Source organism: Massilia haematophila (assembly GCF_042647645.1).
GTDB classification, from domain to species: Bacteria; Pseudomonadota; Gammaproteobacteria; order Burkholderiales; family Burkholderiaceae_D; genus Telluria; species Telluria haematophila.
In genome coordinates, this window is record NZ_JBHRVV010000001.1 from 4,103,458 (window position 1) to 4,328,783 (window position 225,326).

At 65.0% G+C, this 225,326-nt stretch carries 215 protein-coding genes, 2 tRNA genes and 1 pseudogene (1 of these 218 running past the window's edge); 104 read left to right on the forward strand and 114 right to left on the reverse strand.

Annotated elements, in window-relative coordinates; all coding sequences use genetic code 11:
- From hemA to ACFOPH_RS18180, 8 genes are all read left to right on the forward strand, one after another.
- Positions 1-849, forward strand: partial view of a glutamyl-tRNA reductase gene (hemA, locus tag ACFOPH_RS18145; RefSeq protein ID WP_312552470.1) — the 3' portion only. It extends 435 nt beyond the left edge of the window; only the last 849 of its 1,284 coding nucleotides appear in the window; its start codon lies beyond the left edge, outside the window; the stop codon is at positions 847-849.
- An 84-nt stretch (positions 850-933) separates the two neighbouring features.
- Positions 934-2,010: a peptide chain release factor 1 gene (gene prfA / locus ACFOPH_RS18150; RefSeq protein ID WP_312552468.1), complete on the forward strand. Its 1,077-nt coding sequence runs from the start codon at positions 934-936 to the stop codon at positions 2,008-2,010.
- A 139-nt stretch (positions 2,011-2,149) separates the two neighbouring features.
- Entirely contained in the window at positions 2,150-2,620 is a 471-nt protein-coding gene (locus tag ACFOPH_RS18155; RefSeq protein ID WP_312552467.1) for a disulfide bond formation protein B, read from the forward strand.
- A complete protein-coding gene (gene prmC / locus ACFOPH_RS18160; protein WP_379736777.1) occupies positions 2,617-3,441 on the forward strand; it encodes a peptide chain release factor N(5)-glutamine methyltransferase in 825 nt (274 codons plus the stop codon). The genes ACFOPH_RS18155 and prmC overlap by 4 nt, the downstream gene beginning before the upstream one ends.
- Positions 3,442-3,604: 163 nt before the next feature.
- Positions 3,605-5,674 (forward strand): DUF885 domain-containing protein, encoded by a 2,070-nt coding sequence (locus ACFOPH_RS18165; RefSeq protein WP_379736779.1) that lies wholly within the window; start codon positions 3,605-3,607, stop codon positions 5,672-5,674.
- A gap of 125 nt (positions 5,675-5,799) precedes the next feature.
- Positions 5,800-7,398, forward strand: a complete 1,599-nt coding sequence (gene gshA / locus ACFOPH_RS18170) for a glutamate--cysteine ligase (protein WP_379736781.1) — start codon at positions 5,800-5,802, stop codon at positions 7,396-7,398.
- A gap of 12 nt (positions 7,399-7,410) precedes the next feature.
- The gene (locus ACFOPH_RS18175) at positions 7,411-8,445 is read left to right on the forward strand and encodes a histone deacetylase family protein (protein WP_379736783.1); all 1,035 of its coding nucleotides are present in this window, start codon (positions 7,411-7,413) and stop codon (positions 8,443-8,445) included.
- A gap of 27 nt (positions 8,446-8,472) precedes the next feature.
- Positions 8,473-8,925: a GNAT family N-acetyltransferase gene (locus ACFOPH_RS18180; RefSeq protein WP_379736785.1), complete on the forward strand. Its 453-nt coding sequence runs from the start codon at positions 8,473-8,475 to the stop codon at positions 8,923-8,925.
- Positions 8,926-8,931: 6 nt separating this feature from the next.
- Here the strand turns inward: ACFOPH_RS18180 and ACFOPH_RS18185 are convergent, their stop codons facing one another.
- From ACFOPH_RS18185 to ACFOPH_RS18195, 3 genes are all read right to left on the reverse strand, one after another.
- A complete protein-coding gene (locus tag ACFOPH_RS18185; protein ID WP_312551663.1) occupies positions 8,932-10,230 on the reverse strand; it encodes an MFS family transporter in 1,299 nt (432 codons plus the stop codon).
- A gap of 118 nt (positions 10,231-10,348) precedes the next feature.
- Complete coding sequence (locus ACFOPH_RS18190) at positions 10,349-10,783, reverse strand: FKBP-type peptidyl-prolyl cis-trans isomerase (protein ID WP_312551662.1); 435 nt, start codon at positions 10,781-10,783, stop codon at positions 10,349-10,351.
- A 100-nt stretch (positions 10,784-10,883) separates the two neighbouring features.
- Entirely contained in the window at positions 10,884-12,761 is a 1,878-nt protein-coding gene (locus tag ACFOPH_RS18195; protein ID WP_312551661.1) for a potassium transporter Kup, read from the reverse strand.
- A gap of 244 nt (positions 12,762-13,005) precedes the next feature.
- Between ACFOPH_RS18195 and rarD the strand changes: the two genes are divergently transcribed.
- The 3 genes from rarD (at position 13,006) to ACFOPH_RS18210 (ending at position 16,374) form a co-directional block, all read left to right on the forward strand.
- Positions 13,006-13,881 (forward strand): EamA family transporter RarD, encoded by an 876-nt coding sequence (rarD, locus tag ACFOPH_RS18200; RefSeq protein ID WP_312551660.1) that lies wholly within the window; start codon positions 13,006-13,008, stop codon positions 13,879-13,881.
- An 84-nt stretch (positions 13,882-13,965) separates the two neighbouring features.
- Positions 13,966-15,633 carry an energy-dependent translational throttle protein EttA gene (gene ettA / locus ACFOPH_RS18205; RefSeq protein WP_312551659.1) on the forward strand — a complete coding sequence of 556 codons (1,668 nt, stop codon included), beginning with the start codon at positions 13,966-13,968 and terminating at the stop codon, positions 15,631-15,633.
- Between the two features lie 195 nt (positions 15,634-15,828).
- Positions 15,829-16,374 carry an REP-associated tyrosine transposase gene (locus ACFOPH_RS18210; protein ID WP_312551658.1) on the forward strand — a complete coding sequence of 182 codons (546 nt, stop codon included), beginning with the start codon at positions 15,829-15,831 and terminating at the stop codon, positions 16,372-16,374.
- Positions 16,375-16,491: 117 nt separating this feature from the next.
- On the opposite strand, the gene ACFOPH_RS18215 is transcribed toward ACFOPH_RS18210, so the two are convergent.
- Positions 16,492-17,067, reverse strand: coding sequence for a porin family protein (locus ACFOPH_RS18215; RefSeq protein ID WP_312551657.1), 576 nt, complete (start codon positions 17,065-17,067; stop codon positions 16,492-16,494).
- Positions 17,068-17,250: 183 nt separating this feature from the next.
- Positions 17,251-17,847, reverse strand: a complete 597-nt coding sequence (locus ACFOPH_RS18220) for an alpha-ketoglutarate-dependent dioxygenase AlkB family protein (protein WP_379736789.1) — start codon at positions 17,845-17,847, stop codon at positions 17,251-17,253.
- A 53-nt stretch (positions 17,848-17,900) separates the two neighbouring features.
- On the opposite strand from ACFOPH_RS18220, the gene ACFOPH_RS18225 reads away from it, so the two are divergent.
- Positions 17,901-18,488, forward strand: a complete 588-nt coding sequence (locus tag ACFOPH_RS18225) for a molybdopterin-dependent oxidoreductase (protein ID WP_379736791.1) — start codon at positions 17,901-17,903, stop codon at positions 18,486-18,488.
- Between the two features lie 6 nt (positions 18,489-18,494).
- On the opposite strand, the gene ACFOPH_RS18230 is transcribed toward ACFOPH_RS18225, so the two are convergent.
- The 7 genes from ACFOPH_RS18230 to ACFOPH_RS18260 all read right to left on the reverse strand — a co-directional run bounded on the left by ACFOPH_RS18230 (position 18,495) and on the right by ACFOPH_RS18260 (position 23,722).
- The gene (locus ACFOPH_RS18230) at positions 18,495-18,857 is read right to left on the reverse strand and encodes a hypothetical protein (RefSeq protein ID WP_379736793.1); all 363 of its coding nucleotides are present in this window, start codon (positions 18,855-18,857) and stop codon (positions 18,495-18,497) included.
- Positions 18,858-18,981: 124 nt separating this feature from the next.
- Complete coding sequence (locus tag ACFOPH_RS18235) at positions 18,982-19,359, reverse strand: MAPEG family protein (RefSeq protein ID WP_312551648.1); 378 nt, start codon at positions 19,357-19,359, stop codon at positions 18,982-18,984.
- Between the two features lie 54 nt (positions 19,360-19,413).
- On the reverse strand, positions 19,414-20,247 hold the full coding sequence (locus ACFOPH_RS18240; RefSeq protein WP_379736795.1) for a Rossmann-like and DUF2520 domain-containing protein: 834 nt from the start codon (positions 20,245-20,247) through the stop codon (positions 19,414-19,416).
- Positions 20,247-20,843, reverse strand: coding sequence for a DUF924 family protein (locus tag ACFOPH_RS18245; protein WP_379736797.1), 597 nt, complete (start codon positions 20,841-20,843; stop codon positions 20,247-20,249). The genes ACFOPH_RS18240 and ACFOPH_RS18245 overlap by 1 nt, the downstream gene beginning before the upstream one ends.
- 23 nt (positions 20,844-20,866) lie before the next feature.
- On the reverse strand, positions 20,867-21,610 hold the full coding sequence (locus ACFOPH_RS18250; RefSeq protein WP_379736799.1) for an MgtC/SapB family protein: 744 nt from the start codon (positions 21,608-21,610) through the stop codon (positions 20,867-20,869).
- Between the two features lie 31 nt (positions 21,611-21,641).
- Entirely contained in the window at positions 21,642-21,905 is a 264-nt protein-coding gene (locus ACFOPH_RS18255) for a hypothetical protein (RefSeq protein ID WP_379736801.1), read from the reverse strand.
- Positions 21,905-23,722 (reverse strand): aminopeptidase P family protein, encoded by a 1,818-nt coding sequence (locus tag ACFOPH_RS18260; RefSeq protein ID WP_379736803.1) that lies wholly within the window; start codon positions 23,720-23,722, stop codon positions 21,905-21,907. Before ACFOPH_RS18260 ends, ACFOPH_RS18255 begins: the two co-directional genes overlap by 1 nt.
- A 174-nt stretch (positions 23,723-23,896) precedes the next feature.
- Here ACFOPH_RS18260 and ACFOPH_RS18265 point away from each other — a divergent pair, with 174 nt between their 5' ends.
- Together ACFOPH_RS18265 and ACFOPH_RS18270 are read left to right on the forward strand one after the other, a co-directional pair.
- Positions 23,897-24,271: an MmcQ/YjbR family DNA-binding protein gene (locus tag ACFOPH_RS18265; RefSeq protein WP_379736805.1), complete on the forward strand. Its 375-nt coding sequence runs from the start codon at positions 23,897-23,899 to the stop codon at positions 24,269-24,271.
- 60 nt (positions 24,272-24,331) lie between these two features.
- Positions 24,332-24,955 carry a hypoxanthine-guanine phosphoribosyltransferase gene (locus tag ACFOPH_RS18270; protein ID WP_379736807.1) on the forward strand — a complete coding sequence of 208 codons (624 nt, stop codon included), beginning with the start codon at positions 24,332-24,334 and terminating at the stop codon, positions 24,953-24,955.
- Between the two features lie 74 nt (positions 24,956-25,029).
- Here ACFOPH_RS18270 and ACFOPH_RS18275 read toward each other — a convergent pair whose 3' ends face one another.
- The 4 genes from ACFOPH_RS18275 to ACFOPH_RS18290 form a co-directional block, all read right to left on the reverse strand.
- A complete protein-coding gene (locus ACFOPH_RS18275) occupies positions 25,030-26,001 on the reverse strand; it encodes an NAD(P)H-dependent flavin oxidoreductase (RefSeq protein ID WP_312550493.1) in 972 nt (323 codons plus the stop codon).
- An 84-nt stretch (positions 26,002-26,085) separates the two neighbouring features.
- Positions 26,086-27,009, reverse strand: coding sequence for an MBL fold metallo-hydrolase (locus ACFOPH_RS18280; RefSeq protein ID WP_312550492.1), 924 nt, complete (start codon positions 27,007-27,009; stop codon positions 26,086-26,088).
- Positions 27,009-27,212 carry a DUF1289 domain-containing protein gene (locus ACFOPH_RS18285; RefSeq protein ID WP_312550491.1) on the reverse strand — a complete coding sequence of 68 codons (204 nt, stop codon included), beginning with the start codon at positions 27,210-27,212 and terminating at the stop codon, positions 27,009-27,011. The genes ACFOPH_RS18280 and ACFOPH_RS18285 overlap by 1 nt, the downstream gene beginning before the upstream one ends.
- Complete coding sequence (locus tag ACFOPH_RS18290; protein ID WP_312550490.1) at positions 27,209-27,637, reverse strand: thioesterase family protein; 429 nt, start codon at positions 27,635-27,637, stop codon at positions 27,209-27,211. Before ACFOPH_RS18290 ends, ACFOPH_RS18285 begins: the two co-directional genes overlap by 4 nt.
- Before the next feature lie 137 nt (positions 27,638-27,774).
- Between ACFOPH_RS18290 and ACFOPH_RS18295 the strand changes: the two genes are divergently transcribed.
- Complete coding sequence (locus ACFOPH_RS18295; RefSeq protein ID WP_379736810.1) at positions 27,775-28,203, forward strand: CopG family transcriptional regulator; 429 nt, start codon at positions 27,775-27,777, stop codon at positions 28,201-28,203.
- A gap of 50 nt (positions 28,204-28,253) precedes the next feature.
- Positions 28,254-29,381 (forward strand): extracellular catalytic domain type 1 short-chain-length polyhydroxyalkanoate depolymerase, encoded by a 1,128-nt coding sequence (locus ACFOPH_RS18300; protein ID WP_312550489.1) that lies wholly within the window; start codon positions 28,254-28,256, stop codon positions 29,379-29,381.
- Here ACFOPH_RS18300 and ACFOPH_RS18305 read toward each other — a convergent pair.
- Complete coding sequence (locus ACFOPH_RS18305) at positions 29,365-29,580, reverse strand: cysteine-rich CWC family protein (RefSeq protein ID WP_379736812.1); 216 nt, start codon at positions 29,578-29,580, stop codon at positions 29,365-29,367. The two genes, ACFOPH_RS18300 and ACFOPH_RS18305, sit on opposite strands and share 17 nt — an antisense overlap.
- Before the next feature lie 170 nt (positions 29,581-29,750).
- On the opposite strand from ACFOPH_RS18305, the gene argB reads away from it, so the two are divergent.
- Complete coding sequence (gene argB, locus ACFOPH_RS18310; protein WP_312550487.1) at positions 29,751-30,680, forward strand: acetylglutamate kinase; 930 nt, start codon at positions 29,751-29,753, stop codon at positions 30,678-30,680.
- A gap of 75 nt (positions 30,681-30,755) precedes the next feature.
- Positions 30,756-30,830 (forward strand) — tRNA-Thr (locus tag ACFOPH_RS18315).
- Between the two features lie 25 nt (positions 30,831-30,855).
- Here ACFOPH_RS18315 and ACFOPH_RS18320 read toward each other — a convergent pair.
- Positions 30,856-31,563: a TraB/GumN family protein gene (locus ACFOPH_RS18320; protein ID WP_379736814.1), complete on the reverse strand. Its 708-nt coding sequence runs from the start codon at positions 31,561-31,563 to the stop codon at positions 30,856-30,858.
- Entirely contained in the window at positions 31,503-31,742 is a 240-nt protein-coding gene (locus ACFOPH_RS18325) for a hypothetical protein (protein WP_379736816.1), read from the reverse strand. Before ACFOPH_RS18325 ends, ACFOPH_RS18320 begins: the two co-directional genes overlap by 61 nt.
- A gap of 21 nt (positions 31,743-31,763) precedes the next feature.
- Between ACFOPH_RS18325 and ACFOPH_RS18330 the strand changes: the two genes are divergently transcribed.
- The 3 genes from ACFOPH_RS18330 to pabB are packed head-to-tail and all read left to right on the forward strand — an operon-like array spanning position 31,764 to position 34,937.
- On the forward strand, positions 31,764-32,501 hold the full coding sequence (locus ACFOPH_RS18330; protein WP_379736818.1) for a pyrimidine 5'-nucleotidase: 738 nt from the start codon (positions 31,764-31,766) through the stop codon (positions 32,499-32,501).
- A 14-nt stretch (positions 32,502-32,515) separates the two neighbouring features.
- Positions 32,516-33,094, forward strand: a complete 579-nt coding sequence (gene slmA, locus ACFOPH_RS18335; protein ID WP_312550484.1) for a nucleoid occlusion factor SlmA — start codon at positions 32,516-32,518, stop codon at positions 33,092-33,094.
- 10 nt (positions 33,095-33,104) lie between these two features.
- Positions 33,105-34,937 carry an aminodeoxychorismate synthase component I gene (gene pabB, locus ACFOPH_RS18340; RefSeq protein ID WP_379736820.1) on the forward strand — a complete coding sequence of 611 codons (1,833 nt, stop codon included), beginning with the start codon at positions 33,105-33,107 and terminating at the stop codon, positions 34,935-34,937.
- 114 nt (positions 34,938-35,051) lie between these two features.
- Here pabB and ACFOPH_RS18345 read toward each other — a convergent pair whose 3' ends face one another.
- The 3 genes from ACFOPH_RS18345 to ACFOPH_RS18355 all read right to left on the reverse strand — a co-directional run bounded on the left by ACFOPH_RS18345 (position 35,052) and on the right by ACFOPH_RS18355 (position 36,979).
- Positions 35,052-35,663 carry an OmpW/AlkL family protein gene (locus ACFOPH_RS18345; protein ID WP_312550482.1) on the reverse strand — a complete coding sequence of 204 codons (612 nt, stop codon included), beginning with the start codon at positions 35,661-35,663 and terminating at the stop codon, positions 35,052-35,054.
- 292 nt (positions 35,664-35,955) lie between these two features.
- Positions 35,956-36,546: a glutathione peroxidase gene (locus ACFOPH_RS18350; RefSeq protein ID WP_379736822.1), complete on the reverse strand. Its 591-nt coding sequence runs from the start codon at positions 36,544-36,546 to the stop codon at positions 35,956-35,958.
- Positions 36,547-36,556: 10 nt separating this feature from the next.
- A complete protein-coding gene (locus ACFOPH_RS18355) occupies positions 36,557-36,979 on the reverse strand; it encodes a CoA-binding protein (RefSeq protein WP_379736824.1) in 423 nt (140 codons plus the stop codon).
- A 134-nt stretch (positions 36,980-37,113) separates the two neighbouring features.
- On the opposite strand from ACFOPH_RS18355, the gene ACFOPH_RS18360 reads away from it, so the two are divergent.
- Entirely contained in the window at positions 37,114-37,761 is a 648-nt protein-coding gene (locus ACFOPH_RS18360; protein WP_379736826.1) for a peptidoglycan recognition protein family protein, read from the forward strand.
- 7 nt (positions 37,762-37,768) lie between these two features.
- On the opposite strand, the gene ACFOPH_RS18365 is transcribed toward ACFOPH_RS18360, so the two are convergent.
- Positions 37,769-39,448, reverse strand: a complete 1,680-nt coding sequence (locus tag ACFOPH_RS18365; protein ID WP_379736828.1) for a serine hydrolase — start codon at positions 39,446-39,448, stop codon at positions 37,769-37,771.
- 664 nt (positions 39,449-40,112) lie between these two features.
- On the opposite strand from ACFOPH_RS18365, the gene ACFOPH_RS18370 reads away from it, so the two are divergent.
- Complete coding sequence (locus tag ACFOPH_RS18370) at positions 40,113-41,450, forward strand: IS4 family transposase (protein WP_379736830.1); 1,338 nt, start codon at positions 40,113-40,115, stop codon at positions 41,448-41,450.
- 47 nt (positions 41,451-41,497) lie between these two features.
- Here ACFOPH_RS18370 and ACFOPH_RS18375 read toward each other — a convergent pair whose 3' ends face one another.
- The 14 genes from ACFOPH_RS18375 to ACFOPH_RS18440 all read right to left on the reverse strand — a co-directional run bounded on the left by ACFOPH_RS18375 (position 41,498) and on the right by ACFOPH_RS18440 (position 54,466).
- Positions 41,498-41,920, reverse strand: a complete 423-nt coding sequence (locus ACFOPH_RS18375) for a F0F1 ATP synthase subunit epsilon (RefSeq protein WP_379736832.1) — start codon at positions 41,918-41,920, stop codon at positions 41,498-41,500.
- 27 nt (positions 41,921-41,947) lie between these two features.
- The gene (gene atpD / locus ACFOPH_RS18380) at positions 41,948-43,351 is read right to left on the reverse strand and encodes a F0F1 ATP synthase subunit beta (RefSeq protein ID WP_312547427.1); all 1,404 of its coding nucleotides are present in this window, start codon (positions 43,349-43,351) and stop codon (positions 41,948-41,950) included.
- 33 nt (positions 43,352-43,384) lie between these two features.
- Complete coding sequence (gene atpG, locus ACFOPH_RS18385) at positions 43,385-44,260, reverse strand: F0F1 ATP synthase subunit gamma (RefSeq protein ID WP_312547428.1); 876 nt, start codon at positions 44,258-44,260, stop codon at positions 43,385-43,387.
- Between the two features lie 69 nt (positions 44,261-44,329).
- On the reverse strand, positions 44,330-45,871 hold the full coding sequence (gene atpA / locus ACFOPH_RS18390; RefSeq protein ID WP_312547429.1) for a F0F1 ATP synthase subunit alpha: 1,542 nt from the start codon (positions 45,869-45,871) through the stop codon (positions 44,330-44,332).
- An 86-nt stretch (positions 45,872-45,957) separates the two neighbouring features.
- On the reverse strand, positions 45,958-46,491 hold the full coding sequence (locus ACFOPH_RS18395) for a F0F1 ATP synthase subunit delta (RefSeq protein ID WP_312547430.1): 534 nt from the start codon (positions 46,489-46,491) through the stop codon (positions 45,958-45,960).
- 2 nt (positions 46,492-46,493) lie between these two features.
- Complete coding sequence (locus ACFOPH_RS18400; protein WP_312547431.1) at positions 46,494-46,964, reverse strand: F0F1 ATP synthase subunit B; 471 nt, start codon at positions 46,962-46,964, stop codon at positions 46,494-46,496.
- A 72-nt stretch (positions 46,965-47,036) separates the two neighbouring features.
- Positions 47,037-47,282 carry a F0F1 ATP synthase subunit C gene (gene atpE, locus ACFOPH_RS18405; RefSeq protein ID WP_312547432.1) on the reverse strand — a complete coding sequence of 82 codons (246 nt, stop codon included), beginning with the start codon at positions 47,280-47,282 and terminating at the stop codon, positions 47,037-47,039.
- An 87-nt stretch (positions 47,283-47,369) separates the two neighbouring features.
- Positions 47,370-48,206, reverse strand: coding sequence for a F0F1 ATP synthase subunit A (gene atpB, locus ACFOPH_RS18410; protein WP_312547433.1), 837 nt, complete (start codon positions 48,204-48,206; stop codon positions 47,370-47,372).
- A 2-nt stretch (positions 48,207-48,208) separates the two neighbouring features.
- A complete protein-coding gene (locus ACFOPH_RS18415; RefSeq protein WP_312547434.1) occupies positions 48,209-48,547 on the reverse strand; it encodes an ATP synthase subunit I in 339 nt (112 codons plus the stop codon).
- A 569-nt stretch (positions 48,548-49,116) separates the two neighbouring features.
- Positions 49,117-49,986 carry a ParB/RepB/Spo0J family partition protein gene (locus ACFOPH_RS18420; RefSeq protein ID WP_312547435.1) on the reverse strand — a complete coding sequence of 290 codons (870 nt, stop codon included), beginning with the start codon at positions 49,984-49,986 and terminating at the stop codon, positions 49,117-49,119.
- A gap of 15 nt (positions 49,987-50,001) precedes the next feature.
- Positions 50,002-50,772 carry a ParA family protein gene (locus ACFOPH_RS18425; RefSeq protein WP_312547437.1) on the reverse strand — a complete coding sequence of 257 codons (771 nt, stop codon included), beginning with the start codon at positions 50,770-50,772 and terminating at the stop codon, positions 50,002-50,004.
- Between the two features lie 109 nt (positions 50,773-50,881).
- Entirely contained in the window at positions 50,882-51,538 is a 657-nt protein-coding gene (gene rsmG / locus ACFOPH_RS18430; RefSeq protein WP_312547439.1) for a 16S rRNA (guanine(527)-N(7))-methyltransferase RsmG, read from the reverse strand.
- Positions 51,535-53,475, reverse strand: coding sequence for a tRNA uridine-5-carboxymethylaminomethyl(34) synthesis enzyme MnmG (mnmG, locus tag ACFOPH_RS18435; RefSeq protein ID WP_312547440.1), 1,941 nt, complete (start codon positions 53,473-53,475; stop codon positions 51,535-51,537). The genes rsmG and mnmG overlap by 4 nt, the downstream gene beginning before the upstream one ends.
- A 220-nt stretch (positions 53,476-53,695) precedes the next feature.
- Complete coding sequence (locus ACFOPH_RS18440; RefSeq protein WP_312547441.1) at positions 53,696-54,466, reverse strand: sulfite exporter TauE/SafE family protein; 771 nt, start codon at positions 54,464-54,466, stop codon at positions 53,696-53,698.
- Positions 54,467-54,593: 127 nt separating this feature from the next.
- Between ACFOPH_RS18440 and ACFOPH_RS18445 the strand changes: the two genes are divergently transcribed.
- Positions 54,594-55,751, forward strand: a complete 1,158-nt coding sequence (locus tag ACFOPH_RS18445) for an iron-containing alcohol dehydrogenase (RefSeq protein ID WP_312547443.1) — start codon at positions 54,594-54,596, stop codon at positions 55,749-55,751.
- Between the two features lie 15 nt (positions 55,752-55,766).
- On the opposite strand, the gene ACFOPH_RS18450 is transcribed toward ACFOPH_RS18445, so the two are convergent.
- From ACFOPH_RS18450 to ACFOPH_RS18495, 10 genes are all read right to left on the reverse strand, one after another.
- A complete protein-coding gene (locus tag ACFOPH_RS18450) occupies positions 55,767-56,621 on the reverse strand; it encodes an alpha/beta fold hydrolase (protein ID WP_312547444.1) in 855 nt (284 codons plus the stop codon).
- Positions 56,618-57,640 (reverse strand): branched-chain amino acid ABC transporter permease, encoded by a 1,023-nt coding sequence (locus ACFOPH_RS18455; protein ID WP_379736838.1) that lies wholly within the window; start codon positions 57,638-57,640, stop codon positions 56,618-56,620. The genes ACFOPH_RS18450 and ACFOPH_RS18455 overlap by 4 nt, the downstream gene beginning before the upstream one ends.
- A gap of 2 nt (positions 57,641-57,642) precedes the next feature.
- Positions 57,643-58,527, reverse strand: a complete 885-nt coding sequence (locus ACFOPH_RS18460; RefSeq protein ID WP_312547447.1) for a branched-chain amino acid ABC transporter permease — start codon at positions 58,525-58,527, stop codon at positions 57,643-57,645.
- A gap of 208 nt (positions 58,528-58,735) precedes the next feature.
- Positions 58,736-59,941 (reverse strand): ABC transporter substrate-binding protein, encoded by a 1,206-nt coding sequence (locus ACFOPH_RS18465; RefSeq protein WP_379736840.1) that lies wholly within the window; start codon positions 59,939-59,941, stop codon positions 58,736-58,738.
- A 57-nt stretch (positions 59,942-59,998) separates the two neighbouring features.
- Complete coding sequence (locus ACFOPH_RS18470; RefSeq protein ID WP_379736842.1) at positions 59,999-60,721, reverse strand: ABC transporter ATP-binding protein; 723 nt, start codon at positions 60,719-60,721, stop codon at positions 59,999-60,001.
- On the reverse strand, positions 60,718-61,491 hold the full coding sequence (locus ACFOPH_RS18475) for an ABC transporter ATP-binding protein (protein WP_312547452.1): 774 nt from the start codon (positions 61,489-61,491) through the stop codon (positions 60,718-60,720). The genes ACFOPH_RS18470 and ACFOPH_RS18475 overlap by 4 nt, the downstream gene beginning before the upstream one ends.
- A 387-nt stretch (positions 61,492-61,878) precedes the next feature.
- Positions 61,879-63,498 carry a GMC family oxidoreductase gene (locus tag ACFOPH_RS18480; RefSeq protein ID WP_312547453.1) on the reverse strand — a complete coding sequence of 540 codons (1,620 nt, stop codon included), beginning with the start codon at positions 63,496-63,498 and terminating at the stop codon, positions 61,879-61,881.
- A 13-nt stretch (positions 63,499-63,511) separates the two neighbouring features.
- Positions 63,512-64,546, reverse strand: a complete 1,035-nt coding sequence (locus ACFOPH_RS18485; RefSeq protein WP_379736844.1) for an NAD(P)H-dependent flavin oxidoreductase — start codon at positions 64,544-64,546, stop codon at positions 63,512-63,514.
- Positions 64,547-64,881: 335 nt separating this feature from the next.
- Complete coding sequence (locus tag ACFOPH_RS18490) at positions 64,882-66,954, reverse strand: TonB-dependent receptor domain-containing protein (RefSeq protein ID WP_379736846.1); 2,073 nt, start codon at positions 66,952-66,954, stop codon at positions 64,882-64,884.
- A 72-nt stretch (positions 66,955-67,026) separates the two neighbouring features.
- Complete coding sequence (locus ACFOPH_RS18495) at positions 67,027-68,073, reverse strand: ABC transporter substrate-binding protein (RefSeq protein WP_379736848.1); 1,047 nt, start codon at positions 68,071-68,073, stop codon at positions 67,027-67,029.
- A 264-nt stretch (positions 68,074-68,337) separates the two neighbouring features.
- Between ACFOPH_RS18495 and ACFOPH_RS18500 the strand changes: the two genes are divergently transcribed.
- Positions 68,338-69,057 carry a winged helix-turn-helix domain-containing protein gene (locus ACFOPH_RS18500; RefSeq protein WP_379736850.1) on the forward strand — a complete coding sequence of 240 codons (720 nt, stop codon included), beginning with the start codon at positions 68,338-68,340 and terminating at the stop codon, positions 69,055-69,057.
- A 202-nt stretch (positions 69,058-69,259) separates the two neighbouring features.
- Here the strand turns inward: ACFOPH_RS18500 and ACFOPH_RS18505 are convergent, their stop codons facing one another.
- Positions 69,260-69,610, reverse strand: a complete 351-nt coding sequence (locus tag ACFOPH_RS18505) for a hypothetical protein (protein WP_312547458.1) — start codon at positions 69,608-69,610, stop codon at positions 69,260-69,262.
- 876 nt (positions 69,611-70,486) lie between these two features.
- Between ACFOPH_RS18505 and ACFOPH_RS18510 the strand changes: the two genes are divergently transcribed.
- On the forward strand, positions 70,487-71,458 hold the full coding sequence (locus ACFOPH_RS18510; protein ID WP_449288634.1) for a 5'-methylthioadenosine/adenosylhomocysteine nucleosidase: 972 nt from the start codon (positions 70,487-70,489) through the stop codon (positions 71,456-71,458).
- Here the strand turns inward: ACFOPH_RS18510 and ald are convergent.
- Positions 71,428-72,543 carry an alanine dehydrogenase gene (gene ald, locus ACFOPH_RS18515; protein ID WP_312547459.1) on the reverse strand — a complete coding sequence of 372 codons (1,116 nt, stop codon included), beginning with the start codon at positions 72,541-72,543 and terminating at the stop codon, positions 71,428-71,430. The two genes, ACFOPH_RS18510 and ald, sit on opposite strands and share 31 nt — an antisense overlap.
- A 41-nt stretch (positions 72,544-72,584) precedes the next feature.
- The gene (putA, locus tag ACFOPH_RS18520) at positions 72,585-76,232 is read right to left on the reverse strand and encodes a trifunctional transcriptional regulator/proline dehydrogenase/L-glutamate gamma-semialdehyde dehydrogenase (RefSeq protein ID WP_379736853.1); all 3,648 of its coding nucleotides are present in this window, start codon (positions 76,230-76,232) and stop codon (positions 72,585-72,587) included.
- Positions 76,233-76,520: 288 nt separating this feature from the next.
- Here putA and ACFOPH_RS18525 point away from each other — a divergent pair, with 288 nt between their 5' ends.
- Complete coding sequence (locus tag ACFOPH_RS18525; RefSeq protein WP_229436257.1) at positions 76,521-76,976, forward strand: Lrp/AsnC ligand binding domain-containing protein; 456 nt, start codon at positions 76,521-76,523, stop codon at positions 76,974-76,976.
- Between the two features lie 318 nt (positions 76,977-77,294).
- Here the strand turns inward: ACFOPH_RS18525 and ACFOPH_RS18530 are convergent, their stop codons facing one another.
- Positions 77,295-78,251, reverse strand: a complete 957-nt coding sequence (locus tag ACFOPH_RS18530; RefSeq protein ID WP_312547462.1) for a LysR family transcriptional regulator — start codon at positions 78,249-78,251, stop codon at positions 77,295-77,297.
- A 161-nt stretch (positions 78,252-78,412) separates the two neighbouring features.
- Here ACFOPH_RS18530 and ACFOPH_RS18535 point away from each other — a divergent pair, with 161 nt between their 5' ends.
- Positions 78,413-78,691: a hypothetical protein gene (locus ACFOPH_RS18535; protein ID WP_379736856.1), complete on the forward strand. Its 279-nt coding sequence runs from the start codon at positions 78,413-78,415 to the stop codon at positions 78,689-78,691.
- A 76-nt stretch (positions 78,692-78,767) separates the two neighbouring features.
- Here the strand turns inward: ACFOPH_RS18535 and ACFOPH_RS18540 are convergent, their stop codons facing one another.
- From ACFOPH_RS18540 to ACFOPH_RS18570, 7 genes are all read right to left on the reverse strand, one after another.
- Complete coding sequence (locus ACFOPH_RS18540; protein WP_312547466.1) at positions 78,768-79,355, reverse strand: chalcone isomerase family protein; 588 nt, start codon at positions 79,353-79,355, stop codon at positions 78,768-78,770.
- Positions 79,356-79,375: 20 nt separating this feature from the next.
- Positions 79,376-80,974: a methyl-accepting chemotaxis protein gene (locus ACFOPH_RS18545; RefSeq protein ID WP_379736858.1), complete on the reverse strand. Its 1,599-nt coding sequence runs from the start codon at positions 80,972-80,974 to the stop codon at positions 79,376-79,378.
- A 127-nt stretch (positions 80,975-81,101) separates the two neighbouring features.
- Positions 81,102-81,638, reverse strand: coding sequence for a DUF1003 domain-containing protein (locus ACFOPH_RS18550; protein ID WP_312547469.1), 537 nt, complete (start codon positions 81,636-81,638; stop codon positions 81,102-81,104).
- A gap of 131 nt (positions 81,639-81,769) precedes the next feature.
- Positions 81,770-82,030, reverse strand: coding sequence for a YfhL family 4Fe-4S dicluster ferredoxin (locus ACFOPH_RS18555; RefSeq protein ID WP_312547470.1), 261 nt, complete (start codon positions 82,028-82,030; stop codon positions 81,770-81,772).
- 30 nt (positions 82,031-82,060) lie between these two features.
- A complete protein-coding gene (gene coaD, locus ACFOPH_RS18560) occupies positions 82,061-82,558 on the reverse strand; it encodes a pantetheine-phosphate adenylyltransferase (RefSeq protein WP_312547471.1) in 498 nt (165 codons plus the stop codon).
- A 115-nt stretch (positions 82,559-82,673) separates the two neighbouring features.
- Positions 82,674-83,315, reverse strand: coding sequence for a 16S rRNA (guanine(966)-N(2))-methyltransferase RsmD (gene rsmD, locus ACFOPH_RS18565; protein WP_379736861.1), 642 nt, complete (start codon positions 83,313-83,315; stop codon positions 82,674-82,676).
- A 43-nt stretch (positions 83,316-83,358) separates the two neighbouring features.
- Positions 83,359-84,255, reverse strand: a complete 897-nt coding sequence (locus tag ACFOPH_RS18570; protein WP_379736863.1) for a DUF6279 family lipoprotein — start codon at positions 84,253-84,255, stop codon at positions 83,359-83,361.
- Positions 84,256-84,284: 29 nt separating this feature from the next.
- Between ACFOPH_RS18570 and glmU the strand changes: the two genes are divergently transcribed.
- Positions 84,285-85,661: a bifunctional UDP-N-acetylglucosamine diphosphorylase/glucosamine-1-phosphate N-acetyltransferase GlmU gene (gene glmU, locus ACFOPH_RS18575; protein WP_379736865.1), complete on the forward strand. Its 1,377-nt coding sequence runs from the start codon at positions 84,285-84,287 to the stop codon at positions 85,659-85,661.
- 144 nt (positions 85,662-85,805) lie between these two features.
- Here the strand turns inward: glmU and ACFOPH_RS18580 are convergent, their stop codons facing one another.
- Positions 85,806-86,279: an Lrp/AsnC family transcriptional regulator gene (locus ACFOPH_RS18580; protein WP_379736867.1), complete on the reverse strand. Its 474-nt coding sequence runs from the start codon at positions 86,277-86,279 to the stop codon at positions 85,806-85,808.
- Positions 86,280-86,436: 157 nt separating this feature from the next.
- On the opposite strand from ACFOPH_RS18580, the gene glmS reads away from it, so the two are divergent.
- The 3 genes from glmS to ACFOPH_RS18595 all read left to right on the forward strand — a co-directional run bounded on the left by glmS (position 86,437) and on the right by ACFOPH_RS18595 (position 89,572).
- Positions 86,437-88,266 (forward strand): glutamine--fructose-6-phosphate transaminase (isomerizing), encoded by a 1,830-nt coding sequence (glmS, locus tag ACFOPH_RS18585; protein WP_379736869.1) that lies wholly within the window; start codon positions 86,437-86,439, stop codon positions 88,264-88,266.
- 361 nt (positions 88,267-88,627) lie between these two features.
- Positions 88,628-89,095, forward strand: a complete 468-nt coding sequence (locus ACFOPH_RS18590) for a hypothetical protein (protein WP_379736871.1) — start codon at positions 88,628-88,630, stop codon at positions 89,093-89,095.
- 12 nt (positions 89,096-89,107) lie between these two features.
- Positions 89,108-89,572 carry a hypothetical protein gene (locus tag ACFOPH_RS18595; RefSeq protein ID WP_379736873.1) on the forward strand — a complete coding sequence of 155 codons (465 nt, stop codon included), beginning with the start codon at positions 89,108-89,110 and terminating at the stop codon, positions 89,570-89,572.
- 56 nt (positions 89,573-89,628) lie between these two features.
- Here ACFOPH_RS18595 and ACFOPH_RS18600 read toward each other — a convergent pair whose 3' ends face one another.
- From ACFOPH_RS18600 to ACFOPH_RS18610, 3 genes are all read right to left on the reverse strand, one after another.
- Entirely contained in the window at positions 89,629-90,414 is a 786-nt protein-coding gene (locus ACFOPH_RS18600; RefSeq protein WP_379736875.1) for a hypothetical protein, read from the reverse strand.
- 84 nt (positions 90,415-90,498) lie between these two features.
- Positions 90,499-91,518, reverse strand: a complete 1,020-nt coding sequence (locus ACFOPH_RS18605; protein WP_379736877.1) for a hypothetical protein — start codon at positions 91,516-91,518, stop codon at positions 90,499-90,501.
- A gap of 339 nt (positions 91,519-91,857) precedes the next feature.
- Complete coding sequence (locus tag ACFOPH_RS18610; protein WP_379736879.1) at positions 91,858-92,370, reverse strand: hypothetical protein; 513 nt, start codon at positions 92,368-92,370, stop codon at positions 91,858-91,860.
- Positions 92,371-92,678: 308 nt separating this feature from the next.
- Between ACFOPH_RS18610 and ACFOPH_RS18615 the strand changes: the two genes are divergently transcribed.
- Positions 92,679-95,630, forward strand: coding sequence for a type VI secretion system Vgr family protein (locus ACFOPH_RS18615; protein ID WP_379736881.1), 2,952 nt, complete (start codon positions 92,679-92,681; stop codon positions 95,628-95,630).
- 47 nt (positions 95,631-95,677) lie between these two features.
- Positions 95,678-97,879, forward strand: coding sequence for a hypothetical protein (locus ACFOPH_RS18620; RefSeq protein WP_379736883.1), 2,202 nt, complete (start codon positions 95,678-95,680; stop codon positions 97,877-97,879).
- On the opposite strand, the gene ACFOPH_RS18625 is transcribed toward ACFOPH_RS18620, so the two are convergent.
- The 4 genes from ACFOPH_RS18625 to tssK form a co-directional block, all read right to left on the reverse strand.
- Positions 97,876-98,826, reverse strand: a complete 951-nt coding sequence (locus tag ACFOPH_RS18625; RefSeq protein WP_379736885.1) for a formylglycine-generating enzyme family protein — start codon at positions 98,824-98,826, stop codon at positions 97,876-97,878. The genes ACFOPH_RS18620 and ACFOPH_RS18625 overlap by 4 nt on opposite strands.
- A gap of 74 nt (positions 98,827-98,900) precedes the next feature.
- Positions 98,901-100,313, reverse strand: coding sequence for a hypothetical protein (locus ACFOPH_RS18630; RefSeq protein WP_379736887.1), 1,413 nt, complete (start codon positions 100,311-100,313; stop codon positions 98,901-98,903).
- 10 nt (positions 100,314-100,323) lie between these two features.
- Complete coding sequence (locus ACFOPH_RS18635) at positions 100,324-100,587, reverse strand: PAAR domain-containing protein (RefSeq protein WP_379736889.1); 264 nt, start codon at positions 100,585-100,587, stop codon at positions 100,324-100,326.
- A gap of 58 nt (positions 100,588-100,645) precedes the next feature.
- Positions 100,646-101,986 (reverse strand): type VI secretion system baseplate subunit TssK, encoded by a 1,341-nt coding sequence (gene tssK, locus ACFOPH_RS18640; RefSeq protein WP_379736891.1) that lies wholly within the window; start codon positions 101,984-101,986, stop codon positions 100,646-100,648.
- A gap of 159 nt (positions 101,987-102,145) precedes the next feature.
- Here tssK and tssE point away from each other — a divergent pair, with 159 nt between their 5' ends.
- The 5 genes from tssE (at position 102,146) to ACFOPH_RS18665 (ending at position 109,145) form a co-directional block, all read left to right on the forward strand.
- A complete protein-coding gene (gene tssE, locus ACFOPH_RS18645; RefSeq protein ID WP_379736893.1) occupies positions 102,146-102,628 on the forward strand; it encodes a type VI secretion system baseplate subunit TssE in 483 nt (160 codons plus the stop codon).
- 1 nt (position 102,629) lies between these two features.
- Positions 102,630-104,462, forward strand: coding sequence for a type VI secretion system baseplate subunit TssF (gene tssF, locus ACFOPH_RS18650; RefSeq protein WP_379736895.1), 1,833 nt, complete (start codon positions 102,630-102,632; stop codon positions 104,460-104,462).
- Positions 104,426-105,511 (forward strand): type VI secretion system baseplate subunit TssG, encoded by a 1,086-nt coding sequence (gene tssG / locus ACFOPH_RS18655; protein ID WP_312547497.1) that lies wholly within the window; start codon positions 104,426-104,428, stop codon positions 105,509-105,511. Before tssF ends, tssG begins: the two co-directional genes overlap by 37 nt.
- Positions 105,512-105,896: 385 nt before the next feature.
- Positions 105,897-107,609 carry an Hsp70 family protein gene (locus ACFOPH_RS18660; protein WP_379736897.1) on the forward strand — a complete coding sequence of 571 codons (1,713 nt, stop codon included), beginning with the start codon at positions 105,897-105,899 and terminating at the stop codon, positions 107,607-107,609.
- Positions 107,610-107,612: 3 nt separating this feature from the next.
- Complete coding sequence (locus tag ACFOPH_RS18665; RefSeq protein ID WP_379736899.1) at positions 107,613-109,145, forward strand: TonB C-terminal domain-containing protein; 1,533 nt, start codon at positions 107,613-107,615, stop codon at positions 109,143-109,145.
- On the opposite strand, the gene ACFOPH_RS18670 is transcribed toward ACFOPH_RS18665, so the two are convergent.
- The 6 genes from ACFOPH_RS18670 to ACFOPH_RS18695 form a co-directional block, all read right to left on the reverse strand.
- Positions 109,142-109,891: an SDR family oxidoreductase gene (locus tag ACFOPH_RS18670; RefSeq protein WP_312547503.1), complete on the reverse strand. Its 750-nt coding sequence runs from the start codon at positions 109,889-109,891 to the stop codon at positions 109,142-109,144. The genes ACFOPH_RS18665 and ACFOPH_RS18670 overlap by 4 nt on opposite strands.
- Before the next feature lie 13 nt (positions 109,892-109,904).
- Positions 109,905-110,309 carry a DoxX family protein gene (locus ACFOPH_RS18675; protein WP_312547541.1) on the reverse strand — a complete coding sequence of 135 codons (405 nt, stop codon included), beginning with the start codon at positions 110,307-110,309 and terminating at the stop codon, positions 109,905-109,907.
- A 165-nt stretch (positions 110,310-110,474) separates the two neighbouring features.
- Positions 110,475-112,769, reverse strand: coding sequence for a xanthine dehydrogenase family protein molybdopterin-binding subunit (locus ACFOPH_RS18680; RefSeq protein WP_379736901.1), 2,295 nt, complete (start codon positions 112,767-112,769; stop codon positions 110,475-110,477).
- Positions 112,762-113,796 carry an FAD binding domain-containing protein gene (locus ACFOPH_RS18685; RefSeq protein ID WP_379736903.1) on the reverse strand — a complete coding sequence of 345 codons (1,035 nt, stop codon included), beginning with the start codon at positions 113,794-113,796 and terminating at the stop codon, positions 112,762-112,764. Before ACFOPH_RS18685 ends, ACFOPH_RS18680 begins: the two co-directional genes overlap by 8 nt.
- Positions 113,793-114,317, reverse strand: coding sequence for a (2Fe-2S)-binding protein (locus ACFOPH_RS18690; RefSeq protein ID WP_379736905.1), 525 nt, complete (start codon positions 114,315-114,317; stop codon positions 113,793-113,795). The genes ACFOPH_RS18685 and ACFOPH_RS18690 overlap by 4 nt, the downstream gene beginning before the upstream one ends.
- Positions 114,318-114,569: 252 nt before the next feature.
- Positions 114,570-115,457 (reverse strand): LysR family transcriptional regulator, encoded by an 888-nt coding sequence (locus ACFOPH_RS18695; protein WP_312547508.1) that lies wholly within the window; start codon positions 115,455-115,457, stop codon positions 114,570-114,572.
- A 99-nt stretch (positions 115,458-115,556) separates the two neighbouring features.
- Here ACFOPH_RS18695 and ACFOPH_RS18700 point away from each other — a divergent pair, with 99 nt between their 5' ends.
- Complete coding sequence (locus tag ACFOPH_RS18700) at positions 115,557-116,576, forward strand: zinc-binding alcohol dehydrogenase family protein (RefSeq protein ID WP_379736908.1); 1,020 nt, start codon at positions 115,557-115,559, stop codon at positions 116,574-116,576.
- Positions 116,577-116,705: 129 nt separating this feature from the next.
- On the opposite strand, the gene ACFOPH_RS18705 is transcribed toward ACFOPH_RS18700, so the two are convergent.
- Positions 116,706-117,374 carry a DUF6624 domain-containing protein gene (locus ACFOPH_RS18705; protein WP_379736910.1) on the reverse strand — a complete coding sequence of 223 codons (669 nt, stop codon included), beginning with the start codon at positions 117,372-117,374 and terminating at the stop codon, positions 116,706-116,708.
- Positions 117,375-117,474: 100 nt separating this feature from the next.
- On the opposite strand from ACFOPH_RS18705, the gene ACFOPH_RS18710 reads away from it, so the two are divergent.
- The 4 genes from ACFOPH_RS18710 (at position 117,475) to ACFOPH_RS18725 (ending at position 119,830) form a co-directional block, all read left to right on the forward strand.
- On the forward strand, positions 117,475-118,074 hold the full coding sequence (locus tag ACFOPH_RS18710; RefSeq protein ID WP_379736913.1) for a histidine phosphatase family protein: 600 nt from the start codon (positions 117,475-117,477) through the stop codon (positions 118,072-118,074).
- Positions 118,075-118,141: 67 nt separating this feature from the next.
- A complete protein-coding gene (locus ACFOPH_RS18715) occupies positions 118,142-118,504 on the forward strand; it encodes a DUF6152 family protein (RefSeq protein ID WP_379736915.1) in 363 nt (120 codons plus the stop codon).
- Positions 118,504-118,986 carry a DUF6644 family protein gene (locus ACFOPH_RS18720; RefSeq protein WP_312547518.1) on the forward strand — a complete coding sequence of 161 codons (483 nt, stop codon included), beginning with the start codon at positions 118,504-118,506 and terminating at the stop codon, positions 118,984-118,986. Before ACFOPH_RS18715 ends, ACFOPH_RS18720 begins: the two co-directional genes overlap by 1 nt.
- A gap of 64 nt (positions 118,987-119,050) precedes the next feature.
- The gene (locus ACFOPH_RS18725; protein ID WP_312547520.1) at positions 119,051-119,830 is read left to right on the forward strand and encodes a glutaminyl-peptide cyclotransferase; all 780 of its coding nucleotides are present in this window, start codon (positions 119,051-119,053) and stop codon (positions 119,828-119,830) included.
- A gap of 3 nt (positions 119,831-119,833) precedes the next feature.
- On the opposite strand, the gene ACFOPH_RS18730 is transcribed toward ACFOPH_RS18725, so the two are convergent.
- The 3 genes from ACFOPH_RS18730 to ACFOPH_RS18740 all read right to left on the reverse strand — a co-directional run bounded on the left by ACFOPH_RS18730 (position 119,834) and on the right by ACFOPH_RS18740 (position 122,672).
- Positions 119,834-120,853, reverse strand: a complete 1,020-nt coding sequence (locus tag ACFOPH_RS18730) for a zinc-dependent alcohol dehydrogenase family protein (protein ID WP_379736917.1) — start codon at positions 120,851-120,853, stop codon at positions 119,834-119,836.
- Positions 120,854-120,921: 68 nt separating this feature from the next.
- A complete protein-coding gene (locus tag ACFOPH_RS18735; RefSeq protein WP_379736918.1) occupies positions 120,922-121,386 on the reverse strand; it encodes a DUF2269 family protein in 465 nt (154 codons plus the stop codon).
- The gene (locus ACFOPH_RS18740; protein WP_379736919.1) at positions 121,386-122,672 is read right to left on the reverse strand and encodes an SDR family oxidoreductase; all 1,287 of its coding nucleotides are present in this window, start codon (positions 122,670-122,672) and stop codon (positions 121,386-121,388) included. The genes ACFOPH_RS18735 and ACFOPH_RS18740 overlap by 1 nt, the downstream gene beginning before the upstream one ends.
- A gap of 34 nt (positions 122,673-122,706) precedes the next feature.
- Between ACFOPH_RS18740 and ACFOPH_RS18745 the strand changes: the two genes are divergently transcribed.
- Together ACFOPH_RS18745 and ACFOPH_RS18750 are read left to right on the forward strand one after the other, a co-directional pair.
- The gene (locus ACFOPH_RS18745) at positions 122,707-123,177 is read left to right on the forward strand and encodes a hypothetical protein (protein WP_312547526.1); all 471 of its coding nucleotides are present in this window, start codon (positions 122,707-122,709) and stop codon (positions 123,175-123,177) included.
- 38 nt (positions 123,178-123,215) lie between these two features.
- Positions 123,216-123,725, forward strand: coding sequence for a hypothetical protein (locus ACFOPH_RS18750; protein WP_312547527.1), 510 nt, complete (start codon positions 123,216-123,218; stop codon positions 123,723-123,725).
- Between the two features lie 72 nt (positions 123,726-123,797).
- Here ACFOPH_RS18750 and ACFOPH_RS18755 read toward each other — a convergent pair whose 3' ends face one another.
- Positions 123,798-126,281 (reverse strand): TonB-dependent receptor plug domain-containing protein, encoded by a 2,484-nt coding sequence (locus tag ACFOPH_RS18755; RefSeq protein WP_379736920.1) that lies wholly within the window; start codon positions 126,279-126,281, stop codon positions 123,798-123,800.
- 155 nt (positions 126,282-126,436) lie between these two features.
- Positions 126,437-127,384, reverse strand: a complete 948-nt coding sequence (locus ACFOPH_RS18760; RefSeq protein ID WP_379736921.1) for a DUF808 domain-containing protein — start codon at positions 127,382-127,384, stop codon at positions 126,437-126,439.
- 201 nt (positions 127,385-127,585) lie between these two features.
- Between ACFOPH_RS18760 and ACFOPH_RS18765 the strand changes: the two genes are divergently transcribed.
- The 9 genes from ACFOPH_RS18765 (at position 127,586) to ACFOPH_RS18805 (ending at position 136,259) form a co-directional block, all read left to right on the forward strand.
- Positions 127,586-127,843, forward strand: a complete 258-nt coding sequence (locus ACFOPH_RS18765) for a BrnA antitoxin family protein (RefSeq protein ID WP_379736922.1) — start codon at positions 127,586-127,588, stop codon at positions 127,841-127,843.
- A 250-nt stretch (positions 127,844-128,093) separates the two neighbouring features.
- Positions 128,094-128,378, forward strand: a complete 285-nt coding sequence (locus tag ACFOPH_RS18770) for an HU family DNA-binding protein (protein WP_312547535.1) — start codon at positions 128,094-128,096, stop codon at positions 128,376-128,378.
- A 116-nt stretch (positions 128,379-128,494) separates the two neighbouring features.
- Positions 128,495-129,136 carry a LysE family transporter gene (locus ACFOPH_RS18775; protein WP_379736923.1) on the forward strand — a complete coding sequence of 214 codons (642 nt, stop codon included), beginning with the start codon at positions 128,495-128,497 and terminating at the stop codon, positions 129,134-129,136.
- Positions 129,137-129,244: 108 nt separating this feature from the next.
- Positions 129,245-131,188 carry a DUF6600 domain-containing protein gene (locus tag ACFOPH_RS18780; RefSeq protein ID WP_379736924.1) on the forward strand — a complete coding sequence of 648 codons (1,944 nt, stop codon included), beginning with the start codon at positions 129,245-129,247 and terminating at the stop codon, positions 131,186-131,188.
- A 108-nt stretch (positions 131,189-131,296) separates the two neighbouring features.
- Entirely contained in the window at positions 131,297-131,563 is a 267-nt protein-coding gene (locus ACFOPH_RS18785) for a DUF493 family protein (protein ID WP_312552756.1), read from the forward strand.
- A gap of 80 nt (positions 131,564-131,643) precedes the next feature.
- Positions 131,644-132,381, forward strand: a complete 738-nt coding sequence (gene lipB / locus ACFOPH_RS18790; RefSeq protein ID WP_379736925.1) for a lipoyl(octanoyl) transferase LipB — start codon at positions 131,644-131,646, stop codon at positions 132,379-132,381.
- A gap of 21 nt (positions 132,382-132,402) precedes the next feature.
- Positions 132,403-133,401, forward strand: coding sequence for a lipoyl synthase (gene lipA, locus ACFOPH_RS18795; RefSeq protein ID WP_379736926.1), 999 nt, complete (start codon positions 132,403-132,405; stop codon positions 133,399-133,401).
- 144 nt (positions 133,402-133,545) lie between these two features.
- Entirely contained in the window at positions 133,546-135,552 is a 2,007-nt protein-coding gene (locus ACFOPH_RS18800) for a helicase-related protein (RefSeq protein WP_379736927.1), read from the forward strand.
- Between the two features lie 287 nt (positions 135,553-135,839).
- A complete protein-coding gene (locus tag ACFOPH_RS18805) occupies positions 135,840-136,259 on the forward strand; it encodes a PaaI family thioesterase (RefSeq protein ID WP_379736928.1) in 420 nt (139 codons plus the stop codon).
- 45 nt (positions 136,260-136,304) lie between these two features.
- Here ACFOPH_RS18805 and ACFOPH_RS18810 read toward each other — a convergent pair whose 3' ends face one another.
- From ACFOPH_RS18810 to ACFOPH_RS18835, 6 genes are all read right to left on the reverse strand, one after another.
- A complete protein-coding gene (locus tag ACFOPH_RS18810) occupies positions 136,305-136,946 on the reverse strand; it encodes a hypothetical protein (protein WP_312553718.1) in 642 nt (213 codons plus the stop codon).
- A 190-nt stretch (positions 136,947-137,136) separates the two neighbouring features.
- Positions 137,137-137,655: a peroxiredoxin family protein gene (locus ACFOPH_RS18815; protein WP_312553720.1), complete on the reverse strand. Its 519-nt coding sequence runs from the start codon at positions 137,653-137,655 to the stop codon at positions 137,137-137,139.
- A gap of 43 nt (positions 137,656-137,698) precedes the next feature.
- Positions 137,699-138,340, reverse strand: a complete 642-nt coding sequence (locus ACFOPH_RS18820; RefSeq protein ID WP_312553722.1) for a BON domain-containing protein — start codon at positions 138,338-138,340, stop codon at positions 137,699-137,701.
- Positions 138,333-138,929, reverse strand: a complete 597-nt coding sequence (locus ACFOPH_RS18825) for a phosphoheptose isomerase (RefSeq protein WP_312553724.1) — start codon at positions 138,927-138,929, stop codon at positions 138,333-138,335. Before ACFOPH_RS18825 ends, ACFOPH_RS18820 begins: the two co-directional genes overlap by 8 nt.
- Positions 138,930-138,985: 56 nt before the next feature.
- Positions 138,986-139,345: a YraN family protein gene (locus ACFOPH_RS18830; protein WP_379736929.1), complete on the reverse strand. Its 360-nt coding sequence runs from the start codon at positions 139,343-139,345 to the stop codon at positions 138,986-138,988.
- Positions 139,346-139,347: 2 nt separating this feature from the next.
- Positions 139,348-140,403 (reverse strand): penicillin-binding protein activator, encoded by a 1,056-nt coding sequence (locus ACFOPH_RS18835; protein ID WP_379736930.1) that lies wholly within the window; start codon positions 140,401-140,403, stop codon positions 139,348-139,350.
- Between the two features lie 237 nt (positions 140,404-140,640).
- Between ACFOPH_RS18835 and rsmI the strand changes: the two genes are divergently transcribed.
- A complete protein-coding gene (rsmI, locus tag ACFOPH_RS18840) occupies positions 140,641-141,546 on the forward strand; it encodes a 16S rRNA (cytidine(1402)-2'-O)-methyltransferase (RefSeq protein WP_312554428.1) in 906 nt (301 codons plus the stop codon).
- A 116-nt stretch (positions 141,547-141,662) separates the two neighbouring features.
- Here rsmI and ACFOPH_RS18845 read toward each other — a convergent pair whose 3' ends face one another.
- The gene (locus ACFOPH_RS18845; protein ID WP_379736931.1) at positions 141,663-142,274 is read right to left on the reverse strand and encodes a hypothetical protein; all 612 of its coding nucleotides are present in this window, start codon (positions 142,272-142,274) and stop codon (positions 141,663-141,665) included.
- 104 nt (positions 142,275-142,378) lie between these two features.
- Here ACFOPH_RS18845 and ACFOPH_RS18850 point away from each other — a divergent pair.
- Positions 142,379-142,455, forward strand: a tRNA-Pro gene (locus ACFOPH_RS18850).
- 367 nt (positions 142,456-142,822) lie between these two features.
- On the opposite strand, the gene ACFOPH_RS18855 is transcribed toward ACFOPH_RS18850, so the two are convergent.
- The 12 genes from ACFOPH_RS18855 to ACFOPH_RS18910 all read right to left on the reverse strand — a co-directional run bounded on the left by ACFOPH_RS18855 (position 142,823) and on the right by ACFOPH_RS18910 (position 156,884).
- Entirely contained in the window at positions 142,823-143,743 is a 921-nt protein-coding gene (locus tag ACFOPH_RS18855; protein WP_379736932.1) for a hydroxymethylglutaryl-CoA lyase, read from the reverse strand.
- 1 nt (position 143,744) lies between these two features.
- Entirely contained in the window at positions 143,745-144,674 is a 930-nt protein-coding gene (locus ACFOPH_RS18860; protein WP_312550349.1) for a 2-hydroxyacid dehydrogenase, read from the reverse strand.
- A complete protein-coding gene (locus ACFOPH_RS18865) occupies positions 144,674-146,719 on the reverse strand; it encodes an acetyl-CoA carboxylase biotin carboxylase subunit (RefSeq protein ID WP_379736933.1) in 2,046 nt (681 codons plus the stop codon). The genes ACFOPH_RS18860 and ACFOPH_RS18865 overlap by 1 nt, the downstream gene beginning before the upstream one ends.
- Before the next feature lie 79 nt (positions 146,720-146,798).
- Complete coding sequence (bioB, locus tag ACFOPH_RS18870) at positions 146,799-147,833, reverse strand: biotin synthase BioB (protein ID WP_379736934.1); 1,035 nt, start codon at positions 147,831-147,833, stop codon at positions 146,799-146,801.
- Between the two features lie 9 nt (positions 147,834-147,842).
- On the reverse strand, positions 147,843-148,634 hold the full coding sequence (bioD, locus tag ACFOPH_RS18875; protein ID WP_379737965.1) for a dethiobiotin synthase: 792 nt from the start codon (positions 148,632-148,634) through the stop codon (positions 147,843-147,845).
- 47 nt (positions 148,635-148,681) lie between these two features.
- On the reverse strand, positions 148,682-149,863 hold the full coding sequence (bioF, locus tag ACFOPH_RS18880) for an 8-amino-7-oxononanoate synthase (protein WP_379736935.1): 1,182 nt from the start codon (positions 149,861-149,863) through the stop codon (positions 148,682-148,684).
- 2 nt (positions 149,864-149,865) lie between these two features.
- Positions 149,866-151,206, reverse strand: coding sequence for an adenosylmethionine--8-amino-7-oxononanoate transaminase (gene bioA, locus ACFOPH_RS18885; RefSeq protein WP_379736936.1), 1,341 nt, complete (start codon positions 151,204-151,206; stop codon positions 149,866-149,868).
- Positions 151,207-151,224: 18 nt separating this feature from the next.
- Positions 151,225-152,010, reverse strand: a complete 786-nt coding sequence (locus ACFOPH_RS18890) for an enoyl-CoA hydratase/isomerase family protein (protein ID WP_312550344.1) — start codon at positions 152,008-152,010, stop codon at positions 151,225-151,227.
- Between the two features lie 11 nt (positions 152,011-152,021).
- Positions 152,022-153,644 (reverse strand): carboxyl transferase domain-containing protein, encoded by a 1,623-nt coding sequence (locus tag ACFOPH_RS18895; RefSeq protein ID WP_312550343.1) that lies wholly within the window; start codon positions 153,642-153,644, stop codon positions 152,022-152,024.
- Positions 153,645-153,658: 14 nt separating this feature from the next.
- Complete coding sequence (locus ACFOPH_RS18900) at positions 153,659-154,105, reverse strand: YchJ family protein (protein WP_379736937.1); 447 nt, start codon at positions 154,103-154,105, stop codon at positions 153,659-153,661.
- A 57-nt stretch (positions 154,106-154,162) separates the two neighbouring features.
- The gene (locus ACFOPH_RS18905; RefSeq protein WP_379736938.1) at positions 154,163-155,410 is read right to left on the reverse strand and encodes a D-amino acid dehydrogenase; all 1,248 of its coding nucleotides are present in this window, start codon (positions 155,408-155,410) and stop codon (positions 154,163-154,165) included.
- A gap of 145 nt (positions 155,411-155,555) precedes the next feature.
- Complete coding sequence (locus ACFOPH_RS18910; protein WP_379736939.1) at positions 155,556-156,884, reverse strand: serine hydrolase domain-containing protein; 1,329 nt, start codon at positions 156,882-156,884, stop codon at positions 155,556-155,558.
- 179 nt (positions 156,885-157,063) lie between these two features.
- Between ACFOPH_RS18910 and ACFOPH_RS18915 the strand changes: the two genes are divergently transcribed.
- From ACFOPH_RS18915 to ACFOPH_RS18960, 10 genes and pseudogenes are all read left to right on the forward strand, one after another.
- Positions 157,064-157,807: a GntR family transcriptional regulator gene (locus ACFOPH_RS18915; RefSeq protein ID WP_312550339.1), complete on the forward strand. Its 744-nt coding sequence runs from the start codon at positions 157,064-157,066 to the stop codon at positions 157,805-157,807.
- A gap of 110 nt (positions 157,808-157,917) precedes the next feature.
- Positions 157,918-158,799: an N-acetylmuramic acid 6-phosphate etherase gene (gene murQ, locus ACFOPH_RS18920; protein WP_379736940.1), complete on the forward strand. Its 882-nt coding sequence runs from the start codon at positions 157,918-157,920 to the stop codon at positions 158,797-158,799.
- A 60-nt stretch (positions 158,800-158,859) separates the two neighbouring features.
- Positions 158,860-160,125, forward strand: a complete 1,266-nt coding sequence (locus tag ACFOPH_RS18925; RefSeq protein WP_312550337.1) for an MFS transporter — start codon at positions 158,860-158,862, stop codon at positions 160,123-160,125.
- A gap of 120 nt (positions 160,126-160,245) precedes the next feature.
- Positions 160,246-161,388: an acyltransferase family protein gene (locus ACFOPH_RS18930; RefSeq protein WP_312550336.1), complete on the forward strand. Its 1,143-nt coding sequence runs from the start codon at positions 160,246-160,248 to the stop codon at positions 161,386-161,388.
- Positions 161,389-161,414: 26 nt separating this feature from the next.
- Entirely contained in the window at positions 161,415-163,028 is a 1,614-nt protein-coding gene (locus ACFOPH_RS18935; RefSeq protein ID WP_312550335.1) for a glycoside hydrolase family 10 protein, read from the forward strand.
- A 160-nt stretch (positions 163,029-163,188) separates the two neighbouring features.
- Positions 163,189-164,112, forward strand: coding sequence for an N-acetylglucosamine kinase (locus tag ACFOPH_RS18940; RefSeq protein ID WP_379736942.1), 924 nt, complete (start codon positions 163,189-163,191; stop codon positions 164,110-164,112).
- Between the two features lie 21 nt (positions 164,113-164,133).
- Positions 164,134-164,898, forward strand: a pseudogene (locus ACFOPH_RS18945) (N-acetylmuramoyl-L-alanine amidase); the annotation flags it as partial.
- Between the two features lie 372 nt (positions 164,899-165,270).
- Positions 165,271-166,176 (forward strand): LysR family transcriptional regulator, encoded by a 906-nt coding sequence (locus tag ACFOPH_RS18950; protein WP_312548772.1) that lies wholly within the window; start codon positions 165,271-165,273, stop codon positions 166,174-166,176.
- Positions 166,173-166,799 carry a M15 family metallopeptidase gene (locus ACFOPH_RS18955; protein WP_379736943.1) on the forward strand — a complete coding sequence of 209 codons (627 nt, stop codon included), beginning with the start codon at positions 166,173-166,175 and terminating at the stop codon, positions 166,797-166,799. The genes ACFOPH_RS18950 and ACFOPH_RS18955 overlap by 4 nt, the downstream gene beginning before the upstream one ends.
- A gap of 349 nt (positions 166,800-167,148) precedes the next feature.
- The gene (locus ACFOPH_RS18960) at positions 167,149-167,799 is read left to right on the forward strand and encodes a hypothetical protein (RefSeq protein WP_312548770.1); all 651 of its coding nucleotides are present in this window, start codon (positions 167,149-167,151) and stop codon (positions 167,797-167,799) included.
- Positions 167,800-167,905: 106 nt separating this feature from the next.
- Here ACFOPH_RS18960 and dacB read toward each other — a convergent pair whose 3' ends face one another.
- Positions 167,906-169,657 carry a D-alanyl-D-alanine carboxypeptidase/D-alanyl-D-alanine endopeptidase gene (dacB, locus tag ACFOPH_RS18965; protein ID WP_312548769.1) on the reverse strand — a complete coding sequence of 584 codons (1,752 nt, stop codon included), beginning with the start codon at positions 169,655-169,657 and terminating at the stop codon, positions 167,906-167,908.
- 8 nt (positions 169,658-169,665) lie between these two features.
- On the reverse strand, positions 169,666-170,904 hold the full coding sequence (locus ACFOPH_RS18970; protein WP_312548767.1) for a nucleoside recognition domain-containing protein: 1,239 nt from the start codon (positions 170,902-170,904) through the stop codon (positions 169,666-169,668).
- Between the two features lie 393 nt (positions 170,905-171,297).
- Between ACFOPH_RS18970 and ACFOPH_RS18975 the strand changes: the two genes are divergently transcribed.
- From ACFOPH_RS18975 to ACFOPH_RS18985, 3 genes are all read left to right on the forward strand, one after another.
- Positions 171,298-173,100, forward strand: coding sequence for an ABC transporter substrate-binding protein (locus ACFOPH_RS18975; protein ID WP_312548765.1), 1,803 nt, complete (start codon positions 171,298-171,300; stop codon positions 173,098-173,100).
- Positions 173,101-173,284: 184 nt separating this feature from the next.
- Positions 173,285-176,041 (forward strand): TonB-dependent receptor, encoded by a 2,757-nt coding sequence (locus tag ACFOPH_RS18980; protein WP_379736944.1) that lies wholly within the window; start codon positions 173,285-173,287, stop codon positions 176,039-176,041.
- Between the two features lie 101 nt (positions 176,042-176,142).
- A complete protein-coding gene (locus tag ACFOPH_RS18985; RefSeq protein ID WP_379736945.1) occupies positions 176,143-177,207 on the forward strand; it encodes a S66 peptidase family protein in 1,065 nt (354 codons plus the stop codon).
- 42 nt (positions 177,208-177,249) lie between these two features.
- On the opposite strand, the gene ACFOPH_RS18990 is transcribed toward ACFOPH_RS18985, so the two are convergent.
- The 7 genes from ACFOPH_RS18990 to ACFOPH_RS19020 form a co-directional block, all read right to left on the reverse strand.
- Positions 177,250-177,798, reverse strand: coding sequence for a GNAT family N-acetyltransferase (locus ACFOPH_RS18990; protein ID WP_379736946.1), 549 nt, complete (start codon positions 177,796-177,798; stop codon positions 177,250-177,252).
- A complete protein-coding gene (locus ACFOPH_RS18995) occupies positions 177,795-178,922 on the reverse strand; it encodes an acyl-CoA dehydrogenase family protein (protein ID WP_379736947.1) in 1,128 nt (375 codons plus the stop codon). The genes ACFOPH_RS18990 and ACFOPH_RS18995 overlap by 4 nt, the downstream gene beginning before the upstream one ends.
- 29 nt (positions 178,923-178,951) lie before the next feature.
- A complete protein-coding gene (locus tag ACFOPH_RS19000) occupies positions 178,952-179,620 on the reverse strand; it encodes an SDR family oxidoreductase (RefSeq protein WP_379736948.1) in 669 nt (222 codons plus the stop codon).
- A 182-nt stretch (positions 179,621-179,802) separates the two neighbouring features.
- Positions 179,803-181,002 (reverse strand): acetyl-CoA C-acetyltransferase, encoded by a 1,200-nt coding sequence (locus tag ACFOPH_RS19005; RefSeq protein WP_312548759.1) that lies wholly within the window; start codon positions 181,000-181,002, stop codon positions 179,803-179,805.
- The gene (gene aceK / locus ACFOPH_RS19010; protein WP_379736949.1) at positions 180,995-182,824 is read right to left on the reverse strand and encodes a bifunctional isocitrate dehydrogenase kinase/phosphatase; all 1,830 of its coding nucleotides are present in this window, start codon (positions 182,822-182,824) and stop codon (positions 180,995-180,997) included. The genes ACFOPH_RS19005 and aceK overlap by 8 nt, the downstream gene beginning before the upstream one ends.
- 162 nt (positions 182,825-182,986) lie before the next feature.
- Positions 182,987-184,171: an isovaleryl-CoA dehydrogenase gene (locus tag ACFOPH_RS19015; RefSeq protein WP_312548757.1), complete on the reverse strand. Its 1,185-nt coding sequence runs from the start codon at positions 184,169-184,171 to the stop codon at positions 182,987-182,989.
- A gap of 220 nt (positions 184,172-184,391) precedes the next feature.
- Positions 184,392-184,814 (reverse strand): MerR family transcriptional regulator, encoded by a 423-nt coding sequence (locus tag ACFOPH_RS19020; protein ID WP_312548756.1) that lies wholly within the window; start codon positions 184,812-184,814, stop codon positions 184,392-184,394.
- Positions 184,815-184,944: 130 nt separating this feature from the next.
- Between ACFOPH_RS19020 and ACFOPH_RS19025 the strand changes: the two genes are divergently transcribed.
- From ACFOPH_RS19025 to ACFOPH_RS19035, 3 genes are all read left to right on the forward strand, one after another.
- Complete coding sequence (locus tag ACFOPH_RS19025) at positions 184,945-185,997, forward strand: MBL fold metallo-hydrolase (RefSeq protein WP_312548755.1); 1,053 nt, start codon at positions 184,945-184,947, stop codon at positions 185,995-185,997.
- Between the two features lie 277 nt (positions 185,998-186,274).
- A complete protein-coding gene (locus tag ACFOPH_RS19030; RefSeq protein ID WP_312548754.1) occupies positions 186,275-186,688 on the forward strand; it encodes a hypothetical protein in 414 nt (137 codons plus the stop codon).
- Positions 186,689-186,821: 133 nt separating this feature from the next.
- Positions 186,822-186,980 (forward strand): hypothetical protein, encoded by a 159-nt coding sequence (locus ACFOPH_RS19035; RefSeq protein WP_379738004.1) that lies wholly within the window; start codon positions 186,822-186,824, stop codon positions 186,978-186,980.
- A 129-nt stretch (positions 186,981-187,109) separates the two neighbouring features.
- On the opposite strand, the gene ACFOPH_RS19040 is transcribed toward ACFOPH_RS19035, so the two are convergent.
- The gene (locus ACFOPH_RS19040; RefSeq protein WP_312548752.1) at positions 187,110-187,709 is read right to left on the reverse strand and encodes a UbiX family flavin prenyltransferase; all 600 of its coding nucleotides are present in this window, start codon (positions 187,707-187,709) and stop codon (positions 187,110-187,112) included.
- A 15-nt stretch (positions 187,710-187,724) separates the two neighbouring features.
- Entirely contained in the window at positions 187,725-188,036 is a 312-nt protein-coding gene (grxD, locus tag ACFOPH_RS19045; protein ID WP_312548751.1) for a Grx4 family monothiol glutaredoxin, read from the reverse strand.
- A 156-nt stretch (positions 188,037-188,192) separates the two neighbouring features.
- On the opposite strand from grxD, the gene ACFOPH_RS19050 reads away from it, so the two are divergent.
- Positions 188,193-188,504 (forward strand): hypothetical protein, encoded by a 312-nt coding sequence (locus ACFOPH_RS19050; RefSeq protein ID WP_312548750.1) that lies wholly within the window; start codon positions 188,193-188,195, stop codon positions 188,502-188,504.
- Positions 188,505-188,656: 152 nt separating this feature from the next.
- Here ACFOPH_RS19050 and ACFOPH_RS19055 read toward each other — a convergent pair whose 3' ends face one another.
- Positions 188,657-189,103: a GNAT family N-acetyltransferase gene (locus tag ACFOPH_RS19055; RefSeq protein ID WP_312548749.1), complete on the reverse strand. Its 447-nt coding sequence runs from the start codon at positions 189,101-189,103 to the stop codon at positions 188,657-188,659.
- Positions 189,104-189,107: 4 nt separating this feature from the next.
- The gene (locus ACFOPH_RS19060; protein ID WP_379736950.1) at positions 189,108-191,462 is read right to left on the reverse strand and encodes a Tex family protein; all 2,355 of its coding nucleotides are present in this window, start codon (positions 191,460-191,462) and stop codon (positions 189,108-189,110) included.
- Between the two features lie 304 nt (positions 191,463-191,766).
- Between ACFOPH_RS19060 and ACFOPH_RS19065 the strand changes: the two genes are divergently transcribed.
- The 30 genes from ACFOPH_RS19065 (at position 191,767) to tatC (ending at position 222,364) form a co-directional block, all read left to right on the forward strand.
- Positions 191,767-194,883 (forward strand): DEAD/DEAH box helicase, encoded by a 3,117-nt coding sequence (locus ACFOPH_RS19065; RefSeq protein ID WP_379736951.1) that lies wholly within the window; start codon positions 191,767-191,769, stop codon positions 194,881-194,883.
- 359 nt (positions 194,884-195,242) lie between these two features.
- Positions 195,243-196,448, forward strand: coding sequence for a PAS domain-containing sensor histidine kinase (locus tag ACFOPH_RS19070; RefSeq protein WP_312548774.1), 1,206 nt, complete (start codon positions 195,243-195,245; stop codon positions 196,446-196,448).
- On the forward strand, positions 196,445-197,125 hold the full coding sequence (locus ACFOPH_RS19075; protein ID WP_312548746.1) for a response regulator transcription factor: 681 nt from the start codon (positions 196,445-196,447) through the stop codon (positions 197,123-197,125). Before ACFOPH_RS19070 ends, ACFOPH_RS19075 begins: the two co-directional genes overlap by 4 nt.
- Before the next feature lie 359 nt (positions 197,126-197,484).
- A complete protein-coding gene (locus ACFOPH_RS19080) occupies positions 197,485-198,189 on the forward strand; it encodes a transposase (RefSeq protein ID WP_379736952.1) in 705 nt (234 codons plus the stop codon).
- Between the two features lie 282 nt (positions 198,190-198,471).
- Positions 198,472-203,193, forward strand: coding sequence for a glutamate synthase-related protein (locus ACFOPH_RS19085; protein ID WP_312548744.1), 4,722 nt, complete (start codon positions 198,472-198,474; stop codon positions 203,191-203,193).
- A gap of 106 nt (positions 203,194-203,299) precedes the next feature.
- Positions 203,300-204,763, forward strand: a complete 1,464-nt coding sequence (locus ACFOPH_RS19090) for a glutamate synthase subunit beta (RefSeq protein WP_379736953.1) — start codon at positions 203,300-203,302, stop codon at positions 204,761-204,763.
- Positions 204,764-205,149: 386 nt separating this feature from the next.
- Positions 205,150-205,953 carry an ABC transporter ATP-binding protein gene (locus tag ACFOPH_RS19095; RefSeq protein WP_312548742.1) on the forward strand — a complete coding sequence of 268 codons (804 nt, stop codon included), beginning with the start codon at positions 205,150-205,152 and terminating at the stop codon, positions 205,951-205,953.
- Entirely contained in the window at positions 205,950-206,732 is a 783-nt protein-coding gene (mlaE, locus tag ACFOPH_RS19100; RefSeq protein WP_312548740.1) for a lipid asymmetry maintenance ABC transporter permease subunit MlaE, read from the forward strand. The genes ACFOPH_RS19095 and mlaE overlap by 4 nt, the downstream gene beginning before the upstream one ends.
- A 49-nt stretch (positions 206,733-206,781) precedes the next feature.
- Complete coding sequence (mlaD, locus tag ACFOPH_RS19105; RefSeq protein ID WP_312548737.1) at positions 206,782-207,255, forward strand: outer membrane lipid asymmetry maintenance protein MlaD; 474 nt, start codon at positions 206,782-206,784, stop codon at positions 207,253-207,255.
- Positions 207,255-208,061 (forward strand): MlaA family lipoprotein, encoded by an 807-nt coding sequence (locus tag ACFOPH_RS19110; RefSeq protein WP_379736954.1) that lies wholly within the window; start codon positions 207,255-207,257, stop codon positions 208,059-208,061. Before mlaD ends, ACFOPH_RS19110 begins: the two co-directional genes overlap by 1 nt.
- Before the next feature lie 92 nt (positions 208,062-208,153).
- Positions 208,154-208,798 (forward strand): MlaC/ttg2D family ABC transporter substrate-binding protein, encoded by a 645-nt coding sequence (locus tag ACFOPH_RS19115; RefSeq protein WP_312548734.1) that lies wholly within the window; start codon positions 208,154-208,156, stop codon positions 208,796-208,798.
- A gap of 3 nt (positions 208,799-208,801) precedes the next feature.
- On the forward strand, positions 208,802-209,077 hold the full coding sequence (locus ACFOPH_RS19120; RefSeq protein ID WP_379736955.1) for an STAS domain-containing protein: 276 nt from the start codon (positions 208,802-208,804) through the stop codon (positions 209,075-209,077).
- A gap of 322 nt (positions 209,078-209,399) precedes the next feature.
- Positions 209,400-210,332, forward strand: coding sequence for an ABC transporter ATP-binding protein (locus ACFOPH_RS19125; protein WP_312547322.1), 933 nt, complete (start codon positions 209,400-209,402; stop codon positions 210,330-210,332).
- On the forward strand, positions 210,329-211,096 hold the full coding sequence (locus ACFOPH_RS19130) for an ABC transporter permease (protein ID WP_312547324.1): 768 nt from the start codon (positions 210,329-210,331) through the stop codon (positions 211,094-211,096). The genes ACFOPH_RS19125 and ACFOPH_RS19130 overlap by 4 nt, the downstream gene beginning before the upstream one ends.
- A gap of 56 nt (positions 211,097-211,152) precedes the next feature.
- Positions 211,153-211,389: a BolA family protein gene (locus tag ACFOPH_RS19135; protein WP_312547326.1), complete on the forward strand. Its 237-nt coding sequence runs from the start codon at positions 211,153-211,155 to the stop codon at positions 211,387-211,389.
- A gap of 2 nt (positions 211,390-211,391) precedes the next feature.
- The gene (murA, locus tag ACFOPH_RS19140; RefSeq protein ID WP_379736956.1) at positions 211,392-212,642 is read left to right on the forward strand and encodes a UDP-N-acetylglucosamine 1-carboxyvinyltransferase; all 1,251 of its coding nucleotides are present in this window, start codon (positions 211,392-211,394) and stop codon (positions 212,640-212,642) included.
- A gap of 7 nt (positions 212,643-212,649) precedes the next feature.
- On the forward strand, positions 212,650-213,342 hold the full coding sequence (gene hisG, locus ACFOPH_RS19145) for an ATP phosphoribosyltransferase (protein ID WP_312547329.1): 693 nt from the start codon (positions 212,650-212,652) through the stop codon (positions 213,340-213,342).
- A 13-nt stretch (positions 213,343-213,355) separates the two neighbouring features.
- Positions 213,356-214,672 carry a histidinol dehydrogenase gene (hisD, locus tag ACFOPH_RS19150; protein ID WP_379736957.1) on the forward strand — a complete coding sequence of 439 codons (1,317 nt, stop codon included), beginning with the start codon at positions 213,356-213,358 and terminating at the stop codon, positions 214,670-214,672.
- Positions 214,669-215,487: a DNA-methyltransferase gene (locus ACFOPH_RS19155; RefSeq protein ID WP_312547332.1), complete on the forward strand. Its 819-nt coding sequence runs from the start codon at positions 214,669-214,671 to the stop codon at positions 215,485-215,487. Before hisD ends, ACFOPH_RS19155 begins: the two co-directional genes overlap by 4 nt.
- 2 nt (positions 215,488-215,489) lie before the next feature.
- Positions 215,490-216,596, forward strand: a complete 1,107-nt coding sequence (gene hisC / locus ACFOPH_RS19160; RefSeq protein ID WP_379736958.1) for a histidinol-phosphate transaminase — start codon at positions 215,490-215,492, stop codon at positions 216,594-216,596.
- A 19-nt stretch (positions 216,597-216,615) separates the two neighbouring features.
- On the forward strand, positions 216,616-217,206 hold the full coding sequence (hisB, locus tag ACFOPH_RS19165) for an imidazoleglycerol-phosphate dehydratase HisB (RefSeq protein WP_312547334.1): 591 nt from the start codon (positions 216,616-216,618) through the stop codon (positions 217,204-217,206).
- A gap of 14 nt (positions 217,207-217,220) precedes the next feature.
- Positions 217,221-217,862 (forward strand): imidazole glycerol phosphate synthase subunit HisH, encoded by a 642-nt coding sequence (hisH, locus tag ACFOPH_RS19170; protein WP_379736960.1) that lies wholly within the window; start codon positions 217,221-217,223, stop codon positions 217,860-217,862.
- 28 nt (positions 217,863-217,890) lie between these two features.
- Positions 217,891-218,667, forward strand: coding sequence for a 1-(5-phosphoribosyl)-5-[(5-phosphoribosylamino)methylideneamino]imidazole-4-carboxamide isomerase (gene hisA / locus ACFOPH_RS19175; protein WP_312547336.1), 777 nt, complete (start codon positions 217,891-217,893; stop codon positions 218,665-218,667).
- Positions 218,668-218,686: 19 nt separating this feature from the next.
- Complete coding sequence (gene hisF, locus ACFOPH_RS19180) at positions 218,687-219,448, forward strand: imidazole glycerol phosphate synthase subunit HisF (protein WP_312547338.1); 762 nt, start codon at positions 218,687-218,689, stop codon at positions 219,446-219,448.
- Position 219,449: 1 nt separating this feature from the next.
- The gene (hisI, locus tag ACFOPH_RS19185) at positions 219,450-219,887 is read left to right on the forward strand and encodes a phosphoribosyl-AMP cyclohydrolase (protein WP_312547339.1); all 438 of its coding nucleotides are present in this window, start codon (positions 219,450-219,452) and stop codon (positions 219,885-219,887) included.
- Complete coding sequence (locus tag ACFOPH_RS19190; protein WP_312547340.1) at positions 219,880-220,221, forward strand: phosphoribosyl-ATP diphosphatase; 342 nt, start codon at positions 219,880-219,882, stop codon at positions 220,219-220,221. The genes hisI and ACFOPH_RS19190 overlap by 8 nt, the downstream gene beginning before the upstream one ends.
- Positions 220,222-220,335: 114 nt before the next feature.
- Positions 220,336-220,710, forward strand: coding sequence for a histidine triad nucleotide-binding protein (locus ACFOPH_RS19195; protein ID WP_312547341.1), 375 nt, complete (start codon positions 220,336-220,338; stop codon positions 220,708-220,710).
- Between the two features lie 136 nt (positions 220,711-220,846).
- Positions 220,847-221,089: a Sec-independent protein translocase subunit TatA gene (tatA, locus tag ACFOPH_RS19200; protein WP_312547343.1), complete on the forward strand. Its 243-nt coding sequence runs from the start codon at positions 220,847-220,849 to the stop codon at positions 221,087-221,089.
- A gap of 15 nt (positions 221,090-221,104) precedes the next feature.
- The gene (gene tatB / locus ACFOPH_RS19205; protein WP_379736961.1) at positions 221,105-221,605 is read left to right on the forward strand and encodes a Sec-independent protein translocase protein TatB; all 501 of its coding nucleotides are present in this window, start codon (positions 221,105-221,107) and stop codon (positions 221,603-221,605) included.
- On the forward strand, positions 221,606-222,364 hold the full coding sequence (gene tatC / locus ACFOPH_RS19210) for a twin-arginine translocase subunit TatC (RefSeq protein ID WP_312547347.1): 759 nt from the start codon (positions 221,606-221,608) through the stop codon (positions 222,362-222,364).
- Positions 222,365-222,428: 64 nt separating this feature from the next.
- Here tatC and ACFOPH_RS19215 read toward each other — a convergent pair whose 3' ends face one another.
- The 4 genes from ACFOPH_RS19215 to ACFOPH_RS19230 form a co-directional block, all read right to left on the reverse strand.
- Positions 222,429-222,692 carry an MbcA/ParS/Xre antitoxin family protein gene (locus ACFOPH_RS19215; RefSeq protein ID WP_312547348.1) on the reverse strand — a complete coding sequence of 88 codons (264 nt, stop codon included), beginning with the start codon at positions 222,690-222,692 and terminating at the stop codon, positions 222,429-222,431.
- Positions 222,693-222,788: 96 nt separating this feature from the next.
- Entirely contained in the window at positions 222,789-223,352 is a 564-nt protein-coding gene (locus tag ACFOPH_RS19220) for a hypothetical protein (protein ID WP_312547350.1), read from the reverse strand.
- Positions 223,349-224,284 carry a retropepsin-like aspartic protease gene (locus tag ACFOPH_RS19225; protein ID WP_379736962.1) on the reverse strand — a complete coding sequence of 312 codons (936 nt, stop codon included), beginning with the start codon at positions 224,282-224,284 and terminating at the stop codon, positions 223,349-223,351. The genes ACFOPH_RS19220 and ACFOPH_RS19225 overlap by 4 nt, the downstream gene beginning before the upstream one ends.
- 85 nt (positions 224,285-224,369) lie before the next feature.
- Positions 224,370-225,257: a DUF2167 domain-containing protein gene (locus tag ACFOPH_RS19230; RefSeq protein WP_312547352.1), complete on the reverse strand. Its 888-nt coding sequence runs from the start codon at positions 225,255-225,257 to the stop codon at positions 224,370-224,372.
- Positions 225,258-225,326: the final 69 nt, after the last annotated feature.

Genomic DNA, 225,326 nt, shown 5'->3' on the forward strand with positions numbered 1-225,326 from the left:
CTGCACCAGCTGTTCCAGCGCAGCTTCGCGGTGGCGAAGGAAGTACGCACTACCACGGAAATCGGCGCCCACAGCGTCTCGATGGCGGCCGCCGCGGTGCGCCTGTCGCAGCGCATCTTCGACCGCATCGCCGACCAGCATGTGCTGTTCATCGGCGCCGGCGAGATGATCGAGCTGTGCGCGGCCCACTTCGCCGCCCAGAACCCGAAGTCGATCACGATCGCCAACCGCAGCATGGAACGCGGCGAATCGCTGGCCGCGCGCCTGAACGGCCGCGCGATCCGCCTGGCCGACCTGCCCGAGCAGCTGTCGCGGTTCGACATCGTCGTTTCCTGCACCGCCTCCACCCTGCCGCTGATCGGCCTGGGCCTGGTCGAACGCGCGATCAAGGCGCGCCGCCACCGTCCGATCTTCATGGCGGACCTGGCCGTGCCGCGCGATATCGAACCGGAAGTCGCGCGCCTGGACGACGTCTACCTGTACACCGTCGACGACCTGGCGCAGGTCGTGCAGACCGGGATGGAAAGCCGGCAGGCCGCCGTGGCCCAGGCCGAAGCCATCATCGAACACCGCGTCCAGTCCTTCATGCACTGGATCGGCGACCGCGCCATGGTCCCCGTCATCCAGGACCTGCACGAAGCCAGCGAAGCGCTGCGCCTGGCCGAACTCGAACGCGCGCGCCGCCTGCTCGCCAAGGGCGAAGACGTCGACGCCGTGCTCGAGGCGCTGTCGAAAGGCCTGGCCGCGAAATTCCTGCACGGCCCGCAGCAGGCGCTGCACCGCGCCGAAGGCGACGAACGCGCGCGCCTGGCGACCCTCCTGCCCCAGCTGTTCCGCGGCCGCCGTTAGCGGCCCTTCCCCGCTGCGCGCCCGCTCCCGGGCGCTGTCCGGCGCTCCCGCGCCACCTGTCACCCATTTTTTCGCATACAGCCCATGAAACCATCGATGCTGGCCAAGCTCGACCAACTGGCGAACCGCCTGGTCGAACTCGACGAACTCCTGATGTCCGAAGGCGCCACCGCCAACATGGACAGCTACCGCAAGATGACGCGCGAGCACGCCGAGCTCTCGCCGCTGGTCGCCCTGTATAAACAGTACCAGGAGGCGAACGGCGACATCGCGGCTGCGCAGGAAATGCTGGCCGACCCGGACATGAAGGAATTCGCCCAGGAAGAGATCGAGGCCGCCAAGGCGCGCCTGGCCGATCTCGACCTCGACTTGCAGAAGATGCTGCTGCCGAAGGACGAGAACGACGAGCGCAATATCTTCCTCGAGATCCGCGCCGGCACCGGCGGCGACGAATCGGCCCTGTTCGCCGGAGATTTGCTGCGCATGTACACCCGCTTTGCCGAGCGCAACCGCTGGCAGGTCGAGATGGTCTCCGAATCGCCCTCGGACCTGGGCGGCTACCGCGAAGTGATCGTGCGCGTGGTCGGGAATGGCGCCTACTCGAAACTGAAATTCGAGTCGGGCGGCCACCGCGTGCAGCGCGTGCCGGCGACCGAGACGCAAGGCCGCATCCACACCTCGGCCTGCACGGTGGCGGTGATGCCGGAAGCGGACGAGGTCGAGGACGTGAACATCAACCCGGCCGACCTGCGCATCGATACCTACCGCGCCTCGGGCGCCGGCGGGCAGCACATCAACAAGACCGATTCGGCGGTGCGCATCACCCACCTGCCGACCGGGATCGTGGTCGAGTGCCAGGACGACCGCAGCCAGCACAAGAACAAGGCGCAGGCGATGAAGGTGCTGGCCGCCCGCATCAAGGACGTGCAGCTGCGCGAACAGCAGTCGAAAGAGGCGGCGACCCGCAAGAGCCTGATCGGCTCGGGCGACCGCAGCGAACGCATCCGCACCTATAACTTCCCGCAGGGCCGCCTGACCGACCACCGCATCAACCTGACGCTGTATAAACTGGACTTCATCATGGACGGCGACCTGGCGGAGCTGACCAATGCGCTGGCCGCCGAGCACCAGGCCGAGCTGCTGGCGGCGCTAGGCGATTAACAGCACCTGGCAATCCGCCCATGGCCAGGCGCTGCAAGCTAAGTCTGGGTTAAGTTGCCAATGTGAAAATACGGGTGCGCGATCCGAGGCCGTATGCGAGAATCGCCATCTGTTTTTTGACCAACGAGAGCCGAACCGCATGCCCGCTTCCCGTACCGTCCTCCTGATCGTCGCCGCGATCAGCTTCGCGCTGATCGGCGTCGCCCTCTACCTGCAGCACGCGCACGACATGCTGCCCTGCCCGCTGTGCGTGATCCAGCGCTACCTGTTCCTGGCGGTCGGCATCGCGAGCCTGGTCGGTGCCTTCGCCGGCAAGATCAAGGCGGGCGCCGGCGTGGCCCTGCTGGCGGCGCTCGGCGGCCTGGGCGTGGTCGGCAAGCATTTATATGTGCTGGCCAATCCCGGCTTCTCCTGCGGGATCGACCCGATGGAGACCATGCTCAACAAGATTCCCACCGCGACCCTGATGCCCTGGCTGTTCCAGGCCGACGGCCTGTGCGAGAACGCCACCGACGGCCTGCTCGGCCTGTCGATCCCGCAATGGTCGGCGGTGTGGTTCGTCCTGCTGACGCTGACCCTGGTCTGGGTGCTGGCGCGCCGCGCGCGATGAATATCGTCGCCGGCGCCAGCATCGGGTCGCTGCAGGCCAGCCTGCCGCTCGATCCGCTGGAAAACCGCATCCTGCTGTGCCACGCGCTGGGCATCTCGCGCGTGGGCCTGATCACGCAGTCCGAACGCGAACTCGATGCCGCGGAAGCGGCGCGCCTGGCGGCCCTGGTGCAGCGCCGCCTGGACGGCGAACCGATCGCCTACATCGTCGGCCAGCGCGAGTTCTTCGGCCTGCCCTTCCAGGTCGGCCCGGCGGTGCTGATCCCCCGTCCCGATACCGAACTGATCGTCGAACTGGCGCTCGAACGCCTGGCGCCGCGCGCGCGCCTGCTCGACATGGGCACCGGCAGCGGCGCGATCGCGGTGTCCGTCGCCCACACGCGGCCGGACGTCGAGGTGACCGCGCTCGACGTCAGCGCGGACGCGCTCGCGCTGGCGCAGGCGAACGCCGACGCCAACGGCGCCAGGGTGCGCTTCCTGCGCAGCGACTGGTTCGCGGCGCTGGGCGAGGAAGACGTCTTCGACGTGGTGGCATCGAATCCGCCCTACATCGCCTCGGGCGACGAACACCTGGCGCAGGGAGACTTGCGCTTCGAGCCGGTCGATGCGCTGACCGACCATGCGGACGGCCTGTCGGACCTGCGCACGATCATCGCGGGCGCGGCCACGCACCTGGTGGCGGGCGGCTGGCTGCTGCTCGAACATGGCTACGACCAGGCGGCGGCGGTGCGGACATTGCTGGCCGAGGCGGGATACCTGGAAGCGCAGAGCTGGCGCGACCTGGCAGGGATCGAGCGGGTCAGCGGCGGACGGCGCGGGTAGTCGTTTTATTTGCGGTCGAAACCAGATCGCCGGCTTTGGACAGGTTCGACAGCGTGGACACAGGTGTCCACGCGGTACAGCGCCGGCAAACCACGAAATCCACCGCGCGCCGCCCGTTCCACGCGCATTGCTACAATCCCTACACGTCCACCACCCTGACCCCATGCGCCGACTCTTCCCCCTCCTCGTCCTGCTCACCGCCCTGTTCCACGGCGTGGCGCACGGCGCGTCCGAGGATGCGCAGGCGCTGTTCGAGCACGACTGGGAATGGCAGCTGCGCAACGCCCCCGAATACGCCACCACCATCGGCGAGCACCGCTTCGACGCGCGCCTGTCCGACACCAGCCTGGCCGCCAACCGCGCCGCGCGCGACTACGCCGCCAAGGCCCTGGAAGACGCCCGCGCCCTCGACCGCGGCAGCCTGGCTCCCCAGGAACGCCTGTCGCTCGACCTGTTCATCTTCGACAAGGAGCGCCAGCTGGCGCGCTTCGCCTTCCACCCTTTCGATCCGCAGCCGATCACGGCCTGGGACGGACTGCACGTGCGCCTGCCGCGCCTGGTGGCGCAGATGCCCTTCGCGACCGAGGAAGACTACCGCAACTACATCGCGCGCCTGGCTGCGCTGCCGGCCCATGTCGACGGCCTGATCGAGCAACTGCGCGAAGGCATGCGTACCGGCTGGACCGCGCCGAAGGCCAGCGTGCGCGCCGTGCCGGAGCTGCTGCGGGCGATGCGCGAGCGCCTGGCCGACGGCCCGCTGTCGGCGCCGCTGCGGCGCGTTCCGGCCACCATCGACCCCGCAGTCCGCGAGGAACTCGTCAAAGCCGGCAACGCGGCCCTGGCGAACAGCGCCGCGCCGGCCCTGCGCAAGCTCGAAGACTTCATCCGTCTTGACTACCTGCCGGCGGCACGCGAGTCGCTGGCCGCCAGCAGCCTGCCGGGCGGACCGGGCTACTACGCCTTCCTGGTCCGCAACGCCACCGGCACCGGAATGACGCCGGCCGAGGTGCATGCGCTCGGCCTGAAGGAGGTGGCACGCATCCGCGGCGCGATGGAGCAGGCGGTCAAGCGCACCGGTTTTCGCGGCACGCTGGCGCAATTCCTGGTGTTCGCGCGCAGCGACAAGCGCTTATTTGCCGGCAGTGCCGACGCCTTGCTGTCGAGGTATCGGCGCACCATCGCGCGCGCCGAGGCGCGCCTGCCCGACCTGTTCGGGACCGTTCCGCTGGCATCGATCGGCGTCAAGCCGCTCGGCCAGGACGGCGCCGCCGGCCAGGTCGCGGCCTATTACGAAGCCGGCACGCCGGACCGGAGCGCGGCGCTGGTGGTCAACACCACGCGCCCGCAGCCGCTGTGGGAAGTCGAGACCCTGGCACTGCACGAGGCGCTGCCCGGGCACCACCTGCAAGTGGCGCGCGCGCATGAACTGGTGCAGCTGCCGGCCTTTCGGCGCCACCGCTGGGATGACGCCTTCGGCGAAGGCTGGGCCACCTATGCCGAAAGCCTGGGACCGGACATGGGCTTCTTCAAGGACCCGTTCTCCAGCTTTGGCCACCTGAACGACGACATGTTCCGCGCCGCGCGGCTGGTGGTGGACACCGGCCTCCACGCGCAGGGCTGGACACGCCGCCAGGCGATCGACTACCTGAATGCGAACACGGCCAACGCCGCCGCCGACAACGAAGTCGAGGTCGACCGCTACATCGCCCAGCCGGCCCAGGCATTGAGCTACAAGATCGGCCAGTTGCGCATCCGCGCCCTGCGCGACAAGGCGCAAGCCGCGCTGGGCGCGCGCATGGACCTGCGGCGCTTCCACGACGCCTTGCTGGGCAATGGCTCGCTGCCGCTGCCGCTGCTCGAGCGCGTCATGGAACGCTGGCTGGCGGCCCAGCTGGCGCCCCAGCCCGGCCCCGGTCCCATCATGCTGCCGGCACCCGCCGCCCCGGCCGGACCGGGGCCGATCCCGCTGCCGGCGCCGACAGACCCGGCGCCGGCTTCTTCTCCTGCCGCACCGGCAGCGACGCCGACGACGGCCAGGCCCGGTCCCTTCCCGCTGTCGGGCATGCAGAACGGCGCCGCGCCGGCACCGGCATCGAAGGCGGCGCCCGACACCATCCCGGCCGCGCCGCCGGCGGACAAGAAAACGCGCAAACCCGCCTCCACTCCCGCTTCCGCGGCGCCGGTCAAGCCGCCCGCCGCTGCCGATCCGGCACTGCCCACCGGCGCGGATTGAAGCGCGGGGCAGCTTGCGCCGCATCCCGGTATCGCCGGCCGGAAATGAACCGGCCGACGACGCACAGTCCGTTTTTCGGTTACTCTCTGCACCAATCAAATAGGCAGTACAAGAAAGGAAACACTGTGTCGAACCAACTGACCCGCCGCCTGGCTCTGCTCGACGACGACGCGCACCGTGGCCTGCTGGGCCAGGGCTTGCGCGGCATCGAACGCGAAACCCTGCGCATCGACAGCCAGGGCCACCTGGCGCGCACGCCTCACCCGGCCCAGCTCGGCTCGGCCCTGACCCACACCCAGATCACGACCGACTACGCCGAAGCGCTGCTCGAGTTCATCACGCCGGCCGAGCACGACATCGGCCTGGCCCTGCACCGCCTCGACGCGATCCACCGTTTCGCGTATACGAAGCTGGGCGACGAGATGCTGTGGAGCGAATCGATGCCGGGCGAACTGCCGCCCGAGGAAGAGATCGAGATCGCCTGGTATGGCAAGTCGAACATCGGCATGCTCAAGCACGTCTACCGCCGCGGCCTGGCGCTGCGCTACGGGAAGGCCATGCAGTGCATCGCCGGCATCCACTACAACTACTCGCTGCCGGAACAACTGTGGCAGCTGATCCTGGCCAGCGAGGGTATCCAGGAAGAGCGCCGCAACGCCCTGCGCGACTTCCAGTCCGAAAGCTATATCGCCACCATCCGCAACTTCCGCCGCTACAGCTGGCTGCTGATGTACCTGTTCGGCGCGTCGCCGGCGTTGACCAAGAGCTTCCTGCGCGGCCGCGCGCACCAGCTGGAAGAGCTGTCGAACGACACGCTCTACCTGCCGTATGCGACCAGCCTGCGCATGAGCGACCTGGGTTACCAGAACGATGCCCAGTCCGGCCTGCGCCCGCACGAGAACAGCCTGGAAAGCTATGTGACGAGCCTGATGGATGCCGTCAACCGCCCGTACGCGCCCTACGAGGCGATCGGCACCAAGAAGGACGGCGAGTGGGTGCAGCTGTCGACCAACGTGCTGCAGATCGAGAACGAGTACTACTCGACGATCCGCCCGAAACGCGTGATCCGCACCGGCGAGCGGCCGGTGCAGGCGCTGTGCAACCGCGGCGTCCAGTACATCGAGGTGCGCTGTCTCGACGTCGATCCGTTCGAGCCGGTCGGCGTCGGCATCGAGACCGGCCGCTTCCTCGACGCCTTCCTGCTGTTCTGCGCGCTCGAGGAGAGCCCGCTGATCAGCGCCGCCGAAGGCCAGGTCCACGCGCGCAATTTCGCCCGCACCGTCAAGGAAGGCCGCAAACCCGGCCTGACCCTGACGCGCGACGGCGACGAGGTCGCGCTGCAGGCGTGGGCCGACGAGCTGCTCGAACGCATCCGCCCGGTGGCGCAGCTGCTCGACTCCGAGCACAACGAGGCGGGCGTGCACGAAGCCTCGCTGGCCCTGCAGAAGGCGAAGGTCGCCGACCCAAGCAAGACGCCATCGGCGCGCGTACTGGAAGAAGTGCGCGCGCTCGGTTCGGCCGCCGCCTTCGGCCTGCGCCAGAGCCGGCTGCATGCGGCCTACTTCCGCGAAAGCCCGCTGATGCCGGCCGAGGAAGCCGCTTTTGCCGAGCAGGCCGCCGCCTCGCTGGCGGAGCAGGCGATCATCGAGCAGAGCGATACCGGCAGCTTCGACGATTTCGTCGCGGCCTACAACAGCAGTACACTGTGCGGCAACCATAGCTGATCCGGGGATGCCTTGCTCACTTTTTACAACGAACACCATGCCCAGCACCGCGCGCGGCGCGAATGCCACCGCGGCGACATGGTGCCTTGTCGTGAAAAGCCCGAGCGCATCGACCTGGTGCTGGCCGAACTGCAGCGGCGCGGACTAGGCGAGATCGTCACCCCGCACCGGGTGCCGCTGGTCTCGCTGGAGCGCATCCACAGCCCGCGCTACCTGCACTTCCTGCGCAGCGCCTGGAGCGAATGGCTGGCGCTCGATCCGGCCAATGCGGACAGGGACGCCCTGCCCGCGAGCTGGCCGATCCGCGGCATGCGCGCGGACATCGAGCCGGACGCGTTTCACGGCCGGCTCGGTTTGTACTCGATGGACAGCGGCACCCCGCTCACTGCCGGCACCTGGAACGCGGCGAAGACCGGCGCCGACTGCGCCATCAACGCGGCCCACGCGCTGCGCCTGGGCGAGCGCGGCAGCTTCGCGCTGACCCGCCCGCCGGGCCACCATGCCGGCACCGACTTCTTCGGCGGCGCCTGCTTCCTGAACAACGCGGCGCTGGCCGCCCAGCACCTGCTCGACGACGGCTTGCGGCGCGTGGCGATCCTCGACCTCGACTACCATCACGGCAACGGCACCCAGGGCATCTTCTATGGCCGCAGCGACGTGCTGTTCGTCTCGATCCACGCCGACCCGCGCAGCGACTACCCCTATTATCTTGGCTATGCCGAGGAAACCGGCAGCGGCGAAGGGCTCGGCTACACCATGAACCTGCCGCTGCCGCGCGCGGCCGGCGCACAGCAATGGATGGCGGCGCTGGAGACGGCCTGCATCAAGCTGGGCATGTTCGCGCCCGAGGCGCTGGTGGTCTCGCTCGGCGTCGACACCGCGGCAAGCGAGGGCGGATTCGGCCTGCAGGGCGCGGACTTCCTGCGCATCGGCGAGCGCATCGCCTGGCTGGGCCTGCCGACCGCCTTCGTGTTCGAGGGCGGCCTGGGGCAGGACATCGGCATCCACACGGTCAACGTGCTCGAAGGTTTCGAGACGGCGGCCTGATTCTTCTTCACCTGATTGGAAACCCACATGATCGAATGGCAGTGGTGCGGCTTCGCCGATTTGACCAACGCGCAGCTGTACGAAGTGCTGGCCCAGCGCCAGCAGGTATTTGTCCTGGAACAGACTTGCCTGTATCCGGACATCGACGGCTACGACCTCGACGCCCACCACCTGCTGGGCTGGCGCGACATCGGCGGCCGGCGCGTACTGGTCGCCTACCTGCGCTGCCTGGCGCCGGGCGCGAAATACGACGAGATGAGCCTGGGGCGCATCCTCACCACCAACGACGTGCGCGGCTCCGGCGTCGGGCGCGAGCTGGTCGCGCACGGCATCCAGTATGCCGAGCGCCTGCACCCGGGCCACCGCATCCGCATCGGCGCCCAGCAGCGCCTGGAGAAGTTCTACCAGGACTTCGGCTTCGAGACCGTCTCCGCCCCTTACGACGAAGACGGCATCCTGCACATCGACATGCTGCGCTGATGCGCCTTACTTCAGCATGCCCGACTTGGACGGGTCGGGCATCCGCAGCGACACGATGAAGGCGATCGCGCACATCACGCTGACGTACCAGTAGAAATTCGATTCCATCCCGGCCTGCTTGAACCACAGCGCCACGTATTCGGCGGAACCGCCGAAGATCGCGTTGGCCACCGCATACGACAGGCCGACGCCGAGGGCGCGCACTTCGACCGGGAACATCTCGGCCTTGATCAGGCCGCTGATCGAGGTGTACAGGCTGACGATGGCCAGCGCGCAGACGATCAATACGCCGGCCATGAAGGGGCTGGCGACGCCGCGCAGGGCGGTCATGATCGGCACGGTGGCGATCGCGGCCAGTCCGCCGAACCACATCATCGAGGTCTTGCGGCCGATGCGGTCGGACAGCGAGCCGAACACCGGCTGCAGGCACATGTAGATCACCAGCACCACGGTCATGATCGCGCTGGCGGTCTTGGTATCCATGCCGACGGTGTTGACCAGGTACTTCTGCATGTAGGTGGTGAAGGTGTAGAAAATCAGCGAGCCGCCGGCGGTGAAACCGAGCACGGTGATGAAGGCGCGCCGATGGTCCTTCAGCAGCGCGGCCACGCTGCCGGCTTCCTTGCGCTTGCGCTCGGTGGCGCTGGTGGTCTCGGTCAGCGAGCGGCGCAGGTAGAGCGAGACCAGGGCCGCGCAGGCGCCCAGCACGAAGGGAATACGCCAGCCCCAGGCCTTCAGTTCGGCTTCGGTGAACAACTGCTGCAACACCACCAGCACCAGCAGCGCCAGTAACTGGCCGCCGATCAGGGTCACGTACTGGAAGGAAGCGAAGAAACCGCGCCGGCCCGGCTGCGCCACTTCGCTCATGTAGGTGGCGCTGGTGCCGTATTCCCCGCCCACCGACAGGCCCTGGAACAGGCGCGCCAGCAGCAGCAGGACCGGTGCCGCGGTGCCGATCTGGGCATAGGTCGGCAGCACTGCGATCATCAGCGAGCCGCCGCACATCATGAGCACCGAGATCAGCATCGAGTTCTTGCGGCCGTAGCGGTCGGCGATACGGCCGAACATCCAGCCGCCGATCGGACGCATCAGGAAGCCGGCGGCGAAGATGCCGGCGGTATTCAGCAGCTGGGTAGTCGGGTTCCCGGACGGGAAGAATGCGGCCGAAAAATACAGCGCGCAGAACGAATAGATATAGAAATCGAACCACTCGACCAGGTTGCCCGACGACGCGCCGACGATGGCGAAGACGCGCTGGCGGGGAGTAAGTGCTTCGATTTCCTGCGGGGTAATGTGTTGCGACATGCTGTTTGTGCTCCTTGGTTCGACGAACGCAGGCCATCGGGCCTTGTTACATCCTACACAAGGGAAAGGTGCGCACGGCACGTCGTAGGACGGGACGCCATCGGCGCCCGCCCAGGCCTTACTCGACCTTCTGCAGCTCGACGTCGAACACCAGGCCGCTGTTCGGCGGGATCGGGCCGCGGCCACTTTTACCGTAGGCCATGTTGGCCGGAATGTGCAGGGTGCGCTTGCCGCCGACCTTCATGCCCGGCAACCCCTGGGTCCAGCCGGCGATCACCGGGTCGACGCCCAGCGTGAAGCCGATGGTGCCGGTCTCGAACTGGCTGCCCTTGTTGTCCGCCGCCGTGGTGCTGTACAGCCAGCCGGTGTACTTGACGGTCAGCTTCTTGCCGTTCACGGCCTCGGCGCCGGTGCCGACCACGGTGTCGGTCATCTTCAGCGCCGACGGTACGCTGATGACCTCGTCTTCGGCGTCGCCACCGCTGCCGCCGCAGGCCGTCAGGCTCATTACGGCCGCGCAGGCGGCGGCCATCAGCGGAAACTTGAATCGCATTCTCTTCTCCCCGGATCAGTGTGCATATGTTTTATAGGAAACACTGCACCTTACCCGAGGGCTAGCGGCGAGTTTGTCCGCTTTTTGTAGGTTTTTTGTACTAGATCTCGACCTGGGTGCCGAGCTCGATCACCCGGTTCGGCGGAATCTGGTAATAGTCGGCGGCGGCGCGCGCATTGCGCGACATGGTCGCGAACACGTGCTCGCGCCATGGCGCCATGCCCCGGCCCGGCGTCGAGATCACGGTCTGGCGCGCGATGAAGAACGAGGTCTCCATCATCTCGAAGCTCAAGCCGAGCGTGGCGCAATGTGCCATCACGGCCGGAATATCCGGCTCATCCTTGAAGCCGTAGTGGATGTTGAGCTGATAGCAGTGATGGCCCAGGTCGACCACCTGCACCTGCTCGGACAGCGCGACCCAGGGTTCTTCGCGGATGTGCACGGTCAGGAACACCACGCGCTCGTGCAGCACCTTGTTGTGCGACAGGTTGTGCAGCAGCGCGTGCGGCACGCCGTCGCTTTCGCCGCGCAGGAAGATGGCGGTGCCCGGCACCCGCGCCGGCGGCGCCACGAACAGGGAATCGAGGAAGGCATCGAGCGGGATCGCGTGCTTTTCCAGGTTCTCGAACACCAGTTCGCGGCCGCGCTTCCAGGTCAGCATCGCGGTCAGCAGCACGGCGCCCAGCAGCAGCGGGAACCAGCCGCCGTGCAGCAGTTTCAGGGTGCTGGCCGAGAACAGCGCGATGTCCATCAGCATGAAGAAGCCGGTGGCACCGATGCACACGACCAGCGGCAGGCGCCAGCGGTAGCGGGTGATGAAGAAGGTCAGCAGCGTGGTGGCGAGCATGGTCGCGGTGACCGCGATGCCGTAGGCGCCGGCCAGGCGGTCCGACGAGCCGAAGCCGATCACGGCGATCAGGACGACGACCAATTGCAGCCAGTTTACCGCCGGGATGTAGATCTGGCCGATCTCGCTTTCCGACGTGTGCATGATCCGCATGCGCGGCAGCAGGCCCAGCATGATGGCCTGCTTGGTCATCGAATAGGTGCCGGAAATGGTGGCCTGGGAAGCGATCACCGCCGCCATGGTCGACAGGATCACCAGTGGATAGACGCTCCAGGTGCCGAGCTGGTGGAAGAAGGGATTTTCCACCGCCGTCGGGTCGGTGATGAGCAAGCCCCCTTGCCCCAGGTAGTTCAGGGCGAGGGCCGGGAACACGATCAAGAACCAGGCTACGCGGATCGGCTTCTTGCCGAAGTGGCCCATGTCGGCGTACAGCGCCTCGGCGCCGGTCAGCGCCAGCACCACCGCGCCCAGCGCGACGAAGGCGATGAACCGGTTTTCGATCATGAAGCGCGCCGCGTGCAGCGGGTTGAGCGCTTCCAGGATCACCGGCGCCTTGGCAATGTTGATCACGCCCATGATGGCCAGTGCGGCGAACCAGACGATCATCACCGGACCGAACCAGCGTCCAATACCCGCGGTGCCGTGGCGCTGCAGGCTGTACAGGCCGACCAGCACCACCACCGCCAGCGGCACCACGTAGTGCGACAGCGCCGGCGTGGCCACTTCCAGGCCCTCGATCGCGCCCAGCACGGAAATGGCCGGGGTGATCACGCTGTCGCCATAGAACATGGTGGCGCCGAACACGCCGACCACCATCAAGGGGTAGTGCCAGCGCGAAGTACGCGTGACGGAATTCAGGGTGAGCGCCATCAGCGCCATGATGCCGCCCTCGCCGCGGTTGTCGGCACGCAGCACCAGGGTGACGTATTTCAGCGAGACGATCAGCGTCAGCCCCCAGAAGATCAGGGAGATAATGCCGAGCAGGTTGGGGGTGTTCAGCGCGAGGCCGTGGGTGGGGTCGAAGATGGTCTTGAGCGTGTACAGCGGGCTGGTACCGATATCGCCGTAGACGATGCCAACGGCAGCCAGCGTCAGTGCCGCCAGGCTGCTTTTGTTATTTTGCGACGTCAAGATTGCACCATATTGTTGTTCTGGTGCGGCGCACCATAAAATAACGACAAGAAAATTGCAAGCAGTATTCAGCGGACCGGCGCATCACGGCGGGAAGTGTTGCAAGTTTGCCCGAAGAGGCCGCGGACGGTCGCGCGTTAGCCCTGCAAGCCGGGCGCCCTGCACCAAAACGGGGGCGCCTCCGGCAAGCGCGCGCCACTTCGCCGATAATGCTGACCTGACAACCCTCCTCATCCCATTTCCCATGCGTACCGGCATCATTTCCGCCGCCCTGGCCTTCCTGTGCTGGGGCTTGTTCCCTTTATATTTCCACGCCGTCAAGGAAGTGCCTTCCATGCAGATCCTGGCGCATCGCATGATCTGGTCGCTGGCCTTCCTGCTGATCGTGCTCGCCCTGCGCCGCCAGTGGCGCTGGCTGGAGCAAGTGCGCCAGCCGCGCGTATTCTGGAGTTTCGTCGCTTCCGCCCTGCTGCTCAGCGCGAACTGGCTGCTGTACATCTGGGCCGTTAACAACGGCCACGTGATCGAGGCCAGCCTCGGTTACTTCATCAATCCGCTGGTGAACATCATGTTCGGCTACCTGCTGCTGAAGGAACGCCTGCGCCGCGTGCAGTGGAGCGCCATCGCGATCGCCGCGCTGGGCGTGGCCTGGCTGACCTGGCAATCCGGTGCGGTGCCCTGGATTGCCCTGTGCCTGGCAGCCTCGTTCGGCGCCTATGGCCTGCTGCGCAAGACCGCCGCGCTCGGCGCCCTGGAAGGACTGTCGTTCGAGACCATGGTGCTGTTCCCGATCGCGGCCATCTATGTCGGCTGGCTCACGCTGCATGGCGAGAATGCCTTCCTGAATACTTCCTCGGACGCCACGCGCTGGCTGCTGATTGCGGCGGGTCCGATCACGGCCGTTCCCCTGCTGTTGTTCGCCAGCGGCGCGCGCCAGATTCCGCTGTCGATCCTCGGCCTGCTGCAGTACCTGGCGCCGACCATCCAGTTCCTGCTCGGCGTGCTGCTGTTCAAGGAAGCCTTCACGGCCGACCGCCTGGTCGGTTTCGCGCTGATCTGGGCGGCATTGATCCTGTTTGCGGGAGAAGGATTGATCAGGTCCCGGCAAAACCGCGGCTGAATCTTTACATTTCGCGATAAAGGGTGTCTTTGGCGCCCTTCTATCGTATGCTGTGCACCTTGATTTACATAACAGTTACTTAAGATGGCAAATTACGTCTATACCATGAATCGCGTGGGCAAAATCGTCCCGCCGAAACGCCAGATTCTGAAAGATATCTCCCTGTCGTTCTTCCCGGGCGCAAAGATCGGCGTGCTGGGCCTGAACGGCTCCGGTAAATCGACCCTGCTGAAGATCATGGCGGGCATCGACACCGACATCCAGGGCGAAGCGCGCCCGATGCCGGGACTGAACATCGGCTACCTGCCGCAGGAACCGCAGCTCGACCCGGAAAAGACCGTGCGCCAGGAAGTCGAATCGGGCCTGGGTGAAGCCTTCGAGGCGCAAGCCAAGCTGGAAGCCGTGTACGCCGCCTATGCGGAAGAAGACGCGGACTTCGACGCCCTTGCCAAAGAGCAGGAGCGCCTGGAATCGATCATCGCCGCGGCCGATGGCGGCAACTTGAACCTGCAGATGGAAATGGCCGCCGACGCGCTGCGCCTGCCGCCTTGGGACCAGAAAATCGGCGTGCTGTCGGGCGGCGAGAAGCGCCGCGTGGCGCTGTGCAAGCTGCTGCTGAGCAAACCCGACATGCTGCTGCTGGACGAACCGACCAACCACCTGGACGCCGAATCGGTCGAGTGGCTGGAGCAGTTCCTGCTGCGCTTCCCGGGCACCGTGGTCGGCATCACCCACGACCGCTACTTCCTCGACAACGCCGCCGAGTGGATCCTGGAACTGGACCGCGGCCATGGCATCCCCTGGAAGGGCAACTACTCGTCCTGGCTGGAGCAGAAGGAAGCGCGCCTGAAGCAGGAAGAAGCGACCGAATCGGCGCGCCAGAAGGCGCTGGCCAAGGAACTCGAGTGGGCGCGCCAGAATCCGAAGGCACGCCAGGCGAAATCCAAGGCGCGCCTGGCCCGCTTCAACGAACTGTCCGAATACGAATACCAGAAGCGCAACGAGACCCAGGAGATCTTTATCCCTGTGGCCGAACGCCTGGGCAACGACGTCATCGAGTTCAAGAACGTCAGCAAGGCCTTCGGCGACCGCCTGCTGATCGACAACCTGTCGTTCACGATCCCGCCGGGCGCGATCGTCGGCATCATCGGCCCGAACGGCGCCGGTAAGTCGACCCTGTTCAAGATGATCGCCGGCAAGGAACAGCCGGACAGCGGCGAAGTCGTGATCGGCCAGACGGCGAAGGTCTCGCTGGTCGACCAGAGCCGCGACGAGCTGGCCAACAACAAGACCGTGTTCGAGGACGTTACCGGCGGCGCCGACCTGCTCAGCGTCGGCCGCTTCGAGATGCCGTCGCGCGCCTATCTCGGCCGCTTCAACTTCAAAGGCTCGGACCAGCAGAAGATCGTCGGCAACCTGTCGGGCGGCGAACGCGGCCGCCTGCACCTGGCCAAGACCCTGCTGCAAGGCGGCAACGTCCTGCTGCTGGACGAACCGTCGAACGACCTCGACGTGGAAACCCTGCGCGCGCTGGAAGACGCCCTGCTGGAATTCGCCGGCAGCGTGATGGTCATCTCGCACGATCGCTGGTTCCTCGACCGTATCGCGACCCACATCCTGGCCTTCGAGGGTAACTCGCAGGTGACCTTCTTCAACGGTAACTACCAGGAATACGAAGCCGACAAGAAGAAGCGCCTGGGCGAAGAAGGCGCGAAGCCGAAGCGGATTCGCTACAAGCCGCTGTCGAGCTAAGCCTTTTTTCATGCTCCTGTCGGGGGCGGAAAATTCAAGAACGCCTGGGATTTCCGGGCGTTTTTTTATTCGCGGAAACGGATCGCGGTCGACGGCAGAGCATGTGTAGAATCGTCTGTTGATGAGGCTAAAAGTTCCCGCCTCCCATTTGCGCCAGTCGACATGGACCCCATCGTCGACCGGCACACTTTGCCCATGACAGACTACCGCGACAACCGGGTCCCCGGTGGGACCTTCTTCTTCACGGTTCGGCTGCTCGACCGTGGCAGTTCCCTCCTGACGGACCATATTTCGGCCTTCGGCGACGCGATCCGCCAGGCGCGCGTGCGCCGGCCCTTCCACGTCGACGGCTGGGTCGTCCTGCCCGATCACGCCCACGCGATGTGGACCCTGCCGCCGGGCGACCACGACTGCTCGAGCCGCTGGCGTGCGGTGAAGATCGCGTTCTCGAAGGCCTTGCGCAAGGCGCGGCTGGGAAATTCTCCCGAGGGCGCGATCTGGGAGCGCCAATACCAGCAATACCGCATCCAGGACGAACGGGACTATGCGACCCTGATCGACTACATGCACACCAATGCCGTGCGCCACGGGCTGTGCCAAGGCGCCTGCGATTGGCCCTGGTCCTCGCTGCACCGTTTCCTCGCCTCCGGTTTCAGCGCGCCGGAATCGCTGGTGCTGCCGCCCTGGACGCGGCCGCTGGCGCCCCCACCCGCGGCGCTGCACCTGGGGGCGCATCCCTGACATCGACCGTGATGGGCGAGCACGGAGCGCCCAAGCGACGCTACCCGCTCGATCGCCAGCAACGCCGGCAAAACAAAAGGGCCCCGCAGGGCCCTTTGTCGTTACATGACGCGTCGATCAGAACTGGTACTTGGCGCCGACGGTGAAGACGTCCGGCTTCGGACCGAAGTCTTTTTTCTTGCCGTAGCGCTCGTACTCGGCGATCAGCGACACTTGCTGGTTGACGTTGTACTGCATGCCCAGCGCACCGTAGGCGCCGTTGTCGCTCTCGCTGCGGCTCAGGCCCGGGGTAGCCGAATCCAGCTCCGCCTTGGTGTGGGTCACGCCCAGCTTGCCGTAGACCGAGAACTTGTCGTTCAGCGGTGCGCGTGCGGTACCGGCGATGTAGGCGCCGTAGCCATCCGATTCGGTGGAAGCGGTAGCGCCGTTCAGGTTGTAGGTGCCACGTGCCTTGCGGAAGTCGGTGTAGCCCGCTTCGACGCCGAAGTTTTCGTTCAGTTCAGCACCACCGAAGACTTTGCCCGAAAACTTGTAACCGTCGTTGTCGACCATGGCGGCGCCCGGGACGTTGTACTCGCGGTCGGCACCGGATGCGCCGATACCGATGTAGGGGCGCGGGGTGATGGTGGACTGGGCCTGGGCGGCGGTCATGACGGCGGTACCTGCGATCAGTGCAAAAATGAGCTTTTTCATACGGAATCCTTTTTGACGTTTTTAGACTGGCTCGCCATTCCTAAGTGAATCGCGATGAGTCCAAGATAACACTGGTCAAAAGCTTAAGGCAGTGCCAATCCCGTAAGAACTGTAAGCAAACGTAACATAAATGACTTACGGTTCAGTTATTTTGGCGTCAAATTGACGTGTGAAGACGTCACATTACGCGATGAACCGGAAGGTTAAATTAATGCGTTCTCCGAGGGAGCGCGCGGCTTTATGGATGCCGTGGAGCCAGTTACTTTGTAAGCTTCCACTCATCAATAACAAGCTGCCATCATGCAGGTCGAGCTTGATTGTGCGTTTGTTGCGTTTATGCCGCAGTATGAAGCTGCGTGTGGCGCCAAAACTGAGCGAAGCGATCGCCGGTTCCGGTCCCAGTTCGGGTTCGTCGTCGCTGTGCATGCCCATGCTGTCGCGTTCATTGCGGTAATAGTTCAGCAGTACGCTGTTGAAGCGGCAGCCACAGGCAGCCTCGACTGCCGCGCGCAATTCGGCCAGCAGCGGCGTCCACGGCAGCGGGCCCAGGCGCAGGCCGGAATAGGTATAACTGGCGTCGCCATGCCAGGCAGTCAGCCGCGGTTGCAGGTGCTGCTTGCCGAAAAGAACGATACTGTCCTGGCGCCAGGGCGTCTCGTCGCGCAGGCGTATGAAGATATTGCCAGTCGGATACGGCAGGGGCAGGCGCGCCATCAAGGCTAATGCCCCATCCTCGATGGGAATCGGCACCAGCGTGCCGGGAGAGTCGAACAGGTCCATTCGGCAACTTTAACGCTTATCATGTGCTTTCCTCCACACCGACGACACACGGCATGAACAAACGCGCGTTCTTCGGCGCGGCACTGGCAACAGCCGCCCTGCCCTCCCTGCCAGCCATGGCAGCACCCAAGGCCGGGCCAGGCAACGGCCCGGCACTGCTGACCATGACCGGAGCGATCTCGCGCCCCAACCGCGGCGCGCTCGATCCTGCGCTCGACCAGATGATGGCCAAGCACAAGCTGGCGTTTACCAGTGCCTGCGCGCTCGACTTCGCCGCATTGGCGCGCCTGCCGGCGCAGACCATCCGCCCGACGCTGGAATACGACGGCAAGCCGCACACCTTGCGCGGACCGCTGCTGCTGGACGTATTGGCGTTGGCCGGCGCGAAACTGAATGACGCTACGCGCCTGGCGCTGCGCGCGGTCGACGGCTATGCGGCCGTGATCGGCGTGCGGCAGGCGCGCGCACAGCGTTTCATCGTCGCCACCCACCTGGACGGCGCGCCGATGGCCTTGGGAGGACTGGGGCCCTTGTGGGCCGTATTCGACGCCGACCGGGTGCCGGAGATGGCGGCGCTGCCGGTCAACCAGCGCTTTGGCGCTTGTCCCTGGGCGCTCTACCACATCGAAGTCGGCGTATAGATGAGTTCAGGCGTAGGCTTCGGCCATTGTCATGACGCGCGGCGCCACGGCAATGCCGACGTGGCCGAACAGGGTGTCGATGGCGGCCAGGTTGGCGCTGCACTCCTCGGCCTTCCAGCCCTTGAACAGGTCGGTGCCGGCCTTCTCGAAGTGCAAGTCGAGCACGCGGCCACCGTCGCGGTGCGTATAGCTCTTCTGGTAAAAACCCTTGAAGCCCAGCTCGGCCAGGGCCGCGAGCACCGAATGCGGCGGATTGTCGGGATCGGTCGCGAGATACACGCCAAAGGTCTTGCCCGGCGGCTTCGCGGCGACATCGACTTCATAGATGCCCGGAGCCTTGGTGCTTGCGGTACTCTTCAAAAACAACATGCTGCCTCCTGCGTCGAGCCGGCCCGGGTGCGACGCGCACCAGCCGCCGGGTATTGACGTTTTCAGCAGACAAGCTTATTTCTGTTTAAGTACTTTGTCGATGCCTGGATGCAATATTCTTGCTCTAGTGCATCAATAATCCAACGACCGTGGCTGCGACCAGAGCGCCACACGCAAGCATGCCAAGAACGAAGCCGAGTTCGCGCTTGGCCGGATCGCGGTAATAGCCGAGCGCATACAGGACGCGCGCGACGCACCACAGCATGCCGCCGGCGGCCGCCCAAGCGTCGCCCAGGTACCAGGCGCACAGCCACAGCGGCACCAGCACCAGCGGCAGCTGCTCGAGCGTGTTGGCCTGCACCCGCTGGCGGCTCTGGAAGGCCTCGGGTCCCTCCATCGACGGCGCCGGTACCTTGTAGCGCACGCGCGCCATGCCGGCGACCACGCCGGTCCAGAAATACACGCCAAGCACGGCCAGCGTGGCCCAGGCACTCAGATACATCGATACTCCTCGTTCGTTCGACAGGAAAATGCGCGCAGCGCGCAAGGTAATGAATCAGGGTTCGCCGCGGCGCTTGCGCTCGGCCAGCGCGGTCGTCGCCTCGACCAGGGCTTCGTACAGGCGCCCGGTCGGCGCGTCCCAGCCGGACACGGCCGCCTGCTGGCGCGCGACGGTGGCGACGTCGCCGCGTGCGACCGGGCCGCTGAGCGCAGCCGCCGGGCCGAGCCGGAACACGTTGGCGAGCGACTCGCTGGCCAGCGGCCGCGCCAGTTCGCGCGCCACCTCCATCGGCACGCCGGCGGCGCTGTAGGCGCGCAGCGCGGCGTCGAGCACCGTGACCAGGTAGTTCGAGGCGAACACGGAAGCGGCGTGGTAGACCGTCTTGGCGGCGGCGTCAATGGTCACCAGCTGCGCGCCGATCGCTTCAAAAGCCGGCGCCAGTTGCGCCAGCGCGCCCGCATCGCCCTCGACCCCGCACCAGGTGCCGGCAAAGGCGGCGGCGACGCCTGCCGGATCGGCAAAGCTGCGCACAGGGTGCACGCTCGCCACCAGCGCCCCGGCCCGGCTGGCCGCCTGCAGTTCGCCGGAGGCCTTGGCGCCGCTGCAGTGGAAGACGATGGCGTTGTCGAACAGGCCGGCCGCGGCCAGCGCCGCGCAAGCCGGCGTGATCTGGTCGTCGCCGACGGCCAGCATCCAGACCTGCGCCGGGCGCAAATCCGCCACCTGCGCCAGCGCGCGGCCCGCGCCGATGAAAGCGACCGCCGCGCCGGCACTGTCGATCGAGCGGGTCAGCACGTCCTGCACCTCGAACACGCCCTGCGCCGCGAACAGCCGGCCCAGGGTGCGGCCGACGTGCCCGGCGCCGACGATGTTCAGGGTAGGCGTCATCAGAAGCCGGCGCCGGGCTGGCTCAGGTACTGCAGCTCGTCGGGGGTGGAGGCGCGGCCGAGGATGGGGTTACGGTGCGGGAAGCGGCCGAAACGCGCGATCACGCCGCGGTGGCGGTGCGCGTAGTCGAGCATCTCGGCGAAGCCTTCATGTTCGCCCGCCAGTTGCGTGAACAGGTCGACCGCGCACTGCTGCATGCGCGCGTCCTCGGCGTGCTCGAAGGGCATGTAGGCAAAGGCGCGCTGCTGCGGCTCGAGCGTGCGGTCGGCGCCGCTGTCGACCAGCTGCTGCGCGGCGGCCAGCGCCAGCGTGTCGCCGGCAAACGCGCCCGGGGTGTCGCGGTGGGCGTTGCGGGTGAACTGGTCGAGCACCAGGATGCGCGCCAGCGTGCCTTGCGCGCCGTGCTCGATGTCCCATTCGCGCAGGCCGCCGGCGATCGCCTGCGCGATCGCCGCGCCGAAGCGCTCGCGGATCTGCGCGTCGAATGCCGCGTCCTTGCGGAACCATTCGGGCCGCGCCTTGCCGTAGCCGGCATCATCGCGCGGCAGGAACCAGAAATCGAGTACGTCTTGCGCCTTCATATCGGTGTGTCCCATCAGGTTATTTTTAATTGTTCGTGTCAGTTGCGGGCATGCGAAAGCTGGAAGCCCTCGACGCCTTCGAAGGCGGCCAGTTCGGCCGCCAGTTCGGTGAGCGTGGCGCGGTTGTGGCGCGACAGCGCCAGCGCGACGAAACGCCATTCCTGGCGCCCGCCGCTGGCCATGATGGTCAGCGAGCTGCCGGCGATCTGGTAGCCGCGCTCGAGCGCCGCTTCGCGCAGCGCGTCTTCCCTGGGCAGGAAATTCTCTTTAAAACGCAGCATGACCGCCACCGCGCGCCGCGAGGGCAGCACCGCCTCCACCCGGTTCAGGTAGATCATGATCATCGCCGCGAAAAACGCCAGGCCCATCGCGGCCAGGTAAAAGCCGACGCCGACCAGGATCCCGATCACCGACGAGCCCCAGATCGAGGCCGCCGTGGTCAATCCGCTGATATTAAAACCTTCGCGCATGATGACGCCGGCGCCGAGGAAGCCGATGCCGGTGACCACGCCCTGCATCACGCGGGTCGGGTCGACCGGGCCGATGGCGCCGACGCTGCCGCCGTACCACATCTCCGGATAGCCGCTGACGATGGTCAGCGCGGCCGATGCCATGCACACCAGGCCATAGGTGCGCATGCCGGCGGCGCGGCCGTGGTACGAGCGCTCGTAGCCGACCAACAGGCCCAGCAACAGCGCGCCGGCCAGGTGCAGCAGGATCACGCCATTGGTGGCGATCTCGGAGGGCGACCAGTACGGAGCCAGCAATTCCCACGTCGTCATGACAGTCTTTCGTAATACTGCGCGCAGCAGCTCAGGGCTTGTTCCTCCTGACCAGCTGTTTTTCGAAGGCGGCGTCGTGCTTGCTGATGCGCTTGACTTCCTGCGGACCGAGGCCGTTCACGAAGGCGACGAACTCGTCCAGTTCGAGCGGCGCGCACAGCGGCGGCGCGCCGGGCGACTCTGCTAGGTAAAACAGGCCGTCGCCGGTGCGCGCCATCGAATACGCGGTATTCCCGGTGCGTTTCTTCAGGCGCTCGACGGCGGAGCTGGCGCGGGTGGAGCGGGCGGAAGCCATCAGACGGCCCTCGTGCGCAGTTCCAGCCATGTGCGCGCCGCGCCCTGCACATGCGGCAGCAGGCGTTCGCGCACGGTGGCGTGGTAGTCGTTCAACCACTGCACTTCATGCGGGTGCAGCAGCGCCATGTCGAGGCAGCGCGTGTCGATCGGGCACAGGGTCAGCGTCTCGAAGCGCAGGAACTCGCCGAACTCGCCGCTGGCGGCAGGCACGTTGAGCACCAGGTTCTCGATGCGGATGCCCCAGCGGCCCGGTTTATAGATGCCCGGCTCGTTCGAGGTGATCATGCCCGGCTCCATCGCCGTGTGCGGGTCCGGCGAGGCCGACGGCGAAATCACCTGCGGACCTTCGTGCACGTTCATGAAATAGCCGACGCCATGGCCGGTGCCGTGGCCGTAGTCCACGCCGGCGGCCCAGATCGGCGCGCGCGCGATTGCGTCCAGCATCGGGCCGCGGGTGCCGCGCGGGAAGTGGGCCATCGACAGCGCCATCATCCCTTTCAGCACCAGGGTGAAGTCGCGCTTGTGCTCAGCCGTGATGGTGCCCACCGGGACCACGCGCGTGATGTCGGTGGTGCCGCCCAGGTACTGGCCGCCCGAGTCGATCAGCAGCAGGCCGTCGCCCTCGATGGTCGAGTGGGAAGCCTGGCTCGCGCGGTAGTGCATGATCGCGCCGTTGGCGTTGAAGCCGGCGATCGTGTTGAAGCTGGGGCTGACGAAACCCGGGCGGCGCGCACGCGCCGCGGTGATCTGCTCGTCGATGGTCAGCTCGGTGATCGGCGCGCGGTGCGGATCGAGCAGGGTCGCCTCCAGCCAGGCGAAGAATTCGCACAGTGCGGCGCCGTCCTGTTCCATGGTGGCGCGCACGTGCGCGACTTCCGCCTCGCTCTTGCGCGACTTGGCGAACGTCGTCGGGTTGATCGCTTCCACCACGCGCACCGTGTCCGGGACGGCGGCGCGCATGCCGGCGGTGACGCGGCGCGGATCGAGCAGCAGCGTGCTGTCGGCGGGCAGCGCGGCGAGGGCCTCGGCGGCCTCGGCATAAGGCGCCAGGCGCACGCCGTCGGCCGCCAGGCGGGCGCGCAGTTCCTCGGACGCTTTATTTTCGGCGACGAACACGGTCGCGCCGTCGCGTTCCACTAATGCGTGGGCCACGAACACCGGATTGAAGTTCACGTCCGAGCCGCGCAGGTTGAACAGGTAGCCGATGTCGTCCAGGGTCGAAATGAAATGGCGCTCGGCGCCGAGCCTGTCCATCTCGGCGCGCGTGGCGGCCAGTTTCTCGGCGCGCGACATGGTCGCGTAGGGCGCCGCGTGCTCGTACAACGGGTCGAGCGGCAGGCCCGGGCGCTCATGCCAGATCTCGTCGAGCAGGTCGAGATCGGTACGCAGCTTGACGCCGCGCGCACCCAGGGCCTCGCCCAGCAGGCGCGCCACGGCCAGGCCCAGCACGCGCGCGTCGACCGCGACCGTCTGGCCCGGCTGCATGTTGGCGGCCAGCCAGTCGATGTGCAGCAGGCTGGCGCCCGACGGGATCTTCATCAGCGCGATCTCGCTGCCGGCCAATTCGGTTTCGGCCTGCGTCCAGTAGCGGCCATCGGTCCACACCCCGGCGAAGCCGGCGGTAGCGATGAAGGTGCCGACCGATCCGGTGAAACCCGACATCCATTCGCGGCCCTGCCAGCGGCGCGGCAGGTATTCGGACAGGTGGGGGTCGCTCGATGGCACGATGAAGGCGTCGATGCCGTGGCGCGCCATCGCGGCGCGCAGCTGTTCCAGGCGGGCGGCGCGCTGGACCGTGGAGTCATTCGTGGACATGGCTTGCTTGGAGGTTAGACAAGCCACGTATGATACGCCGCAAACCGGGACAATGGCGCAGACGAATCTTGCGTTAAAACATCGAAATGCATCCACCCTGCCGCGGGCAAGGTAAACTCGGGGAAATCGACAACAAACAGCTTGCGCACCGACGCGGCCCAGGGAGACGACAACATGGATTTCGAAGCCGCCAAGGCAGTGTGCCGCAGCTTCCCCGGCTGTACCGAAGACATCAAATGGGGCGACGACCTGGTGTTCTCGGTAGGGGAAAAAATGTTCGCGGTGACCGGCAACGCGGTGCCGGCGACCAGCATGAGCTTCAAGGTCGACGATGCGCGCTTCCTGGAACTGACCGACCGTCCCGGCATCGTTCCGGCGCCCTACCTGGCGCGCGCGCACTGGGTGCAGGTCGAGGCCGGCGCCGCCTTGTCCGACGAGGAAGCCTCCCAGCTGCTGCGCCGCTCCTACGAGCTCGTGTTCGCGAAACTCACGAAGAAGCTGCAACGCGAAATCCAGGACAGGCGTGCCGACGAAACGCTGTCCAACTGAAACCGCATTGCGGCCCGAGTTGTCGCATAATCATCAGAAACTTTATTGACCGGAATGACCATGCAAGACTATCACCACGCCCGTGCCCGCGCCCTGCTTGCCAATGCGCGCCAGATCGTCAGTCCCGAAGAAGTGCAGACCGCCGTGCGGCAAGTGGCCGATGTGCTCAACGCGCGCTTCGGCAATCCCGATAACCCCAGCTTCCCGCTGGTGCTGGGCGTGATGGGCGGCGCCGTCATCTTCACCGGCACCCTGCTGCCGCAGCTGCGCTTCCCGCTCGAATTCGACTACATCCACGTGAGCCGCTACGGCGACGACGATCGCGGCGGCGAAGTGCAGTGGAAAGTTATTCCGCGCAAGGACGTGGCGGGCAAGACCATCGTGGTGCTCGACGACATCCTCGACGAAGGCGAGACCCTGGCCCACGTGAAGCAGCGCCTGCTCGACATGGGCGCGGCCGAGGTCATCGTCGTCGTGTTCGCGGACAAGAACATCGGCCGCGCGAAACCGATCCGGGCCGACATCACCGGCCTCACGCTGCCGAACGAGTTCGTGGTCGGCTTCGGGATGGACGTCTACAACTACTGGCGCAATTTGCCGGGCCTGTGGTCGATCCGCCCGGAAGACCTGAGCGTGGAACCGGCGCCGCCTTATCCGGTGCCGGACGCGAAACCCGACGCATGATGTCGGCTTGATGCGTAGGGGGGCGGATCCTCCGCCCACGCGGTGATCGCCGATGGGCGATCAATCCATCGGCTTTACCGCGCGCCTGCAATCCCCAGGCGCGCACGCGCCGCCTCGTACTCGCCCTTCAGGCGCTCGACCATCTCGGCGACGGTCGGCACGTCGTCCATCAGGCCCACGCCCTGGCCGGCGCCCCAGATGTCGCGCCAGGCCTTGGCCTTCGAGCCGCCGTCGCCGAAGCTCATCTTGCTCTTGTCCGACTCCGGCAGCGCCTCCGGATCGAGGCCGGCGTTGACGATCGATTTTTTCAGGTAGTTGCCGTGCACGCCGGTGAACAGGTTGGTGTAGACGATGTCGGCCGCGCTCGATTCGACAATGGCGTTGCGGTAGTCCTCGCTGACGTTCGATTCCTTGGTCGCCAGCCAGCGCGAGCCGATGTAGGCGAAGTCCGCGCCCATCGCCTGGGCCGCCAGGACGGCGTCGCCGGTGGCGATCGAGCCGGACAGTGCGATCGGGCCCTTGAAGAACTTGCGCACTTCGCCGACCAGCGCGAACGGCGACAGCGAACCGGCGTGGCCGCCCGCGCCCGCCGCCACCAGGATCAGGCCGTCGACGCCCGCCTCCAGCGCCTTTTGCGCGTGGCGGATCGAGACCACGTCGTGCAGCACGATGCCGCCGTAGCCGTGCACGGCATCGAGCATTTCCTTCGGCGGCGCGCGCAGCGAGGAGATGATGATCGGCACCTGGTGCTTGACGCAGACCGCGACGTCCTGCTCGAGGCGCACGTTGGAAGCGTGGACGATCTGGTTGACCGCGATCGGGCCGACGATGGCGTCCGGGTTCGCTTCCTTGTACTCGGCCAGCTCGCGCTGCAGGTCGGTCAGCCAGGTGTCGAGCAGCTCGGCCGGCCGGGCATTGAGCGCCGGGAAGGAGCCGACGATGCCGGCCTTGCACTGGGCGGCCACGAGGGCCGGACCGCTGGCGATGAACATCGGCGACGCGATGACGGGAAGGGACAGGTTTTGCAGTACGGTAGGCAAGGTCATGGGCGCTCTCGGCAAAGTTGATCGGACCAGCTGGTCGATTATAGTGTTAAAAAAGCACGGTCGTGCTAGATTTTGCGCTCTAATTCACACGTCGACCAGGAATTCGCCGTCGATGCGGGCGGCCTTGGCGCGGACCAGGGAGTTCGTGGCCCAGGTGGCGAGGCCGGTATAAGCGTCGTTCGGTGGTGTATCGGTATCGGTCAGCCTTAGCGCAGCCGCAACCACCGGTATCGACGCCAGCAACGCCGGCAACGAAGCCAGCGCGATCCGCTGCCGCTCCAGCAGCAAGAACTTCACCAGTACCTTCACCGCATTCTCCGCATTGCGCCGCGGATCGGCCGCCAGGTAATCGAGCCGCGAATAGGCCCGCCCCAAAGCCGCGCCCACGTCGCCGAACACCCGGCCATGCCCCGGCACCACGACGCGCGCATCGAGCGTGCCGATCAGGTCGAGCGTGGCGCGCACCGCGTCGAAGCCCGGCTCGCCCGCCAGTTCAGGGAACACCACGCCGAAACCGTTCTCCCACAAGGCGTCGCCCGAGACCAGCACGCCCTCCTGCGCGCAAAACAGCAGCAACGCATGCGGATCGTGGCCCGGCGCGGCCAGCACCTGCCAGCGCAACCCACCCAGGTCGAGTTCGTCGCCCGGCGCCAGCACGGCGTCGAAACCGAAGCGCGGACATTGCTGGCCGGTGGCGCGGTAGCTCAACGCCTCCTCGTCCCAGGCCGCGACCTTGCCGGCCTCGGCCACCGGAATCGCCGTCTGGCAGCCATACGCGGCCTGTAGCGCCGCGTTGCCACCGCAGTGGTCCGAATGCAGATGGGTGTTGAGCAGGCGCCCGAGCGGACGGCCAGCGAGGGCGTGATCGACCAGCGCCAGCGTCTGCGGCGCATGCGTCACATAGCCGCTGTCGACCAGGGCGGTATCAAGACCGGTGAAGAGAATATTGTTGGACGACAGCCAGCCGCGCTCGAACACCTGCATGGTGGCGGGCAGGCGCAGCGTCATCAGCCGAAGTCCAGCTCGGATTCGCGGCGGCGGATTTCCTTCCAGACCGCGCGTTTGTAGTCGTCGCCCGCCGTGCCCCAGGCGACGATCTCGTCGATCGTGCGCATGCAGCCGCGGCACAGGCCGGTCGCCTTGTCCATCTCGCACACATTGATGCAGGGAGACGGCACCGGTGTCTGCAGCTCGGGGTGAGAAAGACTCATGCCGCGCCTCCCGCGCTCTTGCGCGCCACGCGCGCATTGAAACGTTCCGTATCGATCACGCAACGCTCGTGCGTGCCTTCGCAAATGCGCTCGACATCGTCCCAGGCCTCGACCTTGAAACGCACGCGTTGCCCTGCCACTTCCGTGACCTCGCCGCGGATGGTCAGGGTCATGCCGGGCGGCGTCGGCGCCAGGTGCTGGAAATTCACCATGGTGCCCAGGCTTTGCTCGTGCGGCCAGTCGAGGTAGGGCAGCATGCCGTTCAGGCAGGCCAGCTCCATCATGCCGACCATGTAGCCGGTGGCGAGCACGTCGGGCATGTCGCGGCAAAAAGGCGTGTCGTGGTAGAGCGCGGGAACGGTGGCGCGCGGCGGCACCGTATAGCGCCATTCGAAGCGCAGGCCGGGTTGCAATTCTGGACTCATGGGCGAAGAGATTACCCGATTCAAACGGATTGCGCTTGACCTCCAGGCTCAGAAGCGTAGACTGAGTTCTCGATTCGCCATCCAGTTGGATGGTGAATGGATGGTAAAAATGCATGGCACGAAAGGATGGTGTAAGAATGGGCGGCCAAATTGTCAAAGCCAATGAGCCAAAACCAAAGGTGGCAGACACCGAAAAAATCACGATCAACCTCGGCATGATCGACCTGGGCCAGATCGACTTGTTGGTCAGCGAAGGGTTTTATAGCAACCGCACCGACCTGATCCGCACCGCGATCCGCAACCAGTTGAATGCGCATGCCGATGTAGTGCGGCAAACCGTCGCCCGCCGCAGCCTGGTGCTCGGCATGCACCATTACTCCCGCGCCGACCTGGAAGCGGCGCAGCAGGCGGGTATCCGTCTGCAGATCCAGGTGCTGGGCATGGCCAGCATCGCCAGCGACGTGTCCGTCGAACTGGCACTGGCCACAATCGAATCAATCACGGTGCTCGGGGTGCTCCACGCAAGCAATACCCTGAAAGCCGCACTGGCGGAGCGCATTCGCTAGATGCGAAGCGCCTGCCAAGCGCCCCGAGGGGCGAACGGAAAGGAAGCCACATGAAATTGAATAACAAACTGTTGGCGCAAATGCGTGCCGCAAGCCGCCACCTGATGCACCGTCATCCGGTCGACACGAGCAAGGTCATCGAGGATGCATTGAAAAACGCCTCGGCGATGACCCAGGCCGCCCAGGAGCAGATGCGCAATATGTCGCCCCTGCACGGCGGCGCGGCGCCGGGCGCGCACAGGACCGACATGCACGACATGCTTGCCGAACTCAGCCGAGGCTTGGGTGGCGCCTCAGGTGGCGTCTTCGGCGGCGGTGCCGCCGCCAACGAGCCGGCGCCGCTGCTGCCCGGCAGCTTCAGCGACGGCAGCTACACGAACGCGGCCGGCACCCGCAGCTACAAGCTGTACGTGCCCAGCACCTACACAGGCGCCCCGGCGCCGCTGGTGGTGATGCTGCACGGCTGCACCCAGGACCCGGACGACTTCGCCAAGGGCACACAGATGAACATGCTGGCCGAGGAGATGGGCTGCCTGGTCGTGTACCCGGCGCAGTCGCGCCAGGCGAATGCCTCGCGCTGCTGGAACTGGTTCAACGACGCCGACCAGCAGCGCGACCGCGGCGAGCCCTCGATCATCGCCGGCCTCACCCGCCAGATCATGGGGGAATACGCAGTCGACCCGGGCCAGGTATTCGTGGCCGGGCTGTCGGCCGGCGGCGCGATGGCGACCATCATGGGCACGCTCTACCCCGAGCTGTACGCGGCGGTCGGCGTCCATTCCGGCCTGCCCTTCGCCTCGGCGCACGACCTGCCGTCGGCACTGGCGGCCATGAACGGAGACTTCCGGCGCCGGCAGCAGCCGGGCCGTTCGATTCCGATCATCGTCTTCCACGGCGACCAGGACAAGACCGTGCATCCGGCGAATGGCGACGAACTGGTTGCGCCGGCGCGCGACAGCGCCGAGGCGATGGCGGTGGAACCGGGCCGCGTGCCGAACGGCCACGCCTACACCCGCACCACGCACAAGCGCGCCGACGGCCGCGTGCATGCCGAGCATTGGCTGATCCACGGCGCCGGCCACGCCTGGTCGGGCGGCAGCGCCCATGGCAGCTATACCGACGGCCGCGGGCCGGACGCCAGCCGCGAGATGATGCGCTTCTTCAGGACCCAGAAGTAGGCGCTGCCTCGTCCGCGGCAGGCTGGCCGGCGCGCGTGCGCTCGTCGATATGCGCGCGCAGGCAGGCCGGGCACCAGCAGCTTGCTTCCGTCCCGGGAACCGGCAGCGCCGGCGGCAGTTCGGTGCACCAGCAGGGGCCGGCGCTGCCGTCGACCATGGCGCAACCGAAGCTGGCGCCGCAGCGGCTGCAGGTACTCATCGTGCTGCCTCGCGACAGGATTCTTTCGTCATGTGTAATATCGTCCAAGCATCCATCGGCGGCCATCCCTGGCCGGTCACACCGTAAAATACAACAAGACCGCCATATAATGCCCACAGGGGTGGGCGTGTTGCCTGTAAAATCTCCGCCACATTTATTTCGGACTCTCCATGAACGCTCAGTTGACCAGCCTGAAGACCGACGACCAATCGAGTGACCTGACTGCCGTCTCGCCGCAGATCAAGGCACAAATCCTGGCCGAGGCGCTTCCCTATATCCGCAATTTCCACGGCAAGACCATCGTCATCAAGTACGGCGGCAATGCAATGACCGACGAGCGCCTGAAGCACGGCTTCGCGCGCGACGTGATCCTGCTGAAACTGGTGGGCATGAATCCGGTCGTGGTGCACGGCGGCGGTCCGCAGATCGACAACGCGCTCAAGAAGATCGGCAAGCAGGGCACCTTCGTGCAGGGCATGCGCATCACCGACGAAGAGACCATGGAAGTGGTCGAATGGGTGCTGGGCGGCGAAGTGCAGCAAGACATCGTCATGCTGATCAACCACTACGGCGGCCAGGCAGTCGGCCTGACCGGCAAGGACGGCGGCCTGATCCGCGCACGCAAGATGAGCATGCCGGACAAGGACAAGCCGGGCGAATTCCTCGACATCGGTTTCGTCGGCGAGATCGAGGCGATCAATCCGGCGGTGGTCAAGGCGCTGCAGGACGACGCCTTCATCCCGATCATTTCGCCGATCGGCTTCGGCCAGGACGGCCAGGCCTACAACATCAATGCCGACGTCGTCGCCGGCAAGATCGCCGAGATCCTGAAAGCCGAAAAGCTGATCATGATGACCAACATCGCCGGCGTGCAGGACAAGGCGGGCAATCTGGTCACCGACCTGTCGGCACGCGAGATCGACGAGATGTTCGCGGACGGCACGATCTCGGGCGGCATGCTGCCGAAAATCTCGTCGGCACTGGACGCGGCCAAGTCGGGCGTCAATACCGTGCACATCATCGATGGCCGCATCGAGCACTCTTTGTTGCTGGAAGTCTTGACCGAACAGGCTTTTGGCACTATGATCCGGTCGCACTAAGATTTTCGGCGACAGAAGTCGTCGTCACGGCGGGTCTTGCCCGCCGCGATCTTCGCGAAAATCTCATTTCTACCAGCCCTTGTAGCTCAGTGGTAGAGCACTCCCTTGGTAAGGGAGAGGCCACGTGTTCAATCCACGTCAAGGGCACCACTTCCCGGCAGTACCCTCCCCCCCTTTAGTACAAGCGTTCCACCGCGATGCCGCGCTGGCGCAGCAATTCCGGCAAACCGTTTTTCCCCAGCAAATGCAGCAGGCCAACCGCCACCACGGCATTGTTCTCGCTCGCCAGCAGTGAAGCCACCTTGTCGGCCATCGGTCCGTTGCGCTCGTTCAGCACCACGTCGCGCGTAAACTTGCCGGTCAGGGTGGTGTCGCTGTCGAGCCGGCGCGCGATCCCGTCCAGCGCCGCCTGGTCGGCGCGCTCGTAGGCGTCGAACATCTCGCGCGCCTCGCGCAACTGGCGGCCCGATTCCATGTTCTCCAGCGCTTCCTCGAGCAGGCGCCACTGGTCGCCGTCGGACATGCGGTTCAGCAGCGCCGCCTGGTACTGCGCCGATTCGAGCTCGGCGATGCGGGTATTGCCGCCGCGCGCCAGGTGCGCCAGGTGGGCATCCACGCCCAGGGCCGGGTTGTAGCCCAGCTTGCCCAGGTCGGCGACCGCCAGGATCGTCGCCACCATCCACGGTTTCATCTGCGCCACGGCGGCAGGGTCGATGCCCTGCTTGCGCAGGCCGGTCTCGATGCGCTGGCGGCGCTCGGCCGGCAAGGCCGCGATGCCGGGGCTGCCGGCCGGGAACATGCCGTGCTGCTGGAATGCCGCCATCATGGCCGCCGGGTCGCGCGCCGCATCGACTTCGAGCGCCAGCGTGGGTGCGGCCGCCATCGCCGCCCGGATGCGCGGTTCGAGCGGATAGAACTCGGGCTTGCCGGCGGGATGGTGCCGTACAGGTACAGCGTATTGCCCTTGCTGGTGACCTTGAACAGCGCGCCGCGCTCGGCGGCCAGGGCCTGGACGGCCATCAGGAACAGGCTGAGGAACACCACTATAATCGGACGTCGCATATTCTCTCCGTGTCAAAAATCTTGCCAAATCATAACTCTCCATCCCCCGTCTGGCTGTTTGATCTCGACAACACGCTGCATGACGCATCGCATGCGATCTTCCCGGCGATCAGCGCCAACATGAACACCTACATCGCGCGCGTACTCAGCGACGGCGTCAACGCGGTCACCCAGGCGCAAGTGGACGCGGCGCGCCTCGGCTACTGGAAGCGCTACGGCGCCACCCTGCTCGGCATGATGCGCCACCACGGCGTGCTCGCCGCCGACTTCCTGCGCGAGACCCACGACATCGGCGACCTGCGCCTGATGATGCGCGCCGAGACCGGCCTCGGGCGCCTGCTGCTGCGCCTTCCGGGCCGCAAGATCCTGCTCACCAACGCCCCCACCGATTATTCGTCCCAGGTGATGCATCACCTGGGACTGGGCCGCCATTTCGCCCACCACATCGCAATCGAGCAGATGCACGTGCATGGCCAGCTGCGCCCGAAGCCCTCGAAGCTGATGCTGCAGCGCGTGCTGCGCCGCCACGGCGTCGATGCGCGCGACTGCATCCTGGTCGAGGACACGCTGGCCAACCTGAAAAGCGCCAAGCAGCTCGGTTTGCGCACGGTGTGGGTGACCGGCTACCTGCGCCGCGGCGAGCGCAGCACCCTGGCTGCGGCCCGGCCAAAAATGTTGATTCACCCCAACTATGTCGATGTCAAAGTAAAATCCGTGCGGCAGCTACCGAAGCAGCTGCACCGGCTCATCCAACACTAGAAAACACACATCCCATGGCAAGTACCAAGCCAGGCCAGCGCAAGCTGCAAATCCTCCAGGCCCTGGCCTCGATGCTCGAGCAGCCCAAGGGCGAGAAGATCACCACCGCCGCGCTGGCGGCGCGCCTGTCCGTTTCGGAAGCGGCGCTGTACCGTCATTTCGCCAGCAAGGCGCAAATGTTCGAGGGCCTGATCGAGTTCATCGAGGCCAGCGTATTCGGTGTCATCAACCAGATCGTGGAAAAGGAAGAGCGCGGCATCGACCAGGCCCACGCCATCCTGCAGATGCTGCTCGCCTTTGCCGCCAACAATCCGGGCATGACGCGGGTCCTGATCGGCGACGCCCTGGTCGGCGAGGACGAACGCCTGCAGCTGCGCATGAACGGGTTCTACGACCGCGTCGAACTGGCCTGCAAGGGCGCGCTGCGCCTCGCGGTGACGCAAGGCCACGGCGTGGAAGACGACGTCGCCGCGCGCGCCAGCCTGCTGGTAAGTTACGTCACCGGCCGCTGGCACCGCTATGCCAAGAGCGGCTTCCGCCAGCATCCGTCGGACGGCACGGGCGTACAATTGTCGCTCCTGCTGGCAGCCTGAGGCTTCCACCATGAACCCGGCGGTCTTTGCCCTGCTCGACGACGCGAGCGCAGACGGTCAGGCGCAGGCCCTGTCGCGCCTGTACAGCGAGCACGTCGGCACCCTCGCCTGCCAGGACGCCGCCGGCTGGGACGCGCTGCTGGCGGACATGCAGGCGGCGCTGGCGCGCGGCCTGTACGCGGTGCCGGTACTCACTTACGAACTCGGCGCCCACCTGCTCGGCATCCCGAGCAAACCCCTCGCCATGCCGCTGGCCCAGGTGCTGCTGTTCGCGCGCTGCGAGCGCATGACGGCCGCTCAGGCCGCAAGCTGGGTCGCGACCCGCGCCGCCGACGAGACACCGGCCGGCATCGGCGGCGTGCAGGCGAATGTCGGCGAGGCCCAGTTCGTGGACGCCATCGGACGCATCCGCGACTACATCGCCGCCGGCGACACCTACCAGGTCAACTACACCTACCGGCTGCGCTTCGACGCCTTCGGTTCCATCTTCACCTTGTACCAGCGTCTGCGCGAGCGCCAGCCGGTGCCGTATGGCGCCTTGATCCAGCTACCCGACGGCGGCGCCATCCTGTCGTTCTCGCCCGAGCTGTTCGTGCGCCATCACGCCGGCACCCTGCTGGCGCGCCCGATGAAGGGAACGGCCCCAAGCAGCGGCGACGCCGACGTCGACGCCCGCCGCGCGGCCGAGCTGGCGCTCGACCCGAAGAACCGGGCCGAGAACCTCATGATCGTCGACCTGCTGCGCAACGACCTGGGACGCGTGGCGCAAACCGGCAGCGTGGCGGTGCCGAAGCTGTTCGAGGTCACGCGCTTCGGCGCGGTGCTGCAAATGACCTCCACCGTGCGTGCGCAGCTGCGCCCTGGCGCCGGCCTGGCCGAGGTGTTCGCCGCCCTCTATCCGTGCGGCTCGATCACGGGCGCGCCGAAACGCCGCACGATGGAGATCATCGACGAACTGGAGCCCGACGCGCGCGGCGTCTACACCGGCGCGATCGGCTGGTTCGATCCGCCGGCAAGCGGACAGGCCGTGGGCGAATTCTGCCTGTCGGTGCCGATCCGTACGCTGTCGCTGGGGCCGGGAGAACACCTGCGGCGCGGCGAACTGGGGGTCGGCGCCGGCATCGTGTTCGACAGCGACGCCCAGGCCGAATATGCCGAGTGCCGCCTGAAGGCGCGCTTTCTCACCGGCCTGCGGAACGAGGTCGAGATTTTCGAGACCATCAAGGCCTCGTGGCAGGACGGACCGCGCCACCTGGACCAGCACCTGGCGCGCATCGCCGCCTCCTGCGCGTATTTCGGCCGCCCGTTCGATCCGGACGCCGCGCGCACGCTGGTGGTGGACGCCTGCCTCGGCCTGGCGCACGAAGGCCTGTACCGGCTGCGGCTGGCAAGCGCCGCGGACGGCACGCTGACGCTCACGGCGGCGCCGCTGGCACCCCTGCAGGAACCGGTGCGCGTGCTGCTGGCGGCGACGCCGGTCGCGTCGAACGACGTCTTCCTGCGCCATAAAACCTCGGTACGCCAGCGCTACGACGCGGCCTGGCGCGCCGCCGAGGCGCAAGGCGCCTTCGACGCCCTGTTCTTCAACGAGCGCGGGGAACTGACGGAAGGGGGACGCAGCAACGTGTTCGTGCGCTTCGACGGCCGCTGGATCACGCCGCCGCTGTCCTGCGGGCTGCTGCCGGGGGTGACGCGCGCCGTGATCCTGGCTGCGCCGGCATGGAAAGCCAGCGAAGGCATCGTCACGCGCGCGATGCTGGAGCGGGCCGAGGGCATCATGGTCTGCAATGCCCTGCGGGGACCGCTGCTGGCGGTGCTGGACACGAACGCCAGCCCGATTTAAGAGCGTTTTACAGAAGCTCTAGGGCAAGGGATGCGGCCACCCGACGCAGCGGCGAAGACAGTACGTGAGTACGGCGAGCCGATGCAACGCCGCCATGGAGGTTCTGTAAGGCGCTTAGAAGCGGTAGCCGAGGCCGACGCCGAACAGCACCGGATCGACCTTCACCTTGCTGGCGCGGGCGCCGCCCACGAACACGTCGCTGCGGATCTGCACCTTCTTGACGTCGACGTTGACCGACCAGTTGCGGTCGAGCTTGAAGTCGACGCCGGCCTGCAGCGCAAGACCCCAGCTGTCGTTCTCGAGGTCGCCCGCGCCGTCGAGCAGGCGCACCTTCGAGATGCGGGTGTAGTTCACGCCGGCGCCAACGTAGGGGCTGATGGTCTGCGCGGGCGCGAAGTGGTACTGCAGGCTCAGGGTCGGCGGCAGGTGTTTAAAACTGCCGATCTTCGCGCCATCGAGCGTCACGTCGTGCTTTTGCGGATAGGTCAGGATCAGTTCGGCCGCGATGTTCGGCGTCAGGAAATAGCTGACGTCGATCTCGGGGATGGTCTTGTCGTCGACGTGGATGCGGTTGGCGGCGCCGGCGCCACCGACCGGTTCGGATTTATTCGCGGTATCGATATGCACCGCGCGGGCGCGCACCAGCCAGGACGATTCCTGCGCCATCGCGGCGCCGCTTGCCAGGCCGAGCACGGCCACCATCAGGGTCAAACGCAATTTTTTCATTTTTACTTACCTCTTCGTCACAAAATCGATGAGGTAAGCTTATTGATGCGGCGCAACAAAATCGTTGATGTGGATCAAAAACGACAATGTTGTGCCTGGTTGCTGGGTCGCGGTGTGGATGGGCGTCCGTGTCCACGCGGTGGTCTGCGGCGTAGGGTGGGCGCCCCTGTGCCCACGCGGTGATCGTTAGCGGCGCCGATCTCTGGCTCGATTGCTCGGCAGCTAGCTATCACCGCGTGGGCACGGGGCGCCCACCCTACGCGATCGGCAACCTGTCCCGCCAATGCAGCCTTTACAGCGCCGCTTCGATCTTGCTCACCAACTGCGGATCCTCGGGCGCCACCTTGCTCGGGAAGTGCTCGATCACCTTGCCGTCGCGCCCGATCAGGTACTTGGTGAAATTCCACTTCGGCTCCTTGCCGGTCTGCTTCGCCAGGCTGGCGTGCAGGGGATTGGCGTTCGGGCCGGACACCACGGTCTTCGCGAACATCGGGAACTTCACGCCGTAGGTGTTGTAACAGAGGTCGGCGATGTCCTTGGCGCTCTCGGCTTCCTGTTTGAAATCGTTCGACGGGAAGCCCAGCACCACCAGGCTGCGCGGGCCATATTTCGCGTACAGCTTTTCCAGTCCTTCGTACTGCTTGGTGTAGCCGCAGTAGCTGGCGGTGTTCACGACCAGCACCACCTTGCCGGCGTACTGGCACAGGTTCTGCGGCGCTTCGTCCTGCAGGCGCTTGAAGTTTTGGTTGAGCAGGGCCGGGCAGGATGCCGGTGCCGCAGCGGCAGCAGGCGCGGCGGCGGACGCATGCGCGGCCGGGCTTTGCGCCATGGCGCCGGCACTGGCGGCGGAAACGAGCAGGAACAGCGAGACGGATTTGAGCATGGCGTGATGATCAGGCGTTGAGCTTGCGGTGTTCGATTTTCAGGCAGTGGTTCATCACCACGTCCAGCCCGGCGGCGCGCGCGAGGTCGGCGGCAGCCTGGTTCTCGATCTCGAGCTGCATCCACAGGCAGCCGGCGCGGATCGCGATCGCGTCGCGCGCCAGCGGCGGAATGTCCTCGGACTTGCGGAAGCAGTCGACGATGTCGATGCGGGTGCCGTTCGGCGCCAGCGCGTCGGCGGCGGACTGCAGGTCGGGATAGACGCGCTCGCCGAGGATCTCCTGGCCGTCGTAGGCCGGGTTCACGGGAATGATGCGGTAGCCCTGCTGCTGCAGGTATTCGGCCACGCCGTAGCTGGCGCGGTCCGGCTTGCTGGACAGGCCGACGACGGCGATGGTCTTGCTGTCCTTGAGGATCTGGGCAATGGTTCTCATGGGGGCTCGGTAATGGTCGGATTGCTCGCTAGCTTAACAGGAAAGCATCGGGCGTCGCGAGCACGCTTGCACGCAGTTTGCCTACCTGTGCCCGCCTGTGGAAAGATGTCGTGTTTTCCACAGCGAACCCATCCATGAACCTTCAGCTTCGCGCTTCGCGCACCCTCTCCCTGCTCGCCCTTGCCCTGGCCTGCGCCAGCTGCGCCGTACAGGCGCCAACCGCCACCACGCCTGCCAGCGTGCCAACGATCGTGCCAGTCAGCGACTGGGGCGGCACCCCGGCCGACGCCAGCCGCGCACGCCGCCACGAGATCACCGACATCACCCTGCACCACCAGGGCGAGCCGTTCAAGCCGGGCACCGACGTGCGCCAGTATCTGCGCAACCTGCAGACCTGGTCGCGCAATACCAAGGGCTGGCTCGACATCCCCTACCACTACGTGATCGACCTCGAAGGGCGTGTCTACGCCGCGCGCGACATCGGCTTTGCCGGCGACACCAACACCGAATACGACCCCAAGGGCCATGCCCTGATCGAAGTGGTCGGCAATTTCGAGGAGGTCGAGCCGAACCAGGCCCAGCTCGAGGCGGTGGCGGACCTGATGGCGATGCTGGCGGCGAAGTACAAGGTGCCGGTCGAGCGCATCGCCAGCCACCGCGACCACTCCGACAAGACCGTGTGCCCGGGCGCGAACCTGTACCGCTACGTTCAGAGCGGCTGGTTCCGCGAGCAGGTCGCGGCCAGGCTGGCGGCGCGGCCGCAGGTCGCGGCCGCGCACTGAGGGCCGCCTACAGGCGCGGCGCCTTGATCTGCCGGCCGTTCTGGTGCAGCACCAGGTAGCTGCTGTCGGCGCCGTCGAAACGCACCTCGGCCTCGATGTCGCGGGCGAAGAACACGGTCTCGTCCTGCGCGAAGATCTCGAGCTTGCCCTGCCCCGTGGCCTGGGCATAGTAGCGGTCGCCCTCGCGGGTGAGCGCCAGCACGAAGTTCGGCGCCAGCTGGTAGCGGCCGACCCGGGTGTCGAAGGACGCATGGTCGATCTTCACGGCGGCGCGCGCGGGCGGCGCGTCGCCGATGCGCACTTGCCGGTGCTGCTTGCCGCCCTGGTACAGCGTGACGCTCGTGGCCTGGCCCTTGTCGTTGCGCGCGAACTCGAAGTAATCAAGCCCGCCGGGAACGAAGAAGCCGGTCTGCGAATACGCTTTCAGGCGCACCGGCGGGCGGCCGCTGCGCTGCACGCTCAAACTGTCGCCGTCGCGGCGGAAGGTGCGCGTGACGCCTTTCTCGACCTCGTAGACACCCGCGTAGCGCTCCAGCGTGGCGGCGTCGAGCGTGATTTCCTTGAAGTCGGGGAAAGGCTTGCCGATCGCGATCGCGGCGGCCCGGCTGGCCACCACGCCGGCGTTGGCTACGCCGCCGTCGGCATTGCTCAGCACCGCGACGAACACCTTCTGCTCGGGCACACGCAGCGCATACGTGGAAAAGCCGTTGATGCCGCCGCCATGCGCGACGACCTGCGCGCCCTGCAGCGTATCGAGCTCCCAGCCATAACCGTATCCGGTCGAGTTGCCGTCGGCGAGCTTGTACGGGGTGAAGGCACGCTGCCAGCTCGCCGGCTTGAGCAGCCTGCCCCCGGCGATGGCCGCATCCCAGCGTGCCAGGTCGTCGACGGTGGAGACCAGCGCACCGGCCGCATAGGGTTGAGACATGCTCAGCGCGGCGCCGGGGCCGAAACCCTTCTCGCCGGGCGTGTGGCCGGCCGCGCGCGGCGCCTTGCCGCGCTCGAAGCCTTCGTAGGCGGTGCTCTCCATCCCCAGCGGCACGAAGATGCGCTGCTCGAGGAATTTCGCGTACGGCTGCCCCGACACCTTCTCGATGATGGCGCCCAGCAGGAAGTAGCCGGAGTTGTTGTAGCGATAAGCCGTTCCCGGCGCGAATTCGAGGGGATCGTTCTTGAACGAGTCGATCATCTGCGCCACCGTGACGTCGCGTGACATGGTCAGCGGATAGTCCGGCCGGCTGGTATAGCTGACGATGCCCGAGGTATGGGTCAGCAGGTGCTCGACGGTGATGGTCTTGCCGCGCGTCGGGTAATCGGGCAGGAAGCGCGTGATGTCGTCAGTCAGCGCCAACTTCCCCTCCTCGGCCAGCATCAGGATCGCGACCGCGGTGAACTGCTTGGTGATCGAGCCGAGCCGCATCGCCATGTCGGCGCTCATCGGCGTCTTGCTGGCCGTGTCCGCGCTGCCGTAGCCCTTGCGCAGCACGGTCTGGCCGTCCTTGACGACGATGACGGTGGCGCCCGGCTCGTCCGCTTTGTAGTACGGCGCAATCGCCGCGTCGAGGCGCGCCGCCAGGGGCTGGGCCGCTTCGGCGGCGGCGGGCGCGCCGGCAGCGTTGGCGGCGGGAGCGAAAGGTGCTCCCAGCAGGACCAGGACGGCGACACAGACGGCGGACAGTTTCGGCATGCTCGGGCTCCCTCGATAGTAATTGAACATGCACTGTATCCCAGCCGGGGACCGGCGCCGGCCGCCATGCGATGAAATGCCGATGCGCGCGACGAATATCAAAAACCGGCCCCTGGGCTGCGCGTTGACAGCCCTTCCCTGCCCCGCCGGAATGTCCGGACCCATCATGTGGGCGGCGCGTCCAAGGGATAAAAGACAAGGCCGCCTGGCGGAGGCCTTGTCGCGGGAGCGGGCGTCGCCCCGGTGGGCGGACCTGGCCGCCCTACTGCCGCATCAGAACGAGGTCATCACCTGGAACCAGGCGCGCGTGCGCGAGCTGCTGCCGTCGACGTCGCGGCCATTCGCGGCCAGGCCCGGGTTGCTGCCGACCTTGCGCGCCACCGTGACCTGGGCCGTGGTGCCGGCCAGCGGACGCGATCAGAAAAATCATATTGTTCTAGATCAATACGTAATTTGTTACGGTACAACACAGGCTTACATAGAAAACTACTCGAAATAACAAGAAAGACCGTTGTTCAGTATTGTTCAGGCAACAAAAAAGACAGCCGAAGCTGCCTTGATTTCCGATGGGCGTGGAATAAAAAAAGGCAGCCCGAAGGCTAATGCCGGTCACTTAAGGCATTGACCAGTCGGCGGTTTGAGCTAAAACGGATTCACGATCAACGTGAAACCGTTTTTTATTATGGCTCTCCAACTTGACCTGGACTATGCGGCTGAGCTGGCACCGCATGAGTTTGAACGCTTCGCCAGCCTGATCGATCCAGCCTGGATCGACGAAGCCTTGCAGCAGACCAGGACAGTGTCATTGCGGCGGCGGCGCTTGCCGGCCGAACGCATGGTCTGGCTGGTCATCGGCCTGGCTCTGTTTCGCAATGAACCGATCTGGCATATCGTCCAGCAGCTCGATTTGGCCGAGGGCCCGACACCCAGTGCTCCCGTGCCCAGTGCTGCTGTAGCAGGGCGAGAGCGCCTTGGTGAGGCACCGATGGCATGGTTGTTCGAACGCTTGGCAAGCTGCTGGGGGAGCACTGCCATACCTGAACAAGGGCTGTTTCATGGGTTGCGCAGTTACGCCGTCGACGGCGTGGTGTGGTCGCTGCCCGACACACCAGCCAACGGTGAAAAGTTTGGCCGAGGCTCGAACGCGCATTGCAAAGGCGCTTGGCCACAATTGCGCGCAGTCTGCTTGATGGACACCTACACTCACCTGATCCGCGCTGCCGAGTTTGGCGACTACGGCACCTCAGAGCTGAGCTTTGCCAAATCACTAATGCATAAGGTGCCAGATGGATCGTTGACGATCTTCGATCGTGCCTATCTCTCGGCAACCCTTCTTCTGGACTGGCAGCAGGCAGGTGAGCAAAGACATTGGCTCATGCGGGCTAGAAGCGGATTGCGTTATGAAGTGGTCTGCCAGTTTGCCCCTGACGACTGCCTGGTGAGTTTCGAGGTATCCCAGCAGGCACGCAAGCAGCGACCGGATTTGCCATCGCATTGGCAAGCACGACTCATTACCTGCATGGTTGGTGGAGAGCGCCGGCAGTACCTTACCTCTCTGTGGGACGCGCACCGTTTTCCAGCGCGTGAGATCGTTGCGCACTACATGCAGCGCTGGGAGATCGAATTAGGTTTCAGGGAAATCAAACAAGGCATGCAGAAGAATGCGACGACACTGCGCAGCAAGTTGCCTGCGCTGGTACGCCAGGAAGTATGGGGCACGCTCATCGCCTACAACCTGCTGCGCCATGAAATTGCCCAAATGGCCGATGAACTACACGTACCGCCACAACGCCTAAGCTTCCAGTGGCTGGCCCTGGCCATTACCACGGCCCTGTACCACTGGCCTCTGCAAACGCCTGGCACCTTCCCCAAGCGTCTGGCACTGCTACGCGAGCAGGCACGCGCCTATCTCTTGCCAGAACGTCGAACGCGGTCCTATCCCAGAGTCGTCAAACAGTGCAGATCCAAGTTTCCAATGAAAAATGCCAGTCAGCTTAACTGACTGGCATTAGCCCGAAGGCTGCCTTTTTGAGACTGCTAACGAAGGATTTAACGGCCCTTCGAGCGCAGCTTCTGGATCGCCGCCAGCTGCGCGATCGCCGCGGCCAGTTCGGCCTGGGCTTTCGCGTAGTCGATCGTCGAATCCTGGTTCTGCATCAGTTCTTCCGCCTGGCGCTTGGCTTCCTGGGCTTTCGCTTCGTCCAGGTCGCCACCGCGGATCGCGGTGTCGGCCAGCACGGTCACGCCGTTCGGCTGCACCTCGAGGATACCGCCGGCAACGAAGACGAACTCCTCGCCGCCATTGGCGGTCTGGATGCGCACGGCACCGGGGCGGATCCGGGTGATCAGCGGGGTGTGCTTCGGGTAGATACCCAGCTCGCCCGCTTCGCCCGGCAACGCGACGAATTCGGCTTCGCCCGAGAAGATCTGCTCTTCGGCCGAGACCACGTCAACGTGAATAGTGTTTGCCATGTGTGTCCTTCAGGTTGAAGAAACCGATTAGGAAGCCAGTTTCTTGGCTTTTTCGATCGCTTCTTCGATGGTGCCGACCATGTAGAACGCCTGTTCCGGCAGGTGGTCCAGTTCGCCCGACGCGATCATCTTGAAGCCCTTGATCGTGTCTTTCAGCGAAACGTACTTGCCCGGGGAACCGGTGAACACTTCAGCGACGTGGAAAGGCTGCGACAGGAAACGCTGCATCTTGCGAGCGCGTGCCACGGTCAGCTTGTCTTCCGGCGCCAGTTCGTCCATGCCCAGAATCGCGATGATGTCGCGCAGTTCCTTGTAGCGCTGCAGGGTGCCCTGCACGGCGCGCGCGGTCTCGTAGTGTTCCTGGCCGACGACCAGCGGGTCCAGCTGGCGCGAGGTCGAGTCCAGCGGATCGACTGCCGGGTAGATACCCAGCGAAGCGATGTCACGCGACAGAACGACGGTCGAGTCCAGGTGGGCGAAGGTGGTTGCCGGCGACGGGTCGGTCAAGTCGTCCGCAGGGACGTACACGGCCTGGATCGAGGTGATCGAGCCGGTCTTGGTCGAGGTAATACGCTCTTGCAGGCGGCCCATTTCTTCGGCCAGGGTCGGCTGGTAGCCCACCGCGGACGGCATACGGCCCAGCAGTGCCGACACTTCGGTACCGGCCAGGGTGTAGCGGTAGATGTTGTCGACGAAGAACAGAACGTCCTTGCCTTCGTCACGGAAGGCTTCCGCCATGGTCAGGCCGGTCAGCGCGACGCGCAGGCGGTTGCCCGGCGGTTCGTTCATCTGGCCATAGACCATCGCCACTTTCGAATTGGTCGGGTTTTCCAGGTCGACGACCTTGGCGTCCGCCATTTCGTGGTAGAAGTCGTTGCCTTCACGGGTACGCTCGCCAACACCGGCGAACACGGACAGACCCGAGTGCGCTTTAGCGATGTTGTTGATCAGTTCCATCATGTTGACGGTCTTGCCGACGCCGGCGCCGCCGAACAGGCCGACCTTACCGCCCTTGGCGAACGGGCAGACCAGGTCAATCACCTTGATACCGGTTTCCAGCAGGTCGGTCGATGGCGACAGTTCGTCGTACACCGGAGCCGAGCGGTGGATCGAGGCCATGCGCTCGTGGCTGACCGGACCGCACTCGTCGATCGGGTTGCCCAGCACGTCCATGATGCGACCCAGGGTCGCGACGCCGACCGGCACCATGATCGGGTTGCCGGTGTTCTGGATGGTCATGCCGCGACGCAGGCCTTCCGAGCTGCCCAGCGCAATGGTACGGACGATGCCGTCGCCCAGCTGCTGCTGCACTTCCAGCGTCAGTTCGGAGCCTTCCATTTTCAGTGCGTCGTAAACCTTCGGCATGGCGTTACGCGGGAATTCCACGTCAACCACTGCGCCGATACACTGAACGATTTTGCCATCAGCCATGTTCGTTCCTTCAGATATAGTTAAATTCTTTATTTAGACCGCTGCCGCGCCGGCGACGATCTCGGAGAGTTCTTTGGTAATCGCTGCCTGGCGGGTCTTGTTGTAGACCAGCTTCAGTTCGCCGATGACGTTACCCGCGTTGTCGCTTGCCGCCTTCATCGCCACCATGCGCGCCGACTGCTCGGACGCCAGGTTCTCGGCGACGGCCTGGTACACCAGGGCCTCGACATAGCGCACCAGCAGCTCGTCGATCACGACTTGCGCTTCCGGCTCGTAGATGTAATCCCACGAGATGCCGCCTTTTTCCTGTTCCAGGTGCTTGGCCGGCAACGGGAGCAGCTGCTCGACGACCGGTTCCTGCTTCATCGTGTTGATGAACTTGGTGTAGCACAGGTAGACCGCGTCCAGCTGGCCGTCCTGGTATGCGTCGAGCATGACCTTGATCGGGCCGATCAGCTTTTCCAGGTGCGGCGTATCGCCGATCTGCGTTGCGTGCGAGACGACCTTGGCGCCGATGCGGTTCAGGAAGCCCAGGCCCTTGTTGCCGATGGCAACTGCCTCGATGCGGTTGCCCGCCGCTTCCATTTCGCGCGACTTCTGCGTCACCTGGCGCAGGATGTTGGTGTTCATGCCGCCGCACAGACCCTTGTCGGTCGTGACGACGATGAAGCCGACAGCTTTTGCCTGCACGTTCTTGGCTTGGGCCATGAACACGTGCGTGTACTCCGGATTCGCGCCAGCAAGATTAGCCGTGATGTTACGAACTTTCTCACTGTAGGGACGGGCGGCGCGCATCCGGTCCTGCGCCTTGCGCATCTTGGATGCGGCGACCATTTCCATCGCCTTGGTGATCTTCTTCGTATTCTCTACGCTCTTGATCTTGCCACGTATCTCTTTGCCTACTGCCATGAGTCCTTACTCCTTCCGGTCACCAGCATCGCCATGTTGCCAAGGCGATGCTGGATTCTTCCTCATTTATTAGAATGCGCCGGATTTCTTGAAATCAGCAATGGCGGCGGCCAGCGCAGCTTCGCCGTCCTTGTCCAGTTGCTTGGTTTCGTCGATCTTCGACAGCAGGGAAGCGTGGCTCGCCTTCAGGAAGTTGTGCAGGCCGTGCTCGAACGGCAGCACTTGCTTGACTTCGATGTCGTCCAGGTAGCCCTTGTTGACGGCGAACAGCGATGCGGCCATCAGCGAGGTCGACAGCGGCGAGAATTGCGCCTGCTTCAGCAGTTCGGTCACGCGTGCACCGCGGTCCAGCTGCTTGCGGGTCGATTCGTCCAGGTCCGATGCGAACTGCGCGAACGCAGCCAGTTCACGGTACTGCGCCAGGTCGGTACGGATACCGCCGGACAGGCCCTTGATGACCTTGGTCTGGGCGGCGCCACCGACGCGCGAGACCGAGATACCGGCGTTGATCGCAGGACGGATACCGGCGTTGAACAGCGAGGTCTCCAGGAAGATCTGGCCGTCGGTAATCGAAATCACGTTGGTCGGAACGAAGGCCGAGACGTCGCCTGCCTGGGTTTCGATGATCGGCAGTGCGGTCAGCGAGCCGGTCTTGCCGGTCACGGCGCCGTTGGTGAACTTCTCGACGTAGTCGGCGTTCACGCGTGCTGCGCGCTCGAGCAGACGGCTGTGCAGGTAGAACACGTCGCCTGGGTAAGCTTCGCGGCCCGGCGGGCGGCGCAGCAGCAGCGAAATCTGGCGGTAGGCAACTGCCTGCTTCGACAGGTCATCATAGACGATCAGCGCGTCTTCGCCGCGGTCGCGGAAGTATTCGCCCATCGCGCAGCCCGAGTAGGCCGAGATGTACTGCATGGCGGCCGATTCCGACGCCGATGCCGCGACAACGATGGTGTACTCCATCGCGCCGTGCTGTTCCAGCGAACGCACGATGTTCTTGATGGTCGATGCCTTCTGGCCGATTGCAACGTACACGCAGGTGACGCCCTGGCCCTTCTGGTTGATGATCGCGTCGACTGCGACAGCCGATTTACCGGTCTGGCGGTCGCCAATGATCAGCTCACGCTGGCCACGGCCGATCGGCACCATCGCGTCGATCGACTTGATGCCGGTCTGCATCGGCTGCGAGACGGATTCACGGGCGATCACGCCCGGTGCGATCTTTTCGATCGGGGCGGTCAGCTTGGCGTCGATCGGACCCTTGCCGTCGATCGGCTGGCCCAGTGCGTTGACGACGCGGCCACGCAGTTCCGGACCGATCGGCACTTCCAGGATGCGGCCGGTGGTCTTGACGGTGTCGCCTTCGGAGATGTGCTCGTACGAGCCCAGGATGACGGCGCCGACCGAGTCGCGCTCGAGGTTCATCGCCAGACCGAAGGTGTTGCCAGGGAATTCCAGCATCTCGCCTTGCATCACGTCCGACAGACCATGGATGCGGCAGATACCGTCGGCGACGGAGATCACCGTGCCTTGATTGCGAACGTCAGCCGAACCTTCCAGGCCCTGGATCCGGCTCTTGATCAGCTCGCTGATTTCAGATGGGTTAAGTTGCATAATTGCTAACTCCTAATAGTTTCTTGATGCGTAGGGCAAGGACGTGAGATGCCGGTCGAAGGTGCTAAGTTCCTGCGAAGTGACGCTTACGAGACCAGCGCAACATGCATCTGTTGCAGCTTGGCGCGTACCGAGGTATCGAGCACTTCATCACCGACCACCACACGCACGCCACCGATCAGCGACGGGTCCACGGTGACCATGGGATTGAGCTTGCGGCCAAATTTCTTTTCCAGCGTTGCGACCAGTTGCGCCACCTGGGCATCGGTCATGTCGAACGCGCTGTAGATGGTCGCGTCGGCAGCGCCTGCCTGCGCGTTCTTCAGCACCTGGAACTGCGCGCCGATTTCCGGCAGCAGCGCAATGCGGCCGTTTTCGGCCAGCATCGTCAGGAAGTTCGACGCTTCCGGGGTCATCGGCGACTTCACGAGCGAGGCCAGGGTGCCGGTGATATCGGCGGCGGACACGTTCGGGTTGGCGGCAAACGCCTGCACATCAGGGTTGGCACCGACTTGCGCCAGTTCGGACACGAGTTCGGACCAGGCTGCCAGGTTGCCCTGTTGGGCAACACGGAACAGCGCTTCGGCGTAGGGACGGGCGACGGTTGCGAGTTCAGCCATGATCAGAGCTCGGTCGACAGTTGCGACAGCAGGGCGGCGTGCGCTTCTGCGTTCACTTCGCGCTTCAGGATCTGCTCGGCGCCCTGGACTGCCAGTGCGGCCACCTGGCCACGCAGTTCTTCGCGCGCGCGCGTTACCTGCTGCTCGGCGTCGGCCTTGGCGGCAGCGACGATACGGGCGGCTTCTTCAGCGGCGGTCTTCTTGGCTTCGTCGATGATCAGCGCGGCACGCTTTTCGGCGTCGGCGATACGCTTCTGGCCTTCGTCACGGGCGCCGGCCAGTTCGGCCTGCACGCGCTTTTCGGCAGCGGCCAGGTCGGCCTTGCCGCGGTCGGCGGCAGCCAGGCCGTTCGCGATCCGCTCGGCGCGCTCGTCGAGTGCCTTCATCAGCGGCGGCCACACGAATTTCATCGTGAAGGCGGCCAGGATGAGGAAGACGACGAGCTGGGCAAACAGAGTTGCGTTAAGGTTCACGGTTTTTCCTCTCTCACAAAAACGGATGCCGAACCGTGATGGTTCGGCCCTTGTAACCTATTGCCTGGTCGATTAGACCGGGGTGAACGGGTTTGCGAAAGCGAACAGCATGGCGATACCAACGCCGATCAGGAATGCCGCGTCGATCAGGCCAGCCAGCAGGAACATCTTGGTCTGCAGGGTGTTCATCAGTTCAGGCTGACGTGCCGAGGCTTCCAGGTACTTACCGCCCATCAGAGCGATACCGATACATGCGCCGATAGCGCCGAGGCCGATGATCAAACCGCAAGCCAGTGCAACAAAAGAAACGTCAGTCATGATTACTCCAAAAAGTTAATTTAAAAACTAGATTAAAAACTACAACTTCGTTACAACCACTATCTTGTTCGATGCTTGCGGCGCCGATCAGTGGCCTTCGTGGGCCTGACCGAGGTACACCAGCGTCAGCATCATGAAGATGAATGCCTGCAGGAACACGATCAGGATGTGGAAGATCGCCCAGATCGAGCCTGCGATTACGTGGCCGACGAAACCGAAGACGGTCGCGGTCGAACCAAGCAAAGCGATCAATAGGAACAGCAGCTCGCCGGCGAACATGTTGCCGAACAGTCGCATACCGAGCGACACCATTTTTGCTGCGTATTCGATGATGTTCAGCAGCAGGTTGAACGGCGCCATGTAGATGCCGAACGGTGCTGCGAACAGTTCGTGGAGCCAGCCGCCCAGGCCCTTGACCTTGATGCCGTAGTACAGCATCAGGACCAGCACGCCCAGCGAAATGCCGATGGTGCCGTTCAGGTCGGCGGTCGGAACCACGCGATGGTAGGGGAACAGGTGCTCGACGCCGAACCACTTGAAGGCTTCCGCGAACATATCAACCGGCAGGAAGTCCAGCGAGTTCATCAGGGCGACCCAGACGAACACGGTCAGCGCCAGCGGCGCGATGAAGCTGCGGTCGCCGTGGACGATCGACTTCGACTGGTCTTCGACCATCTCGACCAGCATCTCGACGGCAGCCTGGAAGCGGCCCGGCACGCCGGAGGTGGCCTTGCGCGCCGCCATCCACAGGATCAGGCAGCCGACGACGCCCATGGCGACCGACCAGAAGATGGTGTCGTAGTGCAGGACGTTGAAGTCGACCGGGTTATCCTGGTGGTGGTTCGCCAGGTGGCCCAGGTGGTGTCGGATGTATTCTGAAGCGGTGGGCGCGTGGGTTGCGCCTTCTGCGGTTGGAGTCGCCATTATCAGTGCCTAAATAATAAGAATATGTAACTTTTCAGCGCCACGATGAAGCCGGCGAGAAGCGCCAGCCAATTTAGATCGCGGTACAACCACGCAGTTGCTCCCAGCAGGGCAAGCGTCAGTGCAATCTTTATAAGTTCCCAGACAAAAAACGTCAGCGGGTTCGTCCCGCCCGGTTTGTGTGCGGCGGCAAACAAGCGCAGCGCCATGATGCCATTAGGCAAGACACAACAGATTCCGCCCAGCACCGCCGAAAACATCGCAGGCCATCCCCCCAGCAGTGCGGCGATGAGGCCTGCGACTACTGTTGCGAACAATTGCAGGGAGACCAGGCGCAACATTTTTATTCTTTCGCCTTAGCCATGAGAAACCGAGTTACGGTGTGGTAATTACATGAATCAGCGGGATTATAAGTTCGTTATACCCGTTGAGTCAAACGATTCCGGCTCTCAAGTGGTAGTGGTGGAGGCAGGAAAATGTGTCATAAATATTGACAGAACGAACAGTTTTCGCCGCAGTTCGCGTGTCGGAATACAGATGTCGGGAGAGGATTTCGGCTTCGAAATCGCGCGCGAAGCATGCCGAAGGACGTAGGGTGGGCGGCTTTGCCGCCCACGCGTTCAGAAAACGCAAGCAATGCCGGGATGCTGAAAGAAGAGAGCATCCTGTTAAGTCTCATCGTTCGGCCAGTTTCCGAACTATTGTTGCAAGTTACCGACAAATGTTTGCGATCGATGCGACACAGCGAGGTCGGACGGCTGGCGTCAGCAAAGTTGATGGAGGGAGCTGATGAAGGGTGCGGCTCTGCGAACTTCGGTTGTACGCGTGGGATCATCCGGTCCGGTGGACCGGATGACAAGCCGCCCACCCTACGTTTCGGCTCAGGCAGGCGAACCGGTTCGCCGTGGGATCATGCGCGCAAACGCGCCAGTACGCCTTCGAGCACGTCGAGGTTCTGGAAGTCGATGATCATCTGCCCCTTCCCTTTCGGCCCCATCTTGAACACGACCGGCGTTGCCAGGCGGTCCGACAGCTCTTCTTCCAGGCGCACGATGTCGCCCGACTTGTCCTTCTGGCGCGCTGTCGCCGCCGGGCTGTTCTGCTCCTCGATCGCGCGCGCCACCAGTTTTTCGGTTTCGCGCACCGACAGCCGCTTCGCCACGACCTGGTTCGCCAGCGCGATCTGGCTGGCGTTGTCCACGGACAGCAAGGCGCGGGCATGGCCCATGTCGATGTCGCCGGCCATCAGCATGGTCTGCACCGGCTGGGCCAGGTTCACCAGGCGCAGCAGGTTCGAGACGGCGCTCCTGGAACGGCCAACCGCGCTGGCGGCCTGTTCGTGAGTGAAATTGAAATCCGAGATCAGGCGCGCGATGCCCTGCGCCTCTTCCAGCGGATTCAGGTCTTCGCGCTGCATGTTCTCGATCAGCGCCATGGCGGCGGCCGACTGGTCGTCGACCTCGCGCACCAGCACCGGGATCTCTTCGAGCCCGGCCAGCTGGGCGGCGCGGAAACGGCGTTCGCCGGCGATGATCTCGTAGCGGCCGCCGTCGACCGGCCGCACCAGCACCGGCTGCATTACGCCCTGGCTCTTGATCGAGGCCGCCAGTTCGTTCAGCGCGCCCTCGTCCATCCGGGTGCGCGGCTGGTACTTACCTGCCTGCAGTTGGGAGATCGGCAAGGCCGAAGGCGCGCCCGCGGGTGCGGGTGCGTCGTCCAGCCCGCCTCCCAGCAATGCGTCGAGGCCGCGGCCGAGGCCCTTGAGTTTTTTGGTCGCCATGTGGATAACTCCTGATTACATCGTCTTGATGCGCTCGACCATCTCGGCCCCGAACGCGATGTAGGCCTGCGCCCCTTTCGAGGAAGGGTCGAACGTCACGCCGGGCACGCCGTACGACGGCGCCTCGGCCAGGCGCACGTTGCGCGGGATGATGGTTTTAAAGACCTTGCCGCCGAAATGCTGCTCGAGCTGCTTCGACACCTGCTGCGACAGCGTCATGCGCGGATCGAACATCACGCGCAAGAGGCCGATGATCTTCAAATCCGTGTTCAGGTTGGCGTGCACCTTCTTGATCGTGTTGACCAGGTCGGACAGGCCCTCCAGCGCGTAGTACTCGCACTGCATCGGAATGATGACGCCGTGCGCGGCGCACAGGCCGTTCAGGGTCAGCATCGACAATGCCGGCGGGCAGTCGACCAGGATGAAGTCGTACTCCGCATCCACCTTCGCCAGCGCGTGCTTCAGGCGGCGCTCGCGGCTGTCCAGTTCGACCATCTCGACTTCGGCGCCGGCCAGCTCGCGGTTCGCCGGCAGCACGTCGAAGCGCCCTGCTTCCGAACGCACGCGTGCGGCGCTCACCTCGGCCTCGCCCAGCAGCACCTCGTAGGTCGAGCTTTCCAGCGTCGCCTTGTTGATGCCCGCGCCCATGGTCGCGTTACCCTGCGGGTCGAGGTCGACCAGCAGCACACGCTGCTCGAGCTTGGCCAGGCCTGCGGCCAGGTTGACGCTGGTGGTCGTCTTGCCGACGCCCCCCTTTTGGTTTGCAACGCAAAAAATCTTTGCCATCTATCTCATCCGGACACGATACATCCTGCTATACCGTTCATACCTTTTAAACCGTATAAACGGTTTATCTGGTTTAAACGGTATAAACCGTTTATATCGTTATGTTTGTTTATTGAATCGTTTGTCGATTTCGCTCGATGAATACCAGGTGGCGTTCCGCTTCCAGCTTGGGCACCCGCAAAGGCCGCAATTCCTGCACCTTCCATTCCTGGGGCAGCCTTTGCTGCTCCTCGGCCGGCGCCGTGCCTTTCAGGGCGATGAATCTGCCGCCCTCGGCCAGCAGGTGCCCGGACCAGTTGACGAAATCCGAGAGGTCGGCAAAAGCGCGCGAGGTGATGACCTCGAAAGGCCCCGCCTTCAAATCCTGCACCTTCATCGTGTACACGGTCACGTTGGCCAGGCCGAGTTCTGCCTTGACCTGGGTCAGGAAGGCGGTTTTCTTGTGCACGGTGTCGATCAGGGATACCTGCATGTCGGGCCGGGCAATGGCCAGCACCAGTCCCGGCAAGCCGCCCCCTGCCCCGACGTCGAGCACGCTTTTTACGCCCTCGAACGCCGGCACCGCGGCCAGCGAATCGAGCAGGTGGTGGGTCACCATCTGCATCGGGTCGCGCAGCGAGGTCAGGTTGTAGACGCCGTTCCACTTGGCCATCAGCGCCAGGTAGTCCATCAATTGCTCGCGCTGCGCGGCCCACAGGGGCAAATCGAGTTCGTCGATGCCGTCGTTCAGCACCTGCATCAGTTTTTCGCGGTCAAAACCCCTCATTGCGCGGCCTCCGCATCCACTGCCGGGGCCGACGTAAAGCCCTTGGCGCCGCGTTTTTTCAGGTGCACCAGCAGCAGGGAGATCGCCGCCGGGGTCACGCCCGAGATGCGCGAGGCCTGGCCCAGGGTCTCGGGACGCTGTTTATCCAGCTTCTGGCGCACCTCGATCGACAGCGCCGCGATCTCCAGGTAGTCCAGGTTTTCAGGCAGTTTCAGGTTCTCGTAGTGGTCATGACGCTCGACTTCACGCGCCTGGCGGTCGATATAGCCCGCGTATTTCAGCTGGATTTCGACCTGTTCCTTGACCGCCGGATCTTCCACACCCGGGCCGCCCAGGGGCTGGCCTTCGCTACCCACCATCGTCACCAGGGTGTCGTAATCGACGTTCGGCCTGCGCAGCAGGTCGGCCAGGTTGTACTCGCGTTCAATCGCCTGCCCCACCACGCGCTCGGACTCGGCGGCTGCCAGGATGCGCGGGTTGACCCAGGTCGAGCGCAGGCGCTCGAGCTCGCGCGCCACCGCTTCGCGCTTCTTTTCAAACGCTTCCCACTGGGCGTCGCCGACGACGCCGAGCTTGCGGCCGATCTCCGTCAGGCGCATGTCGGCGTTATCTTCGCGCAGCGACAGGCGGTACTCGGCGCGGCTGGTGAACATGCGGTAAGGCTCGGCCACGCCCTGGGTGGTGAGGTCGTCGACCAGCACGCCGAGATACGCTTCCGAACGGCCCGGGGTCCAGGCATCCTGTCCCTTGGTTTGCAGCGCCGCGTTCAGGCCGGCGAGCAGGCCCTGGGCCGCCGCTTCCTCGTAGCCGGTGGTGCCGTTGATCTGGCCGGCGAAGAACAGGCCGCGGATTGCCTTGGTTTCGAGCGAGGATTTGAGGCCGCGCGGGTCGAAATAATCGTATTCGATGGCATAGCCCGGACGCAGGATGAAGGCGTTTTCCATGCCTTTCATCGAGCGCACCAGGGCCAGCTGCACGTCGAACGGCAGGCTGGTCGAGATCCCGTTCGGGTAGAACTCGTTGGTCGTCAGGCCTTCCGGTTCGAGGAAGATCTGGTGCGATTCCTTCGAGGAGAAGCGGTGGATCTTGTCCTCGATCGAGGGGCAGTAACGGGGGCCGACACCCTCGATGACACCGGTGTACATCGGGCTGCGGTCGAGGCCGTTGCGGATGATGTCGTGGGTTTGCGCGTTGGTGTGCGTGACCCAGCACGGCACCTGGCGCGGGTGCATGCTGGCCTTGCCCATGTAGGAAAACACGGGGACCGGATCGAGGTCGCCGGGCTGCTCGGTCAGTACCGAGAAGTCGATGCTGCGGCCGTCGATGCGCGGCGGCGTACCGGTTTTCAAGCGGCCCTGCGGCAGCTTCAGCTCTTTCAGGCGGGCGGACAGGGACAAGGCCGCCGGATCGCCGGCGCGGCCGGCGGTGTAATTCTGCAGGCCTACGTGGATCTTACCGTCCAGGAAAGTGCCTGCCGTCAGCACGACGGCGCGGGCGCGGAATTGCAGGCCGATCTGGGTGACGGCGCCGACCACGCGGTCGCCCTCCACCATCAGGTCGTCGACGGCCTGCTGGAACAGCCACAAATTCGGCTGGTTTTCCAGGCGCGAGCGGATCGCCTGCTTGTACAGGATGCGGTCGGCCTGGGCGCGGGTGGCGCGCACGGCCGGGCCTTTGGACGAGTTCAGGATGCGAAACTGGATGCCGGATTCATCGGTGGCAATGGCCATCGCGCCACCGAGGGCGTCGACTTCCTTGACCAGGTGGCCCTTGCCGATGCCGCCAATCGACGGGTTGCAGGACATCTGGCCCAGGGTTTCGATGTTGTGCGTCAGGAGCAGCGTCTTCTGCCCCGTGCGTGCGGACGCGAGTGCCGCCTCGGTGCCGGCATGGCCGCCACCGACGACGATCACGTCGAATTCAGTAGGAAATAGCATGATGGAAGTGTGGAGCGAGGAGACTAATTCTCGATTATAGAAGCATTTACTGGCGCGGACTCAGGCCGGACCGAAAACGCGACGGTTTTTGTTTCACGTGGAACACAGTGTCAAAGCACGGTGATCGCTGTTCCACGTGAAACAATCAACCCATGTGACGACGCGCAGCCATAAAAAAAAGCCGGGCGAACCCGGCTTTTGTTCCACGTGAAACAGCGACTTAGCTCGCCCAGCGCACGATCGCATCGAAGCCTGTCTTGACGATCAGGACCGAGACCACGACCAGGAACAGTTTGCGCACGAAGGCACTACCGTGCTTGATCGCAAGGCGGGTACCGACCAGGGAGCCGGCGATCTGGCAGCAAGCCATCAACAGGCCCAGCTGCCAGAGCAGGTGACCGCTGTAGCCGAACCACAGCAGCGCCGACAAATTACAGGCGACGTTCACGATTTTCGCCGCCGCCGAGGCGCTGAGGAAGTCGAAGCCGAAGAAACGAACGTACAGGAAAATCAGGAAGCTGCCGGTACCCGGACCGAAGAAGCCATCATAAAAACCGATCGCCGCGCCCATCCCGATCGCCCACCAACGTTCCGCCGCGCCGCTATGGACGGGCGCGTGCACCGAGCCCAGGTCCTTCTTGCGGAAAGTATAGATGGCCACCGCCAGCAGGATCAGCGGCAGCAGGCTGCGCACGAAGTCGCCCGGTATCCGGGTGACGGTCCAGGCACCGACAAAGGAAAGGGCAAAGGCCGCCAGCGCCGCCGGCGCCGCCGCGCTCCAGGCAACACGTACGCGGCGACTGTAGTTCACTGCCGCGGCACCGGTGCCGAAGATACTCGCCAGTTTATTCGTGCCGAGCAAGGTCGCCGGCACTTCCTTCGGCAAGAGGGAAAAGATCGCGGGAACCTGGATCAGGCCGCCGCCGCCCACCACGGCGTCCACCAGCCCGGCGAGAAAGGCCGCGCCGCCGAGCCATACGAAGTCAATCATCTACCGCTTTCGATACGTTGAAGAGACGAAATTGTACGCAGGTTCGGACCTCGACGCAGCCTCCAACTTTTCCGCAGCCCAGCCATTCTGGTGTACTCTTTATCGATCCAAACGCACGGGAACAACCATGACCGCCTTTGCCTTCAGCACCGTCGCCCACATCGTTTCCGAACCCGGCGCCGCCAGCCGCCTCGGCGAGATTGTCCGCGAACGCTTCCCCTCCTCCCGCCGCGCGCTGGTCGTCACCGACGCCGGTTTCCTGCGTACCGGCCTGGCCGAGATGCCCTGCCTCGATTTGAAGCGCCAGGGTTTCACGGTCAGCGTGTTTTCAGGCGTGGTCGCCGATCCGCCGGAAGACGTCGTCATGGCAGCGGTGGACTTCGCCCGCGCGAACGACACCGATCTCGTGATCGGCCTGGGCGGCGGCAGCTCGATGGACGTCGCCAAGCTGGTCGCGGTACTGACGGCGAGCGAACAGCCGCTGGCCGAGATCTACGGCATCGGGAAAGTGACGGGCAGCCGCCTGCCGTTGGTGCAGGTGCCGACCACCGCCGGCACCGGCTCCGAGGTGACGAACATCGCGATCGTGACCACCGGCGCCACCACCAAGATGGGCGTGGTCTCTCCCCAGCTCTACGCCGACCTAGCCGTGCTGGACGCGGCGCTGACCCTGGGCCTGCCGCCGATGGTCACCGCGGCCACCGGCATCGACGCCATGGTCCACGCGATCGAGGCATATACCAGCCGCCACAAGAAAAATCCGCTGTCGGACACGCTGGCGCGCCAGGCGCTGGAACTGCTGTCGCGCAACCTGATCCCTGCCTGCGAAAACGGCAGCCGGCTCGAGGTGCGCCAGGCCATGCTGCTGGGCGCCTGCCTGGCCGGCCAGGCCTTCTCGAACGCGCCGGTCGCCGCGGTGCACGCGCTGGCCTATCCGGTCGGCGGCATCTTCCACGTCGCGCACGGCCTGTCGAATTCCCTGGTGCTGCCGCACGTGCTGCGTTTCAATGCGCCGGCGGCGGCGGCGCTGTATGCCGAGCTGGCGGCGATCGCCGTCCCACACGCCAGCGGCAGCGCGGAGGCGCGCACCGAAGCGCTGATCGCGGCCATGCAGCAGACCGCCCGCATGACCGGCATCCAGACCACGCTGCAGCAGGTCGGCATCAAGGCGGAGGACCTGGACCGGCTGGCGGACGACGCCATGCTCCAGACCCGCCTGCTCGGGAACAATCCGCGGGACATGACGCGGGAAGATGCGCGCGCGATCTACGCTGCGGCGCTGTAGAGATTTAGAAGAAGTTCAGCCCGGCTGGGCTGCTGCGGCCCGTGGCAGGCTTGCAAAGAAATCGAGCAGCAGCGCATTGACCTGGTCGGCCGCGGTCAATTGCAGCCAGTGGTCGGCGCCCTCGATGCGCTCGTAGCGGAAGGTCTCGGCCACGTACTGCGACGAGTCGCGCATCTGCTCTTCCGTGAGCGCGACATCGCGGCTGCTCCAGATGCCCATCACCGGCACCCTCACCGGCTCGGTCTTGCCGCCAAGGTTAAAGCCATGCGGCACATTCGCCCGGTAATAATTCAGGGCCGCGGTCATGCGGCCGGGCTCGCGCAGGTCGCGGCGCCAGTGCGACAGTTGCGTGCGATCGGACGTGAAATGCCGCATGGCGAAGAAGTCGGCGGCGGTCAGCGATTTTTCGGGCAGCAGCGGGGTCATGAACCACAGCATGTAGCTGCTGCGCAGGCGCTGCATGATGCCGGCGCGCGCGAACGCCGCCGGATGGCCGACCGACAGCGCCACGTATTGCTCGACCCGTTGCGGCGCGCGCATGCACAGCAGCCAGCCGATCAGCGCTCCCCAGTCGTGGCCGACGACGCGCGCCTTCGGGATGCCCATCACGTCGAGCAGCGCCAGCATGTCGGCCACCAGGTGCTCGGTGCGGTAGGCCGCCACGGCCTCGGGCGCATCGGTCTGGCCATAGCCGCGCAGGTCGGGGGCGATCACGCGGTAGCCGGCGCGCACCAGCGGACCGACCTGCTTGCGCCAGACGACGTGGGTGTCGGGAAAGCCATGCAGCAGCAGGACGGGCGGCCCCTCCCCCGCGCTCATCACATGCATGCGCAAACCATTCACGCTCAACGTCGCCGATGACTCTTTCACGCGACCTCCCGTTCCTTGTTCACGGCCATTCTAGCGCCAGCGTCGGGCCTGGCGCGCGCGCGACGCTCGAGCAAGGCGCCGATCTCGCCGACGATGCCGCGGCGGAACAGCAGCACGCAGACGATGAAGATCAGGCCGGTCACCATGCCCACCGATTCGCCCAGCGTCGAGAACCAAGCAATGCCGGTGGTCTCGCTCAGCCACAGGCCCAGGTCGCCCAGCTTGTTTTCCAGCGCGACGATGACGAAAGCGCCGATGATCGGACCGGCCATGGTGCCCATGCCGCCGACCAGGGTCATCAGGACCACCAGGCCCGACATGGTCCAGTGCACGTCGGTCAGGGTCTCGAAGCCGAGCACCAGGGTCTTGGTAGCGCCGGCCAGGCCGGTCAGTGCAGCCGACAGCACGAAGGCGAGCAGCTTGTAGCGGTCGGCGTCGTAGCCCAGCGAAATGGCGCGCGGCTCGTTCTCCTTGATCGCTTTCAGCACCTGACCGAAGGGCGAGTGCACGGTGCGCACGATCAAGGCGAAGCCGAGCACGGCGATGGCCAGCACCACGTAGTACAGGGTCAGGTCGTTGCCGAGGTCGAGCACGCCGAACAGGCGCCCGCGCGGCACGCCCTGCAGGCCGTCCTCGCCGTGGGTGTAGGGGCTGCGCAGCGCGGCGAAGTAGACCATCTGCGCCAGGGCCAGGGTGATCATCGAAAAATAGATGCCCTGGCGGCGGATCGCCAGCGATCCGACGACCAGGCCGAGCACGGCGCTGGCGGCCACGCCGGCCAGGATGCCCAGCTCGGTCGGCAGGCCGACCACCGTCAGCAGGTGGCCGGTGACGTAACCCGCGCTGCCGAAAAAGGCGGCGTGGCCGAACGACAGCAGGCCGGTAAAGCCGATCAGCAGGTTGAAGGCGCAGGCGAACAGGGCGAAGCACAGCAGCTTCATCAGGAACACCGGATAGCCGAAGAAAGGCGCGGCCAGCGCCAGGGCGAGAGCGATGCCGTAACCGATTTTCTTGCTCATGCTTACTTCTCCTTCCCGAACAGGCCGGCCGGGCGCAGCAGCAGCACGATGACCATGACCACGAACACGACCACTTCCGAGCCTTCCGGATAGTAGACGCGGGTGAAGCCCTCGATCACGCCCAGCATCAGGCCGGTGACGATGGAGCCGAGAATGGAACCCATGCCGCCGATCACGACCACGGCGAAGACGACGATGATCAGGTTCGAGCCCATCAGCGGCGTGACGTTGATCACGGGCGCCGCCAGCACGCCGGCCAGGCCGGCCAGCGCGACCCCGAAACCGTAGGTCAGCGTGACCATGCGCGGCACGTTGATGCCGAAGGCCTCGACCAGTTTCGGGTTCTCGGTGCCGGCGCGCAGGTAGGCGCCGAGGCGGGTCTTTTCGATCACGAACCAGGTGCCGAGGCAGACCGTGAGCGAGGCGGCGACGACCCAGGCGCGGTAGTTCGGCAGGATCATGAAGCCGAGGTCGGTGGCGCCGGCCAGCTGCTCGGGCACGTCCAGGGTCTGGCCCGAGACGCCGAAGAAGGAACGGAACACGCCTTCCAGCAGCAGCGTGATGCCGAAGGTCAGCAGCAGTCCATAGAGATGGTCGAGCTTGTAGAGCCAGCGCAGCATGGTCTTCTCGACGGCGATGCCGAAGGCGCCGACCACCAGCGGCGCGAGCACCAGCATCATCCAGTAGTTCAGCTCATAGGTGCTGACGCCGATGAAGGCGATGAAGGCGCCCATCATGTACAGGGCGCCATGCGAAAAATTGATGACGTTCAAGAGGCCAAAAATGACGGCCAAACCCAGCGAGAGCATCGCGTAGAAGGAACCGTTGACCAGGCCCAGCAGGAGCTGGCTCATCAGGGCTTGCAGGGGGACTCCGAAGATTTCCATAGGCACCAGGGGTTAAGTCGGAAGCAGTTGAGGCGCCAGCGAAGGCATTGGGTGGCGCCAAGCCGGCAAGCGCCGGGGTAATTCGAATGTGCGTCGAACGCGTGGGCGGCTACACCCGGGGGATGCGCACACGCGGCAGGTGCGCCGCCCACGCGTTCAACTCAGGCTCGCGTCAACGTGGCATCGATGTCGAACGCGAGCAAACCAATCACTTCCACGCCGCGCACTTGGTCTCGGCCTTGGTCGTGTACGCCTGCTCGCCCGGAATCGTGGCGACGACCTTGTAGTAGTCCCACGGCCCCTTCGATTCCTTCGGCGTTTTCACCTGCATCAGGTACATGTCGTAAACCATGCGGCCGTCCGGACGGATCACGCCGTTCTTGGCGAACATGTCGTTGATCTTGGTCGCCTTCAGGTGTTCCATGATCTTGGTCGAGTCGTCGGTGCCGGTGGCCTTGACCGCGTTCAGGTAGTTGGTGGTCGCGGAGTAGTCGGCCGCCTGCAGCATCGACGGCTGCTTCTTCATCTTGGCGAAGTAGCGCTTGGCCCAGGCGCGGGTGTCGGCGTTCTGGTCCCAGTACCAGCCGTCGGTCAGGTACATGCCTTGCGTGGTGTTCAGGCCGAGGGTGTGGACGTCGTTGATGAACACCAGCAGGCCGGCGATCTTCATCTTCTTGGTCAGGCCGAACTCGTTGGCGGCCTTGATCGAGTTGATGGTGTCGCCGCCGGCGTTGGCCAGGCCCAGCACCTGCGCTTTCGAGGATTGCGCCTGCAGCAGGAAGGACGAGAAGTCCGAGGCCGACAGCGGGTGCTTGACGCTGCCCATCACGGTGCCGCCGTTCTTCTTGATGACGTCCGAGGTGTCCTTCTCGAGCGACTGGCCGAAGGCGTAGTCGGCGGTCAGGAAATACCAGCTCTTGCCGCCCTGCTTCAGCACTGCGGAACCGGTGCCGCGCGCCAGCGCCACGGTGTCGTAGGCGTAGTGCACGGTGTAGGGCGAGCACTGCTCGTTGGTCAGCTGTGCGGTGCCGGCGCCGATCGAGATGAAGACTTTCTTCTTCTCGGCCGCAACCTTGGCCATGGCCAGGCTGGCGCCCGAGTTGGTGCCGCCGATCAGCATGTCGACGCCCTGCTGGTCGAACCATTCGCGCGCCTTGGAGGCGGCGATGTCCGGCTTGTTCTGGTGGTCGGCGACCATGAACTGGATCTTCTTGCCGTTGACGGCGCCGCCCAGGTCGGCGATCGCCATGCGCACGGCTTCGGCGCCGCCGTTGCCGTCGACGTCGGAATAGACGCCGGACAGGTCGGTAATCATGCCGATCTTGATGGTGTCGCCGCTGATCTGGGCATGCGCGGGGACGGCGAAGCCGGCAAAGGCGGCGGCGGTGGCGAGGGCGAGGGTCGTGCGTTTCATCTTGTCTCCGTTGTTGTATGTGAAGCGTGAAAAAACGTCTGTTGCTGAAGCCTCTGCTTAAACTCCCAGCAGCTCGGTCAGCACCGGCATCCGCGCGTCGAGATCGGCGGCGCCGATGGTCTCGACGATCTGGCCGTGCTCGACCACGTGAAACCGGTCCGCCAGCGGCGCGGCGAAGCGGAAATTCTGTTCGACCATGACGATCGTGTAGCCCTTGCCCTTGAGCGTGGTGATCATGCGCGCCAGGCTCTGCACGATGACCGGCGCCAGGCCTTCCGAGATTTCGTCGAGCAGCAACAGGCGCGCGCCGGTGCGCAGGATGCGCGCCACCGCCAGCATCTGCTGCTCGCCGCCCGACAGGCGCGTGCCCTGGCTGTGGCGGCGCTCGTACAGATTCGGGAACATCTCGTAGATCTCGTCGAGCGACATCGCGCTGCCGGCCTTCGGCAGCACCGGCGGCAGCAGCAGGTTTTCCTCGGTCGACAGCGAGGAGAAGATGCCCCGCTCTTCCGGGCAATAGCCGACGCCGAGGTGGGCGATGCGGTGCGTCGGCAGCGCAATCGATTCGACGCCGTTGATCTTGATGGAGCCGGTGCGGCGCCCGGTCAGGCCCATGATGGCGCGCAGCGTGGTGGTGCGCCCGGCGCCGTTGCGGCCCAGCAGGGTGACGACTTCGCCTTGGGCCACCGTGAAGCCGATGTCGTGCAGGATGTGCGATTCGCCGTACCAGGCCTGCAGGTTGCTGATCTCGAGCGCGGCGGCGTTGGCGGCTGGACTCATGCGTGGGCTCCTTCCAGTTCGCCGTCGGCGCTGCCCATGTAGGCCTGCATCACCTGCGGATTCTTCGATACCTCGGCATACGTCCCTTCGGCCAGCATGGCGCCGCGCTGCAGCACCGAGATGCGGTCGCAGATGCCGGAGACGACGTTCATGTTGTGCTCGACCATCAGGATGGTGCGGCCCTGGGACACCTTCTTGATCAGTGCCGTCACGCGGTGCACGTCCTCGTGGCCCATGCCCTGGGTCGGCTCGTCGAGCAGCATCAGTTCGGGCTCCATCGCCAGCGTGGTGGCGATCTCGAGCGCGCGCTTGCGGCCGTACGGCAGGTCGGCGGTGATGGTGTCGGCGAAGCCCTCGAGGTCGACCTCGGCCAAGAGCGCCATCGCGCGATCGTTCAGCTGGTCGAGCGAGCGTTCGCTGCGCCAGAAATGAAAGCTGGTGCCGAGCCCGCGCTGCAGGCCGATGCGCACGTTCTGCAGCACGGTCAGGTGCGGGAAGACGGCGGAAATCTGGAAGGAACGGATGATGCCCATGCGCGCGATCTGCGCCGGTTTCGCCTGCGTGATGTCGCGGCCATTGAACAGGATCTGGCCGGACGAGGGAACGAGGAACTTGGTGAGCAGGTTGAAGCAGGTGGTCTTGCCCGCACCGTTGGGGCCGATCAGCGCATGGATGTGACCGCGCTGCACCCGCAGGTCGACGCCGCTGACGGCAGTGAAACCCTTGAACTCCTTGGTGAGGCGCTTTGTTTCAAGAATGACTTCTGCCATTGTGTCTCCGGAACGTTTAACACGTACTGCTCGAGAACTGAGCCCTATCTGCGTAAGGTCTTAACAGATATTACACACAACAGTTATGGTCCACAATACAACGCAAGCCCTGTGCGCAGCTGCACAGGGTGGGTAGATTTGCCCACCCGGTGTGCATAAATGCACGAGGTATGGGAGTGTTTCGCCCTACGGACCTCGTAGGGTGGGCACTCCGTGCCCACGCGTTACGTGCTCATCCTTGCACCTGCGGTCTGAATACATCGCCCACGAACCTCACCGCAAGTCCGCCACGTTCCGATTCGGATGTCGCGAGCGACAAGGCGCGGCTCGTGGCCACAACATGCGCCCGTAACGCGTGGGCACGGCGTGCCCACCCTACGTTGACCATCAGCGCCCGGCGATCATCCGCGCCGCCTTCTCCGCGATCATCAAGGTCGGCGAGTTCGTATTTCCGGAGGTGATGAACGGCATGATCGACGCATCGACCACGCGCAGGCGCTCGACGCCGATGACGCGCAGCTGGCTGTCGACCACCGCCAGCGGATCGTCGCGCTTGCCCATGCGGCAGGTGCCGACCGGGTGGAAAATCGTGGTGCCGATCAGGCCCGCTGCTTCGGCCAGCTCTTCCTCGGTCTGGTACAGGGGACCGGGCTTGAATTCCTGCGGCTGGTATTTCGCCAGCGACGGCGCGGACACGATGTGGCGCGTCAGCGCCAGCGCCGCAGCGGCCGTGCGCCGGTCTTCCATCGTGCTCAGGTAGTTCGGCGTGATCTTCGGCGGCGCATAGCTGTCGTTCGAGGCGATGCGCACATGGCCGCGCGCGGTCGGGCGCAGGTTGCACACGCTGGCCGTAAAGGCCGGGAAGCCGTGCAGCGGGTCGCCGAACTTGTCCAGCGACAGCGGTTGCACGTGGTATTGCAGGTTCGGCGTCGCCTCCTCCGGGCCCGAGCGCGCGAACACGCCCAGCTGCGAAGGCGCCATCGACATCGGTCCGCTCTGGAACAACGCATACTCGAGACCGATCTTCATCTTGCCGAACCAGTTCGACGCCGTTTCGTTCAGGGTTTTGACGCCGCTGACCTTGTAGACCATGCGCAGTTGCAGGTGATCCTGCAGGTTTTCGCCGACGCCGGGCGCATCCACCAGCGGCGCGATGCCGTGGCGCTGCAGGCTTGCTGCCGGGCCGACGCCCGACAATTGCAGGATGTGGGGCGAGCCGATCGCGCCCGCGGCCAGCAGGGTTTCGCGGTGGGCAGTCGCCGTGAACATGCGCCCGCCGCCGCTGAACTGCACGCCGCGGCAAACCTTGCCCTCCCCACTCGCCTCGATCAGCAGACGTTCCACGTGGCAGCCCGTCATGATGGTGAGATTCGGGCGCTGGGCCGCCGGTTTCAGGAAAGCCTTGGCCGTGTTCAGGCGAATGCCGCGCCGCTGGTTGACCTCGAAGTAAGAGGAACCGGCATTGTCGCCGGTATTGAAATCGTCGACTTTCGCGATGCCGACTTCGGCGGCGGCGTCGCGGAAGGCATCCAGGATCTGCCAGGACAATCGCTGCTTTTCGACGCGCCATTCGCCGCCGGCGCCGTGCAGTTCGCTGGCGCCGCGGTAATGGTCTTCGCTCTTTTTAAACAAGGGCAGCACCTGGTCCCAGCGCCAGGAATCGTCGCCGCAGGCCTCGGCCCAGCGGTCGTAGTCGCCCTTCTGCCCGCGCATGTAGATCATGCCGTTGATCGAGGAGCTGCCGCCCAGCACTTTTCCACGTGGGTAGATCAAGGCCCGGCCGCCCAGGCCCGGGTCGGGTTCGGTGTTGAACAGCCAGTCGGTGCGCGGATTGCCGATGCAGTGCAGGTAGCCGACCGGGATGTGGATCCAGAGGTAGTCGTCGCGCGCGCCCGCTTCGATGAGGAGGACGTTGACGTCCTTGTCGAGGGTCAGGCGATTGGCCAGCACGCATCCGGAAGTACCGGCCCCAACGATGATGTAGTCGTATTCTCCAGCCGATTCCACCCAGGTTTCTCCCTCAGGATTGCAATTCGGATGCCAGTAATTCCACCAGGCGCGCGGCTGGCATCGGCCGCGCCCGCGCCACGCCTGTGCCGGCCCAGAGCGACATCAGTTCGGTGTCGCCGCTTTTGGCCGCGGCGGCGCGGATGCTGCCGGTCAGCGCGTTCTGGATCGGGTAAGGCGGCACCTGCGCCTCGCTTGCCGCCATCTGGCGCATGAAGCGGTTTTCGATGCCGCGTGCGTAGCGTCCGGAAAAGCTGCGCGTCAGGCGGGTCGGCTGCCCCTGCGCCTCGATCAGGCGCTGTTTATACGCCGGGTGGATGCCCGACTCCTCGGTGACGAGGAAGGCCGTGCCCATCTGCACCGCCTTCGCGCCCAGCGCCAGCGCCGCCTTGATGTCGGCGCCATCCATGATGCCGCCGGCGGCGATCACGGGAATCGAGACGGCCTGGACCACGGCCGGCCAGAGTGCGCGCGCCGCGAGGGTCGCGTCTTCCTGGCGCCCGATGAAGGTGCCGCGGTGGCCGCCGGCCTCGATGCCGGAAGCGATCACGGCATCCGCGCCGACGGCTTGCCAGGCCAGGGCTTCCTCGACCGTGGTGACGGTGCCGATCGCCAGGATGCCGGCCGCGTGCAGGCGCTCGACCTGGACCGCGTCGAGAATGCCGAAGGTAAAACTGGCGCCGGCCGGGCGCAGCGCCAGCAGGGTCTCGAACTGGGCATCGAAGTCTTCGCACCATTGCTTCGGTTGCGGCAGTTCGGCCCAGCCCAGGCTTTCCCAGACCGGGCGCAAGAGTTCGGCGCCGCGCGCGATTTCCTCGGCAGTCGGCGCCGGGGTTTTCTGGACGAAGAAATTCAGGAGGAAAGGACGGTCGGTCAGGCTGCGGATGCGCTCGACCTGGGTGCGGATCACGCTCGGGGAAAGGAGCGAGCCGGCAAAGGCGCCGACGGCGCCGGCATTCGAGACGGCGGCGACCAGCTCCGGCGTCGTGGCGCCGCCCGCCATCGGTCCCTGGACGATGGGCAGCTTGAACAGCGAATCGAGGTCCATACCGTCCTCCGCAAACAATTCAATTTGGCAAAGCTTATTTGGCAAAGCTTACCAGATCGTTATGTCAGTGGTGGAAATCGTCGAAGGGCCGGTTACCGTAGGGTGGGTTCTCGAACCCACGCGGTCGAACGGTAGTGTATCGACACGCATCCCGGCAGGTCCGCGTACATCGCGCTCCGCGTTGCACTTTCGCTGATCGACCGGTGAATCCGCGTTGACTCGAGAGCCTTGCGCGGTCCGGCCTACCCTACGAAAAACCGTCAGTTTCGTAGGGTGGACACCTGTGTCCACGCGGTCGAACGTTCGCACATCGAAACGTATCCGACAGGGCCGCACTAAAAGCTGCTGTTCAGCCCCAGCCAGACGCGGCGGCCGTCGCCCACGGTGTTGTAGCTGAGGTCGTCCAGACGCTTGTCGCCGATGTTGTACAGGGCGGCATTGACGGTGACGCTGCGGTTGACGCGGTAGGAAACGCCGGCGTCGACCAGGGTGTAGTCGTCGTACTCGCGCACGCCGTTGGCCAGCAGGGTGCCGTTGCTGCCGCTGCGGGCGGCGGCGTTGATTTCCTTGCCGTGGTAAGTGGCCGACGACCACAGCGTCAGGCCGCGCTTGACGGTCCAGTCGGCGCGCACGGTGCCGGCGTGCTTCGGGGTGCGGGTCAGCGCCTGGCCGGCGTAGTCGCCGCCCTTCTGCTCCGAATCGGTATAGGTGTAGTTGGCGCTGACGTTCAGCGCGCGCGACGGCTTGTAGCGCGCCGTCAGTTCCAGGCCGCGGATGGTCGCGTTGTCGATGTTGTAGCTGTACCAGAGGCGGTAGTTCGGGTCCTCAACCCAGCGCGCCGGCACGCCCGGGGACGCGTACACCAGCGCGTTCGAGACCTTGTCCTGGAAGTCGGTGTAGAACACGGTGGCGCCGCCGGTCCAGCCGGCCTTGTTGTCGAAGTGGGCGCTGAGTTCGTAGTTGGTGCTGGTTTCCGCCTTCAGGTCGGGGTCGCCGATGATCACGCCGCAGGTGCCGTTCGGGCCATAGGTGCAGCCGCCGCCGCCGGTGGAGTAGGCATAGCCCGGCGCGACGCTGCGGATGTCCGGTGCGCGGAAGCCCTTCGAGACGCCGCCCTTCAAGGTCACCAGGTCGGTCGCATGCCAGACCACGTAGCCGCGCGGGGTCCATTGCTGGCCATAGATCTCGTGGTCGTCCAGGCGCAGGCCGCCGGTCAGCGAAACGCTGTCGCTGAGCTTCCACTCGTCTTCGGCGAACACGGCCTTCTGGGTCACGCTGAACTGCTCATCGACACCGTTGCGGCGGCCCGGGTTCTGGTCGGTCAGCTCGGCGTCGTTCCACTGGGCGCCGACGACCAGCGAGTGCGCGCCCAGCGGCATGGTCAGCTTGGCGTCGAACACGGTGTTCTCGATCTTCGGCGCGCGCGCATTGGCGACATAGGTGCCGGCCTTGTCCTGGGTATAGGCCCAGCGCTGGGCCGATTCGCGCTGCAGCGAGATTTCCGAGCGGCCGAAACCCCAGTTGGCGTCGTGCGACAGGTTGTAATGGTTGCGCTTGTGCTTGTTGTAGGTGTTCGATGCGCCCGCGGCCAGGGTGTTACCGCCGGAAGCGTTGCGGCGCACGTCGGTGACGCCGGCCTTGAGCAGCACGGTGTGGTTCGCGTTCGGGGTGAAGGCCAGGCGCGCGCTCAGGTCGCGGTCCTTGGCGCCGGTGAAGCCGGCCAGCAGCGCATCTTCGTCGCGCTTGACCTGCTTGCCCCAGATTTGCAGGCCGACCGTGTCGCTCTTGAGCGGGCCGTCGACGTAGAACTGGGCCTGGTAGGAATCGCCCGAGTCGCTGTGTTCCTGCAGCGTGGTGTCGAAGCCGAGCGAGCCGTTCCACTCGCGCGAGACCTTGCGCGTGATGATGTTGACCACGCCGCCCATCGCGTCGGAGCCGTAGAGCGAGGACATCGGGCCGCGCACCACTTCGATGCGCTCGATCGCTTCCAGCGGCGGGATGAAGCTTTGCTCGAAGCCGGCATTGCCGTTGGTGCGGGCGTCGCGCGTGCTCTGGCGCTTGCCGTCGACCAGGATCAGGGTGTACGAGCCCGGCAGGCCGCGCATCAGGATGTCTTTTTCGTTGGTGGTGCCGGTGATGCTCACGCCCTCGAGGTCGCGCAGGGCATCGGTCAGGTCGCGGAATGGACGTTTTTCCAGTTCGGCGCGGGTGATCACGCTGATGCTGGCCGGCGCGTCGGCGATCTTTTGTTCGAAACCGGCGGCGGTGACGACGACGGTGGCCATCTTGCCGTGCTCGCCGCTGGTGCTGGTCATGCTGGCGTCGGCGGCGGCCGGCAGCAGGAAGGCGCCATACAGGGCGGCGGCGAGTGCGCTCAGCTTGAGCGCCTGGGTATTCTTGTTGTTCATTGTTTCTCTCTACGTCAGCTTGATGCGTGGTGCTGGTGCTGGTGGTTGCTGGTTATTGGTTGCTACTGCCGCTTATCGGGCCTGGATGCCGTTGACCCAGTAGGTGCCGTTCAGCTCCACGTGCAGGAAGCGGCGGTACAGGTCGCGCATGGTGGCGTCCGGGTCGAGGCTCTGGAACAGCGCGGGATGGGCGATCTTGCCCAGGGCCTGGACCGCGACGACATTGAAGGGGTGGTTGTAGAAGCTGTGCCAGACGGCGCCCACCTTGCCGGCCTGGACCGCCTCGAGGGTGGTGACGCCGGGACGGTTCGCGACCAGGGTCGCCAGGCTGGCGCGCGCCTGCTGCGCCGTGATGTTGTCGCCGAGCTGGACGCCGACTTGCGCGCCGGGCGCGCTGGCGCCGCCCGCCACGTAGATCTGCGGCCCGGCCGCGGCGATCGCTTCGGGCTTGGCCGAGCCGAGCACGCCCTGGTGCAGCTCAGCGCCGACGTTGACGGCGCCGGCAGCCTCGATCAGGTCGCCGTAATTGCCCTTGCCCGGGGTGCCGCAGCAATCCTTGACGCCGCCGGCGCGCATGTCCATGAACAGGCGCGGCCGTTTATCCTTGGGCAGCTTGCCGACCACGTCGGTGACGCGGCGCAGCTGCTCCTCGTGGTAACGCACGAATGCCTCGCCCTCTGGTTCGCGGCCGATCAGCTTGGCGATGGTGCGAATGCTCGGCACCGTGTTCGCACCCGGATGCGAACGGAAGTCGACGTAGACGACGGTGACGCCGGCCTGCTCCAGCCTGGCCTGGAGGCTGCCTTCCTTGGCGCTGACCGGGCCGTCGCCGCCGCCGCCGAAGATGGCGACGTCCGGTTTCAGGGCCAGGACCTGGTCGGGGCTCAAGCCCTTGCCTTCGCCGCCGACGGTCGGAATCGTGGCCAACGCCGGCTGTTTCGCCAGCATCGCTTCGTACAAGGCCTTGTTGCGATCCTTTAAATCCGCCCCCATGGCGACCACGCGCCTGGCCGATTCCGCACCTTCGACCACGGCAAAGGCCGGGAACACGCCGAAACCGACGACGATGCGCTCGACCTTCGCGGGAATCGTCACGGTGCGGCCGGACACGTCGGTCACGGTGGCCGCGTGCGCACCGAAGGACGCGCCAAACGACGCGCAGGCGAGCAAGGCACCGAAGACGAGACCGGCACGACGCAGCGTTGGCAGGGGTGCCGAGGGGATGTTCTGGGTAAAGGACATAGCAAAGGGGCCGCGCCAGGCCTGTCCAGCCCTTGTCAACCCGTAACGTTGTAAATGATAATGATTATCATAATCATTTGTCTTATGAAAAGTTTGTCAGAGTGTGTCAATCGACACCCAGGACGGCGATAGGGAATGCGGATGGAGGACGGAACGGCAATCCTGCTGGTCGAGCACGACCCGGCATTGCGCGAGAAAGTAGGGAAACATTTACGCCGCCACGGCTTGGCCGTGAGCGAGGCGGAAGGTATGGGCGCGGCGCGCAGGCTGATGCAACAGCAACATTTCGACCTGACCGTGCTCGCACTTGCGCCACCGGCGGTGAATGCGCTGGCGCTGTGCCGCACCATCGCCATGCGCGGCGGCATGCCGGTGATCCTGCTGGCCGAGAACAAGGACCCGGTCCAGCTGGCCGCCGGCTTTGGCAGCGGCGCCGACGATTACCTGGTCAAGCCATTTAGTACTGCGGAGTTATATCTTCGTATCAATGCCATTTTGCGCCGGGCAGGACGCCAGGCCAGCTACCAGCCGGCCCTGGCTGCGGGCCGTTACCGCTTTGCCGATTGGCTGCTTGATACCGAAACACGCGAACTGCTGGACGGCAGCGCCACAGCGATTCCGCTCAGCAGTGCCGAATACCGCCTGCTTGCCATCCTGCTGGCCGCGCCGAACCAGGTCTTGTCGCGCGAACGCCTGCTGGAGCTGAGCGCGGGCGGCACTGCCGAGGTTTTCGACCGCGCCATCGATACCCAGGTCAGCCGTCTACGCAAGAAAATCGAAACCGATCCACGCCAGCCCCGGCTGCTGAAAACCGTCTGGGGCAAGGGTTACCTGCTCGCCGCAACGGTCGAACGCACCTGACACGGACCACCAGCGCCAGCCCTATCGGCATCGATCGCGCCGCCTCAATCGCGCCCCTTCGATCGCGCTGCACAGCACGCCCCGGCACATCGCTCCACCCAGCGATAGCGCCACATCAGGCCAAAAAAGCGCCGTCCCCGGCGAGGACGCGAACGGACGACAGCGCCGCCATCGCTGTCGTTTTCAGTTCACGAGAAACAGCTTACCAGATCGTAAACATTACGCCAGACCCCCTCCTGTGGATAAGCTTCTTGATATCCACAGGAACGGTTTGTGCAAAAACGCGGCTTTTTCCACGGCCCGGTTTTTTGTCCAGATTTGCCACCAGGAACATACAGCGGCAAGCCACCGGCTTATACCGTCCGTAAACTGCTGATTTCTCGTCCGTTAACCGGCTTATCCACAGAAAACGGTACTTGTTAACACTACTACTATCGTTGTATACAGATTTTGGTTGTAAACCTGGCGAGCCTCGCGCTGTGCGCTCGGCAAAATTTTTTTTTTCGTGGCTGCCCAACTGTTGGCGTAAAGCCGCAATCGTCGTTGCACGCATCTCCGCATTGCCTTCCGCGACTTGTCGGCCAACGCCAACGCCCTGCTCGCAGGCCCGGACGCATGCCAGGACGCCGCTAACGGTCAGGCCACTGTGGACAAGCCCATGTATATCCACAGGAACGAATGTGCAGAACGGCTGACTTTCGCGTCGCCGGAAAATTTGTACAAAATCCGTGCAAGCCAGAAGCAAGGTTTGTTCAAGGCTTCAGGCAACGCGTAAACCATTGACGCTGTGGAGTAAACCGGCTTTATCCACAGTTCGGCGGCCGTTTACTACTACTACCAGCTTTATATTTATCTCTATGTATTAAAACGAGAAGTGCCGCGGGCCGTGGACAAACCCGCGCTCGCCCTGCAGGCCAGCACGAAAGCTGTCGTCTGTTCGACCGAAAAGCGGTTTGGCAGGAAGTCGCGAAGAGGCGAACGCTGCCGACGATGGCTGCCGACGATGACTGCGGAACGGTCTGCCGGCGTTTTGTTTGCGACCTTGAATCGGTTCGCGCGAACACAGCATCGACCAGGTTGCCGAAACAGGCGTCGGGTGGACGGCTCCGTCCTGGCATCAAAAATCACGCAGCGATTGCGCCGCCTACGCGTGCACGTGACGCAAGATCTGCCCGGCTATTCATCTGAAGGTTGAACGCGTGGGCGGCGTTCATGCTGTCAATCTGCGAACTTCGAGGGCTAGCCGCCCACCCTACGCGTCCAGGAACGCCGGTTTTTCGGCTCAACTGTGGACAAGCCGCTGAATATCCACAGGATCGGATGTGCAGAAACGCCTTGACTGAAGACCGGCCGTTTTTTTTCCAACATCCATGCAGGCTCGATACAATCCTTGTCCAGCCAGTTCCCGCGCACGTAAACTGCTGATCTTGTGGAGAAATCTCTTCTTATCCACAACGACATCATCGTTTACTATCACTACCAGCTGTATACATATACGTTTACTACTGTAAACAGCAAAAACACCGCGAACAGCGGGCATAAGCGTCCAAACGATGCAAAAAACCCTGCTGCACAGCGTTTTTCAACCCACACAACAAGCAAAAATATGCGTCTAGGGATCATCAGCGCGCTGTACGAAGAACAGCAGGGGCTCGTGGAGGCCATGGAGAGGCCCTACAAGCTCATCCATGGTGAGCGCGAGTACTGGCTCGGACAACTCTGGGAAATCGACGCTGTGTGCGTTTTATCGCGTATAGGCAAGGTTGCAGCTGCCTTGACGGCGGCAACGCTTGTGGAGAAGTTCGGAGTTACGCACATCCTGTTTACGGGTGTGGCCGGTGCAGGCGATAAAACGGTGCAAGTTGGCGACATCGTGGTTGCCGAATCGCTGGTTCAGCACGACATGGATGCCAGTCCCTTGTTTCCCCGCTTCGAAGTGCCGCTGACGGGCTTGACCCACTTCCCGGCCGACCATCGCCTGGGAGCACGCCTGATGGATGCGGCGCAGTCTTTCCTGGACAACGATTTTGAGGAGGCCATCGATCCGCTCGAGAAAGCGGCTTTTCATCTGTCGCGGCCGCGCATCCACCGCGGCCTGATCGCCAGTGGCGACCAGTTCGTCAACGATCGCGAGCACATCAATGGATTGAATGCGGCGCTGCCCGGCCTGGTGGCGGTGGAAATGGAAGGGGCGGCGGTGGCCCAGGTTTGTCACGAGCTCGGCCTGCCCTGCGCCGTGATCCGGACGATTTCGGACAACGCCAACGAAAACGCGGCCACCGACTTCATGCGTTTCGTGAAGTCGGTGGCCGCGCGGTATGCCTTTCACATCGTCAGGCGCTTTTGCCTGGAGACGGAAGAAACGATCGTTCAGGCCAGCAGCGAAGCGGCCGGCGTGTAGTCGTAGCCCAACGCCTCGGCCACGGCCTGGTAGGTCACCTTGCCTTGGCAGACGTTCAGGCCCTGGCGCAGGTGGACATCGTCTTCCAGCGCCTGGCGCCAGCCCTTGCTGGCCAGGGCCACGGCGTGGCCGATGGTGGCATTGTTCAATGCGAAAGTCGAGGTGCGGGCCACGGCGCCCGGCATGTTCGCCACGCAGTAGTGCACCACGCCGTCGACGACGAAGGTCGGATCGGCGTGCGTGGTCGGGTGCGAGGTCTCGAAACAGCCGCCCTGGTCGATCGCCACGTCGACCACCACCGCCCCCTTTTTCATGCGTGAAATCATGCTGCGCGTGACCAGCTTCGGCGCCGCCGCGCCCGGTACCAGTACGCCGCCGATGACGAGATCGGCGGACAGGACGGCTTCCTCGATCGCGTGCGCGTTCGAATACAGGGTGGAAATGCGGTTGCCGTAGACCAGGTCGAGCTGGCGCAGGCGATCGATGTTTTTGTCCAGCACGGTGACGCGCGCGCCGGTACCGACCGCCATCTGCAGCGCATTGGTGCCGACCACGCCGGCGCCGATGATGACCACGTGGCCCGGCGCCACGCCCGGCACGCCGCCCAGCAGCAGGCCCATGCCGCCTTTCGACTTTTCCAGGTGGGCGGCGCCGGCCTGGATCGCCATGCGCCCCGCTACCTCGCTCATCGGCGCGAGCAGCGGCAGGCCGCCGCCCGGGCCGGTGATGGTTTCGTAGGCTATGCAGACCGCACCCGAGGCCACCAGGGCCGAGGTCTGCTCGGGATCTGGCGCCAGGTGCAGGTAGGTGTAGAGGATCTGGCCTGCGCGCAGCAGCGCGCATTCGTTCGGCTGCGGCTCCTTGACCTTCACGATCATGTCGGCGCGTTCGAAGATTTCCTTCGCCGTCTCGACGATGCTGGCGCCGGCGGCCAGGTATTGATCGTCGGATAGCCCGATCTCGCTGCCGGCGTTCGTCTGGACAATGACCTGGTGCCCCCGTGCGACCAGCTCCTGCACGGAAGGCGGGGTCAACCCGACCCGGTACTCATGGTTTTTGATCTCCTTCGGAACGCCGACTAGCATGATGTCTTCCTCCAGTTTTTAGGATTGAAACCCCTACATGATCACAGCCCCAGCGTCATGAGACTTGCGTTGCCGCCAGCCGCGGTCGTGTTGACGCACACGGCGCGTTCGGCCACCAGGCGCCACAGGTCCACCGGAGCATGCGCATCGGTATCGACGATGCCGACGATGGCGCCCGGACGCGCCGCCAGCTGGGAACGCAGTTCGCCGCGCATGCCGCTTTCCACCAGGGCGATCTGGAAGTCGCACTGCGCCACCTCGGCGGCGCCGACGAAACGGATGCGGTCCTTGACCTCCGCCGGAAGGTCGTTCGGCACCGCCGATTGGGCGCTGGCCAGCACATAGGCGCGGTTGCCGGTCGCCAGCGCGGCGGCGAGCTGGTTCAGCATCGCCTGTTGCGAGTCGGCCGCGCACAGCACGGCGCCGCGCGGGCAGAACGACAGGCGGTTACGTTCGCCGGTCGGGCCCGGCAAGTCGAGCGTGATCCCGTTCAGGTGGGTGCGGATGTACCGGTCGCCCAGCTCCACCACGCCGTCGTGGCCATGATTGCGCGCCCAAACCAGCAGCGACACCAGGGCCGGATTCGGCGTGTTCGTGTGTTCCAGCAAGGGCGCCGCGCCGCGCTGCAGGCGCTTCAGGTAGAGCGGACCGCCGGCTTTCGGGCCGGTGCCGGATTTGCCTTCTCCGCCGAAAGGCTGCACGCCGACGACGGCGCCGACGATATTCCGGTTCACGTAGATGTTGCCGACGTGGGCGCGGGCGACGATGAAGTCGATGGTCTCGTCGATGCGCGAATGCACGCCCAGGGTCAGGCCGTAACCGGTGGCGTTGATCGCATCGATCACACGGCCCAGGTCGGCGCGGCGGTAGCGCACGATGTGCAGCACCGGACCGAAGACTTCCTGCTTCAGCTCCGCCAGCGAACCGATTTCCAGCACGGTCGGCGGCACGAAGGTGCCCTGCGACGTCACGCTGGCTGGCAGCTCGAGCGCGAAATGCTGTTTCGCCGTGGCCTTCATGCGCTCGATGTGGGCCAGCAAGTTGCGCTGGGCCTCGCCATCGATCACCGGGCCGATGTCGGTCGCCAGGCGGTCCGGGCTGCCGACGCGCAGTTCGCCCAGGGCGCCCTTCAGCATGCGAATCGTTTTATCTGCAATATCTTCCTGCAGGAACAGCACGCGCAGGGCCGAGCAACGCTGGCCGGCCGAGTCGAATGCCGAGCTCAGCACGTCCTGCACCACCTGCTCCGGCAGCGCCGAGGAATCGACGATCAGGGCGTTCTGGCCGCCGGTTTCGGCGACCAGCGGGATGTCGACGCCCTCTTTGTCGGCGCGCGCGGCCAGCGTGCGGTTGATCAATTGCGCCACTTCGGTCGACCCGGTGAAGATCACGCCTTTTACGCGCGCGTCAAGCGTCAGTGCCGCGCCGACCACTTCGCCGCGTCCCGGCAGCAGCTGCAGGGCGGCAGCCGGGACGCCGGCTTCGTGGAACATCTGCACCGCGCGGTAAGCGATCAGCGGCGTCTGTTCCGCCGGTTTCGCCAGCACGACGTTGCCGGCGGCCAGGGCCGCGGCGACCTGGCCGGTGAAGATCGCCAGCGGGAAGTTCCAGGGGCTGATGCACGTGACCGGTCCGAGGGCCTGCACGGCGCCGGCATCCTTGGCCTGGGCGCCGTAGTAGCGCAGGAAGTCGACCGCTTCGCGGATCTCGGCGATCGCGTTCGGCAGCGATTTACCGGCTTCGCGCACGGCCAGGGCCATCAATTCGGCCATGTTCTCCTCGAACAGGTCGGCCACGCGCACCAGGATCGCGGCGCGATCAAGGCCGGCGCTGGCTTGCCACTGGCCGGCAAAGTCGGCGGCCGCCTGCAGGGCGGTGTCGACGTCGGCTTTCGACGCCTCGAGCACGCTGCCGACGATATCGGCCGACTGCGCCGGATTCACGACCGCCAGCGCATCGGCGCCCTGTACGCTACCGGCGACCAGCGGCGTCGCCTTGTACTCGCGCTGGCGCGACAGTTCGGTGCCGAGCAGGCGCAACGTATCCTCGTTCGTCAGATCCAGGCCGGCGGAATTCTTGCGCTCGGCGCCGAACATCGCGCGCGGCAGGGCGATGCCCGTGTGCGGCAGGCCGCCGCTGGCGCGCGCCACCTCGAACGGATCGTTCAGCAGGGTCTCGACCGGGATCTTCTCGTCGACGATCTGGTTCACGAACGAGGAATTCGCGCCGTTTTCCAGCAGGCGGCGCACCAGGTACGCCAGCAGGGTTTCGTGCGAGCCGACCGGCGCGTAGATGCGGCAAGCCTTGTCCAGGTTATCCTTGCCGACGACCTGGTCGTACAGGGTTTCGCCCATGCCGTGCAGGCACTGGAATTCGTAGTTGTCCACACCGCGCTCCTTGGCCCAGGTGTAGATCACGGACAGGGTGTGCGCGTTGTGGGTAGCGAACTGGGCGTAGATGACGTCGGTCGCGGCAAGCAGTTTCTGGGCGCAAGTCAGGTAGGACACGTCCGTGTAGACCTTGCGCGTGTAGACCGGATAGCCCGGCATGCCGTCGACCTGGGCACGCTTGATCTCGGCGTCCCAGTAGGCGCCCTTCACCAGGCGCACCATGAATTTGCGGCCGCTGCGTTTCGCCAGGTCGACCACGTAGTCGATCACGAACGGGCAGCGCTTCTGGTAGCCCTGCACCACCAGGCCGATGCCCTCGAAGCCGGCCAGCTCCGGATCGAACGCCAGGGCTTCGAGCATGTCGAGCGAGATTTCGAGGCGGTCCGCTTCCTCGGCGTCGATGTTGATGCCGATGTTGTAGCCTTTCGCCAGCAGCACCAGGCTGCGCACGCGCGGCAGCAGTTCGCCCATCACGCGCGCATACTGGGCGCGGCTGTAGCGCGGGTGCAGGGCCGACAGTTTGATGGAGATGCCCGGGCCGTTCTTGATGCCGCGTCCGTTCGAGGCCTTACCGATCGCGTGGATCGCCGCTTCGTACGAAGCGTAATAATTCTGGGCGTCGAGCTCGGTCAGCGCCGCTTCGCCCAGCATGTCGTAGGAATAGTGATAGCCGCGCGCCTCGTTGGCCTGGCTGTTTTTCAACGCTTCCTCGATCGTCTGGCCGGTGACGAACTGGTTGCCCAGCATGCGCATGGCCATGTCGACGCCCTTGCGGATCAAGGGTTCACCGCCTTTCGCGATCAGGCGCGTCAGCGCCGAACCGAGGCCGCGTTCGCTGGTGGTCGAGACCAGCTTGCCGGTGACGAGCAGGCCCCAGGTTGCCGCATTCACGAACAGCGAAGGCGATTCGCCCAGGTGGCTGCGCCAGTCGCCCTTGCTGATCTTGTCGGCGATCAGGCGGTCTGCGGTGGCGCTGTCGGGGATGCGCAGCAGCGCTTCGGCCAGGCACATCAGCGCCACGCCCTCTTCCGACGACAGCGAGAACTCGTGCATCAGCGCATCGACGCCCGAGGCGCGGGTGCGTTTCGCACGCACGCTCGAGACCAGGCGGTGCGCCAGCGGTTTGGCATCCGCACTCGGGCGCGCGCCCTGGGCCAGCAACCACTGGACGGCTTCCTGTTCGTCGCGGCGGTAGGCGGCGGTGATGGCGGCGCGCAGGGGCGTCTGCTCCTGTCTGGTTTCGGCTTGGAAGGCGTCGAAGGGAACGAAGGTGGTGGCCGGGGTGGCGGCGATCTGCATGGCGGGTCTGTAAAAAAGAAAAAGTCGGATCAAAGGGAGCGTACACAGCAAAACGCGCCGTCCTGCGATGCAGTCGGCGCGCGTTTTGGTACGTGCTTCCGAGGGCTCAACAATCCCCATGGCTGGCCGGCGCTGCGCCTTGGATTGGAGATTTTTTAAGCACTCTCAATCGTTTGATTGTAGAAGGAAATCTTCTGGATTAATTCTGTTTTTAAAGGGTACTAGCAATAGATAGTTTTTGATGCGAGAATTCGGCCAAATAATATTTACGGCGAAGCGAGAGACACCATGCTGGACAAGATTTCGAAAAAAATTCTGGCCGAGTTGCAGAACGACGGACGCATCAGCAACGTCGAGCTGGCGGCACGCGTGAACCTGTCGCCGGCGGCCTGCCTCGAGCGTGTGCGCAAGCTGCACGAGTCCGGCTACATCACGGGTTACACGGCCCAGTTGAATCCCCAGCTGCTCGATGTCTCGCTGCTGGTCTTCATCGAAGTGGTGCTGGACCGCACCACGCCGGAGGTGTTCGACGCCTTTAAACAGAGCGTGCAGCTGATCCCGGAAGTGCTCGAATGCCACATGGTGGCCGGCGGCTTCGATTACCTGGTCAAGGCGCGCGTCAAAGACATGGCAGCATACCGCGAATTCCTCGGCAAGACGCTGCTGCAGAAGGGCGTGCGCGAAACGCACACGTATGCCGTGATGGAAGAGGTCAAAAATACGACGAAGTTGCCGATTCGGTGATCGTTTCCGGCAGTCGCACGCCGTTATGTGAACGAATCTGTTGACGCATCCCGTAGGGTGGGCACGCCGTGCCCACGCGGAACGACGCGTCGTGTTGGCGGTGTTTCGTCGAGACGGATGATGTGACGCGGCGTGTCTGCATGCGGACACGCGGCTATGAATGGTGGTGGTGTGCTGTCTCGCACGGCCGGTATTTGAATACAACCGCAGGGTGTTGTCAGACGCTTCGTGATTGCATGCCCTGCACCGCGTGGGCACGGAGTGCCCACCCTACGGTTCAGGCCGCGGAATCCGGGGAGGATTCCGCAGTACTGATTCTTACGCCGCCTGGCGCTCCACCAGCGGTTTCGTTGCCGCCGCCGCCGTCGTTTCCAGGTTATTCCGCAGCCAGCGGTGGGCCGGGCTGCGGCCGTCGCGTTCGTGCCAGAGCATGTCCAGGTGCACGGCAGGTAGTGCGAACGGCAGTTCGCGCCAGATCAGGGCGTCGGTCATGCCGGTCGAACCCATCAGGTGTTTCGGCAGCACCGTGATCAGGTCGGAATTGGCGACCACCCGCCCGGCGGTGAAGAACTGGTTCACCGTCAGCAGGATGCGGCGCTCGCGGCCGATCTGGGCCAGCGCCTCGTCGACCAGGCCGTGGGCGCGTCCGGAAAAGCTCACCAGCAGGTGATTCGCCTTGCAATAGGAATCGAGGTCCAGCGAGCCGTCGGCCAGCGGGTGGTTCTTGCGCATCACGCACACATATTTGCCCGAGTACAGGCGTTCGTGACGGATCGGCGAGCCGGTCTCGTAGGACAGCTGGGCCGCGACACCCGGGAAAAAGCCGACGGCCAGGTCGATGTCGCCGCGCAGCAACATCGGCCGCGGTTCGCGCGTGGTCAGCGGCACCATGCGGATGTTCACGCCCGGCGCCTCGCGCTCGATCGAGCGCATCAAGGACGGCAGCCAATAGGCGGCGGTGGCGTCGGCCATCGCCATGCGGAAGGTGGCTTGCGCCTTGGACACGTCGAAGGTTTCCGGCATCACGGCCGCTTCCAGCGCCGCCAGCGCCTGGCGCACGGCCGGCCACAGCGCCTCGGCGCGCGGCGTCGGCTTCACGCCGTAGGCGGTCCGGATCAGCAATTCGTCGCCCAGGCTTTCGCGCAGGCGCTTGATCGCATTCGAGACCGCCGGCTGGGTCATCGCAAGATGGCCGGCGGCGCGCGTCAGGTTTTGTTCGGTCATGACTGCGTCGAATACGCGCAGCAAGTTCAGGTCCAGCGTCAGGAAGCTCATGTGGTGTCTCGATATGTGGCGTCAACAGCACGCCCGTTATAGGTCTGTACGCCAGTGTAACCCATTTCATTCATGATCAATATAAGCCACATCAGGAAACGGAATTAGATTTATATGTTGCATTGCACTATAGTTTTAAAAAACAACATTCCGACCTGACCATGTCCTTCGTTTCGACCCTGACCCAGTTCTCCTTCCCTGTGCTGCCGCTGGCGGAGCTGCTGCGCGCCGCCCTGCTGCTGGCGCTGGTGATCAGTGTTTTGATGTTTTTCCGTCCCCTCTTGAGCGGCATCGTGCGTGCCCTGGTGCTGACCGTCCGCCCACGCATGACCAAGGAACAGCGCGCGGCGCGCCTGGCGCAAAAAACCGGCGCCGTGTTGCAGCGCGCAATCGACTCGGCCAAGGGCCCCGGCACCGGCACCCTGGGTTCGGGCGTCTGACGAACAACATACCTCCGCATAAAGAAAAACGCGGCGACCGGAACTCCGGCGCCGCGTTTTTTTACGTCCTGGCGGGTTACTTGGCCTCGCCCAGCAGCGCCGGCTTCAGCGACCGGTCGGCCGGCTTTTCTCCCAGCCAGATGCGCAGCACGGCGTTATAGAAATTAATGTCCGACGCAGGCTCGCCGATGCGCTTGCCGTTCAGCTCGCACACGGTGCCCGTGCCCGGGATCCAGTCCATGTGCAGCACGTCGCCCTTGCGGATCTGGTCGACGCTGGCGAACATCTCGCCGAACTTGCCGATCTGGCCGACGAGCTTCGCTTTTTCCGCCTTGTCCACATTCTCGTTGATGCCGTCCATGAAGGCCTTGCCCAGGTCTTCGGAGGAGATGTCGCGCGCCATCACCAGGGTCACGCGGCGCGGGCCGTCCATTTTGAGGATGTCGGCAACGTTCTTGCTCTTTTCCGTCAGATACAGGCCGGCGGCATACACCTTGATCACCAGCTTGGTGCGCATGCCGGCGCCGTTCAGTTTCAGGTCCTTGCCGCCGACTTTGTTGACGTCTTCGAACTTGATGCCGTTCACATCGACGGCGGCCGCGGCCGGCAAGGCGATGGCCAGCGCCAGGGCGGCGCCGGTGGCCAGGGTTTTCAGGGTTTTCATGTCGTTGTCTCCTTCTCGTTTTAACGTGCAGTCAATTGTTTGCGTGGGGATGACGGCGCCAGCCGGGGCGCCTCGTCCGCCAGTTTGAAGATGCTGACGGCGTGCGCCAGCTGGGCCGCCTGGTCCTGCATCGCGGCGGCCGCGGCCGCCGCTTCCTCGACCAGGGCGGCGTTTTCCTGGGTGGTCTGGTCCATCTCGAGCACGTTGCGGCTGACCTGGGCGATGCCGGTGCTCTGTTCCATGCTGGCGGCCGTGATCTCGGCCATGATGTCGGTCACGCGGCGCACGCTCGCCACCACGTCCTGCATGGTGGCGCCGGCCTGCTCGACCAGGGTGCTGCCTTCGCGCACCTTGTCGACCGAGTCGCCGATCAGGTACTTGATTTCGCGGGCGGCGGCGGCCGAGCGCTGGGCCAGGTTGCGGACCTCGGAAGCCACGACGGCGAAGCCGCGCCCCTGCTCGCCCGCGCGCGCGGCTTCCACGGCGGCGTTCAGGGCCAGGATATTGGTCTGGAAAGCAATGCCATCGATGACGCCGATGATGTCCACGATCTTCTGCGACGAGGCCGTGATCGAGCCCATGGTGTCGATCACGCGCGCCACCACGCTGCCGCCCTGCTCGGCCACATCCGACGCCTTGGCCGCCAGCTGGTTCGCCTGGCGCGCGTTGTCGGCGTTCTGCTGGACGGTGTCGGTCAGTTCGCGCATCGCGCCGGCCGTGTGGCCGAGCGCGGCGGCCTGCTGCTCGGTGCGGTTTGATAAGTCGAGGTTGCCGCTGGCGATCGCGCTCGAGGCGGCCGCCATCGCATCGGTGCTGGCGCGCACCTCGGCCACGATGCGCACCAGGCTGGCGTTCATGTGCTGCAGCGCCTGCATCATCTGCCCGGTCTCGTCGCGCGTGTCGGCGCGGATCTCGCTGCGCAGGTCGCCGTCGGCGACGCGGCGCGCGATATCGACCACCTGGTTCAGCGGACGCGTGATGCTGCGCGTGGCAAGGAAGGCGACGCCGAGGGATATCGCGGCGGCAACCGCGGCCAGCGCCAGCACCAGCAGCTGGGTACGGCGGGTCAGCGCGGCGGCGGCCTCGCCTGTCTGTGTCATGGCCGCGTTCTGGTAGGCGATGTACTGGTCCAGCTGCTCGAAGTATTTCGCCTGTTGCGGGCGCAGCGAGAACATGAATTTCACCATCGCCTCGTCCTTGCGCTCTTCCAGCACCAGCTTGCCGAAGGCATCCTGGGCCGGCAGGAACTTCGCCTGGACCTGGGCGATCGCCGCCAGGATCTGGGCGCCCTCGGCATCGCGCGTGTTCTGCACCAGGCGCACCACGGCGGCGCTGGCGCCGGCGCTCTTGCGGCCCGCGTTCTCGAGTTCCTTCTTGACCTGTTCAGGGTCGCCCATCACCAGCACGCTGAGCATGCTGCGCGTGGCCTCGTTGACGTCGGATTTGATGGCGTTGGCGCTGACCGTGTTCGCGTAGCGCACCTGGACCAGATGGGCCATTTCGGCGTTCAGGCTGGCCATGCGCGCATACGACAGGCCGGCCAGCAGGACCAGCAGCGAAATCACGATACCGAAGCCGATGGCCAGGCGCTGGCCGATACGCAAGTTATTGATGTTCACACCGTCCTCGTTCCGTAGGAAAAGAATGATCGTGCTAAAACAGCAATATCAATATAGCACTGAAGTCTTGATTGAAATCAAGAAGCAATAACTATTTCAATGCTGCAAGAGCACAATACAACGGCGTTTATTTCGTCTTGCGTTCGATGGCGCCCAGCACGCTCGGGGCGTCTGTCGGCTCGGCCAGTTCCTCGGCTTCGGGGTCGGCCTTGTCGGGAAGCGCCGGATCGTCGCGCCGCAATTCCTCGAGCATGGCGATGATCTTGCTGGTCTTTTCGTCCGACAGCAGGCTGATCTGTAGATCGAGGTGGGCATTGCGCTCGGCCAGTTTCGACATGCGGTTCTGGCGGATCAGCACGGTGGTGGAGATGATGAAGGCGTTCAGGGAGACAAAGCCCTGCAGCCAGAAGAAAGGCGGCTCGTCGATCTGCTCGCCGCCGAATTCGGGCGCCACGACATTCCAGACGATCCAGCCGATGATGAAGCTGACGTTCACGGCGAAATAGCCGGGACTGCCCAGGAACAGGCTCACCTTTTCGACGATTTTCTGCGCCGCCGTGACCTGTTCCTCGTTGCGTTCGCAATATTCGGCGATCGTGCCGATGTTTTCGCTGACGCTATGCGGCAGCGGCCCGGAGGAATCGGTGTCGTCGTGGGCAGCCATGGGGCAGCATAGCATGCCATCCAGGCCGCGCGCCGGGGCGGCAGGACGCGCGTGCGTGCGCGCTCAAGCGGCGCACCCGGCACACTGGGAACGTAGGAAGGAAAGCGCCGGCAACGCTGCCGGTGGAGCGATCAGGCGCTGTTCTTCGCCGCGGTCAGGCGCTCGTACTTCGCCTGCAGTTCCTCGCGCGTCTCGCGCCAGGCGGGATTGAGCGGGATGCAGGCGACCGGGCACAGCGAAGCGCATTGCGGCTCGTCGAAGTGGCCGACGCACTCGGTGCATTTATGCGGATCGATCTCGTAGATCTCTTCGCCCATCGAGATGGCGTCGTTCGGGCACTCGGGCTCGCACACGTCGCAGTTGATGCAGTCGTCGGTAATCAGTAAGGCCATGGTACTGCTGCTCTCAAAATAACCTGGATCTCAGGCTTTCGGCAGGTTCATCGCTGCGATTTTCTTTTGCAGCCAACGGTCCACCGAAGGGAACACGAATTTCGACACGTCGCCGCCCAGCATCGCGATCTCGCGCACGATGGTGCCGGAGATGAACTGGTACTGGTCGGACGGGGTCAGGAACAGGGTCTCGACGTCGGGCAGCAGGTAGCGGTTCATGCCCGCCATCTGGAATTCGTACTCGAAGTCGGAGACGGCACGCAGGCCGCGCACGATCACGCGCGCATCATGCTGGCGCACGAAATCCTTCAGCAGGCCGGAAAAGCTTTCGACCTTCACGTTCGGGTAATGGCCGAGCACCTCGTTGGCGATTTCCAGGCGTTCGTCGAGCGTGAAGAAAGGCTTCTTGTTCTTGCTGTCGGCAACACCGACCACGAGCGTGTCGAACAGGCCCGAAGCACGACGGACCAAATCTTCATGGCCACGGGTGAGCGGGTCAAAAGTACCTGGATAAACGGCTACAACCATTGTGGCTCCCTGGGAGAAACACCTGTGTTTATTAAAGGCGCATTATGCCTGAAAATCCGGCAGGTGCCCCAGCCCGAGGCCCCCGTTGCCCTTAAATTGAGCAACATGAAGGCCTTCAGGCCTTATTTTCGTGCAACTTCAGCAGGTGATAATAGACCATGCCCGCTTTATCGGCACGGACCTGCTCCCATGGCAGTAGCCAATCCGGTAGCGCATCGCTTGCCGGCAGCGCGAATTCCGCCTCGACATAGACCATGCCGCCTTCCTTCAACAGGTCGATACACAAGGGCAGCGCCTTGGCCACGAAGTCCTGTTGATACGGCGGATCGAGGAAGATGACATCGAAACGCTGGCCGCGCAGGGCCATGTCGCGCGCCACGGCGAAGGCATCGCCGCGCAGCAGATTGACGTTATCCGCCTTCAGCGTTTCCTTGTTCAGTTCGAGCTGGCGCACGGCCGGGCCGTGGGAGTCGAGCATGAGGACGGAGCGGGCACCGCGGCTGGCCGCCTCGAAGCCCAGCGCCCCGCTGCCGGCGAACAAATCGAGGCAATCGACCGTGTCCCAGTCGCCGCCGACCTGGTGATTGATCCAATTGAACACGGTTTCGCGCACGCGGTCCGGCGTGGGGCGCAGGCCGAGGGCGTCGAGCACCGGCAGCAGGCGCCGTTTCCATGCGCCGCCGATGATGCGCACCTGTTGCGGCGCGAGTCGCGGACGGCCGTGCTGGCCCTGTGGTTTTGCTGGCTTTCTTTGCATGGCGCGCACTATACCATGTGCCCTTGCACCCGATTTCGCGGGTTTATTTTGCTTCCCGGGCCAGCGCGTTGAAGTCGTCGATCCAGCCCTGCATGCGCTTGTGGGCGTGCGCCTTCTGCTGTGGCGTGGTCATCCGGATCGCAGTCAGGATGTAGTTCGTCGTCGCCTGCGTATAGCTGTCGTAGAAGCTCTTGCGCTCGGGCGCATCCATGCGCCCGAAAAATTCGCGGATCAGGGCCGTGATCATGTTCGCGGACTGTTCCTTGTTCGGTTTTTCTGCCTGGATTTTACGCACCAGGGCCAGGATCTTGCGCTGGCGGTCGACCCGTTCTTCCAGCCAGACCTGGTTCTCGAGCGGACGCGCGTCCGAGGCGCGGCGCAGCGCCGTTTCCTGCTCGCGGCTGAAGTCGCCGAACCAGAGCTTGAATTGCTCCATCGATTTGTCGAAGCGCGCCTCGTTGCGCTTCTCGACGCTGCCGCTGACGAACTTGCGGCGGTATTCGTTGTTCTTCTTCTCGAAGCGCTGTTCCATCTGGCGGATCTGGTCGGGCGTGAGCGACAGCGCCAGGTCGACCATGTCGGGCACGGCGCGGTAGGCCAGCACCTCGGTGCGGTTGCGGATTTCCTTGTAGGCATTCACCAGGTCGGCCTGGGTTGGGTTCGCGGCCAGCTGGCGCTGGAACTTGCCGAGCAGCGCCGCATAGTCCTGCAACTGGGTTTTTCTGTGCCATTGGAACAGTTCCCGGATGTCACGTTTGACCCAATCGGCCTGATCGCCCTCGAAATCCACATAGGCGTCCAGCCACCAGTACAGTAGGGTGTCGCCGTGGTTGTAGCTGAAGCGGATGGTGCTGCAGGCTGCCAGCAAAGCCATCAGCGCGATCAGGAACAGCGCACGCGTGCGCTGGAACAAGGTGTCCTGCGTGATAGACTTTTTCATCTTATTAACTCTTCTGTGAAAATCGGCTTATGAACGTTGTCATCCTTGCCGCCGGCATGGGAAAGCGGATGCAGTCCGCTCTGCCTAAAGTGTTGCACCCGCTGGCTGGGAAGCCGCTGTTGCAGCATGTCATCGACACGGCGCGCCGCCTGTCGCCGAGCAAATTATGCGTGATCTACGGACACGGCGGCGCAGCGGTGCCTGAGATGGTGGCCGGGCTGGCGCAAGACGGCCAGGCGCCGATCGACACCGCCCTGCAGCAGCCCCAGCTGGGCACCGGCCATGCGGTGATGCAGGCCGTGCCGCAACTGATCGAGGATGCACCGACCCTGGTGCTGTACGGCGACGTGCCGCTGACCCAGGAAGCCTCGCTGCGCCGCCTGGTCGAGGCCGCCGGCAGCGACAAGCTCGGCATCCTGACCGTGGAGCAAAACAATCCCTTCGGCCTGGGCCGCATCGTGCGCGAAAACGGGCGGATCGTCCGCATCGTCGAGGAAAAGGATGCCAGCGACACCGAACGTGCGATCCGCGAGATCAACAGCGGCATCATGTGCATCCCGACCCGCCACCTGAAGCGCTGGCTCGCTGCCTTGTCGAACAATAACGCCCAAGGCGAGTACTACCTGACCGACATCGTCGCCCAGGCCGTGCATGACGGCGTCGAGGTGGTCTCGGCCTCGCCGTCGGCCGAATGGGAAGTCGCGGGCGTGAACAGCAAGGTCCAATTGGCCGAGCTCGAGCGCCGCCACCAGCTGAACATCGCCAACGCGCTGCTGGAAAAGGGCGTCACCCTGATGGACCCGGCGCGCATCGACGTGCGCGGTGAACTGGTCTGCGGGCGCGACGTCGTGATCGACGTCGGCTGCGTGTTCGAAGGCCGCGTCGAGCTGGCGGACGGCGTGACCGTCGGCCCGCACTGCGTGCTGGTGAACGCGAAGGTCGCCGAAGGCGCCAACATCAAGCCCTTCTGCCACATCGAGGACGCCGTCGTCGGTGCGCAATCGCAGATCGGCCCCTACGCGCGCCTGCGCCCGGGCACCGAGCTGGGCGAAGACGTCCATGTGGGTAACTTCGTCGAGATCAAGAACAGCCAGGTCGCCGCGCACAGCAAGGCGAACCACCTGGCCTATGTCGGCGACGCCACGGTCGGCTCGCGCGTGAACATCGGCGCCGGCACCATCACCTGCAACTACGACGGCGCCAACAAATTCCGCACCGTAATCGAGGATGACGCCTTCATCGGCAGCGACAGCCAGCTGGTGGCGCCGGTCACCGTCGGCAAGGGCGCGACCCTGGGCGCCGGCACCACGCTGACGAAAGACGCGCCGGCCGGCAAGCTGACCATCTCGCGGCCCAAGCAGATGACGATCGACGGCTGGAGCCGCCCGGTCAAGAAGAAGAAGTGAGACGATGCTGTCCACAGCCAATCCACCGGATATGGACAGCAAAATCACAGGAAATTCACATGGGTATCCACTGGCTTATCCCGGGGTTACCCTCCCGCCTTCCACATACTCATCCACCGACTTATCCACAGCCGCTCCAGTGCCTCAGACAGCGATGCGGGTCTCGAACTTGCTGCGGAAGGTAGAGAAATACGCCTTCACGTTGCGCACATTCGCATGGGTGGCGAACAGGCGGTGCGCCAGCGCGTGGTAGGCCGGCATGTCGACCACCTGCACCACCAGCACGAAATCCGGCCCCGGCGCGACGCGGTAGCACTGCAGCACGGCGTCTTCGCCGGCCACGCGCTGCTCGAACTGCTCCATGCGGTCGGACGCCTGGACGTCGAGCGTGATCTCGACGATGGCGGTCAGGCGCGCGCCGACCTTGTCGGGATCGACGATGGCAACTTGCCTTTCGATAACACCTGCATCGGTGAGCTGCTTGACGCGGCGCAGACAAGTCGGCGGCGAAACGTGGACTAGTTCCGCCAACTCGGCATTGGTATGCGATGCGTCAGTCTGCAGGGCATTAAGGATGCGACGATCAAGCTCGTCCAGGGGCTGGGGCGCGTCAGTCATGAAATTAAATATAAAAATTTAGGCTTTGATGAAATATTATTTCATCGTTCTATGACCATGAAATTTTATAACGTTTTGGCCTGAATTCTGAAAGCTTATTTCATGCGCATTGCCATAGGATATGCATTATTGCTAATTTTTTAAACGAGGATTTTCCATGTGCGGCATTGTTGGCGCGGTAGCGCAACGTAACATCACCCCCATCCTGATCGAAGGCCTGAAGCGCCTCGAATACCGCGGCTACGACTCCTGCGGCGTGGCCCTGCACGTGGATGGCCGCCTGGCACGCTCGCGCAGCACCTCGCGCGTGGCCGACCTCGAAACGCAAGTGCAAGGCACCGGCCTGCAAGGCTTTACCGGCATCGCCCACACCCGCTGGGCCACCCACGGCGCCCCGGCTTCGCACAATGCCCACCCGCACTTCTCGCCGAACGAAGACAGCGCCCGCATCGCCCTGGTCCACAACGGCATCATCGAAAACCACGACGAGCTGCGCCGCGAACTGTCCGACCTGGGCTACCAGTTCCAGAGCCAGACCGACACCGAAGTCATCGCCCACCTGGTCGACCACATGTACAACGGCGATTTGTTCGACACCGTCCAGCAAGCGGTAAAACGCCTGCACGGCGCCTACGCGATCGCCGTGTTCTGCCGCGAGGAACCGCACCGCGTGGTCGCCGCGCGCCAGGGTTCGCCGCTGATCGTCGGCGTCGGCGAAGGAGAAAACTTCGTCGCCTCGGACGCGATGGCGCTGGCCGGCACGACGAACCAGATCATCTACCTGGAAGAAGGCGATGTCGTCGACCTGCAACTGTCGCGCTACTGGATCGTCGACAGCGAAGGCCGCCCGGTCGAGCGTGAAGTGAAAACCGTGCACGCCCACACCGGTGCCGCGGAACTCGGCCCGTATCGCCACTACATGCAAAAGGAAATCTTCGAGCAGCCGCGCGTCATCGGCGACACCCTCGAGGGCGTGACCGGCATCATGCCGGAGCTGTTCGGCGACAAGGCCTATAAGGTGTTCAAGGAAATCGACCGCGTGCTGATCCTGGCCTGCGGCACCAGCTACTACGCCGGCCTGACGGCGAAATACTGGATCGAATGCATCGCCAAGGTGCCGGTTAACGTCGAGATCGCCAGCGAATACCGCTACCGCGACAGCGTGCCGCACCCGCAGACCCTGGTCGTGACGATCTCGCAGTCCGGCGAAACCGCCGACACCCTGGCGGCATTGAAACACGCGCGCAGCCTCGGCATGCCGCACACCCTGACGATCTGCAACGTCGCCACCAGCGCCATGGTGCGCGAATGCGAACTGGCCTACATCACCCGCGCCGGCGTCGAAGTCGGCGTCGCCTCGACCAAGGCCTTCACCACCCAGCTGGCCGCCCTGTTCCTGCTGACGCTGACGCTGGCGCAAGTCAACGGCCGCCTGAGCGACGAGCAGGAAGCCGAGCACCTGAAGCAGATGCGCCACCTGCCGGTCGCGCTGTCGTCGGTGCTGGCGCTGGAGCCGCAGATCATCGCCTGGGCCGAGGAATTCGCGCGCAAGGAAAACGCCCTGTTCCTGGGCCGCGGCCTGCACTACCCGATCGCCCTGGAAGGCGCCTTGAAACTCAAGGAAATCTCGTACATCCACGCCGAAGCCTACCCGGCGGGCGAACTGAAGCACGGTCCGCTGGCGCTGGTAACCGAAGAGATGCCGGTCGTGACCATCGCCCCGAACGACGCGCTGCTGGAAAAGCTGAAGTCGAACATGCAGGAAGTGCGCGCACGCGGCGGCCAGTTGTACGTGTTCGCCGACGTCGACTCGCGCATCACCTCGGGCGACGGCCTGCACGTGATCCGCCTGCCGGAGCACTACGGCGAACTGTCGCCGATCCTGCACGTGGCGGCGCTGCAGCTGCTGGCGTATCACACGGCGCTGGCGCGCGGTACCGACGTCGACAAGCCACGTAACCTGGCGAAGTCGGTGACGGTGGAGTAAGGCCTGTGCAGCGAGTGCGCGGTTGACGACGCTGCGCCTTCGCTCGGAGACTGTGACGCGCTTTACCGCGACAAAATCCGTTTCAGGAGCTTGTTGGTATCGGGCCCCCGAGAGCGCGCAATGTTTGATGAACACGCGTGGACGTGAATAAGTCTCCTGCTACAGTCGGCTATCCGGGCTCATCGCCCGGCCCGTGTCGACCGACCAGGAGGCTAACGTGCTTAGAATCAAACGTGTTTGCTGCGTGGTGTTATCCGCTGTCGTGCTTTGGCCCGCCGCTGGACAGGCGCGACCGGATTACGCCTATAAAGTGATCCCGCTCGTGCAGTTCACTCCGGGGCAAGGATCCGGAGTGGCCACGATGATCAACAACCGCGGCATGGTATGCGGGCAGTCTGATCTTGGCGGGTTCTGCTGGTACCGCGGCAAGCTGACGCAATTGAAGCCGCTCGCCGGCGACACGTTCGCCTATTCGTTCGGGTTGAACGACAAGAACCAGGTGGTTGGCGTCTCCTATTCGCTTGACCGGCCGCGCCGTGCCGTCATGTTTGTCCAGGGGCGGGCGCGCAGCCTGTCGGTGGCCAGTCACCACCATTCCGAAGCGAACGACATCAACGACCTGGGCCAGATTGTCGGCGGTTTTTCCGACACGATTGGCCAGTCCATGGCTTACGTGTCCTGGCACGGGACGGTGCGCGACCTCGGCACGCTCGGCGGGCCGCGGCGCAACGATGCAGGCTTCGGCATCAACGATCGCGGCCAGATTGTCGGCGACGTGAGCAAGCCCAACACGCCGCCCGAGGTCGGCGCTGCGACCGCTTTCCTGTAGGAGCGCGGTGTCATGCGAGCGCTTCCGACGCCTGCAGGATATGGCAGCCATGCGGTCCGCATCAATCGCTCAGGCCAGACTGTGGGATGGATCGAGCAGATCGGTGGTGATGTCGATGCGCGCCGCGCCGTCATGTGGAAGAACGGCGCCCGTACCACACTGGTGGATGAGCCGTCCGATGCCAGGGGTGTCAATAATCTCGGGCAGGCCGTGGGCGGTGTCTACACGCGTGAGGGCGGGTTCCTGTACACCCCGGGCCGGGGGTCGCGCAACCTGAACGAGCTGATCGATCCCGCGTCAGGCTACCGCCTCATTTACCCACAAGATATTAACGACAGTGGCCAGGTAGTCGGCTACGCTTGCAAGGCCGAGCTCTGCGGCCCGGTTCTGCTCGATCCGGTGCATAAAGCCCGGCGTAGCCACGGTATCGATACCACTTCGGACGCCGCCGGGATCAGGGACGACCGCGAACCGTAGGCGGCCAATACGACCGGAAAACGCCGCCCCGTCTTGGCCGCTTCCTGTTCATCCCATTAAAACAGCGCCGCCACCGTCAGGCTGAGCGCCTGCCGCGTATGCTCCGGCTGCGCGACGGTGCCGAGGAAGGGATTGTCGGCGCTCAGCGCCACGGCATCGCTGCGCGGCACTTTGAGCCAGTCGACACTGCCGCGCAGTTCCAGGCGCGGCGCGGCCGCCGGACGCAGGCTGGCGCCGAGCCGGATGCCGTGCCCGCGTTTGGTGTCGAGCGAGACCGGGTCGATCACGCCGGAAAAAGCGACGTGCATGCGCTCCGGTCCGGAGACGACGAGGGCGGCATCCGCGCCGAGCACGCCGAAGCCCGGTTGCCAGGATTTGCCGACGCCGGCGATCAGCCGCGCCGAGCGGTAGGTTTCGTGCAGCCCGACGCTGCGGCCAGTGCCGGCGATATCGCGTTTCCACCGGTCCAGCTCGAGCGCGGCGCGCAGCGCATAGCCGCCACCCCAGGCATAGGCGGCGCCAAGGCGCACGGCCTCCAGCGTCGTGGCGGTGCGCGAATTGGCTGCCACCCCGGCCTGGGTCTGGCCGCGGTAGGCGATGTCGTCCCGGTACCAGTCGGCGCCGCCGAATACGGTCACGTTGCCGGTTTGATAGGCCGCCGCGAATGCGACGCCGGGCAACCAGCCGGTTTCGCGCACCAGACGATGGCCCGCCGTGTCGTACTCGGCGTGCACCACGCCGCGGCCGCTCAAACCGATGCTGCCCTGCCATTGGGCGCTGGCGCTTGGAAGCAGGCATGCCTGCAGCGCGGCGCCGAGTCCGACGCGAAATAGTAATCTCATGAGTTCCATCAAAAAACATGCCGCCCGAGGCGGCAGGATGGACAAGCCACGCCCGCACAGCGTGGCTTGCCGCCTACAGGGCGATCAGAACGACAGCAACAGGTCGAGCCAGCTGACCGTCGTGGTTTGCGTGACGGCGCCGCTGGCCTTGTCGCTCAGGTCCAGGCGGACACCGGAGATGTTGAGCGTCGTGAGCGTGACCGAGGTCGTTGCGCCGTTGACGACCAGTGCACCGGAACTCGGCATGCTGCCGCCGACGGTCACGAAAGGCTGGATATTTCTGACCGTGTAGGAGAATTGGCCCAGGCCGCCGGTATTGCCGGCCATTGCGAAGGTGGCGGCGCTGGTCACGGTGCCGAGACGGTTGCTGCTGTTCATGGTGAAGTCGCTCAGCGTCCGGGTTGCGACAGTCGTACCGGAACGCTGCTCGGTGGTCTGCAGGGAGCTGCCCGATACCGTCAGCGAACTGCTGCTCGCGCTCATCTGGTTGATCGCGATCTTCATGTCGCCATTCACGCTGAGCGTTTCGCTGCCGCTGGCGATGCTGAAGTTCTGGAAGCGGGTGTCCAGCGTGGCGGACCAGGTCCAGGACTCCATGACATCGCCGCTCACGTTCGAGAAGGTGGCCCTGAAGGTGCCGTTCATCATCTCGCCGTCCTCGACGCAGCGGTTGGCGATCATGACGATGCTGTCGCCGTTGCTCACCTTTTGCTGGTCGCGCAGGTTGGCCTCGAAGGTGATCGAGCCGCCGCCGCTACATGCTTCGGAGATCGATACACCGGTCAGCAGTTGGGCCGCGTCACGGGTATAGGGGCGCTTGACCAGGTCGAGCACCGGTTTCACCGTGCTGATGTTGGCGCGCCCGACGCTGACGCCGGTCAGGATGTCGCTCAGCGAGGACGAAGAATCGTCGATGGCGCTGGCAGCGACGTAGGCATTGGCCGCCACCTTGGTCGAATTGCTGGCGGTGATCGGGGAGAGGGTCGATACCGGGCCTGGGCCCGGGCTCGGGTTCGTCGGCGTGCCGCTGCTGCCGCCACCGCCGCCGCAGGCGGACAGCAGCAGGACCGAGCCGAGGGCCAGGAACAACGTCGTTTTTTGCATGGTTTTCTCTTTTCAGGATTGCTATCGTTATGTGGTTCCAGGCATGGATAGCTTTTTCGGAACCGGCAATGCGGTGTCGACCAGGCCTGGAGGACGGTCGTTTCGATCTGCGTGCTTGGAATGGTGGCGTGTACTGGGGCGTCGGGCTGACGATGCCGGTGTCAAGCCGGAGCGAATGGTAGCGCGTGCCGATGGGAAAAAGACTATCGAATTATCACAATGCAACACTGTGGCTGGACTGCCACGCCAGCGCATGGGGCGCCTGCTGCCAGTGCGCACGCTGGCAGCAGACCGCGCGGCTGCACCGCCTCATTGCAAGGCGGCAGCGTCATCGCCTTCTCAGCGGGAGTCCGCCCCGCCCACGCCGCCCTCGTCCTTCTCGGCCAGGCGCTGGACGGCGCTCTCCCCGGACGCGTCCTTTGTCGCGTCCTGGCGGTCCTGCTCGGGCGCCGTTTGCGCCAAGGTGCCCGGATTGCCGCCGCCGGCAGCGCCACCCATGCCGTTCTGCACGCTGTCGCCGGCGCCCGCCGCACCGCTGGTGCCGCCAGGGATCGGCCCAGTCGCACTGCCGCGGCTGCTCTGCGGCGCGCCTGCCGGCCCGACATTGCTTTCGGGCGAAGCGCTGATGATGCCGCTCTCGCGTGTCGTTCCGGCGCCCGCTCCGCCCGTATATTGTCCGGACATCGCGCCGGCGCCGGCCTCCTGGCTGTTGACGCTTCCCGCAGCGGGACCGGCCAGGCGGTCCAGTCCCTGCCCGTTGCCCAGCCCGCTGCCCACATCGCCGCCGCGGTTGCCCGCGTCGCCACCTTGCGCACCTGCGCCCGGGGAAAGGTCTTTGTTATCGGCCATCATGATTCTCCCAGCATGATTTACATGGCTCGATGGTAGCGCCTCGCCTGGCAGCACCAATCGGCGCGAGCGCTGACGCGGTGTAGGAAGGATCGGACGGCATCTGCTTCGAGGACATGGGATTCCTCATCGTTAACTAGAGGAGATTCTGTTAGGAACATCCCGCGCTCAACCTTGCTACTCGTCAATAATTTATATCGGGCCGCAGGTAACAATGCACTTTTGTCGCATCAGCTTGCGATACGGTGATGAAAAATCTGTCCCCCTTGTTTCGCTGATCAGCTGCTACCTGTTTGCAAGAGGAGTAACAAGTGGTCGAGCTATTCCCTCGCTTTACCCAAGACACTCGCCTTCTTCGCTTCATCACGCCGTTAGGTTCGGACAAGTTGTTGGCCGAGTGCTTACGCGTCGAGGAAAGCCTGAGCAATACTTTTTGCATCGAACTCACGGCTTTATCCACAGACGCATATATCCCACTGAAGTCGCTCCTGGGCGAACCTGTTCTTGTAGAGCTATTGACTGTCTGTTCAGGCATGAAACGGCGCCCATTTCATGGCTATGTAACCTCTGCCCAGTGTATCGGCGCCAATGGCGGCTTCGCCCGTTATAAGCTCACGATCGAGCCTTGGTGCGCCTTTCTGAAGCTTGGACGCGATAGCCGTATTTTTCAGGATAAAACGGTCTTTGACATTCTCGATGCAGTCTTCGGAAGTGCATTTGCCAAGAGCAGGTTGGTCCCAAACTGGCGATTCGACCTTGCCGATCGCAGTCTCTATCCGGTGCGCTCCCTTACTTGTCAGTACCAGGAATCGAATTTCGCGTTTGCAGAGCGTTTAATGCATGAGGAAGGCCTGTTCTATTTCTTCGAGCACGAGCCTGCCAATGGCGACGGTAATTCGGGCAGTCATACACTGGTGGTTGCTGACCATAACCGTGCCTTCAAGCCGAACATTCAAGCAGAAGTGCGCTTCACCCAGTCTGGGGCGGTAATGCATGAGGACAGCATGGATCGCTGGCGTACGGTACAGCGTGCTGTCGTTGGAACAGCCACCATGCGTAGTTGGGATTACCGAACTCGCGGTAACCGTCCTGTTACTGCGGGTACGTATGGACGTAACTCAGAGGATACCGCCTGTCACGACACTCCGGGCGCTTATGCCTACGAAACGCGCGCCCAAGGGCAGCGACTTATCGATAACCAGCTCCAGGCGCTTCAGTTGGCCAAGGAAATTCACCATGGTGCCGGGACAGTGCGTACCTTGGCTGCTGGCACGACATTTGTCCTACGTGGGCAGGCTCATCTGGACCAAGCAAAGGACGACGAGGCGCGCACCTTTGCTGTTACACGGGTGACGCATTTGGCGAACAATAACCTCGACGCTGAACTTCGCTCCACGATTACAAAAGCGCTGGGCGACGACATCAAGCCGGACTTTGGCATCGATCCACGCAAAGAGAGGCATGGGGCGGGAACGATTGGTGGACAGCGTCCTCTCTACCGGAACCGCATTGATGCAATTCGTCGGCAGGTCCCTTATCGCAGCAGCGATGTTGACGGGCATGGGATGCGAATACATCCTCGGCCTACGGTGCTGGGGCAGCAAACTGCCATCGTAGTCGGTCCTCCAGGCGCCGTCATTCACACGGACAGGGACCATCGCATCAAGGTGCAGTTTCACTGGCAGAGAAATGCAGCAAGTAATGACCAAAGTCACAGCCGTCTGACCCATCCAGCTCCTGATGGACAAACAGGCGCGCCAGCCGATGATCGTTCCGGTACGTGGGTGCGGATTGCCACGCCTCTGGCAGCGATTGCTGGAGCCAACTGGGGCGCCGTAGCGGTGCCGCGGGTTGGGAGTGAAGTATTGATCGACTTCCTGGACGGCGACATTGATCGGCCAGTCGTTATCGGAAGTTTGTACAACGGTAGAGGCAAGACCGATGCGCAAGAGAATCAGGCCGCTTACGGTGCCGGCGCAGCGACTGGTAACGCTCCACCGTGGTTTCCCGGAGAAAGCGGCGCGCATGCCCATCCTGCGGTACTCAGTGGGATAAAGACCCAAAGCATGCGCGCTAGCCAGAGCGGCAACGGCGCTTATAACCAACTGGTGTTTGACGATAGTCCGGGCCAACCGCGCATTGCGCTTCAAAGCCACGCGGGTGCGCATTCCGGTACGGCTGAACTCAACCTTGGAAATCTACGCCACCAGGTCGATAACCAACGTCTGCAGCCGGTCGGATTCGGTGCCGAAATCAAGACGAAGCACAGCGTCGGTTTTCGAGCAGGTCAAGGCCTGTTGCTCTCGACTTCAGCTTGTGCCGGCGCTACCGGTAACCAGCTCGAGTCTCGTGAAGCACAGACGCAGATCGAGCAAAGCTGCGCGCTGCAGACAACGATGGCGCAGACGGCCCAACAGCACAATGCGCTACTGGAAGGCGTTACGGATCCGTCCGGACCGGGAACTGCTGCGTTACCTGCGCTCCGCGCAATGGAAGCCACTATCGGCGTCCTTAAGCACACCAACAGTCATGGCGGAACGTCCCCTACTGGCGGCAACGGGCAGGTAGCTGCATATAGCCAGCCACATCTGCAACTCTCCAGCCCGGCCGGTATCGTGGCGGGCACTCCAGGAAACGCAATTTTCACTGCTGGCGTTACGACGAGCATGACTGCTGATCAGGACGTGAATCTTGCGGCACAGGGCAGTGTCTCGCATGCCACAAAAGCCGGTATCAGCCTTTTTACCTACGGAAAAGCTGGCAATAAGAGCAAACCGAACCAGGAAACCGGAGTAAAGCTGCACGCAGCCAGCGGAAAGGTAAGCAGCCAGAGCCAGTCAGGTGCAACCCGGATTACAGCCGACAAGACCATCACCGTAGCCAGTGTCGGCAAGAACGTCGTTATCGCTGCGGACAAGCACGTATTGGTTACTGCGCAAGGGGCGTACCTGAAGCTCGAGGGCGGAAACATCATGCTCCACGCACCAGGCAAGGTCGATTTCAAAGCGACCAAAAAAGAACTGGCAGGGCCGGCGGATGGCAGCATCAGCAAACCTGACTTGCCGAAGGCGAAAGAGATCTACAACGAAGCTTTCGTCATCCTGGACGAGGAAACGAAACAGCCGATGGCGCACGTCCGTTACCGATTGGAGTCTGCCAGCGGTGTCGTGGTGGAAGGATTCACCGATGCGATGGGGCGTACCCAGCGCATCTTCACGCCAAAAATCGAAGAGCTCACCCTGCATCTGCCAAAGGATGAGTGATACCGGCAGTTGAACTGATTCGACAACAGTCCCACGGACCAAGTGATATGAGCGAGACGCTAGCTTCAGTCAAATCGGCACCGACCACGACACCGAAAGAAACCTTTGTAGAGGTTACTCACACGCTCACGGATGGCGTGCTTCTCTACCGTCCGGACGAGAATTCCTTCATCGCCTTGTATCCGGACGAGTGGCTGGCGTGCCGCGTCGATGGGCACCAGAACAAGACCGCCATCGAAGAGCTCCAGGATGCCAACCGCGAAGTCACCGAGAGATCGTTGGCACTGCACGCGTTGCTGGAGCAGCCAAACGCCGCGAAGGCGGAGATTGCACAAGCCAGGAAAGATCTCGACGCCGCCCTTAGCACACTGGCGCAGAAAAGCGAAGCAGCGAAACAGCGTGTGCAGGCACTCGTTTCGCAGAAAGTGGACCCCAAAAAACTGGTCGAGCTTGTTCCGATGACGATGAAGCGCATCGAGGGACCAGTGCACACGCCCATTTATGTCAATGCCCAGCGGTTGCAAACGGCACTTGCTGACCGTCGTGTTTATCTTGTGAATGGTCCTGCCGAACGAAGAAAGCCGCCGCGAGAAAAGCTTTTTAACGGCACGCAGCTGAATACGACCGAAGTCCGGAACCGCATCCTGAATCAGGTACAGGACAGAGCCAAGTTCAGCAAGAAGTGGAAATTGGCGCCCAAGGACGCTGATCAGTTCAGCGGCATTTTGACCGAGTGGGCAAAGGTCATGGGGACGAGCGCCACTGCCTGGCTGGAACGCAGTCAACAGGAAGTCGTCGAGGGCATCTTCGCTGCAGAGACCAGCGATCCAAATAATCCCTATCGCAATATTGACGTCAAACCCGAGGCGCAATTCCTGCGTTGGTCGGCAGGTGCCGGCGCCGAGGCGACCTTCATGCCCTTCCAGGGAAATTTGCACGATGGGCGCGATACGAACTGGAAGCAGCGTTTCAAGCGCGGGGCGAAGGCCGCCCAGTTCAGCATCAAGGCGAACGCGGCAGCCTCTTTCGCTGTAGGTGAGGCCAAAGTGGCGACGACGCTTTACCTGCCACATGCGGCCGGTTGGCATCTCGAAAATGAGCTACTTGGGCATCCTCTTAACTTCGGGTATTTCCGGGTGCGCGGGGACCTTACGTTGTCTGCACTGGCCGGCGCCAGCCTGGCGCTGGAAGCTGGGGCTGCGTTGATGATCACAGGCGACAAACAAGGCGTACGGGGCACGCCGCCAAATCAAGCAGGCGCGAAAGCGAAGGTTGGAGCAAAGGGGAAAGTCGACGTTTTTGCTGGGCTGAAGGAATCGATCGACCTGGCAGGAGCCCTGCAATGGCTCAGTCCTGAAGGGATAATCGATCCGAAAGGGCCGAAGAAGCCTGATCCGAATAAGGCCATTGCGGCTTACGCCGATGTCGCGAAAATCAGTGTGGGTGTCAGCGCAATTCAAGGACTTGCCGCAACCCTTGGTTTTCAATGCGATTATCGTGACGGAAGATTTGTGATTGCAGCCAAGGCCGGCGCGTGTCTAGGCCTGGGCGGGGCAGGGAGCGTGGCCTGTGAAGTCGGCGCAGCGCAAATTGGTCAATTTTTCATGTGTATAGCTCACCAGCTGAAACAAGCTGATTATAAAAAGATGGTAGAGGCAATGCCGTCCACGGCATTTGAAATTTTCAATAAAATATTATATTTGCATACTGTTACTGGTAAGTCGATAGAAAATTATGTAGGAGTTAAAGCCAAGGCTATTGATGACACATATAGAGACGTAGTGAGTAGTATATCCAACAACGGCGAACAACTAATAAAAATGGTAGAGAGGCAACTAAGATCAGGATGGGGGTGGTATGCGTATATGCCTCCGGAATCGCGCGGTGCTCTTATAAAGAGTATAGCTGATGCATATGTTCAACAAAAGAATCCAGGAAATCTGGAGCTTAAAACCTCAGCTTCTTATTCGATTAACGAATTGTTATCAACAATTCAGTCAAATGGTCAGCTATTTAATACTCTGGATCGAGTCAATCTCGCATTTGGGGATGAATCAGGTCGCAATCAGGGAATACAGTTAATTAATTCAATTGTTTCTGGAACTAAGTTCGACAGTTGTATTGATCGCTGTACAATGCAGCTAGCAACAGCGACTCCATTGTTAGGTAGAGCTTTTCTTCGTAACGACGAGCCCGATTTTCGCGTTGCACAATTTCCACTGCATAATTCTGCTTATAATACTGCTTAACGCTGAGTGTAAATATTTTTGACAACACATCGGAAAGTGTCGCTTCTATATCCTGAGTACTGTGGAAAGGGAACTAAGACTTCTTCGAATCCGATTCCTCGTGGATAAGTGGTGCGCATGGGCTGTGGATCGCCCGAGGTTCGCATGAAGACCATGGCTGCGATTTCAGCGGACCCTTCGACGCTTCCTCGTATCACCTTTTTGGTACCGGATTTGGGACCGGAAGGATTTTTCGCAGGTGAGACCTTGTAGTAGTTCTCACTAAACCAGTCATTCACCCATTCCCCAGTGTCTTCAGACATGCCATACAAGCCGGCAGGATTCGGAGGAAAACTGCCGACATCTGGGATCGGGGGTTGTTTCTCTTCATACATCCACTTTTTCGGAAAATTTCGCCCTCTTTCGATTTTCCCGTTATCTGTGGCGAATAACATCTTTTTGCCTCCGGAGCGCGCTGCATATTCCCATTGCGCCTCTGTAGGCAGATCGAAAGGAAGCTTGGTTAAGCGGCCCAGCCATTCGCAGTAGGCTTTCGCACCATACCAGCTGACCCCAGCTGGTCGCTTCGGTGCGCGGTCTTCCATATCGTTCGCGCGCATGGCGATTCGTTCGTTCCCAGTCGCATCGGTGAAGACATCAAAATCCTCATACGTAACCTTGTAGGCCATCATCGAAAACCCATCCAGCGTCACCTTGTGTACAGGCCGACTATGCGCATCGAAATCGTAGGGAACGCCGTGCTCATTGCCCCAGTCTCCCATCTCGAAGGTGCCGCTCTTGAGCGGCCGGAGAGAACGCTTTACTTTTGCCAGCAAAGCCTGAACACGTGCTTCCAGCTCTGGAGATGAACTCGAACTCTTGTGTCCTGGGACCTGTTCTACTGATTCAGCAAGAGCATGCAGGGCGCTAAACACGAACAATGCAGCAAACTTGGAGGCGGTTCTCATGAGTAGACTTTGCCGAGACGAAGGTGGAGTGAGCGGGACAATGTGGGTTGTAGCGGATCTTGCTGCGCGTGCGATCAAGACCCGGATGCAGCCGGCCTGACAAGAACTGCGTGACCGAGTTCGGGATCGTCATTGCTCATGTAGAGGGCAGGTTTTCCTTTTTCGAGTGCGTAATGCCGTGCCAGCGCCAGCGCTGTGACGAATGGGACAGCACCACAGCTTCCGCAGCTTGATCCGACGCTTGCAACGTCGGCTGTGCTGTCAAGCTGCGGCATCGCGGTTGATGTGAATCCCATCAGCTCCTGCATGTTTTGACCGCGGTGGCTGGCATCGCCAACCACCATGCCAACGTCTGCCATGGCGATGGAAGCGCTTTTCACGGCACGCGTCACCAATTCGTCGAGGAAGCCGGGATCGGCGCGGTTGCTGCTGCTTGAAGACTCGCGCTTCGCTTCCACCATCGGATCGAGCAGTGTGTAGACCGCACCTTCGATCGACTGAGCCTGGCGCAGGTCGGTCAGCAGAAAGCCAGCTGCTCCCTCTCCAGGAACGAATCCTTGTGGCCGGGAGGGGATAAATAGCTTTCCTTGCTCTGCCCATTCATCAACCGTTGTCTGGTCGATATTGGAACCGCACGCAGCCACGATCGCTGCCAGTCGGGCGTTGGATGTGGACGTGTCGAGCGCAAATCGCTCCAGCATGTTGGTTAGTGCGGATTCGGCGGGTCTACACGGCCCATCCATGCAAGTCACGTCCTTGGACGGCAAGCCCGCCTGTGTTGCGATATGTTTGAACCACATTTGCGCAGCACTATGCTGTTCCGCAGTCCAGTCAGCGGGCAGGATCGGGATCAAGCGCAACTGTGGTGCGCTACCTTCGGCAGAGCACAAATCCGATATGGCATGCCACGCCAGATCCCGCATGACAGCTGTGCCAAGGACGAGCGCACGGTACTGGGCTTCGCCGAAAAGAGACTCCGGTACGTTGTTCCGGGTTTGCCATTCCCGAATCTCTTCCTGAAGCGCTTTGTCGTTGGCGTCGTCGCGGCGCGCGCACGTAAGAGGAAACCCTTCGTCGTCTACCAGTTCCTTGTCCAGGTCTGGTTGCGCTTTGTTCGTCGCAATGACTGCAGCAAGCTCTTCGGCAGAGGAACCATGGGGGCACCGGAGTGCTGCCGCAAGAATGGCGAGCGGTGGAGTGGATGGGGTTGCTGGAGCAGCCTGAGCCTTTACCGGCGATGCGGCGGCAGTGGCCGCGATAACACCGCGTGACGGTATGGCTTTTTTTCCGAGCCAGAGCGCCAGGAGCAATCCTGATGGTAGTGCCAACAAGCCCAGCACCAAGTCGCTCATGCCGGGAGTATTGTCGCTTGTACGCCAGTACCAGATTGCGCCTCCCCAGCATGCAGCCAGGACGAATACGGCGGCGATACCGCTTTTGATCCAAACAGGCTTTGCACGCCCTGCTTCCATGGTAGACGAGGTCATCGGCGCGATCTCAAATGTTGTCGATCGTCGTTTGCTGGCCCGCGATCAGCGTGGCGCCGCAAGCCGTCTTGTCACCGTGCCGGGCAGCCGGTTTGCCATCGACAATCAGGGTCGAGTCACCGCTGGCAATGGGATTGGGGCCATGTTTTGGGCAAACAGTCTTGTCGCCCATCCGTGCGATTGGTACACCATCGATATCGCTATGCGGCGATGCCTCGATAACGCTTCCGCCGTGGGACGTCTTGTCGCCGAGTCGGATCAGTGCTCCAGCCATGAATCATCTCCTCGAATGAAATCTCAGCAATGTGTGGGAAAGGCTACACGCGCATGCATCATGCCGCCACCGCCAGCAACTCCAGCCGCAATTCCTTCATCCCGGCCGGCACGTAGATCGAGATCGACTGCGCCTTGATCATGCGCTCGTACATCTGCCCTTTCGCCTCCAGCAGGAAGTAGCAGGTGTCGGGCCGCACGGGGACGGCGGCCGGCAGTTGCGGCGTGTACTGCAGGCGCACGCCCGGCAGCGCCGAGAGCACGAATTTCTCGACGTCGTCCGGGGCGCCGACCTTGAAGCGCAGCGGCACGACGTCCACCAGTTCGACCGCGGGAACGTCGGCGCCGACCGCGATGTAGAAGGTGGTCTTCTCGTCGATCTTGCCCGAGTCGAGCATGCCGATGTGGTAGCAGGGCCGGTGTTCGTTGAGGGCGATGGCGAAGTACTTGGACGAGATCACGGTGTCGAGCAGCTCGCGGATGATCTGGTGCAGTGTCGTGAAACCGGGGCCGGGATCGGCGTGCTGGTAGGGAGGCAGGTCGGCCAGGGTCCAGCTCTTCGAGAAGGTCATCAGGCGTCCCGCTACACCCAGCAACTGCTCGTACAGCCGCTCCGGATGCAGGGCTGGATGATGAAAATGGTGGGTCAGCTCGGCGTAGGCGGCGCTGGCCGTGTGCAGCAGCCAGAACGAACTCATGTCGCCCGAGCGGAACTCGATCACGTTCTTGCTCGGCTCGCGGTGGTGGCCATACAGGGCGCTGACTTTCGCCTGCAGCGCGTCGAGCAGGCGCCGCAGTTGCTGGAACAGCGGCGGCGCGGCGGCCACCGTCAGGCTCGGCGGCACGAAGGCCGGGTCGAGCTCGAAGCCGCCGGTGCTGGCGCGGCGCAGGCGCAGCAGCGGAAAGTGGACGTAGGCATCGCGTGGCTCGCATTCCGAGACCAGGCGCACCGATTTTTTCAGGTAGGCCAGCTGCACCGGCGCGGCGCCGGTGTACAGGTCGGGCGTGTCCTGGTTGGCCTGGACGAAACGCGCCGTGTTCGAGGCCTGGCCCGGCTGGGTGAAATTCCCGCTGAAGGGTTTCAGTCCCGGCAGCGCCACGTAATACGTCACGCTCTGCTGCGACTGCGCCAGCAGGCTCAGGTCGATCGCATCGGGCAGCTCGTCGGCGCCGGGCGCGTCGACCAGGTCGCCGTCCTGGAAGCGCACCGCCAGCTCGACGATGCGCAGCACGTTGCTGGCCAGCGCCTCGCGGTCGACCTGCAGGCGCTCGACGCCCCAGGCATAGGGGTGGACCGCCTTGATGCCCTTCTGCAGGCAATGTTCGTGGTATTCGTCCTGGCGCTGGAAATGTTGTGGGCGTAACAGGAGGCCTTCGCCCCAAAGTACTTTGCTGCTCATTCGGCATCCTCGGCTATTGGTTGATATGGGCCAAACTTTTCTCAAGGAACAATAACAACAGGCAGAAGTTGCCTATGTGAAGTTGCTCAAACGTTTGCGCTGCGCAACGTGGCACCATGCGGTTTGCTTCGAACCGGCGACGCTTGAAAAGGAGTAGCGATGAAAGGTTTTACGCCTGGATTATTCGACCGGCTGCTGGGCATGCCGGTCCGCGCGGGCGCCAATCCGCGCGCGCTGCTCGAGGACATGAAGGACATGGTGGCGCGCGATCTCGAAGCCCTGCTCAACACGCGCTCGGTGTTCCCCGCGGAGTTCCTGAAGCCCTATCCGGAATGCGCCGATTCCATCGTCAGCTACGGCTTGATCGATTTTGCCGACCTGTCGCTGTCGAGCCCGACCGACCGCGCCCATATCTGCGCCTGCATCGAAAGCGTCATCGCGCGCCACGAGCCGCGCCTGAAAGACGTCAAGGCCTCGCTCGAGCTGCGGGCCAACAGCGTCAACCGGCTCGATTTCGCGATCACCGCCCTCTTGATCGTGAATGCGGCGCAGGAGACGGTGAACTTCGATGCCGTGTTGCAGCCGTCGACCTTGAGCTACAGCATCAGCAAAGCGGGCCGCGCCGCGCCTGCGGGAGCCTAAGTTGGAACAATTACTGCCGTATTACGAAAGCGAGCTGGGCTACCTGCGCCGCAACCTGCGCGAATTCGCCGAACGCTATCCGAAGATCGCCGGCCGCCTCCTGATCAGCGGCGAGGTCTGCGAAGATCCGCACACCGAGCGCATGATCGAGGCCTTTTCCCTGCTCAACGCCCGCATCGCCAAGCGCCTCGACGACGACTACCCGGAATTCACCGAGGCCTTGTTCGACGTGCTGTATCCGCATTACCTGCGGCCTTTTCCCTCGTGCTCGATCGCGCGCCTGGACACCGAGGGCGCCCAAGGCGGCGCCAGCGTCATCGCGCGCGGCACGCAACTGAACACGCGCCCGATCCGCGGCGCCGCCTGCACCTTCCGCACCGTGTATCCGGTGACCCTGGCGCCGCTCGCCTTCAGCCACGCCGGTTTCGATGCCATCGTCAGCCCGCCCGACGCCGTGCGCCTGCCCGCCGGCGTGAGCAGCTGCCTGCACCTCACCCTGAACAGCACCCGGGACGGCGCCGCGCCGATCCAGGCCCTGCCCGCGCTGCGCGTCTTCATCGACGGCGAACCCTCGTTCTGCGCGGCGCTGCGCGATGCGCTGTTCATGCGCGGCCTGGCCGCCTGGGCCGAGGCCGACCACAACGGGCGCTGGGTGGCGCTCTCTTCCATTCCGGTCAAGGCCGCCGGCTTCGAGGAAGACGAGGCCTTGATCGATTTCCCGGCCCGTTCGCACGCGGCCTACCGCCTGCTGACCGAATACTTCTGCTTTCCCGAGAAATTCAATTTTTTCGATATCGACCTGGCGGCGATGGCGGCGGTCCTGCCGCCGGGCGCGCGTTCGATCACCCTGCACCTGGGGATCAAAGGCATCCGCGCCGATTCGAACACGGCGCGCATGCTTTCGACGCTGTCGACCAACAATGTGCTGCTCGGCTGTACGCCGGTGATCAACCTGTTCCGCCAGCGCGGCGAGCCGATCCGCCTGACCCACGCCAGCGCCAGCTACCCGGTGCTGGCCGATGCGCGCCGCGCCTTTGCCTACGAGATCTATTCGATCGATTCGGTGAACCTGGTGCGCCAGACGCCGCAGGGAGAAACCGTCGTCGAGTTCCGCCCCTTTTATTCGCTGAAGCATGCGCAGACGCCGGAGCAGAACGGCCACTACTGGGCGATGCGGCGCGACGAAGAGCTGATGGAACGCAGCCCGGGCTTCGAGGCCCAGATCTCGATCGTCGACATCGACTTCGACCCGGCCGCGGTCGAGACCGATACCCTGAACATCGACCTGACCTGCAGCAACCGCGATTTGCCGTCCCTGCTCGGCTACGGCCAGCCCGGCGGCGACTTGTTCCTCGAAGGCGGCTCGAACCTGCGCGCGATCGCCTTCCTGCGCAAGCCGACGCCCTCCTACCGCTTCGCGCACGGGCGCGGCGCCCACTGGCGCCTGATCTCGCACCTGTCGCTGAACCACCTGTCGCTGGCCGACGGCGGCATCGATGCCTTCCGCGAGATGCTGGCGCTGTACGACCTGCCGCGCTCTCCCTCCTCGCAGCGGCAGATCGGCGGCATCGCCGACCTGGCCCAGCATGCGGCCACGGCCTGGATGTCGGGCAACCCTTTTACCTGCCTGGTGCGCGGCGTCGAGGTGCGCTTGAGTATCGACGAGGAAGCCTTTGTCGGCAGCGGCATCCACGCGTTTGCCCACATCGTCGAGCGTTTCCTGGCGCTCTACGTGCACGCCAACAGCTTTACCCGGCTGGTGGTCGTCTCCAACAAGAACGGTGAGGAACTGCTCTCATGCACGCCACGAAGCGGCGATTCGAGCCTGCTGTAATCGAACGGCTGTTCCGCGAACCCTACCGCTTCGAGTATTTCCAGGCGGTGCGCGTGCTCGAGCTCTGGCTCAAGCGCAGCGGTGCGCCGCCGCGGCAGATGGTCGCCGACTTCCTGCGTTTCCAGAACTCGACCTCGCTGCGCTTCCCGGCCAGCCAACTGGAGGCTATCCAGACCGAGCCGCGCGACATTGCGCGCGACGCCGCCTCGCTCGGGGCCGCGCTGGCCGCGAAGCAGCTGAAGTACGTGCGCCTGACGCCCTCCTTCATGGGGCTGCTGGGCGGGAACGGCGTGCTGCCGGCGCACTACACCGAGCGCATTGCCGAGCACCTGTTCAACGAGAAGGACGAGGGCGCGCGCGCTTTCCTCGACACCTTCTCGAACCGCTCGCTGGCGCTGTTCTATGCGGCCTGGCGCAAGTACCGGCTGGCCTTCCAGTACCAGCTCGACGGGCAGGATGCCTTCCTGCCGCTGCTGCTGTCCCTGGCGGGCCTGGGCAATGCCTCGCTGCGCAAGCGCCTGTCCAGCCGCGCGGATGGCGCCGTGCTCGACGAATCGATCGGCTACTTCGCCGCGTCGATCCGGCACCGGCCCACCTCGGCCGTGCAGCTGGCGCGCGTACTGTCGGAATACTTCGGTCACCCGGTGCAGGTCGAGCAATTCGTCGGGCGCTGGTACGAGGTGCCGCTGGCCCAGCAGACCGCGCTCGGCGGCAATATCGGCGTGCTCGGCAAGGATGCGATCGCGGGCGGACGCGTCTGGCAGCGCGACCTGCGCCTGCGCCTGGTTGTCGGGCCGCTCGACCACGCCGGTTTCACCGCCTTCCTGCCCGGCGGGATGGCGGCGCGCGCATTGAAAAGCCTGCTGGCGATGTTCACCGGTGTCGTGCTCGAATACGAAGTCGAACTGGTGCTGCGCGCGGCCGAGGTGCGGCCGGTCACGATCTCGACCACCGGGACGCTGGGGCGCCTCGGCTGGGATGCCTACCTGGTCGAGGGCCCGCAGGAGCAGGACCGCCGCGACGTGCGCTACGACCTGCTTGCCGGCTGAGCCGCGCATGGTCGAGGCGGCTTGGCCGTGTCTCGCACGAGCGCGACGGGCATCCGCCCGGATAAGCAAAATCGTCAAATTCAGCAAGCGCATATCTGCCCGGTTTCACGTGAAACCAACAGTTACCGTAAGATATCATGTATTCTTATAATTGCTAAATCACCAGCATTTTCATGCTACTTAAGCAAGAAAAATAGTATTTTATTGCTATAAAATACATAAAATGAGGAAAAATTAAACTTCTTGGCGATGCTGCATCCGACGACTCCGCGCCAACGCAAGCTGATCGAGTATTTCGGCGCGAACGCCCATTCCCGCCTTCTCTGGAACGGGCGGGGATGATGAGATATCATATTTGTAATAACCAATAATTAAAAGGAACAATGTGATCGTCGGAATCGATCTGGGCACGACCAACAGCCTGGTCGCGGTATGGGAAAACGGTGCGCCGCGCCTGATTCCGAACAGCCTGGGCGACGTCCTGACGCCTTCCTGCGTCAGCGTCGACGACGATGGTTCGATCCTGGTCGGCCGCGCGGCGCGCGAGCGCCTGCAGACCCATCCCCAGCACAGCGCGGCGAATTTCAAGCGCCTGATGGGCAGCGACAAGACGCTCATGCTCGGCAAGCGCGCCTTTCGCCCCGAGGAGCTGTCGGCCCTGATCCTGCGTTCGCTGAAGGAAGACGTTGAAGCCGCGCTCGGCCAGCCGGTGCTGGAGGCGATCATCACCGTGCCTGCGTATTTCTCCGACGCCCAGCGCAAGGCCACGCGTGCCGCCGGCCAGCTCGCAGGCCTGAAGGTCGAGCGCCTGCTGAACGAGCCGACCGCGGCGGCGCTGGCCTATGGCATCCACCTGCGCGACAGCGAATCCAAATTCCTCGTCTTCGACCTCGGCGGCGACACCTTCGACGTGTCCGTGCTCGACTTGTTCGAGAACGTGATGGAAGTACGCGCCTCGGCCGGCGACAACCACCTGGGCGGCGAGGATTTCGTGGCGACCCTGGTCGAGCGCTTTTACGACGCCGCCCAGGTTCCCGCTTCGCTGCGGCGCGACGCGCGCTTCGTGCAGCGCCTGCATGCCCAGGTCGAACAGGCCAAGCGGAACTTGAGCGAGGCGCCGCAAGCGACCGTGCGCGTCGGCGACGGCCAGACCGACTACGTCATGGAACTCGACGAGGCGGCGCTGGAAAAGAGCTGCGCCACCCTGCTGGCGCGCCTGCGTCATCCGGTCGAGCGGGCATTGCGCGACGCGCGCCTGCCGATCGCCGAGCTCGACAATATCGTGCTGGCCGGCGGCGCCACGCGCATGCCGACCGTGCGGCGCATGGTCGCGCGCATGTTCGGGCGTTTCCCTGCCTGCGACATCAATCCCGACGAGGTGGTCGCGCTGGGCGCCGCCGTGCAGGCCGGGCTGAAGATGAACGACGCCGCCCTCGACGAGGTCGTGATGACCGACGTCGCACCGTATTCGCTCGGCACCGACACCGCCATCAGCCTCGACGGCGGCGGCATGTCGCAGGGCCACTTCGATCCCATCATCGAGCGCAACACCGTGATTCCCGTGAGCCGCGTCAAGCGCTACTACCCGGTGCAGGACAACCAGGCCGTGGTCGAGCTGAACATCTTCCAGGGCGAAGCGCGCATGGCGGCCGACAACATCAAGCTGGGCCAGCTGAAGATCAAGCTCACGCCGGCACCGCGCGACGAGAACCCGGTCGACGTGCGCCTGACCTACGACGTCAACGGCCTGCTGCAGGTGGAGGCAACGCTGGTGCGTACGGGAGAAGTCCACACCCTGGTCATCGAGGGTAATCCGGGGCTGCTCAGCGAGCAGGAAATCGCCCGGCGTTTCGCGGCGCTGTCGGAACTGAAGATCCATCCGCGCGACCGCATGGAGAACCGCACCCTGCTGGCGCGTGGCGAGCGCCAGTACCAGCAGTTGCGCGGTGCGGCGCGCGAGGAACTGGGCCAGCAGATCGTGCATTTCGAGCGCGCACTCGAATCGCAGGACCGCCACGTCATCGCACCCGCGGCCGACAGGTTCCGGCAAGTGCTCGAGTATTTCGAGCACCAGAGCTTCCTGCTGCCCGAAGACTGAAGAATGGACGGAACCCACGACTTCCTGCTCGCGCTCGGGCTGGACGAGACGGCCGGCGTGCGCGAGGTGCGCCGCGCCTATGCGCGCAGGCTCAAGCAGATCGACCAGGGCCTGGACCCGGCCGGTTTCCAGGTCCTGCGCGACGCCTACGAAACCGCGCTGGCCTGGGCCGAATACCGCGAGCGCGAGGCGGCGCAGGAGAGCGGGAACACAGAGGCAATGACCGACGTTCCCGCGCCGGAACCCGTATCCGCCGCCGTGCCGGCAGGCTCGCCGGAAGCGCCGCCCGAGCGCACACCGGCGCCAGCCGCTGCATTGGTGGCCGTAGCGGAGGCCGTACCGGAGCCCGCGCGGGGGCCGGCCATGGCATCGGCGCCTCCCGACCGGCCGCAGGAAGAACAGCTGGCCGCCCTGGTCTTCGAACGCCTGGGCCAGGGCGCGGCCGAACTGGCCGAACAGGGCCGCCTCGGCGATCCGCATGCCTGGCGCGCACTGCTGCTGGCGCGGCTGGGCGACGCGGAGCTCGACAACATCGCCGCGCGCACGCTGTTCGAGGAACGCATCGTGCACGTGCTCGGCCACGGCTGGTATCCGGGCAACGAGGCCCTGTTCCCGGCGGCCGTGGACGTGTTCGACTGGGCCGCGGACCGGCGCCGGCTGGCGCTGTTCGGCTATACCGGCAATCTGCTGAACCAGGCCATCGACGAGCGCGCGCTGTTCGATACCCAGCCGCCGGTGAAGCGCGGCGTGCAGGAGCGCATCGCCGCGATCCTGCGCCGTCCGGAACCGGCCAGCGTGCAGGAAGTGCTCGACTACATGGACGAGCTGGAGAACATCGAGCTGCGCTTTCCGGCGCTGCTGGCCGTGGTCGCCGATACCGGCAAGATCGAACACTGGCGTACGGTCCATGCCGAGCACGCCGTCGACGACGAGCCGGCGCCCGGCACCAGTACCCGGGAACGCCTGGCGCGCTGGTTCGTGTACCTGGTGTTCTTCTTTGTCGCTTTCTTCGTGTTGCACGCGCTGTACGACATGGCGGGCAAGCCGGCGTCCGCGCCGTCCCCGCCGCCCGCAGCGCCCGCGCCGCCGCCGATCCAGCCCAGCGCGCCACCGCCACCGGAACTGCTGAGGCAGCATCTGGCGCCCTTGGGCTATACGCCGACCCGTGCCGGCACGCTCTCGGTCTCGTACGACGTGTTCCTGCTCGACGACGGCACGGTGAATGCCACCGACATGATCGAGCCATCGTCGGGCGATCCGGATTACGACATGGCGGTCGCGCGCGCGATCCTCGACGCCAAGCCGTTTCCGCCAGACGTGCCGCGCGTGTTCCGGATCACCGTGTCGGGAAGCAGCGCGCCCGCGCAGCCGCAGCCGCCGGCGGCCGAGCCGCGCGCACGCGCCCGGCCGGCTGCCGTTGCTCCGATCGATGCGCCGGCCAGTGCCGGGAAAGCGCCGCCGACCCAAGCACCGCCGGCCCAGGCGCCGGAACTGCCCGCAACGGTGCCAGCGGCGCCGGCAGAGGAATCGGCCTAGACGATCCCGCCATTCACCCGCAGCGTCTGCCCATTCACCCACTCGCCTTCCGGCCCGACCAGGAAGGCGACCGTATTCGCGATGTCCTCAGGGGTGCCGAGGCGCTCGAGCGGCGCGGCGTTCGCCAGGCGTTCGACCAGCTCGGCCGGCTTCCCATCCAGGAGCAGCTCGGTGGCGGTCGGTCCCGGCGCCACGCACATCACGGAGATGCGCTTGCCGCGCATTTCCTTGGCAAAGATGTTGGTGAAGGTTTCGATCGCCGCCTTGGCGCCGGCGTAGACGGCGTAGCCCGGCATCGCGAGAGCGATGGCGCTGGTGGAGAAGTTGACGATGCGCCCGCCGTGGCGCAGGCGCGTGGCCGCCAGGCGCAGCATGTGGAAGGTGCCGCGCGTGTTGATCGAGAAGATGCGCTCGTAGAGCGCATCGTCGGTGTCGGCCAACATCGTGGTGCCGGGCTGGATCACGCCGGCGTTGTTGATCACGACGTCGATCTGGCCGAAGGCTTGTTGGGCCTCGTCGAACAGGCGCCCGGCGTCGCCTGCCTGGGCCACGTCGGCCTGGATCGCGACGGCGCGCCCGCCCGCGGCCGCGATCTCTGCCACCACCGCGTCGGCATCCGACGCGCGGCTGGCGTAGTTCACCACGACCGCATAGCCGTCGCGCGCCAGGCGCAGGGCGATCGCGCGCCCGATCCCGCGCGAGGCGCCGGTGACGATCGCCGCTTTTCCGTTTGCTGCGTCTGCCATTTTTTTCTTCCCTTTAGTTCCAGCGCCCCGCGCGCCCGCCGATGCTGTAGCGGCCGGCGCCCAGCAGGATCAGGGCCACGGCGGCAAAGAAGAACATGCCCTGCAGTTCCAGCTCCCAGCCGCCGGTGGCGCTCAGGGCGAACAGCTGCGCGGTGTGCACCAGCAGCACGGCGACGATCATGTTGCCGGCAACGATCAGCGCGCCCAGGCGCGTCCACAGGCCGAACACGATCAACAAGGGCGCGATCACTTCGCCGACGTAGACCAGGTAGCCGATCGCTTCCGGCAATCCCAATTTTTGCAGCGCACCGGTGACGAAACCGATGCCGCCGACCAGCTTGGCGATACCGTGCAACAGCAGCATCAAGCCCAGTGCCAGGCGCAGCACCAGCTTGCCGAGGTCATCGTAACGAGACAGCGTTGCAGCATCGATTGCTTGCGTTTCCGTTCTCATGTCGTGCTCCCGCGAACGTGGACACCATGCGTGTGTACAACAGTATGCGCCGTATGGGCAGCGCGTTGCGCACGCATCAACAACACCCTGCGGCGCATCGGACAGGCCGGTGCGCCGGCTTGACACTGCTTACGGACCGCCGGCCAGCACCTTGTCCGGCGTGATCGGCGTGCTGCGGATACGCTTGCCGGTGGCGTGGAAGATCGCGTTGCTGATCGCCGCCGGCACGCTGACGATGCCGATCTCGCCCACGCCCTTGGCGCCCAGGCGGCTGACGATGCGGTCGTCCTCTTCCACGAAGATGACGTCGACGTCGTGGATGTCGGCGTTCACGGCCACGTGGTACTCGGACAGGTTGTGGTTCATGAAACGGCCGTAGCGGTGGTCGGTATGGCTTTCCTCGTGCAGCGCCTGGCTGATGCCCCAGACCACGCCGCCGACGATCTGGCTGCTCGCTGTCTTGGTGTTCATGATGCGCCCGGCGGCGATCGCGCTGACCACGCGCGTGACGCGCACCACGCCGAGCTCCTCGTCCACCCGCACCTCGACGAACACCGCCGAGTGCACCATGCGCCGGTATTTGCGCTGTTTGAGCATCTGCGGCAGCATCAGGTACTTTTCCTCGAGACGATCGTGGCCGCTGCGCTCGACGATGGTGGCGAGCGACACCCAGGTCGACGGGTCGCGCTTCAGGCGCAGCGCGCCGTCGACGAATTCCACGTCTTTCAAACGCTTGTCGCGGAACGGAGAATCGGCGGCCGATTGGGCGTAGCGCAGCAGGGTCAGGCGCAGCTTGTCGCAGGCGCCGGCCACCGCCGAGCCGACGGTCGCCACGTGCGAGGAGCCGCCTTCGACCGGCGCCGCCGGCAGGGTCGAGTCGCCCAGCTGGAACGTGACGCGCTCGAGCGGCAGGCCCATGGCTTCGGCGGCGATCATCGCCATCACGGTATAGGTGCCGGTGCCGATGTCGCTGGCCGCGCTCGACACCACCAGCCTGCCGTCGGCATGCATCACGGCGCTGGCGCGCGCGAACATCTGCATCGCATCCCAGGCGCCGGTCGCCATGCCCCAGCCGACCAGTTCCGAGCCCTCGCGCATCGAGCGCGGTTCGAGCGTGCGCTTGTCCCAGCCGAAGCGCTCGGCGCCCTGCTCGTAGCAGGCGCGCAGTTCCTTGCTCGAATACGGTTTGTCGTCGGCCGGGGAGCGCTCGGCATAGTTCTTCAGGCGCAGCGCGAGCGGGTCCATGTGCAGTTTATACGCCAGCTCGTCCATCGCGATTTCGAGCGCGACCATGCCGTGGGCCGCGCCCGGCGCGCGCATGTCCATCGGCGTGTAATGGTCGACGCTCACCAGCTTGTAGCCGAGCTTGATGTTGTCGCAGGCGTACAGGAGCCCGGACCAGTTCACCACGACCTCGACGTAATCCTCGATCTTCGAGGTTTCGCCGATCGCCTCGTGCATGATCGAGGTCAGGGTGCCGTCCTTTTCGGCCGCCAGCTTCACGTACTGCACGGTTTCCGGGCGGTGGCCGAAAGTGAACATCTGCTGGCGCGTCATCATCACGCGCACCGAGCGCTTCAGCTTGAGCGACGCCATCACGGCCAATGTGAGCTGGTATTGCGGGCGCAGGCCGGAACCGAAGGCGCCGCCAACATACGGGTTGCGCACCGTGACCTTGTGCTTCGGCAGGCCGAACACGTGCGAGACGTACCAGCGGCTGTTCTGCGAGCTTTGCGTCTTGTCGTAGATGGTCAAGTGGCCGTCCTCGCCGCGGATCACGGTCGAGGCGAACAGTTCGAGCGGATTGTGATGCTCGACGCCATGGTGGAACTCGGCTTCGACCTTCACCGGAGCCGCCTTCCAGGCCTTCTCGGCGTCGCCCTTTTCCGGCGGCGGCGGTTCGAAACCGGCGCGCAGCCCCGTCGGCTTGTAGGCGCGGTCGAGGTTCGCGGTCATGCGCGTGTCGTGGCCCTCTTCGTCCTCGTGGTAGTACACGCGCACCAGGGCGGCGCCGCGCCGCGCGGCCTCGAAGCTGTCGGCCAGCACCAGCGCCACGGGCTGCCCGTTGTAGATCACCCGGTCGTCGTAAAACGGCTTGAAGGGCGAGCCGGGCGGCGCCGTCATGTCCTTGTAGTGGATGTCGAAGGAACGCATCTTCGGGCGGTTCAGGTGGCTCATCACCTCGACCACGCCCTCCAGCGCCATCGCCTCGGCGTCGTCGATGGTCACGATGCGGCCCTTGGCCACCGTGCTGCTCACCACCACGCCGTACAGCAGGTCGGGCGCGAAGTGTTCGGCAGCGTAGCGGGCTTCGCCCGTCACTTTCGCGCGGCCGTCGATGCGCGAGACGGCGCTGCCGGTGCGCACCTGGCCGGTGCCCGGTTCCGCGACGGGCGCGCGCATATCCTGGATCAGGTCAGTCATGGCGTTCTCCGGTATTGGTGACGGTGCCCTGCACCGCCGTTTCCAGCGCGCGCACGATGGCGTTGCGCGCCAGGCGGATCTTGAAGTCGTTGTGGCCCTGGCCGCGCGCGCCGTCGAGCAGCGCGTCGGCCACCTGCCGCAAGCGGTCGGCATCGGGCCTGGCGCCTTCCAGCAGCGCCTCGGCTTCCGGCTTGCGCCAGGGTTTATGGGCCACGCCGCCGAGGGCGATACGGGCGCTGCGGACCACGCCGTCGGAGCCGATGTCGAGCGCGGCGGCGACCGAGACCAGCGCAAAGGCGTACGACAGGCGCTCGCGGATCTTCAGGTAGGCCGAATGGCGCGCATAGCGGCGCGCATCCGGGAGCGCGATGTGGGTGATCAGTTCGTCGGCCTCGAGCACGTTGTCGTACTGCGGCGCGTCGCCCGGCAGGCGGTGGAACTCGGCGAAGGGAATCGCGCGCTTGCCGCGTACCGACTCGACGTGCACCGTCGCTTCCAGCGCGGCCAGCGCCACGCACATGTCGGACGGGTGGGTCGCGATGCATTGCTCGCTGGCGCCGAGGATCGCGTGCTGGCGCGTGATGCCGCCGATCGCGCCGCAGCCGGTGTTCGGCTCGCGCTTGTTGCAGGGCGTGCCGAGGTCGTAGAAGTAATAGCAGCGCGTGCGCTGCAGCAGGTTGCCGCCGTTGCTGGCCATGTTGCGCAGCTGGGGCGACGCGCCGGCAAGAATGGCGGCACTGAGCAGCGGATAGTGCTCGCGCACCAGCGGGTGGTAGGCCGTGTCGGCATTGCGCGCGGTGGCGCCCAGCAGCAGGCCGCCGTCCTCGCCTTCCTCGACTTTATCGAGCGGCAGGCGGTTGATGTCGACCAGGCGGCGCGATGCCATCACGCCTTCCTTCATCAGGTCGAGCAGGTTGGTGCCGCCGGCGACGAAGCGCACCGCTTCGCCGGCGAAGCTGGGGTTGTCCGCCACCTGGGCGATGGCGTCCTGGGCGTCCTCGGGTTGGGAAAAGGAGAACGGGTTCATGCCGGCACCGTCCCCGACACCACCGCGTGCACCGCGTTGTCGTCGTCCTCGATGCCGGCGGCCGCGCAGACCGCCTTGCGGATCTGCGGATAGGCGCCGCAGCGGCAGACGTTGCCGCTCATGAGCTCGCGCACTTCGGCGGCGGTTTTGGCATTGCCTTCCTTGATCAGGCCGACGGCCGAGCAGATCTGGCCGGGCGTGCAGTAGCCGCACTGGAAGGCGTCGTTGTCGACGAAGGCCTGCTGCACCGGGTGCAGCTTGTCGCCCTCGGCCAAGCCTTCGATGGTGGTGATCTCGCGGCCGTTCTGCATCACGGCCAGCGTCATGCAGGAATTGATGCGGCGGCCGTCGACCAGCACGGTGCAGGCGCCGCACTGGCCGTGGTCGCAGCCTTTCTTGGAGCCGGTGAGATTCAGGCGCTCGCGCAGCAGGCCCAGCAGCGTGACCCAGGCTTCGAGTTCCATCTGGTGGTCGCGGCCGTTGATGCGCAGGCTGAGCGGATAGCGCTCGGGAGCGGGCATGGTGAGTCCTTTCGGGATGATGGCGGGATGCCGCCTGCGCGCGGCAGCCGGCTTCTCCGGATGCGCGGGGCATGCCGTTGCGGCCATCTTAGTATTATCTTTTATGTAACCGGCGCACAATTAGCGCACTGAACAAAGCCCGCATGGCGGCGTTGCGCCGTCTCGCCGTACCTGCGTGCTGTCTTCAATGGCGCGCCGCGCCCGCAGGCTTTGTTCAGCGCGCTTGATGGGCAGGAGGCGGCTCGAAAGCACTCAGGAGAGGTAACTTGCTAAGCCGAACTGATCGATAAAATCGAGCAAGGCGCTCAGCGCCGCGGGACGGTGGCTGCGGCCCGGATAGACGGCGTAATAACTGTTGTCGGTGGGCGGGTGCTCGGGCAGCACCAGGGCGACGCTGCCGTTCTCGAGCGCGTCGCGCACCAGGAACCAGGGTAACAAGGCGATGCCGGCGCCGGCCACGGCCAGGCCGCGCAGGGTGTTCAAATTGTTGGCGCGCAGCGGCGCACCGGCGGCCGACACCTGGACCACCTTCCCTTCGCTGCGCAGCGGCCATTGCGGCAGCACGTCGTGCAGCAGCAATTGGTGGCGCGCGAGGTCGGCCGGCTGGCGCGGCGCGCCGTGCCGCTCCAGGTAGCGTGGGGAAGCGACCAGCACGCGCCGCACCGTGCCCACCCGGCGCGACACGAAGGACGAGTCGCCGAGCTGGCCGGTGCGCAGCGCCAGGTCGATGCGCTCGGCCACCAGGTCGAGGTGGGCATCGGTGATCACGCACTCGACGGTCACCGCCGGATAGCGCGCATGAAAGGCCGCCAGCAAGGGCGGCAGCAGCAGGATGCCCGAGGCTTCCGGGGCGGTGAGGCGCAGGCCGCCGGCCGGCTCGTCGCGCAGGCGGGAGATGGCGGCGTCGGCCGCATGGGCGGCATCGAGCATGGCCTGGCAGTGCGCGAGATACACTTGGCCGGCGGCGGTCAGGCTCAGGCGGCGCGTGGTCCGGTGCAGCAGGCGCACGCCCAGCGCCGCTTCGAGTTCGGCCACGCGCTGGCTGACCGTGGATTTCGGCAGCCCGCTTGCCAGCGCCGCGGCGGTGAAGCTGCCGCTGGCGGCGACCTGCACGAACAGCGCCATGGCGTCGAGCTTCATTGTCCGTCTCTGTGGATAGTCTTTTCGGATTATAGCGACTAATCAACATAATCCGCAGGCGCTACACTTTGCCTGTTCAAACCAACAACAGGAAACACCATGAAAGCCATTGCCGCATTCGCCGCCCTGCCCGCCGACCATCCGAGCGCCCTGCAAGACCTGGTGCTGGCCGATCCGGTCGCCTGCGGCCACGACCTGCTGGTCGAAGTCCACGCCGTCTCCGTCAATCCGGTCGACACCAAGCTGCGCCTCGGCCTGCCGGCCGAGGGCCAGGCCGATCCGCGCGTGCTGGGGTATGACGCCAGCGGCATCGTGCGCGCCGTCGGCCCGGACGTGACCCTGTTCCAGCCGGGCGACCGCGTCTGGTATGCCGGCGCGATCAACCGCGCCGGCAGCAACAGCGAGCTGCACCTGGTGGACGAGCGCATTGCCGGCCGCATGCCGGCCTCGCTCGGCTTCGCCGAAGCCGCCGCCCTGCCGCTCACCGCCATCACGGCCTGGGAACTGCTGTTTGACCGCCTGGGCCTGAAGCAAGGCGGCCACGCCGGCGAGACGCTGCTGGTCGTGGGCGCGGCTGGCGGCGTTGGCTCGATCCTGATCCAGCTGGCGCGCCAGCTGACCGGCATCACCGTGATCGCCACCGCGTCGCGTCCGGAAACCCAGGCCTGGGTGCGCCAGCTCGGCGCCCAGCACGTCGTCGACCACCGCCAGCCGCTCGACAAGGCCCTGCTCGACGCCGGCCTGGGCGAAGTCGACTACGCGATCAGCCTGACCCACACGGACCAGCACTTCACCGCCCTGGTTAACGCGCTCAAGCCGCAGGGCAAGCTGGCGCTGATCGACGATCCGGAGCCGATCGACGTGCGCCTGCTCAAGCGCAAGAGCATCTCGCTGCACTGGGAACTGATGTTCACGCGTTCGCTGTTCGGCACGCCCGACCTGCAGGCCCAGCACGACCTGCTCAATGCAGTGTCGGCGATGGTGGACGCCGGCCGCATCCGCACCACGCTGGCCCAGCACTTCGGGCCGATCAATGCCGCCAACCTGCGCCGCGCGCACGCCTTCATCGAGAGCGGCGCGGCCAACGGCAAAGTCGTGCTCGAGGGTTTCGGCGCGTGATATATCGGCGGTTTTTCGGCGTCTCCCGGGATTTTTTGATGAGTTCGGGAAAAGCCGAAAAAACCGCCGAGTTGGCAAGTAATACCGTTTATATCGTTTAATCTAAATAAATAATATAAACCGTATAATTTAAAATGGAAGAGAGATGAGCGGCGTGTTCGGCGTCGGGCAGTTTTCATGGATGACCATGCCGTTCGCCATACCTTCCTGCTGTTCCAGCGTCGGCAGCCCGACCTGGGCGCGGCGCTCGGCCACCCTGGCCCGGTCGTCCATCGGATGGAATACCCACTGGCAGGCGTCAACCTGGCGCATCCGGGTGCCGTAGCGCTGCGGCCGCCCTTCGGCCACGGCGATGCGGTCGTCCAGCTGCGCCAGCTCGCGGCCCGGCGCTTCGCCGCGCAGCACCGCCTGTTGCAGGTGCTGCGCCGCCGTCTTCTGCAGGGCCAGGTCGTCCCCGGCCTGGCGGACCAGGCGCCAGGCGTCCTTGCCCGCCTGCTCTCCATGGACGCCGCGCAGCGGCCAGCCGCAGTCCGCCAGCAGCGCCTGGAGGCGGGCGCCATTGCTGCGCTCGACCAGGGCCAGCTGGCTGCGGCGACGCGCCTGCTCGGGATCCGCTGGCGGGGCCAGGAAATCCTGGAGCGCACGCAGGGCCGCGTCGGCACCCGCCATGGCCGCCAGCTCCTGCGCGTACGCCGCGCAGGAGGCGGAGCTTGCGCCCGCCTGCGCCGCGCCACACAGCAATACCGCACACAGGCCCATGCCCGGCGCCGCTCCGAACATTCTCTTCAGATGCATCATTGTGTTCTCAACAATATAATTTCTAAAGAGTAACATAGCTTGTGCGCCCGTCCTCGGCGCCAGACGCCATAATGGACCGCTCCACGACCGGAGTCCCGCCATGCGCCGACGCACCGTTTTCTGTCTGCTGCTCTTCTTCTGGACAGCCCATGCGGTCCACGCGGCGAGCGTGGACGAGGGCACCCTGTGGCAACGCCTGCGCGCCGGCGAAGTGGTGGTGCTGATGCGCCATGCGGCGACCACGCCCGGCATCGGCGACCCGCCTGGTTTCGAGCTCGGCAAGTGCGCCACCCAGCGCAACCTGTCCGAGGCCGGCCGGCGCGACGCGCGCGCCATCGGCGCCGCGTTTCGCCAGCGCGGCGTCCATCCGGGCGCGGTCTGGTCGAGCCGCTGGTGCCGCTGCCTGGACACCGCCCGCCTCGCCTTCGACCAGGCCAAGCCCGAACCGACGCTCGACTCGATGTTTAACGACGACGATGCGGCTTCCCGTGCCAAGCTGCGCGAACTGCGCGCGAAGCTGGCCGCGCGCCGCGAGACCAGTCCCCTGGTGCTGGTCACGCACGACGTCAACATCCGCGCCCTGACCGGGGAATACCTGGCGCAGGGCGAAATGCTGCTGGCGGTGCCGCGTAGCGATCGCCTGGAAGTGATCGGGCGCCTGGACGCGCGCGCCGGCGTTGCGCGCAGCGCCGCACGATAGACATCCTCCATACGCCAGCGTAAAAGTCGACGTAGAATCGGTCCCTGTCGCGTCCCGGGAGTCCGTCATGAAACAGAACGTCATGAAGCGCCTGATCCTGCTGGGTACTTTCACTGCGCTGGCCGCCGGCAGCGCCTTTGCCCACCACGGCTGGAGCGAATACCAGGCCGACAAGCCGCTCGACCTGTCCGGCACCATTGAACAGGCCGGCTACGAGCAGCCGCACGGCTTCGTGCGCCTGAAAACGGCCGGCAAAACCTGGCTCGTGGTGCTGGCGCCGCCCTCGCGCATGGAGAGCCGCGGCCTGCCGCCCGATAAACTGGTGCCGGGCCAGAAAGCGAGCGTCCACGGGTATCCGCACCGCAGCAAGGGCGATGAATTGCGCGCCGAGCGCATCACCATCGAGGGCAAGACGACGGAGCTGCGTTGATGATGGAGGCGCCGCTGGCCTGGCTGGCGGCAACGCCGCTGTCCAGAGCCATGCGCGGCGATCCCTGGCTCTATCCGGTCGTCGAGATCGTCCACATCCTCGGTTTTGCCGTGCTGGTCGGCGGCGTGGTGCTGTTCGACCTGCGCGTGCTCGGTTTTGCGCGCGGGATATCGGTGGCGGCGCTGGCGCGTCACCTGCTGCGCTGGGCGCTGGCCAGCCTGCTGCTGATCGTGCCGGCCGGGCTGCTGTTGTTTTCCGCCCATCCCGAGGAGCTGGCGCGCAATCCCGTGTTTCAACTAAAACTAGTCCTGATCGCCGCCGCCGGCCTGAATGCGCTCGCCTTTCACGTCTTCCCTTACCGCGGCGCCGCCGCCTGGGAGCGCGAGCGGCCGGCACCGCCCGCCGCCCGTTTGCAGGCCCTGCTGTCGATTTTGCTCTGGGTCGGCGTGATCAGCTGCGGCCGCCTGCTGGCCTACGTGTAGCCGCCTGTCCGCTTGTCCTTTTCTGCTACAGTGACCGCTTCGATCAGCCTCATCCAGCCCACTCATGCTGAAAACATCCGCCATCGCCGCCCTCGTCCTGGCAGCCTGCGCCGGCCACGCCGCCCAGGCCGCGATTCCCGTCTACGGTTTTGTTGTCAAGAACACCTATCCGCACGATCCGCAGGCCTTCACCCAGGGCCTGTTCTTCCGCGACGGCCACCTGTACGAGACCACCGGCCTGACCGGCCGCTCGACGCTGCGCAAGGTCGAGCTGAAGACCGGCAAGGTGCTGCAGAAAACGAACCTGCCGCCGGAAGTGTTCGGCGAAGGGTCGACCGCCTTCGGCGATAAAATCCTCGGCCTGACCTGGCAATCGAAGACCGGCTACGTGTTCGACGCCAAGACCTTCAGCCTGAAGGGACGTTTTCAATACGAGGGCGAAGGCTGGGGCCTGGCGAGCGATGCGCGCGCCATCTACATGAGCGACGGCAGCGCGCAGATCCGCGTGCTCGACCCGGCTACCCTGAAGGAAGTGCGGCGCGTGACCGTGACGGCCGAGGGCAAGCCGATCGACGCGCTCAACGAGCTGGAAGTCGTGGATGGGGAACTGTTTGCGAACGTCTGGGGCACGGACGTGATCGCGCGCATCGACCCGGTATCGGGCAAGGTGGTCGGCTGGATCGATTTGACGAACCTGCTGCCGCGCGAGAAACGCGGCACCAGCTCGATCGATGCCGTCCTGAACGGCATCGCCTGGGATGGCAAGCACCGCCGGCTCTACGTCACCGGCAAGTTCTGGCCAAAGCTGTTTGAAATCGAGCTGGTGCGCTTCGAGGGAAGGTAAAGGTCACGCGGTGACCGCGATCACGACCTTGCCGAAGTGCGAGCCCGATTCCATGTAGCGGTAGGCTTCCTTCGCCTGGTCGAAGGTGAACACGCGGTCGATCACGGGCTTGAGTTCTGTGATGGCGGCAAAGCGCATCACGTCTTCCAGCATCTTGCGGCTGCCGACGAAAATGCCGACCATGCGCTTGGCGCTGGCGAGCAGGGTCGCCGGATTGACTTCGCCGCCGAAGCCGCTGACGCCGCCGATGATGGCGACGCTGCCGCCCATCGCCGCCGAGGCCACCGAGCGGTTGACGGTGCCTTGTCCGCCAACTTCCAGCACCACGTCGGCGCCGACCCCGTGCGTCACGCGCAGCACTTCTTCCTGCCACTCGGGCGTCGTGCGGTAGTTGATCGTGTGGTGGGCGCCCAGTTCGCGCGCGCGCTGCAGCTTTTCGTCGCTCGATGACGTGATGATGGTGCGCAGGCCGGCCGCTTTCGCCAGCTGCAGGCCCAGCACCGACACGCCGCCGGTACCCAGCAGCAGCACGGTGTCGCCCGGCTTGACGTCGTTGCTCGATTCAAAAATCGCGTTCCAGGCGGTGACGCCGGCGCAGGGCATGGTCGAGGCTTCGACAAAGCTCAGCTGCGGCGGGATCTTGACCAGCGCTTCCTCGTGCAGGATGACTTCCTCGGCCAGCATGCCGTCGATATCTCCCCCCAGCGCATGGCGGACCTTTTGCGGGGCGGTACGGCCGTCCTGCCAGTAGGGGAAGAAGGACGCGGCCACGCGGTCGCCCACCTGCAGGTCCGTGACGCCGCTGCCGACCGCCAGCACTTCGCCGGCGCCGTCCGAGCAGGGGATGATGGGATCGTCCACGTTCACCAGATAATTACCGCTGGCAACCATGAGGTCGCGGTAGTTCAGCGACACCGCATGCACCCGCACCCGCACTTCGCCGGGCGCCAGTTCGCGCTCCGGATAGTCCACGCACTGCAGTCCGTCGATATTGCTGCCGGGAAGTATCTGGTAAGCCCGCATTGCTTCCTCCATGAGTTGGTAATCAAGGCGAGCCATTCTACTGCGGTCCGCCGCTGCGCTTCGTACGCTTACATCGGCTTGGCCACCATCAGCCAGAAGATGACGACGAAGGCGATAAAGGCCGGCACGCCCAGCGCCACCCAGGTCTTGAAATAGCGCCAGTACCGCGGCGGCAGTTCGGTATTGTTGCGCACCGCTTCGGCGGACAGGTCGCGCAGGCGCATCTGGATCCAGACCACCGGCAGCCAGCAGGCGCCGGCCAGGATGTACAGGGCGATCGACCACATGATCCACTTGCTGTGCAGGGGATAACCGGCCAGGTGGATCATGTAGAAGCCGGTGAGGGGCTGGATGACGGCCGTGGTGGCCGTAAAAATCCAGTCGGCGATCACCACGTTGCGTGCGACCACGGCAATGGCGCGCACGTCGCGGCTGATGTTGGCGAACAGCATGTACCAGGCCGAGCCGATGCCGGTGCCGAACAGGAAGGTCGACGACAGGATGTGCAGCCACTTCACGACGACGTACTCCATTATTTCTCCTCGAGTTCATATAGCAGCCAGATCGCGGCCAGCATCGGCAAATTCTTGGTCAGCGGCCCATAGGGATGCAGCAGGAATTCCGGCAGTTTCCACGCTATCACGACCGTGTAAAAACTGATCAGGGCCAATTGTGCGAGCCATAGCCAGCGCCGCCGCGGCAGAAAAGCGATACCGAGCCCGAGCAGCAGGTCGAAACTTGCCGCACCATACAGCATCAGCGGCTGCAACATCGGCGGGATGCCGGTGCGGGCAAGCAGATCGTAGCTGGCCTCGACCGGATACAGCCCGAACGAGACGATGGCGGTGATGAGCCAGACCGCGACGATGCTCCAGCGCAGCACGGGCAGCAGCCAGCTCAGCTTGGCCGCGGTGCGCTCGGCCTGCGCGTCGGTCACGAACTGCGCGATCGGCGTCGGCGGCCGGCCCAGCAGATGGGCGGTGATGGCCGGGTCGGCGGTGTTGCCGCGGTCGAGCATGCGCAGCGCATCCTCGTCGAGGATGGCGCCGGGCAGCCAGCGCCCCAGCTTCGCCATGCCGCGCGCGATGAAGCCCGGCAGCGTCAGCACGCGCAGCCTTCCCATGCCCATCGCCGCGCGCAGCGCCGCCAGGTAATCGGTGAAGGACAGCGCCTGCGGGCCGACCAGCGGCACGCGCTGCGCGGTGACGCCGGGCGCCGGCGGCAGGCGGTGGCGCAGCAGAGCGACGATGGCGCCGGCCACGTCGTCGATGTGGACCGGCTGCACCAGTTGCGGCGCATTGCCGAAGCGCAGGGCGAAGGGCAAGCTGGCCAGCGCCTTGAACACGCGTGCGCTGGCGCCGCCCTTGCCGTAGACCAGCGAAGGCTGGACGATGTAGGCGCGCAGCGGGAGCGTGGCGAGGAAGTCGTCGGCCGCCTTCTTGGTGAGATGGTAGCGGGTCTCGGCATCGCGGTCGGCGCCCAGCGCCGAGAGCTGGATCACCATCTGCACCTCGTGCGATTCGGCGCAGGCGGCGAACAGCGCGCGCGGGGTTTCCAGGTGCAGGCGCTCGAAGGTCTGGCTGCCCGATTCGCGGAAGATGCCGACCGTATTCACCACCGCGTCGATGCCGCTAAGGCGCGCCAGCCAGACGGATTTATCGGTATCTTTTGCGAAGTCAGCATGCACGTAGCTCAAGCGCGGATCAAGGCTGGTTTTGGGCGAGCGCACCGCGCACACGACGTGGTGGCCTTCGGCGAGCAAGGCCTGCAACAGGTGTTGTCCGATGAAGCCGCTGGCTCCCGACAGCAAGATCCGCATGCACACTCCTTTACCGATGAATGAGGACGACACAATGACCGATTGGACGACATCGATGCAACGCGGCCTGGTCTCGGGTGCCGCTTCCAGCGTGGTTTCGACCGTGGCCCTGGCCCTGCTCGGGCGTGGCGAGGCAGGCAGCGCCTATGCTCCGACCAACGCCGTCAGCCACTGGATCTGGGGCGACGAAGCCGCCGAGCACGACGGCTTTTCGCTGAAGTACACGATCACCGGCTACGCCATCCACCACCTCAGCGCCACCTTCTGGTCGGTGCTGTTCGAGCGCCTGGCCGGCGAAAAGCTCGATCGCAAGGACTTGCGCGTGACGCTCGCCGCGTCCGCCGCCACCTCGGCAATCGCCTGCTTCGCCGACTACAAGCTCACGCCGAAGCGCCTGCAGCCGGGCTACGAGAAACGGCTGTCGAAAAAATCGCTGGCCGGCGTCTACGCCGCCTTCGCCGTCGGCCTCGCGCTGGGCGCGATCGCCCTGCGCCGCAACCAGTAGCGACGCCCAGTCGGCAGTCTAGAACAGACGGGAAAAACGTGCCGCTCTTCGTCTATGTGCTCATGGTGCACGGCATGCTCGGCTTCATCGACATCGTCGTCAACCACGAGTTGCTGGCCAGGCTGCCGCGGCGTGGCGACAGCGCGCCTGAAGAGCGGCTGCACGCGGCGCGCGAGTGCATCTTCGCCTGCCTGTTCGCCTCGCTCGCCTGGTTCGAATGGCACGGCGCGCTGGTCTGGTGGATCGCCGCCCTGCTGCTGGCCGAGGTGCTGGCATCGAGCAGGGACGCCGTCGTCGAAGGCGACACGCGCATCCTGCCGGCGTCCGAACGGGTGCTGCACCTGTTCATGTTCATCAATCTCGGCATCCTGATTACCCTGGTCGTGCAGGCGCTGCTCTGGTGGCACGGTGCGCCGACGGCGCTGGTGCGGGTCGATTACGGCTGGGCGAGCTGGGTGCTGACCGCGATGTCGGCCGGCTCGCTGGTGTGGGCGGTGCGCGATGGCGTCGCGGCCGGGCGCCGCGGGCGCGTGGCGACGGGCGCCTGAGGCCTCATCCGTCCCGTGGCGCGCCCTGGGAAAACCCGGGCGCGCCGGTGCCTGCCTGTATGGCAAGCCGCGTCAGAAGCCGTAGTTCGCGCGCATGTAGACGAAGCGTCCCGAACGGCCGAACGGCGAATAGTTCGAGAATGGCGTATTGCCCGTCGTGTTCAGCGCCGGCGGCAGCGTTTCCGGATAGCGGTCGAAGACATTGTCCGCGCCGAGCGCCAGCGACAGCTTGCGCGTGAGCGCGTAGCGCGCCTCGAGGTCGACCACCGTTTGCGCCGCGAGCGGGAAGTCGAAGGCGGCCGTCGTTCCGGGCGTCATCGTCTTGCCGTAGCGGGTGACGCGCGCGGTGGCGCCCCAACTGCCGAGCTTCCAGTTCAGGTTGGCGCTGAACTTGTTCTTCGGCTGGCCTTCCTCGAGCGCGATGATGTTGGCGCGGTCGAACAGCACCGGCGCCGGCTGCAAGGCGGCGAGCTGGGCCGTGACCGGCACCTTGGTGACCTCGGTCCGGTTGACATTGCCCGCCAGCGTGGCATCGAAGCGCCCCGCCGCGCCGGCGTTGATCGGCCAGTTCAGCACGATGTCGACGCCCTCGGTGGTGGTGTCGACGCCGTTGATGAAGAAGCGTCCGCCGCCCACGCCCACGAAACCTTGCGCGACGATGTAGTCGCGCACGTTCGCCTGGGTCAGGTTTTCCGACAGGATGATGCGGTCGCGGATCTTGATGCGATAGGCGTCGATCGTGACGCTGACCGGATCGAAGCGCAGCACCGCGCCGAGCGACAGGTTCACCGATTTCTCGGCATCGAGCGGCTTGGCGCCAAGTGCGACGGCCACCGGATCGGTCGGTTTGAAGGTCGTGATCTCGTACGGCACCCCGTTGATGAAATTGGTCGAGGTCGACGTGAAGTTTTGCTGCTGCGGCGAGGGTGCACGGAACCCGTTCTGCAGCGAGCCGCGCAGGGCGAAGCTTTTACTGAAATCGTAGCGGCCCGAGAGCTTGCCGGCCAGGCTGTTGCCGTAGTCCGAATAATGCTCGGCACGCACCGCGACCGAGGCCAGCAGCTGCGGCGTGATGTTCGCTTCCAGGTCGACGAAGGCGCCGGCCGCGCTGCGGTGGGTATCGATCTCGTTGGCCGGGCGGAAGCCCGGGAACACCTGGGCGCCCGGCGCGGCCGGGGTGCCGTTGGCCAGCGTCTCGCCGCCGTAGCGCCAGGAATCCGGCTCGCCCGCGAACAGCTTGTAGCCTTCGCGTCGCACTTCGGTGCCGACCGCGATGTTCAGCGGCGAGGACAAACCCACGTCGAGCGTGCGCACGCCGGTCAGGTTGAACACCAGCTGGTCATAGGAAAAGCCGCCGGCATCGAATACGGTCTTGCTGGACGGGCCGATCGAGCGGTTCAGCGTGTTCTGGATCTCGAAGCGCATCTTGTTCTTGCCGTAGCCGAGCGAGGCGTCCATGTCCCAGTTACCGAGGGTCCAGGTGATGCCGCCGGTGGCGCTGAAGTCGTCCACGGTCGGCGCGATGACTGGCAGGAAGCCGTCCGGATAGATGGACAGGATGTTGCGCGCATCCTGGGCCGGGCGGAAGTAGCCGCTGGAGCGCGCTTCGCGGTTCTGGTAGCTGGCCCAGCCGTAGACCCTGGTGCCGTTGCCGAGATCGTTGCCGGCATTGGCGAACAGCGTCGCCTGCTGCATCTCGGGGTCGCCGTACCAGGCGTTGAAACGGTCGATCGTGTTTTCGCGCGGGTCGAAGGCGCCGTTGGCCAGGCGCGGGTATTGCTGGCGCATGTCGTAGCCGCCGCGCTCGGTGCGCGATTGATCCTTGTATTCGGCGGCGATGGTGACGTGGCCGCTCTCTCCCCACGGCAGCCCCTTCCAGGCGCTGACCGTGGTGCTGTGGCCGTCGGTGCGCTCGCGCGAGGCCGGGCCGGTCCAGGTACCGCCCGCCGGCGCGGCATCGTTCCACAATTCGTATTCGGTGATGCGCGCGCCATAGGTGACGCTCGCTTCGCCGCCATCGCGGTCGGTGCGCAGGCGCAGGTTGATGACGCCGGAAATCGCATCCGAGCCGTACTGGGCCGCGGAGCCGTCGCGCAGCACCTCGATGTTCTTGACGATCGCCGTCGGGATCGTGTTCATGTCGACCGCCGCCGAGCCGCGCCCGACGCTGCCGTTCAGGTTCACCAGCGACGAGGCGTGGCGGCGCTTGGAGTTCACCAGCACCAGGGTCTGGTCGGGCGCCATGCCGCGCAGGGTCGCCGGACGGATGGTGTCGGTGCCGTCGGTGAGCGAGGGCCGCGGGAAGTTCAGCGAGGGGAGCGCCACCGACAGCGCCTGGTTCATTTCGGTGGTGCCGGTGTTCTTCAGGGTGTCGGCCGAGATGATGTCGACCGCAGCGCTGGTGTCGAGCGCGCTGCGGTTGGCGACCCGCGTGCCCGTCACCACGACGGTGGCGGTGCTGCCTTCGGTGGCGACCGTTTCCTGCGCAAGTGCCGTGCCCGAGAACATCGCGGCGATCGACAGGGCCAGTACCGTTTTTTTCCTCGTTCTTTGCATTTTCTTCCCTCGCATGAATGGTTTGAGCGGCTAATGCTCGAACCAGTCTGGAGGGCATACCCAAGCATGTCAATTTGCAACGGGTTATGTAGTGCGAAATGCAACAGTTGTCAGTACGTCAGGATGTCGTAAGGAAATCCAGCCTATGTCAACGTTCAGTGTGCCTCGGCTGTCGCTTTCTTGCCGCGCAGCTTGTTCACGACGGTCACCACCAGCAGCACCAGGCCACCCACGATCACGCCGGCCAGGGCGTCGATCACGGTCGGCGTGATCGCTTCCAGTACGCCGCCGATGCCTGGCACCGTGCCCATTTTTTCGGCGGCGCTCACGGCGAAATGGTGCAGCGGTTCCCAGTTGTGGCCGATGATGCCGCCGCCGACCATGAACATGGCGGCCGTGCCGACGATCGACAGGAATTTCATCAGGCGCGGGGCGGCGGCCAGCAGCATGCGGCCCAGGCCGCGCGCGAAACCGCTTGTCTTCTGGCTCAGGTAGAGGCCGGCGTCGTCCATCTTGACGATGCCCGCCACCAGGCCGTAGACGCCGACCGTCATCAGCAGCGCGATGATGACCAGTACCGAGAGCTGCTGCAGGAAGGGCATCGCCGACACCGTGCCCAGCGAAATGACGATGATCTCGGCCGACAGGATGAAGTCGGTGCGGATCGCGCCCTTGATCTTGTCCTTTTCCACCGCGCACATGTCGACGTTGCTGTCGGCCAGCGCCGCCGCCAGGCGTTCCTCGTTGGCCGCGTCTTCCTCGGGGCTGTGCAGGAAGCGATGGGCGAGCTTTTCGAAGCCTTCGTAGCAGAGGAAGGCGCCGCCGACCATCAGCAGCGGAATGATCAGCCACGGGACGAAGGCGGAGATCAGGAGAGCCGCCGGCACCAGGATCGCTTTGTTCATCAGCGAGCCCTTGGCGACCGCCCATACCACCGGCAGCTCGCGGTCGGCTTTCACGCCGGTGACCTGCTGGGCGTTGAGCGCCAGGTCGTCGCCGAGCACGCCGGCGGTCTTCTTTGCCGCCACCTTGCTCATCAACGTGACGTCGTCGAGCACGCTTGCGATGTCGTCGAGTAATGCCAGCAAACTGCCTGCAGCCATGGACCTGCTCCTGTGATGTCAATATGGCAGCATCTTAACCGAGGGCAGCAGCTCCGGGCACACGGTTCAGCGCGATTTATTTGCAGTTCAGGCGCGAAAAACTGCAGCTCGTCGCTTTCGGCCCCCGCCGGTCGCCGACATACGTATAGTCCAGCATCGAGTGCTGCGGTACGGCAGCCTCGCCTAGCGAAGGAGACAACCATGACCCCGACCACGAACCAAGCCGTGAACCCAGCTGCGAACCAGGCCGTGCACCAAGCCGTGCACCAGACCGCTGCGCCGGTGCGCTGCACCCGCCCGCCGAAACGCAAGACCCGGATCACGATCTATCTCGACGACGAGGTGCTGACCGAATTCCGCAACCTGTCCGAGCGCTGCGGCACCGGTTACCAGACCCTGATCAATGCGGCGCTGCGCCACCGCCTGGCGAATGCGGGGCCGGAGACGGGCCTGCTCTGATCTTGCCGGACTGCCGGACCCGATGATCGGCTCCGGTGTCGCGTGGGATGGTTCTGGCGTCAGCGATCAGCGCGTGGGCGGATTCTCCGCCCGCCCTACGGTTTTGGCGCGCCCGCTTGCGGCGATTTCGCAGGAAGCCCGTGTTTCCGGCCTTCCCGGGAAACGGCGGCCGTTGCGCACGGCCGCGTGAAAGATTACAACTGGCAATTTTTTGTGCTAATCTTTCCGCTCTTTCAACCCCGGAGGCACCATGAAAAAAGGCGAACTGATCGCTGAATTTGCCAAGCGTACCGAAATGTCGGGTACCGCGGCCAACGTTGCGGTCAACACGATCATCGAGATCATCACCGAGCGTCTGAAAAAAGGCGACACGGTCGGCATTACCGGCTTCGGCACCTTCTCGGTGACCAAGCGCGCAGCCCGCAAGGGCCGCAACCCGGCCACCGGCGACGTCATCAAGATCGCCGCATCGAAGACCCCGCGTTTCGCGGCCGGCGCGACCCTGAAGGCCGCCGTCAACCCGCGCAAGAAGTAATATCGCATGCCACGGCAGGGCGCCGCGGCTTGACGCCGCGCACCCTGCCGATTCCCGTTTCTCGATTCCCGTTTCTTCTCTGCGCTTTTCCCCTTTCCTTCCCCGAGTAACCCCCCATGAGCTTCGCCACCTGGATCGCCTTCGTCATCGCCGGCACCGTCATCGCCATTTCGCCGGGATCGGGCACCGTCCTGTCGATGTCCCATGGCCTGGCCTATGGCGTCAAGAAAGCCAGCGCCACCGTGCTCGGGTTGCAACTGGGGCTGATCCTGGTGCTGGCGATCGCCGGCGCCGGCGTCGGCTCGCTACTGCTGGCCTCGGAGACCGCCTTTACCGTGGTGAAGGTGATCGGCGCGCTGTACCTGATCTATCTCGGCGTCTCGCAGTGGCGCTCGAAGGCCGAATCCGGCCCGATGGCGAGCAGCGCCGGCCTGGCCGCGCACCCCTCCGTCAAGAAGCGCGTGCTGACCGGCTTCCTCACGAATGCCACCAACCCGAAGGGCATCATCTTCATGGTCGCGGTGCTGCCCCAGTTCATCTCGAAAGAGGCGCCGCTGCTGCCGCAATTGCTGATCCTGGGCGTGACCATGGTCACCATCGACAGCCTGGTCATGCACGGCTACGCCGCGCTGGCGGCCTCGATGCAGCGCCTGTTCCGCGACGCGCGCGCGGTGCGCATCCAGAACCGCTTCTTCGGCGCGGTGCTGGTCGTCGTCGGTTCGATGCTGTTCTTCGTCAAGCGCGGTGCGCAAGCCTGATGTTTCGCTCACGCACAAGTTGCAACCGACTGTAACCCGCGTTGTCCCGGCGCCCTTCCTGCGTTGTAATCGGGTAGACGTCCACCGTCCCACGCCCGGAGCCCCATCATGAAACCACGTTTTCTGAAGACCGCAACGCTCCTGGCGCTTGCGCTCAGTTCCGCGCTCGCCGCGCAGCCGGCGCTGGCGGACGATCCGCCGGCACGGGTCGGGCGCATCGCCCTCACCCAGGGCGAGGTCAGCATCAGCGCCGGTCCCGGCGACAGCCCGAGCAGCGCCCTGGTCAACTGGCCGCTCACCTCCAGCAACACCGTCACCACTGCCCCGGGCGCGCGCACCGAGCTGCGCGTCGGCTCGACCGCGATCCGGCTCGACGGCGACTCCGCGCTCGAGGTGGTCCAGCTCGACGACGATAACCTGCGCCTGCGCCTGCACTACGGCAGCGCCAGCATCCGCATCGTGAACGCCGATGTGCTGCCCGGCTTCGAGCTGACCACGCCCGAGGGCCGCGTGCTGCTGCAGGAGCCGGGCCGCCTGCGCGTGGACGCCGGGCGCGTGCTTGATACCAGCAGCGTCAACGTGTTCGACGGCGTCGCCATCGTCGAGGGCGGCGGCGAGCGCCTGACGGTGCGCGCCGGCCGCCGCGCCGACATCGAGGGCCTGGACCTGCGCACCACGCAAGCCGTGCGCGACGCCTTCGACGACTGGGCCGCGGGGCGCGACCGCGCCGACGACGCCGTGCTCGCCACCCGCTACATCCCGCCGGAGATGACCGGCTACGAGGAGCTCGACCGCTACGGCAGCTGGAGCACCGACAGCGAATACGGCACGCTCTGGATGCCGTCGGTCGCAGCGGATTGGGTGCCCTACCGCGACGGCCGCTGGACCTGGATCGCTCCCTGGGGCTGGACCTGGGTCGACAACGCGCCCTGGGGCTATGCGCCCTTCCACTATGGCCGCTGGGTCCACGTGAACCGGCGCTGGGCCTGGGCCCCGGGCCGCCACGACCGCCATCCGGTATGGTCGCCGGCGCTGGTCGGCTGGGTCGGCGGCAGCGGCTGGAACCTGAACTTCAATGCGCGCCCGTCGCCGGGCCAGGGCTGGTATCCGCTGGCGCCGCACGAACGCTACGTGCCCGGCTACCGCCTGTCGGACGAGCGCCTGCGGCGCCTGAACTGGCACGGTGGACGCGACCGCGACGGCAAAAAACGGGATTACCGCCGCGAGGGCCTGACCGTGGTGCCGCAGGACCGTTTCAATCGACGCGGCGAGGTCGTGGTGCCGCGCGAGCCGCGCGCGACGCCGCCGGCCAACTGGCAGCGCGCCCCGGTGGCGCTGCCGCCGACGCCGCCGGTGATCTGGCACAGCGGCGCCGGCGAGAACCGCCGCGCCGAGGACAGGGATGGGCGGCGCGCGTGGCTGCGCGGCGATCGGCGCAACGCCGGCCCGGCGCCGCGGCCGGCAGCGGTGCCCGGCGCCCAGCCGGCGCCGGTTGCGGCCAGCACGCCGGCGATTTCACAGCCAATTCCGCAGCCAATTCCGCAGCCGGGCGTGATCACGACCGCGCCGCCGGCATTCCATGGCGGCGCAGATGTCGAGCGTCGCCGCGAAGTGCGCGCCGGGTTCGACGACGCGCGCCGGCAACGCTACCAGCAGCGCGCCGAGAGCGACGGTGCGGTCAGCGTGATCGGCGCTCCCGCGCCGCGTCCGGCGATGCCGGTCCCGACCCTCTCCACCGAGCCGGCGCCGCCATCGGCCAGGCATGGCGGCGGCCGCATCTACGAGGCGACCGCGGCGATGCGGGCGCAGCAGCAGGCACGGCAGGCGCAGCAAGGGCCTGCCCCGGTCGCGGTTGCGCCGCCGCCGCCACGTGCCATGCCGAGCGCGCCACGGGCGATGCCGACGCCGTCGGCGGTGGTGTCGCCGCCGCCGCCCCCGGTCTCGGCGCCGGCCCCGGCCGCCGCCCCGGTCCGGACCGAAGCGGCGCCATCCCAGCCGCGGCACACGGACAGCGGCCTGCGCCGCGGCATCCCGCGCCAGATGGAACGCTGATCCGGCGCCGAGCGGGCCGGACTGCGTTGCCGGCCCGGCCAAACCGGGCACCGGCGATACGCCGTCCGCGCGCATTGGCTACAATGTGCTTTTGCACTGGAATTGCATATGGACCCGAAAGAATCCCTCATCGAATACCCGAGCGACTTCCCGATCAAGGTGATGGGCCCGACGCATGAGGCCTTCGCTGCCACCATCGTCGAGGTGGTGACGGGCTTCGACCCGACCTTCCACCACGGCCGCATGGAAGTGCGTCCTTCCGGCAAGGGCAACTACACGGGCCTGACCTGCATCGTGCGCGCCACCAGCCGCGAGCAGCTCGACGACATCTACCGCACCCTGTCGTCGCACCCGATGGTGAAGATCGTTCTGTAAAGTAAGACTATCCGGCGCCCCGGCAATGCCCGGGGCACTGGCTTATAATGTCGGGGCTGTTCCACACTCCGACCAGACCCATGCACCCGACCCGTCCCGCCAGCCCGATCATCCGCGAGCTGGGCCGCGCCGACTACGAGCCCACCTTCGCTGCCATGCGCGCCTTCACCGATGCGCGCACGCCCGATACGCCGGACGAATTGTGGATCGTCGAGCATCCGCCGGTGTTCACGCTGGGACTGGGCGCCGACCGCGGGCACCTGCTGGCCGGCCCGGGCGTGCCGGCGCATGCCATCCCGGTGGTGCAGACCGACCGCGGCGGCGAAGTCACTTACCACGGCCCCGGCCAGGTCGTGATCTACCTGCTGATGGACCTGCGCCGCAACAAGCCGGGCGGCAAGCTGTATGCCCGGCAATTTGTGGCGAAAATCGAACAGGCGGTCATCGACGTGCTGGCGGCGTATAATCTTGGCGGCGAACGCGTCGCCGGCGCCCCCGGCATCTACATCGCCGACGGCCCACGCAAGGGCGCGAAAATCGCCGCGCTCGGCCTCAAGGTGCGCGGCAACGGCTGCACCTATCACGGCGTGTCGCTGAACGTGGCGATGGACCTGGCGCCGTTCTCGTGGATCAATCCCTGCGGTTACTCGGGCCTGGCCACGGTCGACATGCGCACAATGGGCATCGAGGCGCCGTTGGCCGACGTGCAGCAGGCACTGGCGCGCGAACTGGTGCGCCACCTGTCCCAGCCGATCGAAGCGGCGGCGGCCGACGTTGCCAACGTCGTTGACCAGCCGCGAACCGAACAAACCAACTGAGCCCTTCCGGGCATGAGCGACATGACTACCGAAACCGACACCGGTGTGACTCCCGCAAACAACGCCGCCTACAACGCCAGCGAAAAGCAGAAGGGCGCCAGCAAGACGTCGCGCATCCCGATCAAGATCGTGCCGATCGCCGACGGCGAACGCCTCAAAAAGCCGGACTGGATCCGCGTGAAAGCCGCCACGGCCTCGTCGCGCTTCTACGAGATCAAGGACATCCTGCGCGCGAACAACCTGGTGACCGTGTGCGAAGAGGCGAGCTGCCCGAACATCGGCGAATGCTTCGGCAAGGGCACCGCGACCTTCATGATCATGGGCGACAAGTGCACCCGCCGTTGCCCGTTCTGCGACGTCGGCCACGGCCGTCCCGACCCGCTCGACGTCAACGAGCCGGGCAACCTGGCCAAGACGATTGCCGACCTGCGCTTGTCGTATGTCGTGATCACCTCGGTCGACCGCGACGACCTGCGCGACGGCGGCGCCGGCCACTTCGTCGAGTGCATCCAGAAGACGCGCGCACTGTCGCCGAACACCAAGATCGAAGTGCTGGTGCCGGACTTCCGCGGCCGCCTGGAAAAGGCCCTGAACATTTTCGCCGACGGCCTGCCGGACGTGATGAACCACAACCTGGAAACCGTGCCGCGCCTGTACAAGGAAGCACGCCCGGGCGCCGACTACAAGCACTCGCTGGAACTGCTGCGCGACTTCAAGGCCAAGTACCCGAACGCCGTCACCAAGTCCGGCATCATGGTCGGCCTGGGCGAGACCGACGAGGAAATCCTGGAAGTCATGCGCGACCTGCGCGCCCATGACGTCGACATGCTGACCATCGGCCAGTACCTGGCGCCGTCGAACTCGCACCTGCCGGTGCGCCGCTACGTGCACCCGGACCAATTCAAGAAGTTCGAGGAAGCGGCCTACGAGATGGGCTTCGTGCACGCCGCAGTCGGCGCGATGGTGCGTTCGTCCTACCACGCGGACCAGCAGGCGCACGACGCGGGCGTGGCGGCATAACCCTGCCGTTGTTTGGTCTTCGACAAGGCGGCCTCCGGATGGAGGCCGTTTTTCATTGGGCGCGCCGGCGCGCGTCCGTCCTGAACCGTGCCCGTCTTCCTTCCGCGATATAGTGATCACAACCAGACATCGCATTCACGACACATGAGCAATCCCCGCGACAACGACAATCCCGAAATGGATACCGGCGACGACGCCTTCCTCGAACAGGACATGGGGCTGGCCGCGCGCGGCATCGCGCTGGTCAAGATGGAGGGCCGCGTCTTCCTGCGCTTTTCCGGCGAAGTGAAGTACGAAGGCCTGCGCGTGCGCTACGCGCTGGTGCCTTCGCGTGGCGTGCTGGCCAAGCCGAGCAAGTGGCGCAAGATGGACATGCTGGCGCGCCGCGCGCTGATCGAGGAGAGGACGAGCGACAAGGCGATCGCCGAGCTGCAGGTCGACACCGAGGAATTCGTGCGCGAGATCGCCGACGAGGCGGACGACGCCGGGTTCGATCCGCGCGTGTTCCTGGGCGTGCTCGACGAGCTGGAAACGTCCGAGCCGGCCGAGTACGTGTTCGACCGCATCCGCCAGCGCGTCACCCACGCCATCGAGCGCGAACAGGAAGAACGCCACGCCGCGCGCACCAAGGAAAGCATCAACCTGGCCGAATACCCGCAATCGTTCGAGGTCGCGAGCCGCCTGCCGCGCAAGTTCATCGCCCTGCTCGGCCCGACCAATTCCGGCAAGACTCACCGCGCGATGGAGGCGCTGGCGAAAGCGGCCAGCGGCGTGTATCTCGCTCCGCTGCGCCTGCTGGCGCTGGAAAATTACGAACGCCTGCAGGCGGCGCGTCCGCACGGCGAGGAACTCAAGGTCAGCCTGGTCACGGGCGAAGAGCGCCGCATCGCCGAGGGCAGCACCCACGTCGCCAGCACCGTCGAGATGCTCGACACCAAAACGCCGGTCGAGGTGGCGGTGATCGACGAGATCCAGATGCTGGCCGACCGCGACCGCGGCGCGGCCTGGACCGCCGCCGTCTGCGGCGCGCCCGCCAACACCGTCTACCTGGTCGGCGCGCCGGAAGCGCGGCGCGCGATCGAGGCCCTGGCCGACCGCCTGGAAGTGCCGCTCGAGGTGCATGTTCTGAAACGCATGGCGCCGCTGGCGATGGAACCGTCGCCGGTACGCAAACTGACGAACCTGCGCCGCGGGGACGCCGTCATTGCCTTTTCGCGGCGCGAGGTGCTGATGTGGCGCGACATGATCACCGAAAAGGGGCTGTCGGTGGCCACCGTCTACGGCAATCTTTCTCCGGAAGTAAGGCGCGCCCAGGCCGAACGTTTCCGCGAGGGACAAGCCGACATCGTGGTCGGCACCGACGCGCTGGCCATGGGCCTGAACATGCCGATCGCGCGCATCGTCATGACCACCGCCGTGAAGTACAACGGCTATGAGGAGGAAGAGATCTCGGCGGCGCTGGCCAAGCAGATTGCCGGCCGCGCCGGGCGCTACGGCGTGCACGAAGAGGGCTTCGTCGCCGGCTACGACGACGACACCCACGAGGTGATGCGCGCGCTGATGAAGGAAAAGATTCCACCGGTACCCGCCAGCGGCTTCGCGGTCGCGCCGTCGCTCGAGCAGTTGCACCGCATCTCGGCCGTCACCGGCGAGACCTCGCTGGTGAAACTGCTCAAGCGCTTCGTCCACAACATCGACGTACCGGACGGCTTTTTCTATCCGAAGATCACCGAGGAGCAGAACGAGCGCGCCGAATGGCTCGATACCTTGCCGCTGTCGATCGCCGAGAAATTCATGCTCTCGCTGGTGCCGATCTCGACCAAGGTGCCGATGCTGCAAAGCGCCTGGGAGCACTGGTCCTTATCGCTGGCCAAGAAGAAGATCTGCAAGCTGCAGCCGCATACCCAGGAACTGTTCTGGATGAACCTGCAGGAAGTCGAAGACACCTGCCGCATGTACTCGGCCTACGCCTGGCTGGGCTACCGCCAGCCGGAATTCTTCCCCAGCATCGAGGACGCCCAGCAACTGGCGCGCGAGGCGGCCGAGCGGGTGGATGCGATCCTGCAGCAGCAGAACACGGCCTCGCGCCGGCGCCAGGCGGGCGGTGGGAAACATGCGGCGGCAGGCGGGAAGCAGAAGCGGCGCGCGTGAAACGCGGCTGGCTGTGTTCTGATCCGTGGTGCACTGCCTGCGCCACGTCGAATGTTGGCCGAAACCGTAGGGTGGGCACCCGTGCCCACGCGAAAGCGTGCACGGCGTTGGCATAATTGAAGCCGAATGGCCCGCACCGTGATGCCGCATCTCATCGCACACCCCAACATTTAAACGCAGCCAACACGATGCGACGTTCCGCGTGGGCACGGAGTGCCCACCCTACGTTCAGCGCCTGGCCGCGAGCACGTGTACGATGACGATTTCCTCATCATCGACTTGCTGACATGAACAACAAACTGACTCCCGCCATCTTCAACGAACGCGGCGCCGGCACCCTGCCCGCCTACCTCGGCATCGAGATCCTGGAGGTGCTTGAGGGCCGCATCGCCGCGCGCCTGCCGATCAAACCGCACCTGCTGGCGCCGAACGGCTATCTGCACGCGGGCAGCGTGGTGACGCTGGCCGACACCGCCGCCGGCTATGCCTGCATGGCCCACCTGCCGGAAGGCGGCCAGAGTTTCACCACCATCGAACTGAAATCGAACCACCTCGGCACCGCGCGCGAAGGCGCGATCGCGGCCGTCGCCACGCCGGCCCACCTGGGCCGCACCACGCAGGTGTGGGATGTCACGGTGACGGACGAGGCAAACGGCAAGACCATCGCCCTGTTCCGCTGCACCCAGATGATCCTGTATCCGAAATAAAGTCGACTCCAGAATCGGACATGAATCGGTCCGAAAATGGAGTATTTAAGGCGCCGGCGGCAGGCAGACCGCGGTCACCCCGGCCGCGGTGGCGCCGACGGCCGGCAGGTCGGACGGCGACTTGCCGTTGCCGACCAGGATCGCGTCCTGGCCCTTGTAGCTGAGCTGCAGTTCTTCGCCGGCATAACCTTCGAGTTCCTTGGGCACGAATACGGCGAAGCGGTAGTTCAGGTCGGAATAGAAACCGCTCTGGAAGATCTGCTCGGGCGGCCCCTCCTGGATCTCGGCGGCAATGGCGTCGAGGATAGGGAGCGTGTCGCCGGCATTGTTCAGGTCGACCTGGCCCTGATAGCGCAGGCTGTAGGGCGGCAGGCCGCCGATGTCGCGTCCCTGGTAGCTCACGCGGAAATTGTTGACGCTGTAATGGAAGCCGCGCACGGAATGTTCGGCCACATCGACATTGCACAGCAAGAAAATGGCCCAGAAACCCTTGGAATCGACCGGCGTCAGGTGGCCGACGCGGTACAGCGCCGCCGACAGCGCGATCGGATTGGTGAAGCGGATTTCGTGCGCGTTGGCCACGTGCTGGTAGTGCAGGACAGCATCGGCCTTGCGTGGCGGCGGCGCGCACCCGGCGAGCACCAGCATGCCGGCGGCAATCGCTGTCGTGCGAAGAAAGTGACCCATTACATCTCCTTTACGAGCATGACCGCGGGTTTGCGGTCAGCGAACGCATCAAGCTTGGCCGATTCCGGCGTCCCAGACTTGAGTTAAGTCAGGCGTGCTGTGGCATAGGCGCAGCGAGCCTGTCGACGTTCGCAGCCGCCAGTGTAATAAGGGAGGGAAGGCGCGGCAAGGCGAGCACGGCCGCACTTGCTCAGCCGGCTGCCAGCGCCTTCTGCAAGAGGGCGTGCAGCTGGGAAAACTCGGGTTCGCCGACGTAGCGCTTGAGGATGGTGCCGTCCTTGCCGATGACGAAGGTGGTCGGCGTCAGGGTGACGTCGCCGAAGGACCTGGCCAGGTCGCCGCCCGAGTCGAGCGCGACGATGAAGGGCAGCTTGCGGGTTTCGGTGAAGTTGACGACGTAGTTCGGCGGGTCGTACTGCATGGCCACGGCGACGAACTCCAGGCCTTGCCCCTTGAACTTGTTATAGGTGTCGACCATCGCCGGCATCTCGCGCACGCAGCTGACGCAGGAAGTGGCCCAGAAATTCACCATGACGACCTTGCCGCGCAGGCCTTGCGTGCTGATCTTGTCGCCGGCGAGGCTGATGAAGGTGACGTCGGGGGCCTTCTGGCTGCTGCCCAGCGTGGCGTAGCCGATGCCCGCCAGCGCGAGCACGACCGCGCCGATGGCGGCGGGCTTGATCCAGGAACGGGAAGCGGAAGCAGTCATGGCGGTGCAATAAAAAACAGCAGGGCGAACCCTGCCGGAACGTTTACAGCTGGACCGAGGAGGTCTGCGGATACTGCGTGCGCAGTTCTTCCTCGGTGATGTATTCGAAGATCTTGACCACGCGCTGGACGCCCGAGACGCTCTGGGCGATCTTCGCGCCGAGGTCGCCTTCGCGCTGGGTCACGCGGCCCATCAGGTAGACGGTGCCGCGCTCGGTGACGACCTTGAACGAGGTGGCCGAGATGGTTTTCATCTCGACCAGGCTGGCCTTGACGTTGGTGGTGATCAGGGCGTCGGACGAGCGCGAGGTCAGGCTCGACGGGCCGGCGATCGCCAGCTCGTTGATGACCGAGACCACGTTCTCGATGCTGCGCACTTCGCGCTCGACCGAGGCCTTCATCGTCTCGTCGCGTACTTCGCCGGTGAGCAGGACCTTGCGGTTGTAGCTGGCGACGTTGACGTGGCCGGCATCGCCGACCAGCTTGCGCACCTGCATCTCGGCCTTCACCGTGATCGACTTGTCCTCGGTCTGCGCGCCCAGGGTGCGGCGGTCCATGGTCGCGGCCGCGCCCAGCGCGGCGCCGCCCATCACCAGCGGCACGCAGCCCTGGAGCGAGCCCAGCAGGGCGGCGCACAGGATTGCCTTGGTCAACGGTCCTTTCAGGACCTGGCCAGTCTTACTCATTCACGTCTCCTCCGAAAAGCGCGACGTCGATGCCGTCGCAAATGCAGTGAATCGCAACCAGGTGCACTTCCTGGATGCGTGCGGTGCGGCTATGCGGCACGTTGATGTGCACGTCGGCGTCGGTCAGGAGCTTGGCCAGTGCGCCGCCGTCCTTGCCGGTGAAGGCCACCACGCGCATCTCGCGCTCGAGCGCCGCCTCGACGGCGGCCAGCACGTTGGCCGAGTTGCCCGAGGTCGAGATCGCCAGCAGGATATCGCCGGCCTGGCCGAAGGCCTGCACCTGTTTCGAGAAGATCTCGCGGAAGCTGTAATCGTTGCCGACCGCGGTCATGATCGAGGTATCGGTGGTCAGGGCGATGGCGGGGAGCGGGAAGCGCTCGCGCTCGAATCGACCGACCAGCTCGGCAGCGAAATGCTGGCAGTCGGCGGCCGAACCGCCATTCCCGCAAGCCAGGATCTTGTTGCCGTTGGACAGGGCGCTGAACATCAGTTCAATCGCCTGCGAGATGGGAGAGGACAGCGCCGCAGCCGACTTCAGCTTGAGATCGGCGCTCTCCTGGAAGTGAGCGAGGATGCGTTGAGTGTTCATAGCCGACGATTATAGTGCAGTGGCAAGCACGGGCGGGCAAAGGGTTTTAAGATTGCTTACAACATCATGACGTTGCGCAACCATTCGAGTTGCTCGCCATCGATGGCGACCACGTCGAAACGGCAGGCCGGCGTCTTCGGAAAACGCAGCAGGTAGACCTGGGCGGCGCGCACCAGGCGCCGGATCTTGGCGGGGGTGATGCTGGCGGCCGCGCCGCCGTACTGGCTGCCGGCGCGCTGGCGCACTTCGACGAAGACGAGGGAATCGCCGTCGCGCATGACGAGGTCGATTTCTCCGCCCTTGCAGGTGAAATTGGCCTCGACGAAAGCGAGGCCCTGGCGCTTCAGGTGGCGCAGCGCCACCTGTTCCCAGTCGCGGCCCTGCGACTGCTTGGCGGACAGTCGCGGACCGGTCATGCTTATTCGCCGTTGGCCACCGTGTCGAAACCGATGCCGTCGCGGTAGACGGCGGCCGCTTCCTGGCGCCGCAGCGCATAGGCGCCGCTATTGTCGACACGTACCGACAGGCGGCCGGTGACGCCGTCCAGCTCGAACGAGGTGCCCGGATGCTGGGCCACTTCGCGCGCCACGCGGAAGGCGTCGATGCCCAGCGCATACAGGCGCTGCATGTCGAGGGTGTCGGCGTCGAGCGGACGCGGATAGACCATCACCTGCGGATGGTCGGGTTGCACCGTCCACGGCAAGTCGAGCAGGCGGATGCCGTCGAGCTCGGGCCAGGCGGCGCCCGGCGTGCGGCCCGGATTCGCCGCCGACACCGCATAGGTCGGCAGCGAGGTGCCGAGCGCGCTGCGCACCTGGCGCAGCTGGCTGGCGCCGAGCGCCGCGAACACCAGTTCGGGACGGTCGACTTCGAGCCGCGCGCGCAGCTCGGCCAGGGCGTTGCCGTCGACGTAGCCGTCGTTCACCGGCAATTCGACGGTGGCGTTGTTGCGACCCATGCGGGCCCAGCGTTCGGTAAACGCGCCGACGGCACGCTGCTGCCAGGCGGTGTTGCCGCTGACGACGAGCGCGCGGCCGGTCGGGTGTTCCTGCGCGGCCCAGTCGGCGACCTGCCGCGCTTCGTCCTCCAGCGACAGCCCGACCACCAGCATGTTGGCCGGCAGCGGCCGGTCGGTCTGCGGGTGGTTCAGCGCCACCGTCGGCTTGCTCACGAATCGGCTCGCGGCCAGCGCGGCGACGGCGGAGCGGGCCAGCGGGCCGACCACGACGTCGGCCTGCTCGGCCGCGCGGGTATACGCCTCGAGCGTGGATTCGGGGGTGTCGCCGCTGGCGACGACGTCGACCGTGATGCCGGCGCTGTCGCGCTCGTGGCCGGCGAGGAAGCCGGCGCGCACCGCCTCGGCCGCCTGGCCGAGCGAGGGCGACTGCAGCGGCAGCAGCAGGGCCAGGCGCGCCTGCACGCCGGGCGTCGCGGCGTGGCTGCCGTCGGTGCGCGGATACAGGTCGACCGGCATGGTGCGGGTCTCGGAACGCGGCGCGGAGGTGGGCGGGGGCGGCGGCGGGGGCGCCGGGCGTTGCGCACTTGTGTTTGGCTCTGCGGGCGCGCACAATCCGCCCGGTACGCCGCATCCCAGATCGGGTGGCAGGGGCGTGCTGGCGCAGCCGGCTACCATCGCACTGGCAACGACAGCGGCGGCAACGGCAATCGCACGCAGGCCCTTCAGATTATTTACGAGCATCGTCTCTCCAACATGACCGACAACCAGTCCATCGATATTGCCAAGCTGCCAGTAATGGCCGAGGCAGCTCAGCAGTCCTATCCTACCGCAACGTTGTACGTCGTGGCCACCCCGATCGGGAATGCCACCGACATCACGCTGCGTGCTTTGCACCTGCTGGCGCTGGCCGACGTGGTCGCTTGTGAGGATACGCGCAAAACCGGCGCCCTGCTCACCCGTTACGGCTTGAACAAGCAGATGGTGGCCGCGCACATGCACAACGAGCGCGAAGCGGCCGACAAACTGATCGCCCGCCTGCAGGCCGGCGAGCGCGTGGCGCTGGTGTCGGACGCCGGCACCCCGGCCGTGTCCGACCCCGGCGCGCGCATCGTCGACGCGGTGCGCGCAGCCGGCCTGCGCGTGCTCCCGCTGCCGGGCGCATCGGCGTCGGTGGCGGCGTTATCTGCCAGCGGCCTGGTCAACGACCGTTTCAATTTTGTCGGCTTCCTGCCGGCCAAGGCCAAGCAGCGCGAGGCGGCGTTGATGGAACTGGTGCGCGAGCCGGCCACCCTCGTCATCTACGAGGCGCCGCACCGGATCAATGATTGCGTCGAAGGTTTGCTGGCCGTGTTCGAGCCGACGCGCCAGGTCGTGTTCGCGCGCGAGCTGACCAAACTGTTCGAGGAAGTGCACCGCTGCCCGCTGAGCGAAGCGCTGGCCTGGGTGAAAGCCGACCAGCACCGCGAGCGCGGCGAATTCGTCGTGCTGGTCGAGGGCGCGACGCTGGCGACCGACGCCGAAGACGCGGAAGCCGAGCGCATCCTGAACATCCTGTTGACCGAATGCAGCGTGAAGCAGGCGGCGAACCTGACGGCGCAGATTACCGGGCGCAAGAAGAATGCGCTGTATGAGCGGGCGCTGCAGATCAAGGGCGAGTAGGTGTTTTATGCTGGCGCTGGTTGAACGCGTGGGCGGCCTACCGGTTCCGTGCATGCACGTTGCCGGGTATAGCCGCCCACGCGTTCAACAAGCGTATGCATTGCCGCATCGATCCATCACCATTTGCACCCGCTGTCCTTCTTGTCCGCCAACAGCAGCAAGGGCGCCAGCAAGCCACCCGGAATGCCATCCTTGCAATCGCGCCGCTTGGCCGCCTTGATGGCGCGCGCGGCGCGGCTTTCGGTCTCCAGCGGCTTCTCGGGAAATTGCCCGACAGCCGTGCCCTCCTTCGCCGGATCGCGCATGTTGGCGAGCGAGCGCGCCGTGCGCTTGGCCGCTTCCGGATCGAAACGCGGCGTCTCCGGATCTGCCGGCGCCGGCGATGTTTCCGGCTGCTCGACCACAAAAGGATCTGGTTCGCTGGCGCGGCTGGTGTCGGGCGGAACGGCGATCACCGGCGGCTTCGGCTTCGGCTTGGCCTTCTGCGGCGCCGGCGCGGGCCTGGCGACCGGAGGCGCCGGCGTCTCGATGCGCGGCTGTGGCGGCGCCGGCGGCGGCTGCACGCGCACCTCGAGCGGACGCGGCGCCGGCGCCACGACCGGCCCGCCGCCGCGCCAGGCCGTCAGCAGCGCGCCGTGCACGAGGATGGACACGACGATTCCCCAGGCCACACGCTGCACCCGGCGGCGTTCTTCCTCGTCGAACGCTCCGACACCTGTTGCTGCCAAATCCACAATACCTGCTTCCGCTTGTGTGAAAAATCCGAAAAAGATCAGCTATTTTCCGGTTCAACCTTGACCGCTAACCCTACAGCGGCTATGATGGATGTCTTCGGAGTGTAGCGCAGCCCGGTAGCGCATCTGGTTTGGGACCAGAGGGTCCAAGGTTCGAATCCTTGTACTCCGACCAGTATTAAGAGAGAAGCCGACAACGAAAGTTGTCGGCTTTTTTCGTTGTCGCCGCGGTTTTTGTGGAAATGTTGCCGCGGATTTTGGTGGTGGGCGCGGGCGCGAACCCGATGGCACCATTTCCATCAACTCGGTGCTAGCGTAGGGTGGGCGCCCTGTGCCCAGGCGGTGATCGTTGCCGGCTCCGTATTCGTGCCTGATGATCTTGCTACAAACTATCACTGCGCCTACGCGGTGATCGATCACGGCTCCGCTTTCGTGCGCGATGATGTTACCGCTAACTATCGCCGCGGGGGCACGGGGCGCCCACCCTACGTCGCTATCACCGCGTGGGTTCAAGAACCCACCCTACAATGTCGTTGCGTAACCTACCCTGCCCGCTTCGCGGCAATTGCATTCCCTGCCCGGCTCGAACCCTTGCGCCCGAGCTGCTGGGCAATGAACTGCCCCGCGTCCATCACCTGGTCGAGGTCGATGCCGGTCTCGATGCCCAGGCCGTGCAGCATGTAGATCACGTCCTCGGTCGCGACGTTGCCGGTCGCCCCTTTTGCATACGGGCAGCCACCGAGTCCCGAAACGGAAGAATGGAAAATCTGCACGCCCACTTCCATGCTGGCGTAGATGTTCGCCAGCGCCTGGCCGTAGGTGTCGTGGAAGTGGCCCGACAGTTGCTGCAGCGGGAATTCGCGCGCAGCCGCCAGCATCACTTCCTGGGTCTTGCGCGGGGTCGAGACGCCGATGGTATCGGCAATGTCGATCTCGTCACAGCCCAGGTCGCGCATGCGGCGCACCACGTCGGCCACGGCCGCCAAGGGCACGTCCCCCTGGTAGGGGCAGCCGAAGGCGGTGCTGATGCTGCCGCGCAGGCGGATGCCGTTGGCCTTGGCCGCCTTCGCCACCGGCTCGAAGCGCGCGATCGATTCCGCGATCGAGCAGTTGATGTTCTTCTGCGAAAAGGCTTCCGAGGCCGAACCGAAGATCACGACCTCGTCGGCCTTGGCGGCCAAGGCCGCCTCGAAGCCCTGCATGTTCGGCGTGAGCGCCGAGTAGATGGTCCCGGGCTGGCGCGTAATCCCCGCCATCACTTCGCTGCTGGTGGCCATCTGCGGCACCCATTTCGGCGACACGAAGGAGGCCGCCTCGATGTTCGAAAATCCGGCGCGCGTGAGGCGGTCGACCAGCTCGATCTTCACTTGCGCACTGATGGTTTCCTTCTCGTTCTGCAGGCCGTCGCGTGGACCGACTTCGACGATCTTGACCTGCTTCGGCAGGGTGGTTCCATTGTTCATGTCAGTATCCCAGTGAGCGGTCGACCACGTCGTCGACCTGTTGGCCCGCTTCGATCGCGGTGATTTTAGCGATGATCTGGCGCACCGCCTCGCTGCGCACGGTCAGCGCGGAGATGTGCGGCGTGATGGTGATGCGCGGCTCCTCCCAGAACGGATGCGGCGCCGGCAGCGGTTCGTTGCGGAACACGTCGAGCGTGGCGCCGGCAATGTGGCCGGCGCGGATCAGCGTCAGCAGGTCCGGCTCGGCCACCTGGGCGCCGCGCGCGACGTTGATCAGGTAGGCGCCCTGCGGCAGCGTCGACAGGCGCCGGCGGTCGAGCAAATTATTCGTTTCAGGCGTCAGCGGCAGCAGCGACACCAGCACGCGCGTACCGCGCAGGAAGTCGTCGAGCGCTTCCATGCCGGCGTAGCAGTCCACGCCCGGGATGTCCTTCGCGGTGCGGCTCCAGCCGCGTACCGGAAAGCCGAAACCGCGCATGGTCTCCACCACGCGCAGGCCGAGCTTGCCGAGCCCCATGACGCCGACCGTGAACTCCTCTTTTGCGTAGGTCGGCAGCGGCGACCACAGGCCGTGACGGGCCTGCTCCTCGTATTCGTCGAAGCGGCGGAAGTAGCGCAGCGTGGCGTAGGCCACATACTCCGCCATCTGCACCGCCATGCCGGCGTCGCCCAGGCGCACGATGGGCACGTCGGGCAGCGCATCGCCGAACTTGAGCAGGGCATCCGCGCCTGCGCCCATCAGGAAGATCGCCTTCACGCTGGCCAGTTGCGGCAGCAGGCTCGGCGCCGGATTCCATAGCACCGCGTAATCGCACGCCGCCAGCGTTTCGCCTTCCTGCCAGGAGACGGTCTCGACGCCCGGCATCAGGCGCGCCAAATCCTCGGCCCAGGGCCCGATCTGGCCATCGCCGCGATACAAAAGAACGCGCATCAGGCGGCGGCCTTGAAGGCCAGCAGCGGCGCGCCGTCCGCGACCTGGTCGCCGACCGCGTACAGCACCTCTTCCACCAGGCCGTCGCCCGGCGCGGCGATGGTGTGCTCCATCTTCATCGCTTCCATGATGACCAGCGGCGTGCCCTTCTTCACTTCCTGCCCGGCCTCGACCATGACAGCCACGACCTTGCCCGGCATCGGCGCGGTCAGGCGCCCGCCCGCGGCCTCCGTTTCGCCCGCATGGGCCATCGGATCGTTGTACGAGAGCGTGTGGTGTTCGCCGTTCGTGAACACGTGGAACAGCTCGCCGTCGCGGCGCACGTTGCCGTGCATCGACTGCTCGCCCAGGCGGATCGAATAGGCCGCGCCCGCGCGCGCCAGCAGGGTCAAAGGCTGCTTGCCGCCCTCGATGTCGAGCTCCCAGCCCTGCGGGTGGTAGGTGACGCCGACCTTGTAGGCGCCGCCTTCCAGCCCGGCCGCATGCTCGTCGCTGAAGGAGAGCAGGCGCCGGTAGTCGCCGTTCAGGCGCCAGCCCTGCGCCTGGCCCCAGGGATCGGCGGCCGCGCGCGAGGCGCCGCTCGACTGCTGCTTTTCCGCTTCGATCAGCGCCACCGCGGCCAGCGCCAGCGCGCCCGCCGGCGCCGCCTTGGAGGCCGGGAACAGCGAAGCGTGGTGACGCTCGATCAGGCCGGTATCCAGGTCGGCCGTGGCGAAGGCTTCGCCCTCGACCAGGCGTTTCAGGAAGGCGATGTTGGTGGCCAGGCCGACGATCTGGAATTCGGATAACGCCTGCGACAGGCGCGCCAGCGCCTGGGTGCGGTCCGCGCCCCAGACGATCAGTTTCGCGATCATCGGGTCGTAAAATGGCGAGATCGCATCGCCTTCGCGCACGCCGGAATCGATGCGCACGGCGGCCGGTTCGACACCACCGGTGCCGCCCAGCTCGAAGCTGACGGCGGTTGGGGTATCCATGTGGCGCAGCGTGCCGATCGAGGGCAGGAAACCCTTCTCCGGGTTCTCGGCGTAGATGCGCGCCTCGATCGCGTGGCCGTGGATCGCCAGCTCGTGTTGTTTTTTCGGCAGCGGCTGGCCCGCGGCCACGCGCAGCTGCCATTCGACCAGGTCGGTCCCGGTGATCATCTCGGTCACCGGATGTTCCACTTGCAGGCGCGTGTTCATCTCCATGAAGTAGAACGAGCCGTCCTGGTTGGCGATGAATTCGACCGTGCCGGCGCCGACGTAGCCGACGGCGCGCGCGGCGGCCACCGCCGCTTCGCCCATGTCGGCGCGGCGGTGTTGCGTCATGCCCGGTGCCGGCGCTTCTTCCAGCACCTTCTGGTGGCGGCGCTGCACCGAGCAGTCGCGCTCGTGCAGGTAGACGCAGTTGCCCAGCTTATCGGCGAACACCTGGATCTCGATGTGGCGCGGACGGATCAGGTATTTCTCGACCAGCACCTTGTCGTCGCCGAAGGAGCTGATCGCCTCGCGCTTGCACGAGGCCAGCGCGGCCACGAAATCCTCGCTGCGCTCGACCACGCGCATGCCCTTGCCGCCGCCGCCGGCGCTGGCTTTCAGCAGCACCGGATAGCCGATGCGGTCGGCCTGGTCGCGCAGGAATTCCGGATCCTGGTTCTCGCCGTGGTAGCCCGGCACCAGCGGTACGCGGGCAGCCTCCATCAGCTGCTTGGCGGCCGACTTCGAACCCATCGCGCGCATCGAGGAACCCGGCGGGCCGATGAAGACCAGGCCGGCTTTCTCGCAGGCCTCGGCGAACTCGGCGTTCTCCGACAGGAAGCCGTAGCCCGGGTGGATCGCCTGGGCGCCGGTGGCCAGCGCGACTTCGATGATCTTGTCGCCGCGCAGGTAGCTTTCCTTGGCCGGCGCCGGCCCGATCAACACCGCCTCATCGCAGACCGCCACGTGCTTGGCGCCGGCATCCGCTTCGGAATACACGGCGACGGTACGGATTCCCATGCGGCGCGCGGTGGCGGCGACACGGCAGGCGATTTCGCCACGGTTGGCGATGAGGATCTTGGTGAACATGCGTTTGTCTCGCTTTATATATTCTCTGTGTTGATCGGGTTCGAGCGCCTGAAAGATCCTCAGGCGCTCCTGGTGGGTATCAGCAGCCGCAGGCTTCCTTCGGCGCCGACTCCAGCGTGGCCGAGCGGGTTTTCAGGCCCAGCTTGGCCAGCAGCGCGCGGTCGTCTTCCGCTTCCGGGTTGCCGGTGGTGAGCAGCTTGTCGCCGTAGAAGATCGAATTGGCGCCGGCCATGAAGCACATGGCCTGCACCGCCTCGCCCAGCTGGCGGCGGCCGGCCGACAGGCGCACGCGCGCCTTGGGCATGGTGATGCGCGCGACCGCGATGGTGCGCACGAATTCCAGCGGGTCGAGCGGATCGAGGCCGTGCAGCGGCGTGCCTTCGACCTGCACCAGGTGGTTGACCGGCACCGATTCCGGATACGGATTCAGGTTCGCCAGCTGGGCGAGCAGGCCGGCGCGCTGCTCGCGCGTTTCTCCCATGCCGACGATGCCGCCGCAGCAGACCTTCAGGCCGGCGTTGCGCACGCGGCCCAGCGTGTCCAGGCGGTCCTGGTATTCGCGGGTCGAGATCACGTTGTTGTAGAAGTCCGGCGCGGTGTCGATGTTGTGGTTATAAAAATCGAGGCCGGCGTTCTTCAGTTGTTCGGCTTGTCCCTCTTCCAGCATGCCCAGGGTGGCGCAGGTTTCCATGCCCAGCGCTTTCACTTCGCGCACCATCTCTTCGACTTTGGCCATGTCGCGCTCTTTCGGGCTGCGCCAGGCGGCGCCCATGCAGAAGCGGGTGGCGCCGTTGGCTTTCGCCTCGCGCGCGGCGTCGAGCACGGTGTCGATGTCGAGGATCTTCTTGGCTCCGACGCCGGTGTCGTAGCGCGCGGCCTGCGGGCAGTAGCCGCAGTCTTCCTCGCAGCCGCCGGTCTTGATCGACAGCAGGGTCGCCAGCTCGACGTCGCCGTCCGGGAAGTGGGTGCGGTGCGCCTGCTGGGCGCGGAACATCAGCTCGTTGAACGGCAGTTCGAACAGGGCCAGGACGTCGGCCAGCGGCCAGGTAGCATCAAGCCGTTCCTTGATGGCGGCGGTCGGGCGATGGAGGGCGACGGTGTGTGGGGCGTTCATGGTGTTTCCTTATTGTGGTGCCTGAGTTCGCAGGGACGGCCAGCCCGGCAGTCCCGCGAGATCGATGAATCGGGCCGCGTTGGCGGCGGTAGCGTGTTCGAGGCGCGGCACGATGCCGAGCAGTGGGGCCGGGATGCGCGCTGCAAGCGCCTCGATGTTTTCGTCGAAGAAGCGCATGTCGGGGTCGGCCGTGTTGGCGACCCAGCCGGCCAGCACCAGGCCGCGCGCGACGATGGCTTCCACCGTCAGCAGGGCATGGCTGATGCAGCCCAGGCGCATGCCGACCACCAGGATCACCGGCAGGTTCAGCTGGGCGGCCAGGTCGGCGCTGTCGAAGGTGTCGGTGAACGGCACACGGAAGCCGCCCACGCCCTCGACCACGACCGAATCCGACGCGGCCGAGATCTCGGCATACGCCGCGATGATCGGCACCGGGTCGATCGTCACGCCTTCGAGCGCGGCGGCCACGTGCGGCGCGCAGGGTTCGCGCAGCAGGAAGGGCGTGGTGATGTTCTGCGGCAGGTGGACGTTGCCGGCGGCGGCCAGCATGTCGGCGTCCTCGTTGTGGAGTATACCGTCGACCAGTTCGGCGCCGGCGGCGATCGGCTTCATGCCGCAGGCGCGCTGGCCGGCTTCGACCAGTTTATGCAGGATCGCGGCGGACACCAGGGTCTTGCCGATCTCGGTGTCGGTGCCGGTGACGAAGCAGGCAAAGCGCGAGGGGATGCCTTCGGCGGCCAGGGCTTCGGACACGGCCGGCGCTGGCGCATCGATCGGCTCCGTTTGCACCGGCGGCTGCACGACGGCGGTTTCGACCGCCGGTTCCTGGGGTTCGTTGAGGTTGCGGGTCACATGGCCTCCAGTTCGTTGATGGCGCCGGCCAGCCGGGCGACCTGGTCAAAAGTGTGGGCTGCGGACAGCGTCACGCGCAGGCGCGCCGTGTGCGCGGGCACGGTGGGCGGGCGGATCGCCGGCACCCACAGGCCTTGCGCATGCAGGCTTGCCGCCACGCGCAGCGCCTCGTCGTTGGCGCCGATGACGATCGGCTGTATCGGCGTGTGCGAGGCCGGGCGCTGCCAGCGGGTCAGCCGTAGCGATGCATCCAGCCGCTCGATCAGCGCTGCAAGGTAAGCGCGCAGCCGTGCCCCCTCCTCGCCCGCGATGATGTCCAGGCTGGTGAGCAGCGCATGGGCGATGGCCGGCGGCGAAGCCGTGGTGTAGATGTAGGGCCGGGCGCGCTGGACCAGCAGCTCGACCACGCTCGCATGCGCGGCGACGAAGGCGCCGGAGACGCCGGCCGCCTTGCCCAGCGTGCCGACATACACCAGGTTCGGCGAGCGCAGCGCGCAGTGTTCCAGCGCGCCGCGTCCGTTTTCGCCGAGCACGCCGAAGCCGTGGGCGTCGTCGACCACCAGCCAGGCGCCGTGGCGTTCGCACAATGCGAGCAATGCCGGCAGCGGCGCGATGTCGCCATCCATGCTGAAGACGCTGTCGGTGACGACGATCTTGGTGGCCGCGCTGCTCGCCCCCAGCTGCGCGTCCAGTGCTTCCACGTCGCCGTGCGGATAGACCATTACGCCGGCGCGCGCCAGGCGGGCGCCGTCGATCAGCGAGGCGTGGTTCAGCGCCTCCGAGAAGATCATGGCGTCCGTGTCTGCGCCGAGCGCGGTCAGCACGGCCAAATTCGCCATGTAGCCGGTGCTGAAGTAGAGCGCGCGCGCATCGATGAGGTGCGGCGCCACGAACGCCGCCAGGCGCTCTTCCAGGACCGCGTGCGCGCGGCTATGGCCGCTGATCAGGTGCGAGGCGCCGCTGCCGGCGCCGTACGTGCTCGCGCCTTCGCGCAGGGCCTCGACCACGCGCGGGTGGCTCGCAAGACCCAGGTAGTCGTTGCTGCAGAAGGCCAGCATGGGGCGGCTGTCGACCGTTTGCTCGGGCGCGCAGGCCGTGTCGGCGATGCGGCGGCGGCGCGTCAGGCTTTGCCCTTCCAGCGCCGCGAGCTTGCGGTCGACGCTTGCGATCAGGTCCATGCTCACGCCCCGATCACGGATTCGAACACGGCCCGGGTGCGCACGGCGAGGAGTTCGATCTCCTCGTCGTCCAGCACGTAGGGCGGCATCATGTAGACGGTGCGGCCGATCGGGCGCAGCAGCAGCTCCTTCTCGACGGCGGCCGTGAAGAAGCGGCGCGCGAAGCTCGAGGCCTTGGCCGGGTCCGGTTCGATGGCGTCGAACGCGAAGATCATGCCGCGCTGGCGGAACTGCTGGGTGCGCTCGTGCTCGGCCAGCGGCGCCAGCGCCACCGTCATCTTGGTTGCCAGCTCGCGGTTGCGGTTCAACACGTCGTCGTCGCGGAAGATCTGCAGCGTCGCCAGGGCGGCGCGGCAGGCCAGCGGGTTGCCGGTGTAGGAGTGCGAATGCAGGAAGCCGCGCGTAATGTCTTCGCTGTAGAAGGCCTGGTAGATCTCGTCGGTAGTGAGCACCAGCGACAAAGGCAGGTAGCCGCCGCTGATGCCCTTCGACAGGCACAGGAAATCCGGCCAGATCGCCGCCTGCTCGCAGGCGAAGAAGGTGCCGGTGCGGCCGCAGCCGACCGCGATCTCGTCGGCGATCAGGTGCACGTGGTGGCGGTCGCACAGCTCGCGCAGCAGTTCCAGGTAGAGCGGGTCGTACATCGCCATGCCGGTCGCGCACTGCACCAGCGGCTCGACGATGATGGCCGCGATTTTGTTGCCGCGTTCTTCGAACAGTTTTTCCACGTCCTGCAATGCACGGCGCGCCACGTCCTGGCTCGACTCGCCTTCGCTGGCATTGCGTGCGTCGGGTGACGCCACCACGTGGGCGGCGCGCAGCAGCGGGCCATAGGCGTCCTTGAACAGCGGCACGTCGGTGACGGCCAGGGCGCCGATGGTCTCGCCGTGGTAGCTGCCCTGCAGGCAGACGAATTCCTGCTTGTCCGGGTAGCCGGCATTGCGCCAGGTGTGAAAACTCATCTTCATCGCGATCTCGACCGCCGACGCGCCGTCGGAGGCGTAGAAGGCGTGGCCGAGCGCGTGGCCGGTGAGCGCGGCGAGCTGCTCCGACAGTTCGATCACCGGCTCGTGGGTGAAGCCGGCCAGCATCGCGTGCTCGAGTTTATCGAGCTGGTCTTTCAGCGCCGCGTTGATGCGCGGGTTCGCGTGTCCGAACAGGTTGACCCACCACGAGCTGATGCCGTCGAGGTAGCGCCGCCCTTCGTGGTCGTACAGCCAGGCGCCCTTGCCATGGCTGACCGCGATCAGCGGCACTTCCTCGTGGTGCTGCATCTGCGTGCAGGGATGCCACACGCTGCGCAGGCTGCGTGCGATCCAGTCGGACGATGATTGTTGCTTCAAAATGAATCCAATGCTTCTCTAGTTCAGCCATGAGGGCTTGCGCTTCTCCAGGAAGGAAGAAACGCCTTCGCGTCCCTCGCCTGAGGCGCGGATCTCCGCGATGCGGCGCGCCGTGTCGTCCAGAAGTGCGTCGCTGACCGGCTGGCCGACGATCTCGCGCACCAGCTTCTTCGCTTCGCCGACGGCATGCGGGCTGTTCGAGACCAGGCCGCGCACGATGCCCATCACCGTGATGTCGAGCTCCTCCAGCGGCACGACTTCATGGGCAAAGCCCAGGCGCTGCGCCACCGTGGCGTCGAAACGCTCGGCGGTGATGAAGTAACGGCGCGCGGCCTGCTCGCCCATGGCCTTGATCACGTAGGGCGAAATCGTCGCCGGGATCAGGCCCAGCTTCACTTCGGACAGGCAGAAGTTTACTCCTTCGGCGGCGACCACGATGTCGCAGGCTGCAACCAGGCCCATGCCGCCGGCATAGCAGTCGCCCTGCACCTTGGCGATCGTGGGCTTCGGGCACAGGTAGATCGTGCGCAGCATGTCGGCCAGGCGCAAGGCGTCGGCATGATTCTCGTCGTGCGAGTAGCCGGCCATCTTCTTCATCCAGTTCAGGTCGGCGCCGGCGCAGAAGGCCGGGCCGTTGGCGGCCAGGACGATGGCGCGCACCAGCTCGTTGCGGCCGAGTTCGTCGAAGGCCAGCGCCAGCTCGGCGATCGCCTGTTCGTTGAAGGCGTTGCGCAGTTCCGGGCGGTTCAGGGTGACGGTGGCGATCTTGTCGGTGATCGCGATGCTGAGGGTGTGATAGTCCATGATCTGTCCTTTTACATGCGGAAGACGCCGAACTTCGTTTCTTCGATCGGCGCGTTCAGCGCCGCCGAGAGACCTAGACCCAGCACCATCCGCGTGTCGGCCGGATCGATCACGCCGTCGTCCCACAGGCGCGCGCTGGCGTAATACGGGTGGCCCTGGTGCTCGTACTGCTCCTTGATCGGCTGCTTGAACGCGGCTTCCTCGTCCTGCGACCACTGGCCGCCCCTGGCTTCGATGCCGTCGCGTTTCACCGTCGCCAGCACCGAGGCGGCCTGGTCGCCGCCCATCACGGAGATGCGCGCGTTCGGCCACATCCACAGGAAGCGCGGAGAGAAGGCGCGGCCGCACATGCCGTAGTTACCGGCGCCAAACGAGCCGCCGATGATGACGGTGAACTTCGGCACCGAGGCGGTGGCCACCGCGGTCACCATCTTGGCGCCGTTGCGGGCGATGCCCTCGTTCTCGTACTTGCGGCCGACCATGAAGCCGGTGATGTTCTGCAGGAACACCAGCGGGATCTTGCGCTGGCAGCACAGCTCGATGAAGTGGGTGCCCTTCAGCGCCGACTCCGAGAACAGGATGCCGTTATTCGCGATGATGCCGACCTTCACGCCGTAGATGTGGGCGAAGCCGCACACCAGCGTCGTGCCGTAGCGGGCCTTGAACTCGTCGAATTCGCTGCCGTCGACCACGCGCGCGATCACTTCGCGCACGTCGAAGGGTTTACGGGTATCGACGGGAATCACGCCATACAGTTCTTGCGGCGCATATGTCGGCTCGATCACTTCGCGCGTCGCGCCCTGCACCGGTTTGACCCGGTTCAGGTTCGAGACGATGGTGCGTGCCAGCGACAGCGCATGCAGATCGTTCTGGGCCAGGTGGTCGACCACGCCGGACAGGCGGGTATGGACGTCGCCGCCGCCCAGGTCTTCGGCGCTCACGACTTCGCCGGTCGCGGCTTTCACCAATGGCGGGCCGCCCAGGAAGATGGTGCCCTGCTCCTTGACGATGATCGACTCGTCGCTCATGGCCGGCACGTAGGCGCCGCCGGCCGTGCAGGAACCCATCACGACCGCGATCTGCGGAATGCCCTTGGCCGACAAATTCGCCTGGTTATAGAAAATGCGGCCGAAGTGGTCGCGGTCGGGGAAGACGTCGTCCTGGTTCGGCAGGTTGGCGCCGCCGGAGTCGACCAGGTAGATGCACGGCAAATTGTTCTGCTCGGCGATTTCCTGGGCGCGCAGGTGTTTCTTGACCGTCATCGGGTAATACGTCCCGCCTTTGACCGTGGCGTCGTTGCAGACGATCACGCATTCCTGGCCGGCGACGCGGCCGATGCCGGTGATGATGCCGGCCGATGGGGCCGCACCGACTCCATCCTTATCCTTATACATGTCGTAGGCGGCGAGCTGGGAAAACTCGAGGAAGGGGGTACCTGGGTCGAGCAGCATCTGCACGCGGTCGCGCGGCAACAGTTTGCCGCGGGCGACGTGCTTGGCGCGCGCCGCTTCGCCGCCGCCTTCGGCAATCGCCGCCACTTTCGCGCGCAGGTCGTCCACGATGGATTGCATGGCCGCGGCGTTGGCCTTGAAGTCTTCACCGCGCGGGTTGAGTTTGCTCTCGATATGGGGCATTGCCGTCCTCTAATTTATTCGGGAAATGTGCCGTCCAGATAAAACCAGCGGGGCGTGCCGCCCAGGTCCGGGTCGGGTTCGCGCAGGAAGCGGCTGACTTCGTGCAGCCGGTGCGCGCGTCCGCCGACCTTGAAACGGGCGACGAATTCGACCGTATCGCTATCTGGATTGTCCGGCAATTCTGCTTTACGTTGACGTAAACGTAAAGCAGATTTTATCTCAAGGCCGAGCCAGCGCAGGTTCTCGTCCTTGTCCAGGATCGCGTCCTGCGGACGGGTGCGCGGGTGCCAGGTAGCCCGCAGGTAATCTTCGTTGCGCTGGGTATAGGCGGTATAGCGCGAGCGCATCAGGGCTTCGGCCGTGGGCGGCAGGGCGGCGCCAGCGATGTAGGGGCCGCAGCAGGCGGCCAGGCTCGGACCGCCGCAGGGGCAGGTTCCGGGAGAGACGTTCTTGGTAGACATTTGCGGATTATCCGCGATTTCGAGGCGGCGGCGGCGCGGCCGCCGTACGCACAGCGCTCAGCCCCGCAGCGCCAGCATCTCGAGCGCGAACGGCGGGCTCTTGCCCTGCACCAGGTCGGCCAGGATGCGCGCCGTGCCGGCGGCAAAGGTAAAACCGAGCGGCCCGTGGCCGACGTTCAGCCACAGGTTCGACAGCGGCGTGGCGCCGATGATGGGCGCGCTGTTCGGCGTCGCCGGGCGCAGGCCGGCCCAGGCCGACACCCGGCTGTAGTCGGCCGCGTGCGGCATGGTTTCCCGCACCTGCCGCGTCAGGCTGGCGACGCGCTTCGGGTTGAGGGTGAGGTCTTCGCCGACCATGTCGACCATGGCCGCCACGCGCAGCTTGTCGCCGATGCGCGCGTACAGCACCTTGCGCTCGAAATCGGTCACGCTGATCTGCGGCCCGGTGTCGGTCGGGCGGATCGGCGCGCTCAGGCTGTAGCCCTTGAGCGGGTACAGCGGCAGGTCGATGCCGACCTGAAACGCCAGGTTGCGGCTCTGGATGCCGGCCGCCAGCACGAAGGCGTCGGCGCCTAGCGCGCCGATGCTGGTGTCGAGGCCGACCACGCGCCCGCCGTTGGCGACGATGCGCTCCACGTCGGCATGGATGAAGCCCTTGAAGCGCGGATGGATACGCACCCGCTCGGCTAGCGCGATGCAGAAGGCATGGCAGTCGGCGACGGCTTCGCCGGCGTTGTAGATGCCGCCGGCCAGCAGGCTGCGCGCGGCCGCCAGCGACGGTTCGCGCTCGGCGCATTCGGCGCCGGTCCAGATTTCGCCGGCGGTGGCCTTGCCGGCGGCCTGTTCGAAGATCTTCGAGGAGCGGTAGACCACCAGCTTGCCGGCGTCGCGCCAGGCAAAATCGTCGGGCGAGATCATGGATCCCAGTTCATGCATGCCGGCGCGCGACCATTCTCCCAGTTCCAGCAGCTTGGCCGTGGTGCGGCGATTCGCCGCAGCCGTGCACTGGCCGAGGAAGCTGGCCAGCCAGCGCCACTGGCGCAGGTCGGCTTCTGGCCTGAAGCGCAGCGGCCCGTGTTCCTGGAACAGCCACTGGACCGCTTTCAGCGGCACGCCGGCGTCGGCCAGCGGGGACACGTAGCGGTAGCTCAGCTGGCCGCCGTTGCCGTAGCTGGCGCCGCTGGCCAGTTCGGGAGCGCGCTCGACCAGGCTCACCTCGAAGCCGGCCTCGAGCAGCCACCAGGCCGAGGTCAGGCCGACGACTCCGCCACCGATAACGATGATTTGCTGCCTCTTTTGCTGCATCCCGACACACTTTTATTTGCTGATATAAAGGAAGAGCTTAGGGGCTGGCACCCCTTTCGTGCCAATGAAAGTGAAATGTCACGCCATAACCGGCGGTCATGCACATTTCATGCATCATGGATAGATCTGTCCAACAAAAGCAGGTTTAGCCGACGATGGCATGGTTAAATATGTTAGTGAGCAATTTTTCTTCGAAACCGGCGAGCGCCGAATAGCGTCCCTTCTGGCTGCCCGGATCGCGCGCGCTGCCGCCGACCAGGACGATCATTCCGTTCCGCCGTTTCGGGTCGAAGGCGAACACCGAACCCAGCCCGTAGGCGTCGCCCAGGTGGCCGACGGCATCGAAGCCGCCCTCGACCAGGCGCATCCCCGGCTGGTCCGGGAACTGCGCGTTGCCCAGGCCCCAGGCATTGAAGAAGCCGTTCAAGGTGTCGCCGTTGCCGCCCTGGCCGTCGGCCGTCCACTGGCGTGCGAACATGCGCGCGAGTGTCTCCGCTTGCAGGATGCGTCGATGCTCGTGCACGCCGTCGTTCATCAGCATCAGCATGATGGTGCCCAGGCCGCGTGCCGAAATGCGCAGGCCGCCCGTCGGGCTGAAGGGCGTGGCGTTCTCGCCGATCACGTATTTGTCCAGGCCGGGCGGCGCGGCGGGCGGACGGGCGGCGTAGTCGTCGACCTGGGCGATCCAGGGACCGGCCGCGTCCCAGACCTCGGTGTCGACCGTGCGCTTGCGGTACAGCGTGGCCAGGTTCGCCAGCGCCCGCGGCGGCAGTTCCGACGGGTTGTAGGCGCCCTCGATGCCCAGCGGTTGCAGCAGCAGGCGCGTCATCAGGCGGTCGAAGCGTTCGCCCGTCAGCCGCTCCATCAGGGTGCCGATCAGGCCCCAGCCGAGGTTGCAGTAGGTGAAATAGTCGCCCGGCCCGGCTGTCGACGACCACATCGCGCCGGCGCCATGCAAGGGACCCGAGGGCAGCAGGAAGTCGCGCAGCGCGGTGCCGGCCGGGAAGGAATAGCCGGCCTCGTCGCGCAGCGAGGAGCGGTGGGTCAGCAGCTGGCGCAGGGTGATGGCGCGGTCCGGGAAGTGCGGGTTACGCAGCGTGAAACCGAGGTAGGCGGAGACATCGGCGTCGAGCTCGGCCTTGCCGTCTTCCACCAGGCGCATCAGGCCGAGCGTGGTCATCATCTTCGAGATCGAGGCGATGCGGTACAGGGTGTCGGGCGTGGCCGGCAGGTCCTGGGCCGGGCTGGCGCCGATCCGGCGCCGGCCCACAGCGCCCTCGAAGGCGAGCTTGCCGCCGCGGATCGCCAGCACCGACACGCTGGCCAGCTCGCAGGCCGGGTCCTGGGCGATCGCCGCCAGTTCGCGTTCGAGTTGCTTGCGCGCCGCGGAGCCGCCTGCGGGCGCCATGGCCCACAGCGGCTGGGCCGCGCCCAGCAATGCCAATCCGAGTACCGTTCGCCTTCCCTGGTTCATGCCTGTGTTCTCCTGTATGGTCTGCGTCGAGCATAGGCAGCGCCCGCCGCCCTTGCCAATGAAATGCCGTGAACGCCACATAACTTTTTGATATGCTGCCGCGCAAAACTGCGCATGATGGCCCGTGCGCACGCAAATTTCCGCTTGCGAGCGCGGCACTGCCCTTACACTTGGCGCTTATGAACCAACCCATCACCGACTTCAAGGTCGACCTGAACGACAATTCTCCGCTCTACATGCAGCTCGCGCGCAAGCTGATGCAGGACGTGCGCGAGGGCCGCTACCAGGCCGACCAGGCTTTACCGTCCGAGCGCACCCTGTCCGAGCAGCTCGACGTCTCGCGCGTCACTGCGCGCAAGGCGATCGACCAGCTGGTCGAGCAGGGCCTGGTGGTGCGCCGCCGCGGTTCGGGCAACTATATCGCGCCGCGCATCGAGCAGCCGCTGTCGAACCTGTCGAGCTTTTCCGAGCAGCTGCAGCAGCGCGGCTATACGCCGAATTCGCACTGGCTGAAACGCGAGGTGGTGGCGGCCGACGCCGACGAGCAGCTGGCGCTGGGCCTGTCGCCCGGGGCGCGGGTGGCGCGCCTGGAACGCCTGCGCCTGGCCGACGAAGTCGTGATGGCCTACGAGACCAGCGTGATCCCGGCGAGCATCCTGCCGCAGCCGCAGGAAGTGTCGCATTCGCTGTACGCCCACCTCGAGCGCGGCGGCCAGGTGCCGGTACGCGCCCTGCAGCACATCCGCGCCATGAACGCCTCGAAGGAACTGGCCGAGCGCCTCGGCGTGCCGGAAGGGCAGGCGGTGCTGTTCATCACCCGTGTCGGTTACCTGGAGTCGGGCGTCGCCGTCGAGCTGACCCATTCCTACTGCCGCAGCGATTATTACGATTTCGTCGCGGAACTACGCCGGGCGCCGGCATAAGGTTTGGGCATAACTTTTGGACATAACGACAGCCCTTCCTTTCATGGGATGCCCTGCGTAATTGGTATTACACTGGTTTTATCGATAATCCCGTTTGGACCACCGCGATCATGCTGAAGACCGAAACCCCAGCCCAGGACCATGCCGAGCTCGACCAATATCCGACCACGGAGCTGGTGAACGCGCTGGTGGATGACCAGCTCAACGCGGTCAACGCGGTGCGCGCCGCGGCGCCGCGCCTGGCCGCCGCCGTGGCCGCCGCGCTGCCGCGGGTGGAAGCGGGCGGACGCCTGGTCTACGTCGGCGCCGGCACCTCGGGCCGCCTGGGCGTGCTCGACAGCGTGGAACTTTATCCCACCTTCTCCTGGCCGCATGGCCGCGCCGTCGCCCTGCTGGCCGGCGGCACCGACGCCATGTTCGTCGCGGTCGAAGGCGCCGAGGACGATGCGGTGCAGGGCGCGGCCGACCTCGACTCGGTGAACGTCACGGCCGACGACGTCGTCCTGCTGATCGCGGCCTCCGGCGGCACCCCCTATGTGCTGGGCGCGCTGCGCCGCGCGCGCGAACTGGGCGCGCTGACCATCGGCTTCGCCAACAATACCGATGCGCCGATCGCCAACGAGGCCGAGATCGGCATCACCCTCGACACCGGCCCGGAAGTCATCTCCGGCAGCACCCGCCTGAAAGCCGGCACCTCGCAGAAGATTGCCCTGAACAGTTTTTCCAGCGCATTAATGGTGCGTTTGAACAAGGTTTACGGGAACCTGATGGTAGACTTGAAGGCTACCAACGCCAAGCTGGTACGCCGCGCCATCCGCCTGACCTCGTTCGCCACCGGCGCCAGCGAGGACGCCGCCCGCGCCGTGCTGGAACAGTGCGATTTCCACGTCAAGACCGCGATCGTGGCCTTGTCCAAACAAACCGGTGTCGAGCAAGCACGGGCCTTGCTGGAAGCGGCCCGCGGCAGCGTGCGCCAAGCCCTGGCCGTGTAAAGGCAGGGCCGCGCCGGCGCTGCCGGGCACGGTTTTCTCTGACCCGATCACGAAAGAGTTATGCAAACTTCGCAAGCGAAAAGTCCGTGGCTGTGGGTGCCGTCGCTCTATTTTGCCCAGGCCATTCCCTACGTGGTGGCGATGCAGCTGTCGGTCATCATGTACAAGGACCTGGGGATCTCGAATACCGACATCGCCTTCTATACCAGCCTGCTCTACCTGCCCTGGGTGATCAAGCCCCTGTGGTCGCCGGTGGTCGACATGTTCGGCACCAAGCGCGGCTGGACCGTGGCGCTGCAACTGGTGGTCGCCGCTTCGCTGGTGGCGGTCGGCATGGTGCTGCATCTGCCCGTGTTCTTCAGCGTCAGCCTGGCCGTGATGTGGCTGATGGCCTTCAGTTCCGCCACCCACGACATTTCCGCCGACGGCTTTTATATGCTGGGCCTGCGCCAGAAGGACCAAGCCGCCTTTGTCGGCGTGCGCAGCACCTTCTATCGCCTGGCGACCCTGGCCGGACAAGGCCCGCTGGTGGTGCTGGCCGGCTACCTGGCCGTCAGCCTGAACGATGCGCACCAGGCCTGGTCGATCGTGTTCTTCGTGCTGGCCGGCATGTTCGCCCTGGCCTTCGCCTGGCACCAGATGGTGCTGCCGCGTCCCGAGGCCGACCACGCCGTGGCGCGCGGCGAAAACCCGCTGCGCGAATTCTTCGGCACCTTCGCTTCCTTCTTCCGCAAGCGCGACATCTGGCTGATCCTCGGCTTTATTCTGACTTTCCGCCTGGGCGAATCGCAGTTGCTGAAGCTCGTGGCGCCCTTCCTGAAGGACCCGATCGAAAAAGGCGGCCTCGGCCTCTCCACGGCCCAGTACGGCATCGCCTACGGCACCATCGGCATCATTTTCCTCACCATCGGCGGGCTGGCCGGCGGCTACCTGATTTCGCGCCTGGGCCTGAAGCGCTGCCTGTGGTTGATGGTGTTCGCGGTGCATTTGCCGGACCTGGTGTTCGTCTACTTGTCGCAGGCCCAGCCGACCAATTTCTACCTGATCTCGGCCTTCCTGGCGATTGAACAGTTCGGCTATGGCTTCGGCTTCACCGCGATGATGCTGTACATGATCATGGTCGCCGAGGGCGAGCACAAGACGGCGCACTACGCGATCTGCACCGGCTTCATGGCGCTGGGCATGATGGTGCCGGGCATGTGGAGCGGCGCGCTGCAGGAATTCCTGGGCTATAAGAATTTCTTCATCTGGACCTGCCTGGCGACGATTCCGGCTTTCATCATGGCGGCGCTGGTGAAGATTGATCCGGAGTTCGGGAAGAAGTAAGCAGCGTAGTGACACGAAGGCCGGTTGGACGCGTGGGCAGGTTTTCCTGCCCACGCGTTCAATGAACGTGTGCAAAACACGATCGCCAACAATAAATAACAAGATGGAGACAATGTACCAATGAGCGACCCCACCGGCCGCCTCAATTCGCTCGACGCCTTCCGCGGCTTCACCATCGCCGCCATGGTGCTGGTTAACAATCCCGGCGACTGGAGCAACTTGTATTCGCAACTGGCCCACGCCCCCTGGCATGGCTGGACCTTCACCGATGCGATCTTCCCCTTCTTCCTGTTCATCGGCGGCGTTTCGATGGCGCTGTCGCTCGGCCGCCTGGCGGCAGCGGGCGCCGACAAGCCGGGACTGCTGCTGAAACTGGCCAAGCGCGCGCTGCTGATCTTCCTGATCGGCTTCCTGCTGAACCTGATCCCGTATTTCAATTTCGACAAGGTACGCATCCCGGGCGTGCTGCAGCGTATCGCCCTGTGCACCCTGCTGGCCGCGCCCATCGTCGTCTACTGCGGCTGGCGCATGCAGCTGGCGATCATCGGTTTCCTCCTCACCGTGTACAGCGCGCTGATGCTGTTCTATCCGGTGCCCGGCATCGGCGCCGGCGTGCTCGAACCGGGCAAGGATTTCGGCGCCTGGATCGACCGCATGGTGCTCGACGGTCACATGTGGGCGCAATCGAAGACCTGGGATCCGGAGGGGTTGTTCAGCACCCTGCCCGCGCTGTGCAGCCAGCTGTTCGGCGTGCTGGCGGGACGTTTCCTGCTCTCGAAGATCAATCGCACCGAGCAGATCGTCTGGATGCTGCTGGCCGGCCTGCTGTGCCTCTGGCTCGGCGTGATTCTCGATAGCGTCCTCATGCCGATCAACAAAAGCCTGTGGACGCCGTCCTATTGTTTCCTGATGACCGGCTGGGCTTTGCTACTATTCAGCGCCTTCTTCTGGTTGCTCGACGTTAATCCCTACCCCGCGGTACGCGAGGCGGCGGCGCGCTGGACCCATCCGTTCAAGATCTACGGCATGAATGCGCTGTTCATTTTCGCGTTCTCGGGTCTGCTAGCGAAAATGCTCGGCTTCATCAAGCTGGCCCAGCCCGACGGCAGCACGCTGTCGCTCGGGCGCAGCCTGTATGCGCCGATCAGGGATTTGCCGATCGGGGCCTTGAATACGTCGCTGCTGCATGCGCTGCTGTTCAACGCCTGCATGTTCGCGATCGCCTGGTTCATGTGGCGCCGGAAGTGGTTCGTCAAAGTATAAACATCGATAAGCATAGGGGAGCGGTAGTGCAAGCTGATAAGAAACGACGCGCGTTCGCGCTGGCCGGCGTCGCCGGCGTACTGGCCATGAGTGGCTTCCTGGGCGCCTGCTCGACGCCCGGAACGCGCAGCGCCGCCACGCCGGACGGCAGCATCATTGCCCCCGGCGACGTGCCGCCGGCGGCGCCGCGCGAATTCCGCGCCGCCTGGGTCTCGACGGTGGCCAACATCGACTGGCCGACCAAGCAGAACCTGAGCGCGGCCCAGCAGCAGGCCGAGGCGATCGCGATCCTCGACCGCGCCAAGGCGATGAACATGAACGCCATCATCCTGCAGGTGCGCCCCTCGGCCGACGCCATCTACGCTTCGAAGATCGAGCCCTGGTCGGAATACCTCACCGGCACCCAGGGCCAGGCGCCGCAGCCCTGGTACGATCCATTGAAATTCTGGGTCACCGAGGCCCACGCGCGCGGCCTCGAACTGCACGCCTGGTTCAACCCCTACCGCGCCCGCCACGACAATGCCCGTTCGCCGGCCGCGCCGAACCACATCACCCGCGCCAACCCAACGGCGGTGAAACGCTACGGCAAGTTCATGTGGATGGACCCGGCCGAGGAATCGGCATCCAGGCAGACCCTCGACGTGGTGCTGGACGTGGTACGCCGCTACGACATCGATGGCGTCCACATCGACGATTACTTCTACCCCTACCCGATCGAGGCGACCCCGGCGGTGGCCGGCAACCAGGCCGCGCTCGACGGCAAGCCGGCGACCAAGGCCGAGCTGGACTTCCCCGACACCCCGGCCTGGGAGCGCTACCTTGCCCGTGGCGGCAAGCTCGACCGCGCCTCTTGGCGCCGCGACAACGTCAACCGCCTGATCGAGGACATGTACAAGGGCATCCACCGCGAGAAGAGCTGGGTGCGCTTCGGCATCAGCCCCTTCGGCCTGGGCCGTCCGGACCGCCGCCCGCCGGGCATTGCCGGCTTCTCGCAGTACGACAAGCTGTATGCGGACGCCGAGCTGTGGCTGCAGAACGGCTGGCTGGACTACTTCACGCCCCAGCTGTACTGGGCGCGCAGCCAGAAGGCGCAAGCCTACGACGTGCTGCTCGACTACTGGATCGGCCAGAACAGCATGGGCCGCCACATCTGGCCGGGCCTGTACACCAGCCGCATCGGCGCCCCGACCAAGGACTACCAGCCGCAGGAAATCCTGGACCAGATCGGCGCAACCCGTGCGCGCCCGCAGGCCGGCGGTCACGTACACTTCAGCATGGCCGCGCTGACGCAGAACCGCAAGGGCATCAGCGACCAGCTGCGCACCCAGCTCTACGCGACCCCGGCGCTGGTGCCGGCCACGCCCTGGCTGGGCAGCGACAAGCCGGGCCTGCCGCAGGCGACGGCGACGCGCACCGCGAAAGGCGTGGCCCTGAAGCTCAAGGCCGGCAAGGCCAATTCGCTGTTCACGGTGTGGGAGCGCCACGGCAACGAGTGGAAGTTCCACGTGGTGCCGGCGTCGACGGTGGACTGGAAGCTGGCTGACGATGCACGCCTCGGCGCCGCCGACGCGATATTCGTCGGCGCGGTCGACCGGCTCGGCAACGAGAGCGAGCGGGTGCAGGTGTATCGCAAGCAGTAGCGTTGATCATGCGGTGAGACCGCGTGGGTTCAAGAACCCACCCTACGAAAACCGGTTTGGTAGGGTGGGTTCTTGAACCCACGCGGTACGACACGCAGCACACCACGACAACTCCAGCGTTCACACGCCCCAGCCACCCGCAAGACTGACACTTCGCACCATGTCGAACCACCATCAAGCACCCGCCATCGGCCTCGGCATCGACGCCGGCGGCACCCAGACCCGCTGGTCCCTGGCGCAGGCCGACGGCACGCTCCTGGCCGAAGGCATCGTATCCGGCCTGTCGGCCCTGCAGATGGGCAGCAACGACGGCCGCCAGGCCGTGCGCGCCACCTTCGAAGAGCTGGCGCGCCAGGTGCTGGCGTGTGCCCGCCCGCAGCGCGTGCGCGCCGGCCTGACCGGCTTCGGCGGCGACGGCGAACAGTTGCAAGCCTGGCTGGCCGAACTGCTCGGCGTCAACCCAGGCGCCATCGCCCTTTGCAACGACATCGAGATCGCCTACCGCGCCAGCTTCGCCCCTGGCGAAGGCTACCTGGTGTATGCCGGCACCGGCTCGATCGGCGCCTTCATCGATGCCGATGGCGAATTCCACCGCGCCGGCGGGCGCGGCGTCGTGCTCGACGATGGCGGCGGCGGCTTCTGGATCGCGCGCGAAGCGCTGCGCCACATCTGGCGCAACGAGGACGAATGCCCGGACTGCTGGAAGGCGTCGCCGATGGCGCACGCCGTGTTCGAGCACGTCGGCGGCGCGGACTGGGCGTATTCGCGCCAGTTCATCTACGGCCAGGAACGCGGCGAGGTCGGCAAGCTGGCGCTGGCCGTTGCCGCCAGCGCCGAGCAAGACCCCGCAGCCGCTGCCATCCTGCGGGACGCCGGCCGTGAGCTGGCGCGCCTGGCGAACGCCCTGGTCGCGCGCTTCGGGCCGCGTCCGGTGGCGCTGGCCGGCCGTGCCGCCGAACTGCATCCGTCGATTGCCGCCACCATGCGCGCCGCCCTGCCGCCCGGGGTCGCGCTGACCCAGACCGCCATGCGCGCCCACCATGCCGCCGCCCGCCTGGCGGCGCGCGATGGCGCCGCCCAATAATCTTTACCTTTCGGACCTGCGATGAAAAAACTCTGTGCCACCCTCCTGATTGCCCTGCTGGCCGGCTGCGCCACCGGGCCGCGCATCGACAAGACCTATACGGCGAAAGGCCAGGCCAGCCGCGTACGCTTCCTGGTGCTGCACTACACCGTCGCCGACAAGCCGGCCTCGCTGAAGATCCTGACCGAGAAGGAAGTCAGCTCGCATTACCTGGTCACCGACGACCCGAATCCGGTCGTCTACGGCCTGGTCGACGAGACCCGCACCGCCTACCACGCCGGCATCTCGAGCTGGAAAGGCTATACCCAGCTGAACAACAGCTCGATCGGCATCGAGATCGTCAACGCCGGCTGGAAGGACACGCCGCAGGGCCGCGTCTTCGCGCCCTTCCCGCAGTCGCAGATCGATGTCCTGGTCCCGCTGGTGAAGGACATCGTCGCCCGCCACAAGATCGCGCCGGAAAACGTGGTCGCGCATAGCGACATCGCCCCGCTGCGCAAGCAGGACCCCGGTCCGCTGTTCCCGTGGCACCAGCTGGCCCAGGCCGGCCTGGTCGTGTGGCCGGACGCGAACCGCGTCGCCGCCGTGCGCCAGGTGTTCGACATCGCGGTGCCGGATGCCGTCTGGTTCCAGAAGAAGCTGGCCCAGCATGGCTTCGCGCTGGCCCAGAGCGGCGTGTTCGACCAGCCGACCCGCACCGTGATCGGCGCCTTCCAGATGAAATACCGCCCGGCCAACATCGCCGGCGAGCCGGATGCGGAAACCGCGGCCCTGCTCGAAGTGCTGACCACCCCGGCCAACGCGCCGCTGCCGGCGGTGCCGGTGGCGCCGGCCGCGCCGGTGATTACCGTGCCGGTGCCGGGCGTGCCCCCGGTGAACCCGGGCGCGCCGCTGCCGCCGGCGACGCCGCCCGTGCCCGCCGTGCCGCCCACTCCGGCCGTGCCGCCGACACCGGCCATTCCGCCGGCAGCGCCGGCCCAGCCGGCGACCCCGGTGCCGCCAGTGCCAAGCGTGCCGCCGGCGACCACCACCCCGGCCGCGCCGGCCACCGTGCCGGTTGCGGCAAACCCACAGTGACGCCTCGCCATGCCTGGGTATTCCCTGTATCCTTCGACCGGTCCGCGCCTGGCGCGGACGTCTCATTGAAGGATTGAAGCAATGCGTCTGCGTCATATCGAAGTGTTCCACGCCATCATGCAGGTCGGCACCATCAGCGGTGCCGCCCAGGTTCTCCACATCTCCCAGCCGGCAGTGACGAAAGTGCTGCAGCATGCCGAGCTTCAGTTGGGCATGCCGCTGTTCGAGCGCGTACGCGGCAAGCTGTATCCGAAGCCGGAAGCGCACCGCCTGTTCGCCGAAACCGAAAAGCTCAACCGCGACCTGCAGGGCATCCGCCGCCTGGCCGCCAGCCTCAAGGGCCGCGCCCACGAGACGGTGCGCCTGGTGTCGACCCCGACCCTGGCCATCAGCGTGCTGCCGCAGGCGATGACGCTGTGGCGGCGCGACTTCCCGGAAACGCGCTGCGAGCTGGCCACCTTCCACACCAGCGAGATCGTCAACGCGCTGCGCCTGGGCGAAGCCGATCTCGCGCTGTCGCTGCAGGACCCGCGCCATCCCGGCATCGTCGCCGAGCCGATCGCGCAGGGGATGATGACGGTGATGGCGCCCGCCGGCACCTGGTCCGAGGCCGAGTGCGCCCAGCCGATCGGCCCGGAATGCCTGACGGGCGAGCTGATCGGCCTGGCCGACAACGACCCGCTGGGCGAGATCGTGGTCGCCGCCTGCGAAGCGCAGGACATGCAGCCGGTGTTCCGCACCGTGGTGCAGACCTACCAGATCGCGCGCTCGCTGGTGGAAGCCGGTGCCGGCACCGCCGTTCTCGATCCGTTCACGGCCGCTTCGGCCGCGCCCGAGAAGGTGCAGCGCCGCCAGTGGGCACCGGCGATGCCGGTCCAGCTCTACCTGCTGACCGCCAGCCACGCGCCGCTGTCGCACGGCGCGCGCGAACTGGCCAACTGTATCGGCGCGACCGCCCGCGCCTGTCTCGAACGAGGATGTGCATGAGTATGGAAACAACAGGTGCGACGGTCGCCAGCGAAGAGATCGCGCGCAGTCCGGAATTCCGCCACCTGTCGTCGATCGCGGGCATCCGCGTCGACTTGCGCTACGCCGGCGCCAACAACTTCGTCGGCCGCGATTTGTATTCGCCTTTCGATTGCGCCTGGCTGCACCGCGACGCCGCCGCCGCGCTGGAAAAGGTGGTGGCGTATCTCGCCGCACGCGCGCCCGGCCACACCGCGCTGGTGCTCGACGCCCTGCGCCCGCAGCGCGTGCAGCAGCAGCTGTGGGACGCCCTGGCGGGCACCGGCCTTCAAATGTACCTGGCCGACCCGGCGCGCGGCTCGATCCACTCCTATGGCATGGCGCTCGACATCACCATCCTCGATCCCGAGGGCCGCGAGCTCGATATGGGCACCGGCTTCGACGACATGACGGACTTGTCGCACCCGGCGCTGGAAGAAGGTTTCCTGGCCGCCGGCAGGCTGACCGAGCAGCAGGTCGCCAACCGCCAGCTGCTGCGCGACGCCATGTTCCAGGCCGGCTTCGTCGGCATCCGCACCGAGTGGTGGCATTTCGATTGCGGCGACCGCGACGTCGTGCGCGCGACCTTCCGGCGCGTGTTGTGACCTGATCGCCCGCACGCATCCACATCACGCTTTGCCGCATCGTTGACCGTCAAACCGCGTGGGCTCAAGAGCCCACCCTACGACTGCGCACGGGTTTCGTAGGGTGGGCACTCGTGCCCACGCGGTCTCACCCTTTGCACGACGGCGAATTTTCGCCATCCGCCACACCACCCCATCCCCACCCAACGCTATCGTGCGCCCGCACACACTTGAGTTTTCTCAGCCTTCCTCTTCATCCCGCCCGGACAATCGATGAATACCAAGGGAAGATTTGACGCGCCTGCTTGACTGCCCAGGCCGCTTCTTCCCCGCGAAAACATTCCATCCCCAACGGACAGAGAGGTGCGTAATGAAAGCTTCGATGATCGCCGTCGCCGTGGCCGCCACGCTGGCGGGCTGCAGCACCGGCAGCGGCAACATGTTCGCGTCGCGCGACCGCACGGTCGAATACATCCGCGTCTTCGACCTGAAGACCGATGCCCAGGGCCAGGCGGTGGCGCGCGCCGCCAGCGAGGGCCTCAGCCGCAACGTCAAGAACGCCACGCTGGCCACGCCGGAGAACGCCGAGGTGCAGGACCAGCCGGGCCGCTTCAAGATGCCCGACCTCGCCGGTGCGCCGCCGGGCACGGTGCCGGCGCGCGGTCCGAGTTGCGAAGGCGCCAGCTGGACGGCCAAGGCCGCGCCTGACGTGCGCGGCGGGCAGGACATGAACATCGTCGCCTGCCTCTACCCCTACAAGGGCGGCTATCACCTCGACATGTACGCGGCCTTCGTCAAGAAGGAAGGCGGCTGGATGGAATGGCCGCGGCGCGCGGCCAACTACGTGCTCGGCACGCCGGACAAGTACGCGGAAAGGACCATGCTCGACATCGTGCGCACGATCCGCGAAACCACGAATGCACAGGTGGCGCTGGTCGAAGCCAAGCCCGAAGTGGCCGGGGCGCCTTGGCTGGAGCCGGTCGGCGTGGCGCCGCGTGGCAGCCAGACATCGAAACCTTGATGCCTGAAATATTCTTTCATGAGGAGCCCGTTATTGAAAGAATATTTCACCCTGATGATGCCTGGCCTGCATGGCCCCGCAGCGTGAGCAGGGCCGTGGTGCGCGCTTAGCGTTGCGTCGGCGTCGGTGCGGCTGACATGCTTGCCGGCTCCGCCGCTGCTGCTGCTCCTGCTCCTGCTGCGGCGGCTCCTGCTGCTGTTCCTGCTCCTGCTGCTGCCGTCGGCGTCGTCGCTGGCGCGGTTGCCGTTACCGGCGACAGACGCGGCGCGGTTGCCGTCGCCGTTGCCGTTGCCTGTACCGTGCCCACGCCAGGCGCCACGCCCGAGCGCGCCACCCAGTCGACCAGCGCATCGGCAATGGCGCGTCCGCGGCCTTCGCCGGCGCGCTCGTCGTTCACCATAATCACCACCACGTTCTGCGCGCCGCCGGCGTCCGGTACATAGCCGGCCAGCGCCACCACGTTGCGCAGCGTCCCGGTCTTCAAACGCGCGCGGCCGGCGGCGGCGGTGCCTTGCAGGCGGCGGCGCAGGGTGCCGTCCATGGCGGCGATCGGCATGCTGGCCTGGAATTCCGGCGCCCAGTTGCTGCGCAGTCCAGCCTTCAGCAAACCGCCCATCTGCAGCGGGCTGATGCGCTCGATGCGCGACAGGCCCGAGCCGTTCTCGATGACGAAGCCGCTGTCGTCGATGCCATGCCCGCGCATCCAGTTGCGCACCGCCCCGTCGGCGCGCGCATGGGTGGTCTGGCCGGGCATGGCGGGCAGCGGGCGGCTGCCCAGTACCGGATCGGCTTCCAGCGCGCCCAGGCTCAGGAACAGGGTGCGCGCCAGCGCGTTGTCCGAGGGCTTGTTGGTGTCGCGCACGATTTCCGGCAAGGCGCGCGCGGTGTGCGCGGCCAGCAGGCGCGCATCGAACGGTGCGCTGCCCTCGACCGTCTTGCCGTCCAGCTTGCCGCCGAGCTGTGTCCACTTCAGGCGGAACAGGCCATCGATGTAGTCGTCGCGGTCGACCACGTTGATGCTGTAGGTCTTGCTGCAATTTTTCGGGAAGGTTCCGTTCAGCACGACCTTGACGCGGCCGTCTGCCTGCTTGACCGCTTGCGGCAGCCGCCAGCCGTCTTCCCAGCGCGCGCATTCGGCCTCGATCAGTTTCATGGCGGACTCGATGCGCACGCCGGCCAGCGCCGGTTGCATGTCCAGTTGCAGGCGCTTGCCGTCCGAGCGCATGTCGACCTGCAGCATGTTCTTGTTGATCAGGAGCGCGTCCGGGATGACGTTGTAATAGGCCTCGGGTGCCTCGTCGAAGGGTGGCTGACCGAGGTCGCCGCGGGCCGGATTGAACACGGCGCGGTCGAGCACCAGGTTGCCGTCGATGCGCGTGATGCCGGACAGGCGCAGCGCGCGCAGCATGGCTTCCAGCGTCTCGCCCGACAGGTCAACGTCGGCGCCGCCTTTCAGCACCAGGTCGCCCTTGAGCACCCCATTCTTCACTTCGCCATTGCTCAGCAGTTCGGTGCGGCCGCGGAACACCGGGCCCAGTTGCTCCAGGCCGACCAGGGTCGTCACCAGTTTCATCGTCGAGGCCGGCTGCATGGGGCGCTCGGCATGGTGGGCCAGCACCACCTGGTCGCCGCGCAGCACCAGCGCGCTCACCGATTCCGGCGCAATGCCGTGCTGGCCCAGCAGCTGCAATACCGGCGCCGGCAGGCCGCCCACCGCCTGCGCCACGGGGGCCGGCTGACGTGGTTGCGGCTGGGGCTGCGTTTGCTGTTGCGGCAACCCGGCTGGCGCCTGCTGCAATGGAGCGCAGGCGGGCAGGCAGGCGACGATGGCGGCGGCAAGCGCGAGACGAGGAAACATGGCAATCCTTAACCGAAGAAGAGGTAAGCGACAAAGATGGCGGCGATGACGCCGGCCAGGTCGGCGATCAGGCCGTAGCCGATCGCATAGCGGGTCTTGCGGATGCCGACCGAGCCGAAGTACAGGGCCACGATATAGAAGGTGGTATCGGCCGCGCCCTGCAGGATGGACGCCAGGCGGCCGACGAAGGAATCGACGCCATAGGTGGTCATGGCGTCGATCATCATCGCGCGCGACCCGCTGCCCGACAGCGGCTTCATCAGCGCGGTCGGCAGCGCGCCGACGAAATCGGTCGGCAGGCCGAGCTGGGTGAAGACCCACGAGAAGGCGCTCACGATCATGCCCAGGATGCCGGAGTTGCGCACCACGCTGATCGCCACCAGCATGCCGACCAGGTAGGGAATGATCTTTAACGAAGTCTCGATGCCGCCCTTGGCGCCCTCGATGAAGGACTCGAACACGTTCACGCGCTTGTACAGCGCCGCGATCATGAAGGCGGCGATGATCGAGAACAGGATCAGGTTGGCGGCAACCACCGAGACCTGCTCGATCTGGGCCTTGTCCAGGTAATTCGTAATGTAGAACACGAGGCCGCCGATGACGGCGGACAGGCCGCCGATCCAGCCGAACACGACCGGGTGCAGCAAATTGATGCCCTGGCGCAGGCTGACGGCAATGATGCCGGTCAGGGTCGAGCAGAAGGTCGCGATCAGGGTCGGGATGAAGATGTCGGCCGGATTCGCCGCGCCCAGGATGGCGCGCTGGGCCATGATCGCCAGCGGAATCACGGTCAGTCCCGAGGTCTGGATGACCAGGAACATGATCTGGGCGTTGCTGGCCTCGTCCTTGCGCGGGTTCAGCGTCTGCAGGCTTTCCATCGCCTTCAGGCCGAAGGGCGTCGCCGCATTGTCCAGGCCAAGGATATTCGCCGAAAAGTTCATCACCATGTGGCCGTTGGCCGGGTGGTCGCGCGGCACTTCCGGGAAGATGCGCGAAAAGAAGGGGGCGATGATGCGCGCGAACAGGTTGATGGCGCCGGCCTTTTCGCCGACGTTCATGATCCCCAGCCACAGCGTCATGACGCCGGCCAGCGGCAGGGCGATGTCCATCACCGCCATCTTGGCGGAAGAAAACGTACCGTCGATGATGCGCTTGAAGATCTCGGAATCGCCCATGAACAGCCACTGCGCGAGTGCCGCCACGAAGCCGACGAGGAAGAAACCGGTCCAGATGTAATTTAAAGCCATGTTCAGTCCGAAAGGGCGATCAATCGCCGCGGGTTCATCCGCCGTGGACAATGCGCCACGGCATGCCTGCACGATTGTGCAGCGGAGAGTATAGGCGCAGAGCAAGCTGCAAGGATGAAAGAATGCAGCCGCGTCATGCCCGGAAGTTATATGGACGCCCCGTGAACACGCGTCAACGCCGAGCATTATCGGCAGCGGACCGTAGGGTGGGCACCCCGTGCCCACGCGTAAACGATGAGCAGACGCGGCCTTGCAAACGCCAACATGACGCCGGCTTCACGCGTGGGCACGTCCTTGATGCCCCCAGCATCAAGGACCCCACCCTACGGCACAACGTTGCCACCTCCGGACACCGCGCCTATGATACGCAACGCTCAACCAGGACATGCACACATGAAATTTCGCTCTGCCCTCTCCGCGCTGTTGCTGACCTCAAGCGCCCTCGGCCTGGCCTTCTCCTCCGCCGCGCAGGCACCCGCCGCGCCGAAGGAGCAAAAAGTCCTGCGCATGTTCCTGTCCACCAGCGAAACCGGCCTCGACCCGGCAGTGGCGTCCGACATCGCCACCCTGTCGCTGCTGGAAAACATTTTCGATCCCCTGCTGCGCTACGACTACCTGGCGCGTCCGGTGAAACTGCAGCCGAACACCGCCAGCGCGATGCCGGAAGTGAGCCCGGACGGCCGCACCTACACCTTCCGCATCCGCCCCGGCATCCATTTCACCGACGACCCGGCGTTCAAGGGCGACAAGCGCGAGATGACGGCCCAGGACTACGTCTACAGTATCAAGCGCCTGTACGATCCGACCCTGAAGTCGCCCTGGTCGTACATGTTCGCCGGCAAGATCGTCGGCGACGAGGCCTTGAAGCAGCGTTTCGATGTCGATACCCCAGTCGCCGGACTGCGGGCGCTCGACCGTTTCACCTTACGCATCGAGCTGAAAGAGCCGGACAATAATTTTCTCTTCTACATGGCGACCCCGGCCTCCGGCGTGGTGGCGCGCGAAGTGATCGAGGCCTATCCCGGCCAGGCCGGGAACCACCCGGTCGGCACCGGTCCCTTCATGATTGGCGAGTGGAAGCGCAGCGACCGCATCGTGCTGCTGGCCAATCCCTACTCGACGGCGGTATTCCAGGGAACGCCCGGCAGCGATCCGGAAGACCGGGCGATCGCCGCCGCCCTGGCCGGTCAACGCCTGCCGCGCGTGGACCGCGTCGAGGTGAAGATTGCCGAGGAATTCCAGGGCCGCATGCTGGGCTTCCTGAATGGCGAATACGACTACCTCGAGCAGGTGCCGGAGTCGATGACCGACATGGTGATCGCGGGCGGACAACTGAAGCCGGACCTGCAGGCGCGCGGCATCCGCCTGTCGCGCTTTCCGGTGCTGCAGACCTATTACATGTGGATGAACATGGACGATCCGGTGCTGGGCGGCTACAGCCGCGACCGGATCGCCCTGCGCCGCGCGATTTCCCTGGCCTACAACAGCGCCGAGGACATCGCGCTGCTGAAAAAGGGTTTCGCGATCAAGGCCGAATCGCCGCTGCCGCCGAACGTGCTCGGCTACGATCCGGACTACCGCAGCCCGGTGCCCTACGACCCGGCGCTGGCCAATGCCCTGCTCGACCGCCATGGCTACGGCAAGCGCGATGCCGCAGGGTTCAGGTTAGCGCCCGACGGCAAGCCGCTGACCCTGACCATGCACAGCGAAGCGACGGTCAGCGGCCGCCTGCGCGACGAACTGTGGCGCAAGTGCCTGAACGCGATCGGCCTGCGCGTGCTGTTCAAGTCGGACAAGAAGACGGAGATCATCAAGGCTTCGCGCCTGGGCAAGGTCACCATGTTCGAAAGCAACTGGATCGCCGACTTCCCCGACGGCGACAATTTCTACCAGCTGCTCTACGGCCCGAACGCGGGCCGCGCCAACTACGCGCGCTTCAACCTGCCGGCCTATAACGAACGCTACGAACAGGCGCGCCAGCTCACCGATGGACCGCGGCGCCAGCAGCTCTATTTCGAGATGAACCAGCTGATCCACGCCTACAACCCCTGGGTGCCGCTGACCCATGTGCTGTCGGCCGATCTCCGTCATCCGTGGCTAAAAAACTACAAGCGCCACCCGGTGGAATTCACGTCCTGGCGCTATTTGGACGTCAATGTTGCGGAAAAGGAACGATTGTCGCGGCAGTCCCGGTAGTATTGGTGAGTTTTCCGGTTATAAACATTCCCGGAAGTTATACTTCCCGCCGGTTATTTCATTGGATAGTGCCAAATACTTGGCCTTACCCTCGAAATCACACATAAGGTAATGCTAAGACATTACTAAACGGCAACATCGATTTGCCATCGGCCTGGATCGCCCAATACCTTAGGAGAGACGCGTGAAGTTAAAGAAGCTAGCCCAACTGATTGCCCTGATCGGCGTGGCAGGCCCGGCTGTTGCACAGGAAGTGCAGCAGAATGCCCCGATGGCCCGCGTCGAGGTCACCGGTAGTAGCATCAAACGCGTCGCCAAGGAAGGCGCGCTGCCGGTGCAGGTGATCACCGCCGACACCCTGCAAAAGCAGGGCATCACCTCGGCCGAACAGCTGATGGCCACGATTTCGGCGAACGGCACCGGCACCGACAACCCGACCTCGGGCAACAACGTGTTCGGCGCCGATGCCGACCGCGTCAGCGGCGGCGCTTCCTTCGCTTCGTTCCGCGGCCTGGGTCCGAACGCCACCCTGGTCCTGATCAACGGCCGCCGCGCCCCGACCCACGGCAAGAGCGGCAAGGCGGTCGACCTGAACTCGATCCCGATGGCGGCCATTGCCCGCATCGAGATCCTGAAGGATGGCGCCTCGGCGATCTACGGCACCGATGCGATCGGCGGCGTGATGAACATCATCCTGCGCTCGGACTACCAGGGCGCGGAAGTCTCGGCCTACACCAACGTCACCGAGGAAGGCGGCGGCAACATCCACCGCGGCTCGCTGATCGCCGGTACCGGCGACCTGGAAGCGGACGGCTTCAACGTCATGACCACGCTGTCGTTCACCAAGAACGAGAAGCTGTCCTCGAAGCAGCGCGATTTCGCCAACGGCTTCCAGCCCTGGCGCGGCCTGTCGCCGGACACCACCGGCACCCCGTACGCGAACCAGCTGACCGGCGCCGGCACCGCGCTCGGCACCGGTTTCCAGCGGCCGGGCGATCCGAACACCTACCTGCAGGCCAACCCGCTCAGCTTCGACGGCAAGTGCGACACGGTCGAGGGCATGTCGCAATACCAGAGCGCGCTGTGGAAGGACGTGACCTCGCCGCTGCGCTCGACCTATTCCTGCGCCTACGACTACGGTGGCGACTACATCATGCAGTCGCCGTCCGAACAGGCGAATCTGCTGCTGCGCGGCACCTATAAACTGGCGCCGGAGCACACGATGTTCGTCGAGGCGATCGGCTCGCGTTCGGAAGTCATCTCGATCCTGACCCCGGCCCAGATCTCGACCTCGCTCGCCAACAAGAACGCCTACCCGGTGGGCGGCCAGTACTACCAGGACCTGTCGGCCTACATCCCGACCTACAACCCGAACCTGCCGATCATCTATAAATGGCGCGCCAACCCGCTGGGTAACCGCACCCAGGAAAACACCACCATGAGCGGCCGCCTGCTGGTCGGCTTCGAGGGCATGATCCGGAACTGGGACTACAAGCTGGGCCTGTCGAAGGCGCAGAGCACGACCCACATGGACCTGCTCGACGGCTACGCGTATACCGATGCCTTCTACAAGGTGCTGGGCAGCGGCATCGTCAACCCGTGGTCGCGCGACGGCAGCCAGACCCAGGCGGCGATGGATGCGATCGAAGCGACGAAATACTACGGCGCCTTCCAGACCGGCAAGACCACCATGACCCAGGTCGACGGCACTATCTCGGGCGAACTGTTCGACCTGCCAGCCGGCAAGCTGGCGATGGCGGCCGGTTTCGACTTCCGCCGCGAAAGCTACATGTACAGCCAGGACGTGGCCGCCGAGCCGATCCTGCTGTCGCCGGGCAACGACAACCTGCCGAAGGCGACGCGCAACGTGAAGGCGCTGTTCGCGGAATTCATCGTCCCCGTCACCAAGGACCTGGAGCTGCAGTTGGCCGTGCGCCGCGACGACTACAGCGTGATCGGCGCCACCACCAACCCGAAGGTCGCCTTCCGCTACCAGCCGACGAGCTGGCTGCTGCTGCGCGGTTCGGCCAACAAGGGCTTCCTGGCGCCGAGCTTCACCCAGCTCTACACCGGCCTGCTGCGCCAGGAACTGGCGAGCGGCGTGACCGATACGGTCGGCTGCGCAGCCAACCCGGGCGACCCGCGCTTCTGCGCCCCGGAACGCTTTGACTATGTTTCGGGCGGCAACGAGAGCCTGAAGCCCGAGACCTCCAAGCAAGGTACGCTGGGCATCGTCGTCGAACCGTTCAAGGGCTTCTCGGCATCGCTGGACTGGTGGGCGATCAACATCAAGGACCGTATCCTGAAGCGCAGCGCATCCGATGTCCTGAAGAACCCGACGGTCTACGCGGCCAACATCTACCGTAACAACGACGGCCTGATCGAGTTCGTCGATGCACGCTGGTTCAATGCATCCGGCGCCAAGACCCGCGGCATCGACCTCGGCCTGCGCGGCGACGGCAAGTTCGGCGACGGCTACAAGTGGAGCGCCACCCTGGACGGCACCTGGACCGGCAGCTACCAGTTCGCCGAAGTCGATGGCCAGCCGTACAAGGAATACGTCGGCGAATTCTTCACCCGCGACCTCTACCTGCGCTGGAAGCACTCGGCGACGCTGAGCGTGAGCCGTGGCGACTGGAACGTCCTGCTGAGCAACAACTTCGCTTCGGGCTACAAGGATCAATTGCCGAATGGCGGCAAGGGCGCGCTGCCGGCCGGCTTCGATCCGGACGTGTCGAGCTACACCCGCTTCGGCCTGTCGACCACCTACAGCGGCTTCAAGAACACGAAGCTGACCGTGGGCGTGCAGAACCTGTTCGACCGCGATCCGCCGTTCACCGCCCACAACGTCGACGACGTGGTCGGCGCCGGCTGGGATCCGCGCGTGGCCGATCCGCGTGGCCGCGCCTTCACCTTCAACGTCCAGTACAAGTTCTTCTGATTTGTACCTGAGTATGGCGTTAAGCGGCCCGCGCCCGGAAAGCATCTGCTTTCGGGGCGCGGGTCTTTTTCATTCCTGATGCGAACAGCATGTCGAGCAGCATGAAGATCAGCAGGCGCGCCTTTGCCGCCTGGCTCGCCGCCTGCGCGGTGCTGCCTGCCGCCGAGGCCGCGCCAGGCCGGCGTGCCCGCAAGCGTCCTGCCTCCCGTCCCATGAAACTGATGAAACCTCCACGCCTGCGCCGCGGCGACACCGTCGGCCTGATCGCGCCGGGCGGCTACACCACCGAGAAATCGATCGCCAAGGCGCGCGTCAACATCGAAAGCCTGGGCCTGAAGGTGCGCGAAGGAAGTTACCTGCGCGAAGTGAACGGGAACTACGCCGGCACCGTGCAGCAGCGCCTGCACGACCTGCACGCGATGTTCGCCGATCCGGACGTCAGGATGCTGTGGCCGATCCGCGGCGGCTCGGGCTGCATCTCGCTGCTGGCCCACCTCGACTACGCGCTGATCCGCAAGAATCCGAAGATCCTGCTCGGCTACTCCGACATCACCGCCCTGCACCTGGCGATCTACAAGGAAACCGGCCTGGTGACCTTCCACGGCCCGGTGGCCTCGTCGACGCTGGCGGATTACCCGCGCGAACACATGCTGGCCGTGCTGATGGACCCGCAGCCGGCATACACGATCCCGATGGCGCTGGAAAACAGCCGCCGCGCCGTCGAGGAACCGCATTTCGCCATGCGCACCGTGCACGGCGGCAGCGCCACCGGACCGCTGATGGGCGGCAACCTGAGCCTGGTGTCGGCACTGGCCGGCACGCCGTATGCGGCCGACTTCCGCGGCGCCATCCTGTTCCTGGAAGAAGTGAACGAGGCGCCCTACCGCATCGACCGCTGGATGACCCAGCTCGACCTGTCCGTCGGCCTGGATAGAGCGGCGGCGCTGATGGTCGGCATCTGCGAGGGCTGCGGCCCCGAGCACGAGGACATCTCGCTCACGCTCGACCAGACCCTGGACATCCACCTGCAGCCGCTATCGGTTCCGGCCGTGACCGGTTATTCGATCGGGCACATCCGCCACCAGTTCACGATCCCGATGGGGGTCCGCGCAAGGCTCGATACCGAACGGCAGACGGTGACGCTGCTGGAGCCGGCGGTCAGCTGAGAGCGCGGCCCGGCCCGCTCGGGCCTGGTGAAGGCGGATCGCTCAGGCCTGGAGGCGGCGCGTCATGAACACGTAGCCGTGCCGTTCGCCGTCGATGCGGAACAGGTCCGGTATCTCGCCGGTCTGCACAAAGCCGCTGCGCTCGTAGAGCCGGCGCGCGGGCCCGTTGTCGGCCAGGACTTCGAGGTCGACCCAGGCCAGCCCCTGTGTCTGCGCCCACTCCAGTGCATGGGTCAGCAGGCTGGCGCCCAGGCCAATGCGGCGCGCGTCGCGGTGCACGCCCATGCCGAGCAGGCAGCGGTGGCTGGCGGCGCGCTCAGGGCGCGCGCGCAGGTCGATGTGGCCGCGGATGGCGCCGTCTTCGTCCAGCGCGATCCAGCCGCGCCGCCAGCCGGGCTCGCCGACGGCGGCGCCCAGGCCGAGCGCGAAGCCGGCGCGTTTATCCACCGGGAAGAAGGACTCGGCGCGCGGCATCGGCTGGAACAGCGGGGCATCGCCCCTGCCGTTGTCGCGCAGGTGGTCGTCGAGGTAGACGAACAGCGCCGGCAGGTCTTCCTGCGCTACCGCGCGGATTGCCGGCGCTCCCGTCACAGCGCCCGCGCGATCAGGATCTTCTGGATGTCGCTGGTGCCCTCGTAGATCTGGCACACGCGCACGTCGCGGTAGATGCGCTCTACGGGGAAGTCGGCGACATAGCCGTAGCCGCCGAAGATCTGCATCGCATCGGACACCACGCGCTCGGCCATCTCGGAGGCGAACAGCTTGGCCATCGCGGCTTCCTTCAGGCAGGGCAATCCGGCATCCTTCATCGATGCCGCGTGCAGGATCAACTGGCGCGCCGCCTCGATCTTCATCGCCATTTCGGACAGTTTGAATTGCACCGACTGGTGCTCGAAAATCGGTTTGCCGAAGCTGGTCCGTTCCTTTGCATAGCCGAGCGCCGCCTCGAAGGCCGCGCGCGCCATGCCCACCGATTGCGAGGCGATGCCGATGCGGCCGCCCTCCAGGCCCGACAGCGCGATCTTGTAGCCCATGCCTTCTTCGCCGATCAGGTTCGCGGCCGGAATACGGCAGTTGTCGAACACGATCTGGGCGGTGTCCGACGAATGCTGGCCCATCTTCTGTTCCAGGCCGGCGACGATGTAGCCCGGGGTATTCGTCGGCACCCAGAAGGCGCTGATGCCCTTCTTGCCGGCGGCCTTGCTTGTTACCGCCATCACGATCGCCACGTCGCCGTACTTGCCGCTGGTGATGAATTGTTTCGAACCATTGATGACGTATTCGTCGCCGTCGCGGGTGGCGGTGGTGCGCAGGGCCGAGGCGTCGCTGCCGGTGTGCGGCTCGGTCAGGGCAAAAGCGCCCAGCAGCTCACCCTGGGCCAGCGGACGCAGCCACTGCTCCTTCTGCGCTTGGCTGGCGTACATCATCGCGATCGAGCAGACCGGGCAATTGTTGACCGAGATGATGGTCGAGGTGCCGCCGTCGCCGGCCGCGATCTCTTCCAGCACCAGCGCCAGCGACACATAGTCGAGGCCCGCACCGCCGTGCTGCTCGGGCACGGCGACGCCGAAGGCGCCCAGCTGCGCCAGTTCCTTCAGTTCGGCTTTCGGAAAATAATGTTCCTTGTCCCAGCGCGCCGCGTTCGGGGCCAGGCGCTCCTGCGCGTAGCTGCGCAGGGCGTCGCGGATCATCTGGTGTTCTTCGGTCAGGATCATGGTGTCTCGTGTGTGGTTGTTGTATCGGCTTACCAGGGGATCGGTTCGCCGTCGTGATTCAGGAAGCTGCCGTTGGCGTCGATCGTGGCCTGCGCCAGGGTGGCGCGCAAATCGCGCACGCTGTGCTCGGCGCTGATCGCCGCGCCGCTGCCGCCCATGTCGGTCTGCACCCAGCCGGGGTGGAAGGCGATGCAGGTCGCGCCTTGCGGGCCGTAGGTCAGCGCGGTGTCGGCAAGGACCGAATTCAGGGCCGCCTTGCTGGCGCGGTAGAGCGAGCCGCTGGCGCTGCTGCGCGTGCCGATCGAACCCATGCGCGAGGACAGCACGCCCAGCTTGCCGCGGGTCGCTGCCACCAGCGGCGCAACGATCGGCAGCAGGCGCATCGCGGCCAGGACATTCGTGTGCATCACGGCGTCGAAGTCCTGCTGGGTCGGGAAGCCGTCGTGGCGTGGGCCGTAGAGGCCGGCGACCAGCCAGGCGGTGTCGATCTTCTCGTCGTCGAGTTTCCAGCCGAGGCCGGCGATGGCTTCCGGGTCGTTGACGTCGAGCGCGTGCGGCTCGGCGCCCAGGGCGGCCAGATTGTCGAGGTCCTGCCCCTTGCGGGCGGTGGCGATCACGCGCCAGCCGTCCTGGCGGTATTGGCGCGCCAGTTCGTGGCCGATGCCGCGCGAGGCGCCGATGATCAAAGCGGTGGGCATGGTGGTGTTCCTTCGTGGCGTTGGGGTGTTTACGGGTATGACCGCGTGGGTTCAAGAACCCACCCTACAACAGCGGGTTTGCGTAGGGTGGGTTCTTGAACCCACGCGGTACAACGTATCCAAACAAACATCGTAACCGAAGCCCGGGGTCGCCAACGATCCCGGTCTTCGGTACAACTACATCACACCATCTCGATCGCCATCGCCGTCGCTTCGCCGCCGCCGATGCACAGCGAGGCCACGCCGCGCTTGCCGCCGGTCTTCTTCAACGCGCCCAGCAGGGTGACGACGATGCGCGCGCCCGAGGCGCCGATCGGGTGGCCCAGGGCGCAGGCGCCGCCATGGATGTTGACCTTCTCGTGCGGGATCTCGAGGTCGCGCATGGCGGCCATCGGCACGGCGGCAAAGGCTTCGTTGATCTCGAACAGGTCGACTTCGTTCGGGGTCCAGCCGGTCTTCTTGAACAGCTTGCGCATCGCGCCGATCGGGGCGGTGGTGAACAGGTTCGGTTCCTGGGCGTGGGTGGCGTGGCCGATCACGCGCGCCAGCGGGGTCAGGCCGAGTTCCTTGGCCTTCGATTCGCGCATCATGACCAGGGCGGCGGCGCCGTCGTTGATCGAGGAGGACGAAGCGGCGGTGACGGTGCCTTCCTTCTTGAACGCGGGCTTGAGCGACGGGATCTTGTCGATCTTGGCCTTCATCGGGCCTTCGTCCTTTTCGACCACCAGTTCGCCGGTGCGGGTGGCCAGGGTCACCGGGGCGACTTCCCAGGCAAAGCTGCCGTCGTTGTTGGCCGCTTGCGCGCGCTTCACCGATTCGATGGCAAAGTTGTCCTGGTCTTCGCGGGTGAACTGGTAGGTGGCGACGCATTCCTCGGCAAAGGTGCCCATCGAGCGGCCTTCGCCGGTCTTTTCGTTGCGCGAATACGCGTCTTCCAGGCCGTCGAGCATCATGTGGTCGAACATCGGCGCGTGGCCGATGCGGTAGCCGCCGCGTGCCTTCGGGATCAGGTAGGGCGCGTTGGTCATCGATTCCATGCCGCCGGCGACGACGATGTCGGCGCTGCCTGCGACCAGCTGGTCGTGGGCGAAGATCGCGGCCTGCATCGCCGAGCCGCACATTTTCGACAGGGTCACGGCGCCGGTCGACAGCGGCAGGCCGGCTTTAATAAGCGCCTGGCGTGCGGGCGCTTGTCCTTGACCTGCCATCAGGCAGTTACCGAAATAGACGTGCTCCACGGTTTGCGGATCGACGCCGGCGCGCTCGACCGCCGCCTTGATGGCCACCGCGCCGAGGTCGCTCGCCGTTTTCGAGGAAAAATCGCCCTGGAACGCGCCCATCGGGGTACGGGCGGCGCCAACGATAACGACTGGATCATTCATTGTGTAGGTTCTCCAAATAGGGTGGCGATGCATGGGAATGCGGCGCCGGTGGTGTGGTCTGGTTGTGGAAGCGGATGTGCTGCGGGTAAGGGAAGACGTCTTCCACTTCGCCTCCCATGATGCGGTCCTTGTGCGCCTGCCACCAGGCGCGGCGCAACAGGTCCGCATGGTGTTTCATGAAAACCTGCCGGATCTTCGGGTTCCCGAGCAGGAAACGGCCGAACTGTTCCGGAAAGACGTCATGCTTGCCGATCGGGTACCAGGGCTCGGCCGCCATCTCGTCCTCCTCGTTGCGCGCTTGCGGGATATCGCGGAAGTGGCAGTCGGTGAGGTATTCGATTTCGTCGTAGTCGTAGAACACGACGCGGCCGTGGCGGGTGACGCCGAAATTTTTATAGAGCATGTCGCCCGGAAAAATGTTCGCGGCGACCAGGTCGCGGATCGCATTGCCGTACTCGAACACGCCGTGTTCCAGCAGGTCTACGTCGCCGGCGCGCTCGGCGTTGGCCAGGAACATATTCAGCGGCACCATGCGGCGTTCGATGTACAGGTGCTTGACGATGATGCGCTCGCCCTCGATCTCGACCTGCGACGGGCAGTGCTGGCGCAGCTCGGCCAGCAGCTCTTCCGAAAAGCGGGACAAGGGAAAGGCGACGTCCGAGTATTCGAGCGTATCGGCCATGCGTCCGACGCGGTCGTGGTGCTTGACCAGCAGGTATTTTTCCTTGATCCGGGCGCGCGTCGTCTCCTTGGGCGGCGGATAGAAATCCTTGATCACCTTGAAGACATACGGAAAGGACGGCAGCTCGAACACCAGCATCACCAGGCCGCGGATGCCGGGCGAAATCTGGAACTCGTCGGAACTGTGCTTCAGGTGCTGCAGGTAATCGCGGTAGAACAGCGTCTTGCCCTGCTTTTGCAGGCCGAGCACCGTATAGATCTCGCTGCGCGGCTTGCGCGGCATCAGGCTGCGCAGGAATTGCACGTAAGCCGAAGGCACTTCCATGTCGACCAGGAAGTAGGCGCGTGTAAACGAGAACAGCAGGGTGATCTGTTCCGGGTCGGTGATCACCGTGTCCAGCACGAGCTGGCCGCGGCGGTTGTGCAGTACCGGGATCACGAACGGGTATTCGCGCGCGCCGTTGATGGCGCGCCCGACGATGTAGGCGCCCTTGTTGCGGAAGAACAGGTTCGATAACACATTGAACTGCAGGTTCGACTCGGGCTGGTCCAGGCCGAACTGCTCGACCATGCGCGCTTCGACCAGGCCGGTGTCGCGGTCGAGGGCGGCGAAGGGGCGCGCCAGTTGGAAATTCGAGACGATGCGGTTGAGCGCGAAGCGCAGGCCGTCGGCCGCCGGGTAATAGACGCGGTAGGTCGGCAGCAGCTCCTCGCTCTCGATGTACTCGGTGGAGATCACCGGACGCACGAAGATGTAATCGTTGTGGTAATAGCTGCGGTGCAAAATGCGGCAGCTGACCGAATTGAAGAAGGTCTCGGCCAGTTCCGGCTGCTTGTAGCCCGAGAGCAGGCCGATGTAGTGGAGCTTGGTTTCGCGCCAGACGCGGTCGGTCAGTTCCTCGCGCGCGTAATGTTCTTCGAGGACCTGCACGGCTTCCTGGACGCGCTTGTCGTAGAAATCGATGCGTTCGCGCGCGGCCTGCTGCGCGGTGGCCCAGTCGGCCGCCTCGAAATGGCGCTTGGCGCTCTTGCTGGCTTCGCGGAACAGGCGGTAATGCTTGTCGAAGCCGTCGAGGATGGCGCGTGCGATGTCGAATGCGATCTGGGAAGACAGCAGTCTGGGGAACGTCACTTCGGTCATCGTTCGTCTCGCGCGGGTGTCCGTTGAGCGGCCATTTTATTGCATTGCAGCGAAGGGGTGTTGGCTCGGATTGGCGCCGGCATGCCGATTATGGGAATCGCATACGCGTGGGGTGGACGGGGAATCCGTCCACCCCCCGTCCCTTCGCTTCAGGCCGGTGGCTTACGCCGTCTCGCCAAACAATTCGCGCCCGATCAGCATGCGGCGGATCTCGCTGGTGCCCGCGCCGATTTCATAGAGCTTCGCATCGCGCCACAGGCGGCCGACCGGGTACTCGTTGATGTAGCCGTTGCCGCCCAGGGTCTGGATCGCCTCGCCGGCCATCCAGGTCGCCTTTTCGGCGCTGTACAGGATGGCGCCGGCGGCGTCCTTGCGCAGGGCGCGCACGGCGGCCGGGTTGTCGGCGCGGTCGCAGGCCTGGCCGACCGCATACACATAGGCGCGGCAGGCCATCATGGTCGAGTACATGTCGGCGATTTTCCCCTGCATCAGCTGGAATTCGCCGATCGCCTGCCCGAACTGCTTGCGTTCGTGGATATAGGGAACGACGACGTCCATGCAGGCCGACATGATGCCCAGCGGACCGCCCGACAGCACGGTGCGCTCGAAGTCCAGGCCCGACATCAGCACGTTGACGCCCTTGCCGACGCCGCCCAGCACGTTCTCGAGCGGCACTTCGCAGTCTTCGAACACCAGTTCGCCGGTGTGCGAGCCGCGCATGCCCAGCTTGTCGAGTTTCTGCGCGATCGAGAAACCTTTGAAGCCCTTCTCGATCAGGAAGGCGGTCATGCCGCGCGGGCCGGCCTCGATGTCGGTTTTTGCATAGACCACCAGGGTGTCGGCGTCCGGACCGTTGGTGATCCACATCTTGGTGCCGTTCAGGACGTAGCGGTCGCCCTTCAGGTCGGCGCGCAGCTTCATGCTGACGACATCGGAGCCGGCATTCGGCTCGGACATGGCCAGGGCGCCGACGTGTTCGCCCGAGATCAGTTTCGGCAGGTACTTGCGCTTCTGCTCTTCGCTGCCGTTGCGCTTGATCTGGTTGACGCACAGGTTCGAGTGGGCGCCGTACGACAGGCCGACCGAGGCCGAGGCGCGCGAGATTTCTTCCATGGCGACGATGTGGGCCAGGTAGCCCATGTTGGCGCCGCCGTATTCCTCGCTGACGGTGATGCCGAGCAGGCCGAGTTCGCCCATCTTCTTCCACAGGTCCATCGGGAACTGGTCGGTGCGGTCGATTTCCGCAGCGCGCGGCGCGATCTCGGCCGCTGCAAATTGTTGCACTGCTTCGCGCAGCGCGGCGATGTCTTCGCCATGGTCAAAGGTCAAGCCTGGAAGATGGAGCATGTCGTCCTCTCGGTGAACGGGTTAGCGATAGGGGGCGCCTAACAAAACCTCCATGGCTGCGTTGCATCGTCTCGCCGTACAAGCGCGTACTGTCTTCGACGCTGCGCCTTGCCCTGAAGGTTTTGTTAGGTGCTCGTGGCACTCGGCATCATACTCGCGTGTGACGTTAACGTAAACGTCAAGTAGCGGGCGGATGAGCGCCATCAGGCACTCGTGCGTTTCAGGCGGCTTTGGTCGTGCCGGACGTCTTGCCAGCCGCGGCGTCGTCGGCCAGCAGGCGGCGGCATTCTTCCTCGTGGGCGGAAATTTCTTCCAGCGCCATCTCGATGTCGGCCCGTTGCTGTTCCAGCGTTTCGCGCTGGTGGCCCAGCACGCCGAGGAAGCGATTGATCTGGGCTACCGTGTCCTTCGGCGACTCGTACATGTCGACGATGCTCTTGATTTCCGACAGGGTCAGGCCGAGGCGCTTGCCGCGCAGCGTCAGCTTCAGGCGCGTGCGGTCGCGCGGGGTGTAGACGCGGCTGCGTCCGCCCACGCCTTCGCGTTTCGGGCTCAGCAGGCCCTGGTCTTCATAAAAACGGATCGCGCGCGCGGTGATGTCGAATTCGCGCGCCAGTTCGGCGATGGTATAGGTGGTGGCCATGAAAAAAGCGGAGGTGAAAGTGCAGCTTGCGACAATCGCTTAGAATTGATCTTCGACGTTTGCCGTTTACGTCAACGTCAAGCACATTGTAGCGCGCTTGTCCTGTCACCGAATACGAAAGATGTGAACCATGAATCCGCTCGAGTCCCAGCTGACCTATCCCTTCGCCGACGAACTGCCCGCGCCGGGAACGGTGAAGGAGGTGGCGCCCGGCCTGGGCTGGCTGCGCATGCCGCTGCCCTTCGCGCTCGACCACATCAATCTGTGGGTGCTGAAGGACGAGCGCGAGGGCCGCGACGGCTGGACCGTGATCGATTGCGGCGTGGCCACCGACGCTACCCGCGCCGCCTGGGAACAGGTATTCAGTGGGCCGCTGGCAAGCGAACCGGTCCTGCGTGTCATTGCCACCCATTGCCATCCGGACCACGTCGGCCTCTCGGGCTGGCTGTGCGAACGCTTCGCGGCGCCGTTCTGGCTCACCGCCGGCGAATTCGGCTTCGCGCGCATGATGGCGGCCGCCCTGCCCGGCGTCGACGGTCCTTCGGCGATCCCCCACTTCGAACGCCACGGCCTGGTCGACCAGGACATGCTGGAGCAAATGCGCAGCCGCCGCAATTACTATCCCTCGCTGGTGGCGAGCGTACCGGACGCCTATACCCGCCTGCAGGACGGCCAGCAGTTCACAATCGGCAACAACCGCTGGCGCGTGATCACGGGCTTCGGCCATTCGCCGGAGCATGCGTCTCTCTATTCGGAAGCGCTGAACGTGCTGGTCTCGGGCGACATGGTGCTGCCACGCATTTCGACGAACGTCTCGGTGTTCGCCGTCGAGCCGGAAGGCAACCCGTTGCAGCAATACCTCGACTCGCTCGGCAAATTCGCCGGCCTGCCCGAGGACGTGCTGGTGCTGCCGTCCCACGGCAAGCCTTTCCGCGGCCTGCATACCCGTATTGCCCAGTTGCGCCAGCACCACGTCGCGCGCCTGGCCGAGGTGCTCGAGGCCTGCCGCACGCCGCAAAGCGCCGTCGATATCGTGCCAATCATGTTCCGCCGACAACTTGATGCGCACCAGCTTAGTTTTGCGCTCGGCGAAGCACTCGCGCACCTGCACAAACTTTGGAATGATGGTATGTTAAGGCGAGTAACTGGCGTCGACGGGATCATCCGTTTCCAACTGATCTGACGGGCCAGAGCCGGGTTCCTGCAGGCTTCCCCAGCCACCCGGCCCCGACTTGACGGCAATCGGCCGGACACGCGTGGCCCCCACGCGACAAACATTTGCACGAATGTGTATGCGGGCTGAATAAGACGATTCTCTGTGGAAATTTTGTGGCATGATGTCACAAAGCACAGTATCGTCAATTCTCACATCTTTGTTACTTTTCGATTCGTAAAATGTCACAACTGGTCTGTAAGGACAAGAGACTGACATTTATGGTCGAGCATGAAATAGTGCCATCATGAATTCCACGAATGAACGGGAGAGCTTTAGCGAGCGTCTCCAACAGGCGCTGAAGAACGCCCATTACTCACCGGACAGCCCGACCAGACTGGCACGCGAATTTAACATTCGCTTCGAAGGACGACCGATCACCGTGCACGCCGCCCGCAAATGGCTGGTGGGCGAAGCCATTCCCACGCAGGAAAAATTGCGCATGATTGCACAATGGCTGGGCGTGCCGGCGGACTGGCTGCGCTTCGGCGGTCCCGAAAATCCAGGCGACAGCGGCGAAAGCGCCGGCGGCGCCCGTTTCGAATCGGCCGACGTCAAGCTGATCGCCGACCTGCAACGCCTGGACGAGCATCATCGCCAGCTGGCGCGCGAATTCATTCGCATGCTGGTACGTATCAACCACCAATCCCCACCGAAGTAAGCCAAATCCTTCCCCACGCCTGCTTTTCCGCTTACAAATTTTCTTCCGAATAAGCCCGTTACAAACCGCTGCGACTGGCGCATAATCGAACTCGTTACAGCCGAGGATCGTGCCGCCTATGAAAAGCAACTACGTGAACACCGCCCAGCTGAAGGAACTGATGACGGCGCCGCCAATGAGCGCGGAACGTCACGCCGAGGTGATGCGCAAGCGCATCGCCCAGCGCAGGATGCTGGAGGAAGCCAGGGAGTTGAAGAAAGCTGGCGACAGCGTTTTCAGCAACAAACGCTAGCGCCACCGGCTCAGAGCGCCTGACAAAACTTCCAGGGCAAGGCGCATTGCCGCAGCGGCGGACCGCGAAGACAGTACGAGCGTACGGCGAGACGATGCAACGCCGCCATGGGGGTTTTGTCAGGCGCTCTTACGCGGTCGGCGCGTCCGCGCGCATGCCGGACCAGCGTGCGGCCTGGGGATTGTCGATGCCGAGCAGGTCCAGCACCCGGTCCAGGGTGTGGTCGACCATCTCGTCGATGCTCGCCGGCCGGTGATAAAAACTGGGCAGCGGCGGGAACACGATGGCACCCATTTCGGTCACGGCCGTCATATTGCGCAGGTGCGCCAGGTTGAACGGCGTTTCGCGCACCATCATGACCAGGCGCCGGCGTTCCTTCAGGATCACGTCGGCCGCGCGCGCGACCAGGTTGTCCGCCAGGCCATGGGCCACGGCGGCCAGGGTCTTCATCGAACAGGGAGCGATCACCATGCCGTCGGTCTGGAACGAGCCGCTGGCGATCGATGCACCGATTTCACGGTTCTTGTGCACGACGTGGGCCAATGCCTCGACGTCGCGCCGCTGCATGCCGACTTCCTGGTGCAGGGTGAGGGAGGCGGCGTCGGACAGCACGAGGTGGGTCTCGACGCCGGGCACGGCGCCCAGCCGCCGCAGCAGCTGCACGCCGTAGATCGCGCCGGTGGCGCCGGTGATGGCGACCACGATGCGGCGCGGCCGCGTTGGGGTCATTATTTACTTCTCTAATTACTTCTTGAACATTGCTTGCAGTTCGCCGGATTCGAACATCTCGTTCATGATGTCCGAACCGCCGATGAACTCGCCGTTCACGTACAGCTGCGGAATGGTCGGCCAGTTCGAGAAGTCCTTGATGCCCTGGCGCACTTCCGGATCTTCCAGCACGTTGACGGTGGCGATGTTGTCGACACCGCAGGCTTTCAGGATCTGGATGGCGCGGCCCGAGAAGCCGCATTGCGGGAACTGCGCAGTGCCCTTCATGAACAGCACGACCGGGGTGTTGGTCACGGTGTCTTTGATCCAGGTTTGTACGTCGCTCATTTGATTTTGCCTTGGGGTAGAAATGGATTGGATGCCGCCATTCTATAAGAATTCGGCGGCGCCGGTACGGCCCGGGGCCGGCTTGCGGCGGCACGTGTTCCGGCAGGACGACAGGTCGGGTATGATCGCCCACATTTCAACCGTCGCTTCCTGCTCATGCAACAACAACGTCCCAATGCCGCCCCGTCGGCAGGCTTCAATTTCGTGCTGGCCGCGGTGCTCGGCGTCATCGGCGTCTTCGACCTCGTCCTTGGCCTGCGCGGCGAGGGCGCCGGCGTCTTCATCACCGGCCTGGCCCTGACGATCTACGCCGCCACCCTGCTGCGCGACGCCCTGCACATCAAGAAGACCGGCACCCCGGCCTTGACGCGCAAGCGCATGAACTATATCGGCCTGGCCTGCCTGGCGCTGTATTTCTTCGGCATCATGGTCAAGCGCGTACCGGAGCTGGCAGCGTTTTTTAACTGATGCCCTGTAGGGTGGACACCTGTGTCCACGCGGTACATCGCTTAAATAGTTTGTAGGGTGGGTTCTCGAACCCACGCGGTACACCGTTTGAACAGTCGAAGAAGCGCCGCGGGACCGCGAACGATGAGTCCGCGTGGGTTCAAGAACCCACCCTACAACAGCTTTCCAAGGCAGATGGCATCTTCACGGCCCACGTACTTGCCGTAATTCGGAATCACCCGATATCCGTTCCGCTCGTAGAACGCCACCGCCCGCCCGTTCACGCGCCGGGTCTCGAGCCAGAACGCCCGGTAGCCGAACGCCAGCGCCCGCCGTTCCAGCTCGCCCAGCAGATGTACGCCCGCCCCGCTCCCGGGCCGCGCATACATCCGCTTCACTTCCGCTACCTCGGCGTCAACAGGCCGTAGCGCACCGCAACCGACCGCCTGCCCGGCCGCATCACGCGCCAGCAGGAATAGCGCCCGCGGTCCGCGCACGTCATCCGCATCGAAGGATGCCGCGCCGCTGTCGCCGCAGATCGCCGCCAGCGCCGCGTCCAGTTCCGCGATCAGCGCACGCGCCTCCTCGCAGTCCGGATCGGCGGGGGCGCAGGCGATCATGGGTTTATTTGCGCAGCTTGGCGAAGGCCGCCGCCATCGCGCCGCCGCTTGGGGCCGGCGCCGAACGTTCCTGGCGCTGGTGCTGGCCGAGACGCCTGGCATCCTGGCGGTCGCCGCGCTGCTCCGGTTTCGAACCGGCGGTCGGCGCGGAGTCCGACAGGCGCATGGTCAGCGCGATGCGCTTCCTCTTCACGTCGACTTCCAGCACTTTCACTTTCACCACCTGCCCGGCCTTGACCACCGTGTGCGGGTCCTTGACGAAGGTGTTCGACAGCGCCGAGATGTGGACCAGGCCGTCCTGGTGCACGCCGATATCGACAAAGGCGCCGAAGGCCGCCACGTTGGTGACCACGCCTTCCAGGATCATGTCCGGACGCAGGTCGGAAATCTCCTCGACGCCTTCCTTGAAGGTGGCGGTCGTGAATTCCGGACGCGGATCGCGGCCCGGCTTTTCCAGCTCCTTCAGGATGTCGGACACGGTCGGCACGCCGAACTTCTCGTCCGCGTACCGGGCCGGGTTCAGGGTCTTGATCAGCGAGCTGTCGCCGATCACCGCCTTCATGTCGCGCTGGATGTCGGCCAGGATTTTTTCCACGACCGGATACGATTCCGGGTGCACCGCCGAGGCGTCGAGCGGATTCTCGCCGCCGATCACGCGCAGGAAACCCGCCGCCTGTTCAAACGTTTTATCGCCCAGGCGCGGCACCTTTTTCAACGCCGCGCGCGAGGCGAAAGCGCCCTGCATGTCGCGGTAGTTGACGATGCTCTGCGCCACGCTGTTCGACAGGCCCGAGACGCGCGCCAGCAGCGGCGCCGAGGCCGTGTTCACGTCGACGCCGACCGCGTTCACGCAATCCTCCACCACGGCGTCGAGCGAGCGCGCCAGCTGGGTCTGCGACACGTCGTGCTGGTACTGGCCGACGCCGATCGACTTCGGATCGATTTTCACGAGTTCCGCCAGCGGATCCTGCAGGCGGCGCGCGATCGACACCGCGCCGCGCAGCGACACGTCCAGTTCCGGCAGTTCGCGCGAGGCGAATTCCGAGGCCGAATAGACCGAGGCGCCCGCTTCCGACACCACGATCTTGGTCAGCTTCAGCTCGGGGCGTTGCTTGATCAGGTCCTGGGCCAGCTTGTCGGTCTCGCGCGAGGCGGTGCCGTTGCCGATCGAGACCAGGGAGACGTTGTGCTTGGCCGCCAGCTGGCCCAGCACGTGCAGCGCGCCGTCCCAATCGTTACGTGGCTGGTGCGGGTAGACGGTGGCGGTATCGACCACCTTGCCGGTGGCGTCGACCACGGCGACCTTCACGCCGGTGCGCAGGCCCGGGTCCAGGCCCATGGTCGCGCGCTGGCCGGCCGGCGCCGCCAGCAGCAAGGACTTCAAGTTGCGCGCAAAGACCTGGATCGCGTCCAGCTCCGCCTTCTCGCGCAGCGCGCCCATCAGTTCCGTCTCGATGTACATGAAGCTTTTCACGCGCCAGGTCCAGCGCGCGGTGTCGAGCAGCCACTTGTCGGCCGGACGGCCCGCACTCTTGATGCCGAAGCGCGCGGCGATGCGCGATTCGCAGGGGTTGTGCGGCGCGTCCCACTTCGGTTTTTCGGGCTCGGTATCCAGGCGCAGGGTGACGTCGAGGATACCTTCGCGGCGGCCGCGCATCAGGGCCAGCGCGCGGTGCGAGGGCACGCTGGCGAGCGGCTCGGAGTAATCGAAATAGTCGGCGAATTTTTCGCCTTCGTCCTGCTTGCCGTCGACCACCTTCGATTCGACCACGCCGTGCTCCTGCACGTATTCGCGCAGCGACTGCAGCAGGGTCGCGTCTTCGGCGAAACGCTCCATCAGGATCTGGCGTGCGCCGTCCAGCGCCGCCTTGGTGTCGGGCACGCCCGGGTTGTTCACGCCGTCGGCATTCGTAAACGCTTCGCGCAGGTATTGCGCGGCGACTTCCTCGGGATTGCGCGACGGGTCGGCCAGCAGGCCGTCGGCCAGCGGCGCCAGGCCGGCTTCGACCGCGATCTGCGCCTTGGTGCGGCGCTTCTGTTTATACGGCAGGTAGAGGTCTTCGAGGCGGGTCTTGTCTTCCGCCAGCGCGATCGCCTGCAGCAGCTCCGGCGTCATCTTGTTCTGCTCGGTGATCGATTCGATGATCGCCGCACGGCGGTCTTCCAGCTCGCGCAGGTAGCGCAGGCGTTCTTCCAGCAGGCGCAATTGGGTGTCGTCGAGGCCGCCGGTGGCTTCCTTGCGGTAGCGCGCGATGAAGGGGACGGTCGCGCCCTCGTCGAGCAGGGCGATGGCGGCGGCAACCTGGGCCGGCTTGGCAACAAGTTCAGTGGCGAGGCGTTGTTCGATGGAGGGCAGCATGGGACAAAAATCCGTGAGTCAGGCGGGCAATGATACGCAAACCCGCCGGATACGCCAGTCTTGACAGTGCAACGCGAACATGCGCAGGCGCGGCCTGGACAGACGATGGATCCGAGCGCGATGCTGATGGACTGTCAACAGTTTTTCACACTTGTACGGTGGTGCGGCAGAGTGTTGGTTTAACGATTCGAAAAATTTCATGCCGTAAAGATTTCTCGGCAACGTGCGATTCCGAACAAAACTGAAGCGTCCGTATGAGAGATAATGGCGTTTGTTGTTCTTTTTTTACAGACTCCAGAGACCCATGCACACAGTTGATTATCCACGCGAACACGCGAGCGACGCCCCGGCGCCGCGCGCGACGCCGGCACGCGCGCCCGCCCTGCCCGCACCGGTGGCGACCTGGCTGCAACGGGTCGAAGCGGCAGCCCATCCGCAACCGAAGCTGACGCTCGAAGCCGCCGATCCGAAGGCGGTCCAGTACAAGTTTGTCTATGTGATGGCCCCGACCAGCGGCGGCCGCCATGTCGCCGTCTGCCTGTGCAAGGCGCGCCTGCGCCCGAACGGCGATGTCGCCGCCGCCAGCCCGGTCAACGAAGTGTTTTCGCTGCTGTCCGCCCCGCCCGCCTACCTCGAGGGCGAGGACGAAGACCTGGTGCGCTTCTTCATCGCGATGCGCAGCGGTTCCTCGCAGAGCACCAGCGCCACCGAGCCGAAGGGTAAAGTGGGCGCGATCCTGCTCGAGATGCTGCTGGAACAGGGCAAGCTGCTGTGGGCGAACTCCTGGCAGGACATGGCGAACGGTCTCGTGTATCCGCTGCAGGCCGGCCCGACCCGCCAGGCGAACCTGGCCTGGCGCGACGAAGGCCGCGCGGCCAAGCTCGGCTGGTCGGTGGAACCGGCGAATGGCGTGAACCACCCGGGCGCCGACCTGATCGACTACATGCTGCCGACCGATCCGCCGTGGTACATCGACAACCTGTCCTGCGGTCCCCTGGAGCTGAACCGTGGCGGCGTGGATATTTCGCTGGCCGAGTTGCAAGCCCTGGTCGCCCAGGCGCCTATCCTCACCGGCAACGACAAGAAACGCGTCTCGCAACTGCTGCTGGCCCATGGCCTGCAAGAATTGATGCCGCTGCCGCAGCCGCTGACCCAGCGCCTGCGCACCGACGTCAAGCCGCAGCCTTTCCTGCTGCTCGATTCGGTAGCGCTGGCCGACACCGGCACCCAGCGCTGGCACGACTTCGCCGTGCTGTCCTTCGACTACGACGGCCAGCGCGTCTCCTTCGATCCGGCCCAGCGCGTGGTGCGCCAGATCGGCGACGTGACCGAGATCATCGAGCGCGATGCCGCTGCCGAAGCGGCGGCCCTGGACAAACTGGGCGAACTCGGCTTCCGCAAGCCCGCCACCACCCCGCTGTCGGGCGTGGCCGGCGCCTTGCAGCTGGAAAGCCAGGCGCATTGGCTGCGCTTCGCCGAGAACGACATCGACGCCCTGCTCGATGCCGGCTGGCACCTGCAGAAGTCGACCAAGTACCGCTACGACGTGGTGCCGGTCGAGGACTGGTATGCCGAGATCGACGAGCCCGAGGAAGCCGGTAAGGCCTGGTTCGAGCTGGAGCTGGGCATCGTGGTCAACCGCAAGCGCGTGCCGCTGCTGCCGGTGCTGGTGCAGCTGATTCGCAACGCGCCGACGGACTTCGATCCGGCCGTGCTGGCCGCCCACGGCGAAACCGACCAGATGCTGGCGACCTTGCCGGAAGGCGTGCGCGTCGCCCTGCCCTGGAACCGCGTGAAACCGATCCTGGCCACGCTCGGCGAACTCTACTTCAACGACAAGATCAAGAACCGCGTGCGCCTGTCGACGCTGGACGCGAGCCGCCTGGAAGAACTGGCGCGCGGCGTCGAGATGCGTTGGTTCGGCGGCGAGCAATTGCGCGAAACCGGCCGCAAGCTGAGCCAGTTCGGCGCCGTGAAGAAGGTGGCGGCGCCGAAAGGCCTGCAGGCGACCCTGCGCGACTACCAGCTCGACGGCCTGTCGTGGATGCAGTTCCTGCGCGAATATGACCTCGGCGGCATCCTGGCCGACGACATGGGTCTCGGTAAGACCGTGCAGACGCTGGCCCACATCCTCACCGAGAAGGAGGCCGGCCGCCTGACCCGTCCGGCGCTGGTGATCGCGCCGACCAGCCTGATGACCAACTGGCAGGAAGAAGCCGCGCGCTTCGCTCCCGACCTGAAAGTGCTGCTCCTGCAGGGCAAGGAACGGATGGACATGTTCGACCAGATCGAGCAAGCCGACCTGGTGCTGACCACCTACGCCCTGCTGCCGCGCGACGAGGAAAAGCTGCGCGAGCACGAGTACCACCTGGTGATCCTGGACGAATCGCACTACATCAAGAACACGCGCTCGAAGGCAGCGCAGACGGCCGGCTCGCTCAACGCGCGCCACCGCCTGTGCCTGACCGGCACGCCGCTGGAAAACCACCTGGGCGAACTGTGGTCGCAGTTCCACTTCCTGCTGCCGGGCCTGCTCGGCGAGGAAAAGACCTTCAATACCCAGTTCCGCCACCCGATCGAGCGCCAGGACGACCCGGTGCGCCGCATGCTGCTGAACCGCCGCATCCGTCCCTTCCTGCTGCGTCGTACCAAGGACAATGTGGCGAAGGAATTGCCGGAGAAGACCGAGGTGGTGCGCCGCATCGAGATCAGCGGCCCGCAGCGCGACCTGTACGAAACCGTGCGCCTGGCGATGGACAAGAAGGTGCGCGAGGAAATCGACCGCAAGGGCGTGGCGCGCAGCCAGATCGTCATTCTCGAGGCCTTGCTGAAGCTGCGCCAGGTCTGCTGCGACCCGCGCCTGGTGAAGTCGATGCCGTCGCGCAAGAACACGGCAGCGGTCTCCGCCAAGCTGACCGACCTGATGCAGATGGTCGAAGACCTGCTGCAGGAAGGCCGCAAGATCCTGGTGTTCTCGCAGTTCACCAGCATGCTCGGCCTGATCGAGGAAGAGCTCGAGGCGCGCGGCATCCGCTACGCCATTCTCACCGGCGAAACGCGCGACCGCTCGGCCCAGGTCGCCGCCTTCCAGCAGGGCGCGGTGCCGATCTTCCTGATCAGCCTGAAGGCCGGCGGCGTCGGCCTGAACCTGACCGCGGCCGACACCGTGATCCACTACGACCCGTGGTGGAACCCGGCGGCCGAGGCCCAGGCCACCGACCGCGCCTGGCGCATCGGGCAGGACAAGCCGGTGTTCGTGTATAAGCTGATTGCGAAAGGCACGCTGGAAGAAAAGATCCAGCAGCTGCAGCAGAAGAAGTCGGAACTGGCGCAATCGATCCTGGCCGAGGGCGAGTCGCAGAAGATGGCGCTGACGCAGGAAGACCTGCAGGCGATCTTTGCGCCGCTGGACGAGCAGTAAGCGGCAACGCAGCTCAACGGAATGCCCGCAACGCTGCGGGCGTTTTCATTTCTGTGACCAGCACCGTGTATCCCGTAGGGTGGGCACTCCGTGCCCACGCGTAAAGTCTGCGTCACGTCTGCTCATCGTTCACGCGTGGGCACGGGGCGCCCACCCTACGTCCATGCAAAATGAATAGGATTCGGCCTTTCCGCCAGTTGATTTAACATTATTCACACATTTTTGCCAAATAGTTAATTTTATCTATTGAACAGCGTAACAACGCTTATCTATACAAAAAGGCGTTCCCGGCGATATACTCGCTGGCTAAGGTGGTTCCGCCACCCTAGCCTGATACCTTATTTTCTGGATGAGACGTGATGCACTGTAGCGCCAGCGTTGACTGTTCCGGCGTAGCCCTCCCGGAATTGGCCGAGCAGTTCCGTGTAATCGCCGAGATCGGCGGGGACATCGCGTTCAGCATCGATTGCGCCAGCGGCGCCCTGCGTTACGTTAGCCCTTCCATTGAACAATTGCTCGGCTATAGTCCCGCCGAGGTAGCCGCCCAGCTGGACCAGCCCGGCAGCGCCCTGGCCGCCCTGTGCGCCGGCATGCCGGAACGGGTACGGCGCCTGCGCGCCGGCGACCGCAGCCGCCTGCGCCTGGTGCGCGAAACCGAGCTGCCCGGTGCGCACGGCTACCTGGTGCCGGTCGAAGTCATTTCCGCCCTGCTCTGCGACGCCGCCGGCGAACCCGTCAACCTGGTCGGCCAGGTGCGCGATTTGTCGCCGCGGCGCCTGCGCGAAGCCGAGCGCAAGCGCTTCGCCAGTATGCTGAATCACGAATTCCGCACGCCGCTGTCCACCATCGACGGCGCCATCCAGCGCCTGGAGGCAACCTGCCAGGACGCCGACGAGCCGACCCGCCAGCGCTACCGCAAGATCGCGCTGGCGACCGACCGCCTGATCGCCATGCTCGACGACTACCTGTCGCCGGAACGCATGGCCGAGATCGGCGGCGAGCGCAAGGCGAGTTCGCTTGCGCCGCGCGTGCTGCTCGACGAAGCGGCGGCCCAGGTGCGTGCCGCCGGGCGCCTCGCCAGCGTCGAGACCGGCGAACTGCCGGCCGCGTTGCGCTGCGAGCCGGACGGCATGCGCCTGGCCCTGAAGATCCTGGTCGACAACGCGATTGCCTTTTCGCCCGCCAACACCGCCCTCGTCCTGCGCGGCCGGCTGGCCGCCAGCGGCATCGAACTGGCGGTGCGCGACCATGGTCCCGGTGTGCCGGACGACGAGCAGGTGCGCATCTTCGACAAGTTCTACCGCGGCCGCAATGCCGCGGGATTGCCGGGCAGTGGCCTGGGGTTGTACATGGCGCGTTCCATCGTCGAGCACCACGGTGGACTGATCAATCTGGTGACGCCCCCCGGCGGCGGCGCGGAGTTCCGCATCTGGCTGCCGGTGGCGGGCGCGGGCAAAGCGCTTGCGCAGCTTGAACCCAGCAGTGATAATCCCCCACACCTTCCGGGAACGGCCCCTGCCGGCACGACAGGCACAAGTAAAACAAAGAACGTGGCCCACCCATGACGCAGATATTGATTGTTGAAGATAACGGCGACTACGCCGGCGACATGGCCGAGTTCCTGCGCGAACTCGACCATGAAGTCACCGTCGCCACCTCCGCCAGCGAAATGTGGGCGGCGCTCACGCGTACCCCGGCCGCCGTGGTGGTGCTGGACCTGGGCTTGCCCGACGAAGACGGTTTCACCGTGATTCCGCGCATGCGCCAGCTGTACCCCGAAATCGGCCTGCTGGTGCTGACCGGACGCGTCGCCTTCGACAACCGCATCCTCGGCCTGCAGCTGGGCGCCGACCATTACCTGACCAAGCCGATCAAGTTCCCCGAACTGGCCGCCCACATCGAGGCCCTGGGCCGGCGCGTGCGTCCGAGCGAACCGGCGCCGCTGCCGAGCAAGTGGACGCTGCGCGTCAGCGCCCGCCAGCTCGAGCTCGGCGGCAAGGTGATCGATCTGACCGAAAAGGAATTCAATTTCCTGCACCTGCTGACCATCAACACCCGCCCGGTGCCGCGCGCGACCATCGTCGCCGGCATGGGAGGAGACGATCCCGATGCCAGCCGCCGCGTCGACATGCTGGTGTACCGTCTGCGCAAGAAGGCGAGGACGGCACTCGGGCAGGATCTGCCGCTGCGCAGCGCGTATGGCGAAGGGTATAGCCTGTCGGCGGGCTTCACGCTGGCCTGACTTTTTCCCCTGGCGGCAACGTAACCGGCTTTGTAGGGTGGGTTCTTGAACCCACGCGGTACCGGCTCCGTTGTCGAAACGCTGTTCTGACCTGCATAGGGTGAGACCGCGTGGGCTCGAGAGCCCACCCTACGAAATCGGGACAGTTGTAGGGTGGACACCTGTGTCCACGCGGTACTACGGTTCCGGTGTCGATAAGCTTTTCTGGCCCGCATACGGCGAGACCGCGTGGGCACAGGTGCCCACCCTACGAAATCGGGACAGAGTCGAAGCGAATTTTTCGACGTGCTTGTAAAATCAGGGACAGAGTAGGGGTGGGGCGTTAAAATACGCCATCCAAACCGCTTGTCTACCCTCCGATGGCCCGCCAACCCCGCCTCATCCTCCCCAAGCAGCCGCACCACATCCTGCAGCGTGCCAACGACCCGCAACTGGTGTTCCGCGACGACGAGGACTACGCCCGTTTCCTCGGCTGGCTGAAGGAGGCGTCCCGGTTCTACAAGGTGGCGATCCACGCCTATGCCTTGCTGCCGACCCACCTGCACCTGCTGGCAACCCCGCCCGATGAGGACAGCCTGGCGGCGATGATGCAAAAGCTCGGCCGTTTCTACGTTCCCTGGTACAACGCAAAATATGGCCGCTCGGGCGGGCTGTTCGAAGGACGCTTCCGCACGGCGGTGGTCGATACCGACAAACATTTTCTGATGTGCAGCCGCTTCATCGAGCTGGCGCCGACGCAGGCGGAGCAGGCGGCCGATCCGAAGGATTACGCCTGGTCGAGCTACGCCCACCACGCCGGCCTGCGTCCCGATCCGGTCATCACCGACCACGCCTTGTTCTGGGAACTGGGCAACACGCCGTTCCAGCGCGAAGCCGCCTATACCGACCTGGTCCAGCAGGGCATCGGCGCCGACGAGCTGGCGCTGATCGCCGCTTCCGTCCAGAAAGGCCAGCCGCTCGGCACCGAAGCCTTCAAGCGCGAGCTGGAACGCAAGACGCAGCGCCGCATCCTGCCGGCCAAGCGCGGCCGCCCCTTCAAGAAGCCGCAAGCCGACGCGGCTTGATCCCTCCGGCGCGGTGCAAGGCCGCGCCTGCCTGGCATGGGCTTCACCTGCCCATACCGGCCTGAGCTGTTCGCAATCTTCTGCCTTTCCGGCCTCATCCATACGAATAAATATCGCCCGGTTAGGGCTTTTGAATGGGGATTGAGTCTGTCCCCAATTAAACCATCGAGCGGTAAGTCATCCATTAATTTGACTCCGACCCTAATTGTTCTGCTTGATGCCTCTGCTGCATTGCACTATTCTCGGCCTTCAACCCCTGAAATAAGCTGTGGAGAGCCCTTCATGATTGCCCAAGGTTTATACGATCCTGCCAATGAACACGATGCCTGCGGTGTCGGTTTCATCGCCCATATCAAGGGCAACAAAAGTCATTCCATCATCGATCAGGGGCTGATGATCCTGAAAAACCTGGATCACCGCGGCGCCGTCGGCGCCGATGCGCTGATGGGCGATGGCGCCGGTATCCTGATCCAGATTCCCGACCAGTACTTCCGCGACGAGATGGCCAAGCAGGGCGTCGAGCTGCCGCCGCCCGGCGAATACGGCGTCGGCATGGTGTTCCTGCCGAAGGAGCACGCCTCGCGCATCGCCTGCGAACAGGAAATCGAGCGCGCCGTGCGCATCGAAGGCCAGGTCGTGCTGGGCTGGCGCAACGTGCCGGTCGACGAGACCATGCCGATGTCGCCGACCGTGAAGGCCAAGGAGCCGGTGATCCGCCAGATCTTCATCGGCCGCGGCCCGGACATCATGGTCACCGATGCGCTCGAGCGTAAGCTGTACGTGATCCGCAAGTCGTCCGGCCACGCGATCCAGGCGTTAAAACTCCTGCACGGCAAGGAATTCTTCGTGCCTTCGATGTCGGCGCGCACCATCGTCTATAAGGGCCTGCTGCTGGCCGACCAGGTCGGCGTCTACTTCAAGGACCTGCAGGACCCGCGCTGCGTCTCGGCCCTGGCCCTGGTGCACCAGCGCTTCTCGACGAATACCTTCCCGGAGTGGCCGCTGGCCCACCCGTACCGCCTGATCGCGCACAACGGCGAGATCAACACCGTCAAGGGCAACTTCAACTGGACCCGCGCGCGCGAAGGCGTGATGAAGTCGGCCGTGCTGGGCGAGGACCTGAACAAGCTGTTCCCGCTGATCTATGAAGGCCAGTCCGACACCGCCTGCTTCGACAACGCGCTCGAGCTGCTGGTAATGGCTGGCTACCCGATCGCCCAAGCCATGATGATGATGATCCCCGAAGCCTGGGAAAACCACAGCGCGATGGACGACAACCGCAAGGCTTTCTACGAATACCACGCGGCAATGATGGAACCCTGGGATGGCCCGGCGGCGATGGCGTTCACCGACGGCCGCCACATCGGCGGCACCCTGGACCGCAACGGCCTGCGCCCGGCGCGCTACGTCGTCACCGAGGACGACCTGGTGGTCATGGCCTCGGAATCGGGCGTGCTGCCGATCCCGGAATCGCGCATCGTCAAGAAATGGCGTCTGCAGCCCGGCAAGATGTTCCTGATCGACCTGGAAGCCGGCCGCATCATCGACGACAAGGAACTGAAGGACACCTACTCGAACGCCAAGCCGTATAAAGCCTGGATCAAGTCGGTGCGCATCAAGCTCAACGAAATCAAGCTGAGCGAATCGCAGCTGGCGCAGAACCGCGTCAAGGACGTCCCGGCCCAGGGCGAAAAGGCGGCGATCACGCTGCTCGACCGCCAGCAAGCCTTCGGTTACACCCAGGAAGACCTGAAATTCCTGATGGCGCCGATGGCGGTATTGGCCGAAGAGGCGACCGGTTCCATGGGCAACGACTCGCCGCTGGCGGTGATGTCGAACAAGCTCAAACCTTTGTACAATTACTTCAAACAATTGTTTGCACAGGTGACGAACCCGCCGATCGACCCGATCCGCGAGAGCATGGTGATGTCGCTGGTCTCCTTTATCGGTCCGAAGCCGAACCTGCTCGACACCAACAACGTCAACCCGCCGATGCGCCTCGAAGTGTCGCAGCCGGTGCTCGGTTTCGACGACATGGCGCGCCTGCGCAACATCAGCCTGCACACCGGCGGCAAGTTCAAGTCGTATGAGCTGAACATCTGCTACCCGGTCGCCTGGGGCAAAGAGGGCATCGAAGCCTCGCTGGCCTCGCTGTGCGCGGAAGCGGTCGACGCCGTGAAATCCGGCCACAACATCCTGGTCGTCTCGGACCGCGCCGTATCAAGCGACATGGTCGCGATCCCGGCGCTGCTGGCCACGTCCACCATCCACCAGCACCTGGTAGGCCGCGGCCTGCGCGCCTCGACCGGCCTGGTGGTCGAAACCGGCTCGGCCCGCGAAACCCACCACTTCGCCCTACTGGCCGGCTATGGCGCCGAAGCCGTGCACCCCTACCTGGCGCTGGAGACCCTGTCCGACCTGGCCCAGCACCTGCCGCACGAAATGGCGCCCGAGACCGCCATGTACAACTACACCAAGGCAATCGGCAAGGGTTTATTAAAAGTGATGTCGAAGATGGGCATCTCGACCTACATGTCCTACTGCGGCGCGCAGATCTTCGAAGCCGTCGGCCTGAACAAGTCGCTGGTCGACAAATACTTCCGCGGCACGTCGTCGACAGTGGAAGGGATCGGCTTATTTGAGGTTGCCGAAGAGGCGCTGCGCCTGCACAACCTGGCCTTCGGCAACGACCCGCTGCTGGCGAATGCGCTCGATACCGGCGGCGAATACGCCTTCCGCGTGCGCGGCGAAGACCACATGTGGACGCCGGACGCGATCGCCAAGCTGCAGCACTCGACCCGCGCCAACAGCTTCAGCACCTACAAAGAATACGCGCAGCTGATCAACGAGCAGACGCGCCGTCACCTGACCCTGCGCGGCCTGTTCGAATTCAAGATCGATCCGAGCAAGGCAATCCCGATCGACGAAGTCGAGCCGGCCAAGGAGATCGTCAAGCGTTTCGCCACCGGCGCCATGTCGCTGGGTTCGATCTCGACCGAGGCGCACGCGACCCTGGCGATCGCCATGAATCGCATCGGCGGCAAGAGCAACACGGGTGAGGGCGGCGAAGATCCGCTGCGCTACATCAACGAATTCAAGGGCATCAAGATCAGCAAGGGCGAGACCCTGGCATCGGTGCTGGGGTCCGACCGCGTGGCGGCCGATATTCCGCTGCAAGAGGGCGATTCGCTGCGTTCGAAGATCAAGCAGGTGGCCTCGGGCCGCTTCGGCGTCACCGCCGAGTACCTGAACGCGGCCGACCAGATCCAGATCAAGATGGCGCAGGGCGCCAAGCCAGGGGAGGGCGGTCAGCTGCCGGGCCACAAGGTGTCTGAGTACATTGCCTCGCTGCGCTTCTCGGTGCCGGGCGTGGGCCTGATTTCTCCGCCGCCGCACCACGACATCTATTCGATCGAAGACCTGGCGCAGCTGATCCACGACCTGAAAAACGCGAATCCGAACGCCTCGATCTCGGTGAAGCTGGTGTCGGAAGTCGGCATCGGCACTGTCGCCGCGGGCGTTTCGAAGGCCAAGGCCGACCACGTGGTCGTTGCCGGCCACGACGGCGGCACCGGCGCTTCGCCGCTGTCCTCGGTCAAGCACGCCGGCACGCCGTGGGAGTTGGGTCTCGCAGAGACCCAACAAACATTGGTCCTGAACGGCCTGCGCAGCCGCATCCGCGTGCAGGCCGACGGCCAGATGAAGACCGGCCGCGACGTCGTGATCGCCGCCATGCTCGGCGCCGACGAAATCGGTTTCGCGACGGCGCCGCTGGTGGTCGAAGGCTGCATCATGATGCGCAAGTGCCACCTAAACACCTGCCCGGTCGGCGTCGCCACGCAAGATCCGGTACTGCGCGCCAAGTTCCAGGGCAAGCCGGAACACGTCGTCAATTACTTCTTCTTCGTTGCCGAAGAAGCGCGTCAATTGATGGCCCAGCTCGGCATCCGCACCTATGACGAGCTGATCGGCCGCTCGGACCTGCTGGATAAATCGAAGGCGATCACGCACTGGAAGGCGCAGGGCCTGGACTTCTCGAACATCTTCTACCAGCCGAAAACCGATGCGCCGCGCAGCCTGTTCCACACCGAAACGCAGGACCACGGCCTGGACCGCGCGCTCGACCACAAGCTGATCGCGCAAGCGCGGCCGGCGCTGGACCGCGGCGAGCGTGTTTCCTTCATCACGCCGGTGAAGAACGTCAACCGCACGGTCGGCGCGATGCTGTCGGGCGAAGTCGCGAAGCGCTACGGTCATGCCGGGCTGCCGGACGACACCATCCACATCCAGCTGCAGGGCACGGCCGGCCAGTCGGCCGCCGCCTTCCTGGCCGCCGGCATCACGATCGACCTGGTGGGCGAGGGCAACGACTACGTCGGCAAGGGCCTGTCGGGCGGCCGCATCATCGTGCGTCCGAACACGGAATTCCGCGGCTGGGCGGTGGACAACATCATCGTCGGCAACACCGTGCTGTACGGCGCGATTGCGGGCGAAGCCTTCTTCAACGGCGTGGCCGGCGAACGTTTTGCGGTCCGTAACTCGGGCGCCGTCGCGGTGGTGGAAGGCCTGGGCGACCACGGCTGCGAATACATGACCGGCGGCACCATCGTGGTGCTGGGCGAAACCGGACGCAACTTCGCGGCGGGCATGTCGGGTGGCGTGGCCTATGTCTACGATCCGAAGGACGAGTTCGCGGGACGCTGCAACACGACCATGGTCAACCTCGAGCGCGTGGTGTCGACGAAAGAGCAGGGCGACGTCTCCGGCTGGCACAGCCAGACCCGGGGCGGCGAGCGCGAATCGGACGAAGTCATCCTGCGCCGCCTGATCGAGCGCCACTTCAAGCACACGGGTTCCACCCGCGCGCGCAACCTGCTCGACGACTGGGCCAACAGCCGCGGCAAGTTCGTGAAGGTCTTCCCGACCGAATACAAGCGCGCGCTGGAAGAGATGCACAACAGCAGCATGGAAGAAGCCAACGACAAGATCGAACTCGCGGCGTAACACCAGCGGATCGCGCATCGTGACCGATGCGCCCCGTCCAACCAGCGCTAGCACAGCCGCGCAGAATACGACGCCGATCTTCGGCACGAATACAAGGAAAAACAGCATGGGCAAAATCACCGGCTTCATGGAATTTCAACGCCAGGAAGAAGACCACCTGGAACCCGCTGCACGCGTCAAGAACTACAAGGAATTCGTCCTCACCCTGAGCGACAGCCAGGCCAAAGTGCAGGGCGCACGCTGCATGGATTGCGGCATTCCCTTCTGTAACACCGGCTGCCCGGTCAACAACCAGATCCCCGACTGGAACGACCTGGTCTACCACGGCAACTACCGCGGCGCGATCGACAACCTGCACTCGACGAATAACTTCCCCGAGGTCACCGGCCGCATCTGCCCGGCGCCCTGCGAAGCCTCGTGCACACTGAACATCAACAACGACCCGGTCGGCATCAAGTCGATCGAGCGCAAGATCGCGGACACGGCCTGGGAACACGGCTGGGTCGTGCCGCAGCCGCCAAGTGTCAAGACCGGCAAGACGGTCGCCGTGGTCGGTTCCGGCCCCGCCGGCCTGGCCGCCGCCCAGCAGCTGGCGCGCGCCGGCCACGACGTGACGGTGTTCGAGAAGAGCGACCGCATCGGCGGCCTGCTGCGCTACGGCATCCCCGACTTCAAGATGGAGAAGGGCCTGATCGACCGCCGCATCGAGCAGATGCAGGCCGAAGGAGTGACCTTCCGCACCGGCGTGCTGATCGGCAAGGACTTCCCGACCACGGTCAGCAACATGGCGCGCGACACCATCTTCCCGGAAGACCTGGCCGCGCAGTTCGACGTCGTCGTCATGGCCGGCGGCGCCGAGCAGCCGCGCGACCTGCCGGTGCCGGGCCGCGACCTGAAGGGTGTGCATTTCGCGATGGATTTCCTGCCCCAGCAAAACCGCGTGAATGCCGGAGATAAAGTAAAGGACCAGATCAAGGCGACGGGCAAGCACGTGGTCGTGATCGGCGGCGGCGACACCGGTTCCGACTGCGTCGGTACCTCGAATCGCCACGGCGCCGTCTCCGTCACCCAGTTCGAACTGATGCCGATGCCGCCTGAGGAAGAGAACAAACCGCTGGTCTGGCCTTACTGGCCGACGAAGTTGCGCACCTCGTCCTCGCACGAAGAGGGCTGCCAGCGCGATTTCGCCGTGGCGACCAAGCGCTTCGAGGGCAAGAACGGCAAGCTGGAAAAACTGGTCGCCTGCCACGTCGAGTGGAAGGACGGCAAGATGAGCGAAGTGCCGGATTCGGAATTCGAGATCAAGGCCGACCTGGTGTTCCTGGCAATGGGCTTTATTTCGCCGGTGCAGCAGGTGCTCGACGCCTTTGGCGTGCAGAAGGATGCGCGCGGCAACGCCCGCTCCACGGTCGAGGGTGAAAGCGCCTACCAGACCTCGGTGCCGAAGGTGTTTGTTGCCGGCGACATGCGCCGCGGCCAGTCGCTGGTCGTGTGGGCGATCCGCGAAGGACGCCAGTGCGCGCGCGCGGTGGACGAGTTCCTGATGGGCGCGTCCTTGCTGCCGCGCTGAAGCGCAGCCGGGTACCGCAGTCCGGTACCATAGTTCGACACAATAAAAGGGCGCACTGCGGGTGCGCCCTTTTATTGTTCTTAGCGACCTACACCAGCTCTTTCGCATGCAACGAAACAGGCGCTGGAAGACCGTACCGGCTGCTCGCGTCAATGCCGTCAATCTGTTCCAGTTGGATAGCTATATTGATTCAGTGCAATAAAGAGAAATGTTGTTGTATATGCATATCCCAAGAAAAACAATTACTTATAACTTTAAATAGCTGACTCACGGGTTATTTGTGTTGTAATCATACGTCGTGGGCCTGGCCGAAATCGAGGTGGCTCAAGCGGCGGTTGCAGTTTCTGCACTACAATACGGGATTCTCTAAAACCGAATAACCCTTTGTGTCTAACCTTGTAGAAATACGCGATCTCGAGTTCGGCTACGGCGATCGAAAGATCCTGTCGAACCTGCGCATGGACTTCCCGCGCGGCAAGCTAATTGCCGTCATGGGCGGGTCCGGTTGCGGCAAGACCACGGTGCTGCGCCTGATTGGCGGACAGATTCGTCCGCAGCGCGGAGAAGTGCGGGTCGGCGGCGAGGTCGTGCATCGATTGAATACCGAAGGCCTGTACCGCCTGCGCCGCCGCATGGGCATGCTGTTCCAGTTCGGCGCCCTGTTCAATGACCTGACCATCTTCGACAACGTCGCCTTCCCGCTGCGCGAGCATACCGACCTGTCCGAAGAGATGATCCGCGACCTGGTCCTGATGAAGCTCAACGCCGTCGGACTGCGCAATGCCTCGAAGCTGAAACCGCGCGAAATCTCGGGCGGCATGGGCCGCCGTGTCGCCGTCGCGCGCGCCATTGCGCTCGATCCGGAACTGATCATGTACGACGAACCCTTCGCCGGCCTCGATCCGATCTCGATGGGCGTCACCGCCAACCTGATCCGCAACCTGAACGACGCCCTCGGCTCGACCTCGATCCTGGTCTCGCACGACGTCAAGGAAACCTTCGCCATTGCCGATTACGTGTACTTCATGTCGGCCGGCAAGATCGTTGCCGAAGGTACGCCGGAAGAACTGCGCGTGTCGACCGATCCTTACGTGAAGCAGTTCGTGAATGCCGAGCCGGATGGCCCCGTGCCCTTCCATTATCCCGGCAAGTCGCTGGCCGAGGACCTGGGCCTGGAGGCGCAGGGATGATCCTGAATTTTCTTGCAAAGACTGGCGCCACCGTGCGCGAGTCGATCGAAAGCCTGGGCTTCGCCACGCGCGCCTTTTTCAACCTGCTGCGTTTTTCGCCGGGCGCCTTCCGTCGTCCGACCCTGATTTCCGAGCAGATCCATTTCATCGGCAATTACTCGCTCGTCATCACGATCGTCTCCGGCCTGTTTGTCGGCCTGGTGCTGGGCCTGCAGTTCTACGTCAACCTGATCCAGTTCGGCGCCGAGGAAAAGCTCGGCTCGCTGACGGCCCTGTCTCTGATCCGCGAACTCGGCCCGGTCGTGACGGCGCTGCTGTTCGCAGGCCGTGCCGGCACCTCGCTGACCGCCGAGATCGGCCTGATGAAGTCCAACGACGAGCTGTCGGCCATGGAAATGATGGCGGTCAATCCGGTGCAGCGCGTGCTGGCGCCCCGTTTCTGGGGCGGCGTGGTCGCCATGCCGGTGCTGGCCGCCGTGTTCTCGGCCGTCGGCATCATGGGCAGCTACCTGGTCGCCGTGAAACTGCTCAGCCTGGATGAAGGCGCGTTCTGGTCGCAAATGCAGGCCGGCGTGGACGTCCAGCGCGACGTGGTCAGCAGCATCATCAAGAGTTTCGTGTTCGGTGTCGCCGTGACGTTTACCGCCTTGTTCCAGGGTTACCACGTGAAGCCGACGCCGGCCGACGTGGCGCGCGCCACCACCCGGACCGTGGTGATCGCGTCGCTGCTGGTGCTGGGACTGGACTTCGTCATGACCGCCCTGATGTTCACTCAATAATATTGTTTGGTTTGGCCGCGCACAGACGGCCTGAATACTGGAAATTACTATGCATCGCAAAATCATCGACATCTGGGTCGGCCTCTTTGTCCTGTTGGGCGCAGCCGCTGTCTTGTTCCTGGCCCTCCAGGCCGGAAACATGAGCTCGCTCTCGTTCAGCGATACGTATGCTGTCACCGGCAAGTTCGACAACATCGGTGGATTGAAACCGCAGGCGCCAGTCAAGAGCGCCGGTGTCGTGGTCGGTCGCGTGGGCGACATTACCTTCGACGATAAGACGTTCCAGGCGAATGTGCGTCTCGACCTGGACCAAAGCTATCACTTCCCGAAAGATTCGTCGCTCAAGATCCTGACCGCAGGTTTGCTGGGCGAGCAATACATTGGCATCGAACCCGGCGGCGACACCAACAACCTCGTCGACGGTGATCGAATCAACCGTACGCAATCGGCAACCGTGCTGGAAGACCTGATCAACCAGTTCATCTACAGCAAGGCTGCCGAAGGAAAGGATGGCAGCGAATAATGAAAAGCAAGAACATGACGACCCTGCCGCGCCTGAGCGGCCTGGCCCTGGCGGTAGCCGCCTGCGCCGTGCTGTCCGGCTGCGCCACGAGCAATCCGCAGGATCCGCTCGAGAAATTCAACCGGGCGAGCTTCGCCTTTAACGACACCATCGACCGTGTCGCCCTGAAGCCGGTCGCCACCGGTTACAAGAAGGTTACGCCGGGCTTCGTGCAGACCGGTGTCGGCAACTTCTTCGGTAACCTGTCGGATGCCTGGAGCGCCGTCAACAACCTGCTGCAAGGCAAGGGCGAAGCCGGCATGACCGATGTTACCCGTGTAGCATTGAACTCGACCTTCGGCATTCTTGGCCTGCTCGACATCGCGTCGGAAGCTGGGTTGCAAAAACACAACGAAGACTTCGGCCAAACCCTCGGTTATTGGGGTGTTCCGTCGGGTCCCTTCTTGATGTTGCCGATTTTCGGCCCATCTACGATACGTGATACGGCTGCGTTGCCGGCTGACCGCTGGGGCGATCCCTGGAAGCGCAAGGATCCGCACAACTGGCGCAACATCGGCAGCGGCATCCGCGTCGTCGACCAGCGCGCTTCCCTGCTCGACGCATCGAACCTGATGGAAGAGGCTGCGCTGGACCGTTACGAATTCCTGCGCGACGGCTACATGCAGCGCCGCCAGAGCCAGGTCTTCGACGGCAACGTGCCGCGCGCCGCGGACGAAACCGACGCGGACGATGCACCGACCACCAACACCCAGGTCGTGCCGGAACCGGTGTCGCCGCCGGCCAACCCGGCGCCCGAAAAACAGTAATTCACTCAGTCAGTTATCGAAGACGCCAGCTGGCGCCCGCATGAAGCGACTTCCCAGCCGGCACTTCCAACGAACAGAAAAGAGAGAGCCATATGAAACCCATCGCCCAACTCATCGCCACCGTTGCTTCGCTCACCTTTGCCACCAGCGTGCTCGCTGCGGCCCCGGCCAGCGCCGAAGCCCCTGACGTGCTGGTCAAGCGCATCAGCGCCGACGTCATCGAGACCGTCAAGGCCGACAAGGACATCCAGGCCGGCAACCGCGCCAAGATCATGGACCTGGTCAATTCGAAAATCCTGCCGCACGTGGATGCCGAGAAGATGACCGCCCAGGCTGCCGGCCCGTTCTGGCGCCAGGCCACCCCGGAACAGCAGAAGCGCCTGTCGGAAGAATTCCGCACGCTGCTGGTGTACACCTATTCCGGCGCGCTGTCGCAGATCAAGAACGAAACCGTCGAGTTCAAGCCGATGCGTTCGAGCCCGCAAGATACCGACGTCGAAGTGCGTTCGCAGGTGAACGTCACCCGCGGCGAGCCGATCACCCTGAACTACCGCCTGTCCAAGGGCAACCAGGGCTGGAAAATCTACGACATCAACGTGCTGGGCGCCTGGCTGGTCGAGACCTACAAGGGCACCTTCAAGGCCGAGATCAACAAGTCCGGCATCGATGGCCTGATCACCCGCCTGGCCGAGCGTAACCGCCAGCTGGCCAGCAAGCCGCTGAAAGCGCCGAAGTAATCGATGGCAGAAGCAAATCCCATGCTCTCGCTCGATGCCCTGACTTTCCAGAACGCCAACGCGGCGTTGGAGCAGGGCATTGCGGCGATCCAGGCCGGCGAGACCGTGTTCGACCTCGGCGGCGTGCGCTCCGTCGACTCGTCCGGCGTGGCCCTGCTGCTCGCCTGGCAACGCCGCGCGCACGACGCCGGGCGCAGGCTCAGCTTCATCAACGTGCCGGCGAATGTCGATGCGCTGGTCAACCTGTACGGCCTGGACGGGCTGTTGGAGCGGTCGTAACACGGGCGTAGGGTGGGCACTCCGTGCCCACGCGTAAACGTTGCATACACGCGGCGCGTCAAATGGGAGCGCCGCGATAACGCCTGGTCTTGTCCGATGCGCTATCGATTTTCCCCTGGAGCTTGAACGGCTGCGCCGGCCTTGCCTTTATCGCCATCGCCGCCGATGACACCACGTTCCGGTGGGCACGGAGTGCCCACCCTACGGTCACCGCCGCCGTCGACTCGTTCCCCCAAGCTCTTGCATTTACGATTTCCCCTATAATGGATCGTTTCCCCGCCCGGACCGCGCGCGCCCGCGCCGCGGCCAACTCCGAACAAGAATGACAGCGATCCAGATAGACAGCGTCGAGAAAAGCTACAAGGGCTTCAAGGCCCTTAAAGGCGTTTCCCTGAACATCGAACAAGGCGAGTTCTTCGGCCTGCTCGGCCCGAATGGCGCCGGCAAGACCACCCTGATCTCCACCATCGCCGGGCTGATCCGGCCGGACGTCGGCAGCGTCAAGATCCACGGCCACGACGTGGTGAGGGATTTCCGCGAGGCGCGCAGGAAGCTCGGCGTGGTGCCGCAGGAACTGGTGTTCGATCCCTTCTTCACCGTGCGCGAAACCCTGCGCCTGCAGTCGGGCTACTTCGGCATCAAGAACAACGATCAGTGGATCGATGAGGTCATGGAAAACCTCGACCTCACGAACAAGGCCGACGTCAACATGCGCGCCCTGTCCGGCGGCATGAAGCGCCGCGTGCTGGTGGCCCAGGCCCTGGTGCACAAGCCGCCCGTCATCGTGCTGGACGAACCGACCGCGGGTGTCGACGTCGAACTGCGCCAGACCCTGTGGAAATTCATCTCGCGCCTGAACCGCGAAGGCCACACCGTCGTGCTGACCACCCATTACCTGGAAGAAGCCGAGGCCATGTGCCAGCGCGTAGCCATGCTGAAACTCGGCCAGGTCGTGGCGCTCGACACCATGCAGGGCCTGCTGCGCCGCGTCTCCGGCTCGCAACTGATCGTGCACCTGAAGCAGGGCGCGCTGCCGGAAGGCCTGCGCCACCTGGTCTCGCACGACGAACAAGGCAACGGCAAGGGCAACCGCTACAGCCTGCGCATCAATGCGCCGGGCGAGGTCGAATCGATCCTGGCGCGCCTGCGGGAAAGCGGCGCCGTGGTCGACGAGATGCAGTTGCAGCAAGCCGACCTGGAAGACATCTTCCTGCAAATCATGGGCGATGCCAAAGCCGGAAAGGGTGCACTGTGAATTTCGTTTCTGTCGGTTTCCGTACCCTGTTCTACAAGGAGATGCTGCGTTTCTGGAAAGTGGCCACGCAAACCATTGCCGCGCCGATCCTGACCGCCATGCTCTACCTGCTGATCTTCGGCCACGTGCTGGAGGGCCGGGTCGAGGTCTATCCGGGCGTGAGCTATACCGCCTTCCTGATCCCGGGCCTGGTGATGATGAGCGTGCTGCAGAACGCCTTCGCCAACTCCTCGTCCTCGCTGATCCAGTCGAAAATCACCGGCAACCTGGTGTTCATCCTGCTGCCGCCGTTGTCGCACTGGGAAATCCTGCTGGCCTATGTCTCGGCCTCGGTCGTGCGCGGCCTGGTGGTCGGCGCCGGCGTGTTCGCGATTACCGCCTGGTTCGCCCACCTGAGCTTTGCCGCGCCGCTGTGGATCATCGTCTTCGCGGTGCTGGGCGCGGCCATCCTCGGCACCCTGGGCGTGATCGCCGGCATCTGGGCCGACAAGTTCGACCAGCTCGCCGCGTTCCAGAACTTCCTGATCATGCCGGCAACCTTCCTGGCTGGGGTGTTCTATTCGATCCACTCGCTGCCGGCATTCTGGCAGGCAGTCTCGCATTTCAACCCGTTCTTTTATATGATTGACGGGTTCCGCCACGGCTTCTTCGGCCAGTCCGACATCTCGCCGTGGACCAGCCTTGCCATCGTGTCCGCGTTCTTCGCGGTGCTGGCGGCAGTGGCGATCAACCTGCTCCGCCACGGCTACAAGCTGCGCCACTGAAGCGCACCGAACGACAATAAACATCGCGCAGTAACATTTATTCATTAGGAATTATCGTGTCGACCACCCCAGAACTGATCCACAGCTACATCGCCAATGGCCTGGAATGCACCCACCTGCAGGTGGAAGGCGACGGCCGCCATTTCTCGGCCGTGATCGTCTCGCCGGCCTTTGCCGGCAAGCGCCCGATCCAGCGCCACCAGCTGGTGTACGCCGCGCTGGGCGACCGCATGCGCGAAGAAATCCACGCGCTGTCGATGAAGACCCTCACCCCAGAAGAGTACCAAGGATAAGCATGGACAAGCTCCAGATTGTCGGCGGCAAGCGCCTGAACGGCGAGATCCCGGTGTCGGGCGCCAAGAACGCGGCGCTGCCGATCCTGTGCGCCGGCCTGTTGACGAGCGGCGACGTCGAACTGACCAACGTGCCGCGCCTGCACGACGTCAAGACCATTCTCAAGCTGCTCGCGCAGACCGGCCTGAAGGTCACCCAGGACGACGAAAACGTCACCCTGAACGGCGCCAGCATCACCAGCCTCGAAGCGCCATATGAACTGGTGAAGACCATGCGCGCCTCGATCCTGGTGCTGGGCCCGCTGCTGGCGCGCTTCGGCGAGGCCAAGGTCTCGCTGCCGGGCGGCTGCGCCATCGGTTCGCGCCCCGTCGACCAGCACATCAAGGGCCTGCGCCAGATGGGCGCCGAGATCACGATCGAAGGCGGCTACATCTACGCCAAGGCGAAGAAGCTGAAGGGCGCGCGCATCCTGACCGACATGATCACCGTGACCGGTACCGAGAACCTGCTGATGGCCGCGACCCTGGCCGAAGGCGAGACCATCCTCGAGAACGCCGCGCGCGAGCCCGAAGTGACGGACCTGGCCAACCTGCTGGTGGCGATGGGCGCGAAGATCGAAGGCATCGGCACCGACCGCCTGGTGATCCAGGGCGTCGACAGCCTGCATGGCGCGAAGCACGCCGTGATTTCGGACCGCATCGAAGCCGCGACCTTCCTGTGCGCCGTCGCGGCCACCGGCGGCGACATCGTGCTGACCCGCACCCGCACCGACATTTTCGATGTCGCGCTCGACAAGCTGCGCGAAGTCGGCCTGCAGATGGAGATTGGCACGGATACCATCCGCGCGCGCATGGACGGCCGCCCGCAGCCGGTGTCCTTCCGCACCACCGAGTACCCGGGCTTCCCGACCGACATGCAGGCCCAGTTCATGGCGGTGAACACCATCGCCGCCGGCCCGAGCCGCGTGACCGAGACCATTTTCGAGAACCGCTTCATGCACGTGCAGGAGATGAACCGCCTGGGCGCTACCATCTCGACCGAGGGCAACACCGCCTTCATCAAGGGCGTCGACCGCCTGGTCGGCGCGCCGGTGATGGCGACCGACCTGCGTGCCTCGGCCTCGCTGGTGATCGCCGGCATGGCGGCCGAAGGCACGACGATTGTCGACCGCATCTATCACCTCGACCGCGGTTACGACCGCATGGAAGTGAAGCTGTCGGCGGTCGGCGCCGACATCGTGCGCATCAAGTAAGGCCCATATGACCATCGCAACACAATCGCCCACGGAACCGGGCCTGATCCTGGCCCTGTCCAAGGGCCGCATCTTCGAGGACACGCTGCCGCTGCTGGAAGCCGCCGGCATCACCGTCACCGAGAACCCGGAAACCTCGCGTAAACTCATCCTCGCGACCAACGACCCGCTGGTGCGCGTGCTGATCGTGCGCGCCACCGACGTGCCGACCTATGTCCAGTACGGCGCGGCCGATTTCGGCGTGGCAGGCAAGGACGTGCTGCTCGAGCATGGCGGCGAAGGCCTGTACCAGCCGGTCGACCTGAACATCGCCTGCTGCCGCATGTCGGTGGCGGTGAACGCCGGCTTCGACTACGAAACCGCCGTGCGCCAGGGCGCGCGCCTGCGCGTGGCGACCAAGTTCGTGCACACCGCGCGCGAGCACTTCGCCAGCAAGGGCGTGCACGTCGACCTAATCAAGCTGTACGGCTCGATGGAACTGGCGCCCCTGGTCGGGCTGTCGGACGCCATCGTCGACGTGGTCTCGACCGGCGGCACCCTGCGCGCCAACAACCTGGTCGAAGTCGAGAAGATCATGGAGATCTCCTCGCGCCTGGTCGTCAACCAGGCCGCGCTGAAACTCAAGCGCGAGCGCCTGCAACCCATCATCGAGGCGTTCGAACGCGCTTCACGTACCGCATCCCGCCTCAACACGAAGTAACAAGGTAAACATCATGGCAGTCCAGATCCGCAAACTCGATTCCACCGACGCGAACTTCAAAGAGCAGCTGCATACGCTGCTCGCCTTTGAAGCCGCGACCGACGATGCGATCGAAACCGCGGTGGCGAAGATCCTCGCCGACGTCAAGGCGCGCGGCGATGCTGCCGTGCTGGAGTACACCAACCGTTTCGACCGCGTGAATGCGGCCGGCATCGCCGACTTCGACCTGACCCAGGACGAGCTGCAGGCGGCCCTGGCCGCGCTGCCGGAAGCCCAGCGCGCCGCGCTGCAAGTGGCGGCCGAACGCATCCGCGTGTTCCACGCGCGCCAGAAGCAGGAACTGAACGGCTTTACCTACACCGAGCCCGACGGCACCGTGCTGGGCCAGCGCGTGACGCCGCTGGACCGCGTCGGCATCTACGTCCCGGGCGGTAAGGCGGCCTACCCTTCGTCGGTGCTGATGAACGCCATTCCCGCCCAAGTGGCGGGTGTAAAAGACATCGTGATGGTGGTGCCGACCCCGGACGGCGTCAAGAACCAGATGGTGCTGGCCGCCGCCGCGATCGCCGGCGTGACGCGCGTGATCACCATCGGCGGCGCCCAGGCCGTGGGCGCGCTGGCCTACGGCACCGAGACGATTCCGGCGGTCGACAAGATCGTCGGCCCGGGCAACGCCTATGTGGCCGCCGCCAAGCGCCGCGTGTTCGGCACGGTCGGCATCGACATGATTGCCGGCCCGTCGGAAATCCTGGTGCTGTGCGACGGCACGACCGACCCGGACTGGGTCGCGATGGACCTGTTCTCGCAGGCCGAGCACGACGAGCTGGCCCAGGCCATCCTGCTGTGCCCGGACGCGGACTACATCGCCCAGGTCGAGGCCAGCATCCACAAGCTGCTGCTAACCATGCCGCGCCACGAGACGATCACGACCTCGCTGACCGACCGCGGCGCCCTGGTCAAGGTGCGCGACATGGCCGAAGCCTGCGCGATCGCCAACGACATCGCCGCCGAGCACCTCGAGATCTCGGCCGAGAACCCGCAGCAGTGGGCCGAGCAGATCCGCCACGCCGGCGCGATGTTCCTGGGCCGCTTTTCGTCGGAATCGCTGGGCGACTATTGCTGCGGCCCGAACCACGTGCTGCCGACCTCGCGCACCGCGCGCTTCTCGTCGCCGCTGGGCGTGTACGACTTCCAGAAGCGCTCCTCGGTGATCCAGGTGAGCGAAGCCGGCGCCCAGACGCTGGGCAAGGTCGCGGCCGAACTGGCCTACGGCGAAGGCCTGCAGGCGCACGCGCGCAGTGCAGAGCTGCGGATCAAGCAGCAGTCATGACAGGCTGGGTCAACCAGGTCTTCTGCGAGGATGCGCTGGAAGGGCTGGCGCGCATCCCCGACGGGGCCATTGACCTGCTCCTGACCGACCCGCCCTACAACCTCGGCAAGGACTACGGCAACGCCTCGGACCAGCAGAGCGTCGAGGCGTATTTGTCCTGGACCGAGCAGTGGATCGACGCGGCGCTGCCCAAGCTCAAGCCCAATGGCAGCCTGTACATCTTTCTCACCTGGCGCTTCGCGCCCGAGATCTTCGTCATGCTGAAGCGGCGCATGACGATGATGAACGAGATCATCTGGGACCGCCGCGTGCCCTCGATGGGCGGCAGCGTGCGCAGCTTCTCGTCGGTGCACGACACCATCGGCTTTTTTGTCAACCGCAAGGATTACTACTTCGACCTCGACGCGGTGCGCGTGCCCTACGACGAGGCGACCAAGAAGGCGCGCACGCGCTCGATCTTCGTCGGCGCCAAGTGGCTCGAGGTCGGCTACAACCCGAAGGACCTGTGGAGCGTGTCGCGCCTGCATCGAGAACACCCGGAGCGCGCCGACCACCCGACGCAAAAGCCGCTCGAGATCATCGAGCGCATGATCAAGGCTTCCTGCCCGCCGGGCGGCGTGGTGCTCGACCCCTTCATGGGCAGCGGCACCACGGCGATCGCAGCCAAGCGCCTGGGCCGCCAATTTTCCGGCTTCGAGCTGAACCCGGCGTATTGCGAGATCATCGAGGCGCGCCTGGCGGCGCCCGACCCCGCACCCACCATCAAGAAACGCAAGAGCATCGCGCGCGCCGCGCGCGCCGCCACCGAGGAGTGAGCATGAACATCGATAACCTGATTGCCAACGTCATCCGCGCCGACATCCGCGCCGACAGTGCCTATGTTGTGCCCGACGCGAGCGGCTACATCAAGCTCGACGCGATGGAAAACCCGTACGCGCTGCCGGAGGCGTTGCGCCAGGAGCTGGCCACGCGCCTGGCCGACGCGGTGCTGAACCGCTATCCGGTGGCGTCCTACGCCACGCTGAAGCAGAAAGTCAGCGCCAAGCTCGGCATCCCGGCAGGTTACGGTGTCCTGCTCGGCAACGGCTCGGACGAGCTGATCCAGATCGTCACCACCACGGTGGCCAGCCAGGAACGGCGCGCCGTCGTGCTGGCGCCGGTGCCGGCCTTTGTCATGTATGCGCGCTCGGCCCAGTTCGCGGGCGCGGACTTCGTCGGCGTGCCGTTGAAGGCCGACTTCTCGCTCGACCTGGACGCCATGCTGGCGGCGATTGCCGAGCACAAGCCGGCCGTTGTGTTCCTGGCCTACCCGAACAACCCGACCGGCAACCTGTTCGCCACCGACGAGGTCGAAGCCATCCTGCGCGCCCTGGGCGAGACCGGCATCGCCGTGCTGGACGAGGCGTATCAACCGTTCGCGCGCCGGACCTTCATGGACCGCCTCGGCGAGTTCGAGAACCTGGTCGTGATGCGCACCGTGTCGAAGCTGGGCCTGGCCGGCATCCGCCTCGGCTACATGACCGCCGCGCCGAAGCTGCTGGCCGAGTTCGAGAAGGTGCGCCCGCCGTACAACGTCAACGTGCTGACCCAGGTGGCGGCCGAGTTCGTGCTCGACCACGTCGAGGTGCTCGATGCCCAGGCTGCCTCGATCAACGCCGAGCGCGAGCGCCTGGCCGTCGAACTGGCGGCCTTGCCGGGAGTCGAAGTATTTCCGTCGGCCGCGAATTTCATCTCGCTGCGCGTGCCGGACGCTGCCGGTGTTTGCGCAAAACTGCTATCCGGGAAGGTGCTGATCAAAAATTTGAGTAAAATGCACCCATCGCTGGCCAATTGCATTCGTGTGACGGTCAGCACGCCGGAGGAAAACTCCGCATTCCTGAACGGACTGAAGGCCGCGCTCGCATCGAAGCAAGCCGCGACCTGACCCCAACGAGCACCTTTTCATGACCCGCACCGCAGAAATCACCCGCAACACCAACGAGACGCAGATCCGCGTCGCGATCAACCTCGACGGTACCGGCCGCCAGAAGCTGAACACCGGCGTGCCCTTCCTCGACCACATGCTCGACCAGATCGCCCGCCACGGGATGATCGACCTGGAAGTCGACGCCGTGGGTGACCTGCACATCGATGCCCACCATACGGTCGAGGACACCGGGATCACCCTCGGCATGGCGATCGCCAAGGCGGTCGGCGACAAGAAGGGCATGACCCGCTACGGCCATTCGTACGTGCCGCTGGACGAAGCCCTGTCGCGCGTGGTGATCGACTTTTCCGGCCGTCCCGGCCTGGAGATGCACATCCCCTGGACGCGCGCCATGATCGGCACCTTCGACGTCGATCTCACCGGCGAATTCTTCCGCGGCTTCGTCAACCACGCAGGCGTGACCCTGCACATCGACAACCTGCGCGGCGTGAACGCCCACCACCAGTGCGAAACCGTGTTCAAGGCCTTTGGCCGCGCGCTGCGCATGGCGACCCAGCTCGACGAGCGCGCCGCCGGCATCATCCCGTCGACCAAAGGCAGCCTGTGAGGGTCGACTAAGCCATGACGAACAAGATCGTAGTGGTCGACGGCCTGGGCAACCTGCGCTCGGTGGCGCAGGCCCTGCGCGCCGCCGCGCCCGAAGCCGACATCCTGGTCTCGAACAAGGCCGAAGACATCGATGCGGCCGACCGCATCGTGCTGCCGGGTCAGGGCGCGATGCGCGACTGCATGGACAGCCTGCGCGCCTCGGGCGCCGAGGAAGCCCTGCGCCGCGCATTCGCGACCCGTCCGGTGATGGGCGTGTGCGTGGGCGAGCAGATGCTGTTCGACGAGAGCGAGGAAAACGGCGGCACGCCGGGCCTGGGCTTGTTGCCGGGCAAGGTGGTGCGCTTCCAGCTGGACGGGAAAGTCCAGGCGGACGGCTCGCGCTTCAAGGTCCCGCAGATGGGCTGGAACCGCGTGCGCCAGACGCGCGCGCACCCGCTATGGGATGGCGTTGCCGACAACAGCTATTTCTACTTCGTGCACAGCTATTACGTCGTGCCCGAGGTCGCCGCCGACACCATCGGCGAAACCGACTACGGCGGCTTCTACACCTGCGCCGTCGCCCGCGACAACATCGTCGCCACCCAGTTCCACCCCGAGAAGAGCGCGGCCGCCGGCCTGCGCTTGTACCGTAATTTCATCCACTGGAATCCTTGAACCCTTCGTTCACTTACCGACCACGACCATGCTGCTGATCCCTGCCATCGACCTGAAAGACGGTCACTGCGTTCGCCTGAAACAGGGCGACATGGACCTCGCCACCGTCTTTTCCGAAGACCCCGCCGAAATGGCCCTGCATTGGCTGAAGAAGGGCGCGCGCCGCCTGCACCTGGTGGACCTGAACGGCGCCTTCGCCGGCAAGCCGAAGAACGAGTCGGCCATCAAGTCGATCCTGCAAGTCGTCCAGGAATACGCGCAGGACAACGACATCGAGGAGATCCCGGTCCAGCTGGGTGGCGGCATCCGCGACCTCGACACCATCGAGCGCTACCTGGACGACGGCATCAGCTACATCATCGTCGGCACCGCCGCGGTGAAGAACCCGGGCTTCCTGCACGACGCCTGCGGCGCCTTCCCCGGTTCCATTATCGTCGGCCTGGACGCCAAGGACGGCAAGGTGGCAACTGACGGCTGGAGCAAGATGTCCGGCCACGAAGTCATCGACCTGGCCCAGAAGTTCGAAGGCTACGGCGTCGAATCGATCATCTACACCGACATCGGCCGCGACGGCATGATGGGCGGCGTGAACATCGAGGCGACCGTGCGCCTGGCCCAGGCCGTCAAGATCCCGGTCATCGCCTCCGGCGGTCTGCACAACCTGGCCGACGTCGAAGCGCTGTGCGCGGTGCAGGACGAGGGCATCGAAGGCGTCATCTGCGGCCGCTCGATCTACGAAGGCACGCTCGACCTGGAATCCGCGCAGGCCCGCGCGGACGAACTGACCGAAGGCGAACAGGCCTGAGGCTTTATTTAGATTATTTATGCTGGCAAAACGCATCATCCCCTGCCTGGACGTGACCGGTGGCCGCGTCGTCAAGGGCGTCAACTTCACCGAGCTGCGCGACGCCGGCGATCCGGTCGAGATCGCGCGCCGCTATGACGGGCAGGGCGCCGACGAGATCACCTTCCTCGACATCACCGCATCGAGCGACGGCCGCGACCTGATCCTGCCGATCATCGAGGCGGTGGCCTCGACCGTGTTCATTCCGCTGACCGTCGGCGGCGGCGTGCGCAAGGTCGAGGACGTGCGGCGCCTGCTCAACGCCGGCGCCGACAAGGTCAGCATGAACACCTCGGCCGTGCAGAATCCGCAGCTGGTCCACGAGGCCTCGCAGAAGCACGGTGCGCAGTGCATCGTGGTGGCGATCGACGCCAAGCAGACCGCACCCGGCAAATGGGAAGTGTTCACCCATGGCGGGCGCAATGCCACCGGCATGGACGCGGTGGAATGGGCGATCAGGCTGCAGGAGCTGGGCGCCGGCGAACTGCTGCTGACCAGCATGGACCGCGACGGCACCAAGTCCGGCTTCGATCTCGGCCTGACCCGTGCGGTGTCGGATGCCGTCGGCATTCCGGTGGTCGCCTCGGGCGGCGTCGGCGGCCTGCAGGACCTGGCCGACGGCGTGCTCGAAGGGCATGCCGACGCGGTGCTGGCGGCCTCGATCTTCCACTACGGCCAGCACACGGTCGGCGAGGCGAAGCGCTACATGGCTGAACGCGGCATTCCGATGCGGATGGACTGACATGACGAACCCGATCGCAACGACACCGACCCCGAACGCGAAGTGGCTGAAAAAAGTGCGCTGGGACGAGAACGGCCTGGTGCCGGTCATCGCCCAGGAAGCGGCCACGGGCGACATCCTGATGTTCGCCTGGATGAACCGCGACGCGCTGGCGCGCACGGTGGAGCTGGGCGAAGCCGTGTACTGGAGCCGCTCGCGCAAGAAGCTCTGGCACAAGGGCGAAGAGTCCGGCCACACCCAGAAGGTGCTGGAAATCCGCCTCGACTGCGACGAGGACGTGGTGCTGCTCAAGATCGAGCAGGCTGGCGGCATCGCCTGCCATACCGGGCGCCATTCCTGCTTCTTCCAGAAGTTCGACGGCGAGGACTGGCAGGCGGCCGACCCCGTGCTGCGCGATCCGGAAACGATTTACACGAATACGAAGAAAACCCATGAGTGACACCCTGGCCCGCCTGGCGGCCGTGATCGAATCGCGCAAGCCGGACAACGGCGGCGACCCCGCGACTTCCTATGTGGCGAAGCTGTTCGCCAAGGGCGACGACGCCATCCTCAAGAAGATCGGCGAAGAAGCCACCGAGACCGTGATGGCCGCCAAGGACGCGCGCGTCTCGGGCGACAATGCGAAGCTGGTGTACGAAGTCGCCGACCTGTGGTTCCATTCGATGGTGTTGCTGGCGAAATTCGGTCTCACGCCGCAGCAGGTGGTCGACGAGCTGGCGCGCCGCGAAGGCGTGTCTGGCCTGGAAGAAAAAGCCGCGCGCAAGGACGCGTAAATGCTGCGTAGTTAACACCGTTCTTGCGCGACGCGTCATTGCGCCGTCATCGTTCTCGGTTACGATGGTTGGGATTGCCGGCGTCGCCGTTGCGGCAAGCACACTGGAGACAACATGGATAACTGCATTTTCTGCAAGATCGTCGCCAAGCAGATTCCGGCGAACGTCGTCTACGAGGACGATGCGTTGCTGGCTTTCAAGGACATCAACCCGGCCGCCCCCGTGCACCTGCTGGTGATTCCGAAGGAGCACATCGACACGCTGTCGGATACGACCGAAGCGCATACCGCGCTGCTGGGCAAGATGCTGGCCCTGGCGCCGAAGCTGGCGGCCGAGCACGGCGTCGGCGTCGGCGTCGATGCCGAGGGCAAGCGCACCGGCGGCTACAAGACCCTGGTCAACAGCGGTCCGAACGGTGGCCAGGAGGTGTACCACTTGCACCTGCACATGTATGGCGGTCCGCGGCCCTGGCGTGGTCTTGGCACCTGACAATATTCCCCAAGGACGGTCACGCAGGCGCTGCTTCGCGTATACTGACGCTTAAGTTTTGCGCATAAGCTTGCGCCGGCATTTTGCACACAAGTTGCATTGATTTTGGGCGCCCGTGCCCATGAAGGAGAAAACGATGGGTTCGATGAGTATTTGGCACTGGGTAATCGTGCTGGTCGTGGTGGTGCTGCTGTTCGGTACCAAAAAGCTGGGCAATGTCGGTTCCGACATCGGCAAGGCCGTGAAGGGCTTCAAGGACGGCGTGAAGGGCGAGGAAGAAAAGCCGGCGAGCACCGCTGCCAATCCCGCACAGCCGACCCAGCAGGTAGCGGACAAGTCGACGATCGACGTCGAAACCCGCGAAAAGCACCGTTCGTAATCCCGTCGTCGCGCCATGATCGACCTGGGACTGTCCAAGCTCGCCATCATCGGCGTGGTGGCGCTGATCGTGATCGGCCCCGAGAAGCTGCCGAAGGTAGCGCGCATGGCCGGCACCCTGTACGGCCGCGCCCAGCGCTACCTGCACGACGTCAAGTCCGAGGTCAGCCGCGAGATCCAGCTCGACGAGCTGCGCAACCTGCAGAAGGAAGTGGCCGACAGCGCCGCCGAATTCCAGTCCGACGTCGAGCATCATTTCTCGAGCGCCAAGCAGGAGGTGGAATCGGCCTGGCAGGGCGATATCCAGCCGACCCCGCCCGTGTCCACGTTCAGCGCGAGCGCCGACGACATCGAGCGCAAGGCGCGCGACTTCCGGCGCAAGAAGCTGGTGCGTTCGTCCGCCGTTCCCGCCTGGTACAAGCACCGCCATGGCGGCAAGACCCGGGTGTTGTCGGGCGCCGCACGCGTGCGCAAGTTCCGGCCGGGCGTGAAATCCTCCAATAGTTCTTTTTTCTAGATGACGACCGAAGAAGCGCCAGTCGAAGAAACCTTCATCTCCCACCTCGTCGAACTGCGCGACCGCCTGGTCAAAGCCATTATCGGCGTGGCGGTGGTCTGTATCGCGCTGATGATCTGGCCAGGGCCGAAGGAAGTGTACGATTTCCTCGCGTCCCCGATGCTGCAGTCGCTGCCGCAGGATGCCAAGATGATCGCGACCGGCGTCGTCTCGCCCTTCCTGGTGCCGATGAAGGTCACGCTGATGGTGGCGCTGATCATCGCGCTGCCCTGGGTGTTCTACCAGATCTGGGCCTTCGTGGCCCCCGGCCTGTATGCGCACGAGAAGCGCCTGGTGCTGCCGCTGGTGATCTCGTCCTCGCTGCTGTTCATCGGCGGCGTCGCGTTCTGCTACTTCCTCGTGTTCGGCCGGGTGTTCCACTTCATCGCCGAGTTCGCGCCATCCTCGATCGCCGTGATGCCGGACATCGAAAACTACCTCGACTTCGTGATGTCGATGTGCCTGGCCTTCGGCGCCACCTTCGAGGTGCCGGTGGTGGTCGTGATCCTGGTGCGCATGGGCATCGTCAGCATCGAGAAGCTGAAGGCGGTGCGCCCCTACATCATCGTCGGCGCTTTCGTCATCGCGGCCATCGTCACGCCGCCGGACGTGGTCAGCCAGCTGGCGCTGGCCATTCCGATGTGCCTGCTGTTCGAGCTGGGCCTGCTGGTGGCGCCGATGTTCGTGCGCATGACGCGCGCGCCGGAAGAAACGGCCTGACGTTCAATGTATCGAAAAAGAACCGGAGCTCGCTCCGGTTTTTTTATGCCTGCGCGGCGGCGCCTTATTTCGCCGCGCCGCCCTTCAGCGTGCGGATGGCGTCCAGCACCTCGTGCTCGCGGCCGGCAGCGACGAGCTGGGCCGGCGACTGGTTGCCGAAGGCCGCCAGCGGCGCGTTCATCCAGGCATTGGCCGCATCGTCGTTGCCAACGACTGCCTTGATTTCGTGCATCACCGCGTAATACGCCTGGGCCTTGCGCGACTGGGCCGCGAAGCGCTCGCGCAAGGCGGCCATCGCGTCGGGGGTGAGTGGTCCTTCGGTACTCATGCGTGTCGTCGTCCGGTGAAAATGCACATCATACCCGCCCCGCCGAAAATGCTTGACCCTGACGCGCCTGAATGCCGGTCTGGGCTACTGCTCGGACTAATTGGCCGCCGGCACGGCCGTTCGCCGTGCCAGGCCGGCCCTGACATAGGCCAGCCAGCGGTCGCCCTCGTCGATGGCCCCGTCCACGGCCTCGATTCTTTCGAAACTGCGCCAGGTCCACGGCGAATCCAGGAACACGAGGTAGCTGTCGCCGAGGGTGAACACCGGATGGATCGCGCAGTCGGCGCCATTCGTGGTCCGGCCACCACCGCGCTGCCAGAATGCCGGCGCCGTGTGATGGTCGAAGGTTGCGCTCTCGCGTTCGCCGGCGTTCGCAGGACCGCCGGCCAGGAATGCCGGCGTGCCGGCCGCGCGGCCACTCAGCGTGAACGTTCTCCGTTCCGGGCCTGCCAGGCGCTGCAGGACCACGAAGCGGTACTCGACCGCATTGCCCTCGAGCGGCGTCGCTGCGACGGCCTGGGCCAAGTAAACGTCGGACGCCAGCGCGATCTGTTCGTCCACGCCCATCAACTGGTTGGCGGGAGGAGCACGGCAGGCCCAGGCGTCCTGGACCAGCAGGGTGGAGAAGAAAAGCGCCAGGCTGCGCAGTGCGGTGTTCATTCGGCGTCCGAAAACGTCAGCCCGCCGAGATGGCTGATGTAGATGCGGCGCTGGCTCATCGACATCAGGACTCGGTGGTTGCGCAGGAAGTCCAGGCCCAGCACCATCATTTCGCCCGACAGCGTCATGTCGTACAAGTACAGCCGCGGCGTCGGCACCACGTAGTTCCCGATCTTCATCTCCGTGACCGGCGCGCGCCACACCTGCATGCGCTTGTCGCGCCAGCTGATGACTTCGCCGCTCTCGGCCACGCCCGGCGACTGCGGCGTGATGCCGAGGCGTGCGGCCGTGTGCAGGTCGAGGTAGGAATAGGGCGAACCGGTAGCGATGATGGCATCCACGTCGGTGCCGTTGATGCGCACCTTGAACCAGGGGCGCAGGTCCCTCAACGACGGGTCGAGCCTGAAATCGACGACGTGGGCCTTCGGGGCCCAGGTCGCCAGGAAGGCCCGGCGGCAGTCGACCGGACGGCTGACCCGCATTTCCTTGTTGGCCAGCCAGAGGTCGATGTCCTTGCGCTGGAAGTGGTTCATGCCCAGGCTGCCCAGGATCTCGTCCGAAGCGTCGACCACCGAGAAATACCCTTTCGCGTTGACGCCGGCGGCCAGGAATTCCGACAGCAGGGTCACCTTGATGTCGACCCCCGCATACGTCGTTTCCGCGTTCCTGGTCTTGATGCCGAGTTTGTCGAGCGGCTTCTGGTTCAGCAGGGTGACGCGCTGCTCGGTTTCGAGGAAGACGTCCGCCGGCTTGCCGTCGATCGTCACCGGAATGGTCGGGTAGGCCTCGGCGCCGACGAAAGACAGCGGGACGACGGTCGGGGTACCCATGTCGCAGGTCTGCGCATGGGTGGCGCCGGGAGCGAAGGCAAGCGCGAGGGCCGCGCCCAGTGCGGCGCAGGAAGCGTGGACGGAACGGGCAGTGTGGTGCATGAACGGGATCATCGATACCAATCGAAACGGTGCGACGCCACTGTCATGCGGGACGCATGACGGTGGCAGAGGGATGCGACAAGCCTTAGGCCTTGTCGCGCTTGAAGAATTTGGCCAGGCCCGCGACCAGTGCGAACCCGGCAATCGCGATGATCTTGGCGAACTTCGCCAGGAAGGCCGCCATCACCGCAAACAGGCCCAGCTTCTTGGCGGCGACGCCGGTCACCAGCGCGGCAATGCCGTATTCCGCGACCTTGTCGGTGCTGGCATCGAAATCCGCATAGGTTTTGCCGGCATTGAAGCTGGTCTGCGCGAGCAGGGTCTGGACGAAAGGTTTGTTGGCCGCCAGCGAGTCGAAACCGGAGACGAGGTTCATCGACAGATAGCCTTCCCGCCCCAGCACATAGGTGTTGTAGTTGGCGCCGTGTTCCGCCTCCGTGACGCCCTTGTCCTTGCTTTCGATCGCCCACACCAGGCGGTGCGATGCCTTGTCGTAGGTGGGCTTCTGGCTCCAGCCGACGATTTCCATTTCCGGCATGCCGCGGGCCTGGCGTTCCTCGTTGCCTTCCTCGGTGCCTTGCTTCAGGCTCGCGAGCAGTTCGTCGGCATCCCAGTCCGCGGCTTCGTCGTCCTTGATGTAGCCGGCGTCGATGTAGCGTGGGACCACGAAGCTGTCGCTGTCGGGCGGCAGGATGATGCCGAGCCGCGAAGGGTCTTCGCCATTGCCCATGGCCTTCAATAGCTGGTCGGCCTGCGGTTGGGGAACGAAGGAATAGCCTTCCGGGAGTTTCAGCGTGGCCTGTTTGCCGAGGTCGATCTCGGCCGGCCCGGCCTTGACGGCCGTGCGGACCGCCGCCATCGCCGCGTTCATTTCGGCTTCCTGGTCGATCTTGCCGGACTGGGCGTTGGCACCGGCGAAGGCGAACGACAAGACCAGCGCACTGGTGGTGCGCGCAAACGAATCGGCTTTCATGGCGTGTCCCGGATAGTGGTGCGCAGGTGCGAGCGGCCGTGATGGCGCGATGCCGCCTGTCGCTTTTTG

Coding starts and splice junctions, on each gene's coding strand:
- prfA (WP_312552468.1), top strand. CDS start 934: ATGAAACCATCGATGCTGGCCAAGCTCGACCAACTGGCGAACCGCCTG.
- ACFOPH_RS18155 (WP_312552467.1), top strand. CDS start 2,150: ATGCCCGCTTCCCGTACCGTCCTCCTGATCGTCGCCGCGATCAGCTTC.
- prmC (WP_379736777.1), top strand. CDS start 2,617: ATGAATATCGTCGCCGGCGCCAGCATCGGGTCGCTGCAGGCCAGCCTG.
- ACFOPH_RS18165 (WP_379736779.1), top strand. CDS start 3,605: ATGCGCCGACTCTTCCCCCTCCTCGTCCTGCTCACCGCCCTGTTCCAC.
- ACFOPH_RS18180 (WP_379736785.1), top strand. CDS start 8,473: ATGATCGAATGGCAGTGGTGCGGCTTCGCCGATTTGACCAACGCGCAG.
- ACFOPH_RS18185 (WP_312551663.1), bottom strand. CDS start 10,230: ATGTCGCAACACATTACCCCGCAGGAAATCGAAGCACTTACTCCCCGC.
- ACFOPH_RS18190 (WP_312551662.1), bottom strand. CDS start 10,783: ATGCGATTCAAGTTTCCGCTGATGGCCGCCGCCTGCGCGGCCGTAATG.
- rarD (WP_312551660.1), top strand. CDS start 13,006: ATGCGTACCGGCATCATTTCCGCCGCCCTGGCCTTCCTGTGCTGGGGC.
- ettA (WP_312551659.1), top strand. CDS start 13,966: ATGGCAAATTACGTCTATACCATGAATCGCGTGGGCAAAATCGTCCCG.
- ACFOPH_RS18210 (WP_312551658.1), top strand. CDS start 15,829: ATGACAGACTACCGCGACAACCGGGTCCCCGGTGGGACCTTCTTCTTC.
- ACFOPH_RS18215 (WP_312551657.1), bottom strand. CDS start 17,067: ATGAAAAAGCTCATTTTTGCACTGATCGCAGGTACCGCCGTCATGACC.
- ACFOPH_RS18220 (WP_379736789.1), bottom strand. CDS start 17,847: ATGGACCTGTTCGACTCTCCCGGCACGCTGGTGCCGATTCCCATCGAG.
- ACFOPH_RS18225 (WP_379736791.1), top strand. CDS start 17,901: ATGAACAAACGCGCGTTCTTCGGCGCGGCACTGGCAACAGCCGCCCTG.
- ACFOPH_RS18230 (WP_379736793.1), bottom strand. CDS start 18,857: ATGTTGTTTTTGAAGAGTACCGCAAGCACCAAGGCTCCGGGCATCTAT.
- ACFOPH_RS18235 (WP_312551648.1), bottom strand. CDS start 19,359: ATGTATCTGAGTGCCTGGGCCACGCTGGCCGTGCTTGGCGTGTATTTC.
- ACFOPH_RS18240 (WP_379736795.1), bottom strand. CDS start 20,247: ATGACGCCTACCCTGAACATCGTCGGCGCCGGGCACGTCGGCCGCACC.
- ACFOPH_RS18245 (WP_379736797.1), bottom strand. CDS start 20,843: ATGGGACACACCGATATGAAGGCGCAAGACGTACTCGATTTCTGGTTC.
- ACFOPH_RS18250 (WP_379736799.1), bottom strand. CDS start 21,610: ATGACGACGTGGGAATTGCTGGCTCCGTACTGGTCGCCCTCCGAGATC.
- ACFOPH_RS18255 (WP_379736801.1), bottom strand. CDS start 21,905: ATGGCTTCCGCCCGCTCCACCCGCGCCAGCTCCGCCGTCGAGCGCCTG.
- ACFOPH_RS18260 (WP_379736803.1), bottom strand. CDS start 23,722: ATGTCCACGAATGACTCCACGGTCCAGCGCGCCGCCCGCCTGGAACAG.
- ACFOPH_RS18265 (WP_379736805.1), top strand. CDS start 23,897: ATGGATTTCGAAGCCGCCAAGGCAGTGTGCCGCAGCTTCCCCGGCTGT.
- ACFOPH_RS18270 (WP_379736807.1), top strand. CDS start 24,332: ATGCAAGACTATCACCACGCCCGTGCCCGCGCCCTGCTTGCCAATGCG.
- ACFOPH_RS18275 (WP_312550493.1), bottom strand. CDS start 26,001: ATGACCTTGCCTACCGTACTGCAAAACCTGTCCCTTCCCGTCATCGCG.
- ACFOPH_RS18280 (WP_312550492.1), bottom strand. CDS start 27,009: ATGACGCTGCGCCTGCCCGCCACCATGCAGGTGTTCGAGCGCGGCTGG.
- ACFOPH_RS18285 (WP_312550491.1), bottom strand. CDS start 27,212: ATGAGTCTTTCTCACCCCGAGCTGCAGACACCGGTGCCGTCTCCCTGC.
- ACFOPH_RS18290 (WP_312550490.1), bottom strand. CDS start 27,637: ATGAGTCCAGAATTGCAACCCGGCCTGCGCTTCGAATGGCGCTATACG.
- ACFOPH_RS18295 (WP_379736810.1), top strand. CDS start 27,775: ATGGGCGGCCAAATTGTCAAAGCCAATGAGCCAAAACCAAAGGTGGCA.
- ACFOPH_RS18300 (WP_312550489.1), top strand. CDS start 28,254: ATGAAATTGAATAACAAACTGTTGGCGCAAATGCGTGCCGCAAGCCGC.
- ACFOPH_RS18305 (WP_379736812.1), bottom strand. CDS start 29,580: ATGAGTACCTGCAGCCGCTGCGGCGCCAGCTTCGGTTGCGCCATGGTC.
- argB (WP_312550487.1), top strand. CDS start 29,751: ATGAACGCTCAGTTGACCAGCCTGAAGACCGACGACCAATCGAGTGAC.
- ACFOPH_RS18320 (WP_379736814.1), bottom strand. CDS start 31,563: ATGGCGGCCGCACCCACGCTGGCGCTCGAAGTCGATGCGGCGCGCGAC.
- ACFOPH_RS18325 (WP_379736816.1), bottom strand. CDS start 31,742: ATGCGACGTCCGATTATAGTGGTGTTCCTCAGCCTGTTCCTGATGGCC.
- slmA (WP_312550484.1), top strand. CDS start 32,516: ATGGCAAGTACCAAGCCAGGCCAGCGCAAGCTGCAAATCCTCCAGGCC.
- pabB (WP_379736820.1), top strand. CDS start 33,105: ATGAACCCGGCGGTCTTTGCCCTGCTCGACGACGCGAGCGCAGACGGT.
- ACFOPH_RS18345 (WP_312550482.1), bottom strand. CDS start 35,663: ATGAAAAAATTGCGTTTGACCCTGATGGTGGCCGTGCTCGGCCTGGCA.
- ACFOPH_RS18350 (WP_379736822.1), bottom strand. CDS start 36,546: ATGCTCAAATCCGTCTCGCTGTTCCTGCTCGTTTCCGCCGCCAGTGCC.
- ACFOPH_RS18355 (WP_379736824.1), bottom strand. CDS start 36,979: ATGAGAACCATTGCCCAGATCCTCAAGGACAGCAAGACCATCGCCGTC.
- ACFOPH_RS18360 (WP_379736826.1), top strand. CDS start 37,114: ATGAACCTTCAGCTTCGCGCTTCGCGCACCCTCTCCCTGCTCGCCCTT.
- ACFOPH_RS18365 (WP_379736828.1), bottom strand. CDS start 39,448: ATGCCGAAACTGTCCGCCGTCTGTGTCGCCGTCCTGGTCCTGCTGGGA.
- ACFOPH_RS18375 (WP_379736832.1), bottom strand. CDS start 41,920: ATGGCAAACACTATTCACGTTGACGTGGTCTCGGCCGAAGAGCAGATC.
- atpD (WP_312547427.1), bottom strand. CDS start 43,351: ATGGCTGATGGCAAAATCGTTCAGTGTATCGGCGCAGTGGTTGACGTG.
- atpG (WP_312547428.1), bottom strand. CDS start 44,260: ATGGCAGTAGGCAAAGAGATACGTGGCAAGATCAAGAGCGTAGAGAAT.
- atpA (WP_312547429.1), bottom strand. CDS start 45,871: ATGCAACTTAACCCATCTGAAATCAGCGAGCTGATCAAGAGCCGGATC.
- ACFOPH_RS18395 (WP_312547430.1), bottom strand. CDS start 46,491: ATGGCTGAACTCGCAACCGTCGCCCGTCCCTACGCCGAAGCGCTGTTC.
- atpE (WP_312547432.1), bottom strand. CDS start 47,282: ATGACTGACGTTTCTTTTGTTGCACTGGCTTGCGGTTTGATCATCGGC.
- atpB (WP_312547433.1), bottom strand. CDS start 48,206: ATGGCGACTCCAACCGCAGAAGGCGCAACCCACGCGCCCACCGCTTCA.
- ACFOPH_RS18415 (WP_312547434.1), bottom strand. CDS start 48,547: ATGTTGCGCCTGGTCTCCCTGCAATTGTTCGCAACAGTAGTCGCAGGC.
- ACFOPH_RS18420 (WP_312547435.1), bottom strand. CDS start 49,986: ATGGCGACCAAAAAACTCAAGGGCCTCGGCCGCGGCCTCGACGCATTG.
- ACFOPH_RS18425 (WP_312547437.1), bottom strand. CDS start 50,772: ATGGCAAAGATTTTTTGCGTTGCAAACCAAAAGGGGGGCGTCGGCAAG.
- rsmG (WP_312547439.1), bottom strand. CDS start 51,538: ATGAGGGGTTTTGACCGCGAAAAACTGATGCAGGTGCTGAACGACGGC.
- mnmG (WP_312547440.1), bottom strand. CDS start 53,475: ATGCTATTTCCTACTGAATTCGACGTGATCGTCGTCGGTGGCGGCCAT.
- ACFOPH_RS18440 (WP_312547441.1), bottom strand. CDS start 54,466: ATGATTGACTTCGTATGGCTCGGCGGCGCGGCCTTTCTCGCCGGGCTG.
- ACFOPH_RS18445 (WP_312547443.1), top strand. CDS start 54,594: ATGACCGCCTTTGCCTTCAGCACCGTCGCCCACATCGTTTCCGAACCC.
- ACFOPH_RS18455 (WP_379736838.1), bottom strand. CDS start 57,640: ATGAGCAAGAAAATCGGTTACGGCATCGCTCTCGCCCTGGCGCTGGCC.
- ACFOPH_RS18460 (WP_312547447.1), bottom strand. CDS start 58,527: ATGGAAATCTTCGGAGTCCCCCTGCAAGCCCTGATGAGCCAGCTCCTG.
- ACFOPH_RS18465 (WP_379736840.1), bottom strand. CDS start 59,941: ATGAAACGCACGACCCTCGCCCTCGCCACCGCCGCCGCCTTTGCCGGC.
- ACFOPH_RS18470 (WP_379736842.1), bottom strand. CDS start 60,721: ATGAGTCCAGCCGCCAACGCCGCCGCGCTCGAGATCAGCAACCTGCAG.
- ACFOPH_RS18475 (WP_312547452.1), bottom strand. CDS start 61,491: ATGGCAGAAGTCATTCTTGAAACAAAGCGCCTCACCAAGGAGTTCAAG.
- ACFOPH_RS18485 (WP_379736844.1), bottom strand. CDS start 64,546: ATGGACCTCGATTCGCTGTTCAAGCTGCCCATCGTCCAGGGACCGATG.
- ACFOPH_RS18490 (WP_379736846.1), bottom strand. CDS start 66,954: ATGAACAACAAGAATACCCAGGCGCTCAAGCTGAGCGCACTCGCCGCC.
- ACFOPH_RS18500 (WP_379736850.1), top strand. CDS start 68,338: ATGGAGGACGGAACGGCAATCCTGCTGGTCGAGCACGACCCGGCATTG.
- ACFOPH_RS18505 (WP_312547458.1), bottom strand. CDS start 69,610: ATGCGTGCAACGACGATTGCGGCTTTACGCCAACAGTTGGGCAGCCAC.
- ald (WP_312547459.1), bottom strand. CDS start 72,543: ATGCTAGTCGGCGTTCCGAAGGAGATCAAAAACCATGAGTACCGGGTC.
- putA (WP_379736853.1), bottom strand. CDS start 76,232: ATGCAGATCGCCGCCACCCCGGCCACCACCTTCGTTCCCTTCGACGCC.
- ACFOPH_RS18525 (WP_229436257.1), top strand. CDS start 76,521: ATGCTGGACAAGATTTCGAAAAAAATTCTGGCCGAGTTGCAGAACGAC.
- ACFOPH_RS18530 (WP_312547462.1), bottom strand. CDS start 78,251: ATGAGCTTCCTGACGCTGGACCTGAACTTGCTGCGCGTATTCGACGCA.
- ACFOPH_RS18535 (WP_379736856.1), top strand. CDS start 78,413: ATGTCCTTCGTTTCGACCCTGACCCAGTTCTCCTTCCCTGTGCTGCCG.
- ACFOPH_RS18540 (WP_312547466.1), bottom strand. CDS start 79,355: ATGAAAACCCTGAAAACCCTGGCCACCGGCGCCGCCCTGGCGCTGGCC.
- ACFOPH_RS18550 (WP_312547469.1), bottom strand. CDS start 81,638: ATGGCTGCCCACGACGACACCGATTCCTCCGGGCCGCTGCCGCATAGC.
- ACFOPH_RS18555 (WP_312547470.1), bottom strand. CDS start 82,030: ATGGCCTTACTGATTACCGACGACTGCATCAACTGCGACGTGTGCGAG.
- coaD (WP_312547471.1), bottom strand. CDS start 82,558: ATGGTTGTAGCCGTTTATCCAGGTACTTTTGACCCGCTCACCCGTGGC.
- rsmD (WP_379736861.1), bottom strand. CDS start 83,315: ATGCAAAGAAAGCCAGCAAAACCACAGGGCCAGCACGGCCGTCCGCGA.
- ACFOPH_RS18570 (WP_379736863.1), bottom strand. CDS start 84,255: ATGAAAAAGTCTATCACGCAGGACACCTTGTTCCAGCGCACGCGTGCG.
- glmU (WP_379736865.1), top strand. CDS start 84,285: ATGAACGTTGTCATCCTTGCCGCCGGCATGGGAAAGCGGATGCAGTCC.
- ACFOPH_RS18580 (WP_379736867.1), bottom strand. CDS start 86,279: ATGACTGACGCGCCCCAGCCCCTGGACGAGCTTGATCGTCGCATCCTT.
- glmS (WP_379736869.1), top strand. CDS start 86,437: ATGTGCGGCATTGTTGGCGCGGTAGCGCAACGTAACATCACCCCCATC.
- ACFOPH_RS18590 (WP_379736871.1), top strand. CDS start 88,628: ATGATCAACAACCGCGGCATGGTATGCGGGCAGTCTGATCTTGGCGGG.
- ACFOPH_RS18595 (WP_379736873.1), top strand. CDS start 89,108: ATGCGAGCGCTTCCGACGCCTGCAGGATATGGCAGCCATGCGGTCCGC.
- ACFOPH_RS18600 (WP_379736875.1), bottom strand. CDS start 90,414: ATGAGATTACTATTTCGCGTCGGACTCGGCGCCGCGCTGCAGGCATGC.
- ACFOPH_RS18605 (WP_379736877.1), bottom strand. CDS start 91,518: ATGCAAAAAACGACGTTGTTCCTGGCCCTCGGCTCGGTCCTGCTGCTG.
- ACFOPH_RS18610 (WP_379736879.1), bottom strand. CDS start 92,370: ATGATGGCCGATAACAAAGACCTTTCCCCGGGCGCAGGTGCGCAAGGT.
- ACFOPH_RS18620 (WP_379736883.1), top strand. CDS start 95,678: ATGAGCGAGACGCTAGCTTCAGTCAAATCGGCACCGACCACGACACCG.
- ACFOPH_RS18625 (WP_379736885.1), bottom strand. CDS start 98,826: ATGAGAACCGCCTCCAAGTTTGCTGCATTGTTCGTGTTTAGCGCCCTG.
- ACFOPH_RS18630 (WP_379736887.1), bottom strand. CDS start 100,313: ATGACCTCGTCTACCATGGAAGCAGGGCGTGCAAAGCCTGTTTGGATC.
- ACFOPH_RS18635 (WP_379736889.1), bottom strand. CDS start 100,587: ATGGCTGGAGCACTGATCCGACTCGGCGACAAGACGTCCCACGGCGGA.
- tssK (WP_379736891.1), bottom strand. CDS start 101,986: ATGAGCAGCAAAGTACTTTGGGGCGAAGGCCTCCTGTTACGCCCACAA.
- tssE (WP_379736893.1), top strand. CDS start 102,146: ATGAAAGGTTTTACGCCTGGATTATTCGACCGGCTGCTGGGCATGCCG.
- tssG (WP_312547497.1), top strand. CDS start 104,426: ATGCACGCCACGAAGCGGCGATTCGAGCCTGCTGTAATCGAACGGCTG.
- ACFOPH_RS18665 (WP_379736899.1), top strand. CDS start 107,613: ATGGACGGAACCCACGACTTCCTGCTCGCGCTCGGGCTGGACGAGACG.
- ACFOPH_RS18670 (WP_312547503.1), bottom strand. CDS start 109,891: ATGGCAGACGCAGCAAACGGAAAAGCGGCGATCGTCACCGGCGCCTCG.
- ACFOPH_RS18680 (WP_379736901.1), bottom strand. CDS start 112,769: ATGACTGACCTGATCCAGGATATGCGCGCGCCCGTCGCGGAACCGGGC.
- ACFOPH_RS18685 (WP_379736903.1), bottom strand. CDS start 113,796: ATGAACCCGTTCTCCTTTTCCCAACCCGAGGACGCCCAGGACGCCATC.
- ACFOPH_RS18690 (WP_379736905.1), bottom strand. CDS start 114,317: ATGCCCGCTCCCGAGCGCTATCCGCTCAGCCTGCGCATCAACGGCCGC.
- ACFOPH_RS18695 (WP_312547508.1), bottom strand. CDS start 115,457: ATGAAGCTCGACGCCATGGCGCTGTTCGTGCAGGTCGCCGCCAGCGGC.
- ACFOPH_RS18700 (WP_379736908.1), top strand. CDS start 115,557: ATGAAAGCCATTGCCGCATTCGCCGCCCTGCCCGCCGACCATCCGAGC.
- ACFOPH_RS18705 (WP_379736910.1), bottom strand. CDS start 117,374: ATGATGCATCTGAAGAGAATGTTCGGAGCGGCGCCGGGCATGGGCCTG.
- ACFOPH_RS18710 (WP_379736913.1), top strand. CDS start 117,475: ATGCGCCGACGCACCGTTTTCTGTCTGCTGCTCTTCTTCTGGACAGCC.
- ACFOPH_RS18715 (WP_379736915.1), top strand. CDS start 118,142: ATGAAACAGAACGTCATGAAGCGCCTGATCCTGCTGGGTACTTTCACT.
- ACFOPH_RS18720 (WP_312547518.1), top strand. CDS start 118,504: ATGATGGAGGCGCCGCTGGCCTGGCTGGCGGCAACGCCGCTGTCCAGA.
- ACFOPH_RS18725 (WP_312547520.1), top strand. CDS start 119,051: ATGCTGAAAACATCCGCCATCGCCGCCCTCGTCCTGGCAGCCTGCGCC.
- ACFOPH_RS18730 (WP_379736917.1), bottom strand. CDS start 120,853: ATGCGGGCTTACCAGATACTTCCCGGCAGCAATATCGACGGACTGCAG.
- ACFOPH_RS18735 (WP_379736918.1), bottom strand. CDS start 121,386: ATGGAGTACGTCGTCGTGAAGTGGCTGCACATCCTGTCGTCGACCTTC.
- ACFOPH_RS18740 (WP_379736919.1), bottom strand. CDS start 122,672: ATGCGGATCTTGCTGTCGGGAGCCAGCGGCTTCATCGGACAACACCTG.
- ACFOPH_RS18745 (WP_312547526.1), top strand. CDS start 122,707: ATGACCGATTGGACGACATCGATGCAACGCGGCCTGGTCTCGGGTGCC.
- ACFOPH_RS18755 (WP_379736920.1), bottom strand. CDS start 126,281: ATGCAAAGAACGAGGAAAAAAACGGTACTGGCCCTGTCGATCGCCGCG.
- ACFOPH_RS18760 (WP_379736921.1), bottom strand. CDS start 127,384: ATGGCTGCAGGCAGTTTGCTGGCATTACTCGACGACATCGCAAGCGTG.
- ACFOPH_RS18765 (WP_379736922.1), top strand. CDS start 127,586: ATGACCCCGACCACGAACCAAGCCGTGAACCCAGCTGCGAACCAGGCC.
- ACFOPH_RS18770 (WP_312547535.1), top strand. CDS start 128,094: ATGAAAAAAGGCGAACTGATCGCTGAATTTGCCAAGCGTACCGAAATG.
- ACFOPH_RS18775 (WP_379736923.1), top strand. CDS start 128,495: ATGAGCTTCGCCACCTGGATCGCCTTCGTCATCGCCGGCACCGTCATC.
- ACFOPH_RS18780 (WP_379736924.1), top strand. CDS start 129,245: ATGAAACCACGTTTTCTGAAGACCGCAACGCTCCTGGCGCTTGCGCTC.
- ACFOPH_RS18785 (WP_312552756.1), top strand. CDS start 131,297: ATGGACCCGAAAGAATCCCTCATCGAATACCCGAGCGACTTCCCGATC.
- lipB (WP_379736925.1), top strand. CDS start 131,644: ATGCACCCGACCCGTCCCGCCAGCCCGATCATCCGCGAGCTGGGCCGC.
- lipA (WP_379736926.1), top strand. CDS start 132,403: ATGACTACCGAAACCGACACCGGTGTGACTCCCGCAAACAACGCCGCC.
- ACFOPH_RS18800 (WP_379736927.1), top strand. CDS start 133,546: ATGAGCAATCCCCGCGACAACGACAATCCCGAAATGGATACCGGCGAC.
- ACFOPH_RS18805 (WP_379736928.1), top strand. CDS start 135,840: ATGAACAACAAACTGACTCCCGCCATCTTCAACGAACGCGGCGCCGGC.
- ACFOPH_RS18810 (WP_312553718.1), bottom strand. CDS start 136,946: ATGGGTCACTTTCTTCGCACGACAGCGATTGCCGCCGGCATGCTGGTG.
- ACFOPH_RS18815 (WP_312553720.1), bottom strand. CDS start 137,655: ATGACTGCTTCCGCTTCCCGTTCCTGGATCAAGCCCGCCGCCATCGGC.
- ACFOPH_RS18820 (WP_312553722.1), bottom strand. CDS start 138,340: ATGAGTAAGACTGGCCAGGTCCTGAAAGGACCGTTGACCAAGGCAATC.
- ACFOPH_RS18825 (WP_312553724.1), bottom strand. CDS start 138,929: ATGAACACTCAACGCATCCTCGCTCACTTCCAGGAGAGCGCCGATCTC.
- ACFOPH_RS18830 (WP_379736929.1), bottom strand. CDS start 139,345: ATGACCGGTCCGCGACTGTCCGCCAAGCAGTCGCAGGGCCGCGACTGG.
- ACFOPH_RS18835 (WP_379736930.1), bottom strand. CDS start 140,403: ATGCCGGTCGACCTGTATCCGCGCACCGACGGCAGCCACGCCGCGACG.
- rsmI (WP_312554428.1), top strand. CDS start 140,641: ATGACCGACAACCAGTCCATCGATATTGCCAAGCTGCCAGTAATGGCC.
- ACFOPH_RS18855 (WP_379736932.1), bottom strand. CDS start 143,743: ATGAACAATGGAACCACCCTGCCGAAGCAGGTCAAGATCGTCGAAGTC.
- ACFOPH_RS18860 (WP_312550349.1), bottom strand. CDS start 144,674: ATGCGCGTTCTTTTGTATCGCGGCGATGGCCAGATCGGGCCCTGGGCC.
- ACFOPH_RS18865 (WP_379736933.1), bottom strand. CDS start 146,719: ATGTTCACCAAGATCCTCATCGCCAACCGTGGCGAAATCGCCTGCCGT.
- bioB (WP_379736934.1), bottom strand. CDS start 147,833: ATGAACGCCCCACACACCGTCGCCCTCCATCGCCCGACCGCCGCCATC.
- bioF (WP_379736935.1), bottom strand. CDS start 149,863: ATGGACCTGATCGCAAGCGTCGACCGCAAGCTCGCGGCGCTGGAAGGG.
- ACFOPH_RS18890 (WP_312550344.1), bottom strand. CDS start 152,010: ATGGACTATCACACCCTCAGCATCGCGATCACCGACAAGATCGCCACC.
- ACFOPH_RS18895 (WP_312550343.1), bottom strand. CDS start 153,644: ATGCCCCATATCGAGAGCAAACTCAACCCGCGCGGTGAAGACTTCAAG.
- ACFOPH_RS18900 (WP_379736937.1), bottom strand. CDS start 154,105: ATGTCTACCAAGAACGTCTCTCCCGGAACCTGCCCCTGCGGCGGTCCG.
- ACFOPH_RS18905 (WP_379736938.1), bottom strand. CDS start 155,410: ATGCAGCAAAAGAGGCAGCAAATCATCGTTATCGGTGGCGGAGTCGTC.
- ACFOPH_RS18910 (WP_379736939.1), bottom strand. CDS start 156,884: ATGAACCAGGGAAGGCGAACGGTACTCGGATTGGCATTGCTGGGCGCG.
- ACFOPH_RS18915 (WP_312550339.1), top strand. CDS start 157,064: ATGAACCAACCCATCACCGACTTCAAGGTCGACCTGAACGACAATTCT.
- murQ (WP_379736940.1), top strand. CDS start 157,918: ATGCTGAAGACCGAAACCCCAGCCCAGGACCATGCCGAGCTCGACCAA.
- ACFOPH_RS18925 (WP_312550337.1), top strand. CDS start 158,860: ATGCAAACTTCGCAAGCGAAAAGTCCGTGGCTGTGGGTGCCGTCGCTC.
- ACFOPH_RS18930 (WP_312550336.1), top strand. CDS start 160,246: ATGAGCGACCCCACCGGCCGCCTCAATTCGCTCGACGCCTTCCGCGGC.
- ACFOPH_RS18940 (WP_379736942.1), top strand. CDS start 163,189: ATGTCGAACCACCATCAAGCACCCGCCATCGGCCTCGGCATCGACGCC.
- ACFOPH_RS18950 (WP_312548772.1), top strand. CDS start 165,271: ATGCGTCTGCGTCATATCGAAGTGTTCCACGCCATCATGCAGGTCGGC.
- ACFOPH_RS18955 (WP_379736943.1), top strand. CDS start 166,173: ATGAGTATGGAAACAACAGGTGCGACGGTCGCCAGCGAAGAGATCGCG.
- ACFOPH_RS18960 (WP_312548770.1), top strand. CDS start 167,149: ATGAAAGCTTCGATGATCGCCGTCGCCGTGGCCGCCACGCTGGCGGGC.
- dacB (WP_312548769.1), bottom strand. CDS start 169,657: ATGTTTCCTCGTCTCGCGCTTGCCGCCGCCATCGTCGCCTGCCTGCCC.
- ACFOPH_RS18970 (WP_312548767.1), bottom strand. CDS start 170,904: ATGGCTTTAAATTACATCTGGACCGGTTTCTTCCTCGTCGGCTTCGTG.
- ACFOPH_RS18975 (WP_312548765.1), top strand. CDS start 171,298: ATGAAATTTCGCTCTGCCCTCTCCGCGCTGTTGCTGACCTCAAGCGCC.
- ACFOPH_RS18985 (WP_379736945.1), top strand. CDS start 176,143: ATGAAGATCAGCAGGCGCGCCTTTGCCGCCTGGCTCGCCGCCTGCGCG.
- ACFOPH_RS18995 (WP_379736947.1), bottom strand. CDS start 178,922: ATGATCCTGACCGAAGAACACCAGATGATCCGCGACGCCCTGCGCAGC.
- ACFOPH_RS19000 (WP_379736948.1), bottom strand. CDS start 179,620: ATGCCCACCGCTTTGATCATCGGCGCCTCGCGCGGCATCGGCCACGAA.
- ACFOPH_RS19005 (WP_312548759.1), bottom strand. CDS start 181,002: ATGAATGATCCAGTCGTTATCGTTGGCGCCGCCCGTACCCCGATGGGC.
- aceK (WP_379736949.1), bottom strand. CDS start 182,824: ATGACCGAAGTGACGTTCCCCAGACTGCTGTCTTCCCAGATCGCATTC.
- ACFOPH_RS19015 (WP_312548757.1), bottom strand. CDS start 184,171: ATGCTCCATCTTCCAGGCTTGACCTTTGACCATGGCGAAGACATCGCC.
- ACFOPH_RS19020 (WP_312548756.1), bottom strand. CDS start 184,814: ATGGCCACCACCTATACCATCGCCGAACTGGCGCGCGAATTCGACATC.
- ACFOPH_RS19025 (WP_312548755.1), top strand. CDS start 184,945: ATGAATCCGCTCGAGTCCCAGCTGACCTATCCCTTCGCCGACGAACTG.
- ACFOPH_RS19030 (WP_312548754.1), top strand. CDS start 186,275: ATGAATTCCACGAATGAACGGGAGAGCTTTAGCGAGCGTCTCCAACAG.
- ACFOPH_RS19040 (WP_312548752.1), bottom strand. CDS start 187,709: ATGACCCCAACGCGGCCGCGCCGCATCGTGGTCGCCATCACCGGCGCC.
- grxD (WP_312548751.1), bottom strand. CDS start 188,036: ATGAGCGACGTACAAACCTGGATCAAAGACACCGTGACCAACACCCCG.
- ACFOPH_RS19050 (WP_312548750.1), top strand. CDS start 188,193: ATGCAACAACAACGTCCCAATGCCGCCCCGTCGGCAGGCTTCAATTTC.
- ACFOPH_RS19055 (WP_312548749.1), bottom strand. CDS start 189,103: ATGATCGCCTGCGCCCCCGCCGATCCGGACTGCGAGGAGGCGCGTGCG.
- ACFOPH_RS19060 (WP_379736950.1), bottom strand. CDS start 191,462: ATGCTGCCCTCCATCGAACAACGCCTCGCCACTGAACTTGTTGCCAAG.
- ACFOPH_RS19065 (WP_379736951.1), top strand. CDS start 191,767: ATGCACACAGTTGATTATCCACGCGAACACGCGAGCGACGCCCCGGCG.
- ACFOPH_RS19070 (WP_312548774.1), top strand. CDS start 195,243: ATGCACTGTAGCGCCAGCGTTGACTGTTCCGGCGTAGCCCTCCCGGAA.
- ACFOPH_RS19075 (WP_312548746.1), top strand. CDS start 196,445: ATGACGCAGATATTGATTGTTGAAGATAACGGCGACTACGCCGGCGAC.
- ACFOPH_RS19080 (WP_379736952.1), top strand. CDS start 197,485: ATGGCCCGCCAACCCCGCCTCATCCTCCCCAAGCAGCCGCACCACATC.
- ACFOPH_RS19085 (WP_312548744.1), top strand. CDS start 198,472: ATGATTGCCCAAGGTTTATACGATCCTGCCAATGAACACGATGCCTGC.
- ACFOPH_RS19090 (WP_379736953.1), top strand. CDS start 203,300: ATGGGCAAAATCACCGGCTTCATGGAATTTCAACGCCAGGAAGAAGAC.
- mlaE (WP_312548740.1), top strand. CDS start 205,950: ATGATCCTGAATTTTCTTGCAAAGACTGGCGCCACCGTGCGCGAGTCG.
- mlaD (WP_312548737.1), top strand. CDS start 206,782: ATGCATCGCAAAATCATCGACATCTGGGTCGGCCTCTTTGTCCTGTTG.
- ACFOPH_RS19110 (WP_379736954.1), top strand. CDS start 207,255: ATGAAAAGCAAGAACATGACGACCCTGCCGCGCCTGAGCGGCCTGGCC.
- ACFOPH_RS19115 (WP_312548734.1), top strand. CDS start 208,154: ATGAAACCCATCGCCCAACTCATCGCCACCGTTGCTTCGCTCACCTTT.
- ACFOPH_RS19120 (WP_379736955.1), top strand. CDS start 208,802: ATGGCAGAAGCAAATCCCATGCTCTCGCTCGATGCCCTGACTTTCCAG.
- ACFOPH_RS19125 (WP_312547322.1), top strand. CDS start 209,400: ATGACAGCGATCCAGATAGACAGCGTCGAGAAAAGCTACAAGGGCTTC.
- murA (WP_379736956.1), top strand. CDS start 211,392: ATGGACAAGCTCCAGATTGTCGGCGGCAAGCGCCTGAACGGCGAGATC.
- hisG (WP_312547329.1), top strand. CDS start 212,650: ATGACCATCGCAACACAATCGCCCACGGAACCGGGCCTGATCCTGGCC.
- hisD (WP_379736957.1), top strand. CDS start 213,356: ATGGCAGTCCAGATCCGCAAACTCGATTCCACCGACGCGAACTTCAAA.
- ACFOPH_RS19155 (WP_312547332.1), top strand. CDS start 214,669: ATGACAGGCTGGGTCAACCAGGTCTTCTGCGAGGATGCGCTGGAAGGG.
- hisC (WP_379736958.1), top strand. CDS start 215,490: ATGAACATCGATAACCTGATTGCCAACGTCATCCGCGCCGACATCCGC.
- hisB (WP_312547334.1), top strand. CDS start 216,616: ATGACCCGCACCGCAGAAATCACCCGCAACACCAACGAGACGCAGATC.
- hisH (WP_379736960.1), top strand. CDS start 217,221: ATGACGAACAAGATCGTAGTGGTCGACGGCCTGGGCAACCTGCGCTCG.
- hisA (WP_312547336.1), top strand. CDS start 217,891: ATGCTGCTGATCCCTGCCATCGACCTGAAAGACGGTCACTGCGTTCGC.
- hisF (WP_312547338.1), top strand. CDS start 218,687: ATGCTGGCAAAACGCATCATCCCCTGCCTGGACGTGACCGGTGGCCGC.
- hisI (WP_312547339.1), top strand. CDS start 219,450: ATGACGAACCCGATCGCAACGACACCGACCCCGAACGCGAAGTGGCTG.
- ACFOPH_RS19190 (WP_312547340.1), top strand. CDS start 219,880: ATGAGTGACACCCTGGCCCGCCTGGCGGCCGTGATCGAATCGCGCAAG.
- ACFOPH_RS19195 (WP_312547341.1), top strand. CDS start 220,336: ATGGATAACTGCATTTTCTGCAAGATCGTCGCCAAGCAGATTCCGGCG.
- tatA (WP_312547343.1), top strand. CDS start 220,847: ATGGGTTCGATGAGTATTTGGCACTGGGTAATCGTGCTGGTCGTGGTG.
- tatB (WP_379736961.1), top strand. CDS start 221,105: ATGATCGACCTGGGACTGTCCAAGCTCGCCATCATCGGCGTGGTGGCG.
- tatC (WP_312547347.1), top strand. CDS start 221,606: ATGACGACCGAAGAAGCGCCAGTCGAAGAAACCTTCATCTCCCACCTC.
- ACFOPH_RS19215 (WP_312547348.1), bottom strand. CDS start 222,692: ATGAGTACCGAAGGACCACTCACCCCCGACGCGATGGCCGCCTTGCGC.
- ACFOPH_RS19220 (WP_312547350.1), bottom strand. CDS start 223,352: ATGAACACCGCACTGCGCAGCCTGGCGCTTTTCTTCTCCACCCTGCTG.
- ACFOPH_RS19225 (WP_379736962.1), bottom strand. CDS start 224,284: ATGCACCACACTGCCCGTTCCGTCCACGCTTCCTGCGCCGCACTGGGC.
- ACFOPH_RS19230 (WP_312547352.1), bottom strand. CDS start 225,257: ATGAAAGCCGATTCGTTTGCGCGCACCACCAGTGCGCTGGTCTTGTCG.